This is a genomic window from Mesorhizobium shangrilense, assembly GCF_040537815.1.
GTDB classification, from domain to species: Bacteria; Pseudomonadota; Alphaproteobacteria; order Rhizobiales; family Rhizobiaceae; genus Mesorhizobium; species Mesorhizobium shangrilense.
Genome location: NZ_JBEWSZ010000001.1, coordinates 1,000,534 through 1,227,296, shown reverse-complemented (window position 1 = coordinate 1,227,296; position 226,763 = coordinate 1,000,534). Strand labels below are relative to the sequence as shown.

The window sequence follows — 226,763 nt, the reverse complement described above, 5'->3', positions numbered from 1 at the left end:
GACCACTGAATCGCTGATGCCGATCGATTTCCAGTAGATCGAGACGAATCCGTAGAGGAATGCATGGCTGGCGGTGATGACGCCGACGCCAATGGAAAAATACAGGAAGTAGGGATTCAGCAGCTTTGGTGCTGAATGCTGGATATCGGTGGCCGAAAGTGGCGACGAGCGCCTGGGACGGCCGAGCCGCGGCGCGAACAGGCCGGCGACAAGGGCCGCCGCCAGTGCCACGAAGATGATCACCGGCACGGCGCGCGAGCCGGTCGCCGACAGGATGAATCCTCCAGCGACATTGGCGCACAAATAGGAGATCGATCCCCATTTGCGCATGCTCGTGTAATTAGAGCCGAAGCGGCGCACGCCCGACAGCGCCAGCGAATCGGCAATCGGCGAATGCGGCGTCCAGACAGTGGTGAGCACCAGCGATACCGCCAGCACGATGGCGTAGGTTGGCGGCAGGAAATAACCGGCCGATAGCAGCAATGAAGCCGCCACCAGCGCGATATAGACATCGGCGCGGTCGCCGGCCTTGTCCGCCAGCGCCGTCAGCAATGGCGTCGTCACCACGCGCAGGAACATGGGAGCGGCCAGGATGACCGCGATCTGCTCGGCATGGAAACCCTTGGCCTGCAGCCACAGCGGAAAGTAAGGCAAGTGGGTTCCAAGCGGCACGAAGAGCGTGGCGAAGATCAGGCTCATGCGCAGTTCGAAATGGCTGGGCTTGACGAGTTGTTCTGGGGAGAGCGGCGGCAGGGACATGAATCGATCCAATTACGCGGCCTTCGACCGGACGGCCGGCTGCGTAGATCGATCCCTTAACATGGCGGAAAACCGGACGAAACCGGCTGGACTAATCGATTGATGCTGAAAACGCAGGGAATTCCGCGTCAGGCCGCCTGCCCTACCCGACCTTCGATCAGCATCGGGATGAACGGTTCGTCGGGCGCCTCCGGCAACACCTGCGCCCAGGTCAGGATTTCCATCCGGCCATCGAAATGCTCGACCACCGCCGTGCAGCTTTCCACCCAGTCGCCGGTGTTGATGTAGCGTACGTCCTCGAAATTCTCGATCGCCGCATGGTGGATGTGGCCGCAGATCACGCCGTCGACATGCGAGCGGCGCGCTTCCTCGGTCAGCACCGTCTGGAACGAGCCGATGAAGTTCACCGCCTTCTTGACCTTGACCTTGGCCCAGGAGGAAAACGACCAGTAAGGCAGGCCGAGCAGCTGGCGAAGCCGTGTCACCACCCGATTGACGATCATCGCCGCATCGTAGGCATGATCGCCAAGATAGGCGAGCCAGCGCGCATTGTGGACGACGGTGTCGAACTGGTCGCCATGGATGACGAGAAGGCGCTTGCCGTCGGCCGTTTCGTGGATGGCGCGGTCGGCGACGACTATGCCGCCGAAATGCACGCCCTGGAACTGTCGCGCGAACTCGTCATGGTTGCCGGCGATGTAGGTGATGCTGGCGCCCTTGCGCGCCTTGCGCAGCAATTTCTGCACGACGTCGTTATGGCTTTGCGGCCAGTGCCAGCTCCTCCGCAACCGCCAGCCATCAACGATATCGCCGACGAGGTAGATGATATCGGCATCATGATATCTGAGGAAATCGATCAGGAATTCAGCCTTCGCCGCCTTCGACCCAAGGTGGACGTCGGAGATGAACATGCTGCGGAAAGTGCGGGGCTCTTGGCCGGACATCGATTTGTCACCGTTGCTTTCGCCCAGCCTATGCCTCGATTCATGCAACAACCGTATGACGGTTGCGATTGGTCCAGCCCCAAGAGTAGGTTGCCGCCAACTCATCAGGAGAAATTCGTCATGGATCTCGGTATTCGCGGCAAGAAGGCCATCGTTTGCGCATCGAGCAAAGGACTTGGAAAAGGCTGCGCCATGGCGCTGGCCGAAGCCGGCTGCGATATCGTCGTCAACGGGCGCAACGCCGAACTGGTGGCCAAGACCGCCGCGGAACTGCGCGAGCGCTATGCTGTGACGGTAACGGAAGTCGTCGGCGATGTCTCGAAGCCGGAAGTGCAGAAGGCACTGCTTGCCGCCTGTCCCGAGCCGGACATCCTCGTCAACAACAATGGCGGCCCGCCACTGCGCGATTTCCGCGAACTGGATCGCGCGAAGATCCTCGAAGGCGTTACCCAGAACATGGTGACGCCGGTCGAACTGGTCCAGGCGGTCATCGACGGCATGGCGGCGCGCGGCTTCGGCCGCATCGTCAACATCACCTCGCTGTCGGTCTACGTTCCCATTCCGGGCCTCGACCTGTCATCCGGCGCACGCGCCGGCCTGACCTCGTTCCTCGCCGGCGTGGCGCGAACGGTGATCGATCGCAATGTCACCATCAACAACATGCTGCCGGGCAAGCTCGACACCGACCGGCTGCGCGGCCCCCATGAAGCCGGTACAGTCGAAGATCCGGCAGCCGCCACCGCGCGCAAGACCCGCATCAGCGCCGACGTACCGGCCAAACGGCTGGGCACGCCGGAGGAGTTCGGCCAGATCTGCGCCTTCCTCTGTTCGGTCCATGCCGGCTACCTGACGGGACAGAACATACCCGTCGATGGCGGTCTCTACGTCAGCGCCTTTTGATCAACGCGTTCGAGACACAGCAGCACCCGGCAATGTCCGGGTTTGAACCGTCATGACCTTGCTTGTTCACAAAACGGATGCCGCCTTTCGCGGCCGAATTAACCGCCCGGCCTGATACGTTGGGCTGGGTCTTTCCGCATGTGAACATCAACGGCGTGCAACACGCCAAGCACTGGGTCTATTCATATGTCATCGAACAAACCGAAGCTGCATCTCCTATGCGGCAAAATTGCCGCCGGTAAGTCAACGCTTGCAGCCCAACTCGGCAACCTGCCCGGTACTGTCGTCGTCAGCGAGGATCATTGGCTTTCCCGGCTTTATCCAGGAGAAATGACTTCCGTCGCCGATTACGTCAACCGCTCTGCTCGCCTTCGAAACGCTATGGAATTGCATCTGATCGATCTGCTGAAATCAGGCGTTTCGGTTGTGTTGGACTTTCCGGCGAATACGCCGGCAAATCGCGCATGGATGCGAACGATATTTGAGCAGGCAGGAGCCTCCCACCAACTCCATTACTTTGACGTCTCTGATGCCGTCTGCAAGGCGCGTCTTCGGGCGCGGAATGCCAGCGGGGATCATGAGTTCGCGGCGACCGACAAGCAATTTGATCTCATCACGAGCCACTTTGTGGCGCCGACACCCGATGAGGGTTTCACCGTCGTGATCCATCGGTGAATACCCGGTCAAAGTCTGCCGTCGGGCCTCTACCGCGCGATGGCAGGCCGGCGCCAATCCATCCGTTTCGGAAATTCGAACTGCGCCAATGCTCAGAACTCATCTGGGACGAAATCGGCATAAGTATCTGACTCACATAGATTTTCGATGCGCCAGCGCGCAAAGTCGCCAGCGCGTCATTTAGCGTCGCGAAAAACCTTGGCCGCATGCTAAAAGGAATCTCGACGCAGGTACCGAGGGAGCGGCCGCATGGAAGGCGACAACAAGAAAACGGCACGATCGGACCTCGACGAAGCCGCCCTTTACTTCCACAAATACCCGATACCGGGAAAGCTCGAGATCCAGGCGACAAAGCCGCTCGGCAACCAGCGTGATCTGGCGCTTGCCTATTCACCCGGCGTCGCGGCGCCCTGTCTCGAAATCCGAGATGATCCCGCGACCGCCGCCGACTATACGGCGCGCGCCAATCTGGTCGGCGTGGTTTCCAACGGTTCGGCCGTGCTCGGCCTCGGCAATATCGGTCCGCTCGCCTCCAAGCCGGTGATGGAAGGCAAGGCGGTGCTGTTCAAGAAATTCGCCGGCATCGACGTGTTCGATATCGAGATCGATGCGCCGGGCATAGACCGCATGGTCGAGACGATCTCGGCGCTGGAGCCAACCTTCGGCGGCATCAATCTCGAGGACATCAAGGCGCCCGAGTGCTTCGAGGTCGAGGAGCGGCTGAAAGCCCGCATGGGCATACCCGTCTTCCACGACGACCAGCATGGCACCGCCATCATCGTTGCCGCAGCCGTGCTGAACGGGCTGGAATTTGCCGGCAAGACCATCTCGGACATCAAGATCGTCACCTCCGGCGCCGGTGCGGCTGCCCTTGCCTGCCTCAACCTCCTGGTCTCGCTTGGCGTGCGGGTGGAAAACATCTGGGTTACCGATCGCTTCGGCGTTGCCTACAAGGGCCGCGTCGACGAGATGGATCGCTGGAAAGATCCCTATGTGAAGGACACCGAGGCGCGCACGCTGGCCGACGTTCTGCCGGGCGCCGACGTGTTCCTCGGCCTTTCGGCCGCGGGCGTCCTCAAGCCGGAACTGCTGGCGCTCATGGCGCCAAAACCGCTGATCCTGGCGCTCGCCAACCCCAATCCCGAAATCATGCCGGAGGCGGCGCGGGCGGCACGTCCCGACGCCATGATCTGCACCGGTCGTTCCGATTTTCCCAATCAGGTCAACAACGTACTGTGCTTTCCTTACATCTTTCGCGGAGCGCTTGACTGCGGTGCCAGCGCGATCAATGAAGAGATGAAGATGGCGGCGGTTCGGGCGATCGCCGCCCTTGCCCGTGAAGAACCCTCCGACGTCGCCGCCCGCGCCTATTCCGGCGAGACGCCGATCTTCGGGCCTGACTTCCTGATCCCTTCGCCGTTTGATCCACGCCTGATCCTGCGCATCGCTCCGGCCGTTGCCAAGGCGGCCTGCGACACCGGTGTTGCAACCCGCCCGATCGCCGACTTTGCCGCCTATATCGACAAGCTCAACCGCTTCGTCTTCCGCTCCGGCCTGGTGATGAAGCCGGTGTTCTCGTCGGCAAAGGCGTCGAACGCCAAGCGTGTCATTTATGCCGACGGCGAGGATGAGCGCGTGCTTCGTGCCGCCCAGGTGGTGCTGGAAGAAGGCATCGCCGAGCCGATCCTGATCGGCCGCCCGCATGTCATCGAGGTGCGGTTGAAACGCTATGGGTTGCGCATCAAGCCTGGCGTCGATTTCGGCCTGATCAATCCCGAGGACGACCCGCGCTACCGCAATTATGTCGACCTGCTGATCGAGCTCGCAGGCCGGCGCGGCGTCACGACGGAAGCCGCCCGCACCATGGTGCGCACCGACAACACGGTGATCGCCGCGCTCGCGCTGAAACGCGGCGATGCCGACGCCATGATCTGCGGTCTGGAGGGGCGCTTTGCTCGCCATCTGCGCAATGTCACGCTGATCATTGGCCCCCGTGCCGGCATCAAGGATCACGACCTGTCGACACTATCCATGCTGATCTCGCAGCGCGGCGTCATCTTCCTGACCGACACCTACGTTTCCGTCGACCCGACGGCCGAGGAAATCGCCGAGATGACGGTTCTCGCGGCCGAAGAGATCAGGCGATTTGGCATTGAGCCAAAGGCTGCCCTGCTCTCATTCTCGGATTTCGGCTCTCGCGACGCACCGAGCGCCCTCAAGATGCGGCACGCTGCAGCGATCCTGGCACGGATCGCGCCAGACCTGGAGTGCGACGGCGAAATGCATGCCGACTCCGCCCTGTCGGAGTCCCTGCGCCAGCGGGTTTATCCGCACTCACGGCTGAAGGGTGAAGCCAATCTTCTGGTGTTCCCCAATCTGGATTCCGCCAACATCACACTCACAGCGCTGCGCACGATGATGGATGCCCTGCATGTCGGCCCGATCCTGCTCGGCACCGACAAACCGGCGCACATCCTGACCCCGTCGGTGACATCGCGCGGCATCGTCAACATGACGGCGCTTGCCGTTGTCGAAGCGGCCCAGAAGGCCCAGGCGACGGTCAATCTGGGCTGAAGTATATCGCCCCCTGTGGATCGCATCAGGTCCGTCGCCAAGCTTAAGAAACAGTTAACTGCGAGCGCGGTAGGTTTGACGGCGAACAGGCAGGCGGAGTTCGGGGCGGATGACCAACGGAGGGTGGAAGCAGGCGCATACCGCCGTTCTGCTCGGCGCCTTGGCGTTTTCTTGTCTTGCCATATCCCAGCCGCTGGCGGCGTCCCGCGTCTGCCGCCAACTCGAAGCCGATCTCGCGGCAACCTCCGGCGGTGACGGCAAGCCGGCCCTCATCGGCAAATATGACGATGCGATTGCCCGGCAGCGCGAGCAGATTTTCAAAGCGCGCAGCCAATCCAGCAGTGCGGGCTGCGGCTTCTCGCTCTTCGGCAGCAATGTCACCGAGTGCGCGGCGCTCAATGCCAGCATAGACCGCATGAATGCCAATCTCGATGTCCTGCAAAGCAAGCGGGCAAGGCTTGCCAGCGGCGGCGGCTCTCGCCGTGATCGCGCGCGCATACTGGCATCGCTCGACGCCAATGGCTGCCGGGATGGAGCGGTTCCCCCGAGGCGTAGCCCCATCGAGGCCTCCAATAACGAAAACGACAACGGAAATCTGTTCAATCAGCTTTTCGGCGGCGACAGAAGCCAGATCGAAGCGCTGAACCAACCGGACAACCCAGGCGAACAAAACAACGGCCGTCAGGTGCTCAATCAGCCCGCCATGGACTTGCCGCGCTCTGGCGGCGAATTCCGCACAATGTGCGTGCGCACCTGCGACGGCTATTTCTTCCCGATGTCGAACGCGGCTTCGGCCGGCGATTTCGAGCGCGACCAGAAGAATTGCGAATCGAGCTGCCCGGGCACCGAGATGCAGGTCTTCTACTCGCGCGGCATGGACGACGATTCGGCGTCCATGACGTCGTCGGTAACCGGACGGCCCTATGGCGAACTGCCGACCGCCTATCTCTACAAGACGCCCAACATATCGCGCCCGCCGGCCTGCGGCTGCAATGCCGCGCGGAATTTCCAGATCATCGCCGGCAATCCGCCAAATCCGGAACAATCGCAGCCGACGACGGACGCCACGCCATTCGTTCCAGTGCCACTGGTGAAACCCGATCCGGGCGCCGATCCGGAAACCCTGGCCAATGCCGAGGGAGGGCTCGACCGCGAAGCGATCAAGCGCCTGACCTTCAAACCTGCCACCTCGCCCGTGTCGGCGCTGCCGCCGGAACAGCGCAGGATCAGGGTCGTCGGGCCATCGTTCCTTCCCGACCCAGCAGCGGCAATAGATCTGCGAGCTCCGGCCCCGAAGACAGTCCAGTAAGCGCAAGCCTGAGCGGCATGAACAGCGCCTTGCCCTTGCGGCCGGTCGCTTCCCTGACCTTGGCCGTCCAATCCTTCCAGATCGTCGCGGTCCACGGGTCTTCCGGCAGCAGATCGAATGCCTGGCGAAGGAAATCGCGGTCGTCGTCGGAAAACTCCGGTTGCTCCTGCGGACCCTCGCGCAGGACGCGCCACCAGCTTGCCGCATCGGCCAATCGATCGAGATTGCCGCGTACCGCCAGCCAGAACGGCTCGGCCTGTTCACCGGATATGCCGAGCACCATCAGCCGGTCATGCGCCTCGGAGAACGGCATGTGATGAAGCAGCGTCCGGTTCAGAACGAGAAGCTCATCCGGGTCGAACTTGGCTGCTGACTTCGACGTCGCGGCCGGATCGAAGCGTTCGGCGAGCTCATTCATCGTTGGCACGGCCGTGACATTTTCCGACGTGCCGACCAGAACCGCCAGCGAGGCGACCGCCATCGGTTCGATGCCGCTCTCGCGCAGGCTCTCGATGGACAGCGCCCCGGTCCGCTTCGACAGGCCCTCGCCCGAGGTCGTCGTCAGAAGATTGTGGTGACCGAACACCGGCGGCTCGGCCCCCAGCGCCTTGAACAGAGCTATCTGCACGCCCGTATTGGTGACGTGGTCGTCACCGCGAATGACATGGCTGATGCCCATGTCGATATCGTCGACCACCGAAGGCAGCGTATAGAGATAGGTTCCGTCCTCGCGCACCAGAACGGGATCGGAAAGCGACGCAAGGTCGACGGTTTCCTCGCCCCGAGCCAGGTCGTTCCAATGGACTTCCGTGCGCTCCGGCTCCTGCGGATCCCCGGCAAAATTGGGCAGCAGGAAGCGCCAGTGCGGCCGGCGGCCATCAGACTGGTACTCGGCGATCTGCTGCGAGGTGAGCGTCAATGCTTCCCGGCCGTAGACCGGCGGCAGGCCTCGCGTGCGGCGCACCTTGCGCCGCAGGTCAAGCTCTTCCGGTGTTTCATAGCACGCGTAGAGAAGACCCGCCTGTTTCAGCTTCTCCACCGCGGCATCGTAGACCTCGAAACGCCGCGACTGATACTCCGTCGCATCCTGGAAAATTCCCAGCCAATGCAGGTCGTAGAGTATGGCGTCGGAAAACTCCTGCTTCGAGCGCGCAAGGTCAGTATCGTCGAAGCGCTGGATGAAGCGGCCCTTGTTCTTCATGGCAAACAGCCAGTTGAACAGAGCGGTGCGCGCATTGCCGATATGAATGCGGCCTGTGGGCGACGGGGCGAAACGTACGGTAACGGTCATGAGTGGGGCGTACCGGATGCTTTTGTTGTTGACAAGACACGCCCCCGCGCCGAGCGGCAGACATAGAACATGCCGGGCGGAATGAAAAGGCTACAGCGCCGCGCTGGACGCGCGGCGCGGTGCACAAGTAGATCAGATCACCAGGCCCTTGGTCAGTTCCAGCGCCTGGCGCTCGAACAGGCGCCGGTAGATGCCGCCCTTCAGCCGGATCAGTTCGTCATGCGAGCCTTCTTCGACGATGCGGCCGCGATCGAACACCAGCAGCCTGTCGAGCGCCCTCACCGTCGAAAGCCGGTGCGCGATAACCAGTGTCGTGCGGCCAACCATCAAGCGCTCCATCGCTTGCTGGATCAGCACCTCTGATTCCGAATCGAGGCTTGATGTCGCCTCGTCCAGGATCAGAATCCGCGCATCGGCCAGAAACGCGCGGGCGATCGCCACGCGCTGGCGCTCGCCACCAGACAGTTTCACGCCGCGTTCGCCAACCAGCGTGCCATAACCCTTCGGCAGATTGACGATGAAGTCATGCGCGCTGGCGAGCCGGGCGGCGTGCTCGATCTCGGCCTGGCTGGCGTCCGGCCGGGCATAGGCGATGTTCTCCGCCAGCGACCGGTGGAACAGGATTGGCTCCTGCTGGACGATGGCGATCTGCCCGCGCAACGACGCCTGCGCCACCTTGGAAATATCCTGTCCGTCGACAAGAATTTGCCCGGCGTTCACGTCGTAGAGCCGCTGTATCAGCTTGACGAAGGTTGTCTTGCCCGAACCGGAGTGACCGACCAGCCCGACCCGTTCCCCCGGAGCGATATCCACCGAGAAATCGCGATAGAGCGCCGACCGGTGGCTGCCATAGTGGAAGGTGACATTGTCGAAGTTGATGTGGCCTTCGGTGATCTGGATCGGCTTGGCGCCGGGTTGGTCCTCGATGCCCAGCGGTTCGGACTGGAAATCGACCAGTTCCTCCATGTCGTTGATCGAGCGCTGCAGATTGCGGATGTGCGTGCCGATGTCACGCAGATAGCCCTGCAGCACGAAGAACGAGGTCAGCACGAAGGCGACATCGCCAGCGCTCGCTTGCCCCCATGACCACAGCAGAAGGACAAGGCCGATCACCGCCGCCCTGAGCAGCAGCAGCATTGTTCCCTGCGTCGTGCCGTTGACGGTGCCGCGCACCCAGGTCCGCCTTGTGCGGCCGCGCCATTTGGCGACAACCTTGGCAAGGCGGGCTTCCTCGCGTGTCTCGGCGCCAAAACCCTTCACCACCGCATTGCAACTGACAGCGTCGGCGAGCGAGCCACCCATGCGCGTATCCCAGGTGTTGGCAAGCCGGGCCGCCGGGGCGACATAGCCCAAAGAAAGCATCGCAGTGACGATGATGAAGAGCACCGAGCCGGCCGCTACCACCACGCCCATCATCGGCCAGAACCAGCCGAGCAGCAGCGTCGAGCCGACCAGCATCACCAGCGAAGGAAACAGAGCAATGAGGATCGTGTCGTTGAGCAGGTCGAGCGCCCACATGCCGCGCGTCACCTTGCGCACGGTCGAGCCGGCGAAGCTGTTGGCGTGCCAGTCGGTGGAAAAGCGCTGAACGCGGTGGAACGCATCCGCCGCGATATCCGCCATCATCTTCAGGGTCAGGTCAGTGATCCCCATGAAGGCGAGGTTGCGCAGCACGACGCCGGTCAGCGCCAATGCCACCAGCATAGAGAACGCGGCCATCGCGGCATTCCATGCCACCTCGTCCGCGGACGCACTGCTGGCCACGGCATCGACCAGCCTACCGGAATAGAGCGGCGTCATCACGTCGGCCAGCGTCGACAACAGGAAGGTGCCCATGATCAGCGAAAGCCGCCACGGCTGGCGCCGCCAATGGATGAGCGTGAAACCAAGAACGCTGCGAAAGGCGCTTGCGCGCAGATCGATTCGAAAACGAGCCATGATGTCATTCGGGCGCAAACGAGCCCGGTCCCAGTAAGTTTGAAAATTGAAGAACCGCTGACGGGCTAATGATTGCCCAATGCGGAGTGGTGTATTTGGCGACGCGCCCGCAATCGGGCGGCGACCGGCATCGGCATAAGCCTGTTCTCAATCCGGCTTCCGCGCTAAGGGAAACCCCTCGCGGTGCGCCGGTAGAGACCTAGGCTTCGCGGCCTCGCATTACCATTTCAAATACTGCCATTCGGACCTCCCGCAAAGAATCGCGGAGAAGCCCTTATAGAGACGCCTTTGGGCATCGCCAAGGCGAACCCATGCCAAAAATGCAACTGGGCCAACCACTGAGATTATTTTGCAACAACGACGGGTTGTACACCGTCGTGGCCCAGCCTCATTCAGCAGCGCGGTCCTAACCGGACGGCATAGTTTGAAGCTTGAGGAAACAGTGTCTAGCCGCGATCCCGAAACCTGTTGGTTATGGGATAGCGGCGGTCGCGGCCGAAATTCTTCCTGGTGATCTTCACACCGGGTGCGGCCTGCCGGCGCTTGTACTCGGCGATGTAGAGCAGATGCTCGATGCGTGTCACCGTCGCACGGTCATGGCCGCGCGCGACGATGTCGTCGACGCCCATCTCGTTCTCGACAAGACATTCGAGGATGTCGTCCAACACCGGATAGGGCGGCAGCGAATCCTGGTCCGTCTGGTTCTCGCGCAACTCTGCCGATGGTGCCTTGTCGATGATATTGCTCGGGATCACTTCGCCGGAGGGGCCGAGCGCGCCTGGCGGCACGTGCGAATTGCGCCAGCGCGACAGGGCATAGACTTGCATCTTGTAGAGGTCCTTGATCGGATTGAAGCCGCCATTCATGTCGCCATAGAGCGTGGCGTAACCGACTGACATCTCGCTCTTGTTGCCGGTGGTGACGACCATCGATCCGAACTTGTTGGAGATCGCCATCAGGATGGTGCCGCGCGCACGGCTCTGCAGGTTCTCTTCGGTAATGCCTTCCTTGGTGCCTTCGAAAAGCTGCGTCAGCGCGTGCATGAACCCTTCGACCGGCTCGAAGATCGGCACGATGTCATAGCGGCAGCCGAGCGCGCGGGCGCAGTCCTCGGCGTCCTTGAGCGAGTCCTTCGACGTATAGCGATAGGGCATCATGACAGCGCGCAGCCGCTCTTCGCCAAGCGCATCGACGGCAAGAGCGGCGCAGATCGCCGAATCAATGCCGCCGGACAGGCCGAGCACGACATTCTTGAAGCCGTTCTTGTTGACGTAGTCGCGCAGGCCCAGCATGCAGGCGCGATAGTCCGCCTCCTCCTTGTCGGGAATTTTCGACATCGGCCCTTCGGAGCAGACCCAATGATCGCCTTGTCTCTTCCAGGTGGTGACGTCGACCGCTTCCTCGAACTGGCTCATCTGGAAGGCCAGCGTCTTGTCGGCGCCGATGGCGAACGACGCGCCGTCGAAGATCAGTTCGTCCTGGCCGCCAAGCTGATTGGCATAGATGATCGGCAGGCCGCATTCGATGACCTGGCGGATGACCACCTGGTGGCGGACATCGATCTTGGCGCGATAGTAGGGCGAGCCGTTCGGCGCCAGCAGGATTTCCGCTCCGCTCTCGGCCAGGGTTTCGCAGATAGCGACATCGCCCCAGATATCCTCGCAGATCGGAATACCCAGCCGCACCCCGCGAAAATTGACCGGTCCCTGGATCTCAGGCCCGGCCTGGAACACACGCTTCTCGTCGAATTCGCCGTAGTTCGGCAGGTCGAGCTTGTAGCGCTCGGCGAGGATCTTGCCGCCATCGGCAACGATGATCGAATTGTGCGTCCCGCTCTTTCGCTTCAATGGCGTGCCGACGATGACGCCCGGCCCGCCATCGGCTGTATCCCCGGCAAAATCTTCGGCCGCCCGTTCGCACGCCCTGAGAAACGCCGGCTTCAACACCAGATCCTCTGGCGGATAGCCGGCGAGGAAAAGCTCGGTGAAGAGAATGATGTCAGCGCCCTGGCGGGCGGCATCCGCCCTCGCCTCGCGCGCCTTGGCGAGGTTGCCGGCAATATCGCCGACAGTTGGATTGAGCTGGGCAACAGCGATGCGCAGGATGTCGGGAGCGGTCTTCTTGGTCATGTCAGCGGGTTTAGCGCGGCAGAATTCGCCGGGCAATGGCGTTCGTTTGGACCACCCGGGCCGATCGCCGGATGTCGATCATGTCCTACTCGCCCATATATTCGCGCAGCGATTCCGGCGAGTGGTTCTCGCCGATCGACATCGCCAGGATGCGCGAAATATGCCGGCGCGGCAGGCCGGTTTCCGCTGCCCAGGCGTTGATCTGGCTCTGAATCTTGTCGAGGTCCTTTTTCGACGTCGGACTTTCGGCGATATCGAGGCCGGCGTCGCGCAATGCCGCCGACATATCGCCCGAAATGACAAAGGCGTCCCAGTTCAGCCAGCGCAGAAAATACTGGCCGGTGTTGCCGCCGAGCCGGCTGCCGTGCTTGCCGAGGTAGGCCATCAGTCCGACCTGATCGTCAGCCGGCCATTGCGCAAGGAACTTGCCAAAGCCGCCATGCTCCTTCGACACACGCTCGACAAAGGCCGCGTTGTCACGAACGGATTTGATCTTCTGCGGATTGCGCACGATGCGCTTGTCGGCGGTCAGGTCGTGCCAGAAATCATCAGGCTGGAACAACAGCCGTTTCGGCTCGAAGTGGAGAAAGGCCTCTTCGAAGCCCGGCCATTTCTGTTCGATGACCCGCCAGACGAAGCCTGCGGCAAAGATGCGTTCGGCCATTGTCGAGAGAATGCGATCGTCCGCGATGCCGGCCACCGCCGCATTGTCGGGCGCCAGGCCCAGAAGCGACGCAAGCTGCGTCTCCCCACCCTTGCGTTTTGCCGCACGCAGACGAATTTTCCGAAAATCGGCCATCGCCCCCTCGCCAGTTACCGCGAATGTACCACTTCCCGTAGACGCCGGCAGCCTCTACGTCTGTCGTCGACATAGCTATGGGGACGAGCATGAACAAGGCGAGAGGAGGCCTGCCAAACCGTTGGGCGAGGCAACGGATGGACGGCCTTGACGCGCTCGACTATATGCTGCCGCAACAGCGGTCAGCTTCATGACCGAGTTCGTCCACCATCTCATCGAACAATACGGGCTTATCGCCGTTTTTCTGGGATGCGTCGCCGAAGGCGAAAGTGCGGCGATCCTGGGTGGATTTTTCGCACATCAGCATCTGTTCGTTCTCTGGCATACCGTCCTTGCCGCCGCGCTGGGTGCCTTTGCCGGCGACACTTTGTTCTTCATTCTCGGGCGAAGCTTCGCCGAATATCCGTTCGTGGTCAGGCTGCGAAAACGCCCGGGCTTCAGGCGCGCCTACAGGCTGGTCAATACGCACCCCAACATCTTCGTCCTGTCGAACCGCTACATCTATGGGCTGCGTCTCGTCGGCGGCATAGCGGCTGGGCTCTCGCGGATAGGAATGGTGCGCTTCGTCGTCCTGAACGCCATATCGTCGATGATCTGGGCGATCCTGTTCAGCAGCATCGGCTACGTTTTCGGACTGGGCGCGGAGCAGATCGTCGGCAAGGCCCTGGCGCGCCACGAGAAATTGCTGATCGGCCTGGCCATCGGCGTGACTGTAGCCGTCATAGCATGGTTGATTGCCCGCCATCTCTCAAGGAGGGAACGTGGCAAGGAGGCCAGGGAAACGGCAGCATCCTAATCGATGCCAAGAGCGCGGTCGCCGCGATCAAGGATCAAGGGGATGATCAGGTCTTCCTCATCGGCAAGATGCCGGGTCAGCATGGCGATCAGCCGGCTGTTCTCGTCGGCATAGGCATCCGCCGCGAATCGCTGTTTGTCCTCGCTCTCCTGAAGCGTTCGGATGAAGGCGTTCGCCGCTTCGGCATTGCGCTCCAGTCCCTCGTGGATGGTGTGGTGATCAGCATCGAGGATGTCGAAGCCATGCTTCAATCGGGTCTCGGCCTTGGCAAAGACCGGGAAGTAATGGTGGTCCTCGACATTGTGATGGCCATCGAGATTGCCGAGGAAGTGGTTGAGACGCGGTGCGAACCAGCGCGCGAAGTCCGGCGCTGTCAGCCTGCCCTCGCGGTAATCACCAATGCCATTGGCCAGCATGCCGCCGAGATCGCGGAACATGTCGTGCCGCTGCAGCCACATATTGGCGATGCCGTGGATGTTGGCATGACCTTGCCAATTTTCACGCGGGTACTTTTCCACCAGCCAGCGCAGATCGTCCGGCAGGCCAGCACGTTGCAACAGCAGAAAGTTACCGGTTTCGCTCATGACAGTCTCCTTTGGTAACTGCCATGTAGTAGCTGGACCGTCAGATCGGTAGTCCGGTGATCCGTTCGATCAAAGCGATGCCCCAGACGCCGGCAACGATCATGACCGAAATCAGCACCGCCAGCGAACCGCAATCCTTGGCGAGCTGGATGTCTATGTGGAACTCGTGGGAGATGGCGTCACACGCTGCTTCAATGCCGGTGTTCAACACCTCAACCATGATCAGGAGCAGCACCGCGCCGATCAGCAGCGCATAACCTCGCCATGACGTCGAGACGAACCATCCCAGCGGCAAGGCAAGCACCAGCAGCATCAACTCCTGCTGGAAGGCCTTTTCGCTCGCCGCCAGCTTGCGAAACGCCCGTACCGAATTGAAGAACGCGTCGATCAGCCGCTGCATGCCAAATCCCCGTCAGAATCACCGGCCCGAGATAATGCAATGGCCGCATCAATGGAATAAGGTGGTTTGTCCAAAACTCATTCGTTGCAGGCAAGGTCACGGCTCATGATCTTGGTTGGAATGGCGCAACACCATCTTTCGGACAGGCCTTACCTCAAAATAGGCACAGGGTTTCTACAGCCTGAGGTAGAAAAAGCTTGCGAAGCCACAGTAAATTAAGGAAACTTTAGCGCGCCCGCATTTATTATGCCGGCGAGCGAAAGTCGTGGGTGGGGACGCGTCTCTTCGCAAGATGCTCTGGAATGTCGAGCGCGTTCCCCCGTATCGGTGACATCCGGCACCCGCAAGTCCGCGACGGCTCCTAGGGTAGAGTGAACAGAACATGCAACCGGCAACCGCCCAGACCGAACGAAACGCCGACATTGCAAGCACGGTTGTGGCGACCATGCGACAGCTGGGCGTCCTGGGACTGCCGCGCAACTATGAGATCTTTTACGAAGCGCTGAGCGGCACCAATCACGAACTCAGCCTTGCCGTCGTTTCGCTCAGCAATCGCCCGACCCAGGACGAACTGGACAAGATCGGACGCACCTTCTTCGCGCAGAACCATGGCCCTAGCATCGTCGAGCATGCAAGGGATGTGATCGCCAGGGAGCTCGAGGACGTTGCCTTGCTGCTGAGAAGCGAACGCAACCACATCGAGAAGTACGGCAGGATTCTCGATGAGACGTCGAGCGGGCTGAGCAGCCGCAGCCTTCTTTCGCAGGATCTTCTGCAGAAGATCGCCAACGCCATGTCGGCCGCCACGAATTCGACGATCGACCATGGCAGGCAGGTGGCAACCACGCTCAGTGACAAGACGGCTGAACTCGAGAGCGTGAAGTCGAAGCTCGAGGAATACAAGCGGCTCGCGGACACCGATCCGCTGACCCATATCTGGAATCGCCGCGCCTTCGACAAGGAAATCACCAGGATCTACAACAGCAACAAGGGCATCCTGTTCAATGCCCTGATCCTTGCCGACATCGACCGCTTCAAGGACATCAACGACCGCTACGGCCACCCTGTCGGAGACAAGATCATCCAGATCATCGCCGATATCCTGCAGACCAGCATTCGTGGCGACATGTTCGTTGCCCGTACCGGCGGCGAGGAGTTCGCGCTGATCATCGAAGGCGCCAGCGAAGATACAACCTATGAGATAGCCGAACGTATCCGCGCGCTGATAGAACAGACACCTTTCACCAGCAGCCAGACCGGCACGAATTACGGCACCGTCACTGTCTCCATGGGCATCTGCATGGCATCGGAGGCCGAAAACCCCGAGGATCTCTACACCAAGGCCGACCGCGCGCTCTACCGCTCGAAGGTCAGCGGCCGCAACCGCGTGACCAGGCATTCGACCATGGCCGGCCGCTCCGGCAAGAGCTGGCTGCTTTACAAGAAAGATTGACGCTCCCGTCGGCTTCTTATCCTCGCCTCTTCGAATTTGGCCGACCCCACCCTTTCCATGTGAATTTTTGTGGACTATATTTTCTACAGAAATGGAAAGGCACGCACGCGATGCAACTCCAGACCGCTGCCAACACGGCCGAGAATGCAGTCCTGACCAAGGCAACGCTGCGCGCCGCTGATCTGCTGGACATTACCGCCAGGATGCTGGCCTCCGTGATCGGCGTCTCCGAAGCCACGGTTTCGCGCATGCGCAGGCAGGAATTCCTCCTGGAACGTGGCACCAAGCCATTCGAGCTCGCGGTGCTGTTCGTGCGCCTGTTCCGCTCGCTCGACGCCATTGTCGGCGGCGACGAGGCTGTCGCCCGGGCGTGGCTGAAGAACCCAAACGCGGCGTTCGACGCCACGCCGCTGGAAAAAATCCTCACAATCACCGGGCTTGTCGATGTCATTGCCTATCTGGACTCCCGACGCGCTCTCGTCTGAAGCAGTACAGATCGAAGGCAAATACTGGCGCATGGTGGAAGCGCAGCACCGTGTCTCGACGTTGAAAGTCGTCGACACGCTGGACGAGCAGTCGCTGCTCGAAGACCTCATCGAGGAAACCAAGCCACAAATCCCGCTTGAATGCCGGCATCTCCATTATCTGCTGGCGACGCCCTTCCGCTACGGCTCGGTCTATCCGCACGGCTCCCGCTTCCGCCGCGCCGGCCGGACAAAGGGCGTTTACTACGCGGCGGAGACCATGATGACCGCCGTGTCGGAAATGGCCTTCTACCGGCTGCTGTTCTTCGCTGAATCGCCGGATACGCCCTGGCCGCATGACGCCGCAGAATACACCGCCTTCGCAGCCGCGATACGCTGCGCAAGAGCTGTCGACCTGACCCGGCCGCCGCTTGATCGCGACGAGACGGCATGGGCCCACCCCATCGACTATGTGGCCTGCCAGAACATCGCCGACGTCGCGCGAGAAGCCGGACTGGAAGCGATCCGCTATCGCTCCGCACGCAACCCGAACGGCGCCAACATCGCGCTGCTTACATGCCGTGGCTTCGCCAAGCCGAAGCCGATCGAGCCACAGACATGGCGCATCCGCCTCGGCGCCTTCGGCGTGCAGGCGATCTGCGAATTTCCGGAAAAGCGGATCGAGTTTTCAAGGACGGCTTTTGCCGATCCAAGGCTCAGGGACCTGCGTTGGGAACGCGGACGCTGATTTGAAGTTGAAAAGGCGCCGGATTTCTCCGACGCCTTTCGATCACGGAAAACACAGAAAGATATCAGCTATTTACAGCCTGCTTGTGCTGCACCGGGTGGCTCTTCTTGAGCAGGTCAGACACCAGGAACGCCAGTTCGATCGCCTGGTCGGCGTTGAGGCGCGGATCGCAATGAGTGTGATAGCGGTCATGCAGTTCCTCGGCGGTGATGGCGCGGGCGCCACCAGTGCACTCCGTCACGTTCTTGCCGGTCATCTCGACATGGATGCCGCCGGGATGCGTGCCTTCGGCGCGGTGCACCTCGAAGAAGGTCTGCACCTCCTTCAGGATGCGGTCGAACGGCCGCGTCTTATAGCCGGCGGCCTCGATCGTGTTGCCGTGCATCGGGTCCGACGACCAGACCACGCTGCGGCCTTCCTTCTTCACCGCACGCACCAGCTTCGGCAGATGATCCGCGACCTTGTCGGAACCGAAGCGCGCAATCAGCGTCAGCCGGCCCGGCTCATTCTCGGGGTTGAGCAGGTCGATGAGTTCCAGCAAGCCATCTGGCGTCAGCGACGGGCCGCATTTCAAGCCGAGCGGGTTCTTGATGCCGCGGCAATATTCGACATGCGCGTGGTCGGGCTGGCGGGTGCGGTCGCCGATCCAGATCATATGGCCTGACGTGGCGTACCAGTCGCCGGACGTTGAATCGACACGGGTCAGCGCCTCCTCGTAGCCGAGCAGCAGCGCTTCATGGCTGGTGTAGAAATCCGTCTCGCGCAACGCGTAATTGGTTTCCGAGGTGATGCCGACGGCCTTCATGAAATCCATCGTCTCGGTGATGCGGTTGGCGAGCGACTCGTATTTCTCGCCCTGCGGGCTGTCGGACACGAAGCCGAGCATCCAGCGATGCACATTCTCCAGGCTGGCATAGCCGCCCTGCGCGAAGGCGCGCAAAAGGTTGAGCGTCGCCGCCGACTGGCGGTACGCCATTTCCTGGCGGGCCGGATCGGGAATGCGCGACTTGGCATCGAACTCGATGCCGTTGATGATGTCGCCGCGATAGCTGGGCAGCGTCACGTCGCCCTTGGTCTCGTTGTCGGACGAGCGCGGCTTGGCGAACTGGCCGGCAACGCGCCCAACCTTCACCACCGGCTGTGCGCCGGCAAAGGTCAGCACGACCGACATCTGCAGGAACACGCGGAAGAAGTCGCGGATGTTGTCCGCGCCATGCTCGGCGAAACTCTCGGCGCAATCGCCGCCCTGCAGAAGGAATGCGTCGCCGGCAGCGACAGCGGCAAGCTGCTTCTTCAGCTTGCGTGCCTCACCTGCAAAAACCAGCGGCGGAAAGGTGGCAAGCTGGGCTTCAGTGCTCTTCAGCGCGGCAAGGTCCGGATAGGCAGGAACCTGCTTGATCGGCTTTGCTCTCCACGAATTCGGCGACCATTTCGTCATCGTTGCACCCAGCACTCTTTCCGAGCAATTCCAGGAAAAGTGTGAAACGGTTTTCCGACCGGAATTGCATCAAACAAACAGGCAGGCGCCATCGCCCGCCATTCCCGCCCCTGTATGGGGTGGCGGCTCCATACACGAAGCCGATTTCCTATTCTAGACCGGATTTGGTCGCGTGGCGAATGGAGGCTGGCCGGTTACTGCACGGCGTCTGTGGACGCCATATAGAAAAATCCCAATCCAAGCACGAGGCACAAGGGGCTATAGAGCAAGGTGTCATACCTGGCGAAGCGCGTTGTCCTGACCCGTTTGAACAACCCGACATATCTGGACCAGCTCAGTGCCCGCGCAGCGAAGATGACAGCCCAAAGGATACCACCTGCCCTTAGCCACGATTGCGGCAACGGCAGATGGACCCTCCCGGCAAGCCCGAGGACGAGCCAGAGCACCAGCACCAACACCAGGCCGACAGCAACAGCGCCCAGGGACGCCATCTCGATTACCGGGCTACCATCTTCGCGTTGCGGCAACGCCAGATCCGCCGCGACGCGACCGCCAAGGCCCCAATAGAAGTGAAAACCGGCAGCAAGCAAAAGGATCACCGAGCAGATCGCGCTGACTGCAATCGTCATGGTGTCGGTCTTGCAACCCCGTCCAGTCGCCGCAATTGGCGACCGAGGCCACCCGTCATGTCGAGTGCGAGCATTCGAAGCAGCGCGATGGCGCTCCACAAGGGCCGGTCGGCGAAGGGCTTGTTGCTGTTGTGCTCGAGCAAAGGATGCGTAAGCAGGGCAGCGAGATAGAAGAGGGGAATGATAACCAGGAAGGCCCACCAGACGAGCAGGAAAGATGCCACAATCCCTGCTATCGGAGCGAAAAACAGGCCGAGATAATGGACAAGCCGCGTGGAAGGCCGTGAATGTCCGGCAAGATAGCCGAGCCAGTATCCATCGAAGGTTTGAGGATCCATGATCGTTCCCCTTCAGCTTCCGGCATTGATGAGTTGCAAGCGCATCTCATTCCGATATTCGAAATACTTCAATGGCTCCAATCGTCGCAGGTCCCTCGATAGTCGATACGGCCTTTTGATTGCCCTCGATCAACAACTCCTGTCGAGTTGAACTGGCACTAGCATGCCTCTCCTGCCCAAATGCAAAGGCGACAACCCGCTAAGCGGCCTTGTCGACCAGCTTGGCCAGTTGCGTCATCACCACTGCCGAGCCAGCCAGGCGCTTTTCAGGCGTCGGCCAATCCCGGGCGAAGACGACGCTGTGGTCCGGCCGGATCTTGGCCAGCGAGCCCTGCTCGCCGATGAACTTGACCAGCCCGACCGGGTTGGGGAACTCGCGCTTACGGAAATGGATGACGACGCCTTTTGGTCCGGCATCAAGCTTTTCGACATTGGCCTTGCGGCAGAGCGCCTTGATGAAGACGATCTTCAACAGATGCTTCACCTCCTCCGGCAGCGGCCCGAAACGGTCGATCAGTTCGGCGCCAAAGGCATCGATCTCCTCGGTGTTTTCGAGATCGCCGAGACGGCGATACAGCGCCAGCCGCAGCTGCAGGTCGGGAACATAGCTTTCCGGGATCATAACCGCCGTGCCGACGGCGATCTGCGGCGACCAGCCGCCGTCCTGAACCTCGCCGGAATCCTTCACCTCGGCGACAGCCTCTTCCAGCATCTGCTGATAGAGTTCGAAACCGACTTCCTTGATATGCCCAGACTGCTCTTCGCCAAGAAGGTTGCCGGCACCCCGAATATCAAGATCGTGGCTGGCGAGCTGGAAGCCTGCGCCCAGCGTGTCCAGTGACTGCAGCACCTTCAGGCGGCGCTCGGCGGTGTCGGTGAGCTTGCGGTTGGCCGGCAGCGTGAACAGCGCATAGGCGCGCACCTTCGAACGTCCCACACGGCCGCGCAGCTGATAGAGCTGCGACAGGCCGAACATATCAGCGCGATGGATGATCAGTGTGTTGGCGGTCGGAATATCCAGGCCGGATTCGACGATGGTCGTCGACAACAGCACATCGTACTGGCCATCGTAGAAGGCATTCATGATGTCGTCGAGTTCGCCCGGCGGCATCTGGCCATGGGCCACCGCCACCTTCAGCTCCGGGACGGATTCTTTCAGGAAATCATGGATTTCCGCCAGATCGCTGATGCGCGGGACGACGTAGAAGGAGTGTCCGCCGCGATAGCGCTCACGCAGCAGAGTCTCGCGGATGACCAGCGGATCGAAAGGCGAGATGAAGGTGCGCACAGCCATGCGGTCGACCGGCGGCGTGGCGATCAGCGACAGTTCGCGCACGCCCGTCAGCGCCAGCTGCAGCGTGCGCGGGATCGGCGTCGCCGACAGCGTCAGAACGTGGACATCGGCCTTCAGGTCCTTCAGCCGCTCCTTGTGCTTGACGCCAAAGTGCTGCTCTTCGTCGATGATGAGCAGGCCGAGATTCTTGAACGAGATCGACGAGCCGAGCAGTGCGTGGGTGCCGACGACGATGTCGACCTGACCTTCGGCAATGCCTTTCTTGGTCTCGGCCAATTCCTTCGCCCCAACAAGGCGCGAAGCCTGAGCAACGCGGATCGGCAGGCCGGAAAAGCGCTGCGAAAAGGTCTTGAAATGCTGGCGCGACAACAGCGTTGTCGGCACCACCACCGCGACCTGGAACCCTTCCATAGCGGCAATGAAGGCCGCGCGCAGCGCCACTTCGGTCTTGCCGAAGCCGACGTCGCCGCAGATCAGCCGGTCCATCGGCTTGCCGGCGCCAAGATCGTCGCGGACGGAATCGATCGCCGTCTGCTGGTCGTCCGTCTCTTCATAGGGAAAACGCGCCGCGAACTCGTCGTAGAGGCCGTCCGCCGGCACCAGTGCGGGTGCTGCACGCATCTGCCTTTCGGCAGCGATGCGGATCAGCTGCCCGGCCATGTCGAGCAGGCGGCGCTTCAGCTTCGCCTTGCGCGACTGCCAGGCGCCGCCGCCAAGCTTGTCGAGCGTCGCCTCGGCCGAATCCGAGCCGTAGCGCGACAGAAGCTCGATGTTCTCGACCGGCAGGAACAGCCGGTCGTCGCCGGCATAGTGGATTTCGAGGCAGTCATGCGGCGCGCCAACCGCTTCGATGGTGCGCAGGCCGATGAAGCGGCCAATGCCATGATCGGTGTGAACGACGATATCGCCCGATGACAGCGCGGAGGCCTCGGCGATGAAGTCGGAAGCGCGCTTCTTGCGCTTCGAACGCCGGATCAGCCGGTCGCCCAGAATGTCCTGCTCGGCGACGACGACCAGCTTTTCGGTCTCGAAGCCGGATTCCAGTGGTAGCACGGCAAGTGCCGCCTGCCCCGGCTCGAGCTTTTCGGCTTCGGCGAGCGTTGCGACCTGCTTGAGGTTGCCAAGATGATGTTCCGCAAGGATCTGGCCGAGACGGTCGAGCGAACCCTCGGTCCAGCCAGCGACAACGATGCGCCGGCGGGCCGCGCGCTCGTCGGCGATGTGTTTTACGACGACATCGAAGACGTTGATGTTGGGGTCGGCGCGTTCCTCGACAAAGCTGCGGCCCTGGCGCGAACCGGCGTGATAGACCTTTTTCGCGCCGGCATCTGGCGCGTCGAACGGCGTGAAATCGATCGCTTCGCGCGGTCCGAGCGATGAGACCAGATTTTCCGGCGACAGGTAAAGCAGGTCTGGCGGCACCGGCTTGTAGGGAACAGCGTCCTTCAGCGCGGCGTCGGCCTGCTTCTTGCGCGCCTCGTAGTGATCGAGGATCAGCGTGTGGCGTTCGGCAAGCGCTTCATGTGCCAGATGGTCGAACACCACCGGCGTCTCCGGCAGATAATCGAACACCGTCTCCAGCCGCTCGTAGAAGAACGGCAGCCAGTGTTCCATGCCGGCGAAGCGCCTGCCCTCGCTGACCGCCGCATAGAGCCCGTCGTCGCGTTGGGGGGCGCCAAAAGCTTCGATATAGGAGCGGCGGAAGCGGCTGATGGTTTCGGGCGTCAGCGCCACTTCGCTCATCGCCTGCAGCGCCATCGATTTGCGCTGGCCCGTGGTGCGCTGCGTGGCGGCGTCGAAAACACGGATGGATTCCAGCGTGTCGCCGAAGAAGTCGAGCCGGAGTGCCTCGGTCCAGCCCGGCGCCAGGAGATCCAGAATGCCGCCGCGCACCGCGAACTCGCCAACGCCGCGCACGGTCGGCACCCGCTCGAAGCCGGAGATCTCCAGGCGCGAGATCAGCGCGTTCATGTCGATCTGGTTGCCGGGCTTCGCATGAAACGTCTGCGCTTCGACGAGACCAGCCGGCGGAATGCGCTGCAGCAGCGCGTTGGCGGTGGTCAGGATGACCGCGCGATGCGGTTTCCTGGCCAGCGCGATCATCGCGGTCAGCGCATCGAGCCGCCGCGCGGCGGCATCGGAGCCGGGCGACACGCGGTCGTAAGGCAGGCAATCCCATGCCGGCAGGTCGAGCACGGGCAGGCCGGGTGCGGCAAACGCCAGCGCCTCGACGATTGCCGGCAGGCGCTGTCCATCGCGCGCCACGAACAGCACCGGCTTGTCGGGGGCGATTTCGAGCGCCGTCTGCACCAGCGCGAAGGCCTCGTAGCCGTCGGCGACGCCGTCGACGATGAACTGGCCGGCGCGGCCCTTGGGCAGGCCGATTTTGGGAATGAGGGTCATGAGATCACGGTCTTGTCTTGTCGCAATTTCGGACGGAAAACCGCTTCGCACTTTTCCTGGAATTGCTTGTGTTCAGAATGTCATGGAGCGGCGTGAGGCCAGAATTTTTTGCAGAACACTGCAATCAATGTCCGCCGGAACCGGTCGCTCTCCGGTGATCATTGGCAGGAATTCGGTGTCGGGAATATCGAGGAGCCTCTCATATTGGTCGATTTCATCGCTGGTCAAGGCGTGGATCTGGGCATCGGCGAAGCCGCCGAGGATGAGGTCCATTTCACGCATGCCGCGATGCCACGAGCGGAACAGCAGTTTGCGGCGGCGAGCGTCGAGCCCTTCGCTTGATCGTGTCGTTCCGGTCATCGTGCCGCATCCTCACTTGCTGCGGCGCATATAGCGTGGATAGAAGGGGCTGTCAGCCTTGCGCTGTGACCGTCTCGACATAAGCTGACATCATGCGCCCTTCCCTGCTCGATCCGTTGTTCGTCCCGATCACCTCGCTTGCCGGGGTTGGGCCGAAGGTTGGCGCGCTGATCGAGAAGGTGGTGACCGCCGATCTCGGTGATCGCGCGGCGCGCGCCGGCGACCTCCTGTTCGTGCTGCCGCACACCGTCATCGACCGCCGCAACCGCCCGGGCATCGCGCTTGCCGCCGAAGGCGCCATCGTTACGCTTGATGTGCGCATCGACCGTCATCAGCCTCCTCCTCGCGGCAACCGTTCGGTGCCGTACAGGGTCTATGCGCATGACGACACAGGCGAGATCGCGCTGACCTTCTTCCACGCCCACGCCGCCTATCTGGAAAAAGCGATGCCGGAGGGCGAACATGTCATCGTTTCCGGCCGTATGGAATGGTTCAACGGCCGCCCGTCCATGGTCCATCCTGATCACATTGCACTCGCCAGCGAAGCCGAAAACCTGCCGCTGGTCGAGCCCGTCTATCCTTTGACGGCGGGACTGTCGGGCAAGGTGTTGCGCCGGGCGATCGGCCAGGCACTCGGCCGTCTGCCTGTATTGCCCGAATGGCAGGATGCGGAATTTCTGCGCCGCCGGACTTTTCCGGCCTTTGGCGACGCGCTTGCCCGCATCCACAATCCAGCCGACCCCATCGATGTCTCCGTCGACGGCGCGGCGTGGCGGCGCCTTGCCTATGACGAACTGCTGGCGGGCCAGGTCTCGCTGGCCCTGATGCGGGCAAAGGTCCGCCGCCTGTCCGGCCGGCCGCTGATCGGCGACGGCCGCATCGTCGAAAAACTGCGCGCGGCCCTGCCCTATTCGCTGACAGCCAGCCAGGAATTCGCACTGGCCGAGATCAATGCCGATCTCGCCGATCCCGAACGCATGTTGCGCCTGCTGCAAGGCGATGTCGGTTCCGGCAAGACGGTGGTGGCGCTGCTCGCCATGGCCCGCGCCGTCGAAGCCGGCGGCCAGACGGCGTTGATGGCACCCACTGAAATCCTGGCCCGCCAACATCTCGCGACGATCGCACCCCTGGCTGAAAAAGCTGGCCTGCGCATTGCGGTCCTTACCGGTCGCGAAAAAGGTCGCGAGCGCACTGACACATTGGCCGGCCTGGCCAATGGCGACATCGACATCGTCATCGGCACCCACGCGCTGTTCCAGGAGACGGTGACGTTTCACGATCTCGTCTTCGCCGTCATCGACGAGCAGCATCGCTTCGGCGTTCACCAGCGCCTCGCCATGACCGCCAAGGGCGACGCGCCCGACATGCTGGTGATGACGGCGACGCCGATCCCGCGCACGCTGGTGCTGACCGCATTCGGCGACATGGACGTGTCGAAGCTGACCGAGAAGCCGGCAGGACGCCAGCCTATCCGCACCGTCACCTTGCCGCTAGAACGGCTGGACGAGCTGGTTGGCCGCATGCGCGACGCCGTGGCCGAGGGCCAGAAAATCTACTGGATCTGCCCGCTGGTCGAAGAATCCGAAGAGATCAAGCTGATGTCGGCCGAGGATCGCTTCGCCTCGCTGCAACCGCTTTTCGGCGACCGGATCGGCCTCGTCCACGGCCGCATGAAAGGCGCCGAAAAGGACGAGGCGATGCGCGCCTTCAAGCAGGGCGAGACGCGCATCCTGATCGCCACCACGGTCATCGAGGTCGGCGTCGACGTGCCGGATGCGACGATCATGGTCATCGAACACGCCGAGCGTTTTGGCCTTGCCCAACTGCATCAGCTGCGCGGGCGCGTCGGGCGCGGCGACAAGCCATCTTCCTGTGTTCTGCTCTACAAGGACCCGCTCGGCGAAACGGCAAAACGCCGCCTGTCGGTCATGCGTGAAACGGAAGACGGCTTCCGCATCGCCGAGGAGGATTTGAAACTGCGTGGCGAAGGCGAATTGCTGGGCACCCGCCAGTCGGGCACACCGGGTTTCCAAGTGGCGCGTATCGAGGCGCATGCCGATCTGCTCGAAGCCGCCCGTGATGACGCGCGCCTGATCCTGTCGCGCGATCCGGACCTGCAATCCGAGCGTGGCGAAGCGCTCCGGCTGCTGCTCTACTTGTTCGGCCGCGATGAGGCCGTGCGGTTGCTGCGTGCCGGCTGAGGCCCTGTCCCGAGGGGCGGATTGGCAAGCGTTCCATTGATCGGCTCGCCGTTCGCCGTCAGCAACTTCGCCTTGACCTCGGGCGCCACCAGCCCGGCCGAGACGATCAGCTTGGCACCGTCCTCGATCGTCATGTCGAGCACAACGATGTCGGATTTCAGCACATACATCAGGAAGCCGGTGGTCGGGTTGGGCGTGCACGGCATGAATACCGCGATCAGCGGGTCGCCTTCCTGATCGAGCTTCTCGTTGATCTCCGTGTGCCTCTCGCCCGCGACAAAGACCAGCGACCAGACGCCCTTGCGCGGATATTCGACCAGCCCGACTTGGCGGAACATGTCGCCCTTGTTCGACAGCACGGTCTCGAAAATCTGCTTCAGCGACCCGTAGATGCCGCGCACCAGGGGCATGCGGCCAAGCAGGCGCTCGCCGAAGCCAACGATGGCGCGGCCAACGATATTGGCCGTGAGGAAACCAATCAGGGTGATCAGGAACAGCGCCACGATCAGCCCGAAACCGGGAACCGGAAACGGCAGGTAGGTGTCGGGGCTGTAGCGAGCCGGAATATAGGGCTTCACCCAGGAATCGACCCAGCCGACAACGGACCAGGCGATGTAGGCGGTGATCGCCAGCGGCGCACACACGATGAAGCCGGTCAGGAAATAGTTTCTCAGCCGGGTCATGCCGGAGGTCTTGGGAGCATCGGACATGATTCACCGCGGCGCGCTGTTGCGCCGCAAGATTAGTGAACCGCCGGCCGGTTTGGAACTGCGAAGTTTTTAAAGACGGTGCGTCGCTGCGGCTATTCCACCGTCACCGATTTCGCCAGGTTGCGCGGCTGGTCGACGTCGGTGCCCATGAACACGGCGGTGAAATAGGCAAGCATCTGGATCGGCAGCGCATAGATGATGGGCGAAATGATTTCCGGCACGTCGGGCAGGATGATTGTCTCCATCGTCTTGACGCTCGACTGCGCCGCGCCCTTGGCGTCGGTGATCAGGATGATCTTGCCGCCGCGCGCAGCGACCTCCTGCATGTTCGACACGGTCTTTTCAAAAATCCGGTCATGCGGTGCGATGACGATCACCGGCATGTTCTCGTCGATCAGCGCGATTGGGCCATGCTTCAGTTCGCCGGCGGCATAGCCCTCCGCGTGGATATAGGAAATTTCCTTGAGTTTCAGCGCGCCTTCCATGGCCAGCGGGAAATTGGTGTCGCGTCCCAGATAGAGCACGTTCTTGTAATGGGCGAGATCGCGCGAGACCTTCTCGATCTGATGGTCGAGCTTCAGCACCTGGTTGGCATAGCGCGGCGCTTCCGAAAGCTCGCGCACCAGCGTTTTCTCTTGTTCGGCTGAGATCGTCCCCCGCGCTACGCCCGCCCGCACCGCAAGCGATGCGAGCACCGAAAGCTGGCAGGTGAAGGCCTTGGTCGAAGCAACGCCGATCTCCGGGCCAGCCAGCGTCGGCAGCACGACGTCGGACTCGCGCGCCATGGTCGATTCGCGAACATTCACCACGGCGCCGATCTTCATGCCCGCCTTGCGGCAATAGCGCAGCGAGGCCAGCGTGTCGGCGGTTTCACCCGATTGCGAGATGAAGAACGCAGCGTCGTTTTTCGACAGCGGCATTTCGCGGTAGCGGAATTCCGAGGCGACATCGATGTCGACAGGCAGCCGCGCATAGCGCTCGAACCAATATTTGCCGATCAGGCCGGCCAGATAGGCTGTGCCGCAGGCCGAGATTGCCAGCCGGTCGATCTCAGCGAAATCGAACGGCAGTTCGAGCGGCTTTGAAACGCCACCAACGAAATCCAGGTAATTCGCCAGTGTGTGCGAGATCACCTCGGGCTGTTCATGGATTTCCTTCTCCATGAAATGGCGCCTGTTGCCCTTGTCGACCATGAAGCTGGTCGAGAGTGATTGCTGGCGCTTGCGTTCGACCTTTTTGCCGTCGATGTCGAAGATGGCGACGCCATTGCGACGCACCACCGCCCAGTCGCCGTCCTCCAGATAGGTGATCGAATTGGTGAAGGGCGCGAGCGCGATGGCGTCGGAGCCCAGGAACATTTCACCATCGCCATGGCCTACGGCCAGTGGCGGGCCGTTACGCGCGCCGATGATCAGGTCTTCGTCGCCCTTGAACATAATGGCCAGCGCAAACGCACCTTCCAGCCGCTTCAGCGCCTGATGCGCGGCTTCAACCGGCTTCAGCCCCCTGGCCAGCTCGCGCGCCACCAGATGCGCGACGACCTCGGTGTCGGTCTGCGAAGAGAATGCGTAGCCATCGCGGACCAGTTCTTCGCGCAATTCAGCGAAATTCTCGATGATGCCGTTGTGAACGATGGCGACGCCGTCGGAAAAATGCGGATGCGCATTGGTTTCGTTCGGCACGCCATGGGTTGCCCAGCGCGTATGACCAATGCCGATCGTGCCTTCGAGCGGTTCGTTCTTCAGCCGGCGTTCGAGATTGACCAGCTTGCCTTCGGCGCGCCGGCGGCTGAGCTGACCATGTTCGATCGTGGCGACACCGGCGGAATCATAGCCGCGGTATTCGAGCCGTTTCAGCGCATCGACGATGAGTGGCGCGACTTGCGACTGACCGACAATTCCAACGATACCGCACATGCAGACAGCCCCCGATTCCCCGCAGAAAACCCAGCGCTATTTAGGGATGGCCGGTCTACCGCGAAAGTCACATTGCATTTCGTCCCGTATCAGCCGGAACGCTCCTGCACGCATGCATCATGACAGACCGCTCTTGCAATCCCGTTACCACCATCACCAGGATTTTTGCGATTTCCGGGGTGTTGGCCGTTGCCGCCACACGGTATTGCCAGACTGGAGCGCCACGTGGGCAGCAGGCCTCGGCGTTCTGTAGCTTGTTGGCCGCGTGGCGTACTTCGTCGGATATCTATCTGCCCCTTTGAAACGATATCCTGGATTTTTCATTCAGACTGCGGCGGCCCATTGTTGCTGGGCGCACTCGGGCGAATTGTCTACTGTGGCCGGCGTAGAGGGCCCGCGATCAGTTTGCGGCAGTCAAGTCAGGCGGCAAAGCGATGAGTGAAATCAAAGACGTCGTGACGCTGTGGCGCCCGGTCGGCCCCCACGAGCTTGAGCTCATCGAGGGCTCGGGAATGCGGGCGTTTCCGCCGCGCTTGCCTGACCAGCCCATCTTCTATCCGGTCCTGTCCGAAGCCTATGCCGTGCAGATAGCGCGCGACTGGAATGTACCTGCCAGCGGCGCAGGCTATGTCACCCGGTTCGATGTCCTGAAAAGCTTTCTCGACAGGTACCGGTCGAGCACGCCGGCAGCAAGGCGCATCTGGAATACTGGATTCCAGCCGAAGACCTTGCCGATTTCAACCGGGCAATCGTCGGCGAGATCGAGGTGACCGCCGCTTTCGGCAAGGATGCCGCTGGTTAGCAGCTAGTGATCAGCGCCTGACGCCTTCTTCTTCGCGGCCGCGGCCGAAGCGAAGCGCTCGCGCAATTCCTTGCCCTTGCCCGGAATCGTCTTTTGGCGGGCGCGGCCAAAGGCCAGCGCGTCATCCGGCACGCTTTCGGTGATCACGCTGCCGGACGCAATATAGCCGCCCTTGCCGATCGACACGGGTGCCACAAGCGAAGAATTCGAGCCGATGAAGGCGCCCTCGCCGATGTCGGTGAAGAATTTCGAGTAGCCGTCATAGTTGCAGGTGATGGTGCCGGCGCCGATATTGGCGCCTGCACCGACCCGAGCATCGCCGATATAGGTGAGATGATTGACCTTGGCGCCCTCCTCGATGACAGCCTGCTTGACCTCGCAGAAATTGCCGACCTTGGCCTTGTTCCTGAGGTCGGCGCCCGGCCTCAGTCTGGCGAACGGTCCGACATCGCAATTCGATGCGATGGTGGCACCTTCGATATGGCTGAAGGCATGGATTTTTGCGCCGTTGGCGATCTTTACGCCCGGTCCGAACCAGACGTTCGGCTCGACAATCGTGTCGGCGCCAATCTCGGTATCGTGCGAAAAGAACACGGTTTCCGGGGCAATGAGCGTCACGCCGGACAGCATCGCCTCGCGCCGCCGGCGCGCCTGCCAGATACTTTCCGCCTGCGCGAGTTCGGCACGATTGTTGATGCCAAGCGCGTTCTCGAAACTTGCTTCGGTGGCCACGACATCGAGCCCCTGCGCGCCGGCGATCTCGACGATATCGGTGAGATAATATTCGCCCTTGGCATTCTTGTTGCCGACAGCGTCGAGCAGCTTCAGCGCCTGGCTTCCGGCCACCGCCATCATGCCGGCGTTGCAGAAGGTGATCTTCTTCTCCTCCTCGCTGCAATCCTTTTCCTCACGGATGGCGACGAGCTTGCCGCCTTTCTCGATCAGCCGGCCGTAGCCGGCAGGACTGGGCGGGCGGAAGCCGATGACCACGACTGCCGCACCTTCGGCCAGCTTCCGCCGCGCCAGGGTAAGCGCCTCCGGATCGATCAGCGGCGTGTCACCGAACATCACCAGCATATCGTCATACCCCCTGGATATCGCTTCGCGAGCGGCAAGCACGGCATGCGCTGTACCCAGCCGCTTCTCCTGCACGAACATCTCCGCCCTCGGCGCGAATCTCTGCGCTGCCTTGCGCATCTCGTCGGCCCCGTGGCCGATCACCAGCGCCTGGCTGCCGGCACCAGCGGCCTCAGCCGCCTTCACAACATGGGCCACCATAGGTAGCCCGGCGATCTGGTGCAGCACCTTCGGCAGCGCACTCTTCATGCGCGTGCCCTCGCCGGCGGCGAGGATGACGGACAGGCAGGATCTCTGGCTCATGGAATGGCAACCGTATGAAAAGGATTTGGAATCAACGCATGCTAGCAGTGGCGCAATGCTTCACCAATGCGGTTAAATTCCGGTGAGTTTACAGAGCAGCTGACTCTTAATCAGCGGGTCCGCAGTTCGATCCGTCGCGCTCATCACAACAAAATCAGGGATCTAATTTCCTGCTTCGCGACGACTGCCCGGCAGAAACAGAAAGAGGAGCAGTGGCAGCGGCGTGAGGACGACACGCAACCGGATGCTCACAAGCGCAATGCCTTCACGCACCACGCTGGCTGTACAGGGGGCGCGAGTATGGCCGCATCACCACAATCAGAGCGAATAAATACACTTTTTTCCCCGGCTTGTCTGTCGGGCTTTTCCCGGCTCGGGGCGGATAAACCGAACGGAGATGCCCGCTTAAAACCTGACTCACTACGTGGGTGAATCACAATTGTTTAAATTCCGTATCGACCGATGATGAGATCGTTAACTTTGCCATCACGGATTGGTTGTTGGCAAGAAGTAATCGGTACGCACATCTCAGGAAGAGGATGCGGTAATGAAAAAGATCCTTCTCGTCGCAACAATGCTGATTGCCTTTACTGGTTATTCCGACGCCATGTCTGTCGGAAGTGGTAATGGAAACGGCAATGGCAACACCGGTATCGGCAACGGTAACGGCAACGGCAATGGCAACACCGGTATCGGCAACGGTAACGGCAATGGCAATGGCAATATCGGCATCGGCAACGGCAACGGCAACGGCAACGGCAATGCCGGTGTCGGCAACGGTAACGGCAACGGCAACGGCAACACCGGCGTCGGTAACGGCAATGGCAACGGTAACGGCAACACCGGCGGCACTGGCGGCACGGGTGGCACAGGCGGTACTGGTGGCACAGGCGGTACTGGTGGCACAGGCGGTACGGGTGGCACCGGAGGCACGGGTGGCATCGGGAGCAACAGCAGATCCGGATCCTCCCAGTCTGCGGTCTCGGCGGTCTGCGGTGGCTTGCACTCTGGCGATCAGCTCAACACCGTTTGCCCTAAGTAAGAGTAAGAGTAACAAAGAGTAACGTTGGCCGGCAACGGTAATGCTGGCAACGGCACACCGCCGGCCAACGGCAATTGGGCTATCACAGCAGCCGGACCAGCATACCGGGCCGGCAACGGGGGTTTCAAAGGCAAACGGCAACTCTCCGTGAGGTGAACGATGGCCAACAACACATCAACGATCACCGTCCTGCTCATGTTCGCGGTCGCTTTGGCGATCGCGTTTTCCGTGACCTCCGTGATGGCTGGTAGCGGCAATGGGAACGGCAACGGCAACGTCGGTAACGGCAATGGCAACGGCAATTCCGGAAACAACAACGGCAATTTCAACATCGGAAACAACAACGGCAACGACAACACCACCGATGGAAATGGCAACGGGAATGTCGGCAACGACCAGGGCAATGGCGGGGCCAGCAACGGTGCAGCCAACGACGATGCGGCGCGGCTCAAGGCATGGCTTGACAGGCTACAGGAAAGCCTTTCCGGCAACCCGCTTCAGTGAGAAAGGCTTGCAACCGGTTTGATTGGCAATGCCGCCAGTCAACTGCGCTGGTGCTGCCTACCCCAGTCGGCCAAGTACCGGGAAATTTTCCAGCAGCCAATAGGACACGGTCTGTACGCCGCCGGTGAGGAAGAAGATACCGGCGACGACCAGCAATGCCCCAATGGCTTTTTCGACGCGGCCGAGATGGACGCGGAATTTTCCAAGGAAACGCATGAAGGCGCCGGAAAACAGCGCCGCGATCAGGAACGGAATGCCGAGGCCGAGGGAATAGGCGGCAAGCAGCAATGCGCCCTCGCCCACCGTTTCGCGTCCACCGGCAAGCGTCAGGATCGGCCCAAGCACCGGGCCGATGCAGGGCGTCCAGCCGAAGGCGAAAGCCAAGCCCATGACATAGGCGGCGACAGCGCTTGCCGGCTTGCCCTGCGACTGGAAACGCGCCTCGCGTGAGAGCAGTGGAATGCGCAGTATGCCGAGGAAATTCAGACCCATCAGGATGATGAGCACGCCGGCTCCCATCGCCAGCGGCTCCTGCCAGACGCGCAGCAGCCGGCCAATGGTCGAAGCCCCGGCGCCGAGCGCCACGAAGACGGTGGAGAAACCCAGCACGAAAGCGAGCGAGGAATAAAGCAGCGCGCCGCGTGTGCCCTGTCGTGCCGTCACACCCGCATTGCCGCGGAAATCGTCGACCGAAATGCCGGCCATGTAGCAGAGATAGGGCGGCACCAGCGGCAGCACGCAAGGCGACAAGAACGAGATGGCGCCCGCCCCGACCGCGCTGACATAGCCGATATCCAATGCCATTTCCAAGCTCCACTCAGTGGCGCCGATATAGCGACCCCAAGTCTTGTCCACCAATCACCGTTGCGTGGCAAGTCGTCGCTCCGGCCAAGCGGATTGCCCGGAAGAAACAGTCTCTCGGAAGCGTTTGTACAGAGGAGGCCGCGATTTCGCGCGCTTCTTCGGATCACCAGGGAGATTCCTAATGAAAACCATAACAGTCGGGCTGGCGGCGCTTTTGTTGAGCACTGCCGCGTCCTTTGCCGCCCAGGCATGGAAGGAAGCCGATGTCGGAGGCACCAAGATCTTCACCGACGCCAAGGGCATGACGCTCTATTCCTACGACAAGGACGAGAAGGGCAAATCGACCTGCTACGACAAATGCGCCGCCAACTGGCCGCCGCTCAAGGCCGAGGTCGGCGCAAAGACCGAGGGCGAATGGACCGTCATCGACCGAACCGACGGCACCAAGATGTGGGCCTATGATGGCAAGCCGCTCTACACCTTCGTCAAGGACAAGAAGGCCGGAGACATGAGCGGCGAAGGCGTCGCCGGCGTCTGGCACGCTGTGAAGGCCGATTGAGCTCAAACCTGATCACTGCTGTTCCGGCGGCTCCGGTCGCCGGACAGATCATCAAATTCGGCGGCCGTTCTCCGATCCGATCTGTTCAGGGTCCGCGCGCGCAACCCTCGGCCGTCGTGCAACTGATCGTCACGGCGGAACCACCAGCGCATTTTTCGCAAAGGGTGGCGCCGAGCCGACGTTCCCCCTATATTCAACGTGATTTGTTCCTCTCCCGGATTCGTTGTCGGCTTGCCCTCCTGGCGCCAACAACCTGGTTCTCGCCCTGAAATTTCACCCCGCATCCGCCGATTGCATACATCGCACAAGACATGCATTTTGGGCGTTCGCCCTTGACCGGATGCAAAAGCGCGGCCATGTGAGCGACAAATTGAACGAGATTTCGTCGCGCGCAGCGGAATCCTTCTGCCGCACCACAGCTGATATGAGACCTCATGGACGTAGTCGTCGTCGAATCGCCGGCCAAGGCGAAGACAATCAACAAGTACCTCGGAAAGAACTACAAGGTTCTGGCCTCGTTTGGCCACGTCCGTGATTTGCCGGCCAAGGACGGCTCGGTACGTCCGGACGAGGATTTTGCCATGTCCTGGGCGGTTGACACCGCCTCCGGCAAGCGGCTGGCCGACATCGCCAAGGCGGTGAAGGATGCCGACGGCCTTATCCTTGCAACCGATCCGGATCGCGAGGGCGAAGCAATCTCCTGGCACGTGCTGGAGGTGCTCAAGCAGAAGCGTGCGTTGAAGGACAAGACCGTCAGCCGCGTCGTCTTCAACGCCATCACCAAGTCGTCGGTGCTGGAAGCGATGGCCAATCCGCGCCAGATCGATGCGCCGCTGGTCGATGCCTATCTCGCCCGCCGGGCGCTCGACTATCTCGTTGGCTTCACACTCTCTCCAGTGCTGTGGCGCAAATTGCCGGGCGCCCGCTCGGCTGGCCGCGTCCAGTCCGTCGCATTGCGCCTGGTCTGCGACCGTGAATCCGAGATCGAGCGTTTCATCCGCGAGGAATACTGGCAGATCGCCGCACTGCTCGGCACACCGCGCAACGAGACTTTCGAGGCTCGGCTGACCGCGTTCGAGCGCAAGAAGCTGCAGAAGCTCGACATCGCCAACAAGGCGCAGGCCGACGACATCAAGGCGATGCTCGAAGGCGCGACCTTCAAGGTCGCCTCGGTCGAAGCCAAGCCGACAAAGCGCAATCCCGGCCCGCCCTTTACCACCTCGACATTGCAGCAGGCCGCCTCATCGGGCCTGGGCTTTTCGGCCAGCCGCACCATGCAGGTGGCGCAGCGGCTGTATGAAGGCATGGAGATCGGCGGCGAGACCACCGGTCTGATCACCTATATGCGAACCGACGGCGTCCAGATGGCGCCGGAGGCGATCTCGGCCGCACGTGATGCCATTGCCAAGGAGTTCGGTCCCAAATACCTGCCCGAAAAGCCGCGCCAATACACCGCCAAGGCCAAGAACGCCCAAGAAGCGCACGAGGCGATCCGCCCGACGGATTTCATGCGCACTCCGGCATCGGTCAGGCAATATCTCGATTCCGACCAGATGCGGCTCTACGAGTTGATCTGGAAGCGCGCCATCGCCAGCCAGATGCAGCCGGCCGAGATCGAGCGCACCACCGTTGAGATCGAAGCCGTCAACGGCGCGCGCACCGCCGAGCTGCGCGCCATCGGCTCGGTCGTTCGCTTCGACGGCTTCATCGCCGCTTACACCGACCAGAAGGACGACGACGCGGAAGACGAGGAAAGCCGCCGCTTGCCCGAGATCCGCGCCGGCGAGCAGCTAGCCCGTCAAGCGATCAACGCCACACAGCACACGACCGAGCCGCCGCCGCGCTACTCGGAAGCCTCGTTGATCAAGAAGCTCGAAGAGCTCGGCATTGGCCGCCCGTCGACCTATACGGCGATCCTGAAGACACTTGAGGATCGTGACTACGTCACCATCGACAAGCGCCGGCTGGTGCCGCAGGCCAAGGGTCGTCTGCTCTCGGCTTTCCTGGAAAGCTTCTTCGAGCGCTATGTCGAGTACGACTTCACCGCGTCCCTCGAGGAAAAGCTCGACGAGATTTCGGACGGCAAGCTTGCCTGGAAGGATGTGCTGCGCGACTTCTGGAAGGATTTTTCCGGCGCCGTCGCCGACATCAAGGAACTGCGCGTCACCGATGTGCTCGACGCGCTCAACGAGGAACTGGCGCCGCTGGTTTTCCCCACCCGCGAGGACGGTTCCAATCCGCGCATCTGCCCGAAATGCGGCACCGGTAATTTGTCGCTGAAGCTCGGCAAGTTCGGCGCCTTCGTCGGCTGCTCGAACTATCCAGAATGCTCCTTCACCCGCCAGCTCGGCGACGCCGCCAACCCGAATGGCGAGAACGGCGGCGGCGATGACGGCACCAAGGTGCTCGGCAAGGATCCGTACACGGCCGAGGAAATCACGCTGCGAAGCGGCCGCTTCGGCCCCTACATCCAGCGCGGCGACGGCAAGGAAGCCAAGCGCTCCAGCCTGCCCAAGGGCTGGACGCCGGAGTCCATCGACCACGAAAAGGCGCTCGCCTTGCTGGCGCTGCCGCGCGATGTCGGCCAGCACCCTGAATCCGGCAAGATGATTTCGGCCGGGCTCGGCCGCTACGGCCCGTTCGTGCTGCATGACGGAACCTACGCCAACCTCGAAAGCATTGAGGATGTGTTCTCGATCGGACTGAACCGCGCCGTCTCGGTGATTGCCGAGAAGCAGCTGAAGGGCAAGGGTGGCCGCAATGGCGGCACCGCCGCTGCCCTGAAGGAGCTCGGCGAACATCCCGATGGTGGCGGCAAGATCGTCGTGCGTGACGGCAAATACGGACCTTACGTGAATTTCGGCAAGGTCAATGCCACCTTGCCCAAGGGCAAGGATCCGCAGTCGGTAACGATCGAGGACGCGCTGGCGCTGATTGCCGAGAAGGAAGCCAAGGGCGGCGGCGGCAAGAAACCGGTTCGCAAGGCGGCGGCCAAGGCACCGGCGGCAAAGAAAGCGGCTGCCAAGAAACCGGCAGCAAAGAAAAAAGGATAGGTCAGCGTGGCGCGAAGGATCACCGGTAGAGGTCACGGCGATCCGCGCACCGCCGACAACAGGGCCAAGGTCAAGGACGATTACAAGCCCTCGCGCGACGAAATCCTGCGCTACATCGCCGAAAATCCGGATCGCGCGGGAAAGCGCGATATCGCCAAGGCGTTCGCGCTGCGTGGCGACGACCGCATCTGGCTGAAGGACATCCTGCGCGACCTGCAGGACGAGGGCCTGCTGACCAAGGAGCGCAAGAAACTTGCCCGCGTCGGCGCCCTGCCCCATGTAGCGGTACTCGACATTTTTGGCCGCGACGGCGATGGCGTCTTGCTTGCCCACCCGGCGGAAGCCGTCGGCAGCGGCGAGCCGCCCGTCATCTCCATCCGCGTTTCGCGAAGCGGCAATGGCCCGGCGCCGGGCATCGGCGACCGCGTGCTGGCCAAGACCTTCCCGACCGACGACGCGACCGGCCCCGCTTACACCGGTCGGGTGATGAAGATTTTCGAGAAGCGCACCGATGCGGTCCTGGGTGTGTTTCGCATTCTGCACGATGGCACCTTCCGCATCGAGCCGGTGGAGCGACGCCAGCCGGAACTGATCGTCGACAAGGAATTCCAGAACGGCGCGAAGAACGGTGATCTGGTCGAAGTCGAGCCGGCGCGAGCCTCCCGCTTTGGGCTGCCCAGGGCCAAGGTGCTGGCGGTGTTGGGCTCGCTGACCAGCGAAAAGGCGGTCTCGATGATCGCCATCCACGCCCACGATATCCCGCACATCTTTCCAGCCGACGTCATCGCGGAGTCCGAGGCCGTCGAGCCGGCCACGCTTGCCCATCGCGAGGACTGGCGCGACCTGCCCTTGCTCACCATCGACCCGGCCGACGCCAAGGACCACGATGATGCGGTGTTTGCGACGCCGGACGACGATGAGAAAAACCCCGGCGGCGTGGTCGCCACCGTGGCTATTGCCGATGTCGCCGCCTATGTCCGCTACGGCAGCGCGCTCGACCGAGAAGCGCTGAAGCGTGGCAATTCGGTCTATTTTCCCGATCGCGTCGTGCCGATGCTACCCGAGCGTATCTCCAACGACCTCTGTTCGCTGCGTGAAGGCCAGGATCGGCCAGCCTTGGCGGTCCGCATGGTTTTTTCGGCTGAAGGCCGCAAGATCAGGCATTCCTTCCACCGCGTCATGATGAAGTCGGCGGCAAAACTCTCCTACCAACAGGCACAGGCCGCGATCGACGGAGCCCCGGACGACAAGACTGGCCCGATCCTCGACAGCGTTCTGAAGCCGCTCTGGGACGCCTACGCTGTCCTGAAGCGCGGCCGCGACGGCCGCCAGCCGCTGGAACTGGACCTGCCGGAGCGCAAGATCATTCTGAAGCCGGACGGAACCGTCGACCGCGTCGTCGTGCCGGAGCGGCTCGACGCCCACAAGCTGATCGAAGAATTCATGATCCAGGCCAATGTCGCGGCCGCGGAGACATTGGAGGCGAAAAAGCAGGCGCTGGTCTTCCGCGTTCATGACGCGCCATCGCTGGCCAAGCAGGAATCGCTGCGCGAATTCCTGCAGACGCTTGGATTGTCGCTGGCGCGGGGCGCGCAGATGCGGCCTGCCCAGTTCAACGGCATTCTGGAGCGTGTTCGCGGCGACGACAATGAAGGACTGGTCAACGAGGTGGTCCTGCGCTCGCAGAGTCAGGCCGAATATTCGCCCAAGAATATCGGCCATTTCGGCCTTAACCTGAAGCGCTATGCGCATTTCACTTCGCCGATCCGCCGTTATGCGGATCTCATAGTGCATCGCGGACTTATTGCCGCACTGGGTCTCGGCCCAGGCGGACTGACACAGGATGAGGAGGCGCGGCTCGAAGATGTCTCGGTGCTGATTTCCGGCACGGAACGCCGAGCCATGGCCGCCGAGCGCGACACGGTCGACCGGCTGATCGCCGCCTATCTTGCCGAGCGTATCGACGACCGTTTCGACGCACGCATTTCAGGCGTCACCAAGTCAGGACTTTTTGTCCAATTGCCGCAGTTCGGCGCGGATGGTTTCATCCCGGTGTCAACCTTGGGCGGCGATTACTATATATACGACGAAGCGGCTCGCTCGCTTTTCGGAGAACGCAGCGGCAAGGGCTACCAACTGGCTGATCGTGTCGAGGTTCGCCTGATCGAGGTAGCGCCCATGGCCGGAGCGATGCGCTTCGAGATGTTGACCGACCCGAAGCCCCTGCCAGGCTCCAAGCGGTCGTTTCACAAGGCTAAGGGCCGCGCCCGCGCGTCGCAATCGCGTCCAGGTTCGCGCGGCAGGAGACGATGATGGAACAACAGGTTTTCGGTGGCGAGCATCACTCGGGCCGGACAGCCCGTCCGCTGTGGACGGCCATGAAGCGCGGCATGCTTGGCCGCTGCCCGAATTGTGGCGAAGGCAAGCTGTTTCGCGCCTTCACCAAGACCGTCGAAACCTGCAGTGTCTGCGGCGAGGAGATACATCACCATCGCGCGGACGACCTTCCTGCCTATCTCGTGATCGTCATTGTCGGCCACATCATTCTCGGCGCCTTCATGGGGGTCGAGGCGACCTCGACGCTCTCCACCTGGCAGCACATCGTCATCTGGGTGCCGCTGACGATCCTTTTGTCGCTTGCACTGCTGCAGCCTGTGAAAGGTGCCGTCATCGGGCTGCAATGGGCCTTCTATATGCACGGCTTTGGTGGCGAACACGACGTGATAGAGCCCCATTCCTGAGCTTAGGTCGCGGCCAGAACGCAGCCTGGTGCAACAGACCGACCGTGAAAGGCCACTTTCGCTTGCCCGAAGTTTCCGCTAGGTCCTGCGCATGGACGGTATGACCAAGGCGGAAGTCGACAGGATCGAGCGGAGCATGATCGCTCATAGCGACAAGCCAATTCGCCCGCGCGACGCGGCGACCCTTATCCTTCTGGACCGCAAAGGCGAGGAATTCCTCGTCCTGATGGGACGCCGCCATGCCAACCATGCCTTCATGCCTGGGAAATTCGTGTTTCCAGGTGGCCGCACCGACCCGGCCGACAGCCGTATCCCCGCAGCCAGCGCTCTGCACCGCGATGAAGAAATGAAGTTGCTTGCTGGTCCCGGCCGCACAAGCGCGACCCGCGCCCGCGCCATCGCGTTGTCCGCAATCCGCGAGACCTACGAGGAAGCCGGGTTGCTGATCGGCCGGAAAGGCGCCTTCACCACCGATAGCAGCGACTGGCAGGGTTTTGTCGAACACGGCGTGCAACCCTGCCTGGACATGCTGCGCTTCGTCGCGCGCGCCATCACGCCGCCCAACCGGGTGCGCCGCTTCGACACCCGCTTCTTCAGCGCCTGGCGCGACGACGTCGCGGTCGAACTGCCGGACGGCGGCCCGACCAACGAACTCGAGGAACTGGTCTGGCTGCCGCTTGCCAAGGCCAGGGAAGCTGAAATACCCGACATTACCCGAATGATCCTGGACGAGCTGGAAAACCGCCTCGCTCATGATCCGCTGCTGCGTCCGGGCGGTCCCGTGCCCTTCTATCGGCTTGTCCGCAACCGCTTCACCCGCGAAATTCTGTAAAACATCGAGTATTCAGACATCACATGACGGTCGATACCCAACCACAGGGCGACGAACGCGTACACTGGCTGCCGATGGTGGCGGCGATCTCGTCGATCAGCGTCGTCGGCATTGCCATCGGCCTTGGCATGCCGCTGCTCAGCGTCATCCTGGAAACACGCGGCCATTCAGCGTCGATGATCGGCCTCAACACCGCCGTAGCCGGCCTTGCTTCGATCGCAGGCGCTCCGCTTGCCACGCCACTCGCCATGCGGTTCGGCGTCGCCTGGACCATGATTGGCATGATCGCCGCCGGCGCGCTGGCCTTCGTCGGCTTTCATTTCGCGCCGGATTTCTGGATGTGGTTTCCCCTGCGCATCGTGCTGCATATCGCACTGACGGTGCTGTTCATCCTGTCTGAGTTCTGGATCAGCACCTCGGCGCCGCCACACCGGCGCGGGCTGGTGCTGGGTATCTACGCCACCGTTCTGTCGCTCGGCTTTGCTGCGGGGCCATGGATCTTCGCCCATCTCGGCAGTTCCGGCTTCAGGCCCTTCGGCGTCATCATCGTATTGGTGACATTGGCAGCCATACCGGTGCTGGCGGCGCGCAACGAGAGCCCGACAATCGTCTCGGACGGCGAAACCAGCAATTTCCTGCGCTACATATGGCTGGTGCCAACGGCGACCGCCGCCGTCCTCGTGTTCGGCGCCGTCGAGACCGGCGGCTTCGCGCTGTTCCCGGTCTATGGCAACCGCATCGGCTATTCCGAAGCCGACGCGGCACTTCTCCTGACCATGATCGGCCTCGGCAACGTGCTGTTGCAGATTCCCATCGGCATGATCAGCGACCGCGTCAGCGACCGCCGCTATCTGCTGCTTGCCTGCGCCACTGTGGGGTTCGCAGGCACGATCTTCATGCCCTTCTTCGCCCAGAACTGGCACCTGATGGCGGCACTTCTGTTCGTCTGGGGCGGCGTCGTCGCAGCCATGTACACGATCGGCCTCGCCCATCTGGGTTCCCAGCTTTCCGGCCACGAACTGGCCTCCGCCAACGCCGCCTTCGTGCTGTGCTACGGCGTCGGCATGGTGCTCGGTCCGCAGGCGATAGGCATCGGCATGGATGCGTTCGGACCGTCCGGCTTCGGCTGGTCTCTCGGTCTGTTTTTCGCGGCCTATATGGTGCTCGTCGGCGCCAGGCTTATCCGCAAGATCCTCTGAGCATGGGCTGCGTGGCCTCGCATTCACGATGACACGGCGACAGGCTGCTGACAGAACCGTGTCAGGAGCTCCCGGCTATAAGGAGACCTCAAAACACCTGAGTTGAGGACACTCCAATGATCGACAGCGGCTTTGAAACCACTTCGTTGCGCATGACACTACTCCTGCTTGTGACCTTTCAGGCGCCCGCCGCCGATGTCGACCGCATCATGGAAGCGGTGGTCGCGATCACCCCGCTGCGCATGGGCAAGTATGATCGCAATGCCTACCAGTCGGCTGATGGTATCGAACGCTACAGGCCGCTTGAAGGTGCTGCCGCCGGCCCGGAGACCGAATTGCGCAGACGCCCTGGCACGGTCGAGATTTCATTCGAATTGCCTGACGACCAGGCGCTGGCCGCCCGCGTCGTCGAAGCGATCTTCCAGGCGCATAGCTATCAGGAACCGGCGATCCGCATCCAGCCTATCCTTGCCAGCCGCTCCAAGGGACTGGACGATCGCGCCAATCCGAATCGCTGGTGGAACACCACCGGCGACTGGAAAAAGGCTGCCGCGCCGGCCAGGATAGAGGCAAACCGGGAGGTATTTCCGGCTGCCGACACCTCGATCAACGTCGCGATGTCGCCCGCCGCCGACCAGTTCCAGGACCATCGGGCTTGACTTTCCAGGCACGTTCTTTATGTGTCGCGCCAAGTTTCCCGCGTCCGGGTGTTTGCCCGTGCTCCAGCGGCCAAAACTCCACGAACATTAATGGACTGATATCATGGCCAAAGCCGCAAACATCAAGATCAAGCTTCTGTCGACCGCTGACACCGGTTTCTTCTACGTGACCAGCAAGAACAGCCGCACCAAGACCGACAAGCTGTCGTTCCGCAAGTACGATCCGGTCGCCAAGAAGCACGTCGAATTCAAGGAAACCAAGATCAAGTAATCTGGTTTTCCCGGAATGCCAAAACGCCGCCTATCGGGCGGCGTTTTTCGTTTTCAGGCTATTGAATTCATTGTTTTTTCTATTCTCGCCATATCGGCTACCCGACAGTCCTTCCCCCGGCTAGCCACATTGTAGCCCCGGCAAATTTGGCACGGCTTTTGTGGAGGGGGCGGTTGTTGCGTTTGTTGCCGGTCGAGGAAACGGGGGCAACGACATGAGAATACTGGCCGCGCTTTATTTATGCGCCGCATCCGCTACCGTCGCCCACGGCGAAACCCTTGGCTACGGCTCCCGCGCCGGCATGGAGGTGACGGTGGTGAGCAAGTCGAATATAGGCACGTCCCACGCCATCATAAATGTCAAACACACGAAGGCGAACGCTGTCACGTACTGCCGCGACTACGTCGGCAAGGTCACGCCCAGATGCGTGTCGGATGAATTGAAGGTGCCCCTCGCCGCGTCAATCTCGGCTAACTGCAAAACCGGAGAGTTCAGCACGTTGAATAGCGAAGGGTTTACGTTTTCCGGTCCCAACCCGAACTACGATCCCAACGATTCGGTGTCGCAACCTGAATATCGCCTCCTGAACTCGAATGGCGAAGCGATCGGCGGAAGTTCGGCGGACGGCTACAACGTGGCTTTGGACCAGTTCAAGGCGCTCTGCCCTGGAAGCGTCAAATAGACATTCTTCCGGCCACTCGCGCATGGACGGAGCCCCGCTATCTTGAAGGTGCACCTTGGCGCGATCTCACCTATCCTTGGCGCACCGCCTTGAAACCCTCGCACCGCAACTGATCGGTTCCGCCCTACCCGATGCGATCGCCGCTCTTGGGGTCGAACAGGTGAAGCGCCGCTGGATCAGCCGATAGCCGCACCATGTCGCCTGGCCTCACATTGCTGCGCCCCATGGCGAAGACGCAAACCTGCTGGTTGGCAAGCTTGACGTAGAACTGCGTCGACAGGCCAAGCGGTTCGACCACCTCGACCTCCGCCTTGAGCGACCCGTCCTCGGTCAGATGGATATGCTCCGGCCGCAGCCCGATGGTCAGTGCGTCGCCGTCCTTCAATGGCAATCCATCGGGCAGTGAGAGCGCCTGGCCGTCGGCCAGCACCGCGCTCGTCTTGCCGTCCTTGCGCACCGTCGCCGGCAGGAAATTCATGCCGGGCGAGCCGATGAAGCCGGCGACGAATATGTTGACCGGCCGATCGTAAAGCTCCAGCGGCGCGCCGACCTGCTGAACGAAGCCGTCATGCATGACGACGATGCGGTCGGCCATGGTCATCGCTTCGATCTGGTCGTGTGTGACGTAGACCGAGGTGGTCTTCAATTGCTGGTGCAATGCCTTGATCTCGGCCCGCATATGGACGCGCAGCTTGGCATCGAGATTGGACAGCGGCTCATCGAACAGGAAGACCTTCGGATCGCGCACGATGGCGCGGCCCATGGCGACGCGCTGGCGCTGGCCGCCGGAAAGCTGGCGCGGCAGGCGCTGCAGGAAGGTATCGAGGCCCAGCCGGCTGGCCGCGCTGCCGACGCGCTTGTCGATCGTCGCCTTCTCCGCCTTCTTCAAGAGCAGGCTGAAGCCCATGTTCGACGAAACGTCCATATGCGGGTAGAGCGCGTAGGACTGGAACACCATGGCGATGTCGCGATCCTTGGGCGCAACGTCGTTGACCAGCCGCTCGCCGATGCGGATTTCGCCGTCCGAGACCTCTTCAAGACCGGCGATCATGCGCAGCAGGGTCGATTTCCCGCAGCCGGACGGGCCGACCAGCACGACGAACTCGCCGTCTGCAATCTCGAGGTCGACACCGTGAAGGATCCGTACCGAACCGTAGTTCTTCGCGACTTTTTGCAGTGTAACGGAAGCCATCGATTATCCTTTGACCGCGCCGGCGGTAAGGCCGGTCACGAGATAGCGTTGCAGGAAGGCGAAGAAGATGCAGACCGGGATCAGCGCCAGGATGGACGCAGCCATCATCTGTCCCCAATCGACGGCGAACTTGCCGATATAGGTGAGCAGGCCAACCGCGAAGGTCTTCTTGTCGTCGCTGGAGATCAGCATCAGCGCGAACAGCAGCTCGCTCCACGCGGCGGTGAAGACGAAGCCAAGCGTCGCGCCCATGCCGGGCAGCGTCAGCGGCACGATCACCTTGCGCATTGCCTGGGCACGCGTGCAGCCGTCGATCATCGCCGCCTCTTCAAGATCCTTCGGGATGCCGTCGAAGAAAGACTGCATCAGGAAGGTGGCAAAGGCGGTGTTGAAGGCGGTGTAGATGATGATCAGCCCGATCAGGCTGTTGGTGAGGCCAAGCTCGCCCATGACGCGGTAGATCGGCGGAATGACCATCACCAGCGGGAAGGTCTGGGTCAGAAGCAGCATGATGGCGAGCGCCGCCTTGCCGCGGAAGGTGAAGCGCGACATGGCATAGCCGGCGAGCGTGGCGATCACGGTCACCAGTGCCGCCGTCGCCACCGAAACGATCACGCTGTTCAGGAAATAGCGAGGGAAATCAGAGGCTTCCAGAACCGTGTAGAAATTCTGGAACGTCGTCTGCGAGGGCCACAAGGTGATGCCCTCTGAATAGAGCAACCGTTCCGGCGTGACCGATATCTTCAGCGTCCAGAAGATCGGGAACAGCGCGAAGATCATATAGGCCGCAATGGCGCCATAGAGGCCGATGCCGCCGACGATGCGCGAAGAGGTGGAGCGTCCAGCGATCATCAGACATGCCTCACAAGCGAGCGCCGGATACCGATCAGCGCGATAGCATAGACAATGAGCAGCGCGAGCAGCAGCACCGCCACCGCCGAAGCGTACCCCTTGTCTAGCGACTTGAAGGCGCTGACGTAGACGTAAACCGGCACAGTGTTGGTCGAGCCGGCGGGACCGCCTCCCGTCATCACGAAGATCAGGTCGGCGAAGGTGGCGATCCAGATTGTGCGCAGCATGACGGTGATGACGATGGTCGGCGCCAGGAATGGCAGCGTCACCTTGCTGAAGCGCTGCCATGGCGAGGCGCCGTCGATCGCCGCCGCCTCATGCAATTCCGCGGGGATCGACTTCAGTGCAGCGAGCAGCGTGATGGCGAAGAACGGGATGCCGAACCAGATGTTGGCGATGATCGGCCCCCACATGGCGGTGGCGGGATCGGACAGGATACTGGTGGACGGATCAGACCTGAGCCCCAATACGAAAAGCCAGTGCGGCAGCGGCCCGATGATGGGATTGAACAGCCATGCCCAGGTCAGGCCCGACAGGAAGGATGGCACCGCCCAGGGCAGGAAGACCACCGCCTGAACGAGCTTGCGTCCGATGAACGGTTTGTCGAGCAGCAGCGCCAGGCCGAGGCCCAGGAAAAACTGGAAGAAAAGACTGGCGACCGTCCACCACAGCGTGTTGACAAGCGCCTGCCCCAGCACCGCGTCGGACAGCATGGCGTGGTATTGGCCAAGGCCGACAAATTCGGATTTGAAAGCAGAGAATTTGCGGAACGAATAGCTGATGCCGATGATGAGCGGCACCACCAGAACGACGATCAGAAGCACGATCGCCGGGCTGAGATAAAGCCATGGCTCGACCGCCGCATAGGACAGCCGCTTGCGGCGCGAGGCGCCGGCGGATCGTATTTCGGGGACGGCATAGGTCATGGATAGCTCTACGTTGAGAGGTGAATGCCGCGTAGGCGACAGCGCCCTTCCCGGGTCACGGGTGAGGCGTGGTCCGCGCATCGCCCGAAAAGCCAACTGCCTGGCTTTTCGCCCGGAGCGGCTGCGAAGGGGGCAGGATGCCTGCGGGCGGATGGGGGCAGCGCGAACCTTGGGGTGCTGACGCCGCCCTCATCCGGCCCTTCGGGCCACCTTCTCCCCGCAAACGGGGAGAAGGAAGAGGCGCCCTACTTCTTGTTCTTGGCCATCCAGTCCTGCTGCTCCTTGGTCAGGAAAGCAGCCCATTCGTCGGCAACGTCCTTGGCCGTCTTCTGGCCAAGCAGAACTTCCTGGAAGTTCTTGATCGCGACCTGGTCGACGAAGTTGCCGAGATTTTCCAGGTGGGTCGGCGGCGTCACCATTTCGTATTTGCTGGGGTCGCTCAGTTCCTCGAACCAGCCCTTGAACTGCTCGGTCTTGAAGTGCGCGTCCTGATCGGCGCCATTGTGGATCGGAATGACACCAACTTCCTTGGCCCAATCAAGATTGTCCTTAGGGGACAAAAGGGTCGCCATCAGCTTCCAGGCGTCGTCCTTGTGCTGCGAATTGGCGAACATTGCCCAGCCGCCATAGCCCAGCGTCGGGAACGACTTGCCCGTTGGCCCAACCGGCATCGGCGCCACGGCAAAATCATCAGCGCTCATCTTGTCGGCAATGCCGAGCAACGCATCCGGATCCTGGTTGATCATGGCGCAGGTGCCCGAATAGAAACCGGTGACGGTTTCGTTGAAGCCCCAGCTGACGGCATCCTTCGGCGCAAGGCCGTCCTTGTACATGTCGGCCAGCATCTGAAGGCCCTTGACCGATCCCGGATCGTTCATGGTCGACGTGCCGTCGGCGTTGAAGTAGCCGCCCTTCCCGTCCGCGATGTTCATGAACATGTGCATTCCGTTGAAGCCGCCGGGGCCGCCGCGCAGGCAGTAGCCATATTTGCCCGGCAGTGCCGAAATCTTTTTGGCGTCCGCGATGAATTCATCGAGCGTCGCGGGCGGACCGTCGAGACCAGCCTGCTTGAACAGTTTCTTGTTCCAGAACAGCGCGTTCACGTAGTAGCCATAGGGGATCATGTACTGCGTGTTGTTGACGGTGGAACCGAACTCCTTGGCCCGCTCGCCCAGCGTCTTGGCGTCAGCCCATTTGGCCATGTAGGGACCGAGATCCTCGAGCTGGCCATTGTTGGCGTAAAGGCCCATCCAGCGCTCCGGCATCTCGACCACGTCAGGCGTATCGCCGGCCTGCACCATGGTGAGGAATTTCTCGAAAGCCTGCCCCCAGGGCAGCGAGACCAGATCGACCTTGACGCCCGGATTGGCCGCCTCGAACTCGGCGATCTGTTTTTTCAGGAATTCCGTGCGCGGCGGGCTGGTGATCACCTCGACCATCTTGAGGGTCGTATCCGCCATCGCGGTTCCGGCGGAGATCGCCAGGCCCGCGGCCGCTGCAAGCATCACGCTCAGTCGTTTCATCTTGAACACTCCCATTTCAGTTTGCTGCTCCAGTTATTTTTTTGCTTTTTCGAAGGCCTGGGCCACATCCGCCCAGAGATCCTCGACATTTTCCAATCCGACATTGAAGCGGATGGTTCGGGGGCTGACGCCGAAGCGCGCCATCGAATTCACGCCCGGCGTCTGCTCGAGCGACGCCTTGGCAGGGACGACAAGGCTCTCATGCCCACCCCAGCTGACGCCGATGCGGAAATATTTCAGCGCATCGACGAAGACGGGGATGTCGATATCTTCGGTCACCTCGAACGAGAACAGGCCCGCATAGCCGGCAAGCGTGGCCTTGCCAGGATGGTTCGAATAGACGGGATGGTTGACCCGCTCCACATTGCCATGCGCCTTCAGCCGTTCGGCGATGGTCAGGCCGCTCTTCATGTGGTGTGGCAATCGCAGCGGCAGCGTGCGCAGCCCGCGCAACAGGAGCCAGGCCTCGAAGGGAGAAAGCTTGCCGCCAAGAAAGGAATAGGTCTGCTCGTTGATATGCTTGATATGAGCCGATGAACCCGCCACGACGCCGGCGACCGTATCACTATGGCCGCCGAGATATTTCGACGCCGAGTGAAGGACCAGGTCCACGCCGTGCAGGATCGGCTTCTGGAAAACCGGCGTCGCCCAGGAATTATCGATCGTGGTGATGATGCCCTGTTCCTTCGCCAACCGGGTCAGATGAGGCAGGTCCTGAAGCTCGAACATCATCGAGGTCGGGCTTTCGAGATAGAGCAGCTTTGCGCCGGGAAGTGCCGCCGCGACCGCATCCGGGTCCGAGCCGTCGACATAGTCGACCTTGATGTTCATCCGCGGCAGCAACCGCTCGAACAGCCGGTAGGCATCGCCGTAGCAATTGCGCACCGCCACTATCCGCTCACCCGCCCCGACGAACGCGAGCACGGTGGCGCTGATGGCCGCCATGCCGCTGGAAAAGCCGCGCGCGGCTTCGGCACCCTCAAGCGCCGCCACGCGGCTCTCGAACTCCATCACCGTCGGATTGTCGCCGCGCGAATAGATCGGCTGGCGTCGTTTGCCGGCGAATGTGTCGGCCATCTCGGCATAGTTGGCAAAGGTGAACAGCGAGGTCTGGTAGATCGGCGGCACCACCGCGCCACCCGGAAACGGCTCGTCGTGAGCCAGAAGCGTTGCCGCCTCGGCGAGATAGTCGTGATCGAAACCGGTTGGGTGCTCGTTCATTTCAGGTCCAGGAGTTTGAGTTTGGCGGCGCCACGCTTGAGGTCGTTCTCTACGGTGGCGATCAGCTTCAGCGCCTCGGCGCGTGCGCCCTCGGGGTCACCGTCGGCGATGCGCTCGTAGATGGTGCGATGGTAGGGAAAGCTGGCGTGGCCAAAATCGCGCACACCGAGCGGGTGCTCCCAGAAGCGGTGGAACAATTCGTGCATGGCGGAGATGATCTGCTCGAACAACGGGTTGCCCGAGACCCGGTAGATCGCCTGGTGAAATTCCCAGTCCTCATCCGACGACATGCCGTCACGCATGAGAAAAGCCTGCTCCATGGCGTCCAGCTTGCGAGCGATCTCCGCGATATCCGCCAGGCTTGCGCGCTCAGCGCAAAGTGCTGCCGCTTCTGCCTCCAGCGCACGGCGGATTTCCAGCGTCTGCATCAGGCTGGTGAAATCATTGCCGCCCGCCAGCGTCAGCGGCATATGCAGCATGTCGGCCGATACAGCCGCCTTGAGATAGGTGCCGCTGCCTTGCCGCCGTTCGACAAGGCCCAGCCCCTCCCAGCGCGTCAGCGCCTCGCGCACCGTATTGCGGCTGACCTTCAGCCGCTCGGCGAGAATGCGTTCGGTCGGAAGTTTTTCGCCGGGCTGCAAGGCCTCGGCACTGACAAAGCCCACCAACGCTTTCAGCACGGCGTCGTCGCGCGCCGTCGTCTGTATGGGTGGCAGGCTGTTCTGGTCCACAAATCCTCCAAGTGGTTCAATGGCCCAACCAATTTCTGCACAGAAGAAAGCTCCTGTCAACCAAATGTCAGGAGCGAGAACGGCTTTCACCGGAAATCGCGAGCCGAGAGCTGGGCGGCAGACATGCAGATAGGCGCCGCGACGCGACGGCCAGCTTCAAGGGCCGTTCCGTCAACAACCAGCACCTTCAAAGGCCTAGCAGGGAGTCCTGATGTGTTTTGGAAAAAGGGGGCCGGTCGGCGTTTGGCAGCGGTACGAGGAGGCCACTATGTGCCAGCGCCGGCCGGCCGACCCCACGGACCCAGGAGATGCGGCGGACCTGAGACATGGGGTATTCTTGGGATTGACCGGCAATCTACCCTCGCGCCGGCCAACTTTTGTCTGCCACCACACTCGCCCAAGAACTGATGAAAATCAACAGTTTCTTAACCACGGCTCGCGAATCGCTTGGATTAAGGTAAATTCGTAACCCTGTCGGCTTCGCTGGATAATCGGGCGATCGCCCCTACGCCGCCTTGGCGACGACGCGGTTGCGGCCGCCGCTCTTGGCTTCGTAGAGCGCAAGGTCGGCGCGCTTCATCAGCGCCGCGACGGTGTCCACGCCCTTCAGCACGGATGAGACGCCGACACTGACGGTGACTTCGATGGTCTTGCCGTCTTGACCGACCGCGAACGGAAGCTGTGCGATCTCCGCGCGGATACGCTCGGCGACCTTCTCGGCCACCGTGCCATCCGTATCCGGCATCACCACGACGAACTCCTCGCCACCAAAACGACAGGCCAGATCGATGCCGCGCACATTCTTGCGCAGCCGCCGCGCGAATTCACGCAGCACCTCGTCACCGCCATCATGGCCATGCGTGTCGTTGATGCTCTTGAAGCGATCGAGATCGGTGATCATCACCGACAGCGGCCGCCGCCGCGCCACGGCGCGCTCGAACAGCGTCTGCAGGTGGCTGTCCAGATAGCGGCGATTGTGCAGCCCGGTCAGGCCGTCGGTGACCGCCATCTCGATCGTCTGGGTGACGCTGGCGCGCAAATGGTCGTTGTAGCGTTTGCGGCGCACCTGCGTGCGCAGGCGCGCCGTCAGTTCATGCTGGTCGATCGGCCGCATCAGGTAATCGTTGATACCGAGTTCGAGGCCGCGGATGATGCGGGCCTCATCGCCTTGCTCCGCCAGCAGGATGATCGGCAGGAAGCGCGTGCGGTCGAGCGATCGCAATTGCGAGCAGAGCCTGAGCGGATCGAAATCGGTGAAGGCCGTCGAGATCAGCACGCATTCATAGGGAAGTTCCGCAGCCTGGAAGAAGCCGGCATGCGGATCCATGGCAAGGTCGACGTCGGCGCTGCCGCGCAGCATTTTCTGGATACGGTCGAAGGAGGATTTGCGCTCGTCGATCAGAAGCACTTTCGGCGTCGTGTCCTCGGAGGCGAAACTGCGGCTGAGCAGTTCCTCGATGCCGATGTTACGCGTGGTCGAGGCGCGCAACCGCAACTCGTCGGTCAGCGACTTCAGCCGCACCAGGCTTTTGACGCGCGTCATCAGTTGCAGGTCGTTGACCGGCTTGGTCAGGAAATCGTCGGCGCCAGCCTCGAGGCCGCGCACCCGGTCCGAAACCTGGTCCAGCGCCGTGATCATGACGACAGGAATGTGCGAGGTCGCGGGATCGCTCTTAAGCCGCCGGCAAACCTCGAACCCGTCCATATCCGGCATCATCACGTCGAGCAGCACGACGTCGACCTTGCCGTTCTCGCACGTCTCGATCGCATCCGGCCCATTGGTCGCCGTCAGCACCTCGAAATACTCGGCAAGCAACCGGACCTCTAGCAACCTCACATTGGCAGGGATGTCGTCGACGACGAGGATCCGCGCGGTCATTTCACAACGCTCCGGCTCGGCTGGAAGGGCACATCATGCATCGCCCAGATAGGATTTGATGGTTTCGATGAAACGCGGCACCGAGATCGGCTTGGAAATATATGCCTCACAACCGCCCTGACGAATACGTTCCTCGTCGCCCTTCATGGCGAAGGCAGTCACCGCAATGACCGGGATGGAATGGAGGTCATCATCCTCCTTCAGCCATTTGGTCACTTCCAGGCCCGACACTTCCGGCAGCTGGATGTCCATCAAGATGAGATCAGGCCGATGCTGCCGCGCCAGATCCAGGGCTTCCAGGCCGTTGCGCGTGCGCACAGTCTCATAGCCGCTTGCTTCGATGAGGTCCCGAAAGAGCTTCATATTGAGCTCATTGTCCTCGACGATCATGACCTTCTTAGGCATCCAATTCCCGTCCCGGCCGTCCTTCGACTTGAAGGCAACCGTCATGCGTCCCTGTCGAAGCGCACCAAACCCTGCTTCACTTTACGGCAATATGATTGACGAAACGGAAATCCGCTGCGTGAAAAGCTGCCCGGATTCCACCTCGAACGCCGCTTGGAAGGGGTTGGTGGCTTGCCGCAAGCGACGCTTGCCATTACTGCGGAAACAGACTCATCCCGCACACCCTGAAGGTAGTGATGGCAAACGTAGCGTCAATGCGCGAAGAAGCGGAAACCATTGCCGTGAAGGCTCTGGCCTTCGTTGCCTCGGATCCGGAGCTGTTGCCCCGCTTCCTGGCGATCACCGGCATCGAGGCGCATTCCATCCGCCTGGCGGCCGGCGAACCGGGATTCCTGGCCGGCGTCCTGCAATTCATTCTCGCCCACGAGCCGACGCTCCTGCGCTTCGCCGAGGAAACAGGCACGCCGCCTGCCTCAGTCGGCAAGGCGCTGCGGGCACTTCCACTTGGCGACGACAATCATGAGCATTCGATATGAGCGATGACCCCGAAACCGCGCGACAGATAGCCGAACTTGCGGCCGACGACCGGCCATTGCTGATACTCGACGTCGACGATGTCGTGCTCGAATTCATCCGCCCCTTCCCCAATTTCCTCAAGGCCCGCGGCTTTGGTCTGACACTGGCTTCGTTCCGGTTGACCGGCAACATTGCCGAGCAGGCAACCGGCAGATTGGTCGAGCAGGCGGAAGTGACGGCGCTTCTGGACGATTTCTTTCACACGCAGGCTGACTGGCAAAGCATCACCGACGGCGCGGCCGAGGCGCTTTCAGCGCTCGGCGACCGGGCCGAGATCGTCATGCTGACGGCCATGCCGCACAAGCATCGCGCTGTCCGCCGCGCCCATCTCGATGCCCTCGGTCTGAATTACCCGCTGCTGACCACCGAGATGGCCAAGGGACCGGCAGTGGCCAAGCTGCGCGGTGACAAGGGACGCCCCATTGCATTCGTCGACGATCAGCCGCCGAATCTGGTGTCGGCGCGCCATTCGGTCGCCGACGCGCATCTTTTCCACCTGATGGCCGACAATTCGCTGCGCGAATTCCTGCCGCCGATACCCGACGACATCGTCGTCGTGCAGGACTGGCCCGAGGCGGCGCCGAAGATCGCGGCAGCCCTCGGACTTTAAACCCGCCAAATCAAATAGTCAGCGCGGTTCGCCATTCCCTTTCAAATGCGAACAGGGCCGATCGATATTCATCGACCGGCCCCGCCTCTGGTCAAATCTCGTCGCGTTTACTTGCTCTCCTGAGAAGGCTGTCCCATCTGGGCGCCTGAATCGCCACCATCGTCATCGCTGCTGTCGTCGGTTGCGCCGCTGTCATCGGCGACTGGATCGGCAGGCTTCACCATGACGCCGTTGACCGTCACCGAGCCATCCGCCTTGGTGTTGACGACCCATTCGAGACGGCCATCGGGGAGCGTCTTGGCAAAACCTTTGACGACGAGCGCGACAGGGACGTATTGCGCGGCGTCCGGATCGGACTTTGCCGCCGCCTGCAGGGTTTCAACGATCTTGTCATAGCCGCCAATATCAACCTTGAGATTGGCCTCGGGCTTCTCGTCGGGGAACGTCATCTCGCCCTCCACCGCGACGTCCATGTTGGCGTTCTTCACTGTGCTGTGCCCGATGACGACCTTAGGCGTCTTGGCCAGGAAGTCAGCGGTCAAGGTATCGCCAAATTCGGCCGACAGCGGCGGATTCTGGTTGAGATCGAAGGCATCGATTGCCTTCTTGGCCATAGTGTCGAGATCAATGTTGGCGCCGCCAAAGTTCAGGTCGATATCGGTCGGCAGCAGGGCGACGCTCCAGTCGGGCAGCACCTGCGTCGGGATGGTCAAACCTGACGCCTTGATCGCATAATTGACCGTTCCGCTCTGCGCGATTCCGTCCATTCCGAATGCGGTGCTGAGCTGCGCCGCGCCGAAATTGCCGACGGGGCTCGCCACAGCCAAATCCTTGAACCCGTAGCTTCCGTCGACCCGCTCCCACAAAGGCAAGGCGGCGCGCAGAAGCGTCTTGAGCTGCGCCTGGTTGGCCTTGAGCGTGGCCTCGTCTTCGTTGGCCACCGCAAATGCCAGCAGGTCGAGCAACGGCTTTGTCTGCACGCCCTTGCCAGTCGCCTCCAACGACACTTCCGGCGACTTGATGGTGACCGGGAATTTCAGCCCGCTTTCCGCGTCGTCGAAATTGATCGCTTCGACAAAGCTCGACACCTTTTGCGATGTGGTGAAATCGACGCCGCCATTCGCGGACTTGGTCCCGGCAATGGTCGCGGTGGCAGCGCCGGCACTGACATCGATGTGCTGCTTGGCATCCTTCGATGTCATCGTCATGCCGGCCATCGAACTGGCGCCGCTGGTGAACGCCGCCAGATTGGGATCGTAGACCCCGGAACCCTTGCCGTCCTTGATCGAGAACTGCGTGCTTTGCAGCCCCTCGGGCCCGTTGAACTCGAAGGATGCGCTTTGCGAAAAATCCATCGAAACATCCCAGGATCCATCGCTGCGCGGTTTAACCAGCAAGGCATAGGGGGCAAAGTCGAATTTCAGCAGCTTCTGGTCCGGAAACATCGCGGCAAGTGTCTTGAGGTCGAAAGCGATCTTGTAGGCATCGCCTTCCACGGAGACCTTCAGCACGCCCTTGTCGACCGCCTGCTTGCCGACATAGCGGGACAGATTCTCGGAAAGATGCGTCGCACCCTGGCTGTCGACTGTCTGTCCGAAAGCAGGCGCGCTCAGCGCAACAAAGAAAGCAAATGGCAGGGCACGGTTCACGCAAATTCTCCGTTTGGCCTTAGATGGCGAAAACATATCGCTGTTCTGGTAGGAAAATACCATCACAGCCGCAAGACGGGCAGCGACAATCGGGCGTTTGCCTCAAAGAATCAACCGCATCAGCGGCCGGCCCGCCTTGCGTTCGAGAAGCCTCTCGAAGCCGGCTTTCTCGAAAACCCGCGACGAACCGACAAAAAGTCCGATCGAGCGCGAATCCCTGGACAGATCGATCGGGCAGGCCTCGACCAGTCGCGCGCCACTCTGTCGGGCGAACGCGATGCCACCTTCCACCAGACGGTGGGTCACGCCCCTGCCCCGCGCCCTGGCGCGGATGAAAAAGCACGAAATTGCCCAGACGCCCGGATCCGCCGCATCGACTGGGTCGACCGGCGCTGAGCCCCTGCCCCGATTGTTCCATTCGGGCACGTCGGCGCGCGGACCGATCTGCATCCAGCCAACCGCCTGGCCGTCCTCATATGCCAGCAGGCCCGGCGGCGGGCCGGCTTCAATGCGCGCCTTGATATGGTCCTTATTGCTTTCGCGATCGCTCGCCCGACGCACTGCCGGCGCCAGCCGGAAATGCGTGCACCAGCAGCCGTAGCAGGCGCCTTGCTTGCCGAACAGGTCCTCGAAATCCGCCCAAAGCTCGGGTACCAGCGGCGCGACGGTCGTGCTCATACGTTCTCCCCAGGCCAGCCTTGTCGCCGGCCCTGCACTGTCGTACCATTGCCTCTGTTCTCTTTATGTTCGCAGTGATGGCGGCCCCTGTCAACAATCCCGATCACGGTTTTTGCCGCGACTGCCTGACTTTTCAGCGCGGCGAGACTCGCCGGTGCGAGCGGTGCGGCAGCCCTCGCCTCACCCGCCATCCCGAGCTTTACCGGCTGCATCTTGCCCATATCGACTGCGACGCCTTCTACGCAGCCATAGAAAAACGCGACAATCCGGCGCTGAAGGACCGGCCCCTGATCATCGGCGGCGGCAAGCGCGGCGTTGTCTCCACCGCCTGCTACATCGCCCGCATCCAGGGCGTCCGCTCGGCAATGCCGATGTTCAAGGCCCTCGAAGCCTGCCCGGAAGCCGTTGTCATTCCGCCGAACATGGAGAAATACGTGCGCGTCGGCCGCGAGGTGCGCGCCATGATGCAGGCGCTGACGCCACTGGTCGAGCCGCTCTCCATCGACGAGGCGTTCCTGGATCTCGCCGGAACCGAGCGGCTGCACGGCCTGCCGCCGGCGGTGGTGCTGGCGCGGTTCGCGCTCGCCGTCGAAAAGGAGATCGGCATCACGGTTTCCGCCGGCCTTTCCTACTGCAAGTTCCTGGCCAAGATAGCGTCGGATTTCCGCAAGCCGCGCGGCTTTTCGGTGATTGGCGAGGCGGAGGCGGTCGGCTTCCTGGCCGAGCAGCCGGTGACGATGATCTGGGGTGTCGGCAAGGCCTTCAACGCGACGCTCGAACGCGACGGCATTCGCACCATCGGCCAGCTGCAGCGCATGGATCGCAGCGACCTGATGCGCCGTTACGGCACAATGGGCGACCGGCTCTACCGCCTTTCGCGCGGCGAGGACGTCCGCCGTGTCGATCCTGACCAAGATGCCAAGAGCGTATCGGCCGAGACCACCTTCGACACCGACATCGCCTCGCTGGAAGAGTTGGTCGCGGTGCTGAGGGGCCTTTCGGAAAAGGTCTCGGCCCGATTGAAGAAATCACGAATTGCCGGACGCACCGTGGTGCTGAAGCTGAAGACCCAGGATTTCAAGCTTCGCACGCGCAACCGGCAGCTCGGCGATCCGACCCGGCTCGCCGACCGCATCTTCCAGACCGGGGTGGAGCTGCTTCGCAAGGAAACGGATGGAACAAAATATCGGCTGCTCGGCATCGGCGTCAGCGATCTCTCGGACGACGACAAGGCCGATCCGCCCGATCTCGTCGATGTCCAGGCGCGCAAGCGCGCCATGGCCGAAGGGGCGATCGATGCCCTGCGCGACAAGTTCGGCCGCAAGGCAGTGGAAACCGGCTACACCTTTGGCAAGGGCCGCAGCGCCCATCCGCCGGAGCCAATCGAGGATTAAAACAGACGTTTACAGACGTTCAGGTGCGCAGAAGATCAATCCGGCTTGTCACCACGCCCTTGCCGGTTTTCGGGTCACGGTCGACAACGGTCAGCCGCATGCCGCCGCCTGTCTTCTCAACCGTCAACTTCGCGCTACGTTCACCGTTGATCACTTTGGCCCAATGGATGATGAGATTGATCGCATTGCCCGAGCGGCTGCCGGTGAGTTGCGCAGGCCCGGTGCGGGATCCGATATAGGTACCCGTGTACTTCGCCCCGCTGGACTTCAAATCCGCGCTGATGTCGCGCGTGACCAGGACAAGTCCGCGGCATGTACCGTTCAGCGACAAGGAAGTCGACGTTGCGTTGGACTTGAAGGTGCAAGATACGCTCAGAGTCGGCGCATCCGTGTCGACCTTGACGGTGCCCTTCCCGGCAAAACTCCCCTGAAGTGACTGGAGAAATTTGCTCTCGTCGGCATGCGCCGCGCCAGCCGCGACCAACAGACAGCCAACAACAGCAAATCGCCCAAATAACCTCATTGAAGCTCTCCTTGTTGGCGCGTGAAGCACAACGCTTCTGTTGACGCTCGACAAATCCCCTGGCTCAATACGTCGCTCCACGGCAGGTTCCGCCTGCAGTATGGCGGTTTTGCAGCCTCTGGTCATCCCCGCTGGCCCAGTCGAATGCGCTGTCTCATGGTTGCGGTGACGGCCCCAGCTTGCGACATAGCTCCGATGTCAGCCACACCTTCAATCCCCAAGGCAGCCTTCTGGATGGCGCTTTCGGTCACCTCGTTCCTGGGGATGTCCATCGCCGGTCGCGCCACCACGGCGGAACTCAATGTGTTCCAGGTGCTGGAACTGCGTTCGGTGATCGGCTTCTTCATTCTGCTGCCGCTGGTGATGGCGAGCGGCGGCTTCGCGGCGATGCGCACCGAACGCCCTCTCGCGCATATCGCTCGCAACGTCGTTCATTATTCCGGCCAGGCGGCATGGCTTTATGCGCTGACGCTGATTCCATTGGCGGTGCTGATCTCCATCGAGTTCACCACGCCGATCTGGACGGCGATCCTGGCGGTAACGTTTCTCGGCGAAAGGCTGAGCCGTGCACGGCTCGCCGCGATCGTTCTCGGGCTGATCGGCGTTGTCATCATCGTGCGCCCCGGTTTTGGTTCGGCTGATCTCGGGCACGTCGTTGTCCTCGGCGCGGCCGTCTGCTTCGGCATATCGCTGGTGCTGGTCAAGTCGCTGACCCGAACCGACAGCGTGGTGCGCATCATCTTCTGGATGCTGATCATCCAGTCGGTGGTCGGCCTTGCTCCCGCACTCTACGAATGGCGTAACCCGCCGCTTTATCTCTGGCCGTGGATCCTGTTGATCGCCTTCACCGGCATGTCGTCCCACTTCTGCATGGCCCGCGCGCTGACCTATGCCGACGCCACCGTCATTTCACCGATGGATTTCCTGCGCGTGCCGCTGTCGGCACTGGTGGGTTGGCTGCTCTACAGCGAGCAGATCGACGTCTTCACTGCTGGCGGCGCGCTGCTGATCCTGATGGGCAACCTGCTCAATCTGCAGCGAAAACCGATAAAACCGGCCGAAGTGGCGGCTTCGTAGCGCTACCCAAAGTCAGTTGCCGTCGTCGGGTATGTTGAGGACATGGCCACAGGCCTTGCAATGCACGGCATCCGGTTCATGCCGCTGCAACCCGCACTGCGGACAGGGAAAGAACACCTTGGTCGGCCGGAAGATCGCCTGGGCCAGCCTGACGAACAGCGATATGCCGATGATCATGGTGACGATGGCCGTCAGCTTGCCGGCGATGCCCGGCAGCACGATGTCGCCGAAGCCGGTCGTCGTCACCGTGGCAACGGTGAAATAGAGCGCGTCGACGTAGTTCTCCAGGCCAGCGCCGTTGCGGAAGAAGAACGTGTAGACAAAACCGGTGATGACGAACAGGAAGGTCACCAGATTGATGACAGCCTGGCTCGCTTCGCGCCAGGGTTTCAGGCCGCGCATTTCGAAATGCCGCCAAAGCGAGCCGCTGCGCGACAGCGACCACAGCCGCAGGATGCGCAGAAAAGCCAGATTAGCCAGCGCCGTCGGCATCAGCAATGTCAGCAGGATAAAGATATCGACCCATGATGTCGGCTGCTTCAGCTGGCGCAGCATGTCGTTTGAGGCGAGCAGCCGGGCAGCTATGTCTGCCGCGACGAGTGCCGCCACCGCATAGTCGAGCCACAGAAACGAGGCCGACTGTTGCAGGACCGGTGCGGCGATGAAGAAGGCGATGATGGCCAGATCGATGACAATTGCCGCCACCTGGAACCGGAAGGCCGCGGGCGTGCGCCCGTGATAGAGCTTGCGCAGCCTGTTGCGCAGCCGCGCCAGTGCCGAACCATTCTGCAATCCGCCACCGTCGTCGCTCTTCATGGCGATTGCGATAGCGTCTGCGTCGAGCCCAGTCCAGCCGACTAGACGAGCTCAACCTCGACCACGCCCGGCACCGCGCGCATGGCCGACGCGATCTGCGGCGAGATGCGGTAGCGGTTGGGCAACTCGATCTCCACCTCGCCCGCGCCCTCTTCCTTGATCAGCACAAAACTGACCTGCCCCTCGCCCCTGACGGTCAACTGGTTCGCCAGCGTGTTGATCGGCGTGGCGTTGCGCACGAAGATGCGCAGCGCCTTCTGAATGCGGCTTGCCTCATCCTCTAGCGATTGTACCGAGTTGATGCGCAGATTGACGCCTTCCGGCCTGTCCTCGGCCGCAACGGTGATGACAACGGAGCGGCCAGCCTCCAGAAGGTCGCGGTACTGCGCCAGCCCTTCCGAAAACAGCACGGCCTCATACTGGCCGGATGTATCGGAAAAGGCGATGACGCCCATCTTGTTGCCGGTGCGCGTCTTGCGCTCCTGCTTGGACGTTACCGTGCCGGCAAGACGGCCGGCGGCAGCACCGCGCTTGACGGCCGCCGAGAACTCGCCCCAGTTCTGCACCCGCATCTTCTGCAGGGCAGCCTTGTATTCATCAAGCGGATGGGCCGAGAGATAGAAGCCGACCACCTGGAATTCGCGGTGCAGCCGGTCGGCGGCGAGCCACGGTTCGGTCATCGGAAGGTTGAGCGCCTGTGACTGGGCGCCAAGCGATGCACCGAAAATGTCATGCTGGCCGGAGACCGCATTCTGCTGCGCCAGCGACGCCAGCCCCATCATCCGTTCGACGCCCGCCATCATCGACGCGCGGTCATGGCCGAAGCAATCGAGCGCGCCGGCTGTGATCAGGCTTTCAAAGACACGCTTGCCGACAATCTTGGGATCGACGCGTTCGCAGAAGTCGGCGAGGTTCTTGAACGGCTTTTCGCCCCGCATGGCAACGATGTGCTCGACCGCCGCGTCGCCAACGCCCTTGAGTGCTGCCAGCGAATAATAGATGCGGTTCTCACCCACTTCGAAGGGACGGAAGCTGGTCATCACCGATGGCGCCAGAACCTCGATGCCAAGCCGTAGCGCGTCCTGGCGGAAATCGGCGAGCTTGTCGGTGTTGCCCATGTCGAGCGTCATCGACGCCGCCAGGAACTCGACCGGATAATGCGCCTTCAGATACGCGGTCTGGTAGGAAACGACCGCATAGGCGGCGGCGTGCGACTTGTTGAAGCCATAGTCGGCGAACTTGGCCAGGAGATCGAAAATGAAGTCGGCTTGCGGCTTGCCGACGCCGCGCTCGACCGCGCCCGAGACGAAGCGCTCGCGCTGCTTGTCCATCTCGGCGCGGATCTTCTTGCCCATGGCGCGGCGCAGAAGGTCGGCTTCGCCTAGCGAGTAGCCGGACAGCTCCTGCGCGATCTGCATCACCTGTTCCTGGTAGACGATGACGCCCTGCGTCTCCTTCACCAGATGGTCGATCTTGGGATGGATAGACGCCATCTCCTCCTCGCCATGCTTTCTGGCGTTGTAGGTCGGGATGTTCTCCATGGGGCCCGGCCGGTAGAGGGCAACCAGCGCGATGATGTCCTCGATGCAGTCGGGCCGCATGCCGATCAGCGCCTTGCGCATGCCCGCACTTTCCACCTGGAACACGCCGACCACTTCGCCGCGCGACAGCATGGCGTAGGTTTCGGCATCGTCGAGCGGGATATTTGCCAGGTCGATCTCGATGCCGCGCCGGCGAATGAGCTTCACCGCCGTCTCCAGCACGGTCAGCGTTTTCAGGCCGAGGAAGTCGAATTTCACCAGCCCGGCCTGCTCGACATATTTCATGTTGAACTGGGTGACCGGCATGTCCGAGCGCGGGTCGCGATACATCGGCACCAGTTCGGACAGCGGCCGGTCGCCGATGACGATGCCGGCGGCGTGGGTCGAAGCGTGGCGGTAGAGCCCTTCCAGCTTCTGCGCCATGTCGAGCAGCGTCTGCACGATCGGCTCGCGTTCGGCCTCTTCGGCAAAGCGCGGTTCATTTGCGATGGCTTCGGCGAGCTTCACCGGATTGGCCGGGTTCTGCGGCACCATCTTGGACAGCTTGTCGACCTGGCCGTAGGGCATTTGCAGCACACGGCCGACGTCGCGCAGCACGGCGCGGGCCTGCAGTGTACCGAAGGTGATAATTTGGCCGACCTGTTCGCGGCCATATTTCTGCTGGACGTAGCGGATGACCTCTTCGCGTCGGTCCTGGCAGAAGTCGATGTCGAAGTCGGGCATCGACACGCGGTCGGGATTGAGGAAGCGCTCGAACAGCAGCGAGAAACGCAGCGGATCGATATCGGTGATGGTCGTCGAATAGGCGACCAGCGAACCGGCGCCCGAACCGCGGCCCGGCCCGACCGGTATGCCTTGCGCCTTGGCCCATTTGATGAAGTCGGCAACGATCAGGAAGTAGCCCGGAAACTTCATCTTGGTGATGATGCCGAGCTCGAAATTCAGCCGCTCGCGATATTGCTCGACCGTGTAGCCTTTCGTCGGGCCATGCGCGGCCAGCCGCGCATCGAGCCCTTCATGTGCCTGGCGGGTGAGTTCGTCGGCCTCCGCCTGCACGGCGGCATCGTTGTCGGCGACATCGCCGCCAGTGAAACGCGGCAGGATCGGATTGCGGTTCTTCGGATAGTAGGAACAGCGCATCGCAATCTCGACGGTATTGTCGATCGCTTCCGGCAGATCGGCGAACAGCCGCGCCATATCGGCCTGACCGCGCAGGAAATTGTCGGGCGTCAGCCGCCGGCGATTGTCGGCGGCAACGACCGAGCCCTCGGCGATGGCGATCAGCGCATCATGCGCGTCGTAGTCGTCGCGCGCCGAGAAGAATGCCTCGTTGGTGGCGACCAGCGGCAATTCATGGGTATAGGCAAGATCGATCGACAATTGCTCGATCACCCGGTCATAGCCGGAGACCCGATCCAGCTCGACATAGAGCCTGTCGCCAAACATGGCCTTGAGGGTCAAAAGCCGCGCCTCGGCGAGATCCCGGCGATCTTCCTTCAGCGCAATGCCGATCGGGCCGCGCGGTCCGCCGCTGAGGCAGATTAGACCATCGCAATAGCCTCGCATCATCTCGGTGGTCAGATGCACCGGTTCGCCCGGAGGCGTTTCGAGATAGACGCGGCTGACCAGTTTGACCAGATGCGCATAGCCTGCCTCGGTGGCGGCCAGCAACACCACGGGCCGCATGTCCGGACCCTGCCGCCGGCGGTCGCGCTGGCCGTCGCTGTTCTCGCCGGAAAAAGCGAGCGCGATCTGGCAGCCGATGATCGGCTGGATACCGTCCTTGACCGCCTTCTGCGCGAATTCCAGCGCACCGAACAGATTGTTGGTGTCGGTGACGGCGATGGCCGGAGCCTCGTCCTTGACCGCGTGGCCAACGATCTTGCCGAGCTGGAGCGCGCCTTCGAGCAGCGAATAGGCCGAATGCACGCGCAGATGAATGAAGGGACGCGCCGGAGCCTCCGGGCGCGCGGCCTGGATCGCAGCTTCGCGCTTCAGGGGATCGCGTGGAAGTCTGTCATCCGCCATGGTGTTTTCGCGCCGTTCGAAAGGACTCAGGTCATCAGGATGTATTGTCCGGGACGGCCGGATGCGAGTCCAGCGATTGCCTGTTCACAGATAGGTCGCGGCCAAACGAAACCGACGCTGGCGATGCAAGGCCACAAGCCTCACGCAAACTCCATGATCACCGCGTCGACGGCCAGGCTGTCACCCGGCTTGGCATTGAGTTTCGATACGGTAAGGTCGCGTTCGGCGCGCAGCACGTTTTCCATCTTCATGGCCTCGACCACGGCCAGCGTTTCACCGGCCTTGACCTCCTGCCCCTCGACAACGGCGATCGACACGACCAACCCGGGCATCGGGCAGAGCAGCATCTTCGACGTGTCCGGCGCCACCTTTTCCGGCATCAGCCTTTCAAGTTCGGCGATACGCGGCAACATGACGCGAGCGGTCACCGACATGCCCTTCCAGGCGATGCGAAGGCCGTTCGCGACCGGCCTGATCTGCGCCGTGACCGAACTCTTGCCGACCTTGCCCTGCCAGATCAGGTCGCCCGGCCGCCAATCGGATGACACTGTCAGCGCCTTGCCGCCTTCGATCGACAGGTCGATTTCGATGGGGATGGAGATCATGCCTTCGAGGATCGAGGCCGAGAGGTAATCCTCGCCGATCTTCACCACCCAATCGCGTTTCAAGGCGCCCGAGTGCGGCGCCAGCCGTCCGCCCAGCCGGTCGAGCCGGTCGCGGCGCAGCAGTTCCACCGCGGTGGCGATAGACGCCAGCACGGCCTTTTCATCGGCATCCGGCACGATCGGCGCGAAACCGTCCGGATATTCCTCGGCGATGAAGGCCGTCGATATTCGCCCTTCCCGCCAGCGCGGATGCTGCATGAGCGCCGCCAGGAAGGGGATATTGTGTTCGATGCCGTCAACGACAAAGCTGTCGAGCGCTTCCGACATGGCGTCGATCGCCTCGATACGCGTCGGCGCCCAGGTGCACAGCTTGGCGATCATCGGATCATAGAACATCGAGATCTCCGAGCCTTCGGTGACGCCGGTGTCGTTACGGATGACGATGTCGCCGAATTGTCCCTCCTCCGGCGGCCGATAGCGGGTCAGCCGGCCGATCGAGGGCAGGAAATTGCGATAGGGGTCTTCGGCGTAAAGCCGGCTTTCCACCGCCCAGCCATTGAGTTTGACGTCGCTCTGCTTGATGGCGAGCTTCTCGCCGGCGGCAACGCGGATCATCTGCTCGACCAGATCGATGCCTGTGACGAGTTCCGTCACCGGGTGTTCGACCTGCAATCGTGTATTCATTTCAAGGAAATAGAAGTTCTTGTCCTTGTCGACGATGAACTCGACCGTGCCCGCGCTCTGATAGTCGACGGCCCTGGCCAGCGCCACCGACTGCTCGCCCATCGCCTTGCGCGTCTCGGCGTCAAGGAAAGGCGACGGCGCCTCTTCGGCGACCTTCTGGTTGCGGCGCTGGATCGAGCATTCGCGCTCACCCAGATAGAGTGCGTTGCCGTGCGCGTCGGCCAGCACCTGGATCTCGATGTGGCGCGGATCGACGACGAACTTCTCGATGAACACGCGATCGTCGCCGAACGAGCTCTTGGCTTCCGAGCGCGCCCGGTCAAATCCGTCACGCACTTCAGACTGGCTCCAGGCGATGCGCATGCCCTTGCCGCCGCCGCCGGCCGACGCCTTGATCATGACGGGATAGCCGATCTCGCCGGCAATCTTTTCGGCATGGTCGGCATTCTCGATCACGCCGAGCCAGCCCGGCACTGTCGAAACCTTGGCGGCATTGGCGAACTTCTTCGATTCGATCTTGTCACCCATCGCTTTGATGGCCTTCGGCTTGGGGCCGATGAAGACGATGCCTTCCGCTTCGAGCGCCTCGCAGAAAGCGGCCCGTTCCGACAAGAAGCCATAGCCGGGGTGAACGGCCTGTGCTCCGGTTGCCTTGCAGGCGGCGATGATCTTTTCAGGCATCAGATAACTCTGCGCGGCGGGTGACGGCCCGATATGCACGGCTTCATCGGCCATTTCGACATGCACGGCATCGCGATCCGCGTCGGAATAGACGGCGACGGTGGCGATGCCCATCTTGCGCGCGGTCTTGATGACGCGGCAGGCGATCTCGCCACGGTTGGCAATCAGAATCTTCGTGAACATGCTGAGGTCATTCCCCTCCGGTCGGCCGTTCCTTTTATGGCTTGTGCTTGTGGGGTCAAGCCGGCCGTGTAATTCACCGCCTTTCAATCGATTTGCGATTCCAATTCGTCGCCGTGGCACAATCCCGCCACCAGCTTCCAGTTGATCGTGTCGAGAAAACCTGAAACCTTGGAAAAAAATTCGCATTGGAGGACGCCTCATGAAAACCCGCGCCGCAGTCGCTGTCGCCGCCGGAAAGCCGCTTGAGATCATGGAGGTCGACCTCGAGGGTCCGCGCGAAGGCGAGGTGCTGGTCGAGATCAAGGCCACCGGCATCTGCCATACCGATGAATTCACCCTGTCGGGCGCCGATCCCGAGGGCCTGTTTCCCGCCATCCTCGGCCATGAGGGCGCCGGCGTCGTCGTCGATGTCGGCAAGGGCGTCACCTCGCTCAAGAAGGGCGACCATGTCATTCCGCTCTACACGCCCGAATGCCGCTCGTGTCCGTCGTGTTTGTCGCGGAAGACCAATCTCTGCACGGCGATCCGCGCCACGCAGGGCCAGGGGTTGATGCCGGATGGTTCGTCGCGCTTCTCGATCGGCAAGGACAAGATCTTCCACTACATGGGCTGCTCGACCTTCTCCAACTTCACCGTGCTGCCGGAGATCGCGCTGGCCAAGGTCAACCCCGACGCGCCCTTCGACAAGATCTGCTACATCGGCTGCGGCGTCACCACCGGCATCGGGGCGGTCATCAACACCGCCAAGGTCGAGATCGGCGCGACAGCGATAGTCTTCGGCCTCGGCGGCATTGGCTTGAATGTCATCCAAGGGCTGCGGCTTGCCGGCGCCGACATGATCATCGGCGTCGACCTCAACAACGACAAGAAGGCCTGGGGCGAGAAGTTCGGCATGACGCATTTCGTCAATCCGAAGGAGATCGACGGCGACATCGTGCCTTACCTGGTCAACATGACCAAGCGTGGCGCCGACCAGATCGGCGGCGCCGACTACACCTTCGACTGCACCGGCAACACCAAGGTGATGCGGCAGGCGCTGGAAGCCTCGCATCGCGGCTGGGGCAAATCGGTGGTCATCGGCGTTGCCGGGGCTGGCCAGGAGATTTCGACACGGCCGTTCCAGCTGGTCACCGGGCGGACCTGGATGGGCACCGCCTTTGGTGGCGCGCGCGGCCGCACCGACGTGCCGAAGATCGTCGACTGGTACATGGACGGCAAGATCGAGATCGACCCGATGATCACCCACACGCTGAAGCTCGAGGACATCAACAAGGGTTTTGACCTCATGCATGAGGGCAAGTCGATCCGGAGCGTCGTGGTTTACTAGGACGCGACCACAAGGAGCGGATGCAAGGCGGCGTCCGGTCGCGCTCCATTGAATCTGCGTACGGTCAGCCAAAACCATCAAATTTTGGCGGACCGTGCGTTGCCAGAACGACATGCCGCGGACCAACCGGCCCGCGACCTCTGTGGTTCACAACATGGGAGGAGAAGACATGGCGGAAAAACTGCATCCGAAAATCGACAACGGCCTGCCCAAGGAAAGCGCGAGCTTCGCCGGCGGCACGCTGGTCTGCGCTTGCACCAGCAAGCCGGTGAAGGTGAAGATCAAGGGCCAGATCGCCCACAACCACGCCTGCGGCTGCACCAAGTGCTGGAAACCTGAAGGCGCTGTGTTCTCGGTCGTTGCCGTGGCCGGTACGGGCGACGTCACGGTCACCGAGAATGGCGACAAGCTCAAAGTGGTCGACGCGAGCGCGCTGATCCAGCGCCATGCCTGCACCGGCTGCGGCGTCCACATGCACGGGCCGGTCGAGCGCGACCATCCGTTCAAGGGCCTGACCTTCATCCATCCCGAGCGTTTTGTCGAAGACGGCTGGTCGCCTCCGGGCTTCGCCGCCTTCGTATCCTCGATCATCGAATCCGGTGTCGACCCGAAGCGGATGGATGGCATTCGCGGCCAGTTGAAAAAGACCGGTCTCGAACCCTACGATTGCCTCAGCCCGGGCCTGATGGACTATATCGCCACCTGGACCGCGAAGAAGTCCGGCGCCTTGCCGGCATAGCGCCCTATCAGATGGTATCCATGGGGCCGGAAGAAATCACCGGCCCCATCCTTATTGGAATGAACGATGACCGCACCCGCCATCTACGTCGACGCTGACGCCTGCCCGGTGAAAGCCGAAGTCGAAAAAGTGGCCGAGCGTCACGGCGTCGTCGTTACCTACGTCTCCAATGGCGGCCTGCGCCCTTCCCGCGATCCAATGGTCCGCAATGTCGTCGTCTCCAAGGGAGCCGACGCCGCCGACGACTGGATCGTCGAGAATGCTCAGGCCAATGACATCGTGGTGACTGCGGACATCCCGCTTGCGGCCCGCTCCGTGGCGCTCGGCGCGCATGTGCTAGGGCCGACAGGACGCCCGTTCACGCCTGAGACGATCGGCATGGCGGTGGCGATGCGTGATCTCAAGCAGCATTTGCGCGAGACCGGCGAAAGCAAGGGCTACAATGCCAGCTTCGCGCCGCAGGACCGTTCGCGGTTTCTCGGCGAACTCGACCGCATCTTGCGGCGCGCCCTGAAAACCGCCACACCGGGCTAGAACAGAGCGCCATACCATCCAGGGCTGGGACCGCCATGGCCGCCGAAATTGCGATGAAGAGCCCCATGCAGCGCCACATGATGTTCGCGGTGTCGGCCTGCCTTGGCGTTTTGGCACTTGTCGTTGCGTTGCTGCTTCACGCCCCGCTTGCCTATTCGATCGGTGCCAACGCATTCTTTGCCGCTTACGTTATCCTGGTCGTTGCCCAGATGCCGAAGTTCACCGGCGCCTACCTCAGCAAGAACGCGCGCGCCACCGATCAGCCTGTTCTGGTCATCTTTGCCGTGACGCTCGTCGTCGTCTGCGTTGCCGTCGTCTCATTGTTCCTGCTGATCAATCAGAAGGACAAAGGCCACCCCATCGAACTCGGCTTCGCGCTGCTGTCCATCCCGCTCGGCTGGTTCACCATCCATGCCATGGCAGCGCTCCACTATGCCCATGTCTACTGGATGGACGGCGATACCACCGACGCCAAGACCAGGAAGAAAGCTCCTGTCGGCGGCCTGCTCTTTCCAGGCGACAAACGGCCGGAAGGCTGGGATTTCCTGTACTTCTCGGCCGTTATCGGCATGACGGCGCAGACCGCCGACACCAACATCTCGACGACGCATATGCGCTGTGTCGTGCTTGTCCATTCGATCCTGTCGTTCTTCTTCAACACGGTCATCGTCGCCGCAGCCGTCAATCTCGCGGTCAGCCTTGGCGGTCCGTAATAAATCCGTGATCGGATGAAACATTGGTTTGGATCGCGACGTATCAGGAGGACAATGAGCACGCAGGCCACGTCGCGAGGCCGGGAGACGAGACAGATGGAATCGGTTGTCAGAAGCCAATCCGCCACCGGGCCAGATACTCCGGTGTCGAACGAAAAAACGCTGATCTACCGGCAATCACACTGGACGCGGCTGACGCATTGGCTCTGGGCTATCTCACTATTCTTCATGCTGCTCTCGGGCTTGCAGATCTTCAACGCCCGCCCCCAGCTCTATATCGGCAAGCAGTCCGGCTTCGAATTCAACAACACGGTCTTTGCCATTGGCGCGGAAAACACCGCCAACGGCTCGCGCGGCTATACTGAAATCCTCGGGCATCGTTTCGACACCACCGGCGTGCTCGGCTGGTCCGGCCCGGCCGGCCAGGAGACAGCGCGCGGCTTCCCATCATGGGCGACGATCCCGTCCTACTATGACCTCGGCACCGCGCGCGTCGTGCATTTCTTCTTCGCATGGATATTGGTCACGACGCTGATCGTCTGGCTGGTCGCCAGCCTGATCAACGGCCATATCCGCCGCGATCTTGCGCCACGCATCGATGATATCAAGCGGCTGCCGCAAGACATCATCGACCACGCGAAGCTCAAATTCCACCACACCCGCGAATACAACACGCTGCAGAAGATGGCCTACGGCGGCGTGCTGTTCGTACTCTTGCCGCTGATGATCATCACCGGATTGGCCATGTCGCCGAGCATGAATTCGGTGCTGCCGTTCCTGAACGATCTGCTCGGTGGCCGCCAGACGGCGCGGACCATCCATTTCAGCGTGATGGTGCTGCTCGTGCTCTTCTTCGTCGTGCATATACTGATGATCATTGCCGCCGGTCCGATCAACGAACTCCGTTCGATCATCACCGGCTGGTACCGCACCGATCCTCCCGCACATGACAACAAACCCGCAAAGAGGAATTCCTGACATGGCAAAGTTCGAGATCAGCCGCAGGAAATTCCTCACTGGCGCCAGCCTGGGCGTATCCGGCATCATGCTGTCGGGCTGCGATGCCTTCGACAGCCAACTCGGCATCGGCGATGGCCTGCGCAGTTTCCTGGAAAACGCCAACGGCCTGACATGGCGCGCGCAACGTCTGCTAGCCGGACGCGATTCGCTGGCGCCGGAATTCACGGAAGCCGACATCCGCCAGCCACAACGGCCGAATGGCGTCACGGCACCCGACGACGACGTCTACAAGGGCCTGCTCGCCAACAATTTCGCCGACTGGCGGCTTGAGGTTACAGGTCTTGTCGAAAAACCGCTGTCGCTAACCCGCGACCAGATCATGAACATGCCGAGCCGCACCCAGATCACCCGCCACGACTGCGTCGAGGGCTGGAGTTGCATCGCCAAATGGACGGGAACGCCGCTATCGCTGGTGCTGGACCAGGCCGTGGTCAAGCCGCAGGCACGCTACGTGATGTTCCATTGCCTCGACACGATCGACCGCAGCCTTGCCGGCGACGTCAAATACTACGGCACCATCGACCTGATCGATGCCCGACACCCGCAGACCATCTTGGCCTATGGCCTGAACGGCAAGCCGCTACCGGTCGAGAACGGCGCGCCGCTGCGCGTCCGCGTCGAGCGCCAGCTTGGCTACAAGATGCCAAAGTATCTTTCCAAGATTGAACTCGTCGACAGCTTCGCCGATGTCGGCGAAGGGCGCGGGGGTTATTGGGAAGACAATGGCTATGACTGGTATGGCGGCATTTGATGCCGCCAGCCATTTCTTGGCGCTTGATCTGGCCCTGCTGACTTAGGCTACCTTGTCGAGCAGCGGCTTCAGCACTGGATGGATTTCCGGCGAGGCGTGCTTGATCAGCGTAAGCAAGGCGCGTTCGTTGTCGCGCAACGGACGGTCGCTGCCGATACGCTCCGCCAGCCATTTCGCTTCGCTGGCGTCGATCGTTTCGGCGCGGCGCGCCAGCGCCTCGGCTGCCCTGTTCTTCGATTCCCAATCAGCCTCGATATCGCCGGGCGAGTTGTACGCTTCCATGATGCCGGCAAGCCCGCCCGACACCATGCGGCTGAAGAAGCCGCCGATCTCCGGCTCGGCATGCGCCAGGAAGTCTTCGTGGCGCAGCGCCACGTCGCGCGTCGGCGGTTCGTAGCCGGCCGAACACATGACGAAATTGGCGATCGCCTTGACGAACAGGTCGTTCCAGGACGGATCGTTGTTGGCCGCCGCCGTCTGCTCGTTGATCTTGAACAGGATCTCGGCTTCGGCCTTGGTGACGGCGATGTTGCCGTCGCCACCATAGGCATAGAGAATGCGGCGCAGAAGCTCGACCTCGGACTTTGCGATCAGCCCGGGAACCAGGTTTCCGCCGCGCATCAGTGGCCCCTTCCCATCTATTACAGCATGGGCGACCTGCTCCAGTGCATAGGCAGAAAGCTGGCTGGGAGATGATCTCGCCTCTTCCAGAACATGCACCAGCAGTTCGAGTTCGGTCCGGCTGTCGACCATGCCATCGCGCGAGATGGTGCGAACCAGCCAGTCGGCGTTCTCCTGCGAGATATAGCCTTCAGGCTTTTCCTGATGGACGATGTAGTCCGTCACCGCCTCGACGAAGAACGGCGCCCATTCGAGGCACTTGTCGCGCGCCGTCTGGTCGAGTGCGAACAGCGCTTCGGCTTCGCCGCGTGTCACGACGCCGTCGGCGAACACTTCGCGGCGCAGCATGAGCACGTCCTCGGCAGCAATACGATTCTTGGAAGTCAGCCCCGCCACTGGCGCGGTCATGATCAATTCGCCCATTTTTCTTCCCCGTTCGCCGCCACGGCGGATCCCCGTGATATCAGCCAGAATACCAGCAGTGTCTTGAAAAACCGGCAAACGGCGTGGTTAGCGAAGACTTGTCGGTAATGCGTCGCTGACAGGTGACAACGTGTCGTTGAGGGGCTATGGATGGCGCGTCGAGGGCTCGAGGTTCGAGTCCTACCTGTTTGCGGGAGAGAGCAGCGAAAGCTGTCGCCGAAGGGGAAATCGCCCGAAATCTCTCAGGCAAAAGAACCGTAGACGGGAAAGACACTCTGGAAAGTCGGGGCTTGCCCCCGCGCCGAAGGTGTAAGCGCCGCTGACAGAGTTCCGGCTGCGCGAGTCTCTCAGGCTTCAGACAGAGGGGCACGGACTGGTCGCCATTCGCGGCCGCTTGCGTGCGACTCTGGAGATGACATGACGGGCGACGACACAAAACACCTTCCCCTCGAAGATATGCATATCGCCGCCGGTGCGCGCTTCGGCGCCTTTGCCGGCTGGTCCATGCCGCTGACCTATCCGGCCGGCGTCATGAAGGAACACCTGCACACCCGCGAACAGGCCGGCCTGTTCGACATCTCGCATATGAAGCTGTTCGAACTCAGCGGACCCGGTTCGGCCGCGCTGCTCAATCGCGCCTGCCCGCTGGATGCCGGCGCGCTCGAAATCTCGCAGTCCAAGCTGACATTCTTCCTCAATGAAGCGGCGGGCATCCTCGACGACCTGATCGTCACCAGGCTCGGCGATACCAGATTCATGGTGGTCGCCAACGCCGGCAACGCCGTCGCCGACGAAAAGCACCTGCGTTCGCTAGCCGGGGATTTTGACGTCAAGGTGGATGCCCTCGACGGCGTCTTCCTGGCCATCCAGGGGCCTGAGGCCTGGGCCGTCCTGTCTCGCGCCGGCATCGAGACCGGTTCGCTGCTGTTCATGCATGGCATCGAACCGCGGAAAAACTGGTTCATGAGCCGCTCAGGCTATACCGGCGAAGACGGTTTTGAGATCGGCCTGCCGGAGGCTGATGCGCGCGACCTCGTCGCCAAACTGCTGGAGGACGAGCGCGTGCTGTGGATCGGCCTTGCCGCCCGCGACAGCCTGCGGCTGGAAGCCGGCCTCTGCCTGCACGGCCAGGACATCACGCCGGAGACCGACCCTGCAGGTGCGGCACTGATGTGGGCGATCCCGAAGGAGATCCGTGCGTCCGGCGCGTTCATCGGCGCCGATGCGCTCCGCGCCGCCGTGGAACGAGGCCCCGCGCAGAAGCGCGTCGGGCTTAAGCCGGAAGGCCGCCAGCCTGTGCGCGCCGGCGTTGCCCTTTTCGATGCCGACGGCAATGCCGCCGGCCACGTCACATCAGGCGGCTTCGGCCCCTCGGCCGGCCACCCGGTAGCCATGGGCTATGTCGCGACGCCGCTGGCAAAACCCGGAACACGGGTTTTCGCCGATGTGCGCGGGACAAAAATCCCCGTCGATGTCAGTTCGCTACCCTTCACACCACATCGCTACCGCAAAGGATAAATCCAATGGCAACAACCTATTTCACCACCGATCACGAGTGGCTCCGCGTCGAAGGCGGCATCGCCACCGTCGGCATCACGGACTACGCGCAGGAGCAGCTTGGCGATCTCGTCTTCGTTGAACTGCCCGAGAAGGGAAAGAAGCTTTCCAAGGGCGATACGGCCGTCGTGGTCGAATCCGTCAAGGCTGCATCGGATGTCTACGCGCCGGTCGATGGCGAGATCACCGAGGCTAACGGCTCGCTCTCATCCGACCCGTCGCTGGTCAATTCGGCGGCCACCGGCAATGGCTGGCTGTGGAAGATGAAGCTGGCCGATGAAAGCCAGCTCGCCGGCCTCATGGACGAGGCCGCCTACAAAGCCCATATCGCCTGACAACAGGACTGAAAACGATGAGCGCAGCACTTACCCCCTTTTCGGCCCGCCATATCGGTCCGGGTGTCAACGATGTCAGAGCCATGCTTGCCGTGATCGGCGTTCCGTCCGTCGAGACGCTGATCAGCCAGGCCGTGCCGCAGTCGATCCGCCTCGACGTGCCGCTGACCCTGCCCGCGCCGGCCAGCGAAGCCGAAGCGCTGGCCGAATTGTCGGCGATCATGGCTGGCAATACGGTGCTGAAGAGCTTCATCGGCGCCGGCTATCATGGCGTCCACGTGCCGCCAGTCATCCAGCGCAACCTGTTCGAGAATCCGGCCTGGTACACGGCCTACACCCCCTATCAGGCCGAGATCAGCCAGGGCCGGCTGGAAATGCTGTTCAATTTCCAGACGCTGGTCGCCGAACTGACCGGCCTGCCGGTGGCGTCGGCCTCGCTGCTTGATGAAGCAACCGCGGTCGCCGAAGCCGTTGGCATCGCGCTGCGCCATCATCGCGACAAGCGGACCAGGATCGCGTTTGCCGGCACGCCCCACCCACAGACGCTGGATGTCGTGCGTACCCGCGCCGAGCCGCTCGGCATAGAGATCGACGGCGAAACGATCGACGATAACACGGCCGCCCTGCTCGTCTCCTGGCCAGACACCTTTGGCGTCTATGGCAACCACAAGGCCGCGATCGACAAGGCCCGCGCCACCGGCGCGCTCGTCGTCTTCATCGCCGACCCGCTCGGCCTGACGCTGACCGATGCACCGGCGAAACTCGGCGCCGACATTGCCGTCGGCCCCATGCAGCGCTTTGGCGTGCCGATGGGCTTTGGCGGCCCGCACGCTGCCTATTGCGCCGTCTCCGACAGACTGACGCGGCTGATGCCCGGCCGCCTCGTTGGCCAGTCGACCGACAGCAAGGGCCGCCCCGGATACCGCCTGGCCTTGCAGACGCGCGAGCAGCATATCCGCCGCGACAAGGCGACCTCCAACATCTGCACCGCGCAGGCGCTGCTTGCCAACATGGCGACGGCCTATGCCATCTGGCACGGCCCAGCCGGGCTGCAGGCGATTGCCGGGCGCATCCACGCGCTGGCAAATCGTCTGGCAGACGGCCTCAAGGCGGCCGGCGTTTCTGTGCTCGGCGCCAGCCGCTTCGACATGGTGACGGTGGAAGTGAAGGGCGAGGCCGCCCAGATCGCGGCCGCCGCCGAAAGGGACGGCCGGCTGTTGCGCCTCCTCGATGCCGACCATGTCGGCATCAGTTTCGACGAGACCTCGACCGACGCCGATCTCGACGCGATCGCGGCCCTGTTCGGCGCCAAGGCTGGTCTGTCCGCCGACAGTACCGTTCCCGGCAAGCCGCGTGGAAAAGAGTTCCTGACCCAGCCGGTCTTCCATGAGAACAAGTCGGAAACCGACATGATGCGCTTGCTGCGCCGGCTGGCCGACAAGGACCTGGCGCTAGACCGCACCATGATCCCGCTGGGATCCTGCACGATGAAGCTCAATGCCGCCGCGGAAATGATGCCGGTGAGCTGGCCGAGCGTCGCCAACCTGCATCCCTTCGCGCCGGCCAGCCATTCCGCCGGCTATCGCGCCATGGTCGGCGAGCTGGAGGGGTGGCTGTCGGAGATCACCGGCTTCGACGCCGTCAGCCTGCAGCCCAATGCCGGCAGCCAGGGCGAATATGCCGGCCTGCTCGCCATCCGCGCCTATCACCGCGCGCGCGGCGAAGGCCATCGCACTGTCTGCCTGATCCCCTCCTCCGCGCATGGCACCAATCCGGCAAGTGCGGCGATGGCCGGCATGAGCGTTGTCGTCGTGCGCTGCCTGGAGGACGGCAATATCGACATGGACGATATGCGGGCCAAGGCCAACGAGCATTCCAAGAATCTCGCGGCCTTGATGTTCACCTATCCCTCGACGCACGGCGTCTACGAGGAAGGCGCGCGCCACCTCTGCGCCCTCATCCACGAGCATGGCGGCCAGGTCTATTTCGACGGCGCCAACCTCAACGCGCTGGTCGCGCTGGCGCGGCCTGCCGATATCGGCGCCGATGTCTGCCACATGAACCTGCACAAGACCTTCTGCATTCCGCATGGCGGCGGCGGCCCGGGCGTCGGCCCGATCGGCGTCAAGGCGCATCTGAAGCCCCATCTGCCCGGCCATATCAACGAAGGCTCGGCGCATGCCGTGTCGGCAGCGCCGTTCGGCAGCGCTTCCATCTTGCCGATTACCTGGATGTATATCCGCATGATGGGCGCTGCTGGCCTGAAACAGGCGACGGAGACCGCCATCATCTCGGCCAACTACGTGGCGACACGGCTCGCGCCGCACTTCCCCCTGCTCTACAAGGGTCGGCACGATCGTATCGCGCATGAATGCATCCTTGACACGCGCGTTCTCAAGGAAAGCGCCGGCATCAGTGTCGACGATATCGCCAAGCGCCTGATCGACTACGGCTTCCACGCGCCGACCATGTCGTTTCCGGTGGCCGGCACGCTGATGGTCGAGCCGACTGAATCCGAACCCAAGCGCGAGCTCGACCGCTTCTGCGAGGCGATGATCGCCATTGCGGGGGAAGCCGCGAAAGTCGCCAGGGGCGAGTGGCCCTTGGCCGACAATCCGCTGGTCAACGCACCGCACACCGCCGCCGAGGCGCTGGCCGGCCAGTGGACCCACCCGTACTCGCGGCTCGAGGCTGCCTATCCTGCAGGTGATGCCGACACATCTGCCAAATACTGGCCGCCCGTGTCACGCATCGACAACGTCGCCGGTGACCGCAACCTCGTCTGCTCCTGCCCGCCGCTGTCTGACTATCTAGGGGCCGCGGAATAGTCTTCCCCGAGCAATCAGGCGGAGCGCAAGGCCGGCCCGACAGGGTCGGCCTTGCCAGTTTTCGAAGACATCACGCAATTTCGCCCGGCGCGCTTCGCCGCATAGAGCGCCACGTCGGCTTCGGCGAGCATTTCATCGAGCACGGCACCGTCAGGACGGCCAAAGCCGATGCCGCCGCTGACGGTGCTGCGCAACGGTCCAAGCTTGGTGGCAACGACTTCAGCACCGAAAGCGACGCCGATCTTGCACGCGATATCGTACGCTCTCTCCGGCGTCATTCGCGACATGACAATTGCAAACTCCTCGCCGCCCAATCGAAACGCATCGACGCCGGTCCGGGTATACTTCTTGATGACAGCGGCGAAGCGGCACAGAACCTGGTCGCCGACGGGATGACCGAAGACATCGTTGGTCCTCTTGAAATGGTCGAGGTCGAACATGGCGATCGACATGAACGGCCCGAAAGCACGCTCGCCGTAAAATGATGTCAAGGCACGTCGGTTCATGAGTCCGGTCAACGGATCGGTCATGGTCTCAGCCTTCAGCTCGATCTGCGCCTGCAAATGATGAAGGGAGAGCGTCAGGGCGCCCAGCCCGGTCATGCAGGCGACCGAGACCACGGAATTCAGCCGTTCGGCCCAATTGTCTGGCGCAGCACCCAGCACCCACTGCCCCTTCAAGAGAAGCACCGCGCCGCACAGTCCGAAGGACAAGCCGCAGACACCGCTCAGGGCTGAAACGACCAGCAGAATCCGTCGATCATGGCCACCACCATTGACCCAGAACAGTGCCCCTATTGCCGCGAGCAGCGCCGTTACCAATGTGTAACTGACGATGAAACCGATGCCGTCGAAGCCGAGGATGGTCGCGCCGGCGCTGGCCGCCAGCACGACCAAGCCGGGCAAGACGGCGCGCCTGTAGTCGCGGACGTCGAGATACTGCATGGCCGACAGGCAAACGACGAGAAAGCCGATGTTGAGCAGCGCCAGCACCGCCTGACACAGCAAGGGGCTGGGGTCCCTGGCGTACAGCCAGAACAGGACGACATGCGCGACAAGCACGAGTATGCCGCATGCCATCGTCAGGACAAAGCGTGCCCGCGGCGCGGTGAACCAGATCGCGAACATCGTGCCACTGAGGCACGCGCCTGACAGCGCCGCCGCGAGCAGGAGCGAACTGAAATCCAACATGCGTAAGCAGCGGCCTCTTGGGGATCGTTCGCGGCATTCTAGGTAAGCCGGCGTGCGCGCAAACCGCTTTCATCCGGTCTTCCGCACCAAACTTCGGTCAAGGTTTACAAAGCGTCGACGCCATCTCGCGGAAACACGACACATGCCGTCAAGATCGGATGATCATCCCTTGTTCAGAAGCGCCAGATTGGCATTGACGACCGCGGGGTCCTTCATCCCAGCCTTGGCCTCCAGCAGGAGCGCCTCGGCCTTCTTGCGGTTGCCGCGCAAGAGTTGGGAATAGCCCATATTGTTGACGATCCGCGGCTTGCGCCCGGCAACTTTCAGCAGCTGGTCATAAGCGCGATCGGCGAAGTCGAAGCGGCCAAGCTCATCGTAGGAAGCTGCAAGCCCCATCCAGGCTTCGGCATTGTCGGCCTTCAACTCCACCGCCTTGCGGAAATGCTGTTCGGCGAGACCGTAGTTGGCCTCGCGGAATTGCACCTTGCCCTGCGCCAAATCCGACGTGCTGACGTCTTTGGCTACCGGCGGGATGGCCGTGGTCTTGGTCTTGTCGACGTCGCTGGCCGAACAGCCGGTTACCATCAAGATGGTCGCCATCGCGGCCATTGCCGAGAAAACTCTGTGACGCATGCCCTGCCCCGATCGCCCGATTTACCAGGTCGTTGTTCAAGGGCACAGTATTGGAGAGCGATTAAGCTTCAGTGCCGAAACACTTCCAAAATTTTGAGATCGTGCAAAGAGCGCATTAACTTCTGAGCTTAGTGCATCGATGTCATTTTGACGATGATCGGAATGACCGCGATCATCAGCACCACCGGCAGGATGCAAACCACCACCGGCACCGACATCTTAGCCGGCAAAGCATGCGCTTTTTCCTCCGCCAGCGACATGCGCTTGTGGCGCATTTCATCGGAAAAAACGCGCAGTGCGCCCGAAAGGCTCGTGCCGAGTTCCTTAGACTGCTGCAGCAGCGTGGCGAAGGAACGAACCTCGTCCAGGCTGAGACGATCGCCGAGCGCCTTCAGCGCATCGTCGAGACTGCGGCCGGCCCGCAATTCAAGCGACACAAGCTGCAGGTTCTGGCTGAGTGAGGGATAGGTTCTGGCAAGCTCCTTCGACACGCGTTCGATACCGGCTTCCATGCTCATGCCGGCATCGGAGCAGACGATCATCAGGTCCATGAAGTCGGGAAAGCCATTGCGGTATTCGCGCATCTTCTCGCGAACCTTCTGGGTCAGCACCAGGCCGGGCAGAAAATAGCCGGCCGCTCCCGACAGGATGACGAAGGTCCAGCGGCTGGTCATCGTTGCATCCGCGCTCGCCATCCATCGGTTGACCAGGAAGGCGCCGATCGCACCGCCAACCAGGGCCGCGAAACGGATGAGGAAAAACAGGCCGACGGCGCGCGGCTCCATGTAGCCCGCCTGGATGAGTTTCAAGCGCAGGCGGGCGACATTCTCCGGGTCGCTCTTGGCGTAGAATTCCTGGGCGCGCTTGACCGCCTTCTCGCGCACCGCGCCGGGATTCTTCCTGGGTGCCGGCTCGGCCTTCTCAACCATCCGGCTGTCCTCGATCTTGAGCCGGCGCTTGAGGTCGTTGCGGTCGCCCTTTGCCGTGACCAGCGGCCAGGTCACGGCGCCACCACCCAACAACAGCAACAGGACCGCCACCGGCATCGGCGAGGTCGGGGCAAGCGAGGCAACGAATTCGATCACGCTGTTCATGTCAGAACCGGAAGTTCGACATCTTGAACATGATGACGTTGCCCAGCATCAGCCAGGCGATCGAGCCGCCAAGCAGGTACCAGGTCTTCGCTTCGCCCCAGACGCTTCGGTAGAATTGCGGCATCAGCACCATGATGGCGGCAAACAGCAGCGCCGGCACGGCGGTCAGGATATAGGCCGACATGCGGCCTTCGGTGGAGATCGCCCGCACCTTGCGGCGCAGCTTGCCGCGCTCGCGGATTGTCAGCGCAAGCCCATCGAGGATCTCGCGCAGATTGCCCCCTGAGCTTGTCTGGATCGACACGGCGGTGAGAAACAGCGGCAGATCCTCATGGCCGACTCGTTCGAACAGGGAATTCAAGGCCGAAACCAGGTCGGAGCCATAGGTCACCTCATCGGCGATGACGCCGAACTCGGTGCCGATCGGGTCGGGCATTTCGCGCGCCACCATGGCGATGGCCACGGGAACCGGATGACCAGCCTTCAGTCCGCGCGTGATCAATTCCAGCGCCTCCGGAAGCTGCATGCCGAACCGCTTCAATCGTCTGCCCCGCTTGAAACGCATTGTCATCACCGGCACGACTGGCAACAGGACGACGAACAGGATGAGGCCGAACAGCATTGGCAGGCCGTACCACATCGCGACCAAAGCCAGGCCAAGCGCCACGCCCGAAGTGATCATCAGGAATCTCGCCAGCGGCATGACCATGCCCGACTGCGTGCGCAGCGCGTGGAACCTGTCCAGTGAAAACAGCGATGTGTCTGCATCGATGCCGCGCTCCTTGCGCAACTGGAGCAGCACCTGTTCCTGGCTGATCTTGGTTTCCTGGAGCTTCATGCGCCGGTTGATGGCGGTGCGCTTGTCGCTACGGCCGGCATAGAGCAGGTAACACGCCTCGGCGATCATGATGCCGGTGAGCGCCGCAGTGGCATAGACAACGTAGATGGCGCTGAATCCGCTGAACATCGTCAGTCCTGCGGCCGGCCGGGTTCGAAATATTTTCCGGGAAACTCAATGCCCATGGCACGCAGATCCTCGAGGAAGCGCGGGCGGATGCCGGTCGCCTCGAAATGACCGAGGATCTTGCCGTCGGCCTCCATGCCGGTGCGCACGAAGCGGAATATCTCCTGCATCTGGATGACGTCGCCTTCCATGCCGGTCACCTCGGCGACACTGGTCACCTTGCGCTTGCCGTCCGACAGGCGTGTCAGTTGCACGATCAGGTCGAGCGCGCTGGCGATCTGGCTGCGGATCGACTGCACCGTCATCGGCATGCCGGTCATGCCGAGCATCTGTTCGAGGCGGGAGATGGCGTCGCGCGGCGTGTTGGCATGGATCGTCGCCATCGACCCTTCATGGCCGGTGTTCATCGCCTGCAGCATGTCGAACGCTTCCTCGCCGCGGCACTCACCAAGAATGACGCGGTCGGGTCGCATGCGCAGCGCGTTCTTGACCAGATCGCGCTGCTTCAGTTCGCCATGGCCTTCGATGTTGGCAGGCCGCGTCTCCATGCGCGCGACATGCGGCTGCTGCAGTTGGAGCTCGGCGGCGTCCTCGATGGTGATCAGCCGCTCGTCTTCCGGGATGAATGCCGACAGCGCGTTGAGCATCGTCGTCTTGCCGGTACCGGTGCCCCCCGAGATGATCGTCGTCTTGCGGGCATGCACGGCTGCGGCCAGGACTTCGGCCATGTTCTGGGTGATGGCGCCGAACTCGACAAGCTTGTGCAGGCCAAGCTTGTTCTTCGAGAACTTGCGGATCGACACCAGCGGCCCGTCCACGGCGACCGGACGAATGGCGGCATTGAAACGCGAGCCGTCCAGCATGCGCGCATCGACCATCGGCTGCGATTCATCGACGCGACGGCCGACGGCGGCCACGATCTTGTTTATGATTCTAAGGAGATGCGCCTCGTCCTTGAATGGAATGTTGACCTGCTGCAGCTTGCCCCTTCTTTCGACGAAGCAGTTCTGGTGGCCGTTGATCAGGATGTCGTTGATATCCGGATCCTTCAGCAGCGGCTCCAGCGGACCGAGGCCGACCATCTCGTCGACGATGTCGTCGACCAGCGCATCGAGTTCGGCGGTGTTGATCGCCATGCGCTCCTGGCGGGTCTTTTCCGACACGAACTCATGCACCTGCCGGCGCATCTCATCCTTGGGCAACCGCTCGAGAGCGACGAGGTTGATTTCCTCGAGCAGCATCCTGTGGATGCGCACGCGTGCATCGAGCACCTTGTTGGCGTTCTTCGCGGGTGCTGCTTCCGGCTTTGCCGGCACATGCTTGCGGGTTGTCGGGATGACGACGGCATGATGCGCGACAGGTGCCGGATCCACGGGACGCGCGGGACGCGCATCGCGGTTCTGCAGGGTGGAAAAACGGCTGCTCATCCGGCTTTCCTCCGAAACAGTCCTTTGCTGATGCCAAACAGCGAGCGTGACTTCGCTGTTGTCGCCAGCGTCTCCTCGGGCAGGATGATCTTCTTCAGATCGTTGATGACATTGGCGTTCGGATCGATCTCGTGCAGCGGTACGCCGCGATCCACCGCCTCGCGCACCAGCCGATAGTTGTTGGCGATGCCACCGACGAAATGCTCGCCGAGGATCTCCTGGACGTCGGCCTGCTTGATGCCGTTGTCGAACATCTTCTGCTCGAAGCGGTTGACGATGACGTTGGGCTTCACCTCCTTGCCGGCGGTCTCGTAGACAGCCTGGATCAGCCGCTGCGTATGGCGAAGGCACGGCACCGTCATCTCGGCGACGATGTAAAGCTTGTTGGAACCGAGCAGAACCGTCTCCGTCCATGGAAACCAGGTGCGCGGCATGTCGATGACGACATTGTCGAAATAGGCCGAGACCAGATCGAGCATGCGCACCACGACATCGGTCTTGAACGAGCGCATCTCCGACGGATGCGTCGGCGCCGCCAGCACGCAAAGGCCGCTCGCATGCTTGGACAGCATCACGTCGAGCAATTGCCGGTCGAGACGCTCCGGCTGGTTCTCGATTTCGGTGATGTCGAAGCGCGGCTCGAGATCGAGATATTCAGCGCAGGCGCCCTGTTGGAAATTGAGGTCGACCACGCAGGTGGAGGCGCCCCGCGTCACCGAGTGATGCAGCTGGAAGGCGGTCTGCAGCGCCAGCGTCGTGGTGCCGACGCCGCCGGCGGCCGGCATGAAGGTGTAGATCTGCGATTCGGTGTTTTCCTCGCGTCCGGGTCCCTGCAGCGCGCGGATAACGGAACGAACCAGATCGGCCGTGGTGATCGGCTTGACGAGGAAATCGGCGACCTTGAGCTGGACCAGTATGCGCACCGCCGCCGCGTTGAACTCCTGGGTGACGACGACGACAGGCACCCGGCCCTCCAACCGACGCATGATGCGCTGCAGCGACTCGACGTGCTCGAGCCTAGCGGCATCCATATCGACGATGATGGCGCCGAAGTCGGTTTCCTGGATCTCGCCGCGCAACTCCGTGACTGACTTTTCGACCGTCGAAAGCTGGATGATTTCGGAGGCGGCGAATGCCGTCCGCGTGTCCTGGAGAAAGGCCCTGTCGGTCGATACGAGCAGGATCTTCCTGGATTTGGTTCCACTTGCCATTCTGTCAGCCCGTCAGGTCAGTCGCCGATTGAACTCGTCAATCAAATAAGTCGCCAATGAATCAGTCGCTTGCGGTCGATTGTGACGTTTTCGCAGCAGCCGCCGGGTCAGTGCCGCCGGTCGCTGGAGCGTCACGCTTTGCCGGCACCAGGAGCTTCGTGTTCTGGACGCCGTATTTCCACGGGTCGACCATCTGCACGACGGTGTTGGCTGCCTGCGCATTGCCGGCAGCCAAGGTCGGCCCCTCGGTGCGCTGATAGTCGTCGCTGGTGCAACCGCCGGCGAGGCCGGCCAGCAGCAAGGCGATGCTCGATCTCGAGATCCCGCGCATGGCTTCAATCCTTCGGCAGGTCGAGGAAATGACCGACGGTGGTGACAGTGGCCGGCTGCACGACACTTCCGCTCGCCATTGCCAGCGATCGGTTGGCGTCGGACGCCTTCACTTCGTCCGTGTTGTTGAGAAAATAGTCAGCGTTGCTCGGCGGCAGCGTGCCGTCGGTTGGCTCCGCCATCTTTTTCGACGGGTCGACCGGCTTGACCAGATAGGGCGTGACAATGATGACCAGATCGGTCTCACGTCGCTGATAGGACTTCGAGGAGAACAGTGAGCCGAGCACCGGCAGTTTGCCAAGGCCAGGAATGCGCGATGTCGTGATATCGTTCTGGTCCTGCAGCAGGCCGGCGATCATGAAACTCTGGCCGTTCTTCAGATCCACCGACGTCCTGGCGCGGCGTACGATGAACCCTGGAACCGAGATATTGCCAATATTGTAGGAAGCCGATGCGTCGATCGAGGAGACTTCCGGTGCGATGTCCAGGCTGACCAGCCCGTCTTTCAGAACGGTCGGTGTAAAATCCAGGCTGACGCCATATTTCTTGTAGCTGACTGATATCTTGCCATTGTCCTCGGAAACAGGGATCGGAAACTCGCCGCCGGCGAGAAAGCTTGCCGTCTGGCCAGAGCGAGCGATCAGGTTCGGCTCGGCCAACCGTCGCGCAAGGCCTTTGTTTTCCAGTGCCTGGATTGCAATGTCGATCGAAACGCCGTTCGACAGCAACCGCCCGATGATTTCGCCGGTGCCCGCGGCCGGAACAGTACCCGGATCGATCTGGACGCTGCGCCCACCCAGTCCATAGGCGAAATTGGCGGCGTATTTCGCGCCCAGTTGCTGTCCCGCCTGCCTGTTGATCTCGACGAAGCGGACGTTGAGCTGGACCTGCTGCGACGACGAGATGTTGACGGAGTTGATCACCTCTTCCTTGCCGGAGAAGCGCGTCGCGATCTTGTTTGCCTTGTCGGCGGCAACGGCATCATCAGCGTCGCCCGACAGCACGACGCGGCCATTGGCGGAACCGACCTTGATGTTGGCGTCCGGCACGGCGGCGCGGATCGTGCTGGCCAGCTGGTCGGTATCGAGCGTGACTTCGATGTCGATGGTGCCCACCAGCTGCTTTTTCTCGTCGAACAGCGCGATACCGGTGGTGCCCAGATTGTTGCCGAGCACGTAGAAGGACTTGTCGGTCAACGGGTTGACGTTGGCGATGTCGGGGTCGCCGATCACGATCTGGTAGAAGGCGGCGCTGGTGATGATGGTCTTCGGCTTGCCCTTGGCCACCTTGACCGACGCATTCTTGGTCGACGACACATAGACAATGTCATTGCTCGCCCGGGCTGGCGCGCCAACAGCCAGCATCCCGGCAGCGGCAAGCGAAGCCGCTATCGCCAGGGCGCGCGCCAGACGCAGTCGTTTCGTCATCCCATGCATGATCAGCGCCAACATTGTCTCGTCCCTGTCCGGTACATGCCGGCCTCTATTTCTGGTCCCGCGAAGGCACCTGGTATTCCTCGACCTGCGTGCCGCGGGTCACGATGATCTTCTTGAATTTTGGACCCTCGGGCTCTTTGGCCACAGCGTCGAACACCGTAACAGCGGTCGCCTTGACACCGGAGGCGACCGATCCGCCAAAGGCTGAGATGGTGGTGACCCCGTCCTTGCCGACAATGCTGTCGCTGGCCGAGCGAAGCGACAGCGACAGCGTGCCGACGGTGCGGGCAAGCGCGACTTTGCGGGCTCCCTCCGTTGTCACCTCGATGGTCACGGAATTGGCAATTTGCGGCGTGGTCTGGCGCACGTCGGCGCCTTGCCCGACGGTCAGCACCTTGGCGTCGGCCACGACGATTTCCGAGGTGATGGTCGATCCCGCCGCCCCTTGCGCGTTCTTGGCCACTTCCTGGATTTCGCCGGCGTCACGGATCAGAACGACATCGACCCGGTCGCCGGGTGTGACGAAACCGCCAACCCCAGCGATTTCGTCGGTGCGGATGGTCACCGCCCGCATTCCGGGCGACAGCATGTTGGAAAGCGTCGCGCGGCCGTTCGGTCCCGACAGTTTGGCGAGCAGCAGCGGTTCGTTGATTTCAATCGGCGACAGCACGACACGATTGCCGTCAGCCATCAGCGCATCAACGGTGGCGAATGCGCCCTGCGGCAGGGAGTCCTGCGGCCAAGGGATTTCGGCCAGTTGTCCCCGCTCCACCGGCATGCCGTAGCGCAACGGAGCACTCGCCACCACGATGGTCTTGAACTCGACCTTCGGCGTCTCCGGAGCGGCGATCGACGCCGTTCTTTCCTCGGCGCCGGTCCTGGCCTGGCTCTTGACCCAGAAATCGGCGGCAAAGATCGAGATCGCGCCGAAAACGGCGGCGATGCCGATCATCGTTATGGCCTTGCCCCTCACGCCGAAACCCCTGATGCCCGCAGTTTCTTGTTTTGTTGGGCTCACGCTAGGCGGCATTGTTAAAGAATGAGGAATCTTGCTCGGCGGCATTCGACCTATTTCCGCCTGCTTGGTTATCGAATGGTTTTGGGTTAAGAGGGGGTCAAATCCTCGAACGTAACAGGAACCTCCGTCGCCTACGCTGCAAAAGCGTGGCAGTATTGCGGGGTGATTCGCAGTATCGGTACCCGGACAGGCATGGACGACAGCAACGATCTTTTCGGCAACCTGGGCAAGCAGCCGCAACCGGTTCGTGCACCGGCGCGCCCGGCGGATCCGCTGGTGCAGGCAGCGAAACGCCCAGCGCCATCGCGTGATGCCAGCGACAGCTATAGTGCCGCCGACATCGAGGTGCTTGAAGGCCTTGAGCCGGTACGGCGGCGTCCAGGCATGTATATCGGTGGCACCGACGACAAGGCGATGCATCATTTGTTCGCCGAGGTCATCGACAACTCGATGGACGAGGCGGTCGCCGGCCACGCGACCTTCATCGACGTGGAGTTGTCCGCCGACGGCTATCTCGCCGTCACCGACAATGGTCGCGGCATCCCGGTCGATCCGCACCCGAAATTCAAGAAGCCGGCGCTCGAAGTCATCATGACGACGCTGCATTCCGGCGGCAAGTTCGACTCGAAGGTCTATGAGACCTCGGGCGGCCTGCATGGCGTCGGTGTCTCCGTCGTCAACGCGCTTTCGGATCATCTCGAGGTCGAGGTGGCGCGTGGGCGTCAGCTCTACCGCCAGCGTTTTTCGCGCGGCGTTCCGGTGACCGGGCTTGAGCAGCTCGGCGAAGTGCACAACCGGCGCGGCACCAAGATCCGCTTCCATCCCGACGAGCAGATCTTCGGCAAGGGCGCGGCGTTCGAGCCGGCGCGGCTCTACCGCATGACGCGGTCGAAAGCCTATCTGTTCGGCGGCGTCGAAATCCGCTGGACCTGCGATCCATCGCTGATCAGGGAAAAGGACACGACGCCGGCCAAGGCGACGTTCCATTTCCCCGGCGGCCTCAAGGACTACCTGAAGGCCTCGCTCGGCGACGAATTCCAGGTCACCAGGGAAATCTTCGCTGGCAAGACCGAGAAACAAGGCGGCCACGGCGCGTTGGAATGGGCGGTGACCTGGTTCGGCGGCGACGGCTTCATCAATTCCTACTGCAACACCATCCCGACCGGCGAAGGCGGCACGCATGAGGCCGGCTTCCGCAACGTGCTGACGCGCGGGCTGCGCGCTTATGCCGATCTCGTCGGCAACAAGCGCGCCTCGATCGTCACCTCGGAAGACGTGATGATTTCAGCGGCAGGCATGCTGTCGGTGTTCATCCGCGAACCGGAATTCGTCGGCCAGACCAAGGACAGGCTGGCGACGATCGAGGCAGTTCGAATTGTCGAGAGCGCGATCCGCGACCCGTTCGACCACTGGCTGGCTGACAATCCGCAGGAAGCATCGAAGCTGCTGGAATGGGTGATTGCGCGCGCCGACGAGCGGGTGCGCCGCCGCCAGGAAAAGGAAGTGTCGCGCAAGAGCGCCGTGCGCAAATTGCGCCTTCCCGGCAAGCTCGCCGACTGCACCCAGAACGCGGCGGCGGGTGCCGAACTCTTCATCGTCGAAGGCGATTCGGCCGGCGGCTCGGCCAAGCAGGCGCGCGACCGCGCCAGCCAGGCGGTGCTGCCGCTGCGCGGAAAGATCCTCAACGTCGCCAGCGCCGGCAACGACAAGCTCGCGGCCAACCAGCAGATCTCCGACCTGATCCAGGCACTCGGCTGCGGCACGCGCTCGAAATACCGCGACGAGGATTTGCGCTACGACCGGGTCATCATCATGACCGACGCCGACGTCGACGGCGCCCATATCGCCTCGCTGCTGATCACCTTCTTCTATCAGGAAATGCCGTCGCTGGTTCACGGCGGCCATCTCTATCTGGCGGTGCCACCGCTCTACTCGATCCGGCAGGGCGGCAAGGTCGCCTATGCCCGCGACGATGCCCACAAGGACGAGTTGCTGCGCACGGAGTTCACCGGTCGCGGCAAGGTCGAGCTCGGCCGCTTCAAGGGCCTGGGCGAGATGATGGCCTCGCAGCTGAAGGAAACCACCATGGACCCCAGAAAGCGCACGTTGCTCAGGGTGGATGTGATCGACGCAGAGGCCGCGACCAAGGACGCCGTCGACGCGCTGATGGGTACCAAGCCCGAAGCCCGTTTCCGCTTCATCCAGGAACGCGCCGAATTCGCCGAGACGGAAGTGCTGGATATCTGAGCGCCCGCTGCTCTACCTTGTCCGTAACGGGTGCGGAGTCGGGCATGTGATATGGGCGCGGCTGAAAGATTATGTCGGGACAAGGTTCGCCGACCTGACGCGACCGACGCGCTCGGACTGGATTTTTGCTCTTAGAACCGTTTCGGCCGGGCTGATTGCGCTTCTGGCTGCCTACGAGCTCAAGCTCGACCATCCGCAATGGGCAATGATGACTGTGTTCATCGTTGCCCAGCCGGTGGCGGGCATGGTGCTGGCCAAGGGCTTCTACCGTTTGCTCGGCACCTTGGCCGGCGGGCTGGCGGCGATCGGCATCACCATCGTCTTCGGTCCCGATCCGTGGCTGCTGGTGACGGTACTTGCGGTCTGGATCGGCATCAGCACCTTTGTCTCATCACTGCTGCGCAATCCCGAGGCCTATGGCGCGGCACTCGCCGGCTACACGGCGATGATCATCGGCTTGCCGGCTTTCGGACAACCGCATGTCGTGGTCGATCTCGCCGTCGCGCGCTGCGCGGAAATCGTGCTTGGCATCGTCTGCGCCGGCGTTACCAGCCGGTTGATCCTGCCCAAGCTGGCGGGCGAGGCCATCATCGAAAGGCTGAAGCGCAGCATTCTCGATCTCGCCGTCTATGCCGCCGGCGCCTTCTCCGGCCGCGATGCGGCGGTACTGGCCGACCTGCACCGAAAGCTGATCGCCGAGGCCGAGACTCTCGGCGAAATGCGCGTCTATGCCAGGCTGGAAGCACCGAGCCTGGCGACCCGAGCACATCCAGTCCGGCGCACCATCGGCCAGTTGCTGTCAGCCCTCTCGGCGGCACGCGCGCTGCATGCCCATGCCGCACCGAAAAACGCGGCGCTTATTCCGGTGCGCGCCGACCTGCATGCACTGGTCGGCGAACTCGCGGCCAAACCAGGCGCTCTCGATGATATCACGCCGTGGGTGGCGCGGCTCGACGTCATCGCCGCCAGGGCAAGGCAGATGCCGGACATGCCGGACGGACAAGCCGATGAGAGGCTTGGCACCATCACGCGCCTCACCATCGCCGCCGATTTCGCCGAAGCCTTGAAGCAGGTGCTGCGTGGCCTCGATGCCCTGCGCGCTCCCGCCTCGCGCTCGGCGCGCGTGCGCAAGCAGCCGGCGCTGGTGGTGCACCGCGATTACCAGGCGGCCTCGCGCAACGCCGTGCGCGCGGCACTGGCCACCCTGCTGGTCGCTGCCTTCTGGCTGACGACGAAATGGTCCGAAGCGGCGGGCACAGTCATCCTCGTCTCCGTCGTCTCCAGCCTGTTTGCCGCCCGTCCCGACCCGGTGCAAGTGGCCTGGGGTTTCTTCAAAGGCACCTTGCTTGCCCTGCCCTTTGCCTTCCTTGTCGGCCAGATCGCGCTGCCCGCCTTGCCCGGCTTCGGCTGGTTCATGGTCTTTGTCGTGCCGATCCTGGTGCCAGCCGCGCTGGCGATGGCCAATCCGCGCTACGTCGGCGTCGCCACCGCCTTTGCCATCAATTTCCTGGCCTTCCTCAGCCCGCATCAGGCGATGACCTACGATCCCGGGCCTTTCCTGGCAGGTTGCGCATCGATACTGGTCGGCATCCTGCTGGCGATCGGCGTCTTCATCGTCGTGCTGCCCTCCGATCCATGGGTCTTCGTCAACCGCATCGTACGCGTGATGCGCGAAGACCTGGCGCGCCTCTGCCTGCATGAGCGCGTGCCGAGGCGCACCGCTTTCGAGAGCCTTGCCTATGATCGGGTCAACCAGCTTATGTCGCAGACGCAACGCACCGGAAAGAAGGGCGATGCGGTTCTGGATGGCAGCATCGCCGCTGTCACCGTCGGCATCGAAATCCTGCATCTGCGCCACGCATTGCAGAGTGCCACCCTGCCGTCCGAAACGGCCCTCTCGGTCTCGAATTTTCTGCGTGGGCTGGCACGCGAGCTGCTCTTCCGGCGGCCGGGCGAACCGCAGACATCGACCGTCACCGTCGCCAGGCAATACGCAGCCGGCATCGCGCAGCGAAGCAATGCGGGCGAAATGCTGCAGGTCGCCGCCTCGCTGCGCATCATCGCCGCCGCGATCGAGGATTTTCCGGATTTCTTCGCGAAGGATCGAGGTTAGGCGGCAGCTATAGCCAGCGCATGTCCCCGGGCGTTTTCGCGCAGCGCATCAAGATGGATCGACTTGACCAGTGCGACGAGATCGCCCTCCGCGGACTGCCCGCCCAATTCCTTGAGCATCAGCCAGCTGACTTCCTGTACCCCGGCGATGCGTTTGCCATTGGCGACCTCGCGCCAGATCTTTAGCGCCCGCAGGATGATGGCGTGGGTGGCGGCGGCAAGGCCCGCGCCGCGGAACAGCGCCTGCAGCGCAACATCGTGCCCGCCGGCCAGCAGCGCCCGCACCCTTTGCTCGGACTGCTGGGAAAGCGCGACCAAAGTGGAGCCGAAGAAGTCGACCTTGCCATGCGCGATCGTCCGGATGATGAAACTTGCGGTCAGGTCGCCGCGCAGGCGCAGATGCTCGATCAGCGCCGCATGCTCTTCCTGGCGCGTGCCTTCGATCAACGTCACCGAGGCCTTCACGCATGCGTCGCGCATGACGCGATCGGCCCTGGCTGCGCCCATCAGCGCCATCACCAGCGGCGATCCCTTGAGCGTCTCGCCAAGCTTGACCAGCAGCATGTGCCGGCAGTCGGCGGGCAGGCGCGCGTCGGCAATCAGCGCCTCGCGCACCAGGGGCAGATGTCCATGACGCTCGGCAATGCGGCGGAAGCTGAGCGACGCGATGTCGGCGCCGCTGTTAGCGAGGAGCACTGCGCAGGCATCGGCCTCGCCGATCTCCGCGATGGCCGCCGAAAGCGCCATGGAGACGACAGGCCGATCGGCGATGAGTTTCTGCGTCGCCTTCTGGCTGGAGGCCACACGGTCGATCAGGTCGGCATCGGTGAGCAGCGGCGAACGTGCCAGCACCAGGCTTGCGACTTCCGGTTGGTCGGAGGCCAGTGCGCTGATGATCTGCAACGGGGCGTGATGGCTCATGGACAGCGCTTCGGCGATGGCCAGCCGCACCTTGGACGACGCGTCATCAAGCAGCAGCGTCAGCGCAGCTTCTGCGGCACAGCGATCCTCGAACGGCAGGTCGGAATTGATGTAGGCACGGGCCAGCGCGCTGGCTGCGGCGGCCCGCTCCGAGACTCGCGCCGTGTAGATCCATTTCAAGAAATGCGAGACAACCATGCCGCCTGCTTACGCCCCCTGCCAGATGTTTCCGGCCCCGTTACGGAGGGTAGGCAGAAATGGTTTACGAACGGTTCACCATATTCATTAACCCGCTTGATGGCCCGGCTTGCAGCGCCTATCAAACAACGGAAACGGAGGACATCGGCCATGGCTGGGCTTTACCTGGATGAGTTTGTCGTCGGCCATGTCTTCCAGCACACGCTGCGCAAAACGGTCACCGAAAGCGACAACATGCTGTTTTCGGTCATGACCCTGAACCCGCAGCCGCTGCACATCGATTTCGATTTCGCCGCCAAGAGCGAATGGGGCAAGCCGCTGGTCAATTCGCTGTTCACGCTCGGCCTGATGATCGGCATTTCGGTGAACGACATCACCATGGGCACCACAATCGCCAATCTCGGCATGAAGGAAACGGTGTTTCCGCATCCGGTCTTCCATGGCGACACGATCCGCGTCGAGACCACGGTCATCTCGGTGCGCGAGTCGAAATCGAAGCCAGACCGCGGCATCGTCGAACTCGAACACCGCGCCTACAACCAGCACGGCGATCTCGTCGCCAAATGCACGAGACAGGCCATGATGAAGAAGACGGCCTGACCGGTGCGTTCGCTGCTGTTTGTCCCCGGCGATTCGGAAAAGAAGCTGGAAAAGGGTTTTGGCGCCGGCGCCGACGTCGTCATCGTCGACCTCGAGGATTCCGTCGCACCGCAAAACAAGGCAATGGCGCGCGACATCGCGGCCCGCTTCATCTTCGGGCACAGGCAACACACCAGTTCGGCGATCTATGTGCGGGTCAACGATCTGTCGACTGGATTGACCGACGATGACCTGGCCGCGCTGGTTGCGGCGAGGCCCGACGGCATCATGCTGCCGAAATCGAACAGCGGCCGGGATGTGCAGCATCTGTCGGCAAAGCTCAGGGTTCGCGAAGCCGAAAACGGCTTGGCCGACGGCGCGATCAGAATCCTGCCGATCATCACCGAGACGGCGGCCGGCGTTCTGGCGGCCGCGACCTATGCTGGGGCAAGCGCGCGCCTGGCCGGACTCACCTGGGGCGCCGAGGATCTGTCGGCGGCGATCGGCGCACGCGCGGCCCGTGACGAGCGCGGCCGCTACACCGATGTGTTCCGTTTCGCCCGCACCATGACCCTGCTCGCGGCAAGCGCGACGGAGGTCGCCGCCATCGACACTGTATTCCCGAATTTTCGCGACATGGCCGCCTTCGAGGCCGAGTGCGCCGAAGCCGAGCGCGACGGCTTTACCGGCAAGATGGCGATCCACCCTGCGCAGGTGCCGGTCATCAACGCGGCCTTCACACCGTCGGCCGAGGCCATCGCGCATTCAGCCGCCGTGGTCGCAGCATTCGACGCGGCCGGAAATCCCGGTGTCGTCGGCATCAACGGCAAGATGTATGATCGGCCGCATCTCAAGCTGGCGGAGCGGCTTCTGGCTCGGGCCAAGGCGGCGGGGATTTCCGCCTGAACGAACGAGCCGCTACCAGATCCGCGGAATCAGGCGGTAGCGGACATGGGCCGCATAGTCGTCATAGCCTTGCAGGCCAGTCCGAAGCGTTGCTTCTTCGATGAATGTGCGGATGGCCAGGAGAATGACGAACACCAGCACCGATGCCAGCCCCCACCAGGAGCCAAGCAGCAGTGCTGTGCCGGCGAAGAAGAGAATGGCGCCGGCATACATCGGATGGCGCACGAAACTGTAGGGACCCGTGGTGATCACGTGCTGTCCGCGCTCGTCCTGGATCTTCACGACGGGCGCCGCGAAACTGTTCTCCAGCATCACAAGGTAGCAGATCCAGATTCCAAGCAGCAGGATCAGAGCGCCGACCACCTGCACCCACAGGGGAACCGCCGACCAGCCGAAACGGAGGTCTAGGCCCATGAGGATCTGCCAGCCAAACATGCCAAGCAGCAGCACGCTCAGCAGGACCTTGTCGGCCGCGGTCTGGTTCTTCTGGATGGGAGGGCTCAGCCGCTCATTCATCAGGCCCGGATCGCGCCGGGCCAACGCCACGCCCAGGGTGAGGCTGAGCGCGACCATCACCACGAGGAACACCCAGGCTCCCGGCCAGTGCAGCGTGCCAGCCGACAGGAAGAGCAACACGCCCATGACGCCGAACCACACGAATGTCTGAAGGATCAACTTCGAGATCATGACCAACCTTCCGTGAATTGCCTGGCCGGCATTGGCTGAATTAGACCATCAGTCTATTATACCGACCATCGGTCTATTTTTCAAGCTGGTATCACGCATCTGGACGGGGACCGCCGCCACGTGCAGAAGGTATGGCCATGCCACGCGTCATCAAGCACCCAGAGCTCAGGCGAGAAGAACTCCTGGACCAGGCCCAGGCCCTGTTCCTGACGCATGGCTACGACCGAGCGAGCCTCAATGACGTGATTGCGGCGGCCGGCGTGTCGAAAGGCGCCTTCTATCACTATTTCGCCTCCAAGGAGGCTCTCCTGGAAGCGCTGGCCGAGCGCTTCGCGAGGCAGGCCTTGGCTGGCGTCCAGGACATACTCGACGATCCCGGTCTCGATCCGCTCAACCGCCTGAATGGTCTGCTTGCACAGTCACGGCAGGCCAAGGTCGAGGCCGCGGCGGAAGCCTGGGCTCTTTTCGAGACGATGTTTCGACCGGAAAACCTGGTGCTCTTCCATCGCATCAACCTGGCGGCCAGCGCGTCGTTTTCGCCCCTGCTGGTCAAGATCATCAGGCAAGGTGTCGAGGACGGCACATTCCGGACCTTCGATCCTGAGGGCGTCGCCGACATGGTCATGCAGTTCGGCATGGCCACGCATGGCGTCGTCGCCAAGGCGATCGCAAGCGGCAGCGACGCCGACATGGACGTCGCCATCGAAACCCTGGAGAAACGCGTCAGGCTCTACGAGATCGCTCTCGACCGCATACTCGGCCTCCCCGACGGAAGCATCCGGATCAGCGAACCCGGCTATGTGCGCGCCGTCATGACAGCCCGTCGGCGGACGGTGGAGCAGGCACCGAGTGCCTAAGAGCAATTCCAGGAAAAGTGTGAAACGGTTTTCCGTCCGGAATTGCGTCAAAACAAAGAGATAGAGCGGTTCTGCGTTTCCTTGAAACGATGAACCGCCTAGTCCTTGTCCCAGCGTGGCCGGCGCATGGAGAAAATCTCGCTGACGCTGGCATAGTCCATATAGCCGAGACGGGCGACATTCCCGGCCATGGCGATGTCGAACATGCCGTCCTTCAGGAAGGCATCGTCGATGTAGACGCCGATCACTTCACCGGCGACGACAACGGCGCTCGCCAGCGTCCCATCCAATGCCTTCGGCCGGAAGATCTCAGTCACCCGGCATTCAAGCGCGGCCGGCGCCGCCGCCACGCGCGGCGGCGCGACCAGACGCGAAGGCGCCATGGCGAGATCGGCGTAGGCGAACTCGTTGACGCCGCGCGGTGCGTTGACGGAGGTGCGGTTCATCTTCTCGGCAAGGTCGCGGCTGACGAGGTTGGCGACGAATTCGCCCGTCTCCTGAGCAAAGGCGGCGCTATCCTTCTCGCCTTCCGACGAAAACCAGACGATGAAGGGCCGCGTCGACACGGCATTGAAGAAGGAATAGGGCGCAAGATTGACCTCGCCTGCCCCATTCAGCGTCGAGATCCAGCCGATCGGCCGTGGTGCGACGATTGCCTTGGAAGGATCGTGCGGCAGGCCATGGCCCTCGGACGGTTCGTAGAACATTTTAGCCGTTCCAGGGTCCCGCGTAGTCGGCATAGAGCTTTGCCGAATCAGGCCGCGGCCGCTCGGGTGCCGGCCCGGCGTAGGAGCCGATATGGATGAAGCCGACGACACGCTCGCTCGGCGCCAGGCCAAGGATGGCCCTGCCCTCCGGCACGTCGGAATACCAGTTGCTGATCAGGTTGGTGCCATAGCCCAGCGCATTGGCTGATATCATGAGGTTCATCGCCGCCATGCCGCCGGACAGGAACATCTCCCATTGCGGGATCTTCGGATTTTCCTTCGGGACCGACACCACGCCGATCACCAATGGGGCGCGCGAAAACCGCGCCAGTTCCTGGTTGCGGCGTCCTTCCGGCAAGGGTCCTTCGCGCTGTTCGGCAAGGGCGGCCAGTTTCCGGCCGATCTCGACGCGCGCCTCGCCGCGATAGAGGATGAAGCGCCAAGGCTCCAGCCGGCCGTGATCGGGAACCCGCGTGGCCGCGGCAATCATCGTCGCGATATCCGCGTCGCTGGGTGCAGGCTCCTTCAAATCCAGGATCGGCGCGGAATTGCGGGTCAGCAGGAAGTCGATGATCGGCGACGCCATGGGCGCAATTCTCCTAAAACACTCGATTTTGAGCTGAAGCGCGCCTGCGGGAATTCGGGCGGCTCGGGCATTGGCGCGGCGCGCCGGACTTGAAGAGTCATCTAACAGAAGCCGATCGGACTCTTAAGCCTTGAAATTGCCACCGCCATGGGCTTCAACGCAAGGCATGTTTGAGGGGACTCTGCGCCTTTTGCTGGTCTGGCTTGGTGCCGCGCTGTTCATGGTGCCGGCTTCGCTCGCCGGTGCACAGGAAAAAGACGGCGTCAGCAACCTGAAACTCCCAGGGATTTCGAGCTATGCCACGCCGAAGAGCGACACCACGCTGGCGGTCGGCAACAGCGGCGCGATCACCCTTTCGGCCCAGTTGACCGACAAGGGTGCCGACATCACGCGCGGCATCGTCTGGCGCGTCTTCAAGCCTGAAACGGTCAACGGCAAGCTGCCGATGGTTGCCTCGGCGCATGGTGGCACGGCCGTGTTCCAGCTCGAACCGGGCAGCTATCTGGTCCATGCCTCCTACGGCCGGGCCGGCGCCACCAAGCGCATCACCGTCAGCAAGGAAGCCAGGCGCGAAAGCCTCGTGCTCGATGCCGGTGGACTGAAGCTCGACGCGGTGTTGTCGGGCGGAGCGCACATCCCGCCGAAGAAGCTGCGCTTCTCGATCTATGAAGGCCATGCCGAGCCCAATGGGGACCGCGCACTGATCATCCCCGATGTCGAACCGAACAGCGTGGTGCGGCTCAACGCCGGCATCTACCATGTCGTCTCGACCTATGGCGCGGTGAACGCGGTCATCCGCTCCGACATCCGCGTCGAGGCCGGCAAGCTGACCGAAGCAACCGTCGAGCATCACGCAGCCGAAATAACCATGAAGCTGGTCCGCGAGACCGGCGGCGAGGCGATCGCGGATACGTCCTGGTCGTTGCTCAACGAATCCGGCGATCCGATCAAGGAAACCGTCGGCGCGTTCGCCTCCATGGTGCTCGCCGAAGGCGACTACACCATCATCGCCAAGAACCGCGACCGCATCTATCAGAAGGACTTTACGGTCGTGGCCGGGCAGAACCAGGAGATCGAGGTTCTGGCCAACGAAGCAGCGGCCATGGACCCGGAAGAAGGCGCGGATTAGCGTCTGCCGTTGTCCAGTCCCGAACTGCCATGACATCAACATGACGGTCAATTCGTTAGGCGAATGACCTTAGGCAGCCAGCTTGGTCCGCGCCGGCAGGAACGGGATCCGGCGGCGTGGTGCGGCCGGCGCCAGATCGAAAACGCCGCGATAAAGCCGATCGAGCAGCGCCTTGCGGTCACGCAGCGGCTCCAGTTCGCTCCAGCTCAGCACATCGCCGACGCGAACGTCGATCGGCTTGCCGGACAGACGCGCGAATTCGTGGATAAGCAGGGAAATGCGCAGCGTCAGCGACGCCTTGCCGACGAATTTCGCCACGCGTCCGTCGCGTTCGGCCATGTTCATCGGGCCGCTCACCAGATGGAACAGCCTGCCGTTCTGACCGGAAAAATGCATCGGGACGACAGACGCCTTGGCATCCTGGACGAGACGGGCCGGAAACATCTTCCAGGGCAGATCGCGTGCCCGACCAAAGCCCTTCGGTGCTGTGGCGACGCCGCCGGCCGGAAACACAACGATGGTGACGCCTTCCTTGAGCAGCCGCACCGCCTCATGGCGTACGGCCAGATTGTTCTTCAATGCTTCCTTGGTTTCGGAGAAATCGACCGGCAGCGAATAGGGTTCCATCTCGCGGATCTTGAGAAGATCCTTGTGGATCATCACCCGGAATGGACGCCCCAACTGTTCGGCCAGCGACAGCACCGCGATGCCGTCGCCGATGCCGAAGGGATGATTGGCGACGATCACCAGCGGCGTGTCCGGCAACTGCGCCGGCGGCCATTGGTCGGCGGTCCGTATCCGGACGTCGATCAGCTCCAGCATGCGGCTGAACACGCGCTCGCCGGTCGGCACCACTTGGCGGCGCCAGAAATCGTAAAGTGCGGCGAAACGATCACGGCCCGAAAGGCCTTCGATGGAATGGATCACCCACCGCGCCAGCGCCGGCTGACACGGATTGGCATAGGAGAGCTCGGGAAACGGTTTTTCGCGCATTTTCAGCTTGAGCATGGGGATTCGTTACAAGATTGGCGTGACAGGCATGTGAAAATGGCGGTGGATCGCTCCACCGCCATGTCGTTCGAAGGCCGGCTAGGTCAGACTGCGCGCTTGCGTCTGCGGTCAGGCGTGATCGCTTCTTCCGTAAGCAGTGCGATGGCCTCGCCAAGGCCAAGCGATTCCTGGTCGCGTGAACCCAGGCGACGGATGTTGACCGTCTCCTCTTCCGCCTCGCGCTTGCCGCAGACCAGGATGACCGGAACCTTGGCCAGCGAATGTTCACGGACCTTGTAGTTGATCTTCTCGTTACGCAGGTCGGCTTCGGCCAGCAGGCCGGCCGCCTTGAGCCGCGCGACAACCTTCAGGGCGTAGTCGTCGGCATCGGAAGTGATCGTCGCCACCACGACCTGCAGCGGCGCGAACCAGAGCGGGAAGTGACCCGAATAGTTCTCGATCAGGATGCCGAGGAAGCGCTCCATCGAGCCGCAGATGGCACGATGCACCATGACCGGCCGCTTCTTCTCCGAATCGGCGCCGATATAGAAGGCGCCAAAACGTTCCGGCAGGTTGAAGTCGACCTGGGTCGTGCCGCACTGCCATTCGCGGCCGATGGCATCCTTCAGCACATATTCGAACTTCGGCCCGTAGAACGCGCCCTCGCCCGGATTGATCGAGGTCTTGATGCGGTTTCCCGACCGTGTCCGGATCGTCTCCAGCACGTTGCTCATGATCGCCTCGGCGTGATCCCACGCCTCGTCGGTGCCGACGCGCTTGTCCGGACGCGTCGACAGCTTGACGCTGACCTCGTCGAAACCAAAATCGGCATAGGTCGACAGGATCAGGTCGTTGATGCGCAGGCACTCCGCCGCCAGCTGCTCCTCGGTGCAGAAGATATGCGCATCGTCCTGCGTGAAGCCGCGCACGCGCATCAGCCCATGCAGCGCGCCCGACGGCTCGTAGCGGTGCACATTGCCGAACTCGGCGAGCTTCACCGGCAGGTCGCGATAGGACTTCAGCCCGTGCTTGAAGATCTGCACATGTCCCGGACAGTTCATCGGCTTCAGCGCGAAGACGCGATCGTCGTCGGTGTCGTCGCCGGCGACCGTCACCTTGAACATGGCGTCGCGATACCAACCCCAGTGGCCCGACGTCTCCCACAGGCTCTTGTCGAGCACCTGCGGCGCGTTGACCTCCTGATAGCCCTGCTCGTCCAGGCGGCGGCGCATGTAGTTGACCAGATTCTGGAACATCCGCCAGCCCTTGGCGTGCCAGAAGACGACGCCAGGCCCCTCTTCCTGGAAATGGAACAGGTCCATCTCGCGGCCGAGCTTCCGGTGGTCGCGCTTTTCGGCTTCCTCCAGCATCGTCTGGTAGGCTTCGAGCTGTGCCTGGTCGGCCCATGCGGTACCGTAGATGCGCGTCAGCATCGGATTGTTCGAGTCGCCGCGCCAATAGGCGCCGGCCACCTTCATCAGCTTGAAGGCGTTGCCGATCTGCCCGGTCGAGGCCATGTGCGGCCCCCGGCAGAGATCGAACCAGTCGCCCTGCGCGTAGATCTTGAGATCCTGATCCTCGGGAATGGCGTCGATCAGCTCCAGCTTGTAGCGCTCGCCTTTGTCGGCAAACACTTTCTTCGCCTTGTCGCGCGACCAGACCTCCTTGGTGAACGGCTTGTTGCGCGCGATGATCTCGCGCATCTTCTTCTCGATCACCGGAAAGTCGTCGGGCGTGAACGGCTCGTTGCGAGCGAAATCGTAGTAGAATCCGTTCTCGATCACCGGGCCAATGGTCACCTGGGTGCCCGGCCACAGTTCCTGCACGGCTTCGGCCAGCACGTGCGCGGTGTCGTGACGGATGAGTTCCAGCGCGCGCGGATCATCGCGGGTGACGATCTCGACCTTGCCGGATTTGCCCAGCGGATCCGAGAGATCGCGCACCACGCCATCGATGCTGTAGGCGACCGCCTTCTTGGCCAGCGACTTCGAGATCGATTCGGCAAGACCAGAACCGGTCATCGCCGCGTCGTATTCGCGCACGGAGCCATCGGGAAATGTGAGGGAAACGGAATTCAACATGATTTTCTCCTATCCAGTCCCGCAAACGAGCGCGGGTGGTTGAAATGCACAGAGCCCAAGGCGAACCGGCTTGGGCGACATGCACAGGTAAGAGCCGGATGCGTCCGGCGGCGGGCTGTCTTTTATGGGCAGATCCCGCCGCCGTAAAGCCGGGTCAAGCGTCGTTGTTTACTTGATGAGCCCTGGCAGGTCCTTCAGGAAGCCAGCCCGCGTCTTCAGGCCCTTCGGCATATCGGTGCGTTTGGTGTCGACCACAAGGCGGGCGAAGACGATCCGCTGGTCACCCTTCTGCGCCCAGCCGACGAACCAGCCGAGCGAGCGCTTGTCCTGGATCTTGTCGGCGTCGTTGCGAAGCCTGGTGCTGCCGGTCTTGCCCTGCACGGTCCAGTCTCCGGCAGGGAATGTCGGTATGATCGCCTTGGTCATGTCGTAGGCTTTGGCGGAAACCGGCAGCTTGCGGTCGAGCAGCCGGCGCAAGAAATTCACCTGCTCGATCGGCGTGATCTTCAGCGAAGAATTCACCCAGGATTGGGTGAGGCCGTCATTCTTGCCCGGGTTGCCGGAAACATCATTGTTGCCATAGTCGAATTTCGAAACATAGCCGGCAAAATTCTTTTCTCCAAGCCGGCGGGTGACCTCCCTGGAGAACCAGAGAATCGAATCCTTTTCCCAGATCGTCGGATCGACGGTCTTTTGCTCGCGCTTTACAGCGTTGAATTCGGGCTTGTAGTCCCAGGTCGGCGTGTGCGCGTCGCTCAGAATTCCAGCGTCATAACCGATCAGCGACAAAGGCACCTTGAACGTCGAGGCCGGGCTGAAGCGCTGGTCGCAGACGCCGTCCTGGTAAAGCGTCTTGCCGCTCGCGGCATCCAGGATCACCGTGCATTGGACATCATTCAGCGGCGCCGACTGAGCGCGCATCGGAAATCCCAGCAGCCACGCAAGCAGGAACAGGATTCCGGCAAAGATGAAGGGAAGACGGTCGATGTTGCGCATGGGATGCTCGCTCCAGTGGGGATGTGCGAGCGGCTTAGCGAGGCCTCTTGTCTCGATTTTGTCTCAAATGAGCAGTCTTTGTGCAGGCTTGTGTTAACCCTACCAGATCGTAAACACGTGGAAGCGACCCCTCTCCTGTCCGACCACGCGATCAGTTCTGAGGATCGCCGCGCTGTCTTCCTACACGCCAATACCGCCAAGGCGTGAACCAGCGATAGCGTTCCGCCAGCACTTCCGGCACGCGGTCGATGCCATGCGTGCCGAACGGCCCGCAGCGCAGCACGCGAAACAGCCCCATCCAGCCGCCCGCCCACAGCCCATGACGGGCGATAGCCTCATGCGCGTATTCCGAACAGGTCGGCAGATGCCGGCAGGAATTGCCGACGAAGCCTGAAAGCGTCAGCTGGTAGAGCCGCACGATGGACGTGCCAAGGACACGGCCCGGCGTCTTGCGCCAGGGGCCGGGCCAGTTGCGCCCGCGCTGAGGTGGTCTGGCGGCATGCACATGCGGATGGTCGTCACGCATCGCAATCTCCGCATCGCGTTCCCCGGCATAGATGTGAGTTTCAGCCGGGGAACGCAATCCCCTGCTCGGCGTGGCTGTTTCAGCAGCATTGTCTAACGGCGAAACGGCACGATGCAACGATCAGGCCTGGACACCCGGCGACGGCCTTCTTCATGCCGTTGAGATGGGTTCTCGCTCTGCCTCTGGAACGTCACGATCCGCATCATGTCGCCAAAAATCTCCATGAACTGGAACATGGCCATATCTCCTTTGAAGGCCTATTAGACCCCTGCTGGCCTTCGTCCTCAAACGAGTATAATTTCGACGTCGTATAACTTGAGATTATGCGAATGAAGCGCGGACGCCTGCCGCTGACGGCATTGAGAAGTTTCGAAGCGGCCGGCCGGCACTTGAGCTTCAGCCGCGCGGCCGAGGAGCTTTTTGTCTCGCAAGCGGCAATCAGCCGCCAGGTGCGCGAGCTCGAAGTCTTCCTGCGCCAGCCCTTGTTCGAACGGCACCACCGCCGCGTCGAGCTGACCGACACCGGCCAGCGTCTGCTGGACCAGCTGGTTACGAGTTTCGACGCCATCGATGGTTTGCTGTCGGATCTGGTGGCGACGCCGGCGCAGGCCGTGGCCTGCGTGAGCGTCGACCCCTCCCTTGCCACATCCTGGCTGGTGCCAAGGCTCAATCGCTTCCGCCAGTTGCGGCCGGACATCGACATTTCCCTCGATGTCGACACGCGCCTGATCGACTTCCGTAGCGACCAGGCCGAACTCGCCTTGCGCTTCAGCGCACACGCCACGTCATGGCCGCGCAGCGAAGCGGAGTTGATGGCGCCGGTGATCGATTCGCCGGTGCTGTCGCCGGCGCTCTTCAAATCCGGCCCGCCTCTGGAAAGCCCGACCGACCTGCGTCGCCATACATTGCTGCACGAGGAGAATCGCCAGGACTGGACGCGATGGTTCGAGGCGGCCGGCGTCGCCGATGACGCAATGCCCGAGCGCGGTCCGTTGCTGGCGGACGCCTCGCTTGCCAAGCAGGCGGCCATGCTCGGCCATGGCGTCGCTCTCGGCGATCTCCTGCTGGTGCAGGAGGAGTTGACGGCGCACACCCTGATCAAGCCGTTCGACACCAACGTCAGATGCGGGGCCTACTGGCTCGTCGCCAGGAGCCTGCGCAACCTGTCCGAACCGGCCAGGGCGTTCGCCGACTGGGTGCGCGGTGAGTTCGCTGAAAGCCGGCGTTTTCTGGATGATATCGAGGGCTAGGCTGCCTCTTCGGCCCGCTTCTTCTCGATCTGGCCGATCGCGTCGACAACGGCGTCAAAGGTCAGCATGATCGATGCATGGCGGGCCTTGTAGTCGCGCACAGGCTCCAGATATTTGAGATCAGCGAAGCGCCCGTTCGGCGGCGTGCCGCCCTCCTTCAGCATCTTCAGCATCGTCTCGCGCACGGCCCGCAACTCGTCGGCCGTGGCGCCGACCACATGTTGCGCCATGATCGAGGAAGACGCCTGGCCAAGCGCACAGGCTTTTACGTCGTGGGCGAAATCGGTGACCAAGCCGTCTTCCATCTTGAGGTCGACCGTCACGGTGGAGCCGCAGAGCTTGGAATGCGCTTTGGCTGTCGCATCGGGATGATCGAGACGGCCAATGCGCGCGATGTTTCCGGCAAAACCCAGAATTTTCGCATTGTAGACGTCGTCGATCATAATTTTCCAATCCGTCGCCGCCAAGCGAACAGCGATTGCCGCTGTAGTGTCTTCCTTTCGCTGGGCACGACCATATATAATGCTGGCAGTCGGGTATCGACAAGGCAACCATAAGCCGCGTCCTTGCCAAATCTGTTCACGCCGCTTACGGGGCCGGAAACCGGGCGAGTTTCTGAAACCGAAGGTTGTGGTCCGTTCAACTCGTTCCTCCACCGAGGGGAACTACGGGAGACGCCTTTTATGGATGCCGTCATCAAGAAACTCATGCCCCAGTCCGCCTATATGGAGAAGCCGGTCACCGACCGGCCGAGCGAAGCCGAGGTCGAGGCCGCGGTGCGCACGCTTTTGCGCTGGACCGGCGATAATCCGGACCGCGAGGGCCTGATCGACACGCCGAGGCGCGTGACAAAGGCTTTTCGCGAGATGTTCGGCGGCTACGACATGTGCCCGGCCGAGGAGCTTGGCCGCACCTTCGAGGAGGTGGCCGGCTATGACGACCTGGTCATCGTCAAGGACATCACATTCCACTCGCATTGCGAGCACCATATGGTGCCGATCATCGGCAAGGCCCATGTCGGTTACCTGCCGGACGGCAAGGTCGTCGGTCTCTCCAAGATCGCGCGCGTGGTCGACATCTTCGCCCATCGCCTGCAGACCCAGGAAGCGATGACCGCGCAGATCGCCGGTGTCATCCAGGACGTGCTCAATCCGCGCGGCGTCGCCGTCATGATCGAGGCCGAGCATATGTGCATGGCCATGCGCGGCATCCGCAAGCAGGGTTCCACAACGCTGACCTCGACCTTCACCGGTGTGTTCAAGGACACGCCCGAGGAGCAGGTTCGCTTCGTCACCATGGTGCGCGGCGGCAGGGCGTAACGCCCCTCGCCGGTCGCCAGACCATGATCCCGAACCGAAGGACCGCGTCAGCGAAAAGTGGATGCCGGTTTTCGGACAAGATCATGGTCAAACAAGATAAGGACCGGCGATGTCGGCATTGGAATTCCCGAAAGCTCCCTCGGACAAGAAAATATTGGAAGAAGGCGCGGTCTTTTCACCGCGCTTCGATGCTAGCGGCCTCGTCACCGTCGTCGTCACCGATGCCGAGGACGGCATGCTGCTGATGGTCGCGCATATGAATGCCCAAGCATTGGCGCTGACGCTGGAAACCGGCATCGCCCACTACTGGTCGCGTTCACGCAACGCGCTTTGGAAAAAAGGCGAGACCTCGGGCAACTTCCAGCACGTCGTCGAGATGCGGACCGACTGCGACCAGGACGCATTGTGGCTGCGCGTCAAAGTGTTGGGCCACGATGCAACCTGTCACACTGGTCGGCGTTCATGCTTTTATCGGACGGTGGGGCTGATCGACGGCAAGGGGACGCTTGCCGACGACGGCAGCAAACCTCTGTTCGATGCGGAAAAGACGTATCGGAAGCCTTTGTGAACCATTCCATATTCACAAACCACTCATGTTCACTATTCTCAAACATCCTTTCGGTACAAGGGATGCGGGACAAGGGAGATCATGATGCTCGAGTGGGCGTCATTGCGTAACCGGTCAGACGTTCGAGAAGCCAACGGCCTCTCCTCGTCCGGCGGCGCGTCCGAACCGACCCCCCTTAAGAAAACCGGCATCTCCCTGGCATTGGGTGGCGGCTGCGCCCGCGGGTGGGCCCATATCGGCGTGCTGCGTGCACTCGACGAAGCCGGCATCGAAGTGTCGATGATAGCCGGCACATCCATCGGCGCGCTGGTCGGCGGCTGTTACCTTGCCGGCAAACTGGATGAGCTGGAGGAGTTCGCGCGCAGCCTGACAAAGCGGCGCATCTTTGGCCTGCTCGATCTCAATCTGCGCGGCAGCGGTCTGTTCGGCGGCATGAAACTCGACGCGCGCATGCGCGAGCATATGGCGGGCATTCGTTTCGAGGACCTGCCAAAGCCCTTTGTCTGCGTCGCCTCGGAGATCCGAACCGGCCATGAGATCTGGCTGTCGAACGGCTCGCTCATCACCGCCATGCGCGCTTCCTATGCGTTGCCCGGCGTGTTCGAGCCAGTGGACTGCAATGGCCGCGTTCTGGTCGATGGTGCCCTAGTCAACCCGGTGCCGGTTTCGGTCTGCCGCGCCTATGAGCAACCGCTCGTGGTCGCGGTCAACCTTCACTACGATCTGTTCGGGCGCGCCGCGGTGATCAAACACAGCGCCGGCGAACTTGTTATCGAAAAGGACGCGCAGCGCGCCGGCCGCGTCGACCCTGATCACCCGTCGCATCAGACGCGGCTCGGCATCACAGGCGTCATGGTCGAAGCCTTCAACATCATCCAGGACCGCATTTCACGCGCGCGCCTCGCGGGCGATCCTCCGGACATGTCGCTGCAGCCAAAGCTCAGCCATATCGGCTTGACCGAGTTCCATCGCGCCGACGAGGCGATCAGCCTCGGCTATCAGGCGACGATGGCCCAGATCGGCGAACTGACCCGATTGCAGTCGGTTCTCGCCTAACCACATCCATCGTTTGGAAAATGCCGGTGCGCCCGTGATATTGACGACGCGATGCTGCGTCTGCCTGCCACCGCTGCAACGCTATTCGTCCCTTCGCGACAAACCGATTGCAAATTGCAATTGGTTATGTTGATCTGCGCGGATAGAACGGAGGCGCCGATGGCCAGGATCGTCTATTCCATGCTGACGTCTTTGGACGGCTACATCGCAGGGCCAGACGGCGACATCGGCCTGCCGGTGCCCGAGACGGAATTGCACCAGCATTTCAACGACATGATGAGACAGGCCTCGGTCGTGCTCGCCGGGCGCCGTATGTACGAGATGATGCGCTTCTGGGACAGTCCGGATCGCGAGACCGGCGCCACCGAGGTCGAGCGGGATTTTGCTGGTGCATGGCGGGAGACGCCGAAAATCGTATTCTCGGCCACGCTTCGGCAAGTCGGGCCTAACGCCCGGCTGGTGAATGACGATGCCCAGGCCACGGTAAGATCTCTCAAGGCCGGGACGGAGGGCCTCATCATCCTCGGCGGCGCCGACCTTGCCGCCGGTCTGGCACGAGCCGGTCTCATCGACGAATATCGGCTCTACATGCATCCGATCGTGCTGGGCGGTGGCAAGCCGTACTTCCAGTCCGGCCTGTCGCTGGCCTTGAAGCCGCTTGGCACGGAGAGCCTTGCCCAGGGCGTGACCCTGCTGCGTTACGCACCGGCCGGCTGAGTTGCGTAGCCTCAGTTGTGGCTAAAGCGCGTCGCGTCGAAACGGATTCATGCGACGCGCTTTAGCTCTTTTGTTTTCATGCATGTCGTTCTCCCAGAAACCGAGGTCACTTTTGGGCGACATGCATCAGGCGAGCGCGGCATCGGTGATGCGAAACTGCACCGTGCGGTTGCCGTTCCAGTAATTGCCGGACAGCGAGCCGGCAACGTGCACGGTCTTGCCCCGGTTCTTGAACAGGAATTCGCCGAGCGCGGTATCTATGGCGCGGAACGCTATCGCCTGGATGCGGCCACCGCTTTCGGACTGCAGCTCGGCGCGGATGTGATTGGTGCCGACCGGGCGCGCATCCGCAAGCCGATGACGCGGCAGAGCGAAGACCGGCGCCACATGCCCGGCGCCGAAAGGACCTGCCTTTTCCAGTGCATCGAGCAGGCCAAGCGTCGCGCCCTCGGCGGCCAGCGCCCCGTCGATCGCCAGGCTCTCCTCGTCCTGCAACCGGAACACATCGCCGGCGGCGCGCTCCTCGAAGAAGGCTCTGAGCTCGCCGAGCTTCGCGCGCTCCACCGTGATGCCCGCCGCCATGGCATGGCCACCGCCCTTGATGATCAGCCCGGCATCGGCTGCTTCGCGAACCAGGCGACCGAGATCGAAGCCCGACACCGAGCGGCCTGAACCTGTACCGACGCCATTGGCGTTGAAAGCGATGGCGAAGGCCGGCCGGCGCGCATGGTCCTTCAGCCGCGAGGCAAGCAGGCCGACGATGCCTGGGTGCCAGTTGTTGCTGGCGGTGACGACAATTGCCGGACCATTGCCGCCAGCAAGCTCGGCGTCGGCCTCGGCGCGCGCCGCCGCCAGCATCTCCTGCTCCATCAGCTGCCGCTCCTGGTTCAGTCGGTCCAGCGTCTCGGAAATGGTGCGGGCCTCGACCGGATCGTCGGTGGCGAGCAGCCGGCTGCCAAGTGCCGCGTCGCCGATGCGTCCGCCGGCGTTGATGCGCGGCCCGATCAAATAGGCCAGATGGAACGTGTTGATCGGCTCGCCGATGCGCGACACGCGCGCCAGCGCCGCCAGGCCCTCATTCTTCTGCTGGCGCGCCACCTGCAGTCCCTTGACGACAAAGGCGCGGTTGACGCCGGTAAGCGGCACCACGTCACAGACGGTCGCTAAGGCAACCAGGTCCAGCATGGAAAGCAGGTCCGGCGGCGGTTCGTCGGTCAGGCGGCCGCGCAGGATTTTTGCTGTCTGGACCAGTGTGAGAAAGACGACACCCGCCGCACAAAGGTGGCCTTGCCCCGAAAGGTCGTCCTCGCGGTTGGGATTGACCACGGCGATGGCCTCCGGCAACGGACCGCCAACCTGATGGTGGTCGAGCACCACGACATCGGCGCCAGCCTCCATTGCCGCGTCGACGGAAGCCGCGCTGTTGGTGCCGCAGTCGACGGTCACGATCAGTGTTGCGCCGCGCGAAACCAGTTCTCGCATCGCATCGGGATTGGGACCATACCCCTCGAAGATCCGGTCGGGGATATAGATTTCCGACGGCACGGAAAAATGCGCGAGAAACCGTTTGAGCAACGCCGATGAAGCCGCACCGTCGACATCATAGTCGCCGAAGATCGCCACCTTCTCCTTGGTCATCACCGCCGCGGCGATGCGTGCGGCGGCTCTCTCCATACCGGTCAGAGACGCCGGATCGGGCAGGAGGTCACGGATGGTCGGGTCGAGAAAGCGCTCGGTCTGTTCCGCGGTCACGCCGCGCCCGGCAAGCACGCGGGCAACGATGTCGGGCACGCCATGGCCTTGCGCGATGGCGAGCGCCGTCATGTCCTGTCGCGCCGTCAACCGGTGTTCCCAAGAAACACCGGTTGCCGACTGCCTGACATCAAGAAAAAGTCGTTTTTCGCCCGTCATGCGACGCGCCGTCTGCAAAATTGTCATTTCTCACAATATGCGACGGCTAAGCAGGAAGGTATCAAAACTTTTCCAGATCCTGGTGCCGCGCCTTGATCTCGCGCACGGTTCGCGACGACGAACGCAGCACGATCGTATGCGTCGTGATGTAGTTGTGGCCGAACTTGACGCCGGCCAGCATGTTGCCGTCGGTGACGCCGGTCGCCGCAAACAGAACATCGCCGCGCGCCATGTCATCAGTCCGATACACCCGCTTCGGATCGGAGATGCCCATCTTGGCGGCCCGTTCGACTTTTTCCGGCGTATCGAGAATCAGCCGACCCTCCATCTGCCCCCCGGTGCAGCGCAATGCGGCAGCGGCCAGCACACCTTCCGGCGCACCACCGGTGCCGAGATAGATGTCGATGCCGGTTTCCTCCGGGTCGGTCGTATGAATGACGCCGGCAACGTCGCCGTCGCCAATCAGCCGGATCGCAGCCCCCGTGGCGCGCACGGCTTCGATCAGCTTGGCATGACGTGGCCGGTCCAGGATGCAGGCCGTGATATCGGACACCGCGACACCCTTGGCCCGGGCAAGACTGGCGATGTTTTCGGCGGGCGTTGCGTCGATGTCGATGATGCCGTCGGCATAGCCGGGACCGATGGCGATCTTGTCCATGTAGACATCGGGAGCGAACAGCAGGCTGCCCTTCTCGGCGATGGCAATGACGGCAAGTGCGTTGGGAAGGTTCTTGGCGCAGATCGTCGTGCCTTCGAGCGGATCGAGAGCGATATCGACGGCCGGACCTTTGCCGGTGCCGACCTCCTCGCCGATATAGAGCATCGGCGCCTCGTCACGCTCGCCCTCGCCGATCACCACCGTGCCCTTGATGGCGAGACGATTGAGTTCCTGGCGCATGGCGTCGACCGCGACCTGGTCGGCGGCCATTTCGTCGCCGCGCCCACGCAGCCTGGCGGCCGCGACGGCGGCCCTTTCGGTGACGCGCACCAGTTCCATGGTGAGTATCCGGTCGAGACCGGCGACAATGTTGTGAGCCACATTCATCTGGGGAAAATCCTCGTTGGCAGGCGGCCTCCCGCCGGAGGCGCGTCTCTTTTGTCAAACGAGCATGACAACGGCAAGACCTGTTGGGGGATTTCTCGAAAAGGCAACAATATCAATCGATTGAAGTCGGGCGCTATAACGAAGCACACCCGGCATTGGTGGGCCGGGCGTGCGTTGGATCAGGTCGGATTTGCTGGATTACAGGCCTAGAAAACCGCGAGATACTTCAACAGCGAGATGATGCCGATGATGATGACGATGATCTGAACGATCTGCCGCATCCTGGCATCGAGCGGAAGCCGCTGCACAAGATAAAGAACGAGAATGATCACCAGAAACGTGATCAGGATGCCTATCAGCATGGACGACGCCATAAAACCCTCCTTGAAATTGCTGTGCCGAGACGAAGAGGCCGGCTGAGCCGGCCATCGACTGGACTACTGATACCAGCGGCGCGGCGTGTCGCTCATCGCCTGTCCCACTGCAATTCCCGCGAGAAAACCGATCAAGCCGATGATACCGACCACGGCTGTCGTCGTGCCTGGATTGTCGCGTGCGACCTCGGAGACGGCCTGCGCCTGGGTGCGCAGCTGCTGCGCGGTTCGCGACGCGCGCGCCGCGGCGGTGTCATACATGTCGGACGCCTGTTCCCTGGCATCGTCGACCAGTTCGGCACCTCGCTCCGAAATGCTCTTGTTGATCTTGGTGATCTCCTTGCGGAGTTCCGCGATCTGCTTTTCGAGCGTCTTCTGGATATCGTCGATGTGAGGGACGTCGGACTTGTTTGCATCAGCCATTGAAAGGTTCCTTTGGTTGTAGACCAAGAGAACGGCGCGCACGCAATTTCGTTCCGATCGCCATGACGCTCGACCGGGTTCAAGTGAGAACTATGGGATCATTGGCCTCGACGGACCAGGAGGCGAAGGCCGGTTGATTCCTACCCGGCCCGCTCGATGCGGATGACCTGCGGCTTGTCGGTCAGATGGCCGTCCTTGGTGATGCCGTCGACTGCCTTGCGCACTGCAGCTTCGGTGGTCTCATGGGTGACAAGGATCACTGTCTTTTGCGCCTCGGCCTCGCCATTGACAGCATGCTGCACGATCGATTCCAGCGAAATGTCATTGTCGGCCATGCGCTTGGCGATTGCCGCGAAAACACCGATGCGGTCATGCACGGTCAGCCGGATGAAGTAACCGCCGGCATGACTGCGCATCTGCGCCTTCTTGTAGGGCTTCAACTCCTTGGCGGGGCGGCCGAACACCGGGCCGTGCTGGAAACCAGGCCGGCTCTTGGCGATATCAGCGATGTCGCCGATCACCGCCGACGCGGTCGCATTGCCGCCAGCGCCCGGTCCGGAGAGCAGAAGCTCGCCCAGAATGTCGGTCTCGATCGCCACCGCATTGGTCACGCCATGCACCTGCGCGATGACCGAGGCCGTCGGCACCATGGTCGGGTGCACGCGCTGCTCGATGCCGCTCTCGGTGCGCTGGGCGACGCCAAGCAGTTTTATCCGGTAGCCGAGATCGGCCGCCGCACGGATGTCGGCCTGGGTGATGTTGGAAATGCCTTCCATATAGATGTCGTTGGCGGCGATCCTGGTCCCGAAGGCAAGGCTGGTCAGGATCGACAGCTTGTGCGCGGTGTCCTGCCCTTCGATGTCGAAGGTCGGGTCCGCCTCGGCATAGCCCAGCCGCTGCGCGTCCTTCAGGCATTCGTCGAACGAAATGCCCTCGGCTTCCATACGGGTCAGGATGTAGTTGCACGTGCCGTTCAAGATGCCGAAGACACGGGTGACCGAATTGCCGGCCATCGCTTCGCGCATCGTCTTGATGACTGGGATGCCGCCTGCCACCGCCGCTTCGTAGTTGAGCAGCACGCCCTTCTTCTCGGCGATCTCGGCCAGCGCCACGCCATGCTTGGCCAGCAGCGCCTTGTTGGCGGTGACGACATGACGGCCGGCCTCGAGTGCTGCCTTGACCGAGGCGCGAGCCGGGCCCTCGTCGCCGCCGATCAGTTCGACGAACACATCGATATCAGCGGTCTGCGCCATCTTCACCGCATCGTCGAACCACCGCGTCGCGCCAAGATCGATGCCGCGGTCGCGCTTGGGGTCGCGCGCCGAAACGGCGGTGACGACGATATCGCGCCCGCACTGCCGGGTCAGTTCCGCTGCCTTGTCACGCAGAACGCGCGCCACGGACGCGCCGACAGTGCCGAGACCGGCGATTCCAACACGCAATGCTTCAGCCATGTCCGGCGACGTCCCTCAAAAAAATCGATCGATATGAGTTGGGCAACTCAGCGGTGCGCGGAAAGCGGCACCACATTGTTGGGCTGCTTGGCGCTGGACGACAGGAAGCGCTTGATGTTGCGCGCCGCCTGGCGGATCCGGTGCTCGTTTTCGACCAGCGCCACGCGAACGAATTCGTCACCATGCTCGCCGAACCCAATGCCAGGCGCCACCGCGACATCGGCATGTTCGATGAGCAGCTTCGAGAATTCGAGCGAGCCGAGATGGCGGAACTGCTCGGGGATCGGCGCCCAGGCGAACATGGATGCGGCGGGTGCGGGAACAGTCCAGCCGGCGCGGCCGAAGGCGTCGACCATGACATCGCGGCGCTTGTGATAGACGTCGCGCACTTCCTCGATATCGGCGCCGTCGCCGTTGAGCGCATGCGCCGCCGCCACCTGGATCGGCGTGAAGGCGCCGTAGTCGAGATAGGATTTCACCCGCGTCAGCGCCGAGATCAGCCGCTCATTGCCGACGGCAAAACCCATGCGCCAGCCGGGCATGGAGAAGGTCTTCGACATCGAGGTGAACTCGACGCAGATGTCGATCGCGCCGGGCACCTGCAGCACCGAGGGCGGCGGGTTGCCGTCGAAATAGATTTCCGAATAGGCAAGGTCCGACAGGATGATGATGTCGTTCTTCTTCGCGAAGGCCACGACATCCTTGTAGAAATCGAGCGAAGCGACTAGCGCCGTCGGGTTCGACGGATAGTTGAGAATCAGCGCCAGCGGTTTCGGGATCGAATGGCGGATGCCGCGCTCGACCGCCGGAATGAAACCATCGTTCGGTTCCACCTGCAGCGAGCGGATGACGCCACCCGACATGATGAAGCCGAAGGCGTGGATCGGATAGGTCGGATTCGGACACAGGATCACGTCGCCAGGCGCCGTGATGGCCTGCGCCATGTTGGCAAAGCCTTCCTTGGAGCCCAGCGTCGCCACGACCTGCGTATCCGGATTGAGCTTCACGCCAAAGCGTCGGGCATAATAGCTGGCCTGGGCGCGACGCAGGCCCGGAATGCCTCGCGATGACGAATAACGATGCGTGCGCGGATCACGCACCACTTCGCACAATTTGTCGACGATTGCCTTGGGCGTCGGCAGGTCCGGGTTGCCCATGCCAAGGTCGATGATATCGGCGCCGCGCGACCGGGCGCTGGCCTTCAGCCGGTTGACCTGCTCGAAGACATAAGGCGGAAGCCGGCGAACCTTGTGAAATTCTTCCATGGCAGTTCCAGACAGCGAGGGGGTTTCTGGGCGCGCGATATAACCCTATTTGCAGGTAGGGTCGAGGGTAAGGTCACATTTGCCTTCGATCTGCTTCAGCGTGTCACCGCCGTGCTGCTTTGCCAGCGCGGTCAGCTCGGCCGGGTTGGTGGGCTTCACGCCGCTCTTCTTCGCCGCCTGGGCCCGCTCGTCAGCCTTCAGCTGGGCAAGCTTGGCGGTCTTTTCCGCGTCGGTGAATTGCGGGGCCGCCACTTTCGGCGGAATGTTCAGGTTTGGAAAGGTGGCCGTGTCCTTGGGACCCTCGACACCCGCGACAGGTGTAGAGGCTTCCATACTGGTGCTGGAACAGCCACTTATGGCCAGCAGCATGATCGCAAGGCCCGCGCAGCAAAAACGACCAGTCCCGGAAAAAACAGTATCGCCAATATCAATCGTCATATTGTTTCCCTGGCAGCCGGGGTACAGCATATTGGACCCGGTCTGATATCCCATGATAATATGTCAAGAAAACGCTTCGGGAGGAACCCCGCCAGCCATGTCCAAAACACCCGATTCGGGCAAAGCGGAAGATGACGAGCCTTCGGCCGTCGAGCAATATCTGGTGAAGGACCCGGAACGCTTCGCCCTGAACATGGCGCGCATGATCGAACAGGCCGGCAAGGCCGCCTCCGCATGGGCCGAACCGCGTGAGAAGGGCGAAGTGCGCGACAGCGTCGCCGAGCCGGTTGTCGACATGGTGAAGACCTTCTCCAAGCTCAGCGAATACTGGCTTGCCGATCCGCAGCGCGCGCTGGAAGCGCAGACGCGGCTGTTCTCCGGCTACATGACCGTCTGGGCCAATGCCATTCAACGCACCAGCAATGCCGCGGAAGGCACGGAAGACGCCGTCAAGCCAGAGCGCGGCGACAAGCGGTTCCTCGACCCCGAATGGGGCCGCAACGCCTTCTTCGATTTCCTGAAACAGGCCTATCTCGTCACCTCGCGCTGGGCGTCCGACCTGGTCGAGCACGCCGATGGACTGGACGAGCACACCCGCCACAAGGCTGGCTTCTACGTCAAGCAGGTGTCCAACGCCATCTCGCCGTCGAATTTCATCCTCACCAATCCGGAACTGTTTCGCGAAACCGTTGCCTCGAACGGCGAGAACCTGGTGCGTGGCATGAAGATGCTGGCCGAGGACATCGCCGCCGGCAAGGGCGACCTGAAATTGCGGCAGGCCGACTATTCGCCCTTCGAGATCGGCAGGAACATCGCCACCACACCCGGCAAGGTCGTTGGCCGCAGCGATGTCGCCGAGATCATCCAGTATGATCCCGCGACCGAGACCGTGCTCAAGCGGCCGTTGCTGATCTGCCCGCCATGGATCAACAAATTCTATATCCTCGATCTCAACCCGCAGAAATCCTTCATCCGCTGGGCGATCGAACAGGGTCATACCGTGTTCGTCATCTCCTGGATCAATCCGGACGAACGTCACGGCGCCAAGAGTTGGGAGGCCTATATAAGGGAGGGCCTGCAATACGGCCTCGACACCGTAGAGAAGGCGACTGGCGAACGGGACGTCAACGCGATCGGCTATTGCGTCGGCGGCACCCTTCTGGCGGCGGCGCTTGCGCTGATGGCGCGCGAAGGCGACGACCGCATCAAGTCGGCCACCTTCTTCACCACGCAGGTCGACTTCACCCACGCCGGCGACCTGAAAGTGTTCGTCGACGAGGAACAGGTCGCGGCGGTCGAGAAATCGATGAGCGAGAAGGGCTACCTCGACGGCACCAAGATGGCGACCGCCTTCAACATGCTGCGCTCCGGCGACCTGATCTGGCCCTATGTCGTCAACAACTACATGCGCGGCAAGGATCCCCTGCCCTTCGACCTCCTCTACTGGAACGCCGATTCGACCCGCATGGCTGCGGCCAATCACTCTTTCTACCTGCGCAACTGCTATCTCGAGAACAACCTTTCGCAAGGCACGATGGAACTGGCGGGCCATACGGTCTCGCTCGGGGATATCACCATCCCGATCTACAACCTTGCCTCCAAGGAGGACCACATCGCGCCGGCGCTCTCGGTGTTCCTTGGGTCAAGATATTTCGGCGGCAAGGTCGAATACGTGATGGCTGGATCCGGCCATATCGCCGGCGTTGTCAATCCGCCGGCATCCAACAAATATCAGTACTGGACCGGCGGGACACCGACAGGCGATTTCGGCGAATGGATCGCCAAGGCCATCGACCATCCCGGCTCCTGGTGGCCCCACTGGCAAGGCTGGATCGAAGCCGAGGACAACACCCGCGTGCCTGCCCGCACCCCCGGCAAGCATATGAAAACCCTGGGCGATGCTCCCGGTACCTATGTCAAAGTGCGTGTGTAACGGACTGTAATGTCTGGTGAGTTGACGGCCCGGTAAAAGAGGGCGAAATGTGGCGTCAACCACGAAGCAGCCTTAATTCGTCCGCGACTGCTGAATTTCGGTCAGGCTTGCGGATTTGACACAGGTCTCGTTTCCGGGTCGGGGACAAGAATCATCGTGACGTAGACGTTCAGTCGCCGCGCCACCATGTACCGGCCGGACACCGAGGGGGAATTTGTTTTGAAATCAGCGGGATCGTGCCTGGCGAAGGGAGAAAGTCGCGCTATCGCGGCCGCACTCTTCTCCGTGCTTCTGGCATCCTGCACCTCGGCCGGCGACCCCACAATGTCGGTCGGCATGCCTGGTTTCAACGCATCCACGACGGAAATGGGCACGGCTTCAGCCGTACATCAGGTGGCGACGGCTGATTCCTCTTCGCAGATGGCTGCTCATCCGCAGATGACGATGACCGCCGAAGGTGACGCGGCACTTCCGGAAGAAGTAGCCTATGTGCCGATGGCCAAGCCTGAGGTCGCCTTCCCGATCACGACGCCCGCAGCCGCCGAAACGATTGCCGGCACCACGCCGCAGCCGCTGGTGCAAGCCGCCCAGACAGAGCAACAGACCGACGCGGTCGCCTCAAAGATCGCCGCCGCCGATGCCCAGGTGACAGCGCCCACGCCCCAGCCCAAGCCCGACGCCCCCGCGATGAACAATCCGGTCTATGTCACCGCTGGTGAGATGCCGCAGCCCCAGGCCGACACACCCAAGAAAAAAGGCTTCCTCGCGTCGTTGTTCGGCGCCACGCCGGCGTCGGCCACTCCTGCTCCACTCGTCAACACACGGTCCGGCGAGCCGCCGGCTCAGGCTCAGGCCAAGGCAACACCGCCCGCGCCGCCGCCGCCCGCGGCAAAGCCGATCATCACGCTGGCAACAGCGGATTCCGCGCACAAACCCGTACAGCTCGCGTCAGTGGGCGTCGATACCAGCCACTACACCAGCGATGCGCTGCCCGGCGTGCGCCAGACGGCGCTGTTCGAGATCAAGCGCAAATCCGGCCTCGACGACGAGAGCGACGTCGACCTGAACGAGGACGAAGGCTCGGGCGGCCCCTATCAGGTCGCATCCGCCGCCGGCCTTGCCCGGCTGGCGCCGAACGGACTGCTCAAGCAGAACGAGACCGTCGATGTCGCCTGCCTGAAGCCGTCGCTGGTGCGCGTGCTGAAAACGATCGAGGGTCACTACGGCCGCAAGATGGTCGTGACCTCGGGCTACCGCGATCCGGCCCGCAACCGCCGCGCCAACGGCGCCAAGAATTCGCTGCACATGTACTGCGCCGCCGCCGACATCCAGGTGCCCGGCGTCTCGAAGTGGGAACTCGCAAGCTACATCCGCACCATGCCCGGCCGCGGCGGCGTCGGCACGTACTGCCACACCGAATCGGTGCACGTCGATGTCGGCCCCGAGCGCGACTGGAACTGGCGTTGCCGCCGGCGCAGTGGTGGCAGCGACGGCGGCGACGGCTAACCTGTTCAGCGCCTCCAGCTGGTGCGGGCACGGCGCTGTTCAGCGCCGCGCCACCAGAATTTGGCCGCCGAAAAACCCTCTTGTGAAACAATTGAAAAAAGTTGTCGCAGGCAGCGACAGACGGGTTGCCGGCTGCGAACAACGCAACTATAAGCCCCACATCTGAGCGCGCCCATCGTCTAGCGGTCAGGACACCGCCCTTTCACGGCGGTAACAGGGGTTCGATTCCCCTTGGGCGTACCAGACATTTCAAGCACTTTGCGACAGACGGCGAAAAACCGTCAAATAAGCCGTTTGGGGAATGTCGAGTCGGGCTTGGCGGCTGTGTCGAACAATCGGGTTGAGATTGTGCTTGATTCGCCGACCAGGGCCGCAGCCCTCTCCAGCGCAGCACAATTCTCGGCTCTAGCCAGACCGGCGGACGCGCCTACACTTTCGATCGTCGCCAACCGGCCTCGGAGCAGAACCATCGCTCCCCGTGCTCTGGTCGGATGATAGTTTGCGCATAATATTCCTGACCGGGCACGTTGATAGATGTGCTCGCCGGTCTCAGTCGAGATGTTGCCTTTGATATTGCAGCTTGACCTGGCAATGACCGTCGATGTGGCCGCCGAGACGACCTGGTGGGGTGCCGTTTAGGCCGACCGACCACTTCACCGATGTCCTCTTTGATGAACGGGTGTAGTTTCAGCCGCGTCATGACCGCGCTTTGATCCGCTGCCGAGACGGTGTCGTTCGCTGTCAGCAGCGCCGATTATGGCGACTTGCCGAAGTATTTGGTGTGCAACTGTTCCAAGAGGCCGCGCTCGTGTGCGCCGATAAGCTCAACTGTTAGCCGCCTTGTCAAAGGACTGCCGAGGGGAAGCCCAAAACCGTATTTGTCAGGCTCGAAAATACCTCCGATGACATCCACCCTTTGTTCGGGATGGTTGTGGGAGTAATATTCCAACACCGGCGCGTCGCCGATGATCGCTGCGATGTCGCCGGCGAGCAAAGCTGCTGCGGCTTCATCGATGTTTGGGTATGAATGGAAGTCGAGCCCGGTACCACGGGCAAATTCTTCCGCTACACTTCCGGCGAATACTCCGACGGCCTTGCCTGGAAGATCGTTAAGGCTGTTGATCTGGTTGGTCAGCGACAGCGTGGTCATCACGCTGGTTACGGACGAAGTGACAAATGCAAGCACAGCGATCCCGCATACGAGCCACAAGCCCTGCCATATTCGGCCGATCCACCCGAAAACGTTCCTTCGGCCAGCTGGCCTGCCGGCGGCAATCGACATGACTGAGAAGAAGCTCTCCGCTACCCCATCACGCCACCGAGTCGGAAAATTGGTATCGAACCTTCGGTCGAAAAGAGTCAACAACACGGTAGCTGCCGCGACGACGAGGGCAATCCACGCATAAGCGCGAAGAAAGCCCGATTCCCTCAATCCCGATACGACCTCAAGGAACCCCGCGCCCTGATGTTTGTCGATCATTATCCTCAGTCCAGCGTCGAACCATGGATAAGTGAAATCGATGCGTTGCGCCCGACCCTGCGTAATGGTGAGATTGGTGACAGCGACATCGATTTCGCCGTTCGCGGCAGCATCGATCAGGGCATTAACGGTAGGGAATGACTGGTATTGGCTTTGAAGTTTTTGCGTGTCCGCCAGCGCCGTCCAAAGTTCGACCGCCATCCCTGTAAACTGGTCCTTGTCCCGCATAACAAATGGCGGGCTGATATAGAGCCCAACCTTGACGGGTTGCTTGGTGTCCGGCAGTTCTTGCGCGAAGGACCCGGTTGCCAACAGCAGTAGCCATAGCATGAGCAGACAGGGAGCATTCTTCACCATAAATCCCGCCTTCGATGGCTCATGTCCTTTGGCTCCACCTTCGATTGGACAACGGCACGCGAGAATAGGCCCAGCGACGTCCTCGCGGATGGCAAGAGGCAGCCACTCGATTTCATAAGTCTCAGCAACGGCTCTCCAGGGCAATCTACTGCTCGACAGTTCCATGGGTTGTCAGCGTGCCAGAAAAATAACGCTGGGCATACGTTTCGATTCCCCCTTGGGCGTACCAGACAAATCAAGCCGTTTAGGCAAACCGTCTCCAAAACCGTCAGACGACGACCAAACAAGCCTTCCTTGGCTTCTGCTTTTCAAGCTTCGTTGGGTCGCCTCGTTCGGCTTCGAACGGCAATTTCAACGAGGCTCGATACGGGGAACGGGCGGCATCGGTAAGCTGACACCTTGTCAGCGCTTCCGCCTTTCAGCGCTCCACGCCAGGCCAATTCCAGCCCCTGTCCCCATAAGGGTTTTTCGACCATCCGGGGCTGAAGTCCAAAAGTACATTATCGCAGAGCACACACGTCCGCGATCCGGGAACTTATCGCAAGCTGGACAAGCAGAAAGGCCAGACCCGCCACTGTGAGGCCACTGCTTGCATAGTTTGGCTGGGGGCGATACTTTTGAAAGCCAAGACATCAAGCGGCACAATTGCCGAATTTCCGGCCACTTTGCGCGATGGAAATACTTTACGGGCTTGGGTTTCTGGCACTGTTCAGCGTAAGCGCCATCGGTGGGGTGGTGTTGCGCGCCTGGCTTCCCGAAGATCATTTTTCCAAGGACAATATGGACGCGGTAAGCCTGGGCACAGGTCTACTCGTCACCTTCACCGCCCTGGTCCTCAGCCTGCAGTTATCTTCGGCGAAATCGGCTTTTGATGCCGCCAACCGTGATCGCTCTCTCTATGCCGCCAAATTGGCACGTCTCGACGAGTGCCTTCGAAATCTTGGCCCCGAGACGGATCCGACAAGACAACGTCTTCGCCAATATACGGCTGCCGTTATAGCGAGCACGTGGCCGCATGAGGCCGTGCCCGTCGTCGAGGGCATGCCGGATGTTCATCACATGGCCATAAGCGGCGAAGATGCAGCGCTAAAGGTCATGATGAACGAAATCGGATCATTGATCGACTCCATGGCACCGGCAGATACCGCGCACGCAAACATGGCTGCCAGGTGCCGATTGAACTTCACAATGGTCGAGGAGAGCCGTTGGGCGGTCATTGAAGATTCAGGGCGTGCGGCCAGCAATTCATACAGTGGCATAGTCAGCTTCTGGCTGGTGCTGGTGTTCTTCAGCTTCGGACTGCAAGTTCCGCGGCGGATGGTGAGTGCGATCGTCCTGGCAATCTCGGTCGTAGCCGTCGCCAGCGTCATGTTCGTCATTATAGATTTGACCTTCCTCTACGGAGGCATGTTCGGCATTACCAGTTCCGCGATGCGCGATGCATTGGCGGACATGAGCCAATAGGCCAACATTTCGACCTGGTCGGTTTGCGCCATGCTCGGTTCTCAGGCCGATCGCAAAACCCGTCGATAGAGCTTCTGGAGTCCGGCCAGCACGAGAACGATAAGCGCGTTCGAGATGACGCCGACCACCGCTGACGTCCATGCGGCGTTGCCAGTCTGGCCAAAGATGACGAACGGAAAAAAGCAGCGATCGCCGCGAGCGCCACGATGAGCGCGAGCCACCCGGCACCTTGGCGCTCTGCCAGCCTACAGGCGAAAAATGCGATGCCTACCAGGATGATTCTGATCGGATCGAGTATTTGAGCAACAATGATAGCGGTCAAAAGCATGGCGGCGAACTGAAATTCAAAAACCCTACCTTTTCAAGACCGAAGATGCCAGATGGCTGGCCATGCTATTCTAGACACCGGCGCTTCGAATCGACGCTATACCTTCGGATATGCAGCTATACCTTTGGAAGTCGCCCATCGGCTGGACTTGCACGCGATTCGGCTTGATGGTGCCGGCGGCTGGCCCCTCCCACCCCCCCGCATATGGGGCTGGTCATTCAAAAGGGCTCGCTGTCCACCAGAGCGGACAGCGGGCTTTTTATCCAATTCCGAATCGATGTCGGCACTGCCCTCTCTCCAGGACAAAGTCCTACTTGAGACCAAGCGTGCCCTGAAGTGTCGACAGATCCTCGGCCAGCGCGGTCACCGGCCCCTGCAACGCCTTGCGATCATCCCCGGTCAGCTTGTCATAGGCCGCGAATGATCCGTCGGCGGCGCGATATTTGGCCAGGATGTCATCGACGGTCTTGAAGTTGCCATCGATCTTGTCGGACAGGCCCTTGTCGGCCTGGGTGGTCAGCGGCCGCAGCAGGTCGACGATCTTTTCAGCGCCGTCGACATTGGCCTGGAAATCCCACAGATCCGTATGGCTGTAGCGATCCTCCTCGCCGCTGATCTTGGACGACGCGACTTCCTCGATCAGGCCGGCGGCGCCGCCCACCATCTTGTCCGGCGGAATGGTCAGCGTCTTCACCCGCTTCTGGAGGTCGAGCACATCGGCATTCAGCTTGTCTGCGAAGTCGTGCATGTCCTTTGTGGTGCCTTCCACAAAGAGCGCGTATTCGATGCGGTGGAAGCCGGTGAAGCCTGGATCCTGTTCCGCCTTCTCATGGTCGCTGGCGCGCGAATCGATCGACCCGTCGAGATCCGAAAAGAGTTCGGCGATCGGCTCGATCGCCTCGTAGTGGACGCGCGTCGGTGCGTAGAGTGCCTTCGCCTCGTCAAGCCTGTCGGCCTTCACGGCTGCCGTGAATTTCTCTGTCTGGGCGACGAGATCATCGACGCCCTTGGAGACGTAGACCTTGTAGTCGGCGACCGGTTGGACAAGCGCCATCGGATCGATGGCCGCCCAGGCGATGTTCGACAGCGCAAAACCGCAGATGCCGGCCAGCGCGATGGAACGGAAATTCATGTTTCAGGCTCCTTTCTTTGTTGCTGAAGGATTTTCTTCCGATCGATCGAAACGTCCGGCTGCCTCCAGCATGGATTGGCCGAGATAGCTGTGCTGATCCGGCACGCCGGGAAGCGCGAAGAAATAGCCGCCGCCGACGGGCTTGATGTACTCCTCTAGGGGCTCGCCATTCAGCCGGTTCTGGACGGCGATGAAGCCGGCATCGAGATCAGCCTGGAAGCAGATGAACAGAAGACCCATGTCGAGCTGTCCCGCCTTGGTTACCCCGCGCGAGAAGTTGAAGGGACGGCGCAGGATCAGATTGGCATCGGTCGCCGCCGTGCGCGGGTTCGCGAGCCGGATGTGGGCGTTCAGGGGAATGTTGTTTCCCTTGGGATCATCAGCGTATTTGGGAACGTCACGCTCCGCCTTCATGGTCAGCGGCGCGCCTGAATATTTGTCGCGGCCGATGATCGTCTGCTGTTCGACAAGCCGCGTACGGTCCCAGCGCTCGACGAAATTGCGGATGATGCGCACCACCTGGTAGGTGCCGCCGGCAGCCCAGGGCTGTTCCCCCGCGTCCTGCCGTACCCAGACGATCCGGTCCATCAAGGCTGCATCGGACGAATCGGGATTGGCGGTGCCATCCTTGAAGCCGAGCATGTTGCGCGGCGCTTCCTTGCGCTCGCCGGGCTCGCGCGGCGCCGGCACGAAACCATCCTGCTGCCACCGCACCATCAGGAGGTCGGGCGTGTGTTTCACCACGTCGCGCAGCGCGTGGATGTTTGTCTCCGCCGTATTCGAGCAGATCTGCAGCAGGAGGTCGCCATGACAGCGGTCAACCTCCAGCGCATCATTGGGAAACTGGTGCATCGTCGCAAGTCTTGTCGGCTTGACGCCAGCAAGGCCGAAACGATCATCAAACAGTGACGCGCCGACGGCGACCGTCATGGTGAGATTGTCCGGCGAGACAACCGGCCCGAGCAGACCGGAATCAGGAGGCGGAAAATCCAGCTCACCCACAGGCGCCGCGCCGCCTTCCGTCAGGAACGCGATCCGGTCGGTCAGCGTATGCATGAGACGCTGAAGATCTGATCGATTCTTGGCGAGAACATCAAAGGCGACCACCAGTCCGGCGGGAGGTCGCGACGAGGTGATGCCGGCCTGGTGGATGCCATGGAACGGCTGGCGATCGTCAATGGTCGGCAGAGGTGAGGCCGCAACGCCGGCAGCCGCCATCGGGCACCTGTCCGCACGAGCCGCGGAGGCGCTGACGATCGCCCCACCGGCAGCGCCCAGGCCCAAAAGCAAACGACGGCGGTCCAGCGACAGGCCCATGCCTGATTGTTTCGTATTGTCGACGGAATTCCCTGCCATGGTCTTCACCTCAAGCCAGCCCCAGGGCGCCGGAAAGCCCTGCGAGATCGTTCGCAAGCGTAGTCATTGCCTGCTGCAAGGCAGTGCGGTCGTCTTCGGACACCTTCTCGTAGGTCGCCAGGGAACCGTCGGCGGCGCGGTACCTGGCCAGAATTGCGCCAGCCGCCGAGAAATCGGCATCGATGCGGTTCGTCAGTGCGCCGTCGGCCTTTGCAAGCAGCGGATGCAAGAGATCAAAGATCTTTCTTGCGCCGTCGACATTGGCCTGGATGTCCCACAGGTCGGTCCGGCTGTAACGACCGCCCTCCCCGGCAATCTTCGAAGACGCGACCTGTTCGATGAGGCTGGCGGCTCCAGTCGCCATCTTGTCCGGCGGAATTGTAAGCGTCTTCAGCCGGTTACCGAGCTGCGCGATATCGGCGGAGAGCTTGTCGGCCAGCGGCGCCAGGCCGGCGGTATTCGATTGTGCGAACAGCCCATATTCAACGCGGTGAAAACCACCAAAGCTGGGATCTGCTTCCTTCTTCTCATAGGCGCCTGCGTTCGCATCGATGGCAGCATCAAGATCGGCGAAGAGTTCGGCGATCGGCTTGATGCTCTCATAGTGGGCGCGGGCCGGCGCGTAGAGCTTGCGGGCGGCGTCGAGATCGCCGGCCTTGACGGCATCGGCGAATTTGACTGTCGCCTCGCCAAGCGCCGCCGCTTTCCCGCCAAGATAGACCTTGTATTCGGCCATCGGCCCGATCAGGTCGACCAGCTTCGGCGTCACGGAAGCCGGCATGGTGCCGGTGACATGAAGCTTACCCTTGGGATTGCTGAGCAGGCCGCAGGTGATTTCGTAATCGCCGGGCTCAAGCGTGGTCGTCAGCTTCTGTGTAAAGCCCGGCGCGATGTTCTCGCGCTCGTCCACCACCATGACGCCGGTGAGGATTTCCCACTCCAGCGCGCGCGTGCTCTTGTTGACGATGGAGAAGGTCACCTTGCCCGCCGGCACGGTCATCTCCTCGGGGTCGCATGCACTGGCGTTGACGGTAACCGTCGCCTCCGTGGCTTTGCCTGGGGTCGCACTAACCGATTGGTTGGCCGGTGCGGTTGCTCCAGCAACGGGCCTGGGCGCACCCGTGTCACCACCCTTTTGCCAGGCGTAGTAACCACCACCCACCGCGATCACCACGAAAGCCGCGACGGCGGCGATCTGAGACTGCTTCAATCCACCTGACATCGCCATTGCCCTCAAATGGCGCCGGGACGGCGCGAAGCGTCCGGTGCAGGCTGGGAAGAAACCGGAGCTGGTGGCGCGGGAACAAAAAGGATCAGCGCCGGAACGAGGTAGAGCAGGTAGACCAGCACTTCACCGACGGTCGGCTGGTCCTGATAGCCCAATATGCCGGCAAGCACCGATCCGAGCGCGCTATCCATGGGCAAGATGGAACTGAGATCGAAAGCCGCGGCCTGCAGGCCGTTCCACAGGCCCGCCTCGTGCAGTGCGCGCAACGAGCCGGCGAGCAATCCCGCCGCGACGAACAGGATGAAGAAGCCGGTCCAGCGGAAGAACACGCGCAGATTGAGCTTCACGCCACCATAATAAATGAGGAACCCGACGATGACGGCGACAGCCAATCCCAGCACGGCGCCAACCGGCGCGCCGACGCCGACCTCGGCGCCTTGCTGGAAGGTGGCAAGCAGGAAGAACACCGATTCCAGCCCCTCGCGGGCAACAGCGAAAAACACCATGCCCAGAAGCGCCATCGACTGATGATCGCCGGTGCTCAGCGCGTGGTCGATCGAGTCATGGAGTTCGGCCTTGATCGAGCGCGCCGCCTTCCGCACCCAGAACACCATGGAGGTCAGGATGATGACGGCAACCAGCCCGACAGCCGCCTCGAACATCTCCTGAATGCGTTGCGGGAACTCGCCGCTCGCAAGGTCGAATGCAATGCCGACGCCAAGCGAAAGAGCGACGGCCAGACCGACGCCCACCCAGACCAGCGGCAGCCACGCACGACGGCCTGTCTGGCGCAAATAGCTCGCGATGATGCCAACAATAAGGGCTGCTTCGATGCCCTCGCGCAGCATGATGAGGAAAGGAACCAGCATTCAAAAGCCCTGGAGCCGTTCATCCAATTTCCCGGCTGCGTGGGCCGCACCTACACCCTTGCGAGCGAAGGCAACAAGAAAAATGCAGAAACGCGAACAGATCGAAGCATCACAAATTCGCGATCTGGCACACTTTATAATGGTTCTAAGCTGCCAGAAGAAATACAAATACTAGCGTTACTAAATTTATCAAAAATAACTCTGAAATAAATCATGGATCCTCGACGCCGATGGCGCGAAAGGCGCTCGGCGCCATGGATTTATCTTAGATCATCAGAAATATATAATATTGTCGAAACCTGATAGCCAGGGCGGCAGGTCTCGGATTCATGAGCCCGAATAAACCTGAGCGCACACCTCATCATTATGGGACAATCCAATCCGCCGCTTAAACTTGACCGTAAGCAGAAAGATTTGAAATCCCCGCGCGGCGAAAAACGACGCTGATGCGGTTTCGGCGCCGTCTCAGGCGAGGTCGCCGGTCAACATATGCATTTCTCGTTGAACAGCGGCGAAGAAGCGACGGACTTCATCGCTTGCCGAAGCCCTGTCCTTGCCCGACCCGACGACACGATCAAGGAGTTCGCCGGCCGTGGCCTTCCAGAATGATGTGGCTGTGTCCCCGTGCAGCTTGTCGAGCTTGGCCGCGACCTCGCGAACCAGGACGATCTGACGGTCTATCGGAAAAACTCGCACTTCTGCTGAATGCATCTTCACACCATGAGACTGACGCAACGAATCGAACGCTGCCCTACGGTCACTGGCGTAGCCGCGAAGGTGAAAACGGATCCTTAACGACGATTCATGAAACGTGATCAACGCTTGCCGCAAAGGCAGAAAAGGCGAGTTGGTCATGCGTCAGAGCTATGCCCGCAGACCTCTCGCCTCACTGTCGCGCTTGCGGGTGGTCATCATATCGCGGGCCATCAGCCCGCTGACCCGGCAGAATGCCATGAAGGCGCGACATGCGTCTTCCGTCTTCACCACGTCCACCGTGGCGCCGAAGCACGCATTGAAGGCTTTCTGGTAGACTGGCCCTTGCTTGCGAACCGGCCAGTCCTGCAGCAAATCGAGCGCCTGTTCGACGCCATAGATTTCCTCCACGGGCAGGCCGGGTTCGGGCGCGATGCGCACCGGAACCTCGAATTGCAATCTGTCCATTCCAAGTCTCCCGAACCGACGTCGAGAGCGTAACGCGGTTCGTCTTAAAAAGTTGCCTGAAGGGGTTTCTCGGCAAGGAATGTGTCGTCACTGCGGCCACCGCAATGCGATGCCGTGGCCTTCCACAGTCGTCTGCTGACGTCATGCCAGCCTTCCCAGGCGGCTGACGCCGAACCGGGGGCGCAATCCGGCCAGTTCACTGGTTTGCCGGATCGGTCTCCGCTTCATAGCACATGCGGGTGACCACCAGCAGGACATAGGCCGATGGCACCGCGAAGATGACACCGAGAACCATGGCTCCCGTTCCGGAAAGCCGGAGTGTCTCGGCGACCGCCCAATAGATGGTTCCGATGCAGATGATGGCCTGGACCGAGAGAAACAACGCGGCCGTCGCCGCGCGCGAGAGAGTCCTGAATGTCTTGATACGTTCCATTGAAAGCAGTCCGAATGACGCGTCCCGTGGCCGACGCACGGCCAAGGGCCGCCGCACCGGTCCGCGACGCAGAAGGATTTATGGGTGAAAGCTGAAAGTGCCGGTCAGACCGACGGCGGCGCACGCGGCCGGTTGGCATTCGACCGCGGCACGGCAACGGCCGCGCGCACGGTAAACCGCTCGACCAGCGACGTGCGATCAAGCAGGAGGAATTGAGGCTCCGGCGGCAACAAGGCCGGGTTACCGCTCGCAAACTTTGCAAACACCGATCGGCCGGTGCGGACTTCAACTGCCTGAACCTTGCCGGTGATGCGCAGCAGCGCCGCGGCCTCGCCATGCTGCTCCAGGCTGAGGCTGGGGCCACCGGTGTCGGTGCCGGCGAAGGCTGGTGCGCCCGGTTGGCCGAGACACAGCAGAACGAGCAGCACCAGGCCCACCAGACATGAGCAGGCTGCCGTCATCGGCGTGTCAAATGACCTGATGCGCTCGAACCTCAAGGCGCGCGTTCTCCAAAATCGTTCACCCGCCGTACCGCACATGGGCAAGAAAGGAAAGCAAACCCAGGCGGGAGCGGCCAAACGTCGAGCCGGCGGACGCGAATCTCCGCCATGTTCGGCCGCCCTGGGCAGTTCTTCCTTGAACCTTTTGCCTTCAAGTGCCAAATCTGGAGGGAATTTCACGCCGGCTCATATAGAGGGCCTCACCCGACAAGACGGACACAATGGTCACCTATCTCGACGCCGCCACCGCACCGCTCAGGAACACCGGACAGATCCGCCTCTATGGCGAAGAAGGCTTTGCCGGCATGCGCAAGGCCTGCGACCTTACCGCGCGTTGCCTCGACGCGCTGGTGCCCATGGTCGAACCTGGCGTCACAACGGAGACCATCGACCGTTTCGTCTTCGAATTCGGCATGGACCACGGCGCGCTGCCGGCAACGCTCAACTATCGCGGCTATACGAAGTCGTCCTGCACCTCGATCAACCACGTCGTCTGCCATGGCATTCCCGACAACAAGCCGTTGAAGGACGGCGACATCGTCAACATCGACGTCACCTACATCCTCGACGGCTGGCACGGCGACTCCTCGCGCATGTACCCGGTCGGCACCATCAAGCGCGCCGCCGAGCGGCTGCTCGAAGTCACCCATGAATGCCTGATGCGCGGCATCGCCGCGATCCGGCCGGGAGCCCGCACCGGCGCCATCGGCGCCGCCATCCAGAGCTTTGCCGAAGGCGAGCGCTGCTCGGTGGTGCGCGATTTCTGCGGCCATGGCGTCGGCCAGCTGTTTCACGACGCGCCGAACATCCTGCACTATGGCAGCGCCCATGAAGGCGTCGAGATGCGGCCGGGCATGATCTTCACCGTCGAGCCGATGATCAATCTCGGCCGGCCGCACGTCAAAGTCCTGTCGGATGGCTGGACGGCTGTGACGCGCGATCGCTCGCTGTCGGCCCAGTACGAGCACACGATTGGCGTCACCGATACCGGCTGCGAGATTTTCACGCTGTCGCCCAACAATCTCGACCGCCCCGGCCTGCCGGCTTAGCCTTTGCCAGGCCGGGACGATTAAGCGGTCCAGTCTGAGCGCGCCCTCAGGCGAGCACGGCTCGAGGCTCGAGATAGGCTTCCAGTCCGAAGACGCCATATTCGCGACCGATGCCCGACTGCTTGAACCCGCCGAATGGTGCCAATGGTTCGTGAGGCGCGCCATTGATGACGACGCGACCTGAATCGAGCTGGTCGGCGAAGGCGCGTGCGCGGTCGGCATCGGACGACAGCACATAGGCCTGCAGCCCATAGCTCGTGTCATTGGCGATGGCGACGGCCTCAGCCTCATCCCGATAAGGGATTACGCAGAGCACGGGCCCAAAAATCTCCTCGCGGGCGATACGCATCTGGTTGGTAACGCCGCTGAAGATAGTCGGCTGCACGAACCAGCCACGCTCCAGGCCCGCCGGGCGCCCCTCGCCGCCGGCCAACAGATCGGCGCCCTCTTCCAGGCCCAACCGGATGTAGCCCTGCACGCGCTCATACTGCTTCTGGCTGACCATGGGTCCGATCTGAACGCCCGGCTCGTTTGGATCACCTGCCTTGATGGCCGCCACGGCGGTCTTCAGTCGCTCCAGGATCTCCGGCAGTCGACTTTCGGGGGCCAGAATACGCGTGCCGGCGATGCAGGCCTGGCCGCTGTTCATGAAGCCGGACATCAGCGCCGTCGGGATGGCGGCGTCGAGGTCGGCGTCTTCCAGAATGACGTTCGGCCCCTTGCCGCCCAGTTCCAGCGTCACGCGCTTCATGGTCTGGGCGGCGGCCAGCAGGATCGAGCGGCCGACGCCCGTGGAGCCGGTGAAGCTGATCTTGGCGACGTCCGGGTGCGAACTCAGCGTCGCGCCGACCACGTCTCCGCGGCCATTGACGATATTGAACACCCCCGCCGGCAAACCCGCCGCATGCAGGCATTCGGTCAGCACCTGGGTCTGGATGGCACTCATCTCGCTGGGCTTGAGCACGATGGTGCAACCGGCGGCGATCGCCATGGCCAGCTTCGTGCAAATGAAACCGTAATTGCTGTTCCAGGGCGTGATCGCCACGACAACCCCATGCGGTCGCATCTCCACCTCGGCCCGGCCGATGGTCCGGGTAAAGTCGTAGGCCTCCAGTGTCTCGACCATGTCCAGAAAGACTGATGCCGCATTGGCGACCGAGAAGCCGACGAAATACCGCGGCGCACCATATTCCTCGACCATCACGCGGGCCAGTTCGTCGGCCCGCGCCGAGACCGCTGCGTGCAGGCGCTTGAGGAAAGCGATGCGTTCGGCCTTGGTCGTCCGCGAGAAGGCCGGGAATGCCTGTTTGGCCGCAGCGACAGCGGCGTCGGCATCAGTCGCGTCGCCCAGTCGCACCTGGCCGATCTTCATTTCTGTGGCGGGATTGAAGAGGTCGGCGGTTTCCTCGCCGTGTGGCGCGACAAAGGCGCCGTTGATGTAGATTTTGTCGATGCTGCGCATGGTCGTGTTCTCCATATTTCTTGACCGGACTAATTTGGCGCGCGCACATCAATTCGATAAGGTGACCAAAGCCGCACAGGCTGATAAGAATATACGGACAATGACACGTGGCAGCCTGATTGAACTCGAAGCTGTAATGGCCGTCGCCAGCCGCGGCGGTTTTCGGGCTGCGGCGCGCGAATTGGGCATGTCTTCCTCGGCGCTCAGCCAGTCGATCGCGGCGCTCGAGACCCGCCTTGGCGTGCGTCTGTTCAATCGCACCACCCGCAGTGTGTCTCTGTCGGCGGCCGGCGAGCAGTTCATCGCCGAAGTGGGGCCTGCCCTGTCGGCGATCCGCAACGCCATGGAAGGCGTTGACGGACACCGCTCCGAGCCTGTCGGTACGTTGCGCCTCAACACCTCGCTCGGCGCGGCACGGATGATCCTGGCGCCGCTGGTGCTGGAATACCTGCGCCGCTACCCGCGGATGCAGGTTGAAGTGACCACCGAAGGCGCGCTGGTGGATGTGATCGGCCAGGGTTTCGACGCTGGCGTGCGGATCGCCGAAATGATCCCGCCCGACATGATCGCGATACCGATCAGCCGGCAGACGCGTTCGGTCATCGTCGGCTCTCCCTCCTATTTTGAACAGCGTCCCCGCCCCCTGACGCCAAACGACCTGATGAGGCACGCTTGCATCCGTGCCCGCATGGCCAGCGGATCGCTCTACCGGTGGGAGTTCGAAAGAAGGGGAGAAAGTCTGGCCCTGGACGTTCCGGGCTCCCTCACCCTGGATGAAAGCGACCTGATGTTGCGCGCCGCGCGGGAGGGCGCCGGCCTGGCCTATATCTCCGAATGGTCGGTCGCCGAGGACATCGCGGCAGGACGTCTCATTCAGGTGCTGGACGACTGGACGCCGCCATATCCCGGTCTCAACCTCTATTATCCCGGACGACGTCACCAGCCGGCGAAATTGCGAGCGTTCATCGAACTCATCCGGGACACTCGTGCCGCGACATAGAGGTCGCCGCCACGTCCTCCGTTCCGGACCGTGCCGGCTAGAAGGCGATCGTCACGACGGAAGGGCTGACACCACCGGCATCAGCCCCTTTTGCTTCGACCGATCCGGCGAACCGCAACTCAGGCGATTACAGCCGGATGGAGCAGGTTTTCGAGGTCGATATTGCGGTACATCTCGCGGCGCATGCGGTCGGCGACGCCGTTGACGATCTCCGCGCCGTCCTGTGACGGATCGACATGAACCCGGAACGGACGCTTGCCGAACGGCGCATCCACGACGCGCACGATCTGCCGCGCCACTTCCGACGGATCGGCGTCGGCGGGCTCCTGTCCCGCCAGCCCCTTCAGCGCCTTGTCGGCGATGCCGGCATAGGGGCCGGCTTCATATTCGGCGACCCGCACCGCATCGGATGGCTTGCCCGAATGCGCGAAATGGTTGGTACCCTTGGTGAAGGCGCCCGGGACCATGATGGTCGTCTCGATGCCCCACAGCGCAAGCTCGGTGGAATAGGTCACCGCCAGCGCGTCCATCGCCGCCTTGGCCGCGAAATAGGGGCCCAGGAATGGCGGGGTGCCGCCGCGCGTCGAGGAGGAGCCGACCCAGACCAGCAGGCCTTTGTGCTGACGGCGCAGATGCGGCAGCGCAGCCCGGTTGACCCGCTGGGCGCCCAGAACATTGACGTTATACTGCTGGATGAACTGATCAGGGGTGAAAGCTTCGGCTGGGCCGAACACCATATGGCCGGCATTATGGACGATGACGTCCAATCTGCCCCCATCGGCAATGATGTGGGCGATGCCGGCATCGGCCGACGCGTCGGACTGCACATCGAGTTCGACGGTGCGCAGATCCGCCTTCTGTTCGGCCGCCCAAGCGGCGACGGCGGCGACCTGGGGTGCATTGCGGCCCTTGGTCTCGCGCATCGAGGCGTAGACGGTGTGGCCTGCCTCGGCCAAGGCCTTGGCGGTCATGAGGCCGAAGCCCGACGAGGCGCCGGTGACGAGGATGATGGACTTGGACACGATAAAATCTCCTTGGCTGAGGTTTGGGTTTGAGGCGTCGGGTATGTCTGAGGGCGATGGAGGGCCGGATCAGATGATCCCGCCATTGGCGCGCAGGGTCTGGCCGTTGATCCAGGCGCCGTCCGGACCGGCGAGGAAGGCGACGGCGTCGGCGATGTCCTGGGGCTGGCCGAGGCGTTCGAGCGGCGCCATCTTCGACAGGCGGTCGATCACCTCTTGCGGCTTGCCGTCGAGGAAGAGCTTGGTCGCCGTCGGCCCCGGGGCGATGGCGTTGACCGTGATGTTGCGGCCGCGCAGTTCCTTGGCGAGGATGCTGGTCATGGCCTCGACCGCCGCCTTGGTAGCGGCATAGACGCCATAGCCCGGCTGCAGCATACCGACGACGCTGGATGAGAAATTCACGATCCGGCCGCCATCGCGCAGGCGACGTGCCGCCTCGCGCAGCGTGTTGAAGGTGCCTTTCAGGTTGACCGCGATGTGGCGGTCGAACAGCGCATCGTCGCTGTCCTTGATTGTCGCTAGGCTCATGATGCCGGCATTGTTGATCAGCACATCGACGCCGCCGAAGGCGGTTTCCGCCGAGTCGAACATGCGGGCGACCGCGGCGACATCCGAGATGTCGGCCTTCGCCGCGACGGCCCGGCCGCCGGCCGCTTCGATCCTGGCGACCACGGCCTCGGCCGAGGCGGCATTGCCGGCATAGTTCACCACGACGGTGAAGCCGTCCATGGCGAGGCGTTCGGCAACGGCGGCGCCGATGCCGCCCGAGGCGCCGGTGATGATGGCTACTTTATTGGTCTGGGTGGTCATGATCTCTCTCCTTGGTGGTGGCCACCGGTGATCGGTGGCTGATGGGATAAAGATGCATCTTCTCTTCTGGCGGATAATCAGCCATGATCCGACATCATAATTCGGGATTTCGGATAATGGATCGCTTCGATGCCATGCGCGTCTTCATCCGCATCGTCGAGCGGCGCAGCTTTACCAAGGCCGCCGACGATCTCGGCCTGCCGCGTTCATCCGTCACCGATGCGGTGAAGGGCCTGGAGGCGCGGCTGGGCGTGCGGCTGCTGCAGCGCACGACACGCCAGGTCAGCCCAACTCTGGATGGCGAAGCCTACTATCAACGCTGCGTCAGCCTGGTCGCCGACCTGGAAGACGCCGAGGGCGCCTTCGTCGGCGCCAAGCCTTCGGGACTGGTCCGTGTCGACATGCACGGCACCCAAGCGCGCTATTTCCTGTTGCCGGGCCTGCCGCGCTTTCGCGCGATGTACCCCGACATTCGCTTGCACATCAGCGAGATGCACCAGCCGCTGGACATGATCCGTGAAGGGTTCGACTGCCTGCTGCGCGCCGGCGAACTGTCGGACAGCCCATTGATACGGCGACGTCTGGCGACGCTGGAAAGAGGCACCTTCGCCAGCCCTGACTACCTCGACCGCTTTGGCACGCCGCAAACGCCAGACGATCTGGAGGGGCACGAAATGGTCGGGCTGATGTCGCCGGACTCCCCCGACATCATACCTCTCGTCCTCAGCGTCGGCGCAAAGACCCGCCAGTTCACCCTACCCGCCAATGTGACCGTGACCGGCCCCGAGACCAATGTCGCCTCCGCATGCCTGGGCCTTGGGCTGATCCAGGTACCGCGATACCGCGTCGTTTCGGAACTGGCCAGCGGCGCCCTTGTCGAGGTGCTCGCCGACTTTCCGCCGTCACCCTTGCCAGTCCATGTGCTCTATTCGCACACCCGCCAGCTATCGCCCCGCCTGCGCGTGTTCATCGACTGGATGGCCGAACAGTTCCGCGAACGGACTTCGCGGGCCGAATGAGGCAGCGCTCGATCACGGCAGCTGCAACAGCCAATGCGTTCTTCCATTGCGGCCATAGGGCCGTCATCATGGCACGCCCGGTGACCCAATCCGGCTTGTCCGGTCCAGTATGATCGCCAGCACCACGATCGCCAGGCCGGCCTCGAGACCGAGCGGAACGTTGACCGAGTTGAGGGCACGAACGATCGGGGCCCCAAGCCCCTTGGCGCCGATCAAGGCGGCGAAGACGACCATGGAAAGCGACAGCATGATGCACTGGGTCAGCCCGGCGACGATGGTGGGCAAAGCGGCGGGAAACTCGATCTTCCACAAGAGCTGCCATTTCGTGGCTCCGAACGCGATGCCCGATTCAAGGATCGGCCTGGGGACGGAGACGATGCCGAGATAGGTCAGCCGGATGGGTGTCGGCGCGGCAAATATCACCGTCACGATCAGGCCGGGCGCCATTCCAAGCCCGAACAATATCAGGACGGGAACCAGATAGACGAAGGTGGGCAGCGTCTGCATCATGTCCAATACAGGCTGCAGCAAGCGGTAGCCGCGCTGGTTGTGCGCCGCCCAGATACCGATGGGCACGCCGATCAGCATCGATGCCGCTGTCGCGGTTACAACAAGAACCAAAGTTTCGATCGACTCTTTCCACAGCCCCTGGTTGGCGATGAACAGCAGACCAAGCGTGATGCCGAGCGCCAGCTTCCAGGACCTCTGGAAATACCAGCCGACAAAGGCGATCGCGGCAATCACCAGTTCAGGTGGCAACCACAGGAACACGCCGATCAAGCTGTCCAGCATCCATGTGGCGCCTTGCGCGATGGTGTCGAAGAACCAGGCAAAATTCGTGGTGAGGTAATTAAAGAAGACCTTTCCGCCAGCCCCTACCGGAATCTTGGCGCTTCCGATCAGTTTCAGGAACGGATCCATCTCTCCCTCCGATTATCTGTCGCGGACACGCCGGCGTCTCAACGAAAATCGATGACGAAACGGCCCACGGCCCGGCCTTCAGCCAGGCTCTGCAGGGCTTCCGTGACATCGCCGAGCTTGATAGGGACGATCTCGGAACGCAGTGGATCGTCCACATGCATGGCAACCGTTTCCTGCATCTCGCCACGCGTGCCGACACTCGTCCCGGTAATGCAGACGCCGGTTGCGGTCAGCCATTCCTGGTTGAGGGGAACGTCTTGCGAGACCATGGCCGCGGCCACGATGCGGCCGCGCGGCCTCACCGCCGCAACCATCGCGCTCCAGGTCGCGGTTGTCGGTGCGAAATTGATGCAGGCATGCGCCCTATGATCCGCGTCGAAGGCGGCATTCAGCGTGCCGTCGGCAAGAAAAGCCGCCGAAGCACCGAGCATGCTTGCCCGCGCAAGCTTTGCGGGGTCGCGGTCCACCGCAATGACGCGCGCGCCCTGCCGTGCCGCGATCTGGACAGCATAGAGGCCGAGACCGCCGCAGCCGAAGATCGCGACCGTTTCACCCGATCGGACCTGGGCCCGGCGGATCGCGCCGTAGGCGGTTACGCCAGCGCACATGACCGGCGCCATCCGCAAGGGATCGACATCACGCTGCAGCGGCACGGCGTAGCGTGCATTCGCGACCACATATTCTGCGAAAGCACCGGGAACCTGCAGACCGTGCGCGCGCTGATGCTGGCAAAAGGACTCCGCGCCGGACACGCATTCGTCACAGAGCCCGCACGTGTCGTGCAGCCAGGGGACGCCGGCACTGTCGCCAACGTTCCAGCCGGTGACGCCTGCACCAAGTGCCACGACGGTCCCCACCCCCTCATGACCCAGAATGGACGGCCTCGCCTCATGCGGCGGCACAACGCTGCCATCCCAGATGTGGACATCGGTGTGGCAGACGCCGCAGGCCTGCAGGCGGACCAGTATCTCGCCGGGTCCGGCTTCCGGCACTGGGAGGCAGGCCAGCCGCATAGGCTGGCCGGGCGCTGTCATGACGGCAGCGCTCATCAATCCTGACGCCATTTCGCTATTTCCCGATCGCGGCCTGCACCACAGGCAAGGCGGGGCTGCCGTCAAAGGTGGTCACGCCGTCCAGCCATTTCTGCAGCATCTGCGGGTGACCAGCCATCATGGCACGCGCGGCTTCGTCGGCCGTCTTGCCCTGGTTCATGATCATGTCCATTCCGGCATTTTCGTAGTCGATGTCGAAGGCGATGTTCGACAGCAGCCGGGTGAGGTTGGGACAGTTAGCCGGATAATCGCGCCGTACGATTGTTCGGACCGTGGCGCCGCCGAAGTTTGGTCCGAACTCGACATCTCCGCCCGTCAGGTAGGTCATGTCGAAATGTGTATTCATCGGATGCGGCTGCCAGCCGAGGAATACGATCCAGTCCTTTTTCGGAATACTCCTTTGGACCTGGGCAAGCATCGCCGCTTCACTCGATTCGACGATTTCCCAGGGTTTCAGCCCGTGCCTATCCGCCGCCACCATGTCCAGCAACGGCTTGTTGGTGCCGGGTTCTATCCCGTAGATCTTGCCGCCGAACTTGTCGGCATGCGCGGCCAGGTCATCGAAGGACCGAACCCCTGCATCGGCCACATAGGTCGGCACCGCGAGCGTGTACTTCGCCCCCACCAGATTGGTTCCGACCGGCACCACCGAGCCATCGTCGAAGTAGGATTTGAATTCGTCATCCTGTGCCGGGCGCCAGTTGCCCAGGAATGCATCGATGTTCCCCGCCTTCAGCATCTCGTAGGTGACGTTCAGGCCCAGCAGATTTTGCTCCGGGTGGTAGCCAAGCGCGTCGGCGATCGCGGAGACAGTCGCGTTGGTCAGGGCGATGTCGGTCCAGCCGAGGTCAGACAGGCGAAGCGCCTTGCAGCTTTCCTGATCGGCTGCGAGCAAAGGGCTCGCAAAGCCCATGCTGCAAGCGACAATGATTGTGGCAACGAGCCTTCTCATCACAAATCTCCCATTTGTCTGGATTTCCCGAGGTTGCGATGAGTCTATGGTGCAGGTATTTTTTGTCAATATAATAAATTGTTAGAGCGTACAAAATTCTGGTAGTGTACACAGAAGCCATGCAATCCGCTGCCCCCAAGACAAAAACCCGCATCGAGGATATCAGGCGCATCGAGCTCATCGAGGCGGCGCACAGGGTGTTCCTGACGGACGGATTGAATGGCCTGACGACCACGCGCATCTGCCGGGAGGCAGGGATGTCGCAGGGAATCCTGACCTACTATTTCAAGAACAAGGAAGAAGTCCTGTTCGAAATGGTTCGCTACGCCAACCGCTTGCTGATGGACGATGTGGTGACACGACTGCGCCGGGCGAATTCGAACTGGGAACGACTCAAGGCAATCTTTGAAGGCAATTTTCCCGAAGAGCACTACGTCGCCAACACCGCCAACGCCTGGAGCTCGTTTTACGCGGCGGCAGCGTCGAATGAACGATATGCCATGCTCCAGCAGCTTTTCTACCGCCGGCTTCGGTCGAACCTGGCGTCGGCGCTCGCCAACATTCTCTCGGCCGCCCAGCTTGATCACTTCACCAATGGCGTTGCCGCGCTGATCGACGGCCTGTGGCTGAGACGAGGCCGCAGCGATGACCTGACTGCGAGCGAAGCCATACGGCTCCTCGTTGAATACGCCGAAAAGATGCTTGGTCCGGAGGTCGTGGAAAAACTCCAGAGACCAGGCCCAACCGGACCCTGATCGTCACCGGCCTTGTTGTCACCAAGCGGGGCTCGACCGCCCAGCGCTACCAGACTAATATCTGCGCCTGGGGTGAACACGAGCGGCAATGGGGACGATGAGCGACGACGAACGGAGTTTCTTCTCCGAAGCACCGATCCGACCGCCGGCAAAGGCCTCGGCGATCGAGGAAAAGCCGCACTATCTCGGCCATCGCGACCGCTTGCGCGAGCGCTTTGCCAGCGCCGGCCCGGACGCCCTGCCCGACTACGAGCTTCTGGAACTCCTGCTTTTTCGGCTGATCCCGCGCGCGGATACCAAGCCGGTCGCCAAGGCATTGCTGGCGCGCTTCGGCACGCTGGCCGAGGTGCTTGGCGCGCCCGTCGGCCTGCTGCAGGAGGTCAAGGGCATCGGGCCAGCGGTAGCACTCGACCTGAAGGTTGTGGCGGCGACGGCACAGCGCATGGCGCGCAGCGAGATCCTGGGCCGTGAACTCCTGTCGTCATGGACGCAGGTTCTCGACTATTGCCGCTCGGCCATGGCCTTCGAGCAGCGCGAGCAGTTCCGCATTCTGTTCCTCGACAAGAAAAACGCTCTGATCGCCGACGAGGTGCAGCAGGTCGGCACGGTCGATCACACGCCGGTCTATCCCCGGGAAGTCGTCAAGCGTGCGCTTGAACTGTCGGCCACGGCGATCATCCTGGTGCACAACCATCCGTCGGGCGACCCGACGCCCTCGCGTGCCGACATCGAGATGACCAAGGAAATCATCGATGCCGGCAAGCGGCTGGGCATCTCCGTCCACGACCACATCATCATCGGCAAGAAAGGCTATTCGAGCATGAAGGGCCTGCTGCTGATCTGACAGCGCTTTGGCCCTTGCCCCTTTGAGCAGATCACGCCGAGGCTACTCGCGCCCGTCGTGAAGGTGCTCGCGCCGGTTACCGGTTCAAACCTGCCTGACGATACGCCCAATCGCATTGACGAGAAGGCGCGCGGCGGTGAGCGCCGTGACGCCGTCGATATCGGCGGACGTCTGGAATTCAATCAGGTCGAAGCCGGCAAGGCTTCCGCGCTGGCTCACCCCCTCGATCAGTCCGATCGCCTGCTGATAGGTCAGCCCGCCGGGCGCGCGGCCGGCGACGCCCGGCATCACGCTGGGATCGAGCCCGTCGCAGTCGAGGGTCACGACGACGTGCGCGCCCATGGGTATGTGCCTGAGGGCGGCTTCGATACCCTCGGCGTGAATCTCCCGCGCCGTGACGAGATGCGCCCCCCAGCGCCTGGCCGTCTCGACTTCCAAGGGCCTGGCACTGCCAACGCCCCGTATTCCCGCCTGCACGATGCCGGCGACATGCGGCATTTCGCTCGCCCGGCGCATGGTGCTGGAATAGCCCAGGGGCTCGCCATAACGTTCGTCGCGCCAGTCGATATGGGCATCGATCTGCAGGATCCAGATTGGCCCATGATCGGCAAAGCCGGCGATGAAGGGAATGGGCACGGAATCATCGCCGCCGATCATCACCGGTGTGGCGCCGGCGGCGAGGATGGCGCGCGTCTTGTCTTCGATCAGCTTGCGATTTCCGGCATTGTCGAGGGCAGAGGTGGGCAGGTCGCCGGCATCGACGCAGCAAGGCCCACCACTCTCGAAAAGCGGGCCGCCAAGGTCGAAGTCCCAGCTGTCGAGGAACTGCGTATCGCCCTGGCTGGCAGCCCGGATGGCCGCCGCCGCGCCGGCGAAACCCGAAGGATCGGCGCCGGGATAGGTGCTACCATGCGGCGCGCCGAACAGCACGATGCGCGGTTGCACGCCGCCGGGCAGATCTGCGGGAAAATCGAGAAAGCCGGGATGCGTGGGCATTTCAGAGGTCCTTGTTGCAGAGTTCCGTAGATGATCGAAAGGCTAAGGGAGCCTCGACCAGCAGCGTGATGCCAAAGGCGCCCGAGCCAGGATGAGCATCTCGGGGCCTGCAAGCAAAGACCGCAACCAGCGACGACAGATCACGGTGAATCAGTCTTGCAGCTCCCGGCAATCTGGCCGACGGCCTCGTCAAAGCCGGCAAGGTCGAAATCAGCCTGACCGCGCCCCGAAAGCAGCCCGAAGCGCCACGAAAGCAGGAGCCGGCGTGCTGAAACCAGGCGTTTGACGCCATCGGCGCCGTCCCGCACCAGCATCCTGCCGCGCGGACCGACGGACCAGCTTTCATCGAACCTGCCGCGACTGTCGATGGCAACCGTCACGGTGATCTTGCGGCTGGCGGAGACGGCTTCGTTCAGTTGCAGCCATTCGGTCCAGCGCGGCTCGCCGTCAGAACGGCAAGCAATGGTCAGCACGGGGCTGTAGCTCAAGGCGCCGCCGCCGGTGATCAGCTTGTTCGTGGCATAAAGCGATGCCGTGACCAGACCATCGCCGTCCTTGGCGAAACGCCAGTCGCCAACAGCAGCAGCGTCGGCATGCGCAACGCCGCATGCGCCAGCAAGAAGAAGCGCCGCCGCAACAGTGAACCCCATGTCGAAGAACAGCCTCAACGATCCCTCCAACCCCGCACTCCGCATTCATCGAAGATAATGATCAAAGCTTCGTATCGCCATTGCAGCCGTCCGTAAGCGAGTCAGCTGTTGCAGTTTCGCAACGAAAAAGGCCGCCTCAAGGGCGGCCTTCCTCAATTCATTGGAAAATCGTTCTTATTCGGCGTCCTTGGCGGCTTTTTTCTTCGGCGCGGCCTTCTTCTTGGGCTCTTCCGCGCCGTCGCCAGCCTTGTCGTCGCTTGCCTTGTCGTCGCTAGCCTTGTCGTCGCTAGCCTTTGCCTCTGCCTTTTTCGACGCAGCCTTCTTGGCCGGCTTCGCCTTGGCGGTGGTTTCGGCCTCCTCGTCGTCAGCCATCAGCTCTTCCTTGCTGACCTTGACGTCGGTGACGGAGATCTGGCCGAGCAGATGGTCGACAACCTTCTCCTCGAACATCGGCGCGCGCAGCGTGTTCAGCGCTTCGGGGTTGCTGCGATAGAACTCGAAGACTTCCTGCTGCTGGTTGGCCGGATAGCGGCGCACCTGCTCGAAAAGGCCACGCTGCAGCTCTTCATCGGAGACGGTAACGCCGGCCTTCTCGCCGATTTCGGCCAGAACCAGGCCGAGGCGCACGCGGCGTTCGGCGAGGCGCAGATACTCGGCGCGAGCCTCTTCTTCCGTCGTCTCTTCGTCGGCGAAGGTCCGGCCGGCTGCTTCCAGATCGCGATTGACCTGGGCCCAGATGTTGTTGAACTCGGCTTCAACGAGCTTCGACGGCGCTTCGAACGAGTAGGACGCATCGAGCTGGTCGAGCAACTGACGCTTGACCTTCTGGCGCGTCATGGCGCCGAACTGGTTCTCGATCTGGCCACGCACCACGTCGCGCAGGCGTTCCAGCGACTCCAGGCCGAGATTCTTCGCGGTCTCGTCGTTGATTTCGAGCGCGCCGGGCTGGGAGACTTCCTTGACGGTGACGTCGAAGGTGGCTTCCTTGCCGGCGAGATGCGCCGCCTGGTAATTTTCTGGGAAGGTCACGGTGACCTGCTTCTCGTCGCCGGCCTTGGCGCCGACGAGCTGATCCTCGAAGCCAGGGATGAACTCCTTGGAGCCCAGGACAAGCGGCTGGTCCGTGCCAGCGCCGCCATTGAAGGCTTCACCGTCGATCTTGCCGACATAGTCGATCGTGACGCGGTCGCCTTCGGCGGCCTTGCCGGTCTTCGGCTCATAGCTGCGTGCCGATTCGGCGACGCGCTGAACCTGCTCGTCGATCTCGGTATCCGGCACGTCGAACACCTGACGGGTCACCTTGATGTCGGAGAAATCTTTGATCTCGATGGCCGGGATGATCTCGTAGTTCAGGCGGAATTCGAAATCGACGCCGCCAGCCAAGATCTTCTCGGCTTCCTTCTCGTCCTCGGTCATGATGACTTCGGGCTGCATGGCGGCTTTTTCGCCGCGACCCGAAATGATCGAACGGGTCGAATCATTGAGGATCTCGTTGACGACTTCGGCCATGAACGACTTGCCGTAGACCTTGCGCAGGTGCTGCACCGGCACCTTGCCGGGGCGGAAGCCGTTGATGCGGACCTTGTTCCTGGCGTCGGAAAGCCGCGCCATCAGCTTGGCCTCCATGTCACCGGCCGGCACGGTGATCTTGATCTCGCGCTTGAGACCGGAATTGAGGGTTTCGGTGACCTGCATAGTAGAACCTTTGTTTTCACCAATGAGGCTGCCAAACGGCTCCTGCCGTTTACTGCCTGCCGGTATATTCTTGCCGGGAATGGCTTTTGGTACGGAACCTGGCGATTTGACCGGAAATACGGCTCAAATCCTCCCAAATTGCGCTCCAAAATGTGATTAAGTCTTTGTTTTTCCTACTTCTTATCACATTCTGCAGAAGCGGATCGTCGCGTCCCGTCACATTCGACACGCCTTTTGTCACAGGCTAGGCTAATTTTCAACCATCTTCGCGTTTTCGCTGGCGGCTGTCATATTGCCCCCGACATTGACAGAATGATGGCTACGTGGGATTGCCGTTCCATGCGGATGTGGCGGAACTGGTAGACGCCCTGGATTTAGGTTCCAGTGCCGAAAGGCGTGGGGGTTCGAGTCCCTTCATCCGCACCAGTGCCACAGCTTGGCGACTTCGCGTTACCTCTTCAGAGCCTTGACCCTGCCCCTGCCCGGGGCAGCCGTGCGCCTGTCAGAATCCAGCTGATCGACCGCTTGAGAGATGGCCGGCAATGAGATCAACTCATTTGCCCAAGAAACGGCGGACAACGATGACGCTTGAATACTGGAACAAGGCGCACATCTGTGGACTGCTCTCGATTCGTTTCGGTCTCACGAGCTACCTCGAGATCACCACGAGCACCACCGGCTACAGGTACGCGGAAGCATCGCAAATGGATTTCCAGCCCTGCATGCGCCTGGTGTATCGAGCAACGGAATCGCCGCCGGATGGCCTCCCTGTCGATTTCACCTCCGCGGATGACGATATTTCTGCGTGCCTCGATGACGCGCGGCTGAAGGGCCGGACGTTCGGCATTGTATTCGTTGACCCGCACCACACATACGAATGCTCGGCGCGGGATATCCAGGAAGCTTTCCGCCTGGTCTCGCCCGGGGGCGCCGTGGTTGTGCATGACTGCCTGCCCCCAAATCGAGCTACAGCCAATCCCAGCCATGTCCCCGGCGAGTGGTGCGGAGTGACATACAAGGCTTATATCGATTTCGTGCTGGGCAATCCGAATCTCGACTACTTCACAGTGGATGCCGATTATGGCTGCGGTGTCATCTTGAAGCCTGCCGGGATTGCCGCGAAGATAAAGAACTGGCTGCGCGCCCGACGCGTTCGCGCATTGAAAGACGAATGGCGGGCCGTGGGGAACGATTTTGACGCCGCATTCGACAAATTCATGGCCGACAAAACCAGACTCCTGCGCCTCGCCGACTTTGGCCTGCTTCGCAGAAAGCTGCTCTGATCAACCCTGGGCAGCGGCAATTTCCCGGGAATCTTGCCTTGGAAAACCTGGCCGGCGACCATTCGCTCAGCTTTGCAAGTTCTGGCCCAAGGAAGGTCATCGACCATGGCTGACGGCAGGCCCTTCAGTCGCGTCCTATTCTAATAAAGCGGCTCCTCGAACAGCGTCTTGTCGCCATCCATCAGCGCCTTGATCTGCGCAGTGCCGTTAGCGGCAAGCGCAACGCGAATCCCGAACGGCCGCACCCGCATGTCGTTCTGGATCGGCATTCCCTCGCCCTCCGGCAGATAGAACCGCTCTATGCCGTAGTCGGGGGCGATCGTGGCGTTCGGATCGAGGCCCCAGCCGGAAGCGACCTTGCCGACGATATCGGCTTCGTCGGGGCCGGCGGGCGACGGCGCCTGCCCGAACCACGCTGTCGTTGCCTGCCAATAGCCGTCAGCGCCCTTCTTCAATCTGACCACGAGAGATGTTTCGTCGGCGGTCAGCTTGCCCGCGGGGATGTTGGCGATCAGCTTCACCGGTATGCGGGAAATGTCATAGCCAAGAAGAATGTAGTCGCCACGCAGAAGGTCGCGCGGGTCTATCGGCTCGACCTTCAGCAGCACTTCCTTGCCGTTGCGCAGGATCGCCGCCCGGCCGCCGATGATCCAGCTCAGGAAGCCGATCTGGATGATCGACAGCACCAGCGCCGAGATGATCAATCTTTTCCCGGTCATCACGCTGTTGCTCCCTGAACGGCTGGGCCCTTCATGCGTTTCTCGATGCGTATGATGATGAGGGCAAGAATGCCCAGAAGCACGGCCGCCGCAAGGAAGAAACCCGCCGTATCCAGCATCGACTGCAAGGTCACCACATAGATGATGGCGAGTTCGAAGGCGAAGCCGGCATAGGCAAGCCAGCGCAAGGCGCGGCTTTCCCGCCCTGCCAGCACGATTGCCGCGGCGATGCCGGCCAGCGCAATGGCTGACGCAATGGCAAACCCGCCATCGTAAGTGCTTTTATCAGCCAGTTCGAACTGGATCATCGCCAGCCCGGTCAGAAAGCCGAGCAGCGTATGCAAGGGCAACCGCCCGCCAAGCTGGACGATCTTGTCCACCCGCTCCGGCGCAAGCACCGCAGCCGCGAACAGCGCCACCGACGCCAGCACAAGCGGGACGGCGATCTGCAGCGTGTCGTGGTTCGTCACCAGCATGACCACATAGAAGATGACCGACAGGATGATCAGGTGCCGGGCCGCCTGGCTGCGGGTCCAGAAAGAGATCGCGAACAGCACCAGCGCCATGGCGATGAAAGGATGCGGAAAATCCCTGCTCCGGAAATAGTCAAACCCTTCCAGGAACAGCCATGCATCGGCAATGCCTACTGCCGCGACAGTCAGGGGATTGGAGCGCAAGGCAACGGCCGCAAGCGCGGTGCCGACGCCCCAGGTGACCACCGCCGACGATTCATCGCCGGAAAAATGATACATCTGGCCAATCAGCGCGATCGAGCCGCCGAAGGCCGCCGCGGCGATGATCCACAGCGCTTCGCCGATTGCCGCATGATCGCGCGTCTTCAGCACAGCGCCGCCGACATAGCCGCCAAGAATGATGGCGAACAGTGCCGCCACGCGGCCGAGACGTGGGATGGCTTCCCAGTTTGCCGCGACGAAAATCAGGATCGCCGCGCCAAACAGCAAGGCGGCCATCATAGCGAGGATAGAACCGAAGCTGAGCGACTTGCGGTCATTGGCCTCGACGTCGCGTGCGAGCGCGTCGGCCGTCGGCGCGTCGATCAGGCCGGCCTGCACCCATCGCGCAATGTCCGTTCTGACCCGTGTCGAATAGCTCGCCATCGCTTTCTCCCCCTTCTTGGTCAGTTATTCAACCGACCCGGCCAAGCCGTTGACGTCACGTCTTTTTCCGATTCGGGTTTCTTTGTGTCGACGGCGTGAAAGCATATTAATGTTGCATTGCACAATTTGCATTGCTGCCATGCGCCAATAGCGCTTTTAAATCGATATGGGCCCGCCTATCTATGCTTCGTACACAAAGACGGAATGATCCGGAAGAAAGACGAAACGAGAAATATCATGAACTTGATCCGCAACTATCGCAACTGGCGCCGCTATCGGGACACCGTTTCCGAGCTGAGCCGCCTGAGCAACCGTGAACTGACCGACCTCGGCATCAGCCGCAGCGACATTCCTTACGTCGCTCGCAAGGCGGTCTAATTCTTCGGACCGCAAATGGTCCGAACCAGTTTTGAAAAAGAGAACGACAATGAACCTGATCCGCAACTATCGTAACTGGCGCGTTTATCGCGAGACGGTTACCGAGCTGGGTCGTCTGTCCAACCGTCAGCTGCATGACCTTGGCATCGTCCGCGACGAGATCAAGATCATCGCGAGGCAGGCGATCTAACAAAGGAATTTCGCTGGGGTCGACCTCCTCCCCGACCCTGACGAAGACGGTCAGCCCTTATCCTCCTCCCGAGGGTTGACCACCAAAACGGCGCCCGCCGCACCTCCTCCCGCGGCGGGCGTTGTTTCCCGAAAAAGGTTTCGCTCCTTTCAAACCGCGAAAAGAATTTCGTCAAAGCCGACCTCCTCCCCGGCGATGACGAATAGGCCCAACCTTCACCTCCTCCCGAGGGTTGGCCACCCAAACGGCGCCCGCCGCACCTCCTCCCGCGGCGGGCGTTGTTTCCCAAAGGGTTTCGCCCCTTTTCAAAACGCGAAAGAGATTTCGTCAAAGCCGACCTCCTCCCCGGCAATGACGAATACGGTCGGCCCTCACCTCCTCCCGAGGGCTGACCACCAAAACGACGCCTGCCGGACCTCCTCCCCCGGCGGGCGTTGTTGTTTCCAGGGCAGGCTTTCCAACCAAGCGTTTCCCGTCACCGCCGCGCGACAATTGCAATCGTGGCCGCAAGCGATTATTCCGGCGCTCATGAGCAAAAATCCAATCCATATCGTCGGCGGCGGGCTCGCCGGTTCCGAAGCCGCATGGCAGGCGGCGCAAGCCGGCGTTCCCGTCGTGCTGCATGAAATGCGCCCCGTTCGCGGCACCGACGCGCACAAGACCGATAGCTTGGCCGAACTCGTCTGTTCCAATTCGTTCCGCTCCGACGACGCCGAAAACAACGCGGTCGGCCTCCTGCACGCCGAAATGCGGCTGGCCGGTTCGCTGATCATGAGCGCCGGCGATGCGCACCAGGTGCCGGCTGGCGGCGCGCTGGCCGTCGACCGCGACGGATTTTCCGAAGCGGTGACCAAAAGGCTGGAGGCGCATCCGCTGATCACCATCCAGCGCGAGGAAATGCCGGGCCTGCCGCCGGCCGAGTGGGATCAAGCCATCATCGCCACCGGTCCACTGACGGCGCCTTCGCTTGCACAATCAATTGCGGAAGCGACTGGCGCCGACGCGCTCGCTTTCTTCGACGCCATCGCGCCGATCGTGCATTTCGACACGATCGACATGAACATTTGCTGGTTCCAGTCGCGCTACGACAAGGTCGGACCGGGCGGCACCGGCAAGGACTACATCAACTGCCCGATGGACAAGGACCAGTACCTTGCCTTCGTGCAGGCGCTTGTCGACGGCCAGAAAACCGAATTCAAGCAATGGGAAGGCACGCCCTATTTCGACGGCTGCCTGCCGATCGAGATCATGGCCGAGCGCGGCGTCGAGACACTGCGCTACGGGCCGATGAAGCCTATGGGCCTGACCAACCAGCATAACCCAACGGTCAAGGCTTATGCTGTCGTCCAACTGCGGCAGGACAATGCGCTGGGCACGCTCTACAACATGGTTGGTTTCCAGACCAAGCTGAAGCACGCCGAACAGGTCCGCATCTTCCGCACCATTCCGGGCCTGGAAAATGCCGACTTCGCCCGCCTCGGCGGCCTGCACCGCAACACCTACATCAATTCGCCGACGCTGCTCGACGCTTCGCTGCAGCTGAAATCGCGCCCAGGCCTGCGCTTCGCCGGACAGATCACCGGCTGTGAGGGTTATGTCGAAAGTGCCGCGATCGGCCTGCTCGCCGGGCGCTTCGCGGCCGCCGAGCGGCTTGGACACGCACCGTCGCTGCCGCCCTTGACCACGGCCTTCGGTGCCCTGCTCAACCACATCACCGGTGGCCACATCGTCTCCGACGACGAACCGGGAAAACGCTCGTTCCAGCCGATGAATGTCAATTTCGGCCTGTTCCCGCCTGTTGAGGCGCCGAAGACAGAAGGCAAGCGCCTGCGCGGCAAGGACAAGACCGTCGCCAAGCGGCACGCCATCACATCACGCGCGCGGGCCGATTGCAGGGAATGGCTGGGGCTGCCGGCGCAAACAGCGGAAGCAGCGGAATAGAGATCTCCCCTTCTGATTGGACCCTTGGCGCAAAGTAGGATACTATCCTACTTTGTGCTGGAAGGAGATTCCCGTGGAATCCGCCGAGAAACTGTCCGTCACCGTCACGCCCGCCATGGCCCGCATGATCCGCGAGAAAGTCGAGGACGGCTCCTTTGGGTCCGCGAGCGAGGTCATCCGCGCTGCACTTCGCGCCTTCCAGCGCGAAGAAGAAGAACACGCGGAGCGCATGGCGTCGATCAGGACGCGGGTTAAGGCGTCGCTCGAAGACGCAAGGCCGGATGTTCCGCTGGATGAGGCGATTGCACGAGTTAAAAACAGGATCTCGGAGCTAGCGAGAAAGCGATGATTCAGCGTCTCGCCATCGTTCTTAGCGAAGGTGCGATCGCCGACTTAGATTCAATCGCCGCTTACATCCTTGACCGTAGCGGAAGCGAAAGCATCGCCAACCAATTTCTCGATCGAATCAGAGTGCGATGCGGAAGCATCGGCAACGCGCCTCGTGGCGGTCGACCACGCGATGACATTGCGCCGGACTGCGAACCGTTCCGTTCGAGCACTCCGCTGTCATTGCCTATGTTGTCACCAATGATCTCGTGCGGATCGTCAACATCTTCTACGGCGGTCGCGACTTTGAGACGCTGATGCGCGATAGTGGTTCGAGCGACCCTTCTTAGCCGTAGCGAACCTTCTCACTCCGCCGGCTCCGCACCTACCGTCGGCAATCCCGGCTTCCCCGACTCTGACGGATTTCTCCGCACATAACCGGCCTTCAGCGTCTCCGAGGTCTCACGCGAGCCGTCATGGCTCCAGCCGGGTGGCTTGATCAGGTAGTTGAGGCGTTCGCGCAACGTCAAGCCGGGTGCGAAAGCATCCGCGAACATGCCGATCCATTCATGAAACGCCACTTTCAGCGGGTTGAAGGTGCCTATGTTCTTGACGATGCCATAGCGTGGCCGATCCTCCTCCAATTCCTCGACGAAAGTGCCGAACATGCGATCCCAGATGATCAGCGTGCCGGCGAAGTTGGTGTCGAGATAGCGCGGGTTGGTGGCGTGGTGAACGCGGTGGTGCGACGGCGTGTTGAAGATGAATTCGAACCAGCCCCACATTTTGCCGATGGTTTCCGTGTGTATCCAGAACTGCCAGACGAGATTGAAGCCGAAGGTGAAGGCGATCACCGCCGGGTGGAAACCGAGCAGCACCAGTGGCGCCTGCAGCACGAACATGAAGGTGAACAGGCTCGTCCAGCTCTGCCGCAGCGCCGTCGATAGGTTGTAGTGCTGGCTGGTGTGATGGTTGACGTGCTCGGCCCACACCCAGCGCACCCGGTGCGCGATGCGATGGTAGACATAGTAGCGCAGGTCATCGAGCAGGAAGGCGGCAAGGAACACCCACACCGACAGGCCAAGATTGAAGAAGCGGAATTGCCACAGCCACAGCAGCGCCCAGTAGGACACGACGCCGAGCAGCAAACCGGCGACGACATTGCCGGTGCCCATCATCAGGCTGGTCAGCGTATCGCGGGTTTCGAACGAGCCTCTGGCACGACCCGTGCGCACCAGCCACAGCTCGATCAGGATCGCCGCGACGAAGAACGGGATGGCAAGCTGGGTCACTTGCGGAAAATTGTAGCTCTCCATCACGCGGCCTTCCTGACCTGGTTCGAGACCTGTGGCTTGAGTTCGGCCATCACCGCGTCGGCGTCATCCGCGCTGCGGAAAACAAACTGCCCGCCCTTCCAGGTGAAATCGGCAAGTCGCACGGAAATCGACCGTGCGTCGACGGCGTTCAACGCCAGGATATCGGCGGACGTGACGATGCGCGTCAGAAAACAATCGCCGACACTGTGGACGAGGCCGGTGCGCCCTCGCCCGAGATCGAGAAACGCCGTCCTGTTGTCCTGGGTCAACCGGACCGATGCGACCAGTTCATCTGGAAAATCATCGGCGAAGCGGCTCATTGCATGATCCGCGCCAATGAGTGTTGCTGTCTTGCTGCCGCCAGTGAAATGTACGGCGGCGACCGACAACGCTATGCCGAAGACGACAATCGCGACTAGGACGGGCAAGCTCATGGACAGGCATCTCCTCGGGACCGGCAGCGTCTTCGGCTGCATTCTTGATCCGGAGAATCCTAGCATGATTGACGTTTACGTCAACGTATGGGCCATCCCTTCGACGCGCGACGCAACAGCAGCCAATGTCGGCGCAACGCCGAAAGCCGGGCGACGCCGGCAAGTGGCGAGTGGCCCGGCCGTTCCATTATCGCGAGATAGGTCCGCGAAAGGGCAAGCGGGAGGAACGCCGGACGCAGCGAAGCCGGCAATGCCGATGCCCCCTGTTCGAAGGCGGAAAAATGCTCCCGCGCCAGTGCGATCATCGCGGCCACCGCGCCACCGGCGCCGGGTCCGCCATCGCCAGCGACAAATTCCTCCGGCGATGACCCCACCGCCGCCAGAATGTCGGCCGGCACGAAACATTGGCCGCGTTTGCGGTGCAGCGGCAAGAGAAGCAGCAAGCCGGTCATCGCTTGCGCGCAGCCGGCCCTTCCCGCCAGCTCCGCAAACCGTGGTGCTTCGACGGGATCGAGCACCATGGCTGCAAGCTGGATGAGCGCCGCTGCCGTCTCGCCGCAATAACCTTCCAGATCGGTGCGCGACGGCATCGGGTCGTCGTAGAGGTCGAAGATACGCGCTTCGAGCATGTTCTCGAAGGCCGGTTTCGGCAGGTTGGAGGCAGCAATGGTGGCGTTCAAGGCTTCGGCGACCGGATTGCCGGCGCCAGCCTCTCCGGCGGCGGCAATGACATCGCGCCACCATTGCAGGCGAACCTCGCCCGGCAGGGCTTCGTGGATGCGGTCTCGGACGCCGGCAATCTCGGCATTGAACGCATAGAGCGACAACAGGGCGTCGCGCTTGTCTTCAGGCGCGTAGAGCGCGCAGAGGTAACGGTCGTGGTCGGCGGCGCGCACCGCCTCCATGACGATCTTGGCGTTATCGGCCATGTCAGTCGACGGCGATAAGTGCGGCGGCCACGGCGCGATCCTCGGCCAGGAGGACATTGTATGTCCGCACCGCGGCGCCCGTCGACATCGGATCGGACGCGATGCCGGCGCTTTTCAGCGCGGCGCGCAATGCAGCCGGCAATGGCCGCAGATCCCTACCCATCCCGACCAGCAGGATCTCGACATTGCGGGCCTCAGCCAGCAGTCTGTCGAAATCCGCCACTGTCAGCGCAGCCGGATCGGCCGGCTCCCAACCATGGATGCCCGACGGCAGGCACAACAGGGAACCGCGATGCGACATATCGGCAAAGCGGAAACCGCCATTGCCATAGGCTTCGATCGGCGCGCGACCGGGAAAATGCGCCTCGCGGATGACGATGCCCTTGGCCATCCCTTGATCATCCGCCTCCGGCGCCGCGCGTCAGGTCGCGACCGCTTTGCCTGCCGGCGTCTTCTCGTCCGCCGTTCCCGATGAAGACCGCAGCTTGAACAGGATCAGCAACGGCGCGGCGATGAAGATCGACGAGTAGGTGCCGAAGATGACGCCAAACAGCATCGCCATCGTGAACGAACGGATCACCTCGCCGCCGAACAGCACCAGCGCCAGCAGCGCCAAGATGGTCGTCACGGACGTCAGCGTCGTTCTGGACAGCGTTTCGTTGATGGCGTTGTTCAAGAGTTGTGGCAGCGGCATTCGCTTGTATTTTCGCAGATCCTCTCGAACGCGGTCATAGACCACGATCGTATCGTTCAGCGAATAGCCGATGATGGTGAGGATCGCCGCCAGCGATGACTGGTTGAATTCAAGCCCGGTAATGACGAAGAAACCGAGCGTCATGACCACATCGTGGACCGTGGCGACGATGGCGCCGACGGCAAACTGCCATTCGAAGCGGAACCAGACATAGATCAGGATGCCGAGCAGAGCGATCAGCATGGCGATCGTGCCTTGCTTGGCGAGTTCGCCAGACACGGTCGGTCCCACCACCTCAACGCGGCGGAAATCATAATTGTTCTGCAGTTCGCCACGCACCTTGTCGATGACGCTCTGTTCGGCATTCTCGCCGCCGCCTTGCGCACCCACCCGGATCAGCACGTCGTTTGGAGTCCCGAACTGCTGCACCTGCACTTCGCCGATATTGAGCTCGGTCAGCCGGCTGCGGATGTCACCGAGATTGGCATCGCCGACCTTCGATTGCACTTCAATGAGCGAGCCACCCTTGAAGTCGATGCCGTAGTTGATGTCGACGGTCATGAACAGCACGACCGACAGGATCGAAAGCACGCTCGAGAGTGCGAATGTCCAGCGGCGGATGCCCATGAACGGGATCTTCGTACCAGGCGGAATGAAGGTGACCGGCGCCCGCGGCAATTCCTTGGGACGCGCCCGGCGCAGCCAGATCGACACCAGCAGGCGGGTAAAGGTGAAGGCGGTGAACACGGTGGTCAGGATGCCGATGGCGAAGGTGATGGCAAAGCCCTTCACCGGCCCGGTGCCGAGATAGAACAGCACCACTGTCGCAATCAGCGACGTGACATTGGAGTCGACGATCGTGGCCAAGGCCTTCGAGAAGCCGGTATCGATGGCCTGGATCACCGATCGCCCGTTTCGTCGCTCTTCACGTATACGTTCATAGATCAGGACGTTGGAATCCACGGCCATGCCGATGGTCAGCACGATACCGGCGATGCCAGGCAAGGTCAGGGTTGCGCCCAGCAACGACAGCAGCGCCACGATCATCGCCACGTGCACCGCCAGCGCGATGTTGGCAAGGAAGCCGAGATAGCCATAGGCCACGAACATGAACGCGACGACGAGGATCGAGCCGATGATGCCGGCGACCTTGCCGGCATGGATGGAATCCTGCCCGAGGCCCGGACCAACGGTACGCTCCTCGATCACCGTCAATGTCGCGGGCAGCGCGCCGGCGCGCAGCAGAACGGCGAGGTCGTTTGCGCTTTGGGCGGTAAAGTTGCCGGAAATCTGACCTGTACCGCCAAGGATCGGCTCGCGGATCTGCGGCGCCGAAATCACCTGATTGTCGAGGATGATCGCGAACAGCTTGCCGACATTCTGAGCCGTGGCCTGGCCGAAGCGCGAGGCGCCCTTCGAATCGAAGCGGAACGAGACGACCGGCTCATTGTTCTGCGAATTGTATGTCGCCTGGGCATCGACGAGGTTTTCGCCGGATACGATGACCCGGTTCTCGATCAGATACGGAACCGGCGGATCGTCCTGCGAATACAGCACCGACGAACCGGCAGGCGGGCGGCCTTTCAGCGCATCCTGCACCGGCATGGACTGATCGACCATCTGGAAGGTCAGCTTCGCCGTCTGGCCGAGAATCTCCTTCAGCCGCTGCGGGTCCTGCAGGCCAGGCACCTGAACCAGGATGCGGTCATCGCCCTGCCGCTGAACAATGGGCTCAGTCGTGCCGAGTTCGTTGACGCGGCGCTCAACCACTTCGATCGACTGCGTCAACGCCGTCGATGTACGGTATTTGATGCCGGCATCGGTGAAGGTGAACTTGAGCAGGCCGGGCGCGGAATCGTCGAGCGTCATTTCCTGAATGGAGCCACCGGTGAAGAGGCCGGCCGCGACAGGCTCGGTCAACGACTTCAACGCTGTCTTGGCCGCATCGAGCTGAGCGGGATCGGTGATGCGGACCTGCAGGGTCCGGCCCGTGCCGGCGAGGCCGGTGTAACCGATCTTGGCATCGCGCAGCAGTGTGCGGATTTCGTCGCGGGTCGTCTCCAGCCGATCCTTGATCAGATCGTTCTGATTCATCTCGAGCAGGATGTGCGAGCCGCCCTGAAGATCCAGGCCAAGCGTCATCTGGCGCTTCGGCACCCAACTCGGAAGCTGGGCCAGCACGTTCGCAGGTATGACATTGGGCGCAGCGAGGATCACTGTGACGGCCACGGCCAGCCAGATCAGGATCATCTTGAAGCGCGAAAAATACAACATATGGCATCGTCCGTCAGGGCATGCTGGCGGATCGTCCCGCCGACAATTCAGTTACTTCTTGGCGTTCTGGTTCGCCACCGGCTCACCCTTGACCCGCACATCGGCGAGTGTCGAGCGCAGCGCGGTCACCTTGGTGCCGCCGCCCAGGTCGATCTCGAGCTCACTGTCGTCGATCACCTTGGTCACCTTGCCGATGAAGCCGCCACCGGTAACCACCGTATCGCCGCGGCGCACCGCCGCCAGCATCTCGCCGCGCTTCTTCAACTGGGTGCGCTGCGGCCGGATGATGAGAAAATACATGATCACGAAAATCAGGACAAACGGCAAAATGCTTATCAGCATATCGGGAGAGGTGCCGGACATCGAATTACTCCTGAATTTTGAAAAGAGCCGCTGGGCGGCGCCCATGAAATTTGGCCGGAATATAGTCGGTAAAGTTGTCAATGCAACTGCGGGACCGGGCAAATACGCTGCTTTTCCGGGCTCTTGGCCCGTGTTAGAGCATGACGCTGAAAAGCGCGGCCCGGTTTTGCGAAAAGATCACGCTCAAACAAAAGGTTGGCAGCGATTTCGAAACTGCGGGAATCGAGTAGGTTCCGGTGTCGCACCCCTCTGGAAGCCAAGACAAAAGACGCAAAAATGACCGAAACCAGCATAGAAGCCCTGAATCAGAAGCTCGACCGCCTGATCGAGGCGGTTACCCGCCTCGCCCCGCCGACGGTGCCGGAAACCGACATCGCGACAGCCGATTGCTTCGTTTGGCAAGCCGATCCGGGCTTCCTGGAACCGGTACGCAAGGTCAACCGCGTCGACATCGGCCTGATCCGCGGCGTCGACCGGGTGCGTGACATTCTGGTCGACAATACCGAGCGTTTCGCGGCCGGCTTCGCGGCCAACAACGTGCTGTTGTGGGGCGCGCGCGGCATGGGCAAGTCCTCGCTGGTCAAGGCCGTGCATGCCGAGATCAATGCTAAGGCCAACTCCGACCTGCCGCTCAAGCTCATCGAGATCCACCGCGAGGACATCGACACGCTGCCGAGACTGATGAGCTTGCTGAAGGCAGCGCCCTACCGGTTCATCCTGTTTTGCGACGACTTGTCCTTCGATCATGACGACACCTCCTACAAGTCGCTGAAGGCGGCACTCGAAGGTGGTGTCGAGGGGCGCCCGGCCAACGTGATCTTCTACGCCACGTCGAACCGGCGCCATCTCCTGCCCCGCGACATGATCGACAATGAGCGGTCAACCGCCATCAATCCGTCGGAGGCGGTGGAAGAGAAGGTTTCGCTTTCCGACCGTTTCGGCCTGTGGCTGGGCTTCCACAAATGCTCGCAGGACGAGTATCTCGACATGATCAACGGCTACGTCCGCCATCACGGCCTTGCAATGGATCCCGATACGCTGCGCGCCGAGGCTCTGGAATGGGCGACGACACGCGGCAGCCGTTCGGGCCGCGTCGCCTGGCAGTTCACGCAGGATCTGGCCGGGCGGCTGGGCAAGCCGCTGAAAGACTGAAGGCCGATCCGGAAACTGAAAAAGCCCGCCCCTTGCGGAGCGGGCTGAGCCGGCGGGGCGGACTGGAGGTCAGGCGGCCCGCAATTGCTTTTTTTCTTCTATTCGAGATAGCCCGACGGATCGACCGGGGCCGAGTTCTTGCGCACCTCGAAGTGCAGTTTCGGCGAGTCGGTCGCGCCGCTCATGCCGGAAAGGGCGATTTCCTGGCCGCGCTTGACCTTCTGGCCGCGCTGGACCTCGATCGAGCTGGTGTGGCCATAGACCGTGACCAGCCCATTCTCGTGGCGCACCAGAACCGTGTTGCCGAATTCCTTGAGGCCGTCGCCGGCGTAGATGACGACGCCGTTCTCAGCTGCCTTGACCGGCGTTCCTTCAGGCACCGCGATGTCGACACCGTCCTTGCCGCCACCGAAGCTGGAGATCACGCGGCCACGAACGGGCCAGCGCATCTTGCTGATGCCGGTGGCGTTCGGGGCCACGACATCGTCGTCCTCGGCCGCCGCGATGACCTTCGCATCCTTCTTCGGCGGAGTGTAGGACGCCAGCGTCTCGGTCGGCTTCGCGGCGGGCGCGGTGGTGGCGGTCGTCACCGGATCGACAGCTACCGGCTTGGCGCTGGCAACGGCGGCATTTCCGCCCGCCGGCACCTTCAAGGTCTGGCCGATCTTGAGCACGCCATCCTTCATGCCGTTGGCATTCTTCAGCGCGACGACACCGACACCGGTCTTGCGGGCGATTGCCGCCAGCGTATCGCCCTGCTGCACGGTATAGCTTCCACCAGCGCCCTTCGGCGCGGCCGAGGCCATCTGCGGCGCCTTGCCGTTTTTCGGCTGGTTCGCGGCGGCGGATGCATCCACCTGCGCGGCCGGCTTGCCTTCCTTCAGCTTTGGCTGCTGCGGCAGCACGGCCACTTTCTCAGGTGCGTTGACCGGCTGATCGTGCTTGCCGTTCGCTGGTTTTGCATCGGCAACCTTCGTCGAGTCCTTGCTCGAATAGGCATAGGCCGGGATGACGATCTTCTGGCCGGCTCTCAGCCCCTTGGCGGCATTCAGCCCATTGACCTTGATGATGGCATCGGCGGGCACGTTATAGTGCCGCGCCAGGCCGGAGATGGTCTCGCCGTCCCGGACAACAATTTCGGTTGCGTGCGGCGCACTGGCGGCAGTCGCCACTCGCGGCGCATCAGGCTGCGCATCTTTGAACGGCCTGGCTGCCGGAGCGACGGTGCCAGTTGCCGTCTTGTCGAGATGCGGCGCCGGAGGCACAGCAATCGGCGTCGATGCGGTGCGCGCCGGATTTGGCGAGGTGGGCGGCGGCAGCGGGCGCGACGAAACCGGGTCCAGACTGGACCGGGCCACCGACTGCGTGGGCATGGCATCTACCGGAGCAGCAGAAACATCGCCCGGATAGGGCTGGCTGTTATCCTGCTTGTTGATGATGTTGCGCTGATTATTGGTCGAGGAGGTAAAGACGTCGTCGACGCCATTGAACCGCGACGCCTGGGAACTGCACCCTGCCGCGGCACCCGCAATCATCAAGACGGCGCAGCCCCTCGCCAGATTGCGACCGTTTGCCTTCAAAACACTGAGTTGCATCGCACTAACCCGCACATACTCTGTACCAACCTGTGCATGATTAAAGCGCGTTAATGTTACTGGTCGGTTAAGCCTGTAGAATCCGACGAAATTTTTCTTAAAACTATTTGCAGCCAATTTTCGGCCGCTTCGGCGCATGCCCATATCGTCGAAGGCTGGAACCCAGCCTTCGCAAGGATCGGGATGGAACAGGAGACTTTAGATTACCGCGGCGAGGCTGCGCAGGATCGGCTGCAGACGCACGAGGCCGATGTCCTCGCGCTCGAAACGGCTGCCCACCTTGGTGAGCTTGGCCAGCACCTGCTCGCCCTCCTCCGGACCGATCGGCGCGATCACGACGCCGCCGCTCGACAATTGGTCGAGCAGGAAGCGTGGCAGGCTGTCGAAGGCCGCCCAGGCGACGATGCGATCGAACGGGCCTTCATTGGCCAATCCGCCCGAGCCATCCGCCTGGCGGGCAATGACATTGCCGATGCCGAGCGCTTCGAAGCGCTGCCTGGCCTGCTCGGTGAGCGTCTTGTAGCGATCCACGGTGACGACCCGTGAGGCGAGCCGCGACATCACCGCCGCCGTGTAGCCCGAGCCCGTTCCGATCTCGAGCACGCGGTTGCTCGGCTCGATGCCCAGCGCCGCGATGACCGCCGCCTGCATGTCAGCACCCTCGATCGCCTCGCCGCACTCGATCGGCAGCATGCGATCCGACCAGGCGATCGGATGGAACTGTACGGCGAGGAAACCGCGCCGTGGCGTCGCCTCGAAAGCGGCAATGAGCGCCTTGGGCACCGTTCCCCTGCCGCGCAGGCGAAGCAGGAAAGCAGCAAAGCCTTCGCGGTCGTCCACTGTATTCATGCGAGCGCCTTGGTCAGTTGATCGCGGATCTCATGGGCAGTCAGATCGAGTTGCAGCGGCGTCACCGACACCAGCCGGCTGCGCATGGCGTGAAGGTCGGTCCCGGTCTTGCCCTCGACAGGCTCCCGGCCGAAGCGCAGCCAGTAGTAAGGCAGCCCGCGCCCGTCGCGCCGCTCGTCGACCCACAGGCTGTGCACCAGCTTGCCTTGCGAGGTGACGACCGTGCCGACGACTTCCTCAGCCAGGCAATTGGGAAAATTGACGTTAAGCAGCACGCCATCCGGCAGCGGCATGGCGACAAGCTTCTTCAGCAGCGCCGGCGCCAGCGCCTCGGTGGTCTCATAGGGGACCACGCGATCCTCGCCGACATAGCTGTAGGCCTGGCTGAGCGCGATCGAGCGCACGCCAAGCAGCGCGCCTTCCATGGCGCCGGCAACCGTGCCCGAATAGGTGACATCGTCGGCGATGTTGGCGCCGGAATTGACGCCCGACAGGATCAGGTCGGGCGCTCCCGGCAGGATCTTCTTCACGCCCATGATGACGCAGTCAGTCGGCGTTCCCCGCACGGCAAAGTGCTTCTCACCGATTTTCCTCAGCCGAAGCGGCTCCGAGATCGATAGCGAATGCGCGTAACCGGACTGGTCCTGCTCGGGAGCCACGACCCAGACATCGTCGGACAGCGTGCGGGCGATGCGCTCGAGGGACGCAAGGCCTTCGGCGTGGATGCCGTCATCATTGGTCAGGAGAATACGCATTATTTCGCTTCGATCTTTTCCAGACCACCCATGTAAGACCGCAGCGCTTCAGGAATGGTTACGCTGCCATCCTCATTCTGATAATTTTCGATGACAGCGATAAGAGCGCGACCGACGGCGGTGCCGGAACCGTTGAGCGTGTGGACGAAACGGTTGCCCTTGCCGTCCTTGTCCTTGTAGCGGGCGTCCATGCGCCGCGCCTGGAAATCGCCGCAGACAGAGCAGGACGAGATTTCGCGATAGGCGTTCTGGCCGGGCAGCCAGACCTCGATGTCATGGGTCTTGCGCGCGCCAAAACCCATGTCGCCGGTGCACAGCACCATGGTGCGGAACGGCAGGCCGAGACGCTTCAGCACTTCCTCGGCGCATGCGGTCATGCGGTCATGTTCGGCAAGCGACGACTCCTGATCGGTGATCGACACCAGTTCCACCTTGTAGAACTGGTGCTGGCGCAGCATGCCGCGTGTGTCGCGCCCGGCCGAGCCAGCTTCCGAACGGAAGCACGGTGTCAGAGCCGTGTAGCGCAGCGGCAGTTTTTCATGCGCGGTGATCTCCTCGCGCACGAGATTGGTGAGCGGCACCTCGGCGGTCGGAATGAGGCCAAGCCTGCCGTCGCCATGCGGCGTGAAGAAGAGGTCCTCCTCGAACTTCGGCAACTGGTTGGTGCCGAAAAGAACCTCGTCACGCACCATGAGCGGCGGCTGGATTTCCTCGTAGCCGTGCTCGGTCGTATGCAGGTCCAGCATAAACTGGCCGAGCGCGCGTTCCATCCGCGCAAGCCCGCTCTTCAGAACGGTAAAGCGCGAGCCGGAAAGCTTCGCCGCCCGCTCGAAATCCATCATGCCCAGCGCTTCGCCGATTTCGAAATGCTCCTTCACCCAATTCGGTCGCGTCGGCACCTCGCCGACGACGCGCTTGACGACATTGTCATGCTCATCCTTGCCTACGGGAACGTCATCGAGCGGCACGTTGGGCAATACCGCCAGCGCATCGTTCAGCGCCTTGTCGAGTTCGCGTTCCCGCGCCTCGCCATTCTGGATGAATGCCTTGATCTCGCCGACCTCGGCCTTCAATTTCTCGGCAAGCGCGCCATCGCCCGAACGCATCGCGTTGCCGATCTCTTTCGAGGCGGCGTTGCGGCGCTCCTGCTTGATCTGCAGCTCGGTGACGTGTTCGCGCCGCGCTTCGTCCCGGGCGATCAGATCATCTACCGTGGACTGCGCTTCAGAAACGGACCACGAGCGCTTCACCAGCGCCTCGACGAGGGTCTTCGGGTTGTCGCGAATCCATTTGATGTCAAGCATGGTCTGAACGCTCCTGCGGTAGCGTGTCGCCCAAAAGTGCGCAGCGGTTTTGGGGAAACGACACGCTCAAAACAAAACTGAAACGCATCGCCCTGAGTGCGATGCGTTTCAGCCAGAGGGCGTAAACCGCATCATTGATCTATGCAAGATGAGGGGGTGATGGCCTCGGGTTTTTTCCGGACGCAACAACCCTGGAGACGAGCAACCAAACCTGTTTGCTCGTCTCGGACGCCCCGTGACAGGGCAATCCACCATGTCGTTGTTACGAAGCAGCCGGTGGCGGTGGCTCGTCCGAAGCTTTCTCGACCACGGTTTCCGCGGCGTCCTGCTTCTCGCGCGCCAGCCGCTGCTTTTCCTGATCCCGCTCGATCCACCGCGCGGCCCAGATGGAGACCTCGTAGAGAAGGATCGTCGGAATGGCCAGGCCGATCTGGCTCATCGGATCCGGCGGCGTCAGCACCGCCGCCACGACGAAGGCGATGACGATCGCCCATTTGCGCTTTTCGGCCAGCGCCTTGGACGACAGCATGCCGACACGGGTCATCAGGCTGGTCACTACCGGCAACTGGAACACCAAGCCGAAGGAGAAGATCAGCGTCATGATCAGGCTGAGATATTCCGACACTTTCGGCAGCAGCGAAATCTGCACCTGATCATCGGTGCCGGTCTGCTGCATGGCGAGGAAGAACCACATCACCATCGGCGTGAAGAAGAAATAGACCAGCGACGCGCCCATCAGGAACAGGACTGGCGAAGCGATCAGGAACGGCAGGAAGGCATTGCGTTCGTTCTTGTAGAGGCCGGGCGCGATGAATTTGTAGATCTGCGTGGCGATCAGCGGAAACGCGATGACCATGCCGCCGAACATGGCGAGCTTGACCTGCGTGAAGAAGAACTCCTGCGGCGCCGTATAGATCAGCTCGACCTTGTGCGGATCGAGCCCTGCCCACTTGGTTGCCCATTTGAACGGCACAACCAGAAGGTTGAACAGCTTCTTGGCGAAGAAGAAGCAGACGAGGAAGGCGATGAAGAAACCGCCGAGCGACCAGATCAACCGCCGCCGCAACTCGACCAGATGTTCGATGAGGGGAGCCGACGACTTGTCGATCTCTTCCTTTTCCTTGTCCGAAACGCTCACTTAGCGGCCCCCGCCGTCTTCTTGCCAGTCGTGGCCGGCTTCTTTGCCGCCGCGGATTTCGGTTTAGCCTTAACAGCGGGAGTTTTCGCCGCAACCGCTTTTGTCGCGGCCGCCTTCGCGACTTTCGGCAGCGTCGGCTTTGCAGCGTCCGCCCCGGCAGGTGCTTTCAATGCGGGCGATGCTTTGGTGGCCGTCGCCTTCGCCGGCGAGGACGCCTTGGTGGCGGCCGTGGAAACCTTCGGGGTAGCTTTTGCGGCAGGCTCCGCTTTTGCCGGCGTGGCCTTGGTCGCTTTTTTCACCGCGGGCGTCTCTTGCGGCGCTGCCGCCTGTTCGACGGCTGCCGTCACCACGGACTCGTCGGTCATTGCCGGGAAAGTCGGCGTTGTATCCGGTCCATTGACGCCTGGCATCGCCGTCGCACCGTTCTTTAGCGGCTCGGAGGCCTGCGGTGTCGACGCGGCCGGCGCGGCGGGATCCGCCGCCGGCTTCGGCTTCATCATGTTATCCACGCCGGAGCGCACGTCGGCCGCCGCCTGCTCGAACGGATTGAGTTGCTTCTTGATCTCGGCAACCGGACTGAGGCCCCTGAGTTCGTCGACCGATTTCTTGATGTCGTCGAGCTCGGCTTCCTTCAAGGCGTCGTTGAACTGCCTCTGGAAGTCGGCTGCCATGGCCCGCAGCTTCGCCGTCGTGCGGCCAAAGGTGCGCAGCATATTGGGCAAGTCCTTTGGCCCGACGACCACGATCATGACGACCGCGATCACCAGCATTTCGCTCCAGCCGACGTCAAACATGGCTACCTGTTCCGACTAGGTTCTGGGCTCAGCTCTTGCTGGCCTTTTCCTTGGCTGCCGAAACGGTCTCGTCAGCGCGATGCTCGACGGTGCGCTTGTCGTCGGCAACGTCGTCGTCCGCCATGCCCTTCTTGAAGCTCTTGATACCCTTGGCCATGTCGCCCATCAGCTCCGGAATCTTGCCGCGGCCGAACACCAGAAGCACGATGACCAGTACGATCATCCAGTGCCAAATCGAAAATGAACCCATAGCAAATCTCTCTCGAATGTTTTCCCTGACGCTGATCTATGCGTTTTCGCGTTGGGATTCAAACACAACTGCGACAAAGTTTATGAATGAGTGACGGATGTCACGCACTTTCCTCGCGACTGCCCGCTACGAATCGGCGCAGCCCCGCCCCCTGGCGGTTCTACGCGGTGGATATGCTCAATCTTCCGTGACGCGCGGCGTCAGCAGGCCGAGTTCTTCGAGATCGATGTCGGTCAGCGCGTCCTCGTCATCGGTCAGCGCGTCAGGATCGGCTGGCGGCAGCGGAATGGAGAAGTTCGACGGCATGCGGCCTGACAACAGGCCAGCACCCTTCAATTCCTCCATTCCGGGGAGATCGCGGATTTCTTCCAGTGCGAAGTGATCGAGGAACGTATCGGTGGTGCCGTAAGTGACCGGACGGCCGGGCGTCCGACGCCGGCCGCGCATGCGCACCCATTCGGTTTCCAGCAACGTGTCGAGCGTTCCCTTCGAGGTCTCCACACCACGAATATCCTCGATCTCGGCGCGTGTCACCGGCTGATGGTAGGCAATGATCGCCAGCACTTCGAGCGCCGCACGGGAGAGCTTCCTTTGCTGCACCGTATCGCGGCTCATCAGGAAGGCGAGATCGCCGGCCGTACGGAACGCCCACGCGTCGCCGACGCGCACCAGGTTGACGCCGCGCCGCGCATAGATCTGCTGCAACTCGGCCATGGCCACCGCAATGTTGATGCCGTCGGGCAACCGCGCGGCGAGCTGCTTTTCGCTGACCGGCTGGGCGCTCGCGAAAACAATCGCTTCGGCCATGCGCACGGCTTCGGCCAGATGCAGCCGCTCAGCCGGATTCTGCTGGGAATTCTGGGCCGGCGCCTCTTCCTCGGGCTCGTCATCGACCTTGAACGGAATGACCGACGCGTTGGCGCGTTCGCTCATGATGCCACCTCGATTGCCTTGATTGCCTGGGCGCGACCGCGCAGATAAATCGGCGCGAAGGCCCCATCCTGCCGCACATCCATACTGCCATCGCGTACCAGTTCCAGGGAGGCCGCGAACGAACTGGCGATCGCGGTGCGCCGTTCTTCCGGGCTGGTCATGTACTGGATCAGGAAACTGTCGAGCGCCGTCCAGTCGGTCAGCGCCCCGACCATTCGGGTCAGGATGTCGCGCGCATCCTTGAGCGACCAGACACCGCGCCTGGCGATGGTCACGTTGGTGATCGCCTGCTTCTGCCGCTGCTGCGCATAGGCGGTCAATAGATCGTAGAGCGAGGCCGAATAGGCGTTGCGCTTCTCGACGATGACCATTTCCGGCATGCCGCGCGCGAAGACATCGCGGCCAAGCCGGTTCCGGTTGACCAGGCGCGCCGAGGCGTCGCGCATGGCTTCCAGCCGCTTCAGCCTGAATTGCAGGACAGCAGCCAGTTCCTCGCCGCTCTCGCCGTCTTCACCGGGCTGCTTGGGGATCAGCAGTTTCGACTTCAGGAAGGCAAGCCAGGCCGCCATCACCAGATAATCGGCGGCAAGCTCGAGTCTCAGCGCCCTCGCCGTCTCGACGAAGGCCAGATACTGCTCCACCAGCGCCAGGATCGAGATGCGCGACAGATCGACCTTCTGGGTACGGGCAAGGTGCAGCAGAAGGTCGAGCGGTCCTTCGAAGCCAGCCACGTCGACAACCAGCGACGGATCGCCGGTTACGCGTGAATCGTCGTTTTCGGCCCACAGACGGTCCATCGGTGCGGCCTTTGCAGGCTTGCTTTCCAATGCTTCCGCCACTGCCTTTGCCTTCTCTGTTAGGCCACCGTTTCGAAATAGGTGGCGAATTCCGCGCGTATTTCGGTTTCTTCAGCGCGATCGCGGTTCTTTATGTAGGTCAGCGCCCGTTCAGCGCGCTGCAGCGATTTTCCCTCAAGGCCCTTGGTGCGCGACGCGATGCCAACCATTTCCTCGAAAACGCCGTTGCAGTGAAGGACCAGATCGCAGCCCGCCGCAAGGATCGAGGCCGCCTTTGTCGGGAAATCCCCAGAAAGTGCCTTCATCGAGGTGTCGTCACTGATCAGCAGGCCATCAAATCCGATCTCACGACGGATGATCTCGTCGATCAGCTTGCCGGAGGTGGTCGCCGGGTTCTTGGGGTCGATGGCGCTGTAGACGACATGCGCCGTCATCGCTATCGGCAGGTGGTTGAGCTCTCTGAACGGCGCGAAATCATGCCGCTGCAGATCGCTCATGGAGGTATTGACGGTCGGAAGCTCCAGATGCGTGTCGGCCAAGGCCCTACCATGCCCCGGAATATGCTTCATGACAGGCACCACGCCGCCGGACATCAGCCCTTCCGCCAGAGCGCGGCCCAGCTCGATGACGGCACGCGGCTCCTTGCCATAGGCCCGCGCGCCGATCACATCGCTTGCCCCATCGACCGGCACATCGAGTACAGGAAGACAATCCGCGGTGATGCCGTATCGCAGCAGATCGAAGGCAAGCAGCCGTGCCATCAGCCAGGCTGCACGGGTGCCGACATCATGGTCATCGCGCCAAAGCGCGCCGAGTGCGGCGCCCGACGGATAGTTCGGCGCCAGCGGCGGCCGCAGGCGCTGCACCCGCCCACCCTCCTGGTCGACGAACACCAGCGCATCCGGCCGGTCGATGCAATCGCGCATCGAATCGACGAGGTCGCGGACCTGCTCGGTCTCGCTGATGTTGCGAGCAAACAGGATGAAGCCCCAGGGACATTCATTGCGGTAGAAGCGGATTTCATCGCGCGTCAGCGATTTCCCGCCACAGCCCAGGATCATGGCTTTCGATTCGGTCATGTCGGCGAGTCTAGAGCTTTACGCGGACAAAGGGAATCGCGCCGAAACGCCGGCGGGAGGCCCAGATCCTTCAACAAAAAACCGGCGCTGTCTGGACAGCGCCGGTTTCGTAGGGAGGGAGTTGAAGCTCTCAACGCGAGACGAAGCAGTTACCGCCCGCGGCCTTGTAGCTCGTGCACAGGTTGATCGCGTCATTGCGCGACTGCGCGGGAACCCGGACGCGATAGAACGTGCCCTTGCCGGCAATCTCGGCCTTGACGATGTTGGCGGTACGGCCGCTGAGCACGCTGCCGTAGCGACGCTGCAAGTCCTGATAGGTTGACTGAGCGCTTTCGACTGTTGGCTGCGACGCGATCTGGATCGACCACGAACCACCGGCAGCGGCGGCCGCCGGATCGATCGATGCCACCTGGTCAGGCTTGACCTCGCCAACCACATCGACAGGCTGGTCGGAAGGACGCTGCGGCGCGACCGGGACCTTGGCCGGCGTGTTTGCCGACTGGGCCTTGGCTTCAGCCTTGGGCGCGGCCACCGGCTTGAGGGCAGACGCGGGCTTCGCCTGGTCGGCGGCTGGCACGGCGCCGGTAGCCTGGCTGTCGTCCTGGGCCGACGGGGCCACGTGCTGCGGCGCCGGGTCGGTCGGTTCGGCGGCGGCGACCTGCTGGGCTGCCGGTGCCGGATCCTCGCGGGCAACCAGCGAACCGTCGGCCTTGACCACCATGGTCCTCACCTTGCGTGGCGCCACGGCGACGACATCGGTATTCGTACCCTTGTCGGCATCCTGCAGGACCTGCGCGATGCGGTCTTCCGATTTCGGCGCAGGCGCCGCGGCCGCGTCAGGGTTTCCAGCCGCATCCGTGCCCGGGGCGGCATCGGTCTGGTCAGCAGAAAGATCGACGACACGAGTCTGCTGGTCCTTGGCGGCCACATCCACCGGCTGCTCGGTGTTGGTCACCAGCTTTTGCTGGACCTGCTCGGCGGGCTTTGCGCCCTTCAGCACCGCGTCGTAGACCTTGTTGTCCTGGTTCGGCACGACCGTGCCGCCTGGATTCTCCGGCTTGACCTTGATCGGGGCATTGTCGGCCTTGACGATTACTGGCGCGCCGCCGCTGCCCTTGCCGCCGAAGGACAATGCAAAGGCACCAAGACCGCCAGCGATCGCGACGCCACCGACGATTGCCGCGATGAACAGGCCCCGCCGGCGTGGCTGCCGTGCGTTCTCCTGGGCCGCGAGACCCGGAACCGCCATCGCCTCGTCCAGCTCCGGATCGTAGTCCAGTTCGTCGACGGTGAAGTCGTCGGCCTGCGAAACCGGCTGGCTGCCAGGCAGTTCGTTCACGTCAAAGCCGGCCGCGTCAGCATAGGATGCAGCGGCTTGCACTTCCGTGGGTCGCGCCGCGTAGGTGCGCGCTTCGACCCGGTCCTGGCCGTAACCAGGCTTGGCCTGGCCGTAACCCGGCTTGGCCTGTGCATAGCCCTGCGTCGTCTGCTCGTAGCCGGGCTTGAACCCGGCATTGTAGGACTCATCGTCATAGGCCGGGCTGCGCGCGGGCGCGGCAGCGGGCACTTCCATTGTGTTCATTTCGGTGAGCAGGCTGGCGAACTCGGAGTCGAGATCGTCATAGCCGGCGGATGCCGGCTCATCCTCTTCGAAATGCAGTTCGGGAATGTCGAGATCGTCAGCCAACGCCACAACGCGCTCCGGCACGTCGACGGTCTCGACGTCGGGCATCTCGTCGTATCGTGCGGGCTGTTCCTGCTGCACGGGCGTCGGCGCCGCATAGACCGGCTCGCTCCTGACCGGCTCAGGCCGATATGCGGATGCGGCCATCATTGCTGGCGCTGCGGCAACCGCCGCGACCGGAGCGAGTGACGAGGCAACCGATGACGCCACGGCCGACTGCGCAACCGGCGTCACACGGCTCCACGGGCGGGCGGGTTCGGGCGGCGTAGAGCGCTCGGCCAGCCAATCCATTGAATCGACCGCATCGCCCCGGGGAGCAGACCGCGACGTGTTCGACTTTTCGTTGTCGGCCTTTTCATCATCAAGGCCGATGCTTCTGGCGAAGGCGGCGTCGAAGGCGTCATTGTCGAAATCGACATTGGCGACGTCAGCCCCCACGGCATCTTCAGCCGCAAAGTCATGCGCCTGGAGCTCATCAAGCAGAAGATTGTCGAGATCGGCAGTGACAGGCTGAGCTGCTTGATGCTGCTGCGTCTGCGCAGCCGCGTGATCATCGAGATCCCAGTCCAGATCGCCGACGAGATCCGCCGGTTCCTCGGCCGTATGTTCGGCGACCGCGACGGGTTGCTGAACGACGGGCTGCTGAACCAAGGCGGGTTCATTGGCCACGACCGGCGCTGTCCGTGCGCTCATCGCCCCGAGCAATGCATTCAACTCGTCTTCAAGGCTGCGTTCGCTCGCAACCGGGGCCTGCACGGGTTGCACGACGGGCGCAACCGGGACCGTGACGGCCGGCTGGACAGCAGGGGCAGCAACCTGGGCCAACGGCTCGTGAGCTTCCTCGGCGAGCGCATCGTCGAAATTCAGGTCGAAATCGTGATCGAACGCCTCTTTCGAGGCCAGGCCGACAGTCTCGTCGCGCGTAGCCACGGGCTCGGCATGGACATCAAGCGCATCCAGTTCCTCGACCATCGAGACCGACGGATCGGCAGGCTGATCAAAGTCGATGCCAACATCGGTCATGGCATCGTCGAAATGACCCGCGAAATCCTCATCGGAGATCGCCTGCGACTGGTATGCATCGGCCTGCCCGGGCGACCGGTATTCTGCCTCGGGTGCGCTCTGATGGTCTTGTGTCGACAGGGAATCGTCGAACATCAGCTCATCTTCGAGCGAATTGGCCACGGCGTGGTCGAACTCATGATCAAATGCCGGCTCGATCGCCGGCGCGGCCTGCGCAAAGTGTTCGGCGTGGTCGACGGCATTGCTGTCGAGTTGGAAATTCTGCTCGAACGATGCGGCAAGCTCATCTTCCATCGGCTGGTCGTCTTCGAACGGCGAAACGTTTTCGAGCGAACTGGCGACGGCGTTGTCGAAATCATCGTCGAATGCGGCTTCGATGGTTGGCTCAGGGGCTTGAACAGCGCCATAAGCCGTCTGACCGGCACCATGGTCGGCGATATCCACCGAATCCAGATGGAAGTCTTCGTCAAGCGACATGGCAAGCTCGTCGTCCACCGTGTCGGCGGCGGCCGTTTCGAACGTCGGCTCATGAAGCTGAGCAACGGAGATGGCCTCGCTGTCGTCGAAGTCGCCCATCAACTCCTTTTCGAGGTCGATGTCGAAATCCGCCTCGTCCGTCCGGTGATCGACGGCAGCCAGCGGCTGCACAGACGCTTGCGGCTTGACCGGCTGGCGCGGGTCGAACCCCATGATCCTCGTCAGTTCAGCAAACGGATCATCGTCGGCGATGTCGTTACGGTCGGCTGCTCTCAGCTGGGTTCTGTCTGCCATTATTGTTCCCGAACTCGCACTCATTCGGACGCCATGGACGTCGCGTAGGGTTGGCCCTTACCAGCGCAATGTGGGCAAAAGGTGACAGGTGTTTTAGTCAAACCTAACGCATTTCGGTGGGCGCGGCGGCTCCGATCAGCGTCAGGCCGGACGTCAAGACATCCGAAACAGCCTGCACCAGCCCTAGTCTGGCATGCGTCAATTGTCGGTCGTTAACCTTAACAAACCGTAAGTCCGGATTATCGGTGCCCCGGTTCCAGTGTCCGTGCAAGCTGGAGGCCAGATCATACAGGTAAAATGCCAGTCGATGCGGCTCGAGCGCAAGTGCCGCGGACTCGATCAGCCGCGGATATTCCGCAAGCTTGCGGATCAGGCTGATCTCACCTTCATCGGTGAGCAAAGCGGTGGCCGCCGCAAGGCTGTTGCGGTCGAAATTGACCTCGCCCAGTTGTTCGCTCGCCTGCCTGAACACGGAATGGCAGCGCGCCGAGGCGTACTGCACATAGAACACCGGATTGTCCTTCGACTGCTCCGTCACCTTGGCGAAGTCGAAATCCAGCGGCGCATCGTTCTTGCGATAGAGCATCATGAAACGGATCGGGTCGCGTCCGACCTCTTCCACCACTTCGCGCAGCGTCACAAAATCACCGGACCGCTTCGACATGCGAACCGGTTCGCCCTCGCGAAACAGCTTGACCAGGTTGCACAGCAGCACTGTCAGCTTGACATCGTCACCGGCAATCGCCCGCGCCAAAGCCTCCAGCCGCTTGACATAGCCGCCATGGTCCGCGCCGAGCACATAGATGAGTTCGACGAAGCCGCGATCGACCTTGTCCTTGAGGTAGGCGACGTCGGCGGCGAAATAGGTGAACGAGCCATCGGACTTGACCAGAGCCCGGTCCATGTCGTCGCCGACCGCCGTCGAGCGGAACAAGGTCTGCTCGCGATCCTCCCAGTCCTCCGGCTTTTCGCCCTTGGGCGGCGGCAGCTTGCCCTTGTAGATATGGCCCTTCAGCGTCAGGTCGTTGATCGCCGAGCGGATCTTCTTGGCATTGTCGGCATGCAGCGTGCGTTCCGAGAAGAACACGTCGTGATGCACGTTGAGCAGCGCCAGATCCTCGCGGATCATCGCCATCATGGCATCGATCGTCCGGTCCTTGACGATGGCGAGCGCCTCGTCTTCGGGCATCTGCAGCAAGGAACGGCCGAACTCCTTGACCAATGCCTCGCCGACAGGAACCAGATAGTCCCCCGGATAGAGACCGGCCGGAATCTCGCCGATGTCTTCGCCGAGCGCTTCGCGATAGCGCAGCATGGCAGAGCGACCGAGTACATCGATCTGCGAGCCGGCGTCGTTGATGACATATTCCTTGGTGACGTCGTAGCCGGCGAACATCATGATGTTGGCGAGCGCGTCACCCACCACGGCGCCCCGGCAGTGGCCGACATGCATCGGCCCGGTCGGGTTGGCGGAAACATATTCGACATTGGCCTTCTTGCCACCACCGACCGTCGAGCGGCCATAATTGCGGCCTTCGCCGAGAAGCGCGGTCAGGTGCGCCTGCCAGAAACCATCCTTGAGCCTGAGATTGACGAAGCCGGGACCGGCCACCTCGGCGGCGGCGACGTCCTTGTCGGCGCGCAGCGCCTCCGCCAGCCTCTCGGCCAGCGCCCGCGGGTTCTGGCCGGTCGGCTTGGCGAGCACCATGGCGGCGTTGGTCGCCAGGTCGCCATGACTGGCGTCACGCGGCGGCTCGACCGCTATGCGTGACAGGTCCGGCGAGGCGCCGTCGCGGTCCTTCAGATCAAGCGCGTCTACGGCTTTTACGATTCGCGCGTTGAAATCGGCGAAGATGTTCATTGGCGTGGCTCTGGCGGCTTTACAGGGAATCCGGCTATTGGCCGGCGAAATCGAGCCCGCCCTAGCTCAAATCCGGCGTATGGTCAAACAAACGCCGATGTTCCTTGAGCGCGTAGGTGTCGGTCATCCCCGCCAGGAAATCGGCCACGCTGCGCGCCTTGATGCGATCATCGGCCTGGTCGAGCCCTTCGCGCCAGCCATCCGGCATGGCGCGCGGATCGGCGAAATAGACGTCGAACAGGTCCTTGACGATCTGCTCGGCCTCGCCGCGCACGCGCATGACTTCCTTGTGCCGGTAGAGATGCTTGTAGAGAAAGGCCTTCAGTTCCTTCTCCAGGGCCGCCATGTCGGCGGAAAAAGTGACCATCGTCTCGCCTGCCGCCCTCACCGCGTCGGCGCTGCCGGGCCTAATGCGCTCCAGATTGGCGGCCGTCGATTTGATCACGTCCTCGACCATCATCGTGATCTGTCGCCGCATGAGCTCATGCCCGGTGCGCACGGGATCGAGCGCCGGATAGCGCGCACGCACGCCCGCCAGGATCGTTCCCGGCAGCGAGACCGTCTCCAGCATGTCGAGCGTCAGCAGCCCTGCCCTCAGTCCGTCGTCGATATCATGGGTGTTGTAGGCGATGTCATCGGCGATCGCCGCGCACTGCGCCTCGATGCCCGCGAATCGGTCGAGTTCGAGATCGTGCAGTTCGGAATAGTCGCGAATCGCCTGCGGCACCGGCCTCTTCAGGCCCTTTCCGGTGGCGTCCATGAGTGGCCCGTTGTGCTTGACCAATCCCTCCAGCGTTTCCCAGGTCAGGTTCAAGCCATCGAACTCGGCATAACGCCGCTCCAGCCGGGTCACCACGCGCAGGGACTGCGCATTGTGGTCGAAGCCGCCCCATGCGGCCATCTTCTCGTTCAGCGCATCCTCGCCAGTGTGGCCGAACGGCGTGTGGCCGAAATCGTGCACCAGCGCCACGGCTTCGGCGAGGTCCTCGTCGCCGCGCAATGCCCGCGCGAGCGCTCGCGCGATCTGCGCCACCTCGATCGAATGCGTCAGCCTAGTGCGGTAATGATCGCCCTCATGCGCAACGAACACTTGCGTCTTGTGCTTCAGCCGGCGGAATGCCGTCGAGTGGATGATGCGGTCGCGGTCGCGCTGGAACGGCGTGCGGGTCGGGCTCTCGACCTCGTCGAACAATCGCCCGCGCGACTTTGCCGGATCGCAGGCATATACAGCGCGCGGCCGGTAGCCGAATCCGATGTCGCCCAACTCGTTGGTCATGATCGATGCCGCAGGTTGACTTGGTGCAGTTGACTTGGCCCCTCGCGCTTCATACCTATCATGTGAAACCGAAAGCAAGGTGACGCCCATGGGCGCGGATGCCAAGACTGCCATGAAAGTCGATATGACCGAGGCCGCTGCCAAGCGGATCGCCAAGATTGTTTCTGGCGAAGCGGGAAAGACGGCGCTGCGCGTTTCCGTCGAAGGCGGTGGCTGCTCCGGCTTTTCCTACAAGTTCGATCTGGTTGATGGCCGCAACGACGACGACGTCGCCATCGAGAAGAACGGTGCCACGGTGCTGATCGACGATCTCTCGCTGGTCTATATGGGCGGTTCGGTGATCGATTTCGTCGATGACCTGATGGGCCAGTCGTTCCAGATCCGGAACCCGAATGCGGTCGCGTCCTGCGGCTGCGGCACCAGCTTCTCCATCTAGAAATGCCTGCCATAGGCGCGGTCCGTCAGATCGCGCTCTCGGCCGGGCGCAATCTTGATGCAACGCTGTCCTTCTGGCGCGATGTCTTGGGGCTGAGCCTGCACGCCCGCTTCGACCCGCCAGGCATCGCCTTCATCATGGCTGGCAGCGTTCGGTTGTTGTTCACCGACGGCATCCCGGCCGGAACCGTGTATCTCGACATCGCCGGCCTCGACGATTTTCACGCCCAGGCAAATGCCGCGGGTGTGCCCTTCACCGCACCACCGACCTTGGTCCATCGCGATACCGAGGGCATGTTCGGACCGGCAGGGGAAAGCGAATGGATGGCCTTCCTAAAGGACCCGGCAGGCAATACGATCGGCCTCGTCGAGCGCCATCCGCCGCAATAGCATCGAGGCCGTCATGAAAATCGTCACCTGGAATATCAATGGCGTTCGCGCCCGCATCGGCAATTTGACCCATTGGTTGACGGAAAGCGCGCCGGACATTGTCTGCCTGCAGGAGATCAAGTCGGCTGACGAACAGTTCCCGCGCGCCGAGATCGAGGCGCTCGGCTACAATGTCGAAACTCATGGCCAGAAGGGTTTTAATGGCGTCGCCATCCTGTCGAAGCTGCGCTTCGACGAGGTCAACCGGGGCCTGCCCGGCGACGACGCCGACGAACAGGCGCGTTTCATCGAGGGCGTTTTCTCCACCGACAAGGGCGCGCTGCGCGTCGTCTCGCTCTATCTGCCGAACGGCAATCCGATCGATGACGAGAAGAAGTTTCCCTACAAGCTTTCCTGGATGGCGCGGCTGGAGCGTTGGGTCGAAGAGCGGCTTCGGCTTGAAGAGGCGCTGGTGCTGGCCGGCGACTACAACGTCATTCCCGAACCGATCGACGCGAAATTCCCGGAGAACTGGCTGGGCGACGCGCTGTTCCAGCCGCAGACGCGGCAGGCCTTCCGGCGGTTGCTCAATCTCGGCTTCACCGAAGCGGTGCGAGCGGTCACCGACGCGCCGGACACCTACACCTTCTGGGACTATCAGGCCGGCGCCTGGCAGAAGAACAACGGCATCCGCATCGACCATCTGCTGTTGTCGCCGGAGGCCGCCAACCGGTTTTCGTCGGCCTCCATCGAAAAGCATGTCCGGGCCTGGGAAAAGCCATCCGACCACGTTCCCGTGGCCATAGACCTCGCGCTGCAGCCGGCCTGACAAATGGGCCGGTCCGGGCATCCGCCAACCGAACCCACATCTCGCCACAATCGCGCGTTTGATCGGAGATCATGATGCTGCGACGGAGGCTGCCGTGACCTTCCGACTTCTTCTTTGCCCGATTGCCGTGGGATCGATATCGATAGTGGCGGCGACAACCGTGGTTCTCGCCGCCCCGGAATGCCTGGCCAACGGCAAGTCGTTCCAGCTCGGCCAATCGGCTTGCCTCACGGTTGCCGGTCAGAACCAGATGGCCCGATGTGACAAGGTCCTCAACAACTCGTCGTGGACAAAGGTGGCGGACAACTGTCCCGGAGACGCGCCCGCACCGCATCCGACGGCACCGCTCTCGACACCCCCGCCGAAAGTGATCCCGGCGGAGCCGACGGCAAACTGATCCTATCGGGACTCTGGAACCCGCGAGCGGCGCAAGATCGCTCGGCTACTGGTCGCCGCTACCCTCGCCACCGCCCTTGGTAAGGATATCGTCGGCCAGCGAAATCGCGGTGCGGCGGTCGGCCTCGCCCGCGGCGGCAAACGCCTCTTCCTGCATGCCGCGAATCCAGGGCTGATCGGCCGGCGAAGCGCGTTCGAGCGCGGCCGTCATCATCGCCAGGCCACGAACGATCTTGCCGCTCTGGAACAGCAGATTGCCGAGCGTCGCCTGGGCGCCGGCATGGCCCTTTTCGGCGGCGAGCTGGAACCAGCGGCCGGCCTGCTTGACGCTGGCCTTGACGCCGCCCTCGCCCTTCAGGAACATCTGCCCCATCTCGAACTGTGCGTTCGGATTGCGGTAGTTGGCGGCGGCACGCATGTAGTATTCCTGGGCGGCCACTTCGTTTTCCGTGACCGGACTGCCGGGAATGCCCTTGCGGAGATAGTCGCCCAGTGCCACCAGCGCGTCGGAGACATAGCTTTCTTCCGGCGAGCCCGGCTCGACATCCTGGTCGACGATTTCCGAGAAGAACTTGAACGCCTCATAGTCGTCGCGCGCCACGCCGTCGCCTTCGGCATACATGCGCGCAAGCTTCCAGGTGGCGCCGATCTGGCCGTTCTCTGCGGCGTATTTATAGGCTTCCGCCGCCTGTTCCTTGTGGCCGTTCTTGTAGGCGGAGAATCCGAACTGGAATACAGCCCACGGGCTGGACTGCGGCTTCACCCCGGTCTTGTCGTCGAACACCTTGTCGTCGAAGGCCATGGCCTGGCCCACGGCGCCAAAGATCGCAACCGCGACCAGTGCCGGAAGGACAGACGACCTCAACAACTCAAATGTCCGCATAGCAGTGTGTTTCTTTCGCACCGCCCGGATGGGTGACCGCGCCATCGCGGGCTGGCCCTACCGTCTGCGCGTACTTCCAGATCGCGCCCGACTGATAATCGGTCGTGCGCGGCTTCCATGTCCTTGCCCTGGCCTCCAGTTCCGTTTCCGACAACGCCACTTCGATCGTGCCGTTCACCGCATCGATCGAGATTACGTCACCATCCTTGAGCAGCCCGATCGGGCCGCCCACGGCAGCTTCGGGACCGACATGGCCAATGCAGAAGCCACGTGTAGCGCCAGAAAAGCGCCCGTCTGTGATCAAAGCCACCTTGCCGCCCATGCCCTGGCCGTAAAGCGCCGCCGTCGTCGACAGCATCTCGCGCATGCCCGGGCCGCCACGCGGACCCTCGTAGCGGATGACGAGCACTTCGCCTTCCTTGTAATCGCGGTTCGTCACGGCTTCGAAACATTCCTCTTCCGAATCGAAGCAACGGGCCGGGCCTGAGAATTTCAGCTCCGCCATGCCCGCGACCTTCACAATCGCACCCTCGGGGGCAAGGTTTCCCTTCAAGCCCACGACGCCGCCAGTTTTTGTGATGGGCCGGTTGGCGGGACGGACCACGTCCTGATCTTCATTCCAGGCAACGTGTTCCATATTTTCGGCCAAAGTGCGGCCAGTCACAGTCAGGCAATCGCCATGCAGATAGCCGTGGTCGAGCAAGGTCTTCATCAGCAGCGGAATGCCGCCAGCCTCGAACATGTCCTTGGCGACATATTTGCCGCCCGGCTTCAGGTCGGCGATGTAAGGTGTCTTCTCGAAAATCCTGGCGACATCGAACAAATCGAACTTGATGCCAGCCTCATGCGCGATCGCCGGCAGATGCAGCGCCGCGTTGGTCGAGCCGCCCGTGGCGGAAACAACGGTCGCCGCATTCTCCAGCGCCTTCAACGTAATGATGTCGCGAGGGCGGATGTTCCTGGCGATCAACTCCATGATCTTCTCGCCCGAGGCGAAGTTGAAGCGGTCGCGCATCTCGTAGGGCGCCGGCGCCCCGCAGGAATAGGGCAAGGCCAGCCCGATCGCCTCGGCGACGGTGGCCATGGTGTTGGCGGTGAACTGGGCGCCGCAGGAGCCGGCCGAAGGACAGGCCACCTGCTCGATTTCCAGCAGTTCAGCATCACTGATGGTGCCGACCGAGTGCTGGCCGACGGCTTCGAACACGTCCTGCACGGTGATCTGCCGGCCGCGATAGCTGCCGGGCAGGATCGAGCCGCCATAGATGAAGATCGACGGCACGTTGAGCCGCACCATGGCCATCATCATGCCAGGCAAGGACTTGTCGCAACCGGCGAGGCCGACCAGCGCGTCGTAGCAATGGCCGCGCATGGTGAGTTCGACCGAATCGGCGATGACATCGCGCGACACCAGCGACGACTTCATGCCCTGGTGCCCCATGGCGATGCCGTCAGTGACGGTGATCGTGCAGAATTCGCGCGGCGTGCCATTGGCCGCGGCCACGCCCTTCTTGACCACTTGCGCCTGGCGCATCAGCGAGATGTTGCACGGTGCTGCTTCATTCCAGCAACTGGCGACGCCGACCAGAGGCTGCGCGATCTCGGCCGCCGACAGTCCCATCGCATAGAGATAGGAGCGGTGCGGCGCCCGCGCCGGACCAACGGTCACATGGCGGCTAGGCAGCTTGTCCTTGGAGATGACTCTGACGTCCATACTCATCCTTGCCGCTGGCGGTGCGGCCCGTCCCATCGCCGAGCCTTTTGGCGCGCGTCCCGAGACAATTCGAGGTGCGCCGGGTTTATGGCGGGAAATAGGCGATTTCCTTGGCAGGATTTGTAGCGCAGGGGTTGTTCAGAAAGTGTTGCCAAAACATCACAATCATAAGCGGTGACGCAGGTGCGGCTTATCTGCAACGGTGGGTGCGAACTCGCGCGAAGCGAGCGCTCATGACAGCCCGACGCTAACAAAAAGGCCGGGCATTGCCCGGCCTTTTTGTTAGCAGATTGAATGACTTACCACTTGATGCTGTAGCCGCCCGAGAAGGCATAGCCCCAGTCGCCCTGAACCGTCCGATTAAGAATAGGCGCATATTGCGTCTCAGACACTGAAGCAAGATAGATCGCAGCAACACCCAGCCGGAGCTCGCCGCCCATCTTGTCCTTCATCGAAACGCCGGTGCCGAGCGTATAGCTGTCACCGGTCAAATCCCACCCTGTACTGACACCACGATCCCAGGATGCGAACACGGTGCCGGATATCTGGTCATTGAATTTGTGGCCAACGCCGCCGGTGAGTGTCCAGCCATCGCGCCAAAAATAGTCATTACCATTCTCGACTCCCTCCTGTGGGATATGAAGGTTGAGCTGCTTGGTAACCGACCAATCGGTCCATTTGACACTGCCGTACACAAGCCAACCGGGTGCAACACCCGTTTGGGCCTTGAACTCCAGCGATTGCGGAAATTGCGTATCGCCAGTCGCGGGCGCCGTCGGTTTAGGAAACGGAGGGCTGACTGCGTTCGCGGTACCGGACGCGTCAATCGACACACCTGAACGGTACATCAACTGGGTACGCAATGCGATCTCGGGAATCTCGTAGGCTATGCCCGCACGCCAGCCGATATCGCTTTCTTTCAGATTCACATCGAGCAAGCCACCAACCGCAACAAGATTGTAATCGACATCCTCATGGTAGACGCCGCCAAGCAACCAGATGCGACCTTTGCTCAAATCAAATTTGACGCCGCATGTGACTGCGCCTTCATAAATCGTAAAGTTTTCCTTGAGCTTCTGAAGAGTTCCACTGGGCGCGGACCACGTCGCACTTGCGCCATATGACTCCGTGTACGTGCCCGCACATGAAAGGTTGTCCGTCAGCTTGAATTTGACGGCTGCAGAAGGGACGGCGTAGCTGTCGGAATAATTCTGGCCGATCAAATTCGGATTGAGCCCGTTCACCGAATATTTTCTGGTCGGCGCAACATACGTCACGCTGGTGCGCATGTTGAAATTGCCGTCTTCAAAAAGGATGTCGGTGTCCGCGGTCCCGCGCGAAAAGCCGCCGGCGTGTACCGAACCGATCAAAGCCAATGAAAAGCACCCTGCCCCCAACAGTGCTTTCAGACGCAAAATGTCCATGGAATTCCTCCCCGAAATACTAGTGCGTCAAGCTAGAACGAATTCAGGTTAACGGCGCAACAACGATTTCAAGAGGCGTACACGTACAGGTGATCAGAACGCAATTTCGACAAAGTGCGGCCCACCACCAGAAGGCCCGAAAAGTGACCTTTTGGGGAAAAATCGGCAAAGAAAATGCGGAAGAACTGTCTAAAACAGCGCGAAAACAGCACTTTTCAGGGGTTCAGCGCCCCATTGTTACATTATGGCAACAATGGGGCTGAAACTTTCCGTTTACGTCAACATTAACGCAGCGGAATGCCTGTTTTCGGGGCAAAAACGACATCGTTAACGCAGTCTGGGATCTCCCTGATCCCCAGTATTTCAACCCGCGTCGCGCACCCGACTCAGAGCCACTGAGAGCTTCTCCTGCGCCTCGCGATACTCAGCGAGTTTCTCGCGCTCGGCGGCCACGATCTCCTCGGGCGCGCTGGCGACGAATCTCTCGTTGGACAGTTTCTTGTGCAGCCGCGCGATTTCCTCGGTCACCTTGACCAGTTCCTTCTGCAACCGAGCCGCCTCGGCGGTCAGGTCGATCAGGCTGCCGAGCGGCAGGCAGATGGTCGCCTCGTTGAGCACGATCTGTGCGGCCCCCTTGGGGGCGGCATCGGCCAGCGAGATGTCACCAACCCGCGCCAGCCGCTTGATCGCCGAGTCCTGGCGCTGAAGCCTTTCGCGCGTCACCGCGTTGGCTCCGATCACCACCAGAGGCGCGATCGCCGCCGGCGGCACGTTCATCTCCGAACGGACCGAGCGGATGCCGGAGACAAGGTCAACCAGCCAGTTGATGTCGGCGGCCGCCTCCGCGTCCTCGAAGTCCGGCGCCGGCCAAGCCGCGTGGCAAAGCAGCGACGACCGCTCCTTGCCCTCTCCGGCGGTCTGCGCCCACAGTTCTTCCGTCATGAACGGCATCATCGGGTGCAGCAGCTTGTAGATCTCGTCGAGCACGAAGGCGACGCAAGCCCGGCTCTCGGCCTTGGCAGCCTCGTCCGTGCCCATGAACACCGGCTTCAGCAGCTCCAGGTACCAGTCGCAGAACAGGTTCCAGACGAAGCGGTAGGCGGCGCCTGCAGCCTCGTTGAAGCGGTAGGACGTTATCCCATCCGTAATGTCGCGCGCGGCGCGCGTCAGCTCGGTCAGGATCCAGCGGTTGACCGCCAGCTTGGCATCGTTCAACCAGAACTCGTCATTGCGCGCGACTTCGTTCATCTCGGCGAAGCGGGTGGCATTCCAGAGCTTGGTGCCGAAATTGCGGTAGCCGGCGATGCGGGCCGGGTCGAGCTTCACGTCGCGCCCCTGCGCCGCCATCACCGTCAGGGTGAAGCGCAGCGCGTCGGCGCCGTATTCGTCGATGAGATCGAGCGGATCGATGACGTTGCCTTTCGACTTCGACATCTTCTGCCCGTTCTTGTCGCGCACCAGGGCGTGGACATAGACCGTGTGGAACGGCTCTTCGTCCATGAAGTGAAGGCCCATCATCATCATGCGGGCGACCCAGAAGAAGATGATGTCGAAGCCGGTCACCAGCACGTCGGTCTGGTAGTAGGTCTTCAGTTCCGGCGTCTGGTCCGGCCAGCCAAGCGTCGAGAACGGCCACAGCGCCGACGAGAACCAGGTGTCGAGCACATCTTCGTCGCGGGTCAGGATCTCGCCGGGCTTGAAGTTCTCGAGCTTGTCCTCAACCCAGGCCTTCCAGGGTCCTTCCAGCGCCAGATAATATTCGATCGCGGCGCCAAGCGCCTCTTCCTCGGTCTTCTCGACGAAGACACGCCCGTCCGGGCCATACCAGGCAGGAATCTGATGACCCCACCACAGCTGGCGCGAAATGCACCAGGGCTGGATGTTCTCCATCCAGTCGAAGTAGGTCTTCTCCCAGTTCTTCGGCACGAAATTCGTGCGGCCCTCGCGCACCGAGGCGATCGCCGGCTTGGCGAGCTCGGCGGCATTCGCATACCACTGCTCGGTCAGGAACGGCTCGATCGGCACGCCGCCGCGATCGCCATGCGGCACGGCATGGCGATGCGGCTCGACTTTTTCGAGGAAGCCGCCGGCTTCCATCAGCTCGACGATCTTCTTGCGCGCAACGAAGCGATCAAGCCCGTTGAGTTCATCCCACACAGCCTGGCGTTCCGGCGTCACGTCGAGGCCGGCGAGGAAATCTTCATTGTCCTTGAGGTTTATCGCAGCCTCGATGGTGAGGATATTGATCGCCGGCAGCTTGTGGCGCTTGCCAACCTCGAAGTCGTTGAAGTCATGCGCCGGGGTGATCTTGACGGCACCGGAACCCTTTTCCGGATCGGAATACTCATCCGCCACCACAGGAATCTTGCGGCCGACGATCGGCAGGACGAGGTTCTTGCCGACCAGATGCCGGAAACGCTCGTCGTCCGGGTGCACGGCGACAGCCGTGTCGCCCAGCATGGTCTCGGGGCGCGTCGTGGCCACCGTGATGAAGGTTTTCGGATTCTCCGGATCGAAGGTCTCGCCCTCGATGGGATAGCGGAAGTGCCAGAGATTGCCATTGACCTCGTGCTGCTCGACCTCGAGATCGGAGATCGCGGTCAACAGTTTCGGGTCCCAGTTCACAAGGCGCTTGTCCTTGTAGATCAGCCCTTCCTTGTAGAGGGTGACGAAGACTTCGAGCACGGCCTTGGACAGGCCTTCATCCATGGTGAAACGTTCGCGCGACCAGTCCGCCGAGGCGCCAAGCCGCTTCAACTGGTTGAAGATCGCGCCACCGGATTCGGCCTTCCACTCCCAAACCTTCTCGATGAATTCCTCGCGCGTCAGGTCGCGGCGATGGATCTGCTTCTCCATCAGCTGGCGCTCGACCACCATCTGCGTGGCGATGCCGGCATGGTCCATGCCAGGCTGCCACAGCACGTTCTTGCCGCGCATCCGCTCGAAGCGCACCAGAATGTCCTGCAGCGTGTTGTTGAGCGCATGGCCCATATGCAGCGAGCCGGTGACGTTCGGCGGCGGGATGACGATCGTGAAGGCCTCGGCCCCCTCCTCCGCACCGGCGCCGGCGCGGAAGGCATCCGCCTCTTCCCAGATTTTGGCGATCTTCGGCTCGACGGTCTTGGCGTCGTAGGTCTTTTCAAGCATGGGGAAATGGTCCGCGCTGTCGGGAGTTTTGCTGACCCGGTGTAAATCGGAAGGTTTTGGCCAAGTCAACCGCATGGGCGCTTTGGCAATCGGCGTGAAATGTTCTGTTCGTCAGATAGTGTCCATCCGATGCGCGGCAATGCCCAACGACATAGGTGTTCCGTTCGTCCTTGACCGGAGCAGCCATCACAATAGCTTGCCACTGCTGCTGTAGGGCGCATCGGCTTCCGGCCGGAGGGGCATTGCCCGCCTACGCCACCTCAACACGCAATGCGCCCATGCCCACTCTCGAACACCACAAGAAACAGGCCAAGCTCTATCTCAAATGGCACCGCGAGCGGTATTATCCGGTCGCGCACACGATCGCGGCGATATTGCCCCGCTTCCGTCATTTGACCGACAGGGATATCCTCGATGGCAGCTTCAAGCTTGCCGATGCGCAGGAACTGGTCGCCAGGAAATCGGGTTTCGAAAGCTGGCAGGCGCTGAAGAAAGGCCTTCAAACCGTGACCGACCGCATCGCATCAGACGCCGAAAAACCGCTCCTTGCCTTCGCCGAGCCGCAACTCTTTGTCTGCGACATCGATGCCGCCTGCGCATTCTACAGCAGAAGCTCGGCTTCACGACGCGCTTTGCCCACGGCGAGCCCCCCTTCTACGCACAGGTCATTCGCGACGGCGCGCGGCTGAACCTGCGTCATGTCGACGAACCTCTTTTCGACCCGGATTCGCCGACAAGGGAACACCTGTTGTCGGCGACGATCGTGCTCGACAACATCAAGCCGCTGCTCCTGGAATATCAGGCGGCCGGGGTCAGCTTTCATCAAACACTGCGGACCGAGCCGTGGGGCGCGCGTACATTCATCATCAAGGATGTCGACGGAAACCTGATCGCCTTCACCGCCGAGAACGGCTGACCAAAGTGAAAGCGTCGCACAAGGGCGGCGCTTTCAGCCAGCAATTGTCCTAAAAATTATTGCGCGCCGCGCGCCACGCGTTCGATCTCTTCGCGCACCAGGCGCTCGACCAGCGTCGGCAGATTGTTGTCCAGCCAGTCCTGCAGCATCGGCCTCAGCATCTCCTCGGCCATGTCATCGAAGGTTTTCTTGCTGCGGCTGGCGAACGCGTCGGACAACTCGCCAAAAGCGGCAGCTACCTGGCGTCCCGTATGTTCCGACAGGATCGCCGGACGGACGGGCGCCTCGGCTGTTGCCGGCCACGCCGGCCCACCGCGCGAAGTCACCGGCTCAACGGCCGGCTCGACCGCCGATTCCTTGCCTGGAGCCGCTATCGCCGGCTCGGCCGCAAGTGCCCGTCGCATGGCGGCTGTGTCCGAAAGGGAGGTCGTGGCCTTTATGGTTTCACCCACGGCTGCAATGTCGCGCCGCCAATCGGCGACGATGGTCTCGCTCGTCTCCGATATCCTCACGGCGACAGGCACATCGGCGTCGGCTGCCGGAGCCGGCGCGGCGGCAACCCGGGCGCTCACCTCGGCCAACGTCGTGGGCGCCTGGGCTGCAGGCGCCAGCGTCACCGGAGCTTTCACCGAAGCGGGATCGAATCGAACCGGTGTCTCCGCGCGAGCGGCGACCGGTTCAGTTGCAGGGAGTTGAGCCTGGACTTCCGCCAGGGTCACCGGCTTCCTGACATCCAACCCACCGCGCAGCTCCGCGCGGAATGCATCCACATCCTGCACTGAAGCAGGAGCCGACTCGATATCCTGACGCAATTCATCCGATTCGCCCGTGGGCTTGCGGCCGGTATCACTGTCCTCGATGATCCTTCGGATCGAGGCCAGTATCTCTTCCATGGAAGGTTCGCGCTGTGCGCTGCTTGCCGTCGCCATCGTCACATCCGCCGCCCTTGTGACTCGTTGCAAATTTCCCGTCCGGCAAAATGCCGGATTCGAATCATGGCGCCAGCGTAACCGACGGATCGCGCCACGAGAATCCCCAATGTGGAGACATGTTGGATTTCAACAGATTAGAGCAATGAACGGCCAGACAGGTTGCCTGTGTCAGCATTCCCCGCAGGAATGCGGCCTCGATCATTTCCATGGGCATTTCCGCGCAATGCGGAACCAGGACGGATCCTTGCCCAAGGCTAAAGTGCCGAAAGAACATTCTATCGGCACTTGCTGCATATCATCCCGTCCCCGGCGCGCAAAAGCCGGGACCGGGAGGCGGGTTGACTAGCGGCCGTCCGGCGTACGCAGGCCGGTCCACTTGTCCTTGACCGCGTTGTAGTGCTCTTCCGGCTGATACTTCGTCACCTGCAGGCCAAGGCGGTCGACCGACAGGCGTCCCATGGCCGACAGGATGGCATAGCTCGCCACCACCACATCGTGCTCGGAACCCGCCTGGTTGATCTTGGCGGTGATGACGGCGGCCTGCGCATTGAGGACGTCGAGCGTGGTGCGCTGGCCGACATTGCGCTCCTCGATGACGCCGTTCAGGGCCAGCTGGGCCGCATCGATAACCTGCCTGTTGGCGGCGGCACTTTCCTGAGCCGCCGTGTACTGCGTCCAGGCCGCGGTTACGGCCTGGCGCACCTGGTCGCGGCTGACATCAACCTCGATCCGCGCCTGGCTCAGCGATTCCTTGGACCTACGCACCGTAGCCTCGGTGCGGCCGCCCGAGTAGATCGGGATGGTCAGCGTCGCGCCAATATTGGCCGAGGTCGAATTGCCATTCGGGCTCGACGAAGATGCCGGACTGTTGTGATTGTAGCTATCCGAAACGCCGGCCGAGGCCGACAGCTGCGGCAACAGCGCCCCTTCCGCCGACTTGACGGAAAAGCCCGCCGCGTCGACCAGATGCTGATTGGCGAGAATGGCGGGATGCTCGTTCGACGCCACGCCGATCGCCGAATTGAGGCTGGCCGGCAGAAGCTTGGCCAGCGGCGAAGCGCCCTTGAGCTTGCCCGGCTCGTCACCGATGATCTGGTGGTAGGTCGCGGCACTGGACAGCGCCTGCGCACGGGCGGCACTCAGCTGAGCCACCGCCGACGCGCGGGACGCATCCGCCTGCGCGACGTCGGTACGAGTGCCTTCGCCGACCTCGAAACGGGAACGCGCGGCGCGCGCCTGCTCGGTCAGGAATTGCAGGTTCTGCTCCGTCAGCACTGCGATCTGCCGGTCGCGAATCACATCCATATACGCGGTTGCCGCGTTGAAGAGCGTGTTCTCTTCGGTATTGCGCAGGCCTTCAACGGACGCCCGCACCTGGGCTTCGGCCGACGCCACATTGTTGCTGGTCTGGAATCCGTCGAACAGGGTCTGGTTGATCTTGATGCCGAAATTGGCGGTCGTCGCGCTCAGGTTACCACCGGGAAAGTTTGTTTTCGTGTAGTCTATGCTCGAAGATCCGTTGATCGTCGGCCGCCAGCCCGACTTGGCCAGGGGCACGCCTTCATCGGTGACGCGGACGCCGGCACGCGCCGCATTCAGCTGCGAATTGTTCTGGTAGGCTTTTGCAAGTGCGCCAAGGATGGTTTCCGCCGAGGCGGCCAGGGGAGAAAGCGCTGTCGCGGAGAAAAGGACGGCGGCGAAAAGACTCTTGCGTACAGACGGCACGGTATATCCCTCATTCGTTTAACATGGGAACTGCGCCGCGCCGGCCTCTCTCAAATTCGAGCAGTCGGCGCCGCGTTGGACGTTCCCTGCTGTCAGCCCCGGATCACCCCGGATAAACGGATCAGCAACGATTGTTAACGCAAGCGACCATGACAGCGCATTGGCTGCAAGGCAAAATTACTCAGAATTCGAAGGCGTGAGCACGTTCAAATCCCGGTAGTGGCTTTATTGCCGCATTAAATGCGCGTCTTCCGGTTACAACCCCCCCAGCCTTAAAAAACAGTCGAGCCACGCCGGAATTCCCTTGCCCTTCAACGGCAACGAGACGGCCGCCTTCGGCGAGCTGGTCGAGCAACGGCGCGGGCACCTTTTCAACGCTGCCGCCGATGAAAATGACATCGTACGGTGCTTTGCCGGCATGGCCTTCGGCCAAGGCCCCCTTGACCACGGTGACATTGCCGCAACCCAGCGCCGAAAGCGTTGATGTGGCGGATTCGGCAAGGGCCGAATCGCTTTCCAGCGCCACAACCGACTTTGCCAGCCGCGACAGGATGGCGGCCGCATAGCCGGTGCCGCAGCCGACGTCGAGCGCCGAATCGCCTGGATTGATCTCGGCCAGCTGCATCAGCTTGGCCAGGGGCGAAGGCTCCATGAGATAGCGCGCGCCATCGGGCCCGCTGGCAATGCGGATATCCTCGTCGATATAGGCGAGGTCGCTCTGGCCGGCGCTGACAAAAGCCTCGCGTGGGATGGAAAGCATGGCGTCGAGCAGAGGCGCGCTGGTCACGTCGGTGGTGCGGACCTGGCCATCCACCATCTTCACGCGGCGTTCGGAGAAATCAGCGCTCATGTCCCAACCAATCCGCTTGCCGCGCACAAACCGCGGTTCATTTCGACCGGAACGTCGCGCTCCGGCGCTGACGCGCGGGAGCCCGGGTATTGGAGGCCTCGCCCGGAATCGAACCGGGGTGCAAGGATTTGCAGTCCTCTGCGTAACCACTCCGCCACGAGGCCTCATTGCTCCCGGCGTTCCACCCGGTTCCAATAGGTTGCGGCGAAAATGCCGTCAAGCGGCCAAGGCGCATTCCCAGCGGTTTCCTCGGTCACGCACATGCGCTTGCGTTGAAACGCCGCTGTGTGCCTGCCCATCCGCGCATCAGCCGGTTGTTGAGCATGGCGCCGAGAGGCCAGAAAACCGCGCGAAGGTCATTACGTTGGGTAAGCAGGAGGACCGCAATGCGTCAGACCGAGACGGACAGAAACGAGAGCACGCTACGCGAATTGTCCCTGCTGAGATGCGAGCAGCTTGCGCGTCACGCCATCGAGCGTCTTGGCCTGGAGACAGCAAGCCGCCTGTCGCCTCGCGATCGCGCGCGGCTGGCGTCGGTCGCCGCCATGCTCAAGGAAATCAGTGAGGGATTGGAAAGATGTTCAGCCCGCAAGGGCGCCCTTGGCCCGAACACAGAGCACGTCGCCCAGAATCATTAGCCGGCCCCGGCACGCTTACCGGGCTGGGCCACGACAAGAATCAAAAACCAGGACACCACGGCGCCCGCCCCAGGCCTCTGGCCGGCGCCATCATTGATTCGGCCGCCGGCGACGCTCCCACCAGACAACGAATCGACGTCGATGGCGGCGTATCACGGCGAACTCATAGGACAGGACCAGCAAGCCCAGGGGGACCATCCAGAAACCCAGGATCGGCAGGAAACCGAGAATCCCGCCAAGGGCCAGCAGAATGCCGATCGTGATTCTGAGGCCGCGCGAGCGCGGCATGGTGAACTCGCGGCCAAGAATCGAAATCTTCCGCGCTGGCGCCTGAGTGTCGTCTGCCGTCATGCCGATTGAATTAACCGCGTTTCACAAATCCCGGAGATCAGGAACACAAGCCGCAACCGGCCTTTTGGCTCCATGAACCCCTTCAAAATCCTCATATGAGGGCGTCCGCAGATGATTGCGAGAAATCGTATGGTGAAAAACCTGACAAAAAATACGAAATGCTTCTTTGCAAAGCTGAAACGGGTTTGCTATAGGCTGCCCCACTCACAAGAGAGCGACTGTTCCCCGGTAGCTCAGTGGTAGAGCAACCGGCTGTTAACCGGTTGGTCGCTGGTTCGAATCCGGCCCGGGGAGCCAAGTTTTTCAAAGACTTTGCTAGCCTTCCCTCGCCCCTTCATTGCGGGGAATATTCGTCAGGGTTGCAGACAGGTTCATGTGAGGAAACCCCACGAATCAACTGTCTGAACGGGCCGGATTGATTTCCATCGGCTTGGGACTATCGCCGGGTCCACGCGGCTCCCCTGTGGTGCCGGACTGTTGAACTGGCTCGTGCTGAGCCCCGCACGACAACACGGAACTCGCTCCTTACTTCGACGGCGCTTGAGCCGGGGCATATCCCGACAGCCCCCCACATCAATCTCTCTCCCTTACCAGCGGCAAAGCCTATTGATGCAAGTCAACGCCGACGCGTGATCGGTATGATCTCATGCCTCCATCATCGAATGGAGAAGACCATGACCTCAGAGAGCCTGCTTGTCGTAACTTCGATCGTCACCGTTTTCGTACTTTTCATAGCTGTACTGGCGTATGTCACCTTCCAGGAATCACGCCACCAGCCGCGCAGGCAACGGGCAGCTTTCGTTGAGACCAACCGAAAGCCTGGCCAACGGGCGGCCTGATCGGGGGGCGTTCCGCGATAGGTCCTCTCCAACCAGCGATACGCATTCCAGGCTATCAGCTCCGAATTCGGTCCGGACCAGAACCCGAAGCCTGACGACACCACGAAATCGTGATGACCCTGCGCCGGATCGGCGGAGCCTCCCGCATTGCTGGCGTTATGGGCCGATGTTAGCGTCGCTGTTGGGGGATTACCAAAGGAGATCGCAATGAGGATTACCACCATCTTGGCTTCCGTAGTTCTGGCCGGGCTCGTGTCGGGCGGAGCCATGGCCGCCACGGCAACCGCGCCGGCGACAGCACCAGCGACCGCACCGGCCACAACGGCGCCGATGAAGAAGGCGACAACGCCGATGACGCCGGAGAAAACAGCGATTTCAAAGCAGTGCTCCGCGCTGGCCGATGCGAAAGGCCTGCATGGCAAGGATCGCGAGAAATTCCGCGCCGCCTGCAAGAAGAACGGGGGCAAGGCTCCGACCTGATCCACACATTCCGCACTGGGCGTGGCTTGTCGCCTGCAGGGCTTCAGCCGGCCTGATGTGTCGACGGGCCGGGTAAACAGAGACCCGGCCCAACATCACGAAGTCCCATGTGGCGCCGACCCGTGACGGGGAGTCGGTTGTTCTTAAGTCCTTGACTGTGACTTAGATGCGCTTGCGCGGGGCCGCGCGCCGCGCAATGGTGGCATGGTTTGGGGAGTAATCATGCGCAAAATCCTGGCTTCGACGCTACTGATGGCGGCTGCGCTTTATGCAAATGCCGTTCTGGCGCTGGACAGCGCCGGCACGCCGGTTGTCGTCACCCCATTGGCGTCGCGCACCACGACGGCATCCGGTCAGCCGATCACGCTGCCGCAAAAGAACGTGCAGGTGCTGGTTTCAACCTATGACATCGCGCCGGGCGCCACCTTGCCGGTGCACAAGCATCCCTTCCCTCGCTACGCCTATGTCGAGGCAGGGACGCTTCAGGTCACCAATGTCGAGACCGGCAAGGCCAATACCTACAAGACCGGCGATTTCATCATCGAGATGATCGGCCAGTGGCATCAGGCGACCAATGTCGGCGACGGCCCGGTCAAGCTGCTGGTGATCGATCAGGTCGAGGAAGGCGCCAAGAACACGATTCTGCGGCAGTAGCGCGCCTCGCCGAAATCATCGAGCAGCCCAAGACGCCAGGCGTCGCCGCTTGGCCCAAGCGGCGACGCGCTGTTCGCGCTTTCGCGGCAATCAGCACGATGCTAGGGCTGGCGTCGAAATCATGGATTGGATCGCACCTTGACCAAAGAATCTCGCCTGCCGCTGATCGAAATCTGCGTCGAAGGCATTGATGGCCTCCTGGCCGCGCAAGCCGCCGGCGCCGACCGGGTGGAACTGTGCGCCAGCCTTGTCGAGGGCGGCATCACGCCGAGCCTCGGCACGGTGCGCGCGGCACTTGTCCAGGCAACCATACCGTTTCACGTCATGGTGCGGCCGCGCGGCGGCGATTTTCTCTACAGCGAGCCCGAGTACCGTTCGATGCTTGCCGATGTCATGGCGCTGCGCGACCTCGGCGTGGCCGGCGTCGTCTTCGGCTGCCTCAATGCCGACGGCACGATCGACGAACAGCGCATGGGCGAACTGACCGAGGCCGCCGGCCCCCTGGCCGTTACCTGCCACCGCGCCTTCGACATGACGCGCGACCCGATTGAAGCGCTCGAAGCGCTGATCCGCAGCAAGGTCGGCCGCGTGCTGACCAGCGGCCAACGCGATACCGCCGTCGAGGGCAAGGCCCTCCTGGCCGATCTCGTCCGCCAGGCAGGCGATCGCATCATCATCCTCGGCTGCGGCGCGCTGGACCTGCAAAACATCGCCGAGGTGCGCAAAACCACAGGACTGTCCGAAATGCATTTCGCCGCGCTCAAGGACGTGCCGAGCGCCATGAACTACCGCAACCCCAACGTCGGCATGGGCGGCTCGGACCTCGACCGCGAGTATCGCAACACCCTGACCGACACGGACCTCGTTGCGGCAACCATCGCGGCAGCCAAGGCATGATTTCGTCCCCCTCCCCGATCAGCCATGTCTCGGCCGACGATGAAGCGATAATTCTCGCGCTCAACAACGAACACGCGGCTGAGTTGTCGTGGCTGGAGCCCGAGCGCCTCACCTTCCTGCTCGGCGAGGTGTTCTACGCACGCCGCATCGGCAGCCTCGAGGCCTTCATCATGACCTTCGATCAGGACGCGCGCTACGACAGTCCGAATTTCCTCTGGTTTCGCGAACGCTACCAGCGTTTCGTCTATGTCGACCGTGTCGTGGTCTCGGCGGAAGCGCGCGGTCGCGGCCATGCTCGCAGGCTGTATCAGGATCTGTTCGACCACGCCTCTCGTGCCGGCCAGACGATCGTCACCTGCGAGGTGAATGTCGAACCGCCCAATCCGGCATCGGATGCCTTCCATGCCGCACTCGGCTTCGCCGAAGTCGGCGACGCCGTGATCCATGGCGGCAAGAAGGCGGTGCGCTACTATCTGCGGGAGTTGAAGGCGTAACGCGCCAGATTCAAGCGATAATAAGCCGGCAAGCAAAAGAGGCCGCAAGGCCCCTTTTGTCGTTCAGCCAACTCTCAGGCGTTGGCAGCGGCCACCGCGCGCTTGGCCATCACCGCGATCAGATTGGCGCGGTATTCGGCGGACGCGTGGATATCGCTCATCAGGTTCTTTGCCGGCACTTTCAAGCCCTCCAGCGCGGAAGCTTCAAAGCTCCGGGCCAGCGCTGCCTCGATCTCTTTCGAGCGGAAGACGCCGTCATCGCCGGCCCCGGTGACGGCAACGCTGACACCGTCCTTGCCCTTGGCCACGAAGACGCCGACGATCGCGTAGCGCGACGCCGGATTGCGGAACTTTTCATAGGCCGCCTTGGCCGGCGCGGTGAAGGTCACCGCGGTGACGATCTCGCCCTCCTTCAGCGCCGTCTCGAACAGGCCCTTGAAGAACTTGTCGGCGGCGATCTCGCGCTTGTTGGTGACGATGGTGGCGCCCAGCGCCAGCATCGCCGCCGGATAGTCAGCCGCCGGATCATTGTTGGCGATGGAACCGCCGATGGTGCCCTTGTGGCGCACCGCGGGATCGCCGATCAGCGACGCCAGATGGGCAAGCGCCGGGCAGGCCTTCCTCAGCTTCTCGTCATTGGAAACATCGTAATGCGTGGTGGCGGCGCCGATGGTGACGGTCTTGCCCGAAACCTTGACGCCCTGCAGTTCCTTGATCCGCGACAGGTCGACCAGGTCTGAAGGCGCGGCAAGCCGCGTCTTCATGGCGGGGATCAGCGTCATGCCGCCCGACAGCAGCTTGGCGTCGCCGGTCTTGATCAGCTTGGCGGCGTCCGCGACCGAGGCAGCGCGATGGTAATTGACCGAATACATGGGCTTCCTCCTCAGTGTTTCGTCGCCGCACGGATCGCTGCCCACACGGTGGACGGCGATGCCGGCATGGCAAGATCGTTGGTGCCGATGGCGTCGGTGATGGCGTTGATCACCGCCGGCGGCGAGCCGATGGCGCCGGCCTCGCCACAACCCTTGATGCCCAGCGGATTGCCGGGGCATGGCGTGTTCGAGGTCGAGACCTTGAACGACGGCAGGTCGCCGGCGCGCGGCATGGTGTAGTCCATGTAGCTTGCCGTCAGCAGCTGGCCGCTGGCGTCGTAGTGGGCGCCCTCCAGCAGCGCCTGGCCGACGCCCTGGGCGATGCCGCCATGCACCTGGCCTTCGACGATCATCGGATTGATGATGTTACCGAAATCGTCGGCGGCGACGAACTGGATGATCTCCGTCGTGCCGGTTTCCGGATCGACCTCGACCTCGCAGATGTAGCAGCCCGCCGGGAAGGTGAAGTTCGACGGATCATAGAACGCCGTCTCCTTCAGGCCCGGCTCCATGCCGCCCGGCAGATTGTGGGCGGTGTAGGCGGCAAGCGCCATCTGGAACCACGGCACGCTCTTGTCGGTGCCGGCCACCTTCAACGCGCCATTCTCGATGACGATATCACCCTCGTCGGCTTCGAGCAGATGCGCGGCGATCTTCTTGGCCTTGGCCTCGACCTTGTCGAGCGCCTTGACGATGGCAGACATGCCGACCGCGCCGGAACGCGAGCCATAGGTGCCCATGCCCATCTGCACCTTGTCGGTGTCGCCGTGGACGATAGAGACCGAGTCGATCGGCACGCCGAAGCGCTCGTTGACCAGTTGCGCGAAGGTCGTCTCATGGCCCTGCCCGTGGCTGTGCGAGCCGGTGAGCACTTCGATGGTACCGACCGCGTTGACGCGCACCTCGGCGGATTCCCACAGGCCGACACCGGCGCCGAGCGAGCCGACCGCCGCCGACGGCGCGATGCCGCAGGCCTCGATGTAGCAGCTCATGCCGATGCCGCGCAGCAGCCCCTTCTTGGCGGCGGCGGCCTTGCGCTTGGCAAAGCCGGCATAGTCCGAAGCCTTCATCGCCGCGTCCAGCGAAGCCGCGTAATCGCCTGCGTCATAGCACATGATGACCGGCGTCTGGTGCGGGAACGAGGTGACGAAGTTCTTGCGGCGAAGTTCCGCCGGCGAAACGCCGAACTGGCGCGCGGCCGTCTCCATCATGCGTTCCATGACGAAGGTCGCCTCCGGCCGCCCTGCCCCACGATAGGCGTCGACGGGTGCGGTGTTGGTGTAGATCGCCTTCACATTGGCGTGGATCGCCGGGATGTTGTACTGCCCCGACAGCAGCGTCGCGTAGAGATAGGTCGGCGTCGCCGACGAGAACAGCGACATGTAGGCGCCGAGATTGGCTTGCGTCTCGACCTTGAGACCGAGGATCTTGTGGTCCGCGTCGAAAGCCATTTCGGCGTGGGTGTGGTGGTCGCGGCCATGCGCGTCGGTGAGGAAGCTCTCGGTGCGATCGGCCACCCATTTCACCGGCACGCCGGTTTTCTTCGACGCCCACAGGCAGACGAGTTCTTCGGGGTAGATGTAGATCTTCGAGCCGAAGCCGCCGCCGACATCCGGCGCGATGACCCGCAGCTTGTTCTCCGGCGCGACATTGTAGAAGGCGCTCATCACCAGCCGCGCGACATGCGGGTTCTGCGAGGTCGTCCAGCAAGTGTAGTGGTCCTCGGCCTTGTCGTAATGTCCCAGAGCCGCGCGCGGCTCCATGGCATTGGGAACCAGCCGGTTGTTGATGATGTCCATCTTGACGACATGGGCCGCCTTCTTGAAAGCGGCGGCGGTGTCGTCGGCATTGCCGATGTCCCAGTCGAAGATCAGATTGTTTTCGGCTTCCGGATGGATCTGCGGCGCGCCCTTGTCCATGGCCTTGGAAGCATCGACGACGGCCTTCAGTTCCTTGTAGGTGATCTCGACCGCTTCGGCAGCGTCACGCGCCTGGCCCTTGGTCTCGGCGACGACGATGACTACCGCGTCGCCGACATAGCGGACCTTGTCGAAGGCCAGCGGCGACCAAGCCCCCATCTTCATCGGCGAGCCGTCCTTGGAGTGGATCATCCAGCCGCAGATGAGGTTGCCGATACCATCGGCTTTGAGTTCCTTGCCGGTCAGCACGCCGATGACGCCCGGCATCGCTTGCGCCTTCTTCACGTCGATCTTCTTGATCTGCGCATGCGCGTGCGGACTGCGCACGAAGACCGCATGCTTCATGCCGGGAACCACCATGTCGTCGACATAGCGGCCAGCGCCGGTGATAAACCTCTTGTCTTCCTTGCGCGCGACCCTAGCGCCAACACCTTCAATGCCCATCAGAAATTCCTCCCGAAATTGTAAGGCAGTAGGTGAGTAGGGCAGTAAGGCAGTAGGAAAAAACTGGCTGCTAATTCCTGCTGCCCTACGGCCCTACTCCCTTATTCCCCTAAGCAGCTTGCCTGGTTTTGCCCTTCGCCCCCTTCGACATCGTCTTCGATGCGGCGAGGATCGCCTTGACGATGTTGTGGTAGCCGGTGCAGCGGCAGATATTGCCTTCGAGCTCGGCGCGCACCGTGGCCTCGTCGAGGCCTTCGGGATGGCGGTTGATCATGTCGGTCGCCGTCATGATCATGCCCGGTGTACAGAAGCCGCATTGCAGCCCGTGATGTTCCTTGAAGGCCGCCTGCACAGGATGCAGGTCGGAGCCATTGGCCAGGCCTTCGATCGTGACGATGGTCGATCCGGAAGCCTGCACGGCGAGCATCGAGCAGGACTTCATCGCCTTGCCGTCGACATGCACGACGCAGGCGCCGCATTGCGAGGTGTCGCAACCGACATGCGTACCGGTAAGCCCGAGATTCTCCCGCAAGAAATGAACCAGGAGCGTTCTGTCCTCGGCGACGCCGCTCACCCGCTTCCCGTTCACCGTCAACGATACGTCCGACATGATTCCTCCCTGGGTACGACCTTGGTCATCACGTGCCGACGCCATGCTGGTGCTTCGGCGATCCGTTATTCTTATACTGCATAACGCATGAAAAACAGCGCGGCGGAAACCCGGCACATTGTACTTTCGGCCATGGCTGCTCGCGGAGCGCGGCCCCCAATCGCCCCATTGCCAAACCGTCGCTTGAAGACAACAATGTTGTCTGACGCCGGCGCGCCCGAAGCACTTAAAAACAGCCGTGCACAAAAGAGCGTCCGAGGAAATGCGGAGGAAGCGCTGGCCAGTTCAAGGACTAGCTATGCATGCGGCCTGTCGGCGCTCACCACGGACGAGCCCGACATGGATGCGTTCGCCAAGGCGATCGCCGTGGAGGCCGCTGCAATCGATGCCGGCTTCGCGCTGCTGTTTTTCTCGCAGAGCCTCATCGACGCAACCGCCCTGTCCGACGCTCTGCGCACCCATGCGCCGGCACTGCACTATGCGGGCTGCTCCACCGCCGGCGAAATCACGCCGCAGGGGCTGGAGGATGGCCATGTGCTGGCCATGCTGCTTCCATCCGAGTCTTTCACTGCCGTCAGCGCAATGGTCGACGACCTGTCCTCATCCGGCATGGACAGGATCACCGGCGAAGTCGAGGCGCTGAGGCGGTCGCTGCGCGCACGCATTGGCCAAGAGCGGCCCAAAAGCACCTTTGCGCTCTGCTTCATCGACGGACTGTCCTATGCCGAGGAAGCGGTAACTTCAGCCATCCACTGGGGGCTCGACGACATTCCGTTGATCGGCGGCTCGGCCGGCGATGATCTGAAATTCGAGACCACGCGCCTGATCTCGAACGGCAGGGTCACCTCCGACAGCGCCATCATCGTTCTGATCGCCAGCGAAATTCCCTTCCACGTCTTCAAGACCGACAATTTCGTTCCCACCGACGAGAAATTGGTGGTGACGGCATCCGACCCCGACCACCGCATCGTGCGGGAGTTCAACGCGACCAATGCGGCGGAGGAATATGCCGCTGCCGTCGGCATCATCCCGCAGACGCTGACACCGCTGAGCTTTGCGTCGCACCCGGTGGTGGTGAAGGTTGGCGGCGAATATTACTGCCGCTCGATCCAGAAGATGCACCCCGACGGCTCGCTATCGTTCTTCTGCGCCATAGATGATGGCGTGGTGCTTTCCATTGCCCAGCCCAAGGGCATGGTGGAATCGACCCGGGCCGCCCTTAGGGATGTCGAGGACAGGCTGGGCGGCATCGATATGATCCTCGGCTTTGACTGTGTTCTACGGCGACTCGATGCACGCAACAGGCAGGTTTTCCGCGACATTTCAGAACTCTACCGGGTCAACAATGTCATTGGCTTCGGCACCTATGGCGAGCAATATCGCTCCATGCACCTGAACCAGACTTTTACCGGCATCGCCTTCGGCGAACGCCAGGCGGCGGAATAGGACATTCGCATGCCGCTGAAGGACATCAACGACCTGGAGAAGCTGAAGAAGATCAATGCCGCGCTGGTCGGCCGCGTCGAGCGGTCCATGGACCAGCAGGGCAATGCCTTCTCGCTGTTCCAGACAGCCATTTCATTGGAGAATCGGGTGCGCACGCGCACCGAGGAACTGCATTCGACCTTGCGCCGGCTTGAGCAGTCGAACATCGACCTCAGCGCCGCCAAGGAAAATGCCGAGCTTGCGAACCTCTCCAAGACCCGCTTTCTCGCCGCTGCCAGCCATGACGTGCTGCAGCCGCTGAATGCCGCGCATCTTTCTGTCTCGGCTTTGGCCGAGGTGCAGACCAGCGACGAGGGCAAAAAACTGGTCCGCCAGGTCGAGCGGTCGCTGGAGACGATGGAGGACCTGCTTCGCACATTGCTGGACATTTCCAAGCTCGACGCCGGCGTCGTCCAGCCCGACATCGGCGACGTCAGCCTGGAGACGCTGTTCTCGTCGCTGCGCTCGGATTTCCTGCCGGTGGCGCAACTGAAGGGCCTGTCGCTGAAATTCCGGCCAGTGAACGCGGTCGTGCGTTCGGACCGCACCTTGCTGCGCCGCATCCTGCAGAACATCCTCTCCAATGCGCTGCGCTACACGCGCGCGGGCGGCGTGCTGGTCGGAACCAGGCATCGCGGCGACACGATCCGCATCGATGTCGCCGATACCGGCTGCGGCATTCCCGAAGAGCAACGCGAAGCCGTGTTCGAAGAATTCCATCGCGGCACGAACTCCGCCGATGCCGAACTGGCCGGCGGTGGCCTGGGCCTCGGCCTCGCCATCGTGCGCCGCATGGCTGGAGCGCTCGGCCATCCCGTGACGTTCTCGTCGAAGGTCGGCCGCGGCACGATTTTCCACATCGACGTTCCCGTGGGCATCGGCGCCACCGCCGACGCTATCGCCAATGCCGCCGACATGGAGCGGCCGCGCGGCTACGGACTGTTCGGCACCAAGGTGCTGCTGGTCGAGAATGACGCCGACGTGCTGCAGGCGATGACATTCCTGCTCGAGCGCTGGCAATGCCTGGTGCGCGCGGCCACCTCGACCGACGATGCGCTCGACCTGCTCGGCGACACAGACTGGGTGCCTGACATCGTCATCGCCGACCAGCATCTCGACGGCGGCGACCTCGGCACCGCCACCATCGCCGAAGTCCGCGACTATCTCGGCCGCGCCGTACCGGCGCTGATCGTCACCGCCGACAGTTCGGAAGCGGTGGCGAAAGCGGCCCGCACCGCTGGCATCGAACTGATGCGCAAGCCGCTGAAGCCGGCGCAGCTGAGGGCGCTGCTGGCGCATTTGCTGGCTTAGGGAATGACTAACACGATGGTCGATTGCCTGCTGGGGGAGCCAATCCGTATGCTGCAGCATCGCTTCTAGCCGTCGGGGCTACCGTAATCGGGTACGGAACGTATCAACGCTATCAGGGACAGCGACATGCAGGCGGATGTTGAAGGGCGTGTGTTCTCTATTGTTGTGCGTATCAGTGGGTTGAGCCGTGATCTGATGACCACGCAGTCCCGACTTGTCCAAGACCTGAAGCTGGACGGCGATGATGCTATCGATGTCTTGCTTGAGGTGTCGAAAGAATTCTCGATGGATGTTTCAGGTTTTGATCCCTCAAAATATTTCCACTCCGAGCCCACCATTTTATCGGTCTTGCCCACCATCTTAGAACTTCTACACATGAGAGCAGCGCCAATGCGTCCCAGGAATGAAATGACGATTGGGCAGTTGATAGAGGCTGCTCGACGAGGGCGATTAAGCCCCTGAGGGGAAACCGAAATTACGCTGACAGTGCACTTTCATCCATATGTGCTCGATCTCGCTGGCGGGATGAAGAGGTCGCGCTGTCCCCGCGTCGCGGGGCGAGCCACGCGTCTCGCTCGTCCTTCGGGCGCCCACAAGCAGAGGCTCAAAACCCCGCCTGGTCCCGAAACAACTCCGCATTGTCCAGCTTCGAAACCTCGATCACCGCTTGCGTGCGGCTGTAGACATTGAGCTTGCGCAGGATCTCGGAGACATGCGCCTTCACCGTGGTCTCGCCCACCTGCAACTCGTAGGCGATCTGCTTGTTGAGCAGGCCCTGGCGCAGCATCTGCAGCACCCGCAATTGCTGCGGCGTCAGCGTTGACAGACGCTGAACCATCTCGGCGCGGTCGGTGCTGTCGGCGTCGGGCGGCTGGCCTTCATAGGTTTCCGGCACGTAGATGGCGCCTTCCATCACCGAGCGTATGGCATTGGCCAGATCGCTCTTGCGCGCCGATTTCGGGATGAAGCCGGCGGCTCCGTAGGACAGTGCCTCGGAAATGATCTTCGGCTCCTCGTAGCCGGAAACGATGACCACCGGCAGGCGCGGATAGCGGGTCCTGAGCTGCAGCAGGCCCTCAAAACCATGCACATCGGGCATGCTGAGGTCGAGAAGCGCAAGGTCGAAGGGTTTTGCGTCCGCCAGCAGCTCCAGCGCTTCGGTGATCGAACGCGCCTCGACCGTGTCGACCTCCGGATAGGCCATCTGCACGGCGCTGTGCAGCGCCTCGCGAAACAGCGGATGATCGTCGATGATCAGGAACCGGGCGCGGTCGTTGGCTGTGGTCATGTAACTCGTTTCAGTTCGGTCTCACGCAAGATAGTCCCGCGACCATGGCCAGATTATTGGTAAATAGTACATCACGATCTTTGTCTGGACGCTGAGCCGGCGGTTTCTCGAACGGCATGCCCTTGCCCGGTCGTTCAATTCGGTCAAATGTGCTGAAAATAGCGCCTGAAACAGGGACCGTGCATGACAGAGTTCGTCCTTCCCCCGCCCGCAACGCCTTCGGTGGCCATCGCCGGCGCGAGCGAGCGCTTCGCGGTGCGCCGTATCTTCTGCGTCGGCCGCAACTATGCGGCGCATGCGCGCGAACTCGGCAATGACGAGCGCGACCCGCCCTTCTTCTTCACCAAGCCGGGCGACGCGGTGGTCGATTCCGGCACTGATATCCCCTACCCGCCGCTGACGGAAAATCTGCATCACGAGATCGAACTTGTCGTCGCCATCGGCAAGCCGGGTTTCCGCATTCCGCGCGGCCGTGCACTGGATCATGTCTGGGGTTACGGCGTCGGCATCGACCTCACCCGCCGCGATCTTCAGGAGGAAGCGAAGAAAGCGGCGCGGCCGTGGGACTGGTCGAAGAGCTTCGACCGCTCCGCCCCTTGCGGCCCGCTCGTTCCCGCCACGAAATCCGGACATCCTGAAAAGGGCAGCATCTGGCTCGCCGTCAATGGCGAGATCAGGCAAGACGGCGACCTCGCCGAGCTGATCTGGCCGATCGCCGACATCGTCTCGATCTGCAGCGAGGCGGTCGAGTTGAAGCCGGGCGACCTGATCTTCACCGGCACGCCGGCCGGCGTCGGCGCGGTCAAGCCGGGTGAGACAATCACCGGCGGCGTCGATGGCATCGGCGAGATCGAAGTGACCATCGGCCAGCCTAACTGATCAAGCTATGAGCGATATCGTCCTGCACAACTACTACCGATCCTCCACATCCTACCGGGTGCGGATCGCGCTGGAGATGAAGGGCCTGACCTACGACTACGTGCCGCATCATCTGCGCCATGGCGAGCACCTGGAGCCCGCCTACCTGGCGGTCAATCCGCAAGGGCTGGTGCCGGCACTGATCTGGAAGGGCATGCTGCTGACGCAATCGCTGGCGATCATCGAGTTCATCGACGAAGCCCAGCCCGAGCCGCCGCTGCTGCCCAAGGATGCGCTGGGACGCGCGCGCGTCAGGATGCTGGCGCAGATGATTGCCTGCGACATCCATCCGGTGAACAATCTGCGCGTGCTGACGTCGCTGCGCACCGTGTTCGGCGCCGGCGACCAGGATGTCACCAACTGGTTCCGCCACTGGGTGAACGAAGGTTTTCAACCGCTTGAAAAGATTCTGGCTTCGTCAGCCGAGGCCGGAACATTCTGCCATGGCGATACGCCTGGACTGGCCGATATTTGCCTGGCGGCGCAGGTCACCAACAACGCCCGCTTCGGCGTCGACATGACGCCCTACCCGACGATCGCGCGCATCAATGCCGCGTGTATGGCGCTGCCGGCCTTCCAGAAAGCAGCGCCCCAGAACCAGATCGATGCCGAATAGAGGGGCCTAACGACCCGGGGCGATGCTTGGCCGAATCGATTTTCAGTCAGCGTAGCCAGGAATCGGCTATCGTTGCTTGAACGCACAAGTTGCATCTGGTTGGAGTTTGCCGATGAAAGCCGTTGTCTTCGAAAAATTCGGCGAGACGCCAACGGTCCAGATCGTTCCGGACCCGAAGCCGGCGCCGGAGGGCGTGGTGATCAAGGTCGAGGCGACAGGGCTGTGCCGCAGCGACTGGCATGGCTGGATGGGCCATGACGACGATATCCGCCTGCCGCATGTGCCCGGCCACGAACTGGCTGGGGTCGTGGTGGCGGCGGGCAAGCGCGTGACGCGCTGGAAGGCCGGGGACCGTGTCACCGTGCCTTTTGTCGGCGGTTGCGGGCGCTGCTTCGAATGCACCTCGGGCAACCATCAGGTTTGCGAGCATCAGTTTCAGCCTGGCTTCACCGCCTGGGGCTCCTTCGCCGAATATGTCGCCATCGACTTTGCCGACACCAACCTCGTGCGCCTGCCGGAGGAAATGGAATTCGCTACCGCCGCCAGCCTCGGCTGCCGTTTCGTCACCTCGTTCCGCGCCATCGTCGATCAGGGCCGGGTGAAGCCCGGCGAATGGGTGGCCGTGCATGGCTGCGGCGGCGTCGGCCTGTCGGCGATCATGATCGCCAGCGCCATGGGCGCCAATGTCATCGCCATCGACCTCACCGACGAGAAGCTGGAGTTTGCCCGCAAGATCGGCGCGGTGGCGACCATCAACGCCTCGACGACGCCCAACGTGGTGAAAGCCGTCAAGCAGATCACCGATGGCGGCGCGCATATGTCGATGGACGCGCTCGGCCATCCGACGACCTCGTTCAACTCGATCTCCAACCTGCGCCGGCGCGGCCGTCATGTGCAGGTCGGCCTGATGCTGGGCGACCATGCCAAGTCCCCCGTGCCCATGAGCAAGGTGATCGCCTTCGAGCTCGAGATCCTCGGCAGCCACGGCATGCAGGCCTTTCGCTACCAGGCGATGATGGACATGATTCGCACAGGCAAGCTCAAGCCCGAATTGCTGGTCGGCAAGAAGATCAGCCTCGACGAGGCGCCCGCAGCCTTGATGGCCATGGGCGGTTTCGAGGGCATCGGCATTGGCGTGGTGACGAAATTTTAGCAGGCAACGGCGTCGGAGCTACCCTCTACCTCGCAAACTTCTTCGCGCCGAAGACGCAAAGCACGACGGCGAAGGCAACCGCCACCATGGCGGGACTGACCTGTTCGTGCAGCAGCGTCGCAGCCAGCGCGAGACCGAAGAACGGCTGCAGCAGTTGCAACTGTCCGACAGCGGCGATCCCGCCTTGCGCCAGGCCGCGATACCAGAAGACGAAGCCTATCAGCATGCTGAACAGCGAGACATAGGCCAGGCCGATCCAGGCGTTGGAGCCGACGCCGGCAAAGGTGGGCGGCAGCGTTGCAAAAGTCAGCACCAGCATGACCGGCAGCGACAGCGTCAGCGCCCAGCAGATCACTTGCCAGCCACCGAGCTTGCGCGACAGCGCGGCACCTTCGGCGTAGCCGAGGCCGCATACGACGATGGCGGCGAGCATCAGACCGTCGCCGACCGGCGAGGCCGTCACCCCCTGCAGAAGGGCAAAACCGGCCACCAGCGCGCTGCCCAGGCACGAGAACAGCCAGAACGCCGGGCGAGGACGGTCGCCGCCGCGCAGCACGCCGAAGATCGCGGTGGCCAGCGGCAGCAGGCCGACGAAGATGATGGAATGCGCCGAGGTAACGTGCTTCAGCGCCAGCGCGGTCAGCAAGGGAAAACCCACCACCACGCCAAGCGCGACGATCACCAGCGACAGCAGGTCTCCCCGCTCCGGGCGCTTCTCGCGAAAGACGAGCAGAAGCGCCAGACCAAGCAGGCCGGCTATCGCGGCCCGGACGGAGGTCAGGAAGATCGGGTCGAAATCCATCACCGCCACGCGCGTCGCCGGCAGCGACCCACTGAAGATCAACACGCCGATGAATCCGCTCACCCAGCCGCTCGCCGTCTTGTCCATTGCAGGCTCCTTCTGTTGGAGCTTCTATCGGGCTTGCCCTATGGTGCCACCAGAGACAATGCAGTACAATTCGATAAAACTGTCATGGTCCTCTGGAGAGTACAGATGGATGAACCAGCCATAAGGCTCGACGGAGGCGCAACGCTTGTCGAAAGCGTCATGGCCACCATTCGCCAACGCATTTCGGCGCGCACGCTGACGCCAGGCGCGAAACTGCCGTCGATCCGCGCCTTCGCCCAGTCCATGCAGGTTTCCAAATCCACCGTGGTCGAAGCCTATGAGCGGCTGGCGGCCGAAGGCACCATCCGCTCGCGGCCGGGCTCTGGCTTCTATGCCGCCGGCCAACTGGCGCCCTTGTCGCTGGCCGAGATCGGGCCTCGGCTCGACCGTGCGGTCGATCCGCTCTGGGTTTCGCGCCAATCGCTGGAAGCCGGCGACGACGTCCTGAAACCCGGCTGCGGCTGGCTGCCGGCCTCGTGGATGCCGGAGGCCGGGTTGCGCCGGGCACTGCGGACCGTGGCGCGCGCCGATGATGTGACGCTCGCGGACTACGGCACGCCGCTCGGCCTGCCGCCGCTGCGCCAATTGCTGGCGCGGCGTATGGCCGAGCACGGCATCGACGCCTCACCCGACCAGATCATGCTGACGGAATCGGGCACGCAAGCCATCGACCTGCTGTGCCGGCTGCTGCTCGAACCCGGCGATACGGTGCTGGTCGACGATCCCTGCTATTTCAATTTCCATGCCCTGCTGCGCGCGCACCGGGCCAAGGTGGTCAGCGTTCCCTACACGCCGTCAGGGCCGGATATCGAGCTGTTCGCGCAGGCGCTCACCGAGCATCGGCCGCGCCTCTACATCACCAACTCCGCAATCCACAACCCGACCGGCGCAATCCTGTCGCCGGTCACCGCGCACCGGCTGCTCAAGCTCGCCGACCAATCCGAACTGACCATCGTCGAGGACGATATCTTCGCCGATTTCGAACATGCCCCTGCCCCCAGGCTGGCGGCGTTCGATGGTCTGAGCCGCGTCGTCCATATCGGCAGCTTTTCCAAGACGCTGTCGGCCTCGGTCCGCTGCGGCTTCATCGCGGCGCCTCGCGACTGGATCGAACGCCTGACCGACCTCAAGATCGCCACGACCTTCGGCGGCGGGCGGCTTGCATCGGAACTCGTACTCACCCTTTTGAAGGACGGCAGCTACCGCAAGCACATGGATTTGCTGCGGGCACGGCTTTCGCGCGCCATGCATGAGACGAGCGGGCGTCTGCGGGCGATCGGCATCACCCCCTGGATCGATCAGCCGGCCGGCCTGTTTCTGTGGTGCAGCCTGCCCGACGGCGTCGATGCGGCTGACGTGGCCCGCCGGGCGCTATCAGCCAAGATCGTGCTGGCGCCCGGCAATGCGTTCAGCCTGTCCCAGACCGCCAGCCGCTTCCTGCGCTTCAACGTTGCCCAGTCCGCGGACGATCGGATTTTCAGGACGCTCGAGGCGGCGATGGCGCATTGATCCTGGAGATATCCGATCGCGTCGCGCCAAGCCTCGTCGGGTCGCGCCGAACAAGCCCGAAGCTTGCCGAGCCAAGCCTGGCCTGATACTGGCTTGCCGCGCAGTGCACCACTGCATGACACTTCAGGATAGAGCCATGGGAACCGGCAAGTCAGCAGACAAGTAAGCCGCAGCAACGCTTGTTGTTGCGGCAGTCTGTCCCGTCATTCCTGATTTCGATGAAAACGGCAGATCGCCGCCAAATGTACCCATTTGAGCGGATGTTCAATCATGCCTTCTCCAAAATCCTGGACCTATTCCTTGCCGTCGGCGCTGTTGCTGATGGCTCCCTTCGACATCCTGGCTTCGCTGGCCATGGATATCTATCTGCCGGTCGTCCCGAAGATGCCGGCAGTCCTCCAGACGTCGCCTGCGGTCATTCAGCTGACGCTGAGCCTGTACATGATCGTGCTCGGCCTGGGACAGATCATCTTCGGCCCGATCTCCGACAGGATGGGCAGGCGTCCCGTGCTGATCGGAGGCGCGCTGCTGTTCGCTGCCGCTTCCTTCCTACTCGTCGGCACGTCCGTGGCGAGCGCCTTCGTGGTCCTGCGCGTGTTGCAGGCCATCGGAGCATCGGCCATTCTCGTCGCGACATTCGCCACGGTGCGCGACGTCTATGCGCAAAGGCCGGAAGGTGCGGTCATCTATGGCCTGTTCAGTTCGATGCTGGCCTTCGTGCCGGCGCTGGGGCCGATAGCCGGCGCGCTGATTGCGGACAGTCTTGGCTGGCGCGCGATCTTCATCACGCTCGGCATGCTGGCGGTGGCCGCCACGCTCAATGCATGGCCAAGATGGCACGAGACCCGCCCCTCGACTGGCTGCATTCCCCGTGTTGCGTTCCGACCCATCCTCTCCAGCTTGCCTTTCTGGACCTATACGCTGGCCTTCAGTGCCGCGATGGGAGCCTTCTTCGTCTTCTTTTCGACGGCGCCACGGGTTCTCATCGATCGTGCTGGCTTCTCCCAGGTCGGGTTCAGCGTCGCCTTTGCCACGGCGGCGCTGGTGATGATGGTGACCGCACGTTTCGTCAAAGCATTCGCAGCGCAATGGAGCATTGCGGACAGCGTTGCCCGTGGCATGGCGATGCTGCTTCTGGGCGCCGCCCTGCTGGCGGTCGGGCAGATGCCTGAGTCGCCTTCTTTCGTGACATTCGTACTGCCGATGTGGATCGTCGCCATGGGCATCGTCCTCACTGTATCGGTGACCGCGAACGGCGCACTGCAAGAATTCGGCGATGTCGCGGGAACGGCGGTGGCGCTCTACTTCTGCATCCAAAGCCTTGTCGTGGGCATTGTCGGCACGCTGTTTGTCATCTTGTTCGACGGCGATACGCCGTGGCCATTGGTGGCCTATTGCACAGCCCTGCCGACGGTAGCATCAGGAGCACTCTGGATCCTGCGGAGGCAATTAGCCGGCAAAATATAGTTGGGAAATAGCAAGGGAGGCGCTCGGCACGCAATGGAGGCGCCCTGCTTCGATCGGACCGCACAAGGTTCTCGCTGAGCGAAACATTGTGCGGTTCGAAAGCATCGAACCCGCTATTCCACGGTGATGCTAACCGTTATTTCGTTCGTCTTTCCGCCGCCAAAATCAGAGCGAACCACGACCTGATCATCACCTTTATAACCAGGAGACGGAGTGTAATAGACTCTAAGTCCATCACCCAGGACAGAGTTGCATCTGTAGCGAACATTGTCAGGTTTAAAGCTGGGATAAACTTTGGCTGGCTCAATCTTGGTGGTCCCATGAGCTGGGCCTGACACAATCTGGACCGGCGGAGGCGCCAGGAAGGTACAATTGGGGTCCACTTGATAGTGTTCGGAAAGCAGGACGGGTTTTCCTGAACCGGTCGTTTTGGTCCAGCTAAGATGACTGACATTATCATCCGAACTGGTTGCGCATCCCGCAAGAAACAGAAACGATAACATCGAAACTGACGAACGAACCTTATGCGTATGCATACATTCCCTCCCATTCCATATTCATCCTAACTTTTTACTGCATGAGTGCCGTGTCTCCCCAAATGTCGATAGGCGCAGCGCGGATAAACATCGAGCATGTTAGCGGAAAGAGCCGCGGCGTGCACGGTCAATTGCTCCTCAGGCGGAGGTCAACGCTCATGGAGTACGACGAGCGTTTCAGCTATCCATGCCGTCTTCTTGCCGCTGATGCGAGCACGCCGATCATCGTGACGCCGAACACACCTCCCGCACGCGGTCGCGCAACCAGCGCTGCGCCGGATCGGCATCGAGACGCGGGTGCCAGAGCATCGAGATGGTGACCTCGACGGTGGCGACCGGCAGTGGAAAGCTGTGCATGCCCGTGCGTGCACCCTCGGTATGCCGCTCGGGGACGCTGGCGATCAGGTCGGATGCGCGTGCCAAAGCCAGCGTCGCCGAAAAGCCGGCCACCATGCAGGCTACAGTCCGTTGCAGTCCAAGCCGCTCCAGGGCTTCGTCGATCGGCCCTCTCTCGCGGCCACGCCGCGAAACACTGATATGGCGGCCGGAGGCGTAGCGCTCGGCCGTCACGATGCCATCGCTCAAGGGATGACCAGCCCGTACCGCGCCGATGAAGCGGTCGCGAAACAGCGCCTGGATGCGCATTTCCGGCCCGGTTTCGCCGGCGACGCCGATCTCGAGGTCAATCGCCGCTTCACGCAGCGACGTGACGTCCTTGTCGAACTTCGGTGCAAATCGCAGCCGCACGCGAGGCGCATCGGCTTCGATGCGGGCGACAAGGCGCGGCGCGAACTCCTCGACGAAGCTTTCATTGGTGCGCAGCGTGAAAGTCCTGTCGAGGCTTGCAGGGTTGAGGAGCCTGGCGGGCCGCAGCAGTGCTTCCGCATCCTGGACCACACGGCCAGCCTGCTGCTGCAACTCCTGGGCACGCGGTGTCGGAACCAGGCCACGACCCGCGCGAACCAGCAAGGGATCGCCCGTCGCCTCGCGCAGCCGCGCCAGGGTCCGGCTCATTGCCGAGGGGCTGAGGCGAAGACGATTGGCGGCGCGCGCGACGCTGCCTTCCGTCAGCAGGACATCGAGGGCACCAAGCAGGTTGAGATCGGGTGACGACATGACGGGATCGTAGCATGGATCCACAGTGATGTGGCGTTTCATGCATGGATAGAATGCAAATGCTGCGCGTTCCGCCACATCAACTTGGTGGCTAGCTTTCCCATGGCTCCGGTTCGGGAGCTTTAGGAAAGGAGATCATCTTGGCCATCGCTGAGCAAAGTCGCATCGAGTTGATACCGGCGCCGGATGAGGTGCGATCCGCCGGATGGGCACTGGCAAGCCTGTCGCTGGCCACGCTCCTGTCATCACTCGGCACCAGCATCGCCAGCGTCGGGCTTCCGTCGCTGATGCAGGCGTTCGGTGCGTCGTTCCAGCTCGTGCAGTGGGTTGTCCTGGCCTATCTGTTGGCCATCACAACCCTGATCGTCAGCGCGGGCCGGCTCGCCGACATGGTCGGCCGCCGGCCGCTGCTGCTTTGCGGCATCGCTTTGTTCACGGCAGCGTCGGTGCTCTGTGGCCTTGCGCCGACCTTGTGGCTGCTCATCGCGGCACGCGCCGTGCAGGGACTTGGCGCGGCGATGATGATGGCCCTGACGCTCGCCTTTGTCGGCGAGACGGTTGCCAAGACGAAAACCGGGAGTGCCATGGGCCTGCTCGGCGCCATGTCGTCGATCGGCACCACGCTTGGCCCGTCGCTTGGCGGCCTGCTGATAGCCTGGCTCGGCTGGCGGGCGATATTTCTGGTCAATGTGCCGCTGGGCGTCCTCACTTTCGCCCTCGCCTATCGCAGCTTGCCGGCGCGCAAGAAGACGGCCAAGACGGATCAAGCCGGTTTCGACAGTATCGGCACCACTCTGCTCGCGCTCACACCGGCGGCCTATGCGCTGGCCATGACGCTTGGCCGGGGCAGCTTCGGCTCCCTCAATATCGGCCTGCTCGTCGCAGCCGCAGCCGGAGGCTTCCTCTTCGCCCTTGCCGAGACACGCGTTGCCAACCCATTGATTCAACCAGAGAAGTTTCGCGACCGCACGTTGAACGCAAGCCTCGCCATGAGCCTGATCGTCGCCACGGTGATGATGGCGACACTGGTTGTTGCCCCGTTCTACCTTTCGCGCGCGCTCGGCCTGAATGCCGCCATGGTCGGCCTGGTACTTTCGACCGGACCGCTTGTCTCGTCCCTGTCAGCGCTGGCGGCTGGGCGCCTGGTCGACCGCTTCGGCGCGCACCGGATGATGGTCGCGGGCCTGTTCGGCCTCGTGGCCGGCACAGTCCTCATGTCATTGGCCAGGGCGGACCTCGGCATTGCCGGCTATGTCGTGCCAATCACAGTCACCTGCATAGGCTACGCCCTGTTCCAGACATCGAACAATTCAGCTGTGATGGGCGGTGTCGGTGCGGACCAGCGCGGCGTGGTCTCCGGCCTGCTCAATCTGGCGCGCAATCTCGGCCTGATCACCGGCGCATCGGTGATGGGTGCCATTTTTGCCATGGCATCGGCAGGGGGACAGGCCGGTGCAAGCGTCCTGTCGCCAGCCGCGGCGACCCATGGGATGCAGGTCACATTCCAGACGGCTGCCGCCCTGGCGCTTGTCGCACTGATCCTTGCGATACTCTCGGCTCGCACCGCGGCGAGGCGCATGCCCGCCAACTCATCCGCAGTCAAAGGTCCGTGATTTCGCCGAGACCCTTCAGGCCCCTGCCCGCCGGCGGCGCTCATAGAGCATGACGAGTGTCTCGGCCGTGAGCGCGGGCTTCGATTCGCCCTCGATCTCGATCGTGTTCGCAGCTTTCATCAGATACTGACCGGGGCCCATGGCCTCCATCGAGATCAATGTGGCGCGCAGCCTGATGCGCGCGCCAACCTTGACCGGCGCCAGGAAACGCACCTTGTCGAAGCCATAGTTGAACGCTGCCTGGGTGTTTTCCGGCACGATCCCCATGCCGAGCGCCAGTGCGCCGATGATCGACAACGTCAGGTAGCCATGCGCGATCGTCGTGCGAAACGGGCTTTGCCGCCGCGCTCTCTCGGGATCGACATGAATCCATTGATGGTCGCCCGTGCATTCGGCGAACTGGTTGATGCGGTTCTGATCGACTGTCGTCCAATCCGAGACACCAAGTTCCTGCCCGGACATGGCCCTGAGCTGTTCGTAGGTTGGCGGCGCCTTTGGCCGTGTTTCCGTCATTCCTGCTTTCCCGATAACATCTCCCGCCTCCGGACCACGAACCGACAGCCTCTGTCAATTCGCTCCGTGTGATTCCGTTCCGCGAAACGCGGTTTGCCACGGCGGGTTGCGGATCATTCGCAAGCAACGGCGTTCACGACGGACATGCGAACGCCGTCCGAGGTATTCCGAAAGTCGATGGTTCACTTCTTATCGTAGCCGGCGCGGATTTCCTCCATCGCGGCCTTGATGCGCTCCCGCAGGATCTCCACGGACTCAGTGCCGGATTGCTTGACCAGTTCGGCCACTTCGCCGGCGTTCTTCAACGCGGTCTCGAAGGACTTCCTGGCGAACTCGGTTTGTTTGGCCATCAATTCCTGCGGATTGCCCGGAGCCCTGTAGCTCTGCGCCATATCCGTGATTTCGCGCAGCGTGTCCTGCAACATCTCGCGCTGTCTCGACATCAGCGACGATGCACCGGCAGCACTCGCCCTGGCCGACTTCTCCAGCGCCTCGAGATTCTTGCGGTGGTGAGCGAGGATCGCTTCCACATCGACATTCGGCACCTTCAGGTCACGGCCGAACCTGCCGAACATGTCCATGAATGAATCTGAATCCGGTTGCTTCGCCATGATTTTTCGCTCCCTGTTGCCGCGGATGGGCACCCGCACTGGAGAATAGCACTCGGGCGTCGCGTGTCCATGCGAACCCGCAAGGGAACCAGCCATGCGCGGAGGCCGATTCGAGGCCGGATGTCAGTCAGCTGGCGAGGAACAGCCGCTCCGCCACATAGATCACGACACCGGCGATGCCGCCGATGATCATGCCGTTGAAGCGGATGTATTGCAGGTCCCTGCCGATGTTCATTTCGATCAGCCTCGTCAGCTGGGCAAGGTCCCAACGCTTGACCTGATCGGCGATGAATTTCGAGACACCGCTTTTCTGGCTGTCGACGAAGGAGGCAAGCGCTACCACGAACCCCTGGTTCATGTCGGCCCTGATCTGCGCGTCGTCAGCAAGATGGCGACCGACCTCGACGAACATCTCCGTGAGATGGGCACGGATCATCGAATTCGGCGCCTTGGCATCTTGTTCGATGAACAGGCTTAGGCTTGCCCACATATCGCCGGCCAGCGCTTTCAGCTCGGGCCTTTCGAGAAAATCGTGTTTCAGCTTCTCGGCACGCCTGGCATATTGCTTGGATGTCCTCAGTCGATCGATGAAGGTTTCCGCAAAGCGGTCGAACTCGGCGCGCATTGGATGATCGGGATCGGCCCGGACTTCATCGAGCAACGACCCGGCGGAGGCGACGATCTTCTTCAGAAGATATGCGTCGGCGCGAAACAGGTTGAACAGCGACGGCAATTCCTCGCGGATCTTCTCGCGCATGGTTGCCAGCGCCTGCTCGTCGTTGAGGAACCGGCCAATGACCTTGATGAACTCGTCGAAGAGTTTCTGGTGACGGCGGTCGTCGGTCAACGTCGACAACAAATCGGCAAAGAGCGGTGCCAGCGGTATCTTTTCGACCTGCTCCAGCATACGGCTGGTGACGAAGCCGCGCAGGCCCGACTGCTCGACAGCCGCGAGTGTCTGCGGCACCAGCCGGCTGACGAAGTGCGACAGGCCGGCCGCCCTGTTGGGATCGGCCAGCCAGTCGGCGACGAGGGCGGAAAAATCCACTTCGGCCAGCTTCTCCCGTACCGGCTCCGGCGCCAGGAAATTGACCTCGATGAAGCGGCCGAGATTGTCGGCGATACGGGTCTGGTTTGCCGGGATGATGGCCGTGTGGGGGATCGGCAGGCCGAGTGGTCGCTTGAACAGCGCCACCACCGCATACCAGTCGGCCAGCCCGCCGATCGTCGCGGCTTCCGCGAAGGCAGCGACGAAACCCAGCCACGGAAAGCGGCCTTCGAACGATTTGGCGAGCGCAAAGATCAGGATGCAGAGCGCAAGCGATGCCGTGGCGATGAATTTGGTGCGCCGCAGCGCCGAAAGCTTTGCGCCCGCATCGGCATCGAGCCGGACGGGGCCTAGGGCCGGGGCCGATTGTGACATGGATAGGCCGCTCCTCGTCTATCTTGCGGACATATCTAATGTCCCGCCCACCGGAATACCCGCCGGATCGAAAAGCTGGTTCACGTTTTGCAAGGCCGCGCACGTAAAGTTGACGAGGATATTCATCTATTATGGCCAGCCAGTCTGGAATTATTCCAAAGTATAGGCCATATTCCGCCGCAGCCAGTGTGGCGAATCCGGAATTCATACTGCTTGCGCACAACGCAAAGAGCGAATTCGGGTTCGGAGCCAGGCTAGCAAACAATTGAAATCTGGTGTGGTTTTGGATTTGCAATTCCTGAAGGCCGATGCCGCCGACATGGCAGAGTGTCAAATCCGCCAAACCTGGGCTTCGTGAGGACAAAATGCGGCTTACCCGTCAGACCAACTATGCCATGCGCATCTTGATGTATTGCGCGGCGAACAACGATCGGCTGAGCCGTATCCCCGAGATCGCCGCCGCATACACCGTGTCGGAGCTTTTCCTGTTCAAGATTCTTCAGCCTCTGGTCGAGCATGGCCTGGTCGAAACCGTGCGCGGCCGCAATGGCGGCGTCAAACTTGGCCGAGCAGCCGAAGCCATCAGCCTGTTCGATGTCGTGCGCGTGACGGAAGAGAGCTTCGCCATGGCTGAATGCTTTGAGAACGATGCCGCCGAGTGCCCGCTGGTCGACAGCTGCGCGCTGAATTCCGCGCTGCGCGAGGCGCTCAACGCCTTCTTTGCCGTGCTTGCGCGTTACACGATCGCCGATCTCGTCGCGGCGCGTCCCAATGTGCGCAATCTTCTCGGCATCGACATGCTGGTGGAACGCCGCGCGCCGGCTGCCTGATCCCCGCCACGTCGTTGGTTGGCCAGGTCTGTTGAGATTCAGATCAGGCCGCCCTCACCCGGATAACAATAGACTTACGCGGCCGACTGCGGCAGCACGAATGGCACGTTTCCGGCCGGCAAGACGCCCACCCTGAGACGGCAATCAAAGACTTTTTCGATCAGGTCGTCGCTCAGCACATCCGTTGGTGAGCCGGTCGCGGCCAGCCTGCCGCGATGCATGACAAAAATCCGGTCTGCATACATGGCTGTCAGATTGAGGTCGTGCAGGATGGCGATCACGCCGCCGCCCCTTCTGGCGAAATCGCGGGCGATGTTCATGATGATCAGCTGGTGCTTGATGTCGAGGCTGGACACCGGCTCGTCGAGGAACAGATAGCGCGGCTTGCCGTCGAGCACCGGCGCCCAGACCTGGCAGAGCACCCGGGCAAGCTGGACACGCTGCTGCTCGCCGCCGGAAAGCTCCTGGTAGAAACGTCCCGCAAATCCATCGAGGTCGACACGCGCCAGCGCCCGCTCGGGCAGGCGCGCGTCTTCGCCGGGCAGCACACCGGAGCGCCCGCCGACCAGGCCAAGCTTGACGATCTCGCGCACGGTGAATGGAAATGACAAGGTGGTTGCCTGTGGCAGCACGGCGCGCAGCGTTGCGGTCTCGACCGGCTTCATGGCCGAAAGATCGCGGCCGTTGACAGCGACGCGGCCCGTATAAGCAAGCTCGCCCGACAGTGCCTTGAGAAAGGTGGTCTTGCCCGAACCGTTGGGGCCGACGATCGCCGCGATTTCGCCTGGCCGCGCCTCGAAATCGACATTGGCGACAATGCGCTTGCCACCGATCGCCACGCAAACGTCCCGTCCTTCGATCATGCCCGCTCTTCCTTCATGATCGCCTCACAGGTCTATGACGCCGCGCTTGCGCAGCAGGATCCAAAGGAAGAACGGCGCGCCGGCGATCGCGGTGACGATGCCGATCGGCAGCTCGGCGGGCGCAACGACGGTACGGGCAACCGAATCCGCCAACAGCAGCAGCGCGGCGCCCAGAAGCGCCGACGCCGGCAGCAGGTATCGATTGTCCGGACCGATCAACAGCCGCAGCAGATGCGGCACAACGATACCGACAAAGCCGATACCGCCGCTGACGGCGACGGACGCGCCAACCGCTGCCGAGACGCCAATGATTGCCACATATTTCAACCGCTGCACGGGTATGCCGAGATGGCCGGCAGTGGCTTCGCCCAGCGACAGCGCGTTGAGGCCGCGCGCCAGGAAGGGCATCGCGGCGAGCGCCAGCACGATGACCGGCCCGACGGAACCGATCTTCTGCCATGTCGCGCCCCCCAGCGATCCGAGTGACCAGAAGGTCAGGTCGCGCAGCTGGCGATCATCGGCCATGAAAATCAGGATGCCGGTCAGCGCCATGGCAAGGGCCGCCAGCGCTATGCCGGCCAGCAGCATGGTGGCGACGGACGTCTGTCCCCGCCGCGTGGCGACCCGATAGAGCACCAGTGTGGTGGCCAGGCCGCCGCAGAAGGCTGCCAGCGGCAGCGCAAGCGTGCCCAGCGCCAAGGTGATCGGCGCCAGCACAGTGCCGCCAAGCACAATGATGGACACGGCACCAAGGCTTGATCCCGCCGAAACACCGATCAGGCCAGGGTCCGCCAGCGGATTGCGGAACAGGCCCTGCATCACCGCCCCGGAGACGGCGAGCGCCGCCCCGACCAGCATGCCCAGGATGACGCGCGGCAAGCGTATGTCGTAGACGATCAGGCGGTCGCGTGCGCTCAGCGCCGCGTCGCCCGGCACCATGCCGAACAGCCAGTCACGAATAACGCTGACGGCCGACGCATCGGACGCGCCGGAGGTCAGCGATATCAGCACGGCAAGGCCAAGCCCGAGGCACAACAGAAGAATAACGATGCGGGCACGTCCCGAACGATCGCCTTCGGATGCTGTCGCCATACCCTTTGCCGGACCGGCGATCGATTGATCGACCATGATATGCCTGCTCAGTCCGTGACCTGCGCGCCATAAAGCGAAACGGCGAGCTCGTGGATGGCATCCGCCGTGCGTGGCCCGAAACCAAGCAGATAGCCGCCGTCCATGCGAATGATCTTGCGCGCGGCACCTGCCGGTGTCGAGGCTATCGACGGATTGCCGAACAACTCCTCATCCGGCGTGGGCGGACCGGCATTGTTCATCATCATGATGACGTCGGGCTTGGCGGTGACGATCGCCTCGTCCGACATTTGCTTGTAGCCGGAAAAGCCCTCGACAGCGTTGACGCCGCCGGCCAGCTTGATGATGCCGTTGGCGGCGGTCTCACCGCCGGCAGCAAGGATCTTGCCTCCCTGCATCGACAGGACAAACAGGATGCGCTTGCGCTCCTTGATCGACGCGGTCTGTTTCTCCGCGGCCTTCAGCTTGGCATCGACCTGCGCGACCAGCGCATCGGCCTTGGCTTCCGCGCCAAGCGCCTTGCCGACGATACGGATCTTTTCCAGGATGCCTTCATTGTCATAATGCTCGGGCACCTCGATGAAGGGGATGCTCGTCTTCTTCAGTACATCGACGGCTTCCTTCGGGCCGCTGCCATGCAGCGCCAATATGCCGGTCGGGTTGACCGACAGGACGCCCTCCGGCGACAGCTGACGCATGTAGCCGACATCCGGCAGCCTCCGCGCCGCCGCCGGATAATAGCTGGTCGAATCGCGCGCCACCAAATGGTCCTCTTCGCCAAGCGCGTAGACGATCTCGGTGATTGAACCGCCGATGGCAGCGATCCTGGATTTGTCCGCGAACACGGCAGTGCCTTCCGTCGCGCGGGACGGCAGGGCCGTTGCAAGAGCAAGCGAAAAACCGATCGCCGGCGCGAGTGCCAGCCTGAAGACGGGTGCCAACCTGAAGACGGGCGCAAATCCGGACGCTGGCGCCAATCTGGAAAAGAGAGTCATTGTCGTTCGTCCTCAGGCTGCGGTCGGGCTTGGGATGCGCGGCAGGTTCTCGGCAAGGAAGCGCCAGTCGTCGCGCTCGCCTTCGCCTTCATGGCGCTTGCCAAAGAACTGGATGATCATGTTGCCGTCGGCGCCATAGACCTCGAGAGACGTGACATGCCCGTCCTTGGTCGGCTTGCGCACGGCCCAGACCTCATCGATGTGATCGGTTCGCAGGTGCAGATGGAACGTCTCGTCCAGCACATTGATCCACGGCCCCATCGGCTTGATGGACTTGACCGGCCCGGAATGTATCTGGATGCAGCCGCGATTGCCGACAAAGCACATGATGGGCATCTCGCCCTCGGCGGCGTGGTGGAACATGGCGCCGACCGCATCCTTGTCGAGCAGCCATGCATAGTCCTGGCCGACCATCCGCACCGCTTGCCTGCGGCTGAGCTTCAGCGTCTTCAGCATGCCGAAGAACTGATGCACATCGGTCAGCTGGCTCCAGCGATCGCGCAGATCGCCGAGACTGGCGGACGCATCCGGATTTTCGACATCATCCGAGACCTTGGCTGCCGAAACGGCAACCGTCGGCTCCTGGTTGGCCGATTCCAGTTCGGCCACCAGCTTCTGATAGGCATAGAGATTGGACGCAGGGCGCAGATGCACCTTGTGCACGGCCTCGCCCGCGTCATCGAAGAACTGCAGGCTGCGGCGGATCTCGCCACCGTCACGCTTTTCCACGGCGAAGCCGTGCGCCCATATCTTCGGGAAGATGCGAAGGTCGATGTTATCGCCGAGCACCATGGCATTGTGGTTGCCGGTGACCACCTTGTCGTAGACACCGATCTTTTCGTGAACGGCGCTTTCGTTGCGGGTCAGCGCCATGACTTCTCCAACCGCCTCCAGGCCGGTCAGGAGATCATTGACGCGCGGCTCGATGCGGACGACGCCGTCGCCGCAATGCGCGGCCACCAGTTCGGCTTCCGAGATGCCGAGCTGGGCCGCGAGGTCACGCTCGCGCGTTTTCGGATTGTCTGTCCGCGCCCGCCGGATTTCGTGCGGAGCGGGTTTTACGCGCTGGTCCATGTCTACCCCTACTTGTTGAGAATGAGCTTGCCCTGACGGGTGATCTTCAGCCGATAGAGCGCGCCGTGATGCTCGATGCCGATCTCGTGCTCGCCCTGGAACAGCGTGTTGCTGGACAGGGTTCGCACCGCCAGCGGAACCCGGTCGAAACGGACGGAGGCATCGTCGGAACGGCGGACGCGATAGCGAAAATCATTGGGATTGTGCGTGTTCATCTGGATCGATCCCTTTCCTGTGCCGGGCGTCTGGCTAGGCGTTGCGTAGATTGCCGATTCATTTCTTGACTTGAATAATCATGTTTACTAGTCAGTGCAATACAGGACTAAATGAGTCAACATTTAAGACGCCGGACACGATGAAAAATGCCAGCAAGCACCAAGCCAGCCAGCATGAAACCTGATTTTTTGGAGCTGGGGCATGGGGTTGGTACATTGGGGACGGCTGGGGCTGGCTGAAGACACAGTCTCGGCGCATCGGCCCGTGGCAAAAGGAATGGCCGGATTGCTGGCCGGCGTGGCCGCGATCACGCTGCTGGCGCCGCCAGCCAGCGCGCAACAGGCGCAGGCACCGACGGACCAGCAACAGGCCGAAACGAAGAAGGCCGAAGAGGCCAAGGCCGCGCCGGCGGGCGTCACGCTGCTCGACAAGATCCTGGTCATCAGCCGCACTGGCGAGACGGCGATCGAATCGCTGGCTTCCGCCAGCCATCTCGACCAGGAACAGCTCGACCGCCGCATGGCGAGCACGCCGAACGAAATGCTGTTGGGTGTGCCCGGTGTCGCCGCGCAGGCCGACGCCAGGCGCGTGAGCACCAGCATCAATATTCGCGGCCTGCAGGATTTCGGTCGCGTCGCCGTCATCGTCGATGGCGCTCGCCAGGATTTCCAGCGCTCAGACCACGGCACCCAATCGACCTTTTATATCGACCCTGAACTCGTCAAATCCGTCGACGTGATCCGCGGCCCGGTAGCCAACACCTATGGCTCGGGCGCGATCGGCGGCGTGGTCTTCTTCGACACCAAGGATGCCGAGGATTTCCTCAAGCCCAGCGAAACCTGGGGTGCTTCGGTGACGGGCCGGTATGAAAGCAACGGCAAGGGCTGGACCACCAGCGCTACCGGCGCCTATCGCTTCAACGAGAACTGGGATGCCCTGGGCAACATCGTCTATCGCAACTATGACGACTACAAGGATGGCGGTGGCGACACGGTCAAGGGCACTGGCTTCGATGTGCTGAGCGGCATGCTCAAGACCACGATCCGCCCAACCGAAAACAGCCAGTTGAAGCTCGGCTGGGTCGGCTCGAGCGATGGCTGGAACGAGGTCAGCGGCGGCGTGCCGGTCAACGACGTTGATCTCAAGTCGAACACCTTCACCGCCCGCTACAACATCACCGATGAGGACAAGAGCTGGCTCGACCTCCACATCAACACCTCCTACAACAGGACCAATCTCGACCTGACCAGCCTTGTCGCGCAAAACCGGTTCAGCCCGGTCACGGGTCTGCCCGTGGTGCTGCCCGCGGGTTCCACGTCGACTTTCGATGTCGGTACCGCTGCGATCGATATATGGAACACCTCGAGGTTCGAGACCGCCGCCATCGCGCACGAACTGACCTATGGCGGCGACTGGGCGAATGACGACGTCAAGACCGGCGGCACCACCGGCGGCGACAGTTTCTACACCCCGTCGGGCAAGAGGAATGTTTCCGGCGCTTACGTCCAGGACAAGCTGACCTGGGAATGGCTCGAAGTCATAGGCGGGCTGCGCTACGACAACTACAGCCTCAAGGACAGCAAGAACGAGACGTCTGGCGACCGGCTGTCGCCGCGCATCACCGTCGGCGTCTCGCCGTTCCAGACAGCCGGCCTGTCGGGGCTGCAATTCTACGGCACTTACGCGGAAGGCTACCGATCGCCGTCTCTGACGGAAACGCTGATCAGCGGCAACCATCCGGCTGGCGTTACCTTCCCGTTCCTGCCCAATCCGAACCTGAGGCCTGAAATCGGCAAGACAACGGAATTCGGCGTCAACTACAAGCTGAACGACATCGTTGAATCCGGCGATGCGTTGCGCCTGAAGGCCGCGTACTTCCACAACGACGTGCGGGACTATATCGACGGCGTGACGCTGTCGCCGTTCGCGCCAGGCAGCGGCTGCCCGTTCGGCCCGGGCATCCCGATCTGCTATCAGTATCAGAACTTCGCCAAGGCCAAGATCAACGGCTTCGAGATGGAAGGCGTCTATGATGCCGGATGGGGTTACGCCGGACTTTCGGCTTCGATTACCAACGGTCAGACCACTTCCTACAAGGGCGTCGTGGCGGATCTTGCCACCATCCCGTCATCCCAGGTCACCGCACAGCTCGGATTGCGTTTCCTGGAAGACAAGCTGACCGTGGGCGGCGAAGTACAATACAACGGCAAGCCGAAGGGCAACGCCATTGCCAAGGACTATACGCTGGTGAACGCCTTCGCCAGCTACCAGGCGACCGACAACTTGAAGGTCGATTTCCGCGCCGACAATCTGTTCGATGTGAAATACGTCAACCCGCTGAATGTCAGTACGACAACAGCTATCTACGAGCCCGGCATAACCCTGAAGCTGGCGGCAACGATGCGTTTTGGAGGCTGATGACAATGACGAGCTTGACGGCATCGCTTCGTCTGCTGACCTCGACGCTGGCGATGTCGCTTGCGACGGTGCCGGCGTGGGCTCAACAGTCCGCGCCGGTCCCTGCCCTGAGCCTCGAGCTCAATGGCGCGCAACCCTCCGACAAGGGCTGCCGCCTGACATTCGTGGTCAACAACAATCTGGGCGCCGACCTTTCCAAGGCGGCGTTCGAGATCGCGCTGTTCAACGAAGCCGGCGTCGTCGACCGGCTGACCGTGCTCGACTTCAAGGACCTGCCCGCCGGCAAGACCAAGGTGACGCGCTTCGACCTGGCCGGCACCGATTGCACCAAGATCAGCCGCGTGCTGATCAACAGCGCCACGGAATGCGCCGGCGCGGGCGTCGAGCCCAATGCCTGCATGCGCAAGCTGAAGACCGATTCCAAGACCGGCATCGCTTTCGGCGTCTGAGAGGAACGTTGGGGCTGGAGATCGCATTCACCCGAAACATCGTGGCCTGGCCTCTGCTAGGCCACGATGTTTCATGGTTCGAGGCAACCGATCTTGATTTGACAATTCCGCATGCATCGCGGCAGTTTGCGCCCCGCGACATGCAGGATATCAGCCCTCTCCCCGACGCCAGCACCGAACTGGCCGTAACGCCTGCCGAATCTCTCGCGCAAGTGCAGCCGCCAGCCGGCAAAGGCAAATGGTCGGCGGCGATCATTTTATCCTGTCTTCTTCATGCCGGCGTGGCGGCAGCTTTCCTGATATCGCCCAAGGGCAAGTTGGAATCCCCAAATACGGAGCAGTCGGAAGGCAGCGATCAATCTGGAGACAAGGTTGTCGGGAGCGCGCTGGACAAGCACCCGGCAGCAATAAATGTGACAATCGAGCCGCCCACACCGGCACCGGCAAAGCCAGTCAGACCAATGCCGCCAAAGCAACCTTCCGAGCCCACCAGGGAGCCAACAGCGGAGCTTCCCGCACCTTCGCCGGAACCTGCCAAACAGCCCGACATATTGGTGACCAAAGCCCCTCACCCGGATGACAGTGTTGTCGCCAGCACCAAAGTGCCGGACCAGCCGGTCACCCAGTTGGAAAAACCCGAAATGTCAGTCGCTGTTCCAGAGCAGCCGCCGATCCCCAGCGCTCGTCCAACTCCGGCGGCACCTCCCGCGACTGCAAAGGAAATGGACGAGAAACGTGGAACGGCGGACGGCCAGGACCGGCTGGCAGTGGCCGCCAGCAAGGGCAAGAAACAGAAAGAGGCAGGCAGCGCCGAAACGGAGTTCAACTACCGCAGCGACGTCATCCGAAAGCTCAGTCGGGTCAACCGTGCCGTTCCGCCCTCGGTGCAGTTGACTGCACTCAACAATGCCGTCGTGACGTTCGTGATCGGCAGCCGTGGCGGGATTGATGACCTGCGTATCCTGCAAAGCTCGGGATCGCCAAATTTCGATCAGGTCGCACTTGGCATCGTACGCAAGGCTGCTCCCTTCCCGCCAATTCCACCACAGGTCGCAAGCAAGAGTTTGGTCTTCGAGGCCGAAGTCGGTCCATTTTGAATGCGCGCTGAACAAACTGCGACGCCAACCATCACAATCCGCCCGAAAGGAACCACCATGTACATCGCCATGAACCGCTTCAAGGTCGAGAAAGGCTCCGAGGATGCCTTCGAGGGCGTCTGGAAGAACCGCGATTCCAGCCTTTCCGAAATGAAGGGTTTTCGTGAATTCCATCTGCTGCGCGGCCCGGTCAACGAGACCGAGGGCTACACACTGTTTGCCTCGCACACAGTGTGGGCCAGCCACGACGACTTTGTCGCCTGGACGAAGTCCGAGAATTTTCGCGCCGCCCACAGGAACGTCGGCACCACCAAGGTCCACTATATCGGCCACCCTCAGTTCGAGGGATTTGCGGTCGTCGAAGGCGCCTGACATGATTTCGCCCGCGGCTGACCCTGCCCGCGCGATCCCTGTCCTGCCATCGCTCGACATTGCCGTGTCCCGCGATTTCTATCGCGACCAACTCGGTTTCGACGTCATCGGACCGGAGATGGAAGACTATCTGATCGTGCGCCGCAACGAGATGGAGATTCATTTCTGGAAGAGCGAGGACCGCAAACTGCCGGAAGTATCATCCTGCTACATCAGAGGCGGTGAAGTGCCGGCGCTGCACGCGGAGTTTTCCGCGCGCGGCATCGAAAGGCTCAGCGCCTTCACGGTTCGCCCCTGGAACATGAAGGAATTCTACGTCTGGGATCCGCACGGCAATCTGTTGAAATTCGGCTGCGCGCCTGAAGAGGTGTGAACCTTTCGTCAGTCCGCAGTTCTGCCGAACAAGCGCCGCAGCCCTGGGACGACACGCTTGCGCCGCCGCCGCCAGCGGTTTTTGCGGTCAAGAAGAGGCACGATGCGCGGGTCGCCGATCAGGCTATCAAACCGCCTGAGGTGATGGGCAAGGAACCCGGACACGAAGCCTCCATGGTTTATTGCGTCGAGATGTCCGGCATTGGCCACAACATAGTCGAGAACATCGGCGCCCAAAGCGATCTGCTTGGCCTTGTTTGCCGACGAATGCTGCACATGTCCGCCCGCATATGGGCTGTCGGTGGAGACGTTGGAACCGTGCAGACGATAGAGGCCCAGGGGTTCCGACAACAGCAGGCTGCCTGCCACCAGATGCGCGCAGGTCGCCGCAAGATAATCGGTGTTTACAAGCGACCGGAATGGGAAAGCCAGCACCGGCTCAAGCGCGCCGCGGCGAAAAACCATCGAGGATGTCGGCGCCCATATCCAGCCATAGGTTTCGGGCCCGAAGTAGGAAATCGGATACTCCGATGAATAGGCGACCTCGGGCGCTGTCTCGCCGAGCCAGCGGGCGGGCGGCACGGCAATGCCGCGTGCGTCCAACTGGGGACGTGGTTTGCGCAACGCCACATAGGTGCCACTCAGGACGACAAGGTCGCGGTCGACCAGCAGAACGTCGGAGCTGGACAGAGACGCCGAGTGCATCGCGTTCAGATGGGCGGACAGATGCGCGGCGAGAAAATTCGGGAGCCAGACATCGTCGGCATCGAGGAACGCGACGAACGGCTCATTGCCCGCAGCAAAACCATCTCGGAACGATGCCAGTTGACCGCCATTTTGCGGCCGCACCAGCAGACGCAAGCGCGGATCGCCTATCGTTTGGAGAAGCTGACGAACATGTTCGGCGGAGCCGTCGGTGGAGGCATCGTCGACGATGATACAGTTCCACCCCCGGTAGGTTTGCGCCAACACGGAACGGATCGCATCCTCGACATAGGCGCGATAGTTGTGGCAGGTGATGACAACGTCTACATGCGGCAGCTCAAAAGGCGCGGACATGCGTTGCATCGGGCGGTTCGCCTCAAATCGAGTTCGTGCCCGAGTTCCCCCCAGGCTCCTGTTCCCTTGCATACACGCAAGCTCGTGAAGTGAAAACCTTCTCCAGGCGCCAGCCAGCAGGCTGGCATTGCCTCCCGCAACAGCCTGGTTTTCGCCGACGCGGAGACGAAAGGTTTTCGGAAGTTCCATCTGCTGCGCGGCCCGGTCAACGAGGCGGAGGGCTACATGCTGTTTGCCTCGCACACGGTGTGGCCAGCCAGGCAAGCGGCCGTCAGTCCCAAGTCCTGCCGAACAAGCGCCGCAGCCCCTGGACGACACGCCTGCGCCGCCGGCGCCAGCGGTTTTTGCGGTCAAGAAGAGGTACGATGCGCGGGTCATCGACCAGGCGATCAAACCGCCTGACATGATGCGCAAGGAACCCGGACACAAAGCGTCCGCCGTGTATTTCGCCAAGCCAGGCAGCATTGGCCAGGACATATTCGAGGACATCGGCACCCAAGGCGATCTGCTTGGCGCGATTCGCCGCCGTGTGCTCCACATGTCCGCCTGCGTATGTGCTATTGGTGGAGAGGTTGGCCCCGTGCAGACGATAGAGGCCCAGAGATTCCGACAACAGCAGGCTGCCGGCCACCAGATGCGCGCACGTCGCCGCCAAATAGTCTGCCCCCGTCCTCACCTTGAATGGGAAAGCCAGCACCGGTTCCAGTACGCCGCGCCGGAAAACCATCGACGATGTCGGAGCCCAAATCCAGCCGTGGATTCCCGGCCCCAAATAGGTAATCGGATATTCCGATGAATAGGCCATCCCAGCTACCTCGCCGAGCCGATTGCCGGGCGGTACGGCGACGCCGATTGGGTCTTTCCCGGAACGGGGCTTGCGTAACCCAACATAGGTGCCGCTCAGGACGACACGGTTGCGATCGACCAGAAGAACATCGGAACTGGACAGAGACGCTGAGTGTATCGAGTTCAGATGGGCCGAGAGATGAGCGGCGAGAAAATTCGGCAGCCAGACATCATCGGCGTCGAGAAACGCCACGAAAGGCAGATTGCCCGCGGCGAAACCATCACGGAAGGAGGCGATCTGGCCACCATTTTGCGGCCGCACCAGCAAACGCAGGCGCGGATCGCCTATGGTTTCGAGAAGCTGGCTGATATGCTCGACGGAGCCGTCTGTCGAGGCATCGTCGACGATGACGCAACTCCAGTTCCGGTAGGTTTGCGCCAACACGGAACGGATCGCGTCCTCGACATAGGCGCGATAGTTGTGGCACGCGATGACAACGTCTACATGCGGCGGCTCACAAGGCGCGGACGTGCGTTGCATCGGGTGGTTTGCCTCAAGTCGAGTTCATATCCGACTATATCCCCTGGCGCCTTTTGCATAAACACAAAGCGGATAACAAGCGAAAACCCTCGCTCTCTATGCTCCGGCCAGCAGGCTGGCATTGCCTCCCGCGGCGGTGGTGTCGACGCAGACGGCGCGCTCATGCGCATAGGCAGCGGGGTTGAGCACTTCGCTGACCAGCGGCACGATCGGACCGCTGCGGTCCGCGATGACCTTGCGTACGATGCGCGCGGCTTCCGGTGTGCCGGAGAAGGCGACGACGTCGACGCGCAGCGAGCGTGCCTCGACAGGGTCGGGACGACCGTCGATGGCCGAAAGCGGCAGCCCCTTGCCGGTCAGCGACGAGAGCGCCGCCGGCGCGCCCGGCGCGACGGCCAGAACCGCATTGCCGGCCGCGAGCGCCTGGATGGTCTGGGCAAGCATCGTATCGCCATCGGGGCCAAGGCAGAGCACCCGCCCGCGCGGCGATAGTGACAGCGTGTTCGCCTCGCCGGTCGGCCCTGGCAGGTCGACCTGGCCGAAATCGATGCCGGCGGCAGCGGCGATGGCCGCCGAACCCTTGCCGCGCAGATGCTTGCGCAGGATCGCCACTCGATCGGGCCGTGTCGACCAACCGCCAAGCGTCGGATCCGGCAGATTGTCGGCGAGCTCGGTCGCTGTCACCTTGTGGCCCTCGGCCAGATGCGTGCCGGCCTCCGGCCCCTTGCGGAAACGGCGCAGGTAGTGCGGGCCGCCGGCCTTCGGTCCGGTGCCCGAAAGCCCCTCGCCGCCAAAAGGCTGCGATCCCACGACAGCGCCGATCTGGTTGCGGTTGACATAGATGTTGCCGGCATGGATGCCGTCGACGAAATGCTGGACGCGGCCCTCGATGCGGGTATGCAGGCCAAAGGTCAGGCCGTAGCCCTTGCGGTTGATGGCGGCTATGACAGCATCGATTTCGTCGGAATCGAACGTCGCGACGTGCAGCACCGGCCCGAACACCTCGCGTTCCATCTCCTCGATGCCCTTGACCCGGAAGACGTGCGGCGCGACGAAGCGGCCATCCTTCGGAGCCTCGAGCTTGGCGATCAACCGGCCTTGCAGGCCCATCCTGGTGCAATAATCGCGGATCGAGGCCTGCGCCTCGTCGTCGATGACCGGGCCGACATCGGTCGAAATCAGCCAGGGGTCGCCGATATCAAGCGCTTCCATGGCGCCCTTCAGCATTTCCAGCATCTTCTTCTCGACGTCCTTCTGCACGTAGAGCACACGCAGCGCCGAGCAGCGCTGCCCGGCACTCTGGAAGGCCGAGGCCAGGATGTCGCGCACCGCCTGTTCGGGCAGCGCGGTGGAATCGACGATCATGGCGTTGAGACCGCCGGTCTCGGCGATCAGCATGGCGTCCGGTGCAGCGGTCTCGGCCAGCTGCTTTTCGATCAGCTTGGCGACTTCGGTCGAGCCCGTAAAGCAGACGCCGGCAATGCGCGGATCGGCGGTCAACGGACCGCCGACCGAGGGGCCATCGCCGGGCAGAAGCTGGATGACGTCCTCCGGCACGCCCGCCTCGCGCAGCAGTTCAACGGCACGGAAGGCGATCAGCGGCGTCTGCTCGGCAGGCTTGGCTATCACCGAATTGCCGGTGACCAGCGCCGCGGCGATCTGGCCGGTGAAGATGGCCAGCGGGAAATTCCAGGGCGAGATGCACACAATGGCGCCGCGCGCCTGCGTGCCCGCTTCGGCATTGGCCGCCTCGGCCGCGTAGTAGCGCAGGAAATCGACGGCCTCGCGCACTTCGGCGACGCCGTCGGCCAGCGATTTGCCGGCTTCTCGGCTGGCTAGCGCGAAGAACTCGACGGCGTTGGCTTCATAGAGATCGGCGGCGCGATTGAGGATGGCTGATCGCTCGGACACCGGGCGTTTTGCCCATGCCGGCTGCGCCTCCACCGCAATGCGCACGGCCGTTGCGACCTGTTTGGCCACGGCCTCGTGGACGGTGCCGACCACTTCGGCAGGCTTGGCCGGATTGAGCACCGGGCGCGGCTTGCCGTAGCCGGCGGCGCGCGTGATGGGTTTAGCGTGCCAGCGATCCGGCCCGGCAAACCCTGCCTTCGCCTTGTCGATGGCAGCCAGCGTCACCGTGTCGGTGATGTCGAATCCCTTGGAATTGCGGCGACCGGCACCGAAGATCGCCGAGGGACGGGCGATTGCCGGGTTGGCGGCCGGGCCTTGGCTCTCGACCGTTTCGAGCGGGTCGCGGGCAATATCCTCCGGTTCGACTTCCTCGTCGGTGAGCTGGTGGACAAAGGAGGAGTTGGCGCCGTTCTCCAGCAGGCGGCGGACCAGATAGGCCAAAAGGTCGGAATGCGCCCCAACGGGCGCATAGATGCGGCAGCGCGTGCCCTCGGCCTGCCGCACCGTCTCGTGCAGCGCCTCACCCATGCCGTGCAGCCGCTGGAATTCGAAGGAGTCGCGGTCAACAGCCATCGACAGGATGGCGGCGACGGTGTGGGCGTTGTGGGTGGCGAACTGCGGATAGATGCGGTCGGTCATGCCAAGCAACTTCTTCGCGCAGGCCATGTAGGACACATCGGTGTTGGCCTTGCGGGTGAAGACCGGGTAGCCGGTGAGCCCAAGCGTCTGCGCGCGCTTGATCTCCGTGTCCCAGTAAGCGCCCTTGACCAGCCGCACCATGATGGTGCGGTCGTACTTCTTGGCCAGCGCATAGAGCCAGTCGATGGTGAACGCCGCGCGCGGGCCATAGGCCTGGACGACGACGCCAAAGCCGTTCCAGCCGGCCAGCTCGGGGTCGGCCAGCACCCGTTCGATCACATCAAGCGACAGGTCGAGGCGGTCTGCCTCCTCGGCGTCGATGTTGAGGCCCATGCGCGAATGCCGGGCCGCAAGCGCCAACGACAGAAGCCGCTCGGTCATGACCGGCAGCATCTCTTCCTTCTGCGCCACCTCGTAGCGTGGATGGATCGCCGAAAGCTTGACCGAGATGCCGTGGTTCTGGCGGATGTCGGGACCGTTGGAGCCAGCATCGAGCGAGGAAATGGCGTCGGCATAGGCCTTGTGGTAGCGCAAGGCGTCCGCCTCGGTGCGGGCGGCCTCGCCCAGCATGTCGAAGGAATAGAGATAGCCCTTCTGGGTCATCGACCGGCCGCGCTTGATCGCTTCGGCAATGGTGCGGCCCAACACGAACTGCTCGCCCATCTCGCGCATGGCGGCTGCCACCGCCTTGCGAATGACCGGCTCGCCCAACCGGCGCACCATGGAACGCAGCGTGCCCTCGATGCCGCCCTCGCCCTCGTCGAGCACGCGGCCGGTCAGCATCAGCGCCCAGGTCGAGGCGTTGACGAAGATGGAACTCGAGCCGCCCGAATGCGCCGACCAGTCATGCGGCGCGATCTTGTCGGCGATGAGATCGTCCATCGTCTCGGTGTCGGGCACCCGCAGCAGCGCCTCGGCAAGGCACATCAGCGCCACGCCTTCCTTGGTGGAGAGACCGTAGGCCGAGAGGAACACCTCCATCAGCCGTGGATCGGACGACCCGCGCACCGCGCGCACCAGATCAGCGGCGCGCGCCGAGATGCTTTGTCGATCCTTCGCCGAAAGCCCGGTCGCCTCCGCCAACCGCTTCACGGCCTCGTCCTCATCTGGCAAATAGTTGGCGCGGATCTGCTGGCGGATGGCGTTGAGCGCTGGCATGGCGGTCCTATGGAACGAGCGTCAGGAAGCGGGCCGGCGGTCACCGGACCGAATAGCGCACGCTAGCACAGGTGTAGATTTAGGTCGGTCCAAAGAAATCGACAAGGCAGATCAATCGATCTATCATTTGACCAATTTACCCAAGTTTGGACCAGAATTTCGATGACAGAAGACCAATTGGACCGCATTGACCGCAACATCCTGTCGGCACTGGCCAGCGACGGCCGGCTGTCGATGTCGGAACTGGCGGCAAAGGTCGGCCTATCGAAGACGCCGGTGCAGGCGCGCCTGAAGCGGCTGGAGAAGGATGGCTATATCCGCGGCTACCAGGCGATCATCGATCGCGAGCGCATGGGCGAAGGCCACGTCGCCTTTGTGCAAGTGAAATTGTCCGACACCCGTTCCGCCGCGCTCGATGCCTTCAACCGAGCCGTCCAGTCCGTGCCGGAGATCGAGCAATGCCACATGATGGCGTCGAGCTTCGATTATCTGCTGAAGGTGCGAACCAGGGACATCGCCGCCTATCGCCGCGTGCTGGGCGAACGCATCTCAGCCCTGCCCCATGTCGCCCAGACTTCGACCTTCGTGGCGATGGAGACGGTGAAGGACAGGTGACTTTACTCCGCCAGCGTCTTCAGGAACGCCACCAGCGCCGCTCGCTCCCTGTCCGATAGTTCCAGCGGGTGGATTTCGGATACGCCTTCGACGCTCGGTGCTGCCTTGGTGTAATGCGCCACGACCTCGTCCAGCGATGAAAACTGCCCGGCATGCATGTAGGGCGGCCGCGTGGCGGCGCCGCGCAATGACGGCGTCTTGTAGGCGCGGATCAACTGCGGCGCGTCCTTGACCATGAAGCGCACTTCGCCGCAGGCGCTGGCGTCGCCATCGCGAAAGGCGCCGAAACAGTTGAACGGATCGACTTCGACTTGCGCCACCGCGTCTATGCGGCCGCGATCCAGCGGCAGGTCCGCAACCGGCGGCACACCGGTGTTGTGGAAGCTGTTGTCGGTGAAGCGTGGGCCGTTGTGGCATGTCACGCAATTGGCCTTGCCTATGAACAGTTTCAGTCCCAGCATCTCCTGGGCGGAAAAGGCGGCGTCGCCTTTCGGCTCGGCACCTGTCGCCAGATCCACGGTAAACCGGTCGAAGCGTGTCTGCGGCGGCATGATCGATCGTTCGAAGGCCGCGATCGCCTTCCCTATATTGGAAAACACCCGATTGACCGCATCGCGTTGCTCGTCGCTCATGCTGTTCCATGCCGCTTTCTCGGCATCGTTGCCGAGCGGGCTGGCGTTGGCTGGAATGGCTGAGAGGTCCGGCAACGGCCCGAAGATACGCTCATAGCGCTCCCCGAAGCGGGCCTTGATGTAGTGCGCGTAGGCGGCGCGGTTTCCCGCCTGCTCCAATGGATTTTCAAGCGGCGTCAGCGCTTGCGCCCAAAGACTGTCGCGCCGCCCATCCCAGAAGAACCAGGGATCATAGGCTATGCCGGCCAAAGCCGGTGTCCGCCGGTTGGTGCGCCCGACACCGACCGCTTGCGGCAGGTCGTCCTGGAACTGCCGGTCGATCTTGTGGCAGGTCGAGCACGAAACCGTCCCGTCGCGGCTCATTTTGCTGTCAAAAAAGAGCGTCGATCCAAGGGCCGCGGCGGCGGGCACATCGGCGAAGCGATTGGTGGTATCGGGCTTCAGCGACGGCAGCGTCGAGAGCGCCAGGGAGGCGATGGTCTTCTTCTCGGCATCGGAGAAATCCGGCTTGCCGCAGCCGGCGAGGATGGTGGCCAGCGAAAGCGCAAGAAAACCGGAAAGGCGAAGAAGACGCCTCATCGGCGGCTCACAAGACCACGTTGAAGACGACCGTATCGGAACCGGCGGTGGCGGAAACGGCGAAATGCAGCTGCCACCAGCCAGCCATCGTGAACTTCACGCCCTCGATGCGATAACGCCCCTCGCCCAGATAGTCGGTCGCCTGTGGGCTGGTCGGCAAGCCATGATTGTGCTGCGGCATGCCGCCCGACACTGCGATGGCCGCGCCCTCCACCGGATCTCCTGTGGTTGTCTTCAATGTCAGCAGCCAGGATTCCAGCTCGCCCTGGCGCACGACGCCCCGCTCCGGTTCGAAGCTCGTCATGAAGAGCCCATTGTCGGTCTTCTTCGATCGGGAAATGTCCGGACCGGCAAGCTGCGCCGTTTGCGGCGTGGCCAGGTAGACCACGGCAAGGATGCCGGCCAGCAGCGCAGCCAGACCAAGACCCGCCAGAAGATAACGCCATAATGATGCCAAACCGGTTCCTCTTGCGCAGATAACGTTATGGCGGACACATAGCGTCCCGCCAGCCTGTGGGAAAACGCATCTGGCGGAAAAATCCGTCTTTGCCAAGCATGGCGCTGCGAACAGCAAAAAGCTACAGCGGGACTTGCGCAAAGGGATATCCATGGCAGGAAACGGCGTCGCATCGGTCGGTGAATGCATGCTTGAACTTTCGGGCCAGGCCGGCCCGAACTGGCGCATGGGCTTTGCCGGAGACACGTTCAACACGCTGTGGGCGCTGCATGCGCTGAGCGGCGATCGGCCCGCGACCTA

The 226,763-nt window shown here is 62.2% G+C and carries 208 protein-coding genes, 4 tRNA genes, 4 pseudogenes and 1 riboswitch (2 of these 217 only partly in view); of the genes and pseudogenes, 91 read left to right on the top strand and 125 right to left on the bottom strand.

Going from position 1 to position 226,763, the window contains the following annotated elements; genetic code table 11:
- Window positions 1-759 carry the 5' portion of an MFS transporter gene (locus ABVQ20_RS06225; RefSeq protein ID WP_354458671.1) on the bottom strand. It extends 456 nt beyond the left edge of the window, so 759 of the gene's 1,215 nt are visible here — the first part of the coding sequence; it begins with the start codon at window positions 757-759; its stop codon lies beyond the left edge, outside the window.
- Between the two features lie 128 nt (window positions 760-887).
- Window positions 888-1,703: a UDP-2,3-diacylglucosamine diphosphatase gene (locus tag ABVQ20_RS06220; RefSeq protein WP_354458670.1), complete on the bottom strand. Its 816-nt coding sequence runs from the start codon at window positions 1,701-1,703 to the stop codon at window positions 888-890.
- A gap of 120 nt (window positions 1,704-1,823) precedes the next feature.
- On the opposite strand from ABVQ20_RS06220, the gene ABVQ20_RS06215 reads away from it, so the two are divergent.
- The 4 genes from ABVQ20_RS06215 to ABVQ20_RS06200 all read left to right on the top strand — a co-directional run bounded on the left by ABVQ20_RS06215 (window position 1,824) and on the right by ABVQ20_RS06200 (window position 7,161).
- Window positions 1,824-2,603, top strand: coding sequence for an SDR family oxidoreductase (locus tag ABVQ20_RS06215; RefSeq protein WP_354458669.1), 780 nt, complete (start codon window positions 1,824-1,826; stop codon window positions 2,601-2,603).
- A 186-nt stretch (window positions 2,604-2,789) separates the two neighbouring features.
- A complete protein-coding gene (locus ABVQ20_RS06210; protein WP_354458668.1) occupies window positions 2,790-3,278 on the top strand; it encodes a P-loop nucleotide/nucleoside kinase family protein in 489 nt (162 codons plus the stop codon).
- 249 nt (window positions 3,279-3,527) lie between these two features.
- Complete coding sequence (locus ABVQ20_RS06205; protein WP_354458667.1) at window positions 3,528-5,852, top strand: NADP-dependent malic enzyme; 2,325 nt, start codon at window positions 3,528-3,530, stop codon at window positions 5,850-5,852.
- A 109-nt stretch (window positions 5,853-5,961) separates the two neighbouring features.
- Window positions 5,962-7,161, top strand: a complete 1,200-nt coding sequence (locus ABVQ20_RS06200; RefSeq protein WP_354458666.1) for a DUF2865 domain-containing protein — start codon at window positions 5,962-5,964, stop codon at window positions 7,159-7,161.
- Here the strand turns inward: ABVQ20_RS06200 and gltX are convergent.
- The 4 genes from gltX to ABVQ20_RS06180 all read right to left on the bottom strand — a co-directional run bounded on the left by gltX (window position 7,079) and on the right by ABVQ20_RS06180 (window position 13,318).
- Window positions 7,079-8,452 (bottom strand): glutamate--tRNA ligase, encoded by a 1,374-nt coding sequence (gene gltX, locus ABVQ20_RS06195; protein WP_354458665.1) that lies wholly within the window; start codon window positions 8,450-8,452, stop codon window positions 7,079-7,081. The two genes, ABVQ20_RS06200 and gltX, sit on opposite strands and share 83 nt — an antisense overlap.
- A 132-nt stretch (window positions 8,453-8,584) precedes the next feature.
- Complete coding sequence (locus ABVQ20_RS06190) at window positions 8,585-10,390, bottom strand: ABC transporter ATP-binding protein (RefSeq protein WP_354458664.1); 1,806 nt, start codon at window positions 10,388-10,390, stop codon at window positions 8,585-8,587.
- Window positions 10,391-10,836: 446 nt separating this feature from the next.
- On the bottom strand, window positions 10,837-12,519 hold the full coding sequence (locus tag ABVQ20_RS06185; protein WP_354458663.1) for an NAD+ synthase: 1,683 nt from the start codon (window positions 12,517-12,519) through the stop codon (window positions 10,837-10,839).
- Between the two features lie 85 nt (window positions 12,520-12,604).
- Entirely contained in the window at window positions 12,605-13,318 is a 714-nt protein-coding gene (locus ABVQ20_RS06180) for a DNA-3-methyladenine glycosylase I (RefSeq protein ID WP_354458662.1), read from the bottom strand.
- Window positions 13,319-13,508: 190 nt separating this feature from the next.
- On the opposite strand from ABVQ20_RS06180, the gene ABVQ20_RS06175 reads away from it, so the two are divergent.
- The gene (locus tag ABVQ20_RS06175) at window positions 13,509-14,114 is read left to right on the top strand and encodes a DedA family protein (protein ID WP_354458661.1); all 606 of its coding nucleotides are present in this window, start codon (window positions 13,509-13,511) and stop codon (window positions 14,112-14,114) included.
- On the opposite strand, the gene ABVQ20_RS06170 is transcribed toward ABVQ20_RS06175, so the two are convergent.
- Both ABVQ20_RS06170 and ABVQ20_RS06165 read right to left on the bottom strand, forming a co-directional pair.
- Window positions 14,111-14,698 (bottom strand): hemerythrin domain-containing protein, encoded by a 588-nt coding sequence (locus tag ABVQ20_RS06170; protein ID WP_354458660.1) that lies wholly within the window; start codon window positions 14,696-14,698, stop codon window positions 14,111-14,113. The genes ABVQ20_RS06175 and ABVQ20_RS06170 overlap by 4 nt on opposite strands.
- Before the next feature lie 40 nt (window positions 14,699-14,738).
- Window positions 14,739-15,098, bottom strand: coding sequence for a diacylglycerol kinase (locus tag ABVQ20_RS06165; protein WP_354458659.1), 360 nt, complete (start codon window positions 15,096-15,098; stop codon window positions 14,739-14,741).
- A gap of 382 nt (window positions 15,099-15,480) precedes the next feature.
- Here ABVQ20_RS06165 and ABVQ20_RS06160 point away from each other — a divergent pair, with 382 nt between their 5' ends.
- The 3 genes from ABVQ20_RS06160 (at window position 15,481) to ABVQ20_RS06150 (ending at window position 17,763) form a co-directional block, all read left to right on the top strand.
- Entirely contained in the window at window positions 15,481-16,551 is a 1,071-nt protein-coding gene (locus tag ABVQ20_RS06160; protein ID WP_354458658.1) for a GGDEF domain-containing protein, read from the top strand.
- A gap of 110 nt (window positions 16,552-16,661) precedes the next feature.
- Window positions 16,662-17,036 carry an antitoxin Xre/MbcA/ParS toxin-binding domain-containing protein gene (locus ABVQ20_RS06155; RefSeq protein ID WP_354458657.1) on the top strand — a complete coding sequence of 125 codons (375 nt, stop codon included), beginning with the start codon at window positions 16,662-16,664 and terminating at the stop codon, window positions 17,034-17,036.
- Window positions 16,996-17,763: an RES family NAD+ phosphorylase gene (locus ABVQ20_RS06150; protein ID WP_354458656.1), complete on the top strand. Its 768-nt coding sequence runs from the start codon at window positions 16,996-16,998 to the stop codon at window positions 17,761-17,763. The genes ABVQ20_RS06155 and ABVQ20_RS06150 overlap by 41 nt, the downstream gene beginning before the upstream one ends.
- A gap of 64 nt (window positions 17,764-17,827) precedes the next feature.
- Here the strand turns inward: ABVQ20_RS06150 and ABVQ20_RS06145 are convergent, their stop codons facing one another.
- The 5 genes from ABVQ20_RS06145 to ABVQ20_RS06125 form a co-directional block, all read right to left on the bottom strand.
- Window positions 17,828-19,201 carry a class II 3-deoxy-7-phosphoheptulonate synthase gene (locus ABVQ20_RS06145; RefSeq protein ID WP_354458655.1) on the bottom strand — a complete coding sequence of 458 codons (1,374 nt, stop codon included), beginning with the start codon at window positions 19,199-19,201 and terminating at the stop codon, window positions 17,828-17,830.
- Between the two features lie 194 nt (window positions 19,202-19,395).
- On the bottom strand, window positions 19,396-19,830 hold the full coding sequence (locus tag ABVQ20_RS06140; protein WP_354458654.1) for a DUF3995 domain-containing protein: 435 nt from the start codon (window positions 19,828-19,830) through the stop codon (window positions 19,396-19,398).
- A complete protein-coding gene (locus ABVQ20_RS06135) occupies window positions 19,827-20,168 on the bottom strand; it encodes an Mpo1-like protein (protein WP_354458653.1) in 342 nt (113 codons plus the stop codon). The genes ABVQ20_RS06140 and ABVQ20_RS06135 overlap by 4 nt, the downstream gene beginning before the upstream one ends.
- A gap of 199 nt (window positions 20,169-20,367) precedes the next feature.
- On the bottom strand, window positions 20,368-23,865 hold the full coding sequence (gene mfd / locus ABVQ20_RS06130; RefSeq protein WP_354458652.1) for a transcription-repair coupling factor: 3,498 nt from the start codon (window positions 23,863-23,865) through the stop codon (window positions 20,368-20,370).
- Between the two features lie 72 nt (window positions 23,866-23,937).
- Window positions 23,938-24,225: a succinate dehydrogenase assembly factor 2 gene (locus tag ABVQ20_RS06125; protein WP_354458651.1), complete on the bottom strand. Its 288-nt coding sequence runs from the start codon at window positions 24,223-24,225 to the stop codon at window positions 23,938-23,940.
- A gap of 92 nt (window positions 24,226-24,317) precedes the next feature.
- On the opposite strand from ABVQ20_RS06125, the gene recG reads away from it, so the two are divergent.
- Window positions 24,318-26,426, top strand: coding sequence for an ATP-dependent DNA helicase RecG (gene recG, locus ABVQ20_RS06120; protein ID WP_354458650.1), 2,109 nt, complete (start codon window positions 24,318-24,320; stop codon window positions 26,424-26,426).
- On the opposite strand, the gene ABVQ20_RS06115 is transcribed toward recG, so the two are convergent.
- Window positions 26,378-27,136, bottom strand: a complete 759-nt coding sequence (locus ABVQ20_RS06115; RefSeq protein WP_354458649.1) for a DUF502 domain-containing protein — start codon at window positions 27,134-27,136, stop codon at window positions 26,378-26,380. The genes recG and ABVQ20_RS06115 overlap by 49 nt on opposite strands.
- Window positions 27,137-27,228: 92 nt before the next feature.
- Entirely contained in the window at window positions 27,229-29,052 is a 1,824-nt protein-coding gene (gene glmS, locus ABVQ20_RS06110; RefSeq protein ID WP_354458648.1) for a glutamine--fructose-6-phosphate transaminase (isomerizing), read from the bottom strand.
- Between the two features lie 434 nt (window positions 29,053-29,486).
- On the opposite strand from glmS, the pseudogene ABVQ20_RS06105 reads away from it, so the two are divergent.
- Window positions 29,487-29,854: pseudogene (locus ABVQ20_RS06105) on the top strand (ADP-ribosylation/crystallin J1).
- Between the two features lie 3 nt (window positions 29,855-29,857).
- Here ABVQ20_RS06105 and glmU read toward each other — a convergent pair.
- Complete coding sequence (gene glmU / locus ABVQ20_RS06100) at window positions 29,858-31,234, bottom strand: bifunctional UDP-N-acetylglucosamine diphosphorylase/glucosamine-1-phosphate N-acetyltransferase GlmU (RefSeq protein ID WP_354458647.1); 1,377 nt, start codon at window positions 31,232-31,234, stop codon at window positions 29,858-29,860.
- A gap of 547 nt (window positions 31,235-31,781) precedes the next feature.
- Here glmU and ABVQ20_RS06095 point away from each other — a divergent pair.
- On the top strand, window positions 31,782-32,276 hold the full coding sequence (locus ABVQ20_RS06095) for a hypothetical protein (RefSeq protein ID WP_354458646.1): 495 nt from the start codon (window positions 31,782-31,784) through the stop codon (window positions 32,274-32,276).
- Between the two features lie 159 nt (window positions 32,277-32,435).
- Entirely contained in the window at window positions 32,436-32,780 is a 345-nt protein-coding gene (locus ABVQ20_RS06090) for a hypothetical protein (protein WP_354458645.1), read from the top strand.
- Between the two features lie 57 nt (window positions 32,781-32,837).
- Here the strand turns inward: ABVQ20_RS06090 and ABVQ20_RS06085 are convergent, their stop codons facing one another.
- Window positions 32,838-33,584, bottom strand: coding sequence for a cytochrome c biogenesis CcdA family protein (locus tag ABVQ20_RS06085; RefSeq protein ID WP_354458644.1), 747 nt, complete (start codon window positions 33,582-33,584; stop codon window positions 32,838-32,840).
- A gap of 181 nt (window positions 33,585-33,765) precedes the next feature.
- Between ABVQ20_RS06085 and ABVQ20_RS06080 the strand changes: the two genes are divergently transcribed.
- The 9 genes and pseudogenes from ABVQ20_RS06080 (at window position 33,766) to ABVQ20_RS06040 (ending at window position 43,580) form a co-directional block, all read left to right on the top strand.
- Window positions 33,766-34,143: a COG4315 family predicted lipoprotein gene (locus ABVQ20_RS06080; protein ID WP_354458643.1), complete on the top strand. Its 378-nt coding sequence runs from the start codon at window positions 33,766-33,768 to the stop codon at window positions 34,141-34,143.
- Window positions 34,144-34,577: 434 nt separating this feature from the next.
- Window positions 34,578-37,196, top strand: coding sequence for a type I DNA topoisomerase (topA, locus tag ABVQ20_RS06075; RefSeq protein WP_354458642.1), 2,619 nt, complete (start codon window positions 34,578-34,580; stop codon window positions 37,194-37,196).
- 6 nt (window positions 37,197-37,202) lie between these two features.
- A complete protein-coding gene (rnr, locus tag ABVQ20_RS06070) occupies window positions 37,203-39,509 on the top strand; it encodes a ribonuclease R (RefSeq protein WP_354458641.1) in 2,307 nt (768 codons plus the stop codon).
- Window positions 39,509-39,937 (top strand): DUF983 domain-containing protein, encoded by a 429-nt coding sequence (locus ABVQ20_RS06065; RefSeq protein WP_354458640.1) that lies wholly within the window; start codon window positions 39,509-39,511, stop codon window positions 39,935-39,937. Before rnr ends, ABVQ20_RS06065 begins: the two co-directional genes overlap by 1 nt.
- A gap of 91 nt (window positions 39,938-40,028) precedes the next feature.
- The gene (locus ABVQ20_RS06060) at window positions 40,029-40,769 is read left to right on the top strand and encodes an NUDIX hydrolase (protein ID WP_354458639.1); all 741 of its coding nucleotides are present in this window, start codon (window positions 40,029-40,031) and stop codon (window positions 40,767-40,769) included.
- Between the two features lie 23 nt (window positions 40,770-40,792).
- Window positions 40,793-41,968: an MFS transporter gene (locus tag ABVQ20_RS06055; protein ID WP_354458638.1), complete on the top strand. Its 1,176-nt coding sequence runs from the start codon at window positions 40,793-40,795 to the stop codon at window positions 41,966-41,968.
- 116 nt (window positions 41,969-42,084) lie between these two features.
- A pseudogene (locus tag ABVQ20_RS06050) lies at window positions 42,085-42,528 on the top strand (YqfO family protein); the annotation flags it as partial.
- Between the two features lie 202 nt (window positions 42,529-42,730).
- A complete protein-coding gene (gene rpmG / locus ABVQ20_RS06045; RefSeq protein ID WP_006201775.1) occupies window positions 42,731-42,898 on the top strand; it encodes a 50S ribosomal protein L33 in 168 nt (55 codons plus the stop codon).
- Window positions 42,899-43,112: 214 nt separating this feature from the next.
- Window positions 43,113-43,580, top strand: a complete 468-nt coding sequence (locus ABVQ20_RS06040; protein ID WP_354458637.1) for a hypothetical protein — start codon at window positions 43,113-43,115, stop codon at window positions 43,578-43,580.
- 124 nt (window positions 43,581-43,704) lie between these two features.
- Here ABVQ20_RS06040 and ABVQ20_RS06035 read toward each other — a convergent pair whose 3' ends face one another.
- The 8 genes from ABVQ20_RS06035 to ABVQ20_RS06000 form a co-directional block, all read right to left on the bottom strand.
- A complete protein-coding gene (locus ABVQ20_RS06035; RefSeq protein ID WP_354458636.1) occupies window positions 43,705-44,772 on the bottom strand; it encodes an ABC transporter ATP-binding protein in 1,068 nt (355 codons plus the stop codon).
- Between the two features lie 3 nt (window positions 44,773-44,775).
- Window positions 44,776-45,624, bottom strand: coding sequence for a carbohydrate ABC transporter permease (locus ABVQ20_RS06030; protein ID WP_354458635.1), 849 nt, complete (start codon window positions 45,622-45,624; stop codon window positions 44,776-44,778).
- The gene (locus ABVQ20_RS06025; RefSeq protein ID WP_354458634.1) at window positions 45,624-46,550 is read right to left on the bottom strand and encodes a carbohydrate ABC transporter permease; all 927 of its coding nucleotides are present in this window, start codon (window positions 46,548-46,550) and stop codon (window positions 45,624-45,626) included. The genes ABVQ20_RS06030 and ABVQ20_RS06025 overlap by 1 nt, the downstream gene beginning before the upstream one ends.
- A 245-nt stretch (window positions 46,551-46,795) precedes the next feature.
- Window positions 46,796-48,073 carry an ABC transporter substrate-binding protein gene (locus ABVQ20_RS06020; protein WP_354458633.1) on the bottom strand — a complete coding sequence of 426 codons (1,278 nt, stop codon included), beginning with the start codon at window positions 48,071-48,073 and terminating at the stop codon, window positions 46,796-46,798.
- Between the two features lie 33 nt (window positions 48,074-48,106).
- On the bottom strand, window positions 48,107-49,294 hold the full coding sequence (locus ABVQ20_RS06015; RefSeq protein WP_354458632.1) for a PLP-dependent transferase: 1,188 nt from the start codon (window positions 49,292-49,294) through the stop codon (window positions 48,107-48,109).
- A complete protein-coding gene (locus ABVQ20_RS06010) occupies window positions 49,291-50,025 on the bottom strand; it encodes a FadR/GntR family transcriptional regulator (protein WP_354458631.1) in 735 nt (244 codons plus the stop codon). Before ABVQ20_RS06010 ends, ABVQ20_RS06015 begins: the two co-directional genes overlap by 4 nt.
- A 505-nt stretch (window positions 50,026-50,530) precedes the next feature.
- Window positions 50,531-51,904 (bottom strand): PleD family two-component system response regulator, encoded by a 1,374-nt coding sequence (locus ABVQ20_RS06005; RefSeq protein ID WP_354458630.1) that lies wholly within the window; start codon window positions 51,902-51,904, stop codon window positions 50,531-50,533.
- A 33-nt stretch (window positions 51,905-51,937) separates the two neighbouring features.
- The gene (locus ABVQ20_RS06000; protein WP_023667574.1) at window positions 51,938-52,309 is read right to left on the bottom strand and encodes a response regulator; all 372 of its coding nucleotides are present in this window, start codon (window positions 52,307-52,309) and stop codon (window positions 51,938-51,940) included.
- Between the two features lie 236 nt (window positions 52,310-52,545).
- Here ABVQ20_RS06000 and ABVQ20_RS05995 point away from each other — a divergent pair, with 236 nt between their 5' ends.
- A complete protein-coding gene (locus ABVQ20_RS05995; protein WP_354458629.1) occupies window positions 52,546-52,845 on the top strand; it encodes a DUF3572 domain-containing protein in 300 nt (99 codons plus the stop codon).
- Window positions 52,842-53,495 carry a hypothetical protein gene (locus ABVQ20_RS05990; protein ID WP_354458628.1) on the top strand — a complete coding sequence of 218 codons (654 nt, stop codon included), beginning with the start codon at window positions 52,842-52,844 and terminating at the stop codon, window positions 53,493-53,495. Before ABVQ20_RS05995 ends, ABVQ20_RS05990 begins: the two co-directional genes overlap by 4 nt.
- Before the next feature lie 107 nt (window positions 53,496-53,602).
- On the opposite strand, the gene ABVQ20_RS05985 is transcribed toward ABVQ20_RS05990, so the two are convergent.
- Together ABVQ20_RS05985 and ABVQ20_RS05980 are read right to left on the bottom strand one after the other, a co-directional pair.
- Window positions 53,603-55,144, bottom strand: coding sequence for a hypothetical protein (locus ABVQ20_RS05985; RefSeq protein WP_354458627.1), 1,542 nt, complete (start codon window positions 55,142-55,144; stop codon window positions 53,603-53,605).
- A gap of 102 nt (window positions 55,145-55,246) precedes the next feature.
- Window positions 55,247-55,822: a GNAT family N-acetyltransferase gene (locus ABVQ20_RS05980; protein WP_354458626.1), complete on the bottom strand. Its 576-nt coding sequence runs from the start codon at window positions 55,820-55,822 to the stop codon at window positions 55,247-55,249.
- Window positions 55,823-55,887: 65 nt separating this feature from the next.
- Between ABVQ20_RS05980 and ABVQ20_RS05975 the strand changes: the two genes are divergently transcribed.
- Window positions 55,888-57,216 carry a DNA polymerase IV gene (locus ABVQ20_RS05975; RefSeq protein WP_354458625.1) on the top strand — a complete coding sequence of 443 codons (1,329 nt, stop codon included), beginning with the start codon at window positions 55,888-55,890 and terminating at the stop codon, window positions 57,214-57,216.
- A 19-nt stretch (window positions 57,217-57,235) separates the two neighbouring features.
- Here ABVQ20_RS05975 and ABVQ20_RS05970 read toward each other — a convergent pair whose 3' ends face one another.
- Window positions 57,236-57,739: a hypothetical protein gene (locus ABVQ20_RS05970; RefSeq protein ID WP_354458624.1), complete on the bottom strand. Its 504-nt coding sequence runs from the start codon at window positions 57,737-57,739 to the stop codon at window positions 57,236-57,238.
- Window positions 57,740-57,934: 195 nt separating this feature from the next.
- Between ABVQ20_RS05970 and ABVQ20_RS05965 the strand changes: the two genes are divergently transcribed.
- Window positions 57,935-58,816 carry a DMT family transporter gene (locus ABVQ20_RS05965; RefSeq protein WP_354458623.1) on the top strand — a complete coding sequence of 294 codons (882 nt, stop codon included), beginning with the start codon at window positions 57,935-57,937 and terminating at the stop codon, window positions 58,814-58,816.
- A gap of 12 nt (window positions 58,817-58,828) precedes the next feature.
- Here ABVQ20_RS05965 and ABVQ20_RS05960 read toward each other — a convergent pair whose 3' ends face one another.
- The 3 genes from ABVQ20_RS05960 to ABVQ20_RS05950 all read right to left on the bottom strand — a co-directional run bounded on the left by ABVQ20_RS05960 (window position 58,829) and on the right by ABVQ20_RS05950 (window position 65,354).
- Entirely contained in the window at window positions 58,829-59,632 is an 804-nt protein-coding gene (locus ABVQ20_RS05960; protein ID WP_354458622.1) for an ion channel, read from the bottom strand.
- Between the two features lie 41 nt (window positions 59,633-59,673).
- Entirely contained in the window at window positions 59,674-63,201 is a 3,528-nt protein-coding gene (dnaE, locus tag ABVQ20_RS05955; protein ID WP_354458621.1) for a DNA polymerase III subunit alpha, read from the bottom strand.
- A gap of 140 nt (window positions 63,202-63,341) precedes the next feature.
- Entirely contained in the window at window positions 63,342-65,354 is a 2,013-nt protein-coding gene (locus ABVQ20_RS05950) for an acetyl-CoA carboxylase biotin carboxylase subunit (protein WP_354458620.1), read from the bottom strand.
- A gap of 199 nt (window positions 65,355-65,553) precedes the next feature.
- On the opposite strand from ABVQ20_RS05950, the gene ABVQ20_RS05945 reads away from it, so the two are divergent.
- From ABVQ20_RS05945 to ABVQ20_RS05920, 6 genes are all read left to right on the top strand, one after another.
- A complete protein-coding gene (locus ABVQ20_RS05945) occupies window positions 65,554-66,681 on the top strand; it encodes an S-(hydroxymethyl)glutathione dehydrogenase/class III alcohol dehydrogenase (RefSeq protein ID WP_354458619.1) in 1,128 nt (375 codons plus the stop codon).
- Window positions 66,682-66,850: 169 nt separating this feature from the next.
- Window positions 66,851-67,420: an S-(hydroxymethyl)glutathione synthase gene (gfa, locus tag ABVQ20_RS05940; RefSeq protein WP_354458618.1), complete on the top strand. Its 570-nt coding sequence runs from the start codon at window positions 66,851-66,853 to the stop codon at window positions 67,418-67,420.
- A gap of 66 nt (window positions 67,421-67,486) precedes the next feature.
- The gene (locus tag ABVQ20_RS05935) at window positions 67,487-67,954 is read left to right on the top strand and encodes a YaiI/YqxD family protein (RefSeq protein WP_354458617.1); all 468 of its coding nucleotides are present in this window, start codon (window positions 67,487-67,489) and stop codon (window positions 67,952-67,954) included.
- Window positions 67,955-67,989: 35 nt separating this feature from the next.
- Window positions 67,990-68,667: a DUF1345 domain-containing protein gene (locus ABVQ20_RS05930; RefSeq protein WP_354458616.1), complete on the top strand. Its 678-nt coding sequence runs from the start codon at window positions 67,990-67,992 to the stop codon at window positions 68,665-68,667.
- Window positions 68,668-68,763: 96 nt separating this feature from the next.
- Entirely contained in the window at window positions 68,764-69,645 is an 882-nt protein-coding gene (locus ABVQ20_RS05925; RefSeq protein WP_354458615.1) for a cytochrome b/b6 domain-containing protein, read from the top strand.
- Window position 69,646: 1 nt separating this feature from the next.
- Window positions 69,647-70,438 (top strand): molybdopterin-binding protein, encoded by a 792-nt coding sequence (locus tag ABVQ20_RS05920; protein WP_354458614.1) that lies wholly within the window; start codon window positions 69,647-69,649, stop codon window positions 70,436-70,438.
- 42 nt (window positions 70,439-70,480) lie between these two features.
- Here ABVQ20_RS05920 and ABVQ20_RS05915 read toward each other — a convergent pair whose 3' ends face one another.
- A complete protein-coding gene (locus ABVQ20_RS05915; protein ID WP_354458613.1) occupies window positions 70,481-71,482 on the bottom strand; it encodes a hypothetical protein in 1,002 nt (333 codons plus the stop codon).
- A gap of 181 nt (window positions 71,483-71,663) precedes the next feature.
- Window positions 71,664-71,750, top strand: a riboswitch (glycine riboswitch).
- Window positions 71,751-71,899: 149 nt separating this feature from the next.
- Between ABVQ20_RS05915 and gcvT the strand changes: the two genes are divergently transcribed.
- From gcvT to gcvP, 3 genes are read left to right on the top strand one after another with little or no spacing between them, the layout of a single operon-like run.
- Window positions 71,900-73,000: a glycine cleavage system aminomethyltransferase GcvT gene (gcvT, locus tag ABVQ20_RS05910; protein WP_354458612.1), complete on the top strand. Its 1,101-nt coding sequence runs from the start codon at window positions 71,900-71,902 to the stop codon at window positions 72,998-73,000.
- Window positions 73,001-73,005: 5 nt separating this feature from the next.
- Complete coding sequence (gene gcvH / locus ABVQ20_RS05905; protein ID WP_354458611.1) at window positions 73,006-73,374, top strand: glycine cleavage system protein GcvH; 369 nt, start codon at window positions 73,006-73,008, stop codon at window positions 73,372-73,374.
- 17 nt (window positions 73,375-73,391) lie between these two features.
- Complete coding sequence (gene gcvP, locus ABVQ20_RS05900) at window positions 73,392-76,202, top strand: aminomethyl-transferring glycine dehydrogenase (RefSeq protein WP_354458610.1); 2,811 nt, start codon at window positions 73,392-73,394, stop codon at window positions 76,200-76,202.
- Window positions 76,203-76,216: 14 nt separating this feature from the next.
- Here the strand turns inward: gcvP and ABVQ20_RS05895 are convergent, their stop codons facing one another.
- The 9 genes from ABVQ20_RS05895 to cpaB form a co-directional block, all read right to left on the bottom strand.
- Window positions 76,217-77,392: a GGDEF domain-containing protein gene (locus ABVQ20_RS05895; protein WP_354458609.1), complete on the bottom strand. Its 1,176-nt coding sequence runs from the start codon at window positions 77,390-77,392 to the stop codon at window positions 76,217-76,219.
- Between the two features lie 162 nt (window positions 77,393-77,554).
- Window positions 77,555-78,025, bottom strand: coding sequence for a tetratricopeptide repeat protein (locus ABVQ20_RS05890; RefSeq protein ID WP_354458608.1), 471 nt, complete (start codon window positions 78,023-78,025; stop codon window positions 77,555-77,557).
- A gap of 128 nt (window positions 78,026-78,153) precedes the next feature.
- Window positions 78,154-79,119, bottom strand: coding sequence for a type II secretion system F family protein (locus ABVQ20_RS05885; RefSeq protein WP_354458607.1), 966 nt, complete (start codon window positions 79,117-79,119; stop codon window positions 78,154-78,156).
- Window position 79,120: 1 nt separating this feature from the next.
- Window positions 79,121-80,086 carry a type II secretion system F family protein gene (locus ABVQ20_RS05880; protein WP_354458606.1) on the bottom strand — a complete coding sequence of 322 codons (966 nt, stop codon included), beginning with the start codon at window positions 80,084-80,086 and terminating at the stop codon, window positions 79,121-79,123.
- A 2-nt stretch (window positions 80,087-80,088) separates the two neighbouring features.
- A complete protein-coding gene (locus ABVQ20_RS05875; protein WP_354458605.1) occupies window positions 80,089-81,510 on the bottom strand; it encodes a TadA family conjugal transfer-associated ATPase in 1,422 nt (473 codons plus the stop codon).
- Window positions 81,507-82,721, bottom strand: a complete 1,215-nt coding sequence (locus ABVQ20_RS05870) for a CpaE/TadZ family protein (protein WP_354458604.1) — start codon at window positions 82,719-82,721, stop codon at window positions 81,507-81,509. The genes ABVQ20_RS05875 and ABVQ20_RS05870 overlap by 4 nt, the downstream gene beginning before the upstream one ends.
- 61 nt (window positions 82,722-82,782) lie before the next feature.
- The gene (locus ABVQ20_RS05865; RefSeq protein ID WP_354458603.1) at window positions 82,783-83,052 is read right to left on the bottom strand and encodes a hypothetical protein; all 270 of its coding nucleotides are present in this window, start codon (window positions 83,050-83,052) and stop codon (window positions 82,783-82,785) included.
- A 4-nt stretch (window positions 83,053-83,056) separates the two neighbouring features.
- Entirely contained in the window at window positions 83,057-84,415 is a 1,359-nt protein-coding gene (locus ABVQ20_RS05860; protein WP_435528409.1) for a type II and III secretion system protein family protein, read from the bottom strand.
- Window positions 84,416-84,533: 118 nt separating this feature from the next.
- Window positions 84,534-85,460, bottom strand: coding sequence for a Flp pilus assembly protein CpaB (gene cpaB / locus ABVQ20_RS05855; protein WP_354458601.1), 927 nt, complete (start codon window positions 85,458-85,460; stop codon window positions 84,534-84,536).
- A 237-nt stretch (window positions 85,461-85,697) separates the two neighbouring features.
- Between cpaB and parE the strand changes: the two genes are divergently transcribed.
- On the top strand, window positions 85,698-87,752 hold the full coding sequence (gene parE / locus ABVQ20_RS05850) for a DNA topoisomerase IV subunit B (protein ID WP_354458600.1): 2,055 nt from the start codon (window positions 85,698-85,700) through the stop codon (window positions 87,750-87,752).
- A gap of 46 nt (window positions 87,753-87,798) precedes the next feature.
- Window positions 87,799-89,865: an FUSC family protein gene (locus tag ABVQ20_RS05845; protein WP_354458599.1), complete on the top strand. Its 2,067-nt coding sequence runs from the start codon at window positions 87,799-87,801 to the stop codon at window positions 89,863-89,865.
- Here ABVQ20_RS05845 and ABVQ20_RS05840 read toward each other — a convergent pair.
- Window positions 89,862-90,983: a DUF2336 domain-containing protein gene (locus tag ABVQ20_RS05840; protein WP_354458598.1), complete on the bottom strand. Its 1,122-nt coding sequence runs from the start codon at window positions 90,981-90,983 to the stop codon at window positions 89,862-89,864. The genes ABVQ20_RS05845 and ABVQ20_RS05840 overlap by 4 nt on opposite strands.
- Window positions 90,984-91,133: 150 nt before the next feature.
- On the opposite strand from ABVQ20_RS05840, the gene ABVQ20_RS05835 reads away from it, so the two are divergent.
- Together ABVQ20_RS05835 and ABVQ20_RS05830 are read left to right on the top strand one after the other, a co-directional pair.
- Window positions 91,134-91,583: a MaoC family dehydratase gene (locus ABVQ20_RS05835; RefSeq protein ID WP_354458597.1), complete on the top strand. Its 450-nt coding sequence runs from the start codon at window positions 91,134-91,136 to the stop codon at window positions 91,581-91,583.
- A 3-nt stretch (window positions 91,584-91,586) separates the two neighbouring features.
- Window positions 91,587-92,468 (top strand): HpcH/HpaI aldolase/citrate lyase family protein, encoded by an 882-nt coding sequence (locus ABVQ20_RS05830; protein WP_354458596.1) that lies wholly within the window; start codon window positions 91,587-91,589, stop codon window positions 92,466-92,468.
- A 12-nt stretch (window positions 92,469-92,480) separates the two neighbouring features.
- Here the strand turns inward: ABVQ20_RS05830 and ABVQ20_RS05825 are convergent, their stop codons facing one another.
- The gene (locus ABVQ20_RS05825) at window positions 92,481-93,155 is read right to left on the bottom strand and encodes a methyltransferase family protein (protein WP_354458595.1); all 675 of its coding nucleotides are present in this window, start codon (window positions 93,153-93,155) and stop codon (window positions 92,481-92,483) included.
- 137 nt (window positions 93,156-93,292) lie between these two features.
- On the opposite strand from ABVQ20_RS05825, the gene ABVQ20_RS05820 reads away from it, so the two are divergent.
- Window positions 93,293-94,012, top strand: coding sequence for a TetR/AcrR family transcriptional regulator (locus ABVQ20_RS05820; RefSeq protein ID WP_354458594.1), 720 nt, complete (start codon window positions 93,293-93,295; stop codon window positions 94,010-94,012).
- A gap of 98 nt (window positions 94,013-94,110) precedes the next feature.
- Here ABVQ20_RS05820 and ABVQ20_RS05815 read toward each other — a convergent pair whose 3' ends face one another.
- Both ABVQ20_RS05815 and ABVQ20_RS05810 read right to left on the bottom strand, forming a co-directional pair.
- Window positions 94,111-94,719 carry a flavin reductase family protein gene (locus tag ABVQ20_RS05815; protein WP_354458593.1) on the bottom strand — a complete coding sequence of 203 codons (609 nt, stop codon included), beginning with the start codon at window positions 94,717-94,719 and terminating at the stop codon, window positions 94,111-94,113.
- 1 nt (window position 94,720) lies between these two features.
- Window positions 94,721-95,305 carry a nitroreductase family protein gene (locus tag ABVQ20_RS05810; RefSeq protein ID WP_354458592.1) on the bottom strand — a complete coding sequence of 195 codons (585 nt, stop codon included), beginning with the start codon at window positions 95,303-95,305 and terminating at the stop codon, window positions 94,721-94,723.
- A 166-nt stretch (window positions 95,306-95,471) separates the two neighbouring features.
- On the opposite strand from ABVQ20_RS05810, the gene ABVQ20_RS05805 reads away from it, so the two are divergent.
- A complete protein-coding gene (locus tag ABVQ20_RS05805; RefSeq protein WP_354458591.1) occupies window positions 95,472-96,434 on the top strand; it encodes an RgsD C-terminal domain-containing protein in 963 nt (320 codons plus the stop codon).
- A gap of 69 nt (window positions 96,435-96,503) precedes the next feature.
- On the opposite strand, the gene ABVQ20_RS05800 is transcribed toward ABVQ20_RS05805, so the two are convergent.
- The 4 genes from ABVQ20_RS05800 to yidD all read right to left on the bottom strand — a co-directional run bounded on the left by ABVQ20_RS05800 (window position 96,504) and on the right by yidD (window position 101,027).
- A complete protein-coding gene (locus ABVQ20_RS05800) occupies window positions 96,504-97,442 on the bottom strand; it encodes a lysophospholipid acyltransferase family protein (RefSeq protein WP_354458590.1) in 939 nt (312 codons plus the stop codon).
- A gap of 86 nt (window positions 97,443-97,528) precedes the next feature.
- Window positions 97,529-99,505, bottom strand: a complete 1,977-nt coding sequence (thrS, locus tag ABVQ20_RS05795) for a threonine--tRNA ligase (protein WP_354458589.1) — start codon at window positions 99,503-99,505, stop codon at window positions 97,529-97,531.
- Between the two features lie 168 nt (window positions 99,506-99,673).
- Window positions 99,674-100,501 (bottom strand): class D beta-lactamase, encoded by an 828-nt coding sequence (blaOXA, locus tag ABVQ20_RS05790; RefSeq protein WP_354458588.1) that lies wholly within the window; start codon window positions 100,499-100,501, stop codon window positions 99,674-99,676.
- 151 nt (window positions 100,502-100,652) lie between these two features.
- Window positions 100,653-101,027 carry a membrane protein insertion efficiency factor YidD gene (yidD, locus tag ABVQ20_RS05785; RefSeq protein WP_354458587.1) on the bottom strand — a complete coding sequence of 125 codons (375 nt, stop codon included), beginning with the start codon at window positions 101,025-101,027 and terminating at the stop codon, window positions 100,653-100,655.
- A 329-nt stretch (window positions 101,028-101,356) separates the two neighbouring features.
- On the opposite strand from yidD, the gene ABVQ20_RS05780 reads away from it, so the two are divergent.
- On the top strand, window positions 101,357-102,277 hold the full coding sequence (locus tag ABVQ20_RS05780) for a LysR substrate-binding domain-containing protein (RefSeq protein ID WP_354458586.1): 921 nt from the start codon (window positions 101,357-101,359) through the stop codon (window positions 102,275-102,277).
- Here the strand turns inward: ABVQ20_RS05780 and ABVQ20_RS05775 are convergent.
- Entirely contained in the window at window positions 102,274-102,720 is a 447-nt protein-coding gene (locus tag ABVQ20_RS05775) for an iron-sulfur cluster assembly scaffold protein (RefSeq protein WP_354458585.1), read from the bottom strand. The genes ABVQ20_RS05780 and ABVQ20_RS05775 overlap by 4 nt on opposite strands.
- A 240-nt stretch (window positions 102,721-102,960) precedes the next feature.
- Here ABVQ20_RS05775 and folE point away from each other — a divergent pair, with 240 nt between their 5' ends.
- The 4 genes from folE (at window position 102,961) to ABVQ20_RS05755 (ending at window position 105,937) form a co-directional block, all read left to right on the top strand.
- Window positions 102,961-103,596 (top strand): GTP cyclohydrolase I FolE, encoded by a 636-nt coding sequence (gene folE / locus ABVQ20_RS05770; protein WP_354458584.1) that lies wholly within the window; start codon window positions 102,961-102,963, stop codon window positions 103,594-103,596.
- 109 nt (window positions 103,597-103,705) lie between these two features.
- A complete protein-coding gene (gene hisI / locus ABVQ20_RS05765; protein WP_354458583.1) occupies window positions 103,706-104,164 on the top strand; it encodes a phosphoribosyl-AMP cyclohydrolase in 459 nt (152 codons plus the stop codon).
- 84 nt (window positions 104,165-104,248) lie between these two features.
- Window positions 104,249-105,220: a patatin family protein gene (locus ABVQ20_RS05760; protein ID WP_354458582.1), complete on the top strand. Its 972-nt coding sequence runs from the start codon at window positions 104,249-104,251 to the stop codon at window positions 105,218-105,220.
- Between the two features lie 159 nt (window positions 105,221-105,379).
- On the top strand, window positions 105,380-105,937 hold the full coding sequence (locus tag ABVQ20_RS05755) for a dihydrofolate reductase family protein (RefSeq protein WP_354458581.1): 558 nt from the start codon (window positions 105,380-105,382) through the stop codon (window positions 105,935-105,937).
- A gap of 126 nt (window positions 105,938-106,063) precedes the next feature.
- On the opposite strand, the gene recJ is transcribed toward ABVQ20_RS05755, so the two are convergent.
- The 7 genes from recJ to ABVQ20_RS05720 form a co-directional block, all read right to left on the bottom strand.
- The gene (gene recJ / locus ABVQ20_RS05750) at window positions 106,064-107,848 is read right to left on the bottom strand and encodes a single-stranded-DNA-specific exonuclease RecJ (RefSeq protein WP_354458580.1); all 1,785 of its coding nucleotides are present in this window, start codon (window positions 107,846-107,848) and stop codon (window positions 106,064-106,066) included.
- A gap of 61 nt (window positions 107,849-107,909) precedes the next feature.
- Window positions 107,910-108,893: a class II fructose-bisphosphatase gene (gene glpX, locus ABVQ20_RS05745; RefSeq protein WP_354458579.1), complete on the bottom strand. Its 984-nt coding sequence runs from the start codon at window positions 108,891-108,893 to the stop codon at window positions 107,910-107,912.
- A 206-nt stretch (window positions 108,894-109,099) separates the two neighbouring features.
- Entirely contained in the window at window positions 109,100-109,267 is a 168-nt protein-coding gene (locus ABVQ20_RS05740) for a Thivi_2564 family membrane protein (RefSeq protein WP_081293949.1), read from the bottom strand.
- A gap of 63 nt (window positions 109,268-109,330) precedes the next feature.
- The gene (locus ABVQ20_RS05735) at window positions 109,331-109,690 is read right to left on the bottom strand and encodes a hypothetical protein (protein ID WP_354458578.1); all 360 of its coding nucleotides are present in this window, start codon (window positions 109,688-109,690) and stop codon (window positions 109,331-109,333) included.
- Between the two features lie 140 nt (window positions 109,691-109,830).
- Complete coding sequence (locus ABVQ20_RS05730) at window positions 109,831-111,144, bottom strand: homoserine dehydrogenase (RefSeq protein ID WP_354458577.1); 1,314 nt, start codon at window positions 111,142-111,144, stop codon at window positions 109,831-109,833.
- 47 nt (window positions 111,145-111,191) lie between these two features.
- Window positions 111,192-112,409 (bottom strand): LL-diaminopimelate aminotransferase, encoded by a 1,218-nt coding sequence (locus ABVQ20_RS05725; protein ID WP_354458576.1) that lies wholly within the window; start codon window positions 112,407-112,409, stop codon window positions 111,192-111,194.
- A 45-nt stretch (window positions 112,410-112,454) separates the two neighbouring features.
- On the bottom strand, window positions 112,455-112,847 hold the full coding sequence (locus ABVQ20_RS05720) for a hypothetical protein (protein WP_354458575.1): 393 nt from the start codon (window positions 112,845-112,847) through the stop codon (window positions 112,455-112,457).
- A 97-nt stretch (window positions 112,848-112,944) separates the two neighbouring features.
- On the opposite strand from ABVQ20_RS05720, the gene phaC reads away from it, so the two are divergent.
- The 3 genes from phaC to ABVQ20_RS05705 all read left to right on the top strand — a co-directional run bounded on the left by phaC (window position 112,945) and on the right by ABVQ20_RS05705 (window position 116,529).
- Entirely contained in the window at window positions 112,945-114,780 is a 1,836-nt protein-coding gene (phaC, locus tag ABVQ20_RS05715) for a class I poly(R)-hydroxyalkanoic acid synthase (RefSeq protein ID WP_354458574.1), read from the top strand.
- A gap of 324 nt (window positions 114,781-115,104) precedes the next feature.
- Window positions 115,105-116,286: a YcbK family protein gene (locus ABVQ20_RS05710; protein ID WP_354462134.1), complete on the top strand. Its 1,182-nt coding sequence runs from the start codon at window positions 115,105-115,107 to the stop codon at window positions 116,284-116,286.
- A 168-nt stretch (window positions 116,287-116,454) separates the two neighbouring features.
- Window positions 116,455-116,529, top strand: a tRNA-Glu gene (locus ABVQ20_RS05705).
- A 511-nt stretch (window positions 116,530-117,040) separates the two neighbouring features.
- Here ABVQ20_RS05705 and ABVQ20_RS05700 read toward each other — a convergent pair.
- Entirely contained in the window at window positions 117,041-118,123 is a 1,083-nt protein-coding gene (locus ABVQ20_RS05700) for a transporter substrate-binding domain-containing protein (RefSeq protein ID WP_354458573.1), read from the bottom strand.
- 672 nt (window positions 118,124-118,795) lie between these two features.
- Between ABVQ20_RS05700 and ABVQ20_RS05695 the strand changes: the two genes are divergently transcribed.
- Window positions 118,796-119,587, top strand: a complete 792-nt coding sequence (locus ABVQ20_RS05695) for a bestrophin-like domain (RefSeq protein ID WP_354458572.1) — start codon at window positions 118,796-118,798, stop codon at window positions 119,585-119,587.
- A gap of 638 nt (window positions 119,588-120,225) precedes the next feature.
- On the opposite strand, the gene efeO (ABVQ20_RS05690) is transcribed toward ABVQ20_RS05695, so the two are convergent.
- The 8 genes from efeO (ABVQ20_RS05690) to ABVQ20_RS05655 all read right to left on the bottom strand — a co-directional run bounded on the left by efeO (ABVQ20_RS05690) (window position 120,226) and on the right by ABVQ20_RS05655 (window position 126,591).
- Complete coding sequence (gene efeO, locus ABVQ20_RS05690) at window positions 120,226-121,047, bottom strand: iron uptake system protein EfeO (RefSeq protein WP_354458571.1); 822 nt, start codon at window positions 121,045-121,047, stop codon at window positions 120,226-120,228.
- Between the two features lie 3 nt (window positions 121,048-121,050).
- Complete coding sequence (gene efeB / locus ABVQ20_RS05685) at window positions 121,051-122,403, bottom strand: iron uptake transporter deferrochelatase/peroxidase subunit (protein WP_354458570.1); 1,353 nt, start codon at window positions 122,401-122,403, stop codon at window positions 121,051-121,053.
- Between the two features lie 10 nt (window positions 122,404-122,413).
- Complete coding sequence (gene efeO / locus ABVQ20_RS05680; RefSeq protein WP_354458569.1) at window positions 122,414-123,625, bottom strand: iron uptake system protein EfeO; 1,212 nt, start codon at window positions 123,623-123,625, stop codon at window positions 122,414-122,416.
- Window positions 123,626-123,636: 11 nt separating this feature from the next.
- Window positions 123,637-124,500, bottom strand: coding sequence for an iron uptake transporter permease EfeU (efeU, locus tag ABVQ20_RS05675; RefSeq protein ID WP_354458568.1), 864 nt, complete (start codon window positions 124,498-124,500; stop codon window positions 123,637-123,639).
- Between the two features lie 465 nt (window positions 124,501-124,965).
- Window positions 124,966-125,355 carry a DUF6074 family protein gene (locus ABVQ20_RS05670; protein WP_354458567.1) on the bottom strand — a complete coding sequence of 130 codons (390 nt, stop codon included), beginning with the start codon at window positions 125,353-125,355 and terminating at the stop codon, window positions 124,966-124,968.
- Window positions 125,356-125,364: 9 nt separating this feature from the next.
- Window positions 125,365-125,661 carry a DUF982 domain-containing protein gene (locus ABVQ20_RS05665; protein ID WP_354458566.1) on the bottom strand — a complete coding sequence of 99 codons (297 nt, stop codon included), beginning with the start codon at window positions 125,659-125,661 and terminating at the stop codon, window positions 125,365-125,367.
- Between the two features lie 196 nt (window positions 125,662-125,857).
- Window positions 125,858-126,094: a hypothetical protein gene (locus ABVQ20_RS05660; protein WP_354458565.1), complete on the bottom strand. Its 237-nt coding sequence runs from the start codon at window positions 126,092-126,094 to the stop codon at window positions 125,858-125,860.
- A 104-nt stretch (window positions 126,095-126,198) separates the two neighbouring features.
- Complete coding sequence (locus ABVQ20_RS05655) at window positions 126,199-126,591, bottom strand: hypothetical protein (RefSeq protein WP_354458564.1); 393 nt, start codon at window positions 126,589-126,591, stop codon at window positions 126,199-126,201.
- Window positions 126,592-126,815: 224 nt separating this feature from the next.
- On the opposite strand from ABVQ20_RS05655, the gene map reads away from it, so the two are divergent.
- The gene (gene map / locus ABVQ20_RS05650) at window positions 126,816-127,643 is read left to right on the top strand and encodes a type I methionyl aminopeptidase (RefSeq protein ID WP_354458563.1); all 828 of its coding nucleotides are present in this window, start codon (window positions 126,816-126,818) and stop codon (window positions 127,641-127,643) included.
- Window positions 127,644-127,689: 46 nt separating this feature from the next.
- On the opposite strand, the gene ABVQ20_RS05645 is transcribed toward map, so the two are convergent.
- Complete coding sequence (locus ABVQ20_RS05645; RefSeq protein ID WP_354458562.1) at window positions 127,690-129,105, bottom strand: aldehyde dehydrogenase family protein; 1,416 nt, start codon at window positions 129,103-129,105, stop codon at window positions 127,690-127,692.
- Between the two features lie 100 nt (window positions 129,106-129,205).
- On the opposite strand from ABVQ20_RS05645, the gene ABVQ20_RS05640 reads away from it, so the two are divergent.
- A complete protein-coding gene (locus ABVQ20_RS05640; RefSeq protein WP_354462133.1) occupies window positions 129,206-130,105 on the top strand; it encodes a LysR family transcriptional regulator in 900 nt (299 codons plus the stop codon).
- 119 nt (window positions 130,106-130,224) lie between these two features.
- On the opposite strand, the gene ABVQ20_RS05635 is transcribed toward ABVQ20_RS05640, so the two are convergent.
- A complete protein-coding gene (locus tag ABVQ20_RS05635) occupies window positions 130,225-131,127 on the bottom strand; it encodes an SDR family oxidoreductase (RefSeq protein WP_354458561.1) in 903 nt (300 codons plus the stop codon).
- Window positions 131,128-131,196: 69 nt separating this feature from the next.
- A complete protein-coding gene (locus tag ABVQ20_RS05630; protein ID WP_354458560.1) occupies window positions 131,197-131,937 on the bottom strand; it encodes an SDR family oxidoreductase in 741 nt (246 codons plus the stop codon).
- A 116-nt stretch (window positions 131,938-132,053) separates the two neighbouring features.
- Between ABVQ20_RS05630 and ABVQ20_RS05625 the strand changes: the two genes are divergently transcribed.
- On the top strand, window positions 132,054-132,956 hold the full coding sequence (locus ABVQ20_RS05625) for a LysR family transcriptional regulator (protein ID WP_354458559.1): 903 nt from the start codon (window positions 132,054-132,056) through the stop codon (window positions 132,954-132,956).
- A gap of 66 nt (window positions 132,957-133,022) precedes the next feature.
- Here ABVQ20_RS05625 and choW read toward each other — a convergent pair whose 3' ends face one another.
- The 3 genes from choW to choX are packed head-to-tail and all read right to left on the bottom strand — an operon-like array spanning window position 133,023 to window position 135,881.
- Window positions 133,023-133,877, bottom strand: a complete 855-nt coding sequence (choW, locus tag ABVQ20_RS05620; RefSeq protein ID WP_354458558.1) for a choline ABC transporter permease subunit — start codon at window positions 133,875-133,877, stop codon at window positions 133,023-133,025.
- Window positions 133,878-133,915: 38 nt separating this feature from the next.
- Window positions 133,916-134,941 (bottom strand): alcohol dehydrogenase catalytic domain-containing protein, encoded by a 1,026-nt coding sequence (locus ABVQ20_RS05615; protein ID WP_354458557.1) that lies wholly within the window; start codon window positions 134,939-134,941, stop codon window positions 133,916-133,918.
- Between the two features lie 4 nt (window positions 134,942-134,945).
- The gene (gene choX / locus ABVQ20_RS05610) at window positions 134,946-135,881 is read right to left on the bottom strand and encodes a choline ABC transporter substrate-binding protein (protein WP_354458556.1); all 936 of its coding nucleotides are present in this window, start codon (window positions 135,879-135,881) and stop codon (window positions 134,946-134,948) included.
- A 119-nt stretch (window positions 135,882-136,000) separates the two neighbouring features.
- Between choX and betI the strand changes: the two genes are divergently transcribed.
- On the top strand, window positions 136,001-136,636 hold the full coding sequence (gene betI / locus ABVQ20_RS05605; RefSeq protein WP_354458555.1) for a transcriptional regulator BetI: 636 nt from the start codon (window positions 136,001-136,003) through the stop codon (window positions 136,634-136,636).
- Window positions 136,637-136,724: 88 nt separating this feature from the next.
- Window positions 136,725-137,480, top strand: a complete 756-nt coding sequence (gene radC / locus ABVQ20_RS05600) for a RadC family protein (RefSeq protein WP_354458554.1) — start codon at window positions 136,725-136,727, stop codon at window positions 137,478-137,480.
- An 84-nt stretch (window positions 137,481-137,564) separates the two neighbouring features.
- Here the strand turns inward: radC and ABVQ20_RS05595 are convergent, their stop codons facing one another.
- From ABVQ20_RS05595 to tig, 3 genes are all read right to left on the bottom strand, one after another.
- Window positions 137,565-138,476 (bottom strand): arginase family protein, encoded by a 912-nt coding sequence (locus ABVQ20_RS05595; protein ID WP_354458553.1) that lies wholly within the window; start codon window positions 138,474-138,476, stop codon window positions 137,565-137,567.
- Between the two features lie 140 nt (window positions 138,477-138,616).
- On the bottom strand, window positions 138,617-139,144 hold the full coding sequence (locus ABVQ20_RS05590; protein ID WP_354458552.1) for a hypothetical protein: 528 nt from the start codon (window positions 139,142-139,144) through the stop codon (window positions 138,617-138,619).
- Between the two features lie 156 nt (window positions 139,145-139,300).
- Complete coding sequence (tig, locus tag ABVQ20_RS05585; RefSeq protein WP_354458551.1) at window positions 139,301-140,821, bottom strand: trigger factor; 1,521 nt, start codon at window positions 140,819-140,821, stop codon at window positions 139,301-139,303.
- Window positions 140,822-141,162: 341 nt separating this feature from the next.
- On the opposite strand from tig, the gene ABVQ20_RS05580 reads away from it, so the two are divergent.
- Together ABVQ20_RS05580 and ABVQ20_RS05575 are read left to right on the top strand one after the other, a co-directional pair.
- Window positions 141,163-141,247: transfer RNA gene (locus tag ABVQ20_RS05580), tRNA-Leu, on the top strand.
- 155 nt (window positions 141,248-141,402) lie between these two features.
- Window positions 141,403-142,104, top strand: coding sequence for a class I SAM-dependent methyltransferase (locus tag ABVQ20_RS05575; protein ID WP_354458550.1), 702 nt, complete (start codon window positions 141,403-141,405; stop codon window positions 142,102-142,104).
- 140 nt (window positions 142,105-142,244) lie between these two features.
- On the opposite strand, the gene ABVQ20_RS05570 is transcribed toward ABVQ20_RS05575, so the two are convergent.
- Both ABVQ20_RS05570 and ABVQ20_RS05565 read right to left on the bottom strand, forming a co-directional pair.
- On the bottom strand, window positions 142,245-142,826 hold the full coding sequence (locus ABVQ20_RS05570; protein WP_354458549.1) for a GDYXXLXY domain-containing protein: 582 nt from the start codon (window positions 142,824-142,826) through the stop codon (window positions 142,245-142,247).
- Entirely contained in the window at window positions 142,823-143,941 is a 1,119-nt protein-coding gene (locus ABVQ20_RS05565; protein ID WP_354458548.1) for a DUF2157 domain-containing protein, read from the bottom strand. Before ABVQ20_RS05565 ends, ABVQ20_RS05570 begins: the two co-directional genes overlap by 4 nt.
- Window positions 143,942-144,178: 237 nt before the next feature.
- Here ABVQ20_RS05565 and ABVQ20_RS05560 point away from each other — a divergent pair, with 237 nt between their 5' ends.
- The 5 genes and pseudogenes from ABVQ20_RS05560 to ABVQ20_RS05540 all read left to right on the top strand — a co-directional run bounded on the left by ABVQ20_RS05560 (window position 144,179) and on the right by ABVQ20_RS05540 (window position 147,127).
- A complete protein-coding gene (locus ABVQ20_RS05560; protein WP_013531315.1) occupies window positions 144,179-144,319 on the top strand; it encodes a DUF1127 domain-containing protein in 141 nt (46 codons plus the stop codon).
- A 49-nt stretch (window positions 144,320-144,368) separates the two neighbouring features.
- Window positions 144,369-144,509, top strand: coding sequence for a DUF1127 domain-containing protein (locus ABVQ20_RS05555; RefSeq protein ID WP_013531314.1), 141 nt, complete (start codon window positions 144,369-144,371; stop codon window positions 144,507-144,509).
- Window positions 144,510-145,037: 528 nt separating this feature from the next.
- A complete protein-coding gene (trmFO, locus tag ABVQ20_RS05550; protein WP_354458547.1) occupies window positions 145,038-146,450 on the top strand; it encodes a methylenetetrahydrofolate--tRNA-(uracil(54)-C(5))-methyltransferase (FADH(2)-oxidizing) TrmFO in 1,413 nt (470 codons plus the stop codon).
- A 73-nt stretch (window positions 146,451-146,523) separates the two neighbouring features.
- Window positions 146,524-146,799: a type II toxin-antitoxin system ParD family antitoxin gene (locus ABVQ20_RS05545; protein ID WP_354458546.1), complete on the top strand. Its 276-nt coding sequence runs from the start codon at window positions 146,524-146,526 to the stop codon at window positions 146,797-146,799.
- Window positions 146,796-147,127: pseudogene (locus ABVQ20_RS05540) on the top strand (type II toxin-antitoxin system RelE/ParE family toxin). The gene ABVQ20_RS05545 and the pseudogene ABVQ20_RS05540 overlap by 4 nt, the downstream one beginning before the upstream one ends.
- A 15-nt stretch (window positions 147,128-147,142) precedes the next feature.
- Here ABVQ20_RS05540 and ABVQ20_RS05535 read toward each other — a convergent pair.
- The 6 genes from ABVQ20_RS05535 to yajC all read right to left on the bottom strand — a co-directional run bounded on the left by ABVQ20_RS05535 (window position 147,143) and on the right by yajC (window position 152,787).
- Window positions 147,143-148,093 carry a sterol desaturase family protein gene (locus ABVQ20_RS05535; protein WP_354462132.1) on the bottom strand — a complete coding sequence of 317 codons (951 nt, stop codon included), beginning with the start codon at window positions 148,091-148,093 and terminating at the stop codon, window positions 147,143-147,145.
- Window positions 148,093-148,527 carry a hypothetical protein gene (locus tag ABVQ20_RS05530; RefSeq protein ID WP_354458545.1) on the bottom strand — a complete coding sequence of 145 codons (435 nt, stop codon included), beginning with the start codon at window positions 148,525-148,527 and terminating at the stop codon, window positions 148,093-148,095. The genes ABVQ20_RS05535 and ABVQ20_RS05530 overlap by 1 nt, the downstream gene beginning before the upstream one ends.
- A gap of 80 nt (window positions 148,528-148,607) precedes the next feature.
- Window positions 148,608-149,456, bottom strand: coding sequence for a phytoene/squalene synthase family protein (locus tag ABVQ20_RS05525; protein WP_354458544.1), 849 nt, complete (start codon window positions 149,454-149,456; stop codon window positions 148,608-148,610).
- A gap of 1 nt (window position 149,457) precedes the next feature.
- Window positions 149,458-149,847, bottom strand: a complete 390-nt coding sequence (locus ABVQ20_RS05520) for an Mth938-like domain-containing protein (RefSeq protein ID WP_354458543.1) — start codon at window positions 149,845-149,847, stop codon at window positions 149,458-149,460.
- Window positions 149,848-149,877: 30 nt separating this feature from the next.
- Window positions 149,878-152,424: a protein translocase subunit SecDF gene (secDF, locus tag ABVQ20_RS05515; RefSeq protein ID WP_354458542.1), complete on the bottom strand. Its 2,547-nt coding sequence runs from the start codon at window positions 152,422-152,424 to the stop codon at window positions 149,878-149,880.
- Between the two features lie 51 nt (window positions 152,425-152,475).
- Complete coding sequence (gene yajC / locus ABVQ20_RS05510; RefSeq protein WP_354458541.1) at window positions 152,476-152,787, bottom strand: preprotein translocase subunit YajC; 312 nt, start codon at window positions 152,785-152,787, stop codon at window positions 152,476-152,478.
- On the opposite strand from yajC, the gene ABVQ20_RS05505 reads away from it, so the two are divergent.
- Both ABVQ20_RS05505 and ABVQ20_RS05500 read left to right on the top strand, forming a co-directional pair.
- The gene (locus tag ABVQ20_RS05505; RefSeq protein ID WP_354462264.1) at window positions 152,723-153,067 is read left to right on the top strand and encodes a hypothetical protein; all 345 of its coding nucleotides are present in this window, start codon (window positions 152,723-152,725) and stop codon (window positions 153,065-153,067) included. The two genes, yajC and ABVQ20_RS05505, sit on opposite strands and share 65 nt — an antisense overlap.
- Window positions 153,064-153,939, top strand: coding sequence for an ATP-binding protein (locus ABVQ20_RS05500; protein ID WP_354458540.1), 876 nt, complete (start codon window positions 153,064-153,066; stop codon window positions 153,937-153,939). Before ABVQ20_RS05505 ends, ABVQ20_RS05500 begins: the two co-directional genes overlap by 4 nt.
- Before the next feature lie 98 nt (window positions 153,940-154,037).
- Here ABVQ20_RS05500 and ABVQ20_RS05495 read toward each other — a convergent pair whose 3' ends face one another.
- The 13 genes from ABVQ20_RS05495 to ABVQ20_RS05435 all read right to left on the bottom strand — a co-directional run bounded on the left by ABVQ20_RS05495 (window position 154,038) and on the right by ABVQ20_RS05435 (window position 170,048).
- Window positions 154,038-155,534, bottom strand: coding sequence for a peptidoglycan DD-metalloendopeptidase family protein (locus tag ABVQ20_RS05495; RefSeq protein WP_354458539.1), 1,497 nt, complete (start codon window positions 155,532-155,534; stop codon window positions 154,038-154,040).
- A gap of 198 nt (window positions 155,535-155,732) precedes the next feature.
- Window positions 155,733-156,383: a protein-L-isoaspartate(D-aspartate) O-methyltransferase gene (locus ABVQ20_RS05490; RefSeq protein ID WP_354458538.1), complete on the bottom strand. Its 651-nt coding sequence runs from the start codon at window positions 156,381-156,383 to the stop codon at window positions 155,733-155,735.
- Window positions 156,380-157,138, bottom strand: a complete 759-nt coding sequence (gene surE / locus ABVQ20_RS05485; protein WP_354458537.1) for a 5'/3'-nucleotidase SurE — start codon at window positions 157,136-157,138, stop codon at window positions 156,380-156,382. The genes ABVQ20_RS05490 and surE overlap by 4 nt, the downstream gene beginning before the upstream one ends.
- A complete protein-coding gene (gene serS, locus ABVQ20_RS05480; protein ID WP_354458536.1) occupies window positions 157,138-158,442 on the bottom strand; it encodes a serine--tRNA ligase in 1,305 nt (434 codons plus the stop codon). Before serS ends, surE begins: the two co-directional genes overlap by 1 nt.
- A 262-nt stretch (window positions 158,443-158,704) precedes the next feature.
- A complete protein-coding gene (gene tatC / locus ABVQ20_RS05475; RefSeq protein ID WP_354458535.1) occupies window positions 158,705-159,580 on the bottom strand; it encodes a twin-arginine translocase subunit TatC in 876 nt (291 codons plus the stop codon).
- Window positions 159,577-160,374 (bottom strand): Sec-independent protein translocase protein TatB, encoded by a 798-nt coding sequence (tatB, locus tag ABVQ20_RS05470; RefSeq protein ID WP_354458534.1) that lies wholly within the window; start codon window positions 160,372-160,374, stop codon window positions 159,577-159,579. Before tatB ends, tatC begins: the two co-directional genes overlap by 4 nt.
- A 28-nt stretch (window positions 160,375-160,402) precedes the next feature.
- Window positions 160,403-160,624 carry a twin-arginine translocase TatA/TatE family subunit gene (locus ABVQ20_RS05465; RefSeq protein WP_015317533.1) on the bottom strand — a complete coding sequence of 74 codons (222 nt, stop codon included), beginning with the start codon at window positions 160,622-160,624 and terminating at the stop codon, window positions 160,403-160,405.
- Between the two features lie 177 nt (window positions 160,625-160,801).
- A complete protein-coding gene (gene scpB, locus ABVQ20_RS05460; RefSeq protein WP_354458533.1) occupies window positions 160,802-161,557 on the bottom strand; it encodes an SMC-Scp complex subunit ScpB in 756 nt (251 codons plus the stop codon).
- Window positions 161,554-162,354, bottom strand: a complete 801-nt coding sequence (locus ABVQ20_RS05455) for a segregation and condensation protein A (protein ID WP_354462131.1) — start codon at window positions 162,352-162,354, stop codon at window positions 161,554-161,556. The genes scpB and ABVQ20_RS05455 overlap by 4 nt, the downstream gene beginning before the upstream one ends.
- A gap of 59 nt (window positions 162,355-162,413) precedes the next feature.
- Window positions 162,414-163,433: a beta-N-acetylhexosaminidase gene (gene nagZ, locus ABVQ20_RS05450; protein ID WP_354458532.1), complete on the bottom strand. Its 1,020-nt coding sequence runs from the start codon at window positions 163,431-163,433 to the stop codon at window positions 162,414-162,416.
- A gap of 130 nt (window positions 163,434-163,563) precedes the next feature.
- The gene (locus tag ABVQ20_RS05445; protein ID WP_354458531.1) at window positions 163,564-166,911 is read right to left on the bottom strand and encodes an SPOR domain-containing protein; all 3,348 of its coding nucleotides are present in this window, start codon (window positions 166,909-166,911) and stop codon (window positions 163,564-163,566) included.
- A gap of 103 nt (window positions 166,912-167,014) precedes the next feature.
- Window positions 167,015-168,772 carry an arginine--tRNA ligase gene (gene argS, locus ABVQ20_RS05440; RefSeq protein ID WP_354458530.1) on the bottom strand — a complete coding sequence of 586 codons (1,758 nt, stop codon included), beginning with the start codon at window positions 168,770-168,772 and terminating at the stop codon, window positions 167,015-167,017.
- A 61-nt stretch (window positions 168,773-168,833) separates the two neighbouring features.
- Complete coding sequence (locus tag ABVQ20_RS05435; RefSeq protein WP_354458529.1) at window positions 168,834-170,048, bottom strand: deoxyguanosinetriphosphate triphosphohydrolase; 1,215 nt, start codon at window positions 170,046-170,048, stop codon at window positions 168,834-168,836.
- Window positions 170,049-170,136: 88 nt separating this feature from the next.
- Between ABVQ20_RS05435 and erpA the strand changes: the two genes are divergently transcribed.
- The 4 genes from erpA to ABVQ20_RS05415 all read left to right on the top strand — a co-directional run bounded on the left by erpA (window position 170,137) and on the right by ABVQ20_RS05415 (window position 172,078).
- Window positions 170,137-170,484, top strand: coding sequence for an iron-sulfur cluster insertion protein ErpA (gene erpA, locus ABVQ20_RS05430; RefSeq protein WP_354458528.1), 348 nt, complete (start codon window positions 170,137-170,139; stop codon window positions 170,482-170,484).
- Between the two features lie 2 nt (window positions 170,485-170,486).
- A complete protein-coding gene (locus tag ABVQ20_RS05425) occupies window positions 170,487-170,873 on the top strand; it encodes a VOC family protein (RefSeq protein ID WP_354458527.1) in 387 nt (128 codons plus the stop codon).
- Between the two features lie 13 nt (window positions 170,874-170,886).
- On the top strand, window positions 170,887-171,681 hold the full coding sequence (gene xth, locus ABVQ20_RS05420; protein WP_354458526.1) for an exodeoxyribonuclease III: 795 nt from the start codon (window positions 170,887-170,889) through the stop codon (window positions 171,679-171,681).
- A gap of 94 nt (window positions 171,682-171,775) precedes the next feature.
- Complete coding sequence (locus tag ABVQ20_RS05415; RefSeq protein WP_354458525.1) at window positions 171,776-172,078, top strand: hypothetical protein; 303 nt, start codon at window positions 171,776-171,778, stop codon at window positions 172,076-172,078.
- A gap of 45 nt (window positions 172,079-172,123) precedes the next feature.
- Here the strand turns inward: ABVQ20_RS05415 and ABVQ20_RS05410 are convergent, their stop codons facing one another.
- The 4 genes from ABVQ20_RS05410 to ABVQ20_RS05395 all read right to left on the bottom strand — a co-directional run bounded on the left by ABVQ20_RS05410 (window position 172,124) and on the right by ABVQ20_RS05395 (window position 179,242).
- The gene (locus tag ABVQ20_RS05410) at window positions 172,124-172,960 is read right to left on the bottom strand and encodes a tetratricopeptide repeat protein (protein ID WP_354458524.1); all 837 of its coding nucleotides are present in this window, start codon (window positions 172,958-172,960) and stop codon (window positions 172,124-172,126) included.
- Window positions 172,947-174,671: a dihydroxy-acid dehydratase gene (ilvD, locus tag ABVQ20_RS05405; protein WP_354458523.1), complete on the bottom strand. Its 1,725-nt coding sequence runs from the start codon at window positions 174,669-174,671 to the stop codon at window positions 172,947-172,949. Before ilvD ends, ABVQ20_RS05410 begins: the two co-directional genes overlap by 14 nt.
- Window positions 174,672-174,970: 299 nt before the next feature.
- Window positions 174,971-176,095 (bottom strand): OmpP1/FadL family transporter, encoded by a 1,125-nt coding sequence (locus ABVQ20_RS05400; RefSeq protein ID WP_354458522.1) that lies wholly within the window; start codon window positions 176,093-176,095, stop codon window positions 174,971-174,973.
- Between the two features lie 363 nt (window positions 176,096-176,458).
- Complete coding sequence (locus tag ABVQ20_RS05395; protein ID WP_354458521.1) at window positions 176,459-179,242, bottom strand: valine--tRNA ligase; 2,784 nt, start codon at window positions 179,240-179,242, stop codon at window positions 176,459-176,461.
- Window positions 179,243-179,520: 278 nt separating this feature from the next.
- On the opposite strand from ABVQ20_RS05395, the pseudogene ABVQ20_RS05390 reads away from it, so the two are divergent.
- Window positions 179,521-180,158 (top strand): annotated as a pseudogene (locus tag ABVQ20_RS05390) (VOC family protein).
- A 56-nt stretch (window positions 180,159-180,214) separates the two neighbouring features.
- Here ABVQ20_RS05390 and ABVQ20_RS05385 read toward each other — a convergent pair.
- The 5 genes from ABVQ20_RS05385 to ABVQ20_RS05365 form a co-directional block, all read right to left on the bottom strand.
- The gene (locus tag ABVQ20_RS05385; protein WP_354458520.1) at window positions 180,215-181,087 is read right to left on the bottom strand and encodes a PopZ family protein; all 873 of its coding nucleotides are present in this window, start codon (window positions 181,085-181,087) and stop codon (window positions 180,215-180,217) included.
- Between the two features lie 64 nt (window positions 181,088-181,151).
- Window positions 181,152-181,298, bottom strand: a complete 147-nt coding sequence (locus ABVQ20_RS05380; RefSeq protein WP_354458519.1) for a hypothetical protein — start codon at window positions 181,296-181,298, stop codon at window positions 181,152-181,154.
- Window positions 181,299-181,432: 134 nt separating this feature from the next.
- Window positions 181,433-182,815 (bottom strand): TolC family outer membrane protein, encoded by a 1,383-nt coding sequence (locus tag ABVQ20_RS05375; protein WP_354458518.1) that lies wholly within the window; start codon window positions 182,813-182,815, stop codon window positions 181,433-181,435.
- Window positions 182,816-182,996: 181 nt separating this feature from the next.
- A complete protein-coding gene (locus tag ABVQ20_RS05370; protein ID WP_354458517.1) occupies window positions 182,997-183,665 on the bottom strand; it encodes a protein-L-isoaspartate O-methyltransferase family protein in 669 nt (222 codons plus the stop codon).
- A gap of 90 nt (window positions 183,666-183,755) precedes the next feature.
- Window positions 183,756-183,829, bottom strand: a tRNA-Cys gene (locus ABVQ20_RS05365).
- Window positions 183,830-184,051: 222 nt separating this feature from the next.
- Here ABVQ20_RS05365 and ABVQ20_RS05360 point away from each other — a divergent pair.
- Window positions 184,052-184,303 (top strand): hypothetical protein, encoded by a 252-nt coding sequence (locus tag ABVQ20_RS05360; protein ID WP_354458516.1) that lies wholly within the window; start codon window positions 184,052-184,054, stop codon window positions 184,301-184,303.
- Between the two features lie 90 nt (window positions 184,304-184,393).
- Here ABVQ20_RS05360 and ABVQ20_RS05355 read toward each other — a convergent pair whose 3' ends face one another.
- Window positions 184,394-184,654, bottom strand: coding sequence for a hypothetical protein (locus tag ABVQ20_RS05355; RefSeq protein ID WP_354458515.1), 261 nt, complete (start codon window positions 184,652-184,654; stop codon window positions 184,394-184,396).
- A 222-nt stretch (window positions 184,655-184,876) separates the two neighbouring features.
- On the opposite strand from ABVQ20_RS05355, the gene ABVQ20_RS05350 reads away from it, so the two are divergent.
- The 5 genes from ABVQ20_RS05350 (at window position 184,877) to ABVQ20_RS05330 (ending at window position 188,018) form a co-directional block, all read left to right on the top strand.
- Window positions 184,877-184,951 (top strand) — tRNA-Asn (locus ABVQ20_RS05350).
- A 749-nt stretch (window positions 184,952-185,700) separates the two neighbouring features.
- A complete protein-coding gene (locus ABVQ20_RS05345; RefSeq protein WP_354458514.1) occupies window positions 185,701-185,973 on the top strand; it encodes a hypothetical protein in 273 nt (90 codons plus the stop codon).
- Window positions 185,974-186,195: 222 nt separating this feature from the next.
- On the top strand, window positions 186,196-186,627 hold the full coding sequence (locus tag ABVQ20_RS05340) for a cupin domain-containing protein (protein WP_354458513.1): 432 nt from the start codon (window positions 186,196-186,198) through the stop codon (window positions 186,625-186,627).
- 138 nt (window positions 186,628-186,765) lie between these two features.
- Window positions 186,766-187,524, top strand: coding sequence for a copper homeostasis protein CutC (locus tag ABVQ20_RS05335; RefSeq protein ID WP_354458512.1), 759 nt, complete (start codon window positions 186,766-186,768; stop codon window positions 187,522-187,524).
- Window positions 187,521-188,018 (top strand): GNAT family N-acetyltransferase, encoded by a 498-nt coding sequence (locus ABVQ20_RS05330; RefSeq protein WP_354458511.1) that lies wholly within the window; start codon window positions 187,521-187,523, stop codon window positions 188,016-188,018. Before ABVQ20_RS05335 ends, ABVQ20_RS05330 begins: the two co-directional genes overlap by 4 nt.
- Window positions 188,019-188,092: 74 nt before the next feature.
- Here ABVQ20_RS05330 and ABVQ20_RS05325 read toward each other — a convergent pair whose 3' ends face one another.
- From ABVQ20_RS05325 to ABVQ20_RS05315, 3 genes are all read right to left on the bottom strand, one after another.
- Window positions 188,093-188,890 (bottom strand): FAD binding domain-containing protein, encoded by a 798-nt coding sequence (locus tag ABVQ20_RS05325; protein ID WP_354458510.1) that lies wholly within the window; start codon window positions 188,888-188,890, stop codon window positions 188,093-188,095.
- An 11-nt stretch (window positions 188,891-188,901) separates the two neighbouring features.
- A complete protein-coding gene (locus tag ABVQ20_RS05320) occupies window positions 188,902-191,253 on the bottom strand; it encodes a xanthine dehydrogenase family protein molybdopterin-binding subunit (RefSeq protein WP_354458509.1) in 2,352 nt (783 codons plus the stop codon).
- Between the two features lie 109 nt (window positions 191,254-191,362).
- The gene (locus tag ABVQ20_RS05315; protein WP_354458508.1) at window positions 191,363-191,863 is read right to left on the bottom strand and encodes a (2Fe-2S)-binding protein; all 501 of its coding nucleotides are present in this window, start codon (window positions 191,861-191,863) and stop codon (window positions 191,363-191,365) included.
- 195 nt (window positions 191,864-192,058) lie between these two features.
- Here ABVQ20_RS05315 and ABVQ20_RS05310 point away from each other — a divergent pair, with 195 nt between their 5' ends.
- The 3 genes from ABVQ20_RS05310 (at window position 192,059) to ABVQ20_RS05300 (ending at window position 195,121) form a co-directional block, all read left to right on the top strand.
- Complete coding sequence (locus tag ABVQ20_RS05310; protein ID WP_354458507.1) at window positions 192,059-193,309, top strand: FIST N-terminal domain-containing protein; 1,251 nt, start codon at window positions 192,059-192,061, stop codon at window positions 193,307-193,309.
- 9 nt (window positions 193,310-193,318) lie between these two features.
- Window positions 193,319-194,659 (top strand): ATP-binding response regulator, encoded by a 1,341-nt coding sequence (locus tag ABVQ20_RS05305; protein WP_354458506.1) that lies wholly within the window; start codon window positions 193,319-193,321, stop codon window positions 194,657-194,659.
- A 126-nt stretch (window positions 194,660-194,785) separates the two neighbouring features.
- The gene (locus tag ABVQ20_RS05300) at window positions 194,786-195,121 is read left to right on the top strand and encodes a DUF1493 family protein (protein ID WP_354458505.1); all 336 of its coding nucleotides are present in this window, start codon (window positions 194,786-194,788) and stop codon (window positions 195,119-195,121) included.
- Window positions 195,122-195,263: 142 nt separating this feature from the next.
- Here the strand turns inward: ABVQ20_RS05300 and ABVQ20_RS05295 are convergent, their stop codons facing one another.
- On the bottom strand, window positions 195,264-195,947 hold the full coding sequence (locus ABVQ20_RS05295) for a response regulator (protein ID WP_354458504.1): 684 nt from the start codon (window positions 195,945-195,947) through the stop codon (window positions 195,264-195,266).
- A 183-nt stretch (window positions 195,948-196,130) separates the two neighbouring features.
- Between ABVQ20_RS05295 and ABVQ20_RS05290 the strand changes: the two genes are divergently transcribed.
- The 3 genes from ABVQ20_RS05290 to ABVQ20_RS05280 all read left to right on the top strand — a co-directional run bounded on the left by ABVQ20_RS05290 (window position 196,131) and on the right by ABVQ20_RS05280 (window position 198,634).
- On the top strand, window positions 196,131-196,826 hold the full coding sequence (locus tag ABVQ20_RS05290) for a fumarylacetoacetate hydrolase family protein (RefSeq protein WP_354458503.1): 696 nt from the start codon (window positions 196,131-196,133) through the stop codon (window positions 196,824-196,826).
- 7 nt (window positions 196,827-196,833) lie between these two features.
- Complete coding sequence (gene maiA, locus ABVQ20_RS05285; protein WP_354458502.1) at window positions 196,834-197,481, top strand: maleylacetoacetate isomerase; 648 nt, start codon at window positions 196,834-196,836, stop codon at window positions 197,479-197,481.
- 112 nt (window positions 197,482-197,593) lie between these two features.
- A complete protein-coding gene (locus tag ABVQ20_RS05280; protein WP_354458501.1) occupies window positions 197,594-198,634 on the top strand; it encodes a zinc-dependent alcohol dehydrogenase family protein in 1,041 nt (346 codons plus the stop codon).
- Window positions 198,635-198,659: 25 nt separating this feature from the next.
- On the opposite strand, the gene ABVQ20_RS05275 is transcribed toward ABVQ20_RS05280, so the two are convergent.
- Entirely contained in the window at window positions 198,660-199,523 is an 864-nt protein-coding gene (locus ABVQ20_RS05275; RefSeq protein WP_354458500.1) for a DMT family transporter, read from the bottom strand.
- A 105-nt stretch (window positions 199,524-199,628) separates the two neighbouring features.
- Here ABVQ20_RS05275 and ABVQ20_RS05270 point away from each other — a divergent pair, with 105 nt between their 5' ends.
- On the top strand, window positions 199,629-201,032 hold the full coding sequence (locus tag ABVQ20_RS05270) for an aminotransferase-like domain-containing protein (RefSeq protein ID WP_354458499.1): 1,404 nt from the start codon (window positions 199,629-199,631) through the stop codon (window positions 201,030-201,032).
- Between the two features lie 267 nt (window positions 201,033-201,299).
- Window positions 201,300-202,499: a CmlA/FloR family chloramphenicol efflux MFS transporter gene (cml, locus tag ABVQ20_RS05265; protein ID WP_435528408.1), complete on the top strand. Its 1,200-nt coding sequence runs from the start codon at window positions 201,300-201,302 to the stop codon at window positions 202,497-202,499.
- 758 nt (window positions 202,500-203,257) lie between these two features.
- Here the strand turns inward: cml and ABVQ20_RS05260 are convergent.
- Entirely contained in the window at window positions 203,258-204,151 is an 894-nt protein-coding gene (locus tag ABVQ20_RS05260; RefSeq protein ID WP_354458497.1) for a LysR family transcriptional regulator, read from the bottom strand.
- Window positions 204,152-204,291: 140 nt separating this feature from the next.
- Between ABVQ20_RS05260 and ABVQ20_RS05255 the strand changes: the two genes are divergently transcribed.
- On the top strand, window positions 204,292-205,764 hold the full coding sequence (locus ABVQ20_RS05255; protein WP_354458496.1) for an MFS transporter: 1,473 nt from the start codon (window positions 204,292-204,294) through the stop codon (window positions 205,762-205,764).
- Between the two features lie 15 nt (window positions 205,765-205,779).
- On the opposite strand, the gene ABVQ20_RS05250 is transcribed toward ABVQ20_RS05255, so the two are convergent.
- From ABVQ20_RS05250 to ABVQ20_RS05240, 3 genes are all read right to left on the bottom strand, one after another.
- Entirely contained in the window at window positions 205,780-206,277 is a 498-nt protein-coding gene (locus ABVQ20_RS05250) for a MaoC family dehydratase (protein WP_354458495.1), read from the bottom strand.
- Between the two features lie 182 nt (window positions 206,278-206,459).
- Window positions 206,460-206,888, bottom strand: coding sequence for a phasin family protein (locus ABVQ20_RS05245; RefSeq protein WP_354458494.1), 429 nt, complete (start codon window positions 206,886-206,888; stop codon window positions 206,460-206,462).
- Between the two features lie 127 nt (window positions 206,889-207,015).
- Entirely contained in the window at window positions 207,016-208,311 is a 1,296-nt protein-coding gene (locus ABVQ20_RS05240) for a DUF445 domain-containing protein (protein ID WP_354458493.1), read from the bottom strand.
- 365 nt (window positions 208,312-208,676) lie between these two features.
- Here ABVQ20_RS05240 and rirA point away from each other — a divergent pair, with 365 nt between their 5' ends.
- Complete coding sequence (rirA, locus tag ABVQ20_RS05235; RefSeq protein WP_354458492.1) at window positions 208,677-209,141, top strand: iron-responsive transcriptional regulator RirA; 465 nt, start codon at window positions 208,677-208,679, stop codon at window positions 209,139-209,141.
- Between the two features lie 74 nt (window positions 209,142-209,215).
- Here rirA and ABVQ20_RS05230 read toward each other — a convergent pair whose 3' ends face one another.
- The 5 genes from ABVQ20_RS05230 to hemP are packed head-to-tail and all read right to left on the bottom strand — an operon-like array spanning window position 209,216 to window position 213,377.
- A complete protein-coding gene (locus ABVQ20_RS05230) occupies window positions 209,216-210,004 on the bottom strand; it encodes a heme ABC transporter ATP-binding protein (protein ID WP_354458491.1) in 789 nt (262 codons plus the stop codon).
- Between the two features lie 24 nt (window positions 210,005-210,028).
- Window positions 210,029-211,132, bottom strand: a complete 1,104-nt coding sequence (locus ABVQ20_RS05225) for a FecCD family ABC transporter permease (protein WP_354458490.1) — start codon at window positions 211,130-211,132, stop codon at window positions 210,029-210,031.
- 11 nt (window positions 211,133-211,143) lie between these two features.
- A complete protein-coding gene (locus tag ABVQ20_RS05220; RefSeq protein WP_354458489.1) occupies window positions 211,144-212,088 on the bottom strand; it encodes a heme/hemin ABC transporter substrate-binding protein in 945 nt (314 codons plus the stop codon).
- Window positions 212,089-212,100: 12 nt separating this feature from the next.
- Window positions 212,101-213,162: a hemin-degrading factor gene (locus ABVQ20_RS05215; protein ID WP_354458488.1), complete on the bottom strand. Its 1,062-nt coding sequence runs from the start codon at window positions 213,160-213,162 to the stop codon at window positions 212,101-212,103.
- Between the two features lie 8 nt (window positions 213,163-213,170).
- On the bottom strand, window positions 213,171-213,377 hold the full coding sequence (gene hemP / locus ABVQ20_RS05210) for a hemin uptake protein HemP (RefSeq protein ID WP_109668714.1): 207 nt from the start codon (window positions 213,375-213,377) through the stop codon (window positions 213,171-213,173).
- Between the two features lie 202 nt (window positions 213,378-213,579).
- On the opposite strand from hemP, the gene ABVQ20_RS05205 reads away from it, so the two are divergent.
- From ABVQ20_RS05205 to ABVQ20_RS05185, 5 genes are read left to right on the top strand one after another with little or no spacing between them, the layout of a single operon-like run.
- Window positions 213,580-215,796, top strand: coding sequence for a TonB-dependent hemoglobin/transferrin/lactoferrin family receptor (locus ABVQ20_RS05205; RefSeq protein WP_435528324.1), 2,217 nt, complete (start codon window positions 213,580-213,582; stop codon window positions 215,794-215,796).
- A gap of 5 nt (window positions 215,797-215,801) precedes the next feature.
- Window positions 215,802-216,245: a hypothetical protein gene (locus ABVQ20_RS05200; protein WP_354458487.1), complete on the top strand. Its 444-nt coding sequence runs from the start codon at window positions 215,802-215,804 to the stop codon at window positions 216,243-216,245.
- Window positions 216,246-216,253: 8 nt separating this feature from the next.
- Entirely contained in the window at window positions 216,254-217,342 is a 1,089-nt protein-coding gene (locus ABVQ20_RS05195) for an energy transducer TonB family protein (RefSeq protein ID WP_354458486.1), read from the top strand.
- Between the two features lie 57 nt (window positions 217,343-217,399).
- On the top strand, window positions 217,400-217,714 hold the full coding sequence (hmuQ, locus tag ABVQ20_RS05190) for a heme-degrading protein HmuQ (protein WP_354458485.1): 315 nt from the start codon (window positions 217,400-217,402) through the stop codon (window positions 217,712-217,714).
- Window position 217,715: 1 nt separating this feature from the next.
- A complete protein-coding gene (locus ABVQ20_RS05185; RefSeq protein WP_354458484.1) occupies window positions 217,716-218,087 on the top strand; it encodes a bleomycin resistance protein in 372 nt (123 codons plus the stop codon).
- 8 nt (window positions 218,088-218,095) lie between these two features.
- Here ABVQ20_RS05185 and ABVQ20_RS05180 read toward each other — a convergent pair whose 3' ends face one another.
- The 3 genes from ABVQ20_RS05180 to putA all read right to left on the bottom strand — a co-directional run bounded on the left by ABVQ20_RS05180 (window position 218,096) and on the right by putA (window position 224,180).
- Window positions 218,096-219,334, bottom strand: coding sequence for a glycosyltransferase (locus tag ABVQ20_RS05180; RefSeq protein WP_354458483.1), 1,239 nt, complete (start codon window positions 219,332-219,334; stop codon window positions 218,096-218,098).
- An 82-nt stretch (window positions 219,335-219,416) separates the two neighbouring features.
- A complete protein-coding gene (locus ABVQ20_RS05175) occupies window positions 219,417-220,472 on the bottom strand; it encodes a glycosyltransferase family 2 protein (RefSeq protein ID WP_354458482.1) in 1,056 nt (351 codons plus the stop codon).
- 96 nt (window positions 220,473-220,568) lie between these two features.
- Window positions 220,569-224,180, bottom strand: coding sequence for a bifunctional proline dehydrogenase/L-glutamate gamma-semialdehyde dehydrogenase PutA (gene putA / locus ABVQ20_RS05170; RefSeq protein WP_354458481.1), 3,612 nt, complete (start codon window positions 224,178-224,180; stop codon window positions 220,569-220,571).
- 162 nt (window positions 224,181-224,342) lie between these two features.
- On the opposite strand from putA, the gene ABVQ20_RS05165 reads away from it, so the two are divergent.
- Window positions 224,343-224,795, top strand: a complete 453-nt coding sequence (locus ABVQ20_RS05165; RefSeq protein WP_354458479.1) for an Lrp/AsnC family transcriptional regulator — start codon at window positions 224,343-224,345, stop codon at window positions 224,793-224,795.
- A 2-nt stretch (window positions 224,796-224,797) separates the two neighbouring features.
- Here ABVQ20_RS05165 and ABVQ20_RS05160 read toward each other — a convergent pair whose 3' ends face one another.
- Together ABVQ20_RS05160 and ABVQ20_RS05155 are read right to left on the bottom strand one after the other, a co-directional pair.
- A complete protein-coding gene (locus ABVQ20_RS05160; protein WP_354458477.1) occupies window positions 224,798-226,006 on the bottom strand; it encodes a cytochrome-c peroxidase in 1,209 nt (402 codons plus the stop codon).
- A 7-nt stretch (window positions 226,007-226,013) separates the two neighbouring features.
- Window positions 226,014-226,463, bottom strand: coding sequence for a FixH family protein (locus ABVQ20_RS05155; RefSeq protein ID WP_354458475.1), 450 nt, complete (start codon window positions 226,461-226,463; stop codon window positions 226,014-226,016).
- A 151-nt stretch (window positions 226,464-226,614) separates the two neighbouring features.
- Between ABVQ20_RS05155 and ABVQ20_RS05150 the strand changes: the two genes are divergently transcribed.
- Window positions 226,615-226,763 carry the 5' end (the start) of a sugar kinase gene (locus ABVQ20_RS05150; RefSeq protein ID WP_354458473.1) on the top strand. 772 nt of this gene lie beyond the right edge of the window, so 149 of the gene's 921 nt are visible here — the first part of the coding sequence; the start codon lies at window positions 226,615-226,617; the stop codon falls past the right edge of the window.

Excerpts from the sequence above, each read along its gene's own strand:
- ABVQ20_RS06220 (WP_354458670.1), bottom strand. The coding sequence starts at position 1,703 with ATGTCCGGCCAAGAGCCCCGCACTTTCCGCAGCATGTTCATCTCCGAC.
- ABVQ20_RS06215 (WP_354458669.1), top strand. The coding sequence starts at position 1,824 with ATGGATCTCGGTATTCGCGGCAAGAAGGCCATCGTTTGCGCATCGAGC.
- ABVQ20_RS06210 (WP_354458668.1), top strand. The coding sequence starts at position 2,790 with ATGTCATCGAACAAACCGAAGCTGCATCTCCTATGCGGCAAAATTGCC.
- ABVQ20_RS06205 (WP_354458667.1), top strand. The coding sequence starts at position 3,528 with ATGGAAGGCGACAACAAGAAAACGGCACGATCGGACCTCGACGAAGCC.
- ABVQ20_RS06200 (WP_354458666.1), top strand. The coding sequence starts at position 5,962 with ATGACCAACGGAGGGTGGAAGCAGGCGCATACCGCCGTTCTGCTCGGC.
- gltX (WP_354458665.1), bottom strand. The coding sequence starts at position 8,452 with ATGACCGTTACCGTACGTTTCGCCCCGTCGCCCACAGGCCGCATTCAT.
- ABVQ20_RS06190 (WP_354458664.1), bottom strand. The coding sequence starts at position 10,390 with ATGGCTCGTTTTCGAATCGATCTGCGCGCAAGCGCCTTTCGCAGCGTT.
- ABVQ20_RS06185 (WP_354458663.1), bottom strand. The coding sequence starts at position 12,519 with ATGACCAAGAAGACCGCTCCCGACATCCTGCGCATCGCTGTTGCCCAG.
- ABVQ20_RS06180 (WP_354458662.1), bottom strand. The coding sequence starts at position 13,318 with ATGGCCGATTTTCGGAAAATTCGTCTGCGTGCGGCAAAACGCAAGGGT.
- ABVQ20_RS06175 (WP_354458661.1), top strand. The coding sequence starts at position 13,509 with ATGACCGAGTTCGTCCACCATCTCATCGAACAATACGGGCTTATCGCC.
- ABVQ20_RS06170 (WP_354458660.1), bottom strand. The coding sequence starts at position 14,698 with ATGAGCGAAACCGGTAACTTTCTGCTGTTGCAACGTGCTGGCCTGCCG.
- ABVQ20_RS06165 (WP_354458659.1), bottom strand. The coding sequence starts at position 15,098 with ATGCAGCGGCTGATCGACGCGTTCTTCAATTCGGTACGGGCGTTTCGC.
- ABVQ20_RS06160 (WP_354458658.1), top strand. The coding sequence starts at position 15,481 with ATGCAACCGGCAACCGCCCAGACCGAACGAAACGCCGACATTGCAAGC.
- ABVQ20_RS06155 (WP_354458657.1), top strand. The coding sequence starts at position 16,662 with ATGCAACTCCAGACCGCTGCCAACACGGCCGAGAATGCAGTCCTGACC.
- ABVQ20_RS06150 (WP_354458656.1), top strand. The coding sequence starts at position 16,996 with ATGTCATTGCCTATCTGGACTCCCGACGCGCTCTCGTCTGAAGCAGTA.
- ABVQ20_RS06145 (WP_354458655.1), bottom strand. The coding sequence starts at position 19,201 with ATGACGAAATGGTCGCCGAATTCGTGGAGAGCAAAGCCGATCAAGCAG.
- ABVQ20_RS06140 (WP_354458654.1), bottom strand. The coding sequence starts at position 19,830 with ATGACGATTGCAGTCAGCGCGATCTGCTCGGTGATCCTTTTGCTTGCT.
- ABVQ20_RS06135 (WP_354458653.1), bottom strand. The coding sequence starts at position 20,168 with ATGGATCCTCAAACCTTCGATGGATACTGGCTCGGCTATCTTGCCGGA.
- mfd (WP_354458652.1), bottom strand. The coding sequence starts at position 23,865 with ATGACCCTCATTCCCAAAATCGGCCTGCCCAAGGGCCGCGCCGGCCAG.
- ABVQ20_RS06125 (WP_354458651.1), bottom strand. The coding sequence starts at position 24,225 with ATGACCGGAACGACACGATCAAGCGAAGGGCTCGACGCTCGCCGCCGC.
- recG (WP_354458650.1), top strand. The coding sequence starts at position 24,318 with ATGCGCCCTTCCCTGCTCGATCCGTTGTTCGTCCCGATCACCTCGCTT.
- ABVQ20_RS06115 (WP_354458649.1), bottom strand. The coding sequence starts at position 27,136 with ATGTCCGATGCTCCCAAGACCTCCGGCATGACCCGGCTGAGAAACTAT.
- glmS (WP_354458648.1), bottom strand. The coding sequence starts at position 29,052 with ATGTGCGGTATCGTTGGAATTGTCGGTCAGTCGCAAGTCGCGCCACTC.
- glmU (WP_354458647.1), bottom strand. The coding sequence starts at position 31,234 with ATGAGCCAGAGATCCTGCCTGTCCGTCATCCTCGCCGCCGGCGAGGGC.
- ABVQ20_RS06095 (WP_354458646.1), top strand. The coding sequence starts at position 31,782 with ATGAAAAAGATCCTTCTCGTCGCAACAATGCTGATTGCCTTTACTGGT.
- ABVQ20_RS06090 (WP_354458645.1), top strand. The coding sequence starts at position 32,436 with ATGGCCAACAACACATCAACGATCACCGTCCTGCTCATGTTCGCGGTC.
- ABVQ20_RS06085 (WP_354458644.1), bottom strand. The coding sequence starts at position 33,584 with ATGGCATTGGATATCGGCTATGTCAGCGCGGTCGGGGCGGGCGCCATC.
- ABVQ20_RS06080 (WP_354458643.1), top strand. The coding sequence starts at position 33,766 with ATGAAAACCATAACAGTCGGGCTGGCGGCGCTTTTGTTGAGCACTGCC.
- topA (WP_354458642.1), top strand. The coding sequence starts at position 34,578 with ATGGACGTAGTCGTCGTCGAATCGCCGGCCAAGGCGAAGACAATCAAC.
- ABVQ20_RS06065 (WP_354458640.1), top strand. The coding sequence starts at position 39,509 with ATGGAACAACAGGTTTTCGGTGGCGAGCATCACTCGGGCCGGACAGCC.
- ABVQ20_RS06060 (WP_354458639.1), top strand. The coding sequence starts at position 40,029 with ATGGACGGTATGACCAAGGCGGAAGTCGACAGGATCGAGCGGAGCATG.
- ABVQ20_RS06055 (WP_354458638.1), top strand. The coding sequence starts at position 40,793 with ATGACGGTCGATACCCAACCACAGGGCGACGAACGCGTACACTGGCTG.
- rpmG (WP_006201775.1), top strand. The coding sequence starts at position 42,731 with ATGGCCAAAGCCGCAAACATCAAGATCAAGCTTCTGTCGACCGCTGAC.
- ABVQ20_RS06040 (WP_354458637.1), top strand. The coding sequence starts at position 43,113 with ATGAGAATACTGGCCGCGCTTTATTTATGCGCCGCATCCGCTACCGTC.
- ABVQ20_RS06035 (WP_354458636.1), bottom strand. The coding sequence starts at position 44,772 with ATGGCTTCCGTTACACTGCAAAAAGTCGCGAAGAACTACGGTTCGGTA.
- ABVQ20_RS06030 (WP_354458635.1), bottom strand. The coding sequence starts at position 45,624 with ATGATCGCTGGACGCTCCACCTCTTCGCGCATCGTCGGCGGCATCGGC.
- ABVQ20_RS06025 (WP_354458634.1), bottom strand. The coding sequence starts at position 46,550 with ATGACCTATGCCGTCCCCGAAATACGATCCGCCGGCGCCTCGCGCCGC.
- ABVQ20_RS06020 (WP_354458633.1), bottom strand. The coding sequence starts at position 48,073 with ATGAAACGACTGAGCGTGATGCTTGCAGCGGCCGCGGGCCTGGCGATC.
- ABVQ20_RS06015 (WP_354458632.1), bottom strand. The coding sequence starts at position 49,294 with ATGAACGAGCACCCAACCGGTTTCGATCACGACTATCTCGCCGAGGCG.
- ABVQ20_RS06005 (WP_354458630.1), bottom strand. The coding sequence starts at position 51,904 with ATGACCGCGCGGATCCTCGTCGTCGACGACATCCCTGCCAATGTGAGG.
- ABVQ20_RS06000 (WP_023667574.1), bottom strand. The coding sequence starts at position 52,309 with ATGCCTAAGAAGGTCATGATCGTCGAGGACAATGAGCTCAATATGAAG.
- ABVQ20_RS05995 (WP_354458629.1), top strand. The coding sequence starts at position 52,546 with ATGGCAAACGTAGCGTCAATGCGCGAAGAAGCGGAAACCATTGCCGTG.
- ABVQ20_RS05990 (WP_354458628.1), top strand. The coding sequence starts at position 52,842 with ATGAGCGATGACCCCGAAACCGCGCGACAGATAGCCGAACTTGCGGCC.
- ABVQ20_RS05980 (WP_354458626.1), bottom strand. The coding sequence starts at position 55,822 with ATGAGCACGACCGTCGCGCCGCTGGTACCCGAGCTTTGGGCGGATTTC.
- ABVQ20_RS05975 (WP_354458625.1), top strand. The coding sequence starts at position 55,888 with ATGTTCGCAGTGATGGCGGCCCCTGTCAACAATCCCGATCACGGTTTT.
- ABVQ20_RS05970 (WP_354458624.1), bottom strand. The coding sequence starts at position 57,739 with ATGAGGTTATTTGGGCGATTTGCTGTTGTTGGCTGTCTGTTGGTCGCG.
- ABVQ20_RS05965 (WP_354458623.1), top strand. The coding sequence starts at position 57,935 with ATGTCAGCCACACCTTCAATCCCCAAGGCAGCCTTCTGGATGGCGCTT.
- ABVQ20_RS05960 (WP_354458622.1), bottom strand. The coding sequence starts at position 59,632 with ATGAAGAGCGACGACGGTGGCGGATTGCAGAATGGTTCGGCACTGGCG.
- dnaE (WP_354458621.1), bottom strand. The coding sequence starts at position 63,201 with ATGGCGGATGACAGACTTCCACGCGATCCCCTGAAGCGCGAAGCTGCG.
- ABVQ20_RS05950 (WP_354458620.1), bottom strand. The coding sequence starts at position 65,354 with ATGTTCACGAAGATTCTGATTGCCAACCGTGGCGAGATCGCCTGCCGC.
- ABVQ20_RS05945 (WP_354458619.1), top strand. The coding sequence starts at position 65,554 with ATGAAAACCCGCGCCGCAGTCGCTGTCGCCGCCGGAAAGCCGCTTGAG.
- gfa (WP_354458618.1), top strand. The coding sequence starts at position 66,851 with ATGGCGGAAAAACTGCATCCGAAAATCGACAACGGCCTGCCCAAGGAA.
- ABVQ20_RS05935 (WP_354458617.1), top strand. The coding sequence starts at position 67,487 with ATGACCGCACCCGCCATCTACGTCGACGCTGACGCCTGCCCGGTGAAA.
- ABVQ20_RS05930 (WP_354458616.1), top strand. The coding sequence starts at position 67,990 with ATGGCCGCCGAAATTGCGATGAAGAGCCCCATGCAGCGCCACATGATG.
- ABVQ20_RS05925 (WP_354458615.1), top strand. The coding sequence starts at position 68,764 with ATGGAATCGGTTGTCAGAAGCCAATCCGCCACCGGGCCAGATACTCCG.
- ABVQ20_RS05920 (WP_354458614.1), top strand. The coding sequence starts at position 69,647 with ATGGCAAAGTTCGAGATCAGCCGCAGGAAATTCCTCACTGGCGCCAGC.
- ABVQ20_RS05915 (WP_354458613.1), bottom strand. The coding sequence starts at position 71,482 with ATGGGCGAATTGATCATGACCGCGCCAGTGGCGGGGCTGACTTCCAAG.
- gcvT (WP_354458612.1), top strand. The coding sequence starts at position 71,900 with ATGACGGGCGACGACACAAAACACCTTCCCCTCGAAGATATGCATATC.
- gcvH (WP_354458611.1), top strand. The coding sequence starts at position 73,006 with ATGGCAACAACCTATTTCACCACCGATCACGAGTGGCTCCGCGTCGAA.
- gcvP (WP_354458610.1), top strand. The coding sequence starts at position 73,392 with ATGAGCGCAGCACTTACCCCCTTTTCGGCCCGCCATATCGGTCCGGGT.
- ABVQ20_RS05895 (WP_354458609.1), bottom strand. The coding sequence starts at position 77,392 with ATGTTGGATTTCAGTTCGCTCCTGCTCGCGGCGGCGCTGTCAGGCGCG.
- ABVQ20_RS05890 (WP_354458608.1), bottom strand. The coding sequence starts at position 78,025 with ATGCGTCACAGAGTTTTCTCGGCAATGGCCGCGATGGCGACCATCTTG.
- ABVQ20_RS05885 (WP_354458607.1), bottom strand. The coding sequence starts at position 79,119 with ATGAACAGCGTGATCGAATTCGTTGCCTCGCTTGCCCCGACCTCGCCG.
- ABVQ20_RS05880 (WP_354458606.1), bottom strand. The coding sequence starts at position 80,086 with ATGTTCAGCGGATTCAGCGCCATCTACGTTGTCTATGCCACTGCGGCG.
- ABVQ20_RS05875 (WP_354458605.1), bottom strand. The coding sequence starts at position 81,510 with ATGAGCAGCCGTTTTTCCACCCTGCAGAACCGCGATGCGCGTCCCGCG.
- ABVQ20_RS05870 (WP_354458604.1), bottom strand. The coding sequence starts at position 82,721 with ATGGCAAGTGGAACCAAATCCAGGAAGATCCTGCTCGTATCGACCGAC.
- ABVQ20_RS05865 (WP_354458603.1), bottom strand. The coding sequence starts at position 83,052 with ATGCGCGGGATCTCGAGATCGAGCATCGCCTTGCTGCTGGCCGGCCTC.
- ABVQ20_RS05860 (WP_435528409.1), bottom strand. The coding sequence starts at position 84,415 with ATGCTGGCTGTTGGCGCGCCAGCCCGGGCGAGCAATGACATTGTCTAT.
- parE (WP_354458600.1), top strand. The coding sequence starts at position 85,698 with ATGGACGACAGCAACGATCTTTTCGGCAACCTGGGCAAGCAGCCGCAA.
- ABVQ20_RS05840 (WP_354458598.1), bottom strand. The coding sequence starts at position 90,983 with ATGGTTGTCTCGCATTTCTTGAAATGGATCTACACGGCGCGAGTCTCG.
- ABVQ20_RS05835 (WP_354458597.1), top strand. The coding sequence starts at position 91,134 with ATGGCTGGGCTTTACCTGGATGAGTTTGTCGTCGGCCATGTCTTCCAG.
- ABVQ20_RS05825 (WP_354458595.1), bottom strand. The coding sequence starts at position 93,155 with ATGATCTCGAAGTTGATCCTTCAGACATTCGTGTGGTTCGGCGTCATG.
- ABVQ20_RS05820 (WP_354458594.1), top strand. The coding sequence starts at position 93,293 with ATGCCACGCGTCATCAAGCACCCAGAGCTCAGGCGAGAAGAACTCCTG.
- ABVQ20_RS05815 (WP_354458593.1), bottom strand. The coding sequence starts at position 94,719 with ATGTTCTACGAACCGTCCGAGGGCCATGGCCTGCCGCACGATCCTTCC.
- ABVQ20_RS05810 (WP_354458592.1), bottom strand. The coding sequence starts at position 95,305 with ATGGCGTCGCCGATCATCGACTTCCTGCTGACCCGCAATTCCGCGCCG.
- ABVQ20_RS05805 (WP_354458591.1), top strand. The coding sequence starts at position 95,472 with ATGTTTGAGGGGACTCTGCGCCTTTTGCTGGTCTGGCTTGGTGCCGCG.
- ABVQ20_RS05800 (WP_354458590.1), bottom strand. The coding sequence starts at position 97,442 with ATGCTCAAGCTGAAAATGCGCGAAAAACCGTTTCCCGAGCTCTCCTAT.
- thrS (WP_354458589.1), bottom strand. The coding sequence starts at position 99,505 with ATGTTGAATTCCGTTTCCCTCACATTTCCCGATGGCTCCGTGCGCGAA.
- blaOXA (WP_354458588.1), bottom strand. The coding sequence starts at position 100,501 with ATGCGCAACATCGACCGTCTTCCCTTCATCTTTGCCGGAATCCTGTTC.
- yidD (WP_354458587.1), bottom strand. The coding sequence starts at position 101,027 with ATGCGTGACGACCATCCGCATGTGCATGCCGCCAGACCACCTCAGCGC.
- ABVQ20_RS05780 (WP_354458586.1), top strand. The coding sequence starts at position 101,357 with ATGAAGCGCGGACGCCTGCCGCTGACGGCATTGAGAAGTTTCGAAGCG.
- ABVQ20_RS05775 (WP_354458585.1), bottom strand. The coding sequence starts at position 102,720 with ATGATCGACGACGTCTACAATGCGAAAATTCTGGGTTTTGCCGGAAAC.
- folE (WP_354458584.1), top strand. The coding sequence starts at position 102,961 with ATGGATGCCGTCATCAAGAAACTCATGCCCCAGTCCGCCTATATGGAG.
- hisI (WP_354458583.1), top strand. The coding sequence starts at position 103,706 with ATGTCGGCATTGGAATTCCCGAAAGCTCCCTCGGACAAGAAAATATTG.
- ABVQ20_RS05760 (WP_354458582.1), top strand. The coding sequence starts at position 104,249 with ATGCTCGAGTGGGCGTCATTGCGTAACCGGTCAGACGTTCGAGAAGCC.
- ABVQ20_RS05755 (WP_354458581.1), top strand. The coding sequence starts at position 105,380 with ATGGCCAGGATCGTCTATTCCATGCTGACGTCTTTGGACGGCTACATC.
- recJ (WP_354458580.1), bottom strand. The coding sequence starts at position 107,848 with ATGACGGGCGAAAAACGACTTTTTCTTGATGTCAGGCAGTCGGCAACC.
- glpX (WP_354458579.1), bottom strand. The coding sequence starts at position 108,893 with ATGAATGTGGCTCACAACATTGTCGCCGGTCTCGACCGGATACTCACC.
- ABVQ20_RS05740 (WP_081293949.1), bottom strand. The coding sequence starts at position 109,267 with ATGGCGTCGTCCATGCTGATAGGCATCCTGATCACGTTTCTGGTGATC.
- ABVQ20_RS05735 (WP_354458578.1), bottom strand. The coding sequence starts at position 109,690 with ATGGCTGATGCAAACAAGTCCGACGTCCCTCACATCGACGATATCCAG.
- ABVQ20_RS05730 (WP_354458577.1), bottom strand. The coding sequence starts at position 111,144 with ATGGCTGAAGCATTGCGTGTTGGAATCGCCGGTCTCGGCACTGTCGGC.
- ABVQ20_RS05725 (WP_354458576.1), bottom strand. The coding sequence starts at position 112,409 with ATGGAAGAATTTCACAAGGTTCGCCGGCTTCCGCCTTATGTCTTCGAG.
- ABVQ20_RS05720 (WP_354458575.1), bottom strand. The coding sequence starts at position 112,847 with ATGACGATTGATATTGGCGATACTGTTTTTTCCGGGACTGGTCGTTTT.
- phaC (WP_354458574.1), top strand. The coding sequence starts at position 112,945 with ATGTCCAAAACACCCGATTCGGGCAAAGCGGAAGATGACGAGCCTTCG.
- ABVQ20_RS05710 (WP_354462134.1), top strand. The coding sequence starts at position 115,105 with ATGTCGGTCGGCATGCCTGGTTTCAACGCATCCACGACGGAAATGGGC.
- ABVQ20_RS05700 (WP_354458573.1), bottom strand. The coding sequence starts at position 118,123 with ATGGTGAAGAATGCTCCCTGTCTGCTCATGCTATGGCTACTGCTGTTG.
- ABVQ20_RS05695 (WP_354458572.1), top strand. The coding sequence starts at position 118,796 with ATGGAAATACTTTACGGGCTTGGGTTTCTGGCACTGTTCAGCGTAAGC.
- efeO (WP_354458571.1), bottom strand. The coding sequence starts at position 121,047 with ATGAATTTCCGTTCCATCGCGCTGGCCGGCATCTGCGGTTTTGCGCTG.
- efeB (WP_354458570.1), bottom strand. The coding sequence starts at position 122,403 with ATGGCAGGGAATTCCGTCGACAATACGAAACAATCAGGCATGGGCCTG.
- efeO (WP_354458569.1), bottom strand. The coding sequence starts at position 123,625 with ATGTCAGGTGGATTGAAGCAGTCTCAGATCGCCGCCGTCGCGGCTTTC.
- efeU (WP_354458568.1), bottom strand. The coding sequence starts at position 124,500 with ATGCTGGTTCCTTTCCTCATCATGCTGCGCGAGGGCATCGAAGCAGCC.
- ABVQ20_RS05670 (WP_354458567.1), bottom strand. The coding sequence starts at position 125,355 with ATGACCAACTCGCCTTTTCTGCCTTTGCGGCAAGCGTTGATCACGTTT.
- ABVQ20_RS05665 (WP_354458566.1), bottom strand. The coding sequence starts at position 125,661 with ATGGACAGATTGCAATTCGAGGTTCCGGTGCGCATCGCGCCCGAACCC.
- ABVQ20_RS05660 (WP_354458565.1), bottom strand. The coding sequence starts at position 126,094 with ATGGAACGTATCAAGACATTCAGGACTCTCTCGCGCGCGGCGACGGCC.
- map (WP_354458563.1), top strand. The coding sequence starts at position 126,816 with ATGGTCACCTATCTCGACGCCGCCACCGCACCGCTCAGGAACACCGGA.
- ABVQ20_RS05645 (WP_354458562.1), bottom strand. The coding sequence starts at position 129,105 with ATGCGCAGCATCGACAAAATCTACATCAACGGCGCCTTTGTCGCGCCA.
- ABVQ20_RS05640 (WP_354462133.1), top strand. The coding sequence starts at position 129,206 with ATGACACGTGGCAGCCTGATTGAACTCGAAGCTGTAATGGCCGTCGCC.
- ABVQ20_RS05630 (WP_354458560.1), bottom strand. The coding sequence starts at position 131,937 with ATGACCACCCAGACCAATAAAGTAGCCATCATCACCGGCGCCTCGGGC.
- ABVQ20_RS05625 (WP_354458559.1), top strand. The coding sequence starts at position 132,054 with ATGGATCGCTTCGATGCCATGCGCGTCTTCATCCGCATCGTCGAGCGG.
- choW (WP_354458558.1), bottom strand. The coding sequence starts at position 133,877 with ATGGATCCGTTCCTGAAACTGATCGGAAGCGCCAAGATTCCGGTAGGG.
- ABVQ20_RS05615 (WP_354458557.1), bottom strand. The coding sequence starts at position 134,941 with ATGGCGTCAGGATTGATGAGCGCTGCCGTCATGACAGCGCCCGGCCAG.
- choX (WP_354458556.1), bottom strand. The coding sequence starts at position 135,881 with ATGAGAAGGCTCGTTGCCACAATCATTGTCGCTTGCAGCATGGGCTTT.
- betI (WP_354458555.1), top strand. The coding sequence starts at position 136,001 with ATGCAATCCGCTGCCCCCAAGACAAAAACCCGCATCGAGGATATCAGG.
- radC (WP_354458554.1), top strand. The coding sequence starts at position 136,725 with ATGGGGACGATGAGCGACGACGAACGGAGTTTCTTCTCCGAAGCACCG.
- ABVQ20_RS05595 (WP_354458553.1), bottom strand. The coding sequence starts at position 138,476 with ATGCCCACGCATCCCGGCTTTCTCGATTTTCCCGCAGATCTGCCCGGC.
- tig (WP_354458551.1), bottom strand. The coding sequence starts at position 140,821 with ATGCAGGTCACCGAAACCCTCAATTCCGGTCTCAAGCGCGAGATCAAG.
- ABVQ20_RS05575 (WP_354458550.1), top strand. The coding sequence starts at position 141,403 with ATGACGCTTGAATACTGGAACAAGGCGCACATCTGTGGACTGCTCTCG.
- ABVQ20_RS05565 (WP_354458548.1), bottom strand. The coding sequence starts at position 143,941 with ATGGCGAGCTATTCGACACGGGTCAGAACGGACATTGCGCGATGGGTG.
- ABVQ20_RS05560 (WP_013531315.1), top strand. The coding sequence starts at position 144,179 with ATGAACTTGATCCGCAACTATCGCAACTGGCGCCGCTATCGGGACACC.
- ABVQ20_RS05555 (WP_013531314.1), top strand. The coding sequence starts at position 144,369 with ATGAACCTGATCCGCAACTATCGTAACTGGCGCGTTTATCGCGAGACG.
- trmFO (WP_354458547.1), top strand. The coding sequence starts at position 145,038 with ATGAGCAAAAATCCAATCCATATCGTCGGCGGCGGGCTCGCCGGTTCC.
- ABVQ20_RS05535 (WP_354462132.1), bottom strand. The coding sequence starts at position 148,093 with ATGGAGAGCTACAATTTTCCGCAAGTGACCCAGCTTGCCATCCCGTTC.
- ABVQ20_RS05530 (WP_354458545.1), bottom strand. The coding sequence starts at position 148,527 with ATGAGCTTGCCCGTCCTAGTCGCGATTGTCGTCTTCGGCATAGCGTTG.
- ABVQ20_RS05525 (WP_354458544.1), bottom strand. The coding sequence starts at position 149,456 with ATGGCCGATAACGCCAAGATCGTCATGGAGGCGGTGCGCGCCGCCGAC.
- ABVQ20_RS05520 (WP_354458543.1), bottom strand. The coding sequence starts at position 149,847 with ATGGCCAAGGGCATCGTCATCCGCGAGGCGCATTTTCCCGGTCGCGCG.
- secDF (WP_354458542.1), bottom strand. The coding sequence starts at position 152,424 with ATGTTGTATTTTTCGCGCTTCAAGATGATCCTGATCTGGCTGGCCGTG.
- ABVQ20_RS05505 (WP_354462264.1), top strand. The coding sequence starts at position 152,723 with ATGATCACGAAAATCAGGACAAACGGCAAAATGCTTATCAGCATATCG.
- yajC (WP_354458541.1), bottom strand. The coding sequence starts at position 152,787 with ATGTCCGGCACCTCTCCCGATATGCTGATAAGCATTTTGCCGTTTGTC.
- ABVQ20_RS05500 (WP_354458540.1), top strand. The coding sequence starts at position 153,064 with ATGACCGAAACCAGCATAGAAGCCCTGAATCAGAAGCTCGACCGCCTG.
- ABVQ20_RS05495 (WP_354458539.1), bottom strand. The coding sequence starts at position 155,534 with ATGCAACTCAGTGTTTTGAAGGCAAACGGTCGCAATCTGGCGAGGGGC.
- ABVQ20_RS05490 (WP_354458538.1), bottom strand. The coding sequence starts at position 156,383 with ATGAATACAGTGGACGACCGCGAAGGCTTTGCTGCTTTCCTGCTTCGC.
- surE (WP_354458537.1), bottom strand. The coding sequence starts at position 157,138 with ATGCGTATTCTCCTGACCAATGATGACGGCATCCACGCCGAAGGCCTT.
- serS (WP_354458536.1), bottom strand. The coding sequence starts at position 158,442 with ATGCTTGACATCAAATGGATTCGCGACAACCCGAAGACCCTCGTCGAG.
- tatB (WP_354458534.1), bottom strand. The coding sequence starts at position 160,374 with ATGTTTGACGTCGGCTGGAGCGAAATGCTGGTGATCGCGGTCGTCATG.
- ABVQ20_RS05465 (WP_015317533.1), bottom strand. The coding sequence starts at position 160,624 with ATGGGTTCATTTTCGATTTGGCACTGGATGATCGTACTGGTCATCGTG.
- scpB (WP_354458533.1), bottom strand. The coding sequence starts at position 161,557 with ATGAGCGAACGCGCCAACGCGTCGGTCATTCCGTTCAAGGTCGATGAC.
- ABVQ20_RS05455 (WP_354462131.1), bottom strand. The coding sequence starts at position 162,354 with ATGGACCGTCTGTGGGCCGAAAACGACGATTCACGCGTAACCGGCGAT.
- nagZ (WP_354458532.1), bottom strand. The coding sequence starts at position 163,433 with ATGACCGAATCGAAAGCCATGATCCTGGGCTGTGGCGGGAAATCGCTG.
- ABVQ20_RS05445 (WP_354458531.1), bottom strand. The coding sequence starts at position 166,911 with ATGGCAGACAGAACCCAGCTGAGAGCAGCCGACCGTAACGACATCGCC.
- argS (WP_354458530.1), bottom strand. The coding sequence starts at position 168,772 with ATGAACATCTTCGCCGATTTCAACGCGCGAATCGTAAAAGCCGTAGAC.
- ABVQ20_RS05435 (WP_354458529.1), bottom strand. The coding sequence starts at position 170,048 with ATGACCAACGAGTTGGGCGACATCGGATTCGGCTACCGGCCGCGCGCT.
- erpA (WP_354458528.1), top strand. The coding sequence starts at position 170,137 with ATGGGCGCGGATGCCAAGACTGCCATGAAAGTCGATATGACCGAGGCC.
- ABVQ20_RS05425 (WP_354458527.1), top strand. The coding sequence starts at position 170,487 with ATGCCTGCCATAGGCGCGGTCCGTCAGATCGCGCTCTCGGCCGGGCGC.
- xth (WP_354458526.1), top strand. The coding sequence starts at position 170,887 with ATGAAAATCGTCACCTGGAATATCAATGGCGTTCGCGCCCGCATCGGC.
- ABVQ20_RS05410 (WP_354458524.1), bottom strand. The coding sequence starts at position 172,960 with ATGCGGACATTTGAGTTGTTGAGGTCGTCTGTCCTTCCGGCACTGGTC.
- ilvD (WP_354458523.1), bottom strand. The coding sequence starts at position 174,671 with ATGGACGTCAGAGTCATCTCCAAGGACAAGCTGCCTAGCCGCCATGTG.
- ABVQ20_RS05400 (WP_354458522.1), bottom strand. The coding sequence starts at position 176,095 with ATGGACATTTTGCGTCTGAAAGCACTGTTGGGGGCAGGGTGCTTTTCA.
- ABVQ20_RS05395 (WP_354458521.1), bottom strand. The coding sequence starts at position 179,242 with ATGCTTGAAAAGACCTACGACGCCAAGACCGTCGAGCCGAAGATCGCC.
- ABVQ20_RS05385 (WP_354458520.1), bottom strand. The coding sequence starts at position 181,087 with ATGGCGACGGCAAGCAGCGCACAGCGCGAACCTTCCATGGAAGAGATA.
- ABVQ20_RS05380 (WP_354458519.1), bottom strand. The coding sequence starts at position 181,298 with ATGGAAATGATCGAGGCCGCATTCCTGCGGGGAATGCTGACACAGGCA.
- ABVQ20_RS05370 (WP_354458517.1), bottom strand. The coding sequence starts at position 183,665 with ATGAGCGCTGATTTCTCCGAACGCCGCGTGAAGATGGTGGATGGCCAG.
- ABVQ20_RS05360 (WP_354458516.1), top strand. The coding sequence starts at position 184,052 with ATGCGTCAGACCGAGACGGACAGAAACGAGAGCACGCTACGCGAATTG.
- ABVQ20_RS05355 (WP_354458515.1), bottom strand. The coding sequence starts at position 184,654 with ATGACGGCAGACGACACTCAGGCGCCAGCGCGGAAGATTTCGATTCTT.
- ABVQ20_RS05345 (WP_354458514.1), top strand. The coding sequence starts at position 185,701 with ATGAGGATTACCACCATCTTGGCTTCCGTAGTTCTGGCCGGGCTCGTG.
- ABVQ20_RS05340 (WP_354458513.1), top strand. The coding sequence starts at position 186,196 with ATGCGCAAAATCCTGGCTTCGACGCTACTGATGGCGGCTGCGCTTTAT.
- ABVQ20_RS05330 (WP_354458511.1), top strand. The coding sequence starts at position 187,521 with ATGATTTCGTCCCCCTCCCCGATCAGCCATGTCTCGGCCGACGATGAA.
- ABVQ20_RS05325 (WP_354458510.1), bottom strand. The coding sequence starts at position 188,890 with ATGTATTCGGTCAATTACCATCGCGCTGCCTCGGTCGCGGACGCCGCC.
- ABVQ20_RS05320 (WP_354458509.1), bottom strand. The coding sequence starts at position 191,253 with ATGGGCATTGAAGGTGTTGGCGCTAGGGTCGCGCGCAAGGAAGACAAG.
- ABVQ20_RS05315 (WP_354458508.1), bottom strand. The coding sequence starts at position 191,863 with ATGTCGGACGTATCGTTGACGGTGAACGGGAAGCGGGTGAGCGGCGTC.
- ABVQ20_RS05310 (WP_354458507.1), top strand. The coding sequence starts at position 192,059 with ATGTTGTCTGACGCCGGCGCGCCCGAAGCACTTAAAAACAGCCGTGCA.
- ABVQ20_RS05305 (WP_354458506.1), top strand. The coding sequence starts at position 193,319 with ATGCCGCTGAAGGACATCAACGACCTGGAGAAGCTGAAGAAGATCAAT.
- ABVQ20_RS05300 (WP_354458505.1), top strand. The coding sequence starts at position 194,786 with ATGCAGGCGGATGTTGAAGGGCGTGTGTTCTCTATTGTTGTGCGTATC.
- ABVQ20_RS05295 (WP_354458504.1), bottom strand. The coding sequence starts at position 195,947 with ATGACCACAGCCAACGACCGCGCCCGGTTCCTGATCATCGACGATCAT.
- ABVQ20_RS05290 (WP_354458503.1), top strand. The coding sequence starts at position 196,131 with ATGACAGAGTTCGTCCTTCCCCCGCCCGCAACGCCTTCGGTGGCCATC.
- maiA (WP_354458502.1), top strand. The coding sequence starts at position 196,834 with ATGAGCGATATCGTCCTGCACAACTACTACCGATCCTCCACATCCTAC.
- ABVQ20_RS05280 (WP_354458501.1), top strand. The coding sequence starts at position 197,594 with ATGAAAGCCGTTGTCTTCGAAAAATTCGGCGAGACGCCAACGGTCCAG.
- ABVQ20_RS05275 (WP_354458500.1), bottom strand. The coding sequence starts at position 199,523 with ATGGACAAGACGGCGAGCGGCTGGGTGAGCGGATTCATCGGCGTGTTG.
- ABVQ20_RS05270 (WP_354458499.1), top strand. The coding sequence starts at position 199,629 with ATGGATGAACCAGCCATAAGGCTCGACGGAGGCGCAACGCTTGTCGAA.
- ABVQ20_RS05260 (WP_354458497.1), bottom strand. The coding sequence starts at position 204,151 with ATGTCGTCACCCGATCTCAACCTGCTTGGTGCCCTCGATGTCCTGCTG.
- ABVQ20_RS05250 (WP_354458495.1), bottom strand. The coding sequence starts at position 206,277 with ATGACGGAAACACGGCCAAAGGCGCCGCCAACCTACGAACAGCTCAGG.
- ABVQ20_RS05245 (WP_354458494.1), bottom strand. The coding sequence starts at position 206,888 with ATGGCGAAGCAACCGGATTCAGATTCATTCATGGACATGTTCGGCAGG.
- ABVQ20_RS05240 (WP_354458493.1), bottom strand. The coding sequence starts at position 208,311 with ATGTCACAATCGGCCCCGGCCCTAGGCCCCGTCCGGCTCGATGCCGAT.
- rirA (WP_354458492.1), top strand. The coding sequence starts at position 208,677 with ATGCGGCTTACCCGTCAGACCAACTATGCCATGCGCATCTTGATGTAT.
- ABVQ20_RS05230 (WP_354458491.1), bottom strand. The coding sequence starts at position 210,004 with ATGATCGAAGGACGGGACGTTTGCGTGGCGATCGGTGGCAAGCGCATT.
- ABVQ20_RS05225 (WP_354458490.1), bottom strand. The coding sequence starts at position 211,132 with ATGGTCGATCAATCGATCGCCGGTCCGGCAAAGGGTATGGCGACAGCA.
- ABVQ20_RS05220 (WP_354458489.1), bottom strand. The coding sequence starts at position 212,088 with ATGACTCTCTTTTCCAGATTGGCGCCAGCGTCCGGATTTGCGCCCGTC.
- ABVQ20_RS05215 (WP_354458488.1), bottom strand. The coding sequence starts at position 213,162 with ATGGACCAGCGCGTAAAACCCGCTCCGCACGAAATCCGGCGGGCGCGG.
- hemP (WP_109668714.1), bottom strand. The coding sequence starts at position 213,377 with ATGAACACGCACAATCCCAATGATTTTCGCTATCGCGTCCGCCGTTCC.
- ABVQ20_RS05205 (WP_435528324.1), top strand. The coding sequence starts at position 213,580 with ATGGGGTTGGTACATTGGGGACGGCTGGGGCTGGCTGAAGACACAGTC.
- ABVQ20_RS05200 (WP_354458487.1), top strand. The coding sequence starts at position 215,802 with ATGACGAGCTTGACGGCATCGCTTCGTCTGCTGACCTCGACGCTGGCG.
- hmuQ (WP_354458485.1), top strand. The coding sequence starts at position 217,400 with ATGTACATCGCCATGAACCGCTTCAAGGTCGAGAAAGGCTCCGAGGAT.
- ABVQ20_RS05185 (WP_354458484.1), top strand. The coding sequence starts at position 217,716 with ATGATTTCGCCCGCGGCTGACCCTGCCCGCGCGATCCCTGTCCTGCCA.
- ABVQ20_RS05180 (WP_354458483.1), bottom strand. The coding sequence starts at position 219,334 with ATGGAACTTCCGAAAACCTTTCGTCTCCGCGTCGGCGAAAACCAGGCT.
- ABVQ20_RS05175 (WP_354458482.1), bottom strand. The coding sequence starts at position 220,472 with ATGCAACGCACGTCCGCGCCTTGTGAGCCGCCGCATGTAGACGTTGTC.
- putA (WP_354458481.1), bottom strand. The coding sequence starts at position 224,180 with ATGCCAGCGCTCAACGCCATCCGCCAGCAGATCCGCGCCAACTATTTG.
- ABVQ20_RS05165 (WP_354458479.1), top strand. The coding sequence starts at position 224,343 with ATGACAGAAGACCAATTGGACCGCATTGACCGCAACATCCTGTCGGCA.
- ABVQ20_RS05160 (WP_354458477.1), bottom strand. The coding sequence starts at position 226,006 with ATGAGGCGTCTTCTTCGCCTTTCCGGTTTTCTTGCGCTTTCGCTGGCC.